Raw genomic sequence first — 230,686 nt, forward strand, 5'->3', positions numbered from 1 at the left:
AACCGTCGTAATCATTATTGGGACGGTTATAAAAAATAACTAATTGGTTGTCATTCGCACTAACAATAGGTGACGGCAGTTGATTAGGATCCGTAACAGTTAAGTTAAGGGCTTTGTTAGCTGTTGCATTGCTGGTATCTGTTACGGTTAATTGAGCAGTAATATCTCCAGCGGCTGTGTATGTTACTTGTTGAGTTGTTGTAGTTTTACAGTCATTGATTGCTATGTCGGCTAAGTTAGCCCCCGGCGATAATACACATGTTAAAGCATCATTATTACTATCGGTAACAGCCCATGAATAATTAACAGTTAAATCAGTTGTGGAATCTACTGAAAATTGGTTAATTGTGGGTGCGCTATTTTCAGGCGGTTGAGGTTGAGTTGGTTGACTGCTTTCGTTAGAACCACCGCCCCCGCATGCAGATAAGGTTAATACTAAGCTAAATGAGAGAGTTTTATAAAAAGGTGTAAGGTATGTTGATTTCGTTGTTGGAGTATTCACAACCGTATCCTCTGTTTAATTTTTGATTTGTTATTGTTTTAAATTAACTCCATGCTATAGGGTTGTGTAATGGCTTAATAGCGTCTACATACGTATTCAATTAGGTTATTTCTCGGTTTTGTCGGCATAAATGCCGACCTACATATCAGAGCGTTAATCTTGATTTTGTATTTCATTTTGTAGGTTGGGCTTTAGTTCATCGGTCTTGCGATTTAATAATATTAAAAATTAATTTAATGAAAAAAGCTCTACTTTTTACAGTAGAGCTTTAAATGAGTGAGCTTATATAATTTTGAGTGTTGTTAATTAAATTACTTAGTCGTCACAGTCATTGTTTTAGTTACACCATCTTCAAAAGCAAAGATATAGGTACCTGCGGGTAAATCTATCCCTATATTGTTATTTGAAGCGACTAGCGTTAATGGTACACCTAACTCAACTTTAGTGCCGGCAATTTCAACTCCGTAATTATAACCCAATGTACCCCCCCAGCCTTCATCAGCTACTTTAAATTCACCGGCGTTACTAATAGTTACTTCCATTGAATAAGTGCGCGAAGTTTCAGCTGTATTACTAGCGTCTACAGGCATGAATTGTAATTGGTTAGCATTTGATGCACCCCAGTCAGTAATACTACCACGCAAGTATAAAGGTGCTTTTGATACTTTAACTACCGGGTTAGCTGATGCAAAAATAACTTCAAATTTATAGGTTGAAGATTCGTCAACAACAACACGCATATTGCCACCGTCATCAACAACAGCAATGGCATCTGAATCAGAAGAAATAGTTACTTCGTTAAACCCTAAGTTGACTGTGCTCCAATTAGCATCTGCAAATTTAAAGGCATGATTGCCACCAGCTTCTAAGCCATATAAAACACTATAACTACGAGTATCTGCATTCCATTTTATTTCATCGGCAGCAGGTGAAGACCAACCATTAATAGAACCACGAATGAATACTGGCGTAGTGCCAAATGGTAATGCGGGTTTTATTTCAAGGCTTGGCGCTTCAGGATTTGAAAGATTCAATATAAAATCATACTCCGCAGCGGAAGAAGGCGTGAATGATAAAGCTCCACCATCATGTGCTAAAGCTAAAGGTGTGCTTGCAGTTACGATGTTGTTAGTATCTACAGCACCAACAGAAAAACCTGCAGCTTCGTCAGCTATAGTAAAGTTATATGTTTCAGCCATTAAAGCTTTTCTTAATACATAATTACCATCTGAACTATAAGCTAAGTCAAGTGTTTCACCACCAATAGTAATACTTGGAAACGCTTGAACAGGTACTTCATTAATTGTTAGTGTTACCGCAGAAGTATCAGAAGCATCGACTAAGAATTGGTAGATTTTTTCTTCTTCCATAGCCACAGACATATTTTGACCGACACCTTCACCTACAGTCATTAATATTGTTGTACCAACCGCAGATTGATCGCCACCTTTAATACTGCCGAAACTTGCTGGTTCTGACCAGTCAGCATCTGCAACTTTGTATTGGTGTGTAACCGAACAATTTTCGCCATCACTTTCTTCAGTTGGCTCTACAATTTCACAATCTGTATCGTAAAGATAATTTAAACGGTATTGACCATTTTCAGTATATTCAAACTCTGCATCAGCTGTTGCACTCCAACCGTTAAAGCCACCTTTTATATAAAGTGTGGTATTTTCAGGCTCAAATAAGGTGACACATTTAGATGCAATATCTGCTGTGCCAACGCCAACAGCAATAGTGCCAGCAGGACAAACTAAGCTTTCACCTAAACATAGCTCACCAGAGTCATCTGCTGCCATACCCCAACCACACGATTTCAGGCCAGATGAAGCTTCAGCACCAAAAAAAGGATGTTGGTTAATTAAGAATAATCCGTCTAAAACATTAACGGGGAAGTCGTCGCTGGCATAAGCATTTTTATCTAGATTATGAAAAACGATATCACCAGAATTGCCAATAGGCATGGTTAAATCATTTTCGGATATTTTTTTACCTGTAACCGTATCGTTAAAAATAATATTACCGCAGTTACTGGGTTCATCTACTAAATTTAATACCCAATATTTACCGTAATTATCATCTATTGCTGTAGTTACTGCTGGGCTTTGCCCCCACTGTGGCGAAATACTGTCTTCTGCATAAGCAGTACAGTCATCGTTGTTCCAAGTGTGTACCACTACGTTTTCATAAAGAGCGCTATTGTCAGCACCTACTACATGATCTTCATGAAGATAATAAGCAACAGCTTCACCTGCTCCTGCTAAGTAGGCTGGAGCAGGGGCACCATCAATAGGGTTTTGCTCAGGAATAATACATTCGTATGTTCCTGATTCATCAATTACTTTGTAATTTGGGCACGAAAGTGGCGGAGTGTAACATATTTCTTGACCGTCCATTGCAGAGGTTGTTGCGTTTACCGAGCGAGTAATACGTTGCGACGGACCTAAATAGTTTGCGGGTGGAATTGCTGCAAACCACTCTTCAAACCATTCATCAAAGGCTTCACCGTAGATAACGTCTTGACCTTGACCTATTTTGAAGGCTCTGGCTTCTTCTTTTGCAATGGCTTGTCGTTCTTTTTCTTCGAGGGTTAATCCTAAAATGCTGTAAAGATCTAGGCTTTCATATTTAAAGCTGGCTTCCCAAGCGGCTTCATCAAACGAGTCGCCTTGTTCCGCTTGCGCTGCTGCTTTAGCGGCCGCTTTTCCTGCTGCTAAACCGGCATTATCTTCTTCTGAAAGAGGATAAAAATCAGGGCTGGCAATTTGCACAATTGAAGGACTTTTACACCATAAGCCGACATCTTCAAAAACGTCTGTAATTATTGGCTTTGCTTCATCACCGCCACAACCTGTAAGTATTGTACTTACCGCTATCGCAGCACCCAGCATCAAGGGCGTTAAATTGTATTTCATGAGTTTATAACTCCATTAACTATATGGTTTTAGTTTATGTGCATATAAGTTGTAGCATCACTCTTGTTTTTATCAGTGCTTAACTAATATAAACGTACTTCGCTGCCTAAGTAGGGTGATGCATTATGTTACTTTTATTCCGATTTTTATATTCAGTAACGTCGTAAAGCTACACAAAGAAAACTAATGTGTATATATAGTAATAGGATTGAAGCGGCATGAATACGTATGCAGGGCCATGTATGGTTATGAATACGTATGCATCTAACAATTGCTTGTTTTTTGACTAACTTGTTCTTACACTAAATTTGCTTGCCTAAATATATAAAAATAAAAACTAATTAAAACAATGTCATAGTGCATATAAAAAATAAATTCCGATAATAAAAGAAAGCAACAAACCATTGCGACAATGCAAAAATTTTAGCATAAATACTTCTGGTATTTATTAAGGAATACACATGAAAAACTTTAATCTTAGTGCATTATCCATTGCGCTTATGATAGGCGGGGGACAGTTAGTAGCAATACCAAGTTTTGCTTTAGCTGAAGAAGTCGAAGTAAATGCTGACGCTGAAAAAGCGCCAACACAATTAAGTAAAAAACAGCGCGACCAAAAAGCAGTAGAAATTATTGAAGTTACTGGTTTTAAAGGTAGTGTCATCAAGTCATTAAATACCAAACGTTTCTCAGATACTATCGTTGACGCTATCTCAGCAGATGATATTGGCGGCTTACCTGATGTGTCTATTGCTGATTCATTAACCCGTTTACCGGGTGTAACCTCGGTACGTATTGATGGTCAATCAAGTGAATTAAATGTTCGTGGTTTATCGGGTGGTTTTGTTTTATCAACATTAAATGGCCGAGAACAAGTCTCTACTGGTGGCGGCCGTTCAGTTCAGTTTGATCAATATCCATCTGAACTCATTAAACAAGCACAAGTTTATAAATCACAAAAAGCGTCTCTTATTGAAGGCGGTATTGCGGCAACTATTGCGCTAGAAACGGCTAATGCTTTAGACAACGACGAAGATCAAACGGTTCGTATGTCGTTAATGGGCAACTATAATGAAGCCGCCGCTGATAACGAAGATTCGGATACCTTTGGCCGTCGTTTAACTTTATCTTACCAAGGCAAATTTCTAGAAGATACTTTAGGTTTATCAGTTGGTTATGCTGGTATGTTTCAACCTACAGTGTCAAGTCGCTTTGTTAATTATCAATTTGATGAAGAAGATCTATCGTTGGCGTACGATGGTGGTCCAGAAAGCATTTTAGTTTCTTCTGGGTTTGAGATTAATGAGCGCGGTGGTGAAGATAATCGAGATGCTTTTGTGCTTGCATTAAATTATGAGCCCACAGATGAATTACGTTTTCAATTCGATGCTTTCCATTCAAAATTTGATTCAGAAAAATGGGATCGTGGTTTACGTATTTCTGGTTTGAATAATATTGCCGTAGCAGGTTCTAAATTATTATTGGATAATCCATTAGTCGCTGATGGTGCGCTAGTAGGCGGAACAATATATCGTGATCCATATGGCACAGCGGTTGCTCCTCCGTATAAAGGTTCTTCTCGTGAAGTCAATATTCAAACACAAGCAGATGATAATACCACGTTAAGTAAATTATCGTCATTTGGTTTTAAAACAGAGTGGGATATTACAGATCGCTTATTAATGACGGTCGATTTAGCGCACTCAAAAGGCGAAGAGAATTATAAAGATCAAGTTATGCGTATGGCATATTTTGAAGATTCAAGCGCAGAAACGCCTGTGATTGATGATAATATAATTTTTAGTTACCAATTAAATGGTTTAAATAACCCTGATTTATCTTTCAATCAAGATTTCACAGATACTGCTCACATGATGGTGACTAGTGCGGAGTCATATCCTCATATTGAGTCTAATTCATCAAGCGCGATAAGAATTGATTTTAACCAACAACTCGATAATGAATACTTTGAGTCAGTTGAGTTTGGCGCTCGTGGTTCAAAGCGCGAGTATGAATTAGGTCGCGGACGTTTTGTATATGGAACAACTGATGGCAATATGCGTAATGGCCAATATATTACATATGCCGGTGTTGATGATGAAGGTAATCCTATTGAAGTACAACGTTTTGCGCCTTATGCGTTAAACAGTGATAATTCAACCGTAACCACTATTGGCGGCGAATTGTCTGGTATGCCTAGCTTTTTATCTGTTAATAACGACGCAATTTTAAATGCGTGGATCCCAGGTGTTGACCGTACTCCTATACGTACATGGGAACATAACTGGACCATGACACAAAATAATATTGTTGAAGAAGAAGTACTTGCTGCTTATGTTCAATTAAATATTAATACAGAAGTGTTTGGTTTACCCTTAACAGGTAATGTTGGTCTTCGTTATGTGTATTCAGATCAAGCCAGTACAGGCTTAGTTAATGTAGGTGCAGGTTTGGGAGATGCGATTGTTGATGATGCGGGTATTACTAACAATGATTTCAGACGTGAAAAAGTTGGCGAAAGTTATAGTGACTTTTTACCTTCGTTTAACTTAAATATACAACTAACTGATAATGACCAATTACGTTTTGCTTATGCAAAAGTGATGTCTCGTCCTGAGATGCCAAGCATGGCTAATAGCGGTAACTTTTCATTTAATGTTAACAGAGATGGCGATGGTCGAAATTATATTGATTTAGATAGCTCAACAAGTCCATTTTTACGTCCATTCTATGCGGATCAATTTGATATTTCTTATGAGCATTACTTTGTTGAAACAGATGGTGCGTTTGTTTTTGCTATTTGGAATAAAGATATAGAAAATATGGTGAGCACTACCATAGATCGTAACTTTGATTATGCCGCAAATGGCATTGCTTTACCGAGTATTCCTGCAGATAAACTGACAGACGAAAACGATGAGTTATTGATCTGGGAAAATGGTGATTATTCTCACGCCGAGAACAATGGTGATGCCGGTTATATGCGTGGTATTGAAATTGGCTATACGCAAACTTTCACCTTTTTACCTGGTGCATTATCAGGTTTAGGGGCGAATTTTAATTTCTCTTATACTGAAAGTGAAATAGAAGTACCTTCAACAGTACCAGGAGAAGAAGGTGGATTAGCACCAATAGATGGTTTATCACCACGTGTTTATAGTGCAACCTTATTTTATGATTGGGAAGAAACCTTTACTGCGCGTATTAGTGGACGTTATCGTTCTGCGTATTTAAGCCGACAAATTGCTATTGGTGACTCTCAGTCTGCATACTTCCAAGATGAAACCATTATTTCGGCTCAAATGTCATATAATTTCTCTGAGAACTTACAGGCAGTAGTTTCTGTTGATAACTTAACAGATGAACCTAATATTTCGTATTTTGGGGATACAACACGTACTGGTACCATTCAATATTTTGGCCGGACCATTTACTTTGGTATTAATTACTCTTTATAACGTGTAATGCAGAGTCATTTTTGAGTTAATCAATGACATTATCAATTTGTTATTTTATAAAAGTGCAATAGGTGACTATTGCACTTTTTATTTTAAATAGACAAAGTGTTATTTTAACATTGAAATTGTAGATGACTTAGCCATACATGATCAGTATATAAAATTAACCATGCGGGAACTGTGATGCAAAAACAATGTTTAGTTCAAGGAAATAACCCTACCAATAAAGAGTATGAAGCTGACTTAACTTCAAGTCGCTTAATATATGGTTGTATGCGTATAACAGGCGATAATTCAGCTGCAGATAGAGCTAAAGGCAAAGCTGCTATTCGGGCGGCAATTGATGCTGGTTATAATCATTTTGACCATGCAGATATTTATGGCGCTAATGAATGTGAGCGCTTGTTTGGCGAGATAATAAAAGAGTCTCCGTCATTGCGCGATCAAATGATTATTACTTCTAAGGCAGGTATTCGACCAAAGCGTGATATGCAAGAATATGCACCTACGCGTTATGACTTTAGTCAATCTTATATTTTAAATAGTGTTGATGGGTGTTTACAGCGTTTAGGTATAGATCAACTTGATATGTTCTTGCTCCATCGTCCTGATTATTTAATGGATATTCATGAAGTAGCAGAAAGTTTTGCAATTTTGAAAGCTGCGGGGAAGGTGAAACATTTTGGTGTCAGTAACTTTACGCCTTCACAAGTTACCGCACTTGGTTCTGCTATGTCTATGCCTTTAGTTGCCAATCAAATTGAAATTAACATTCATAATATTAATAGTTTACTTGATGGAACACTTGACCAGTGCCAACAAGATAATATTTGTCCTATTGCTTGGTGTCCTTTAGGGGGAGTTGCTTACCCAGCATGGGGGAATACATTTACGACTGATGACGAGTTTAGAATAAAACAAGAGTTTGATTTACAAGCACAAAAATATGAATGTGAACCTTGGCTGATTATGCTGGCTTGGTTAATTAAACATCCCGCAAATATCTTTCCTATTATTGGTTCTACGACACCTGAACGTATTCGTGCAGCAACTCAAGTGTTTGAACTCTCATATACACGAGATGATTGGTATCGGTTATTAGAGGCAAGAAATGGTGAAAGTGTTCCCTAGTTATGCATAGGGAAGTATTAAAGAGCTGTTATTTTATCTCCTGTGGATATCGCATTTTTTAGCTGTTTAACAATCTGTTCATCGCTATTTTTATTGATGGCTAAATATAAATCTATTTCCCATCCAGGTTCTGTATATGCATTTTCTATTAATAGGGGGGATAACCCTCTATTTTTGAGTCTTTGACGCATAAAGTTTAAATCACCAAATAGAAAGTCTACTTTATTATTTAATAGTAAGCTCAATTGAGTTTCTCTAGAGTTAATAATCACTAAATTTTCATCTTCGGAAAAACCTTCGGATTTGAGATATTGATAGGGGTAACTTTCTTTGACCACAGCCGTGATATAAGTTTTAGAGTCTTCAAAACTAGCTAACTGTATATTTTTGCTTTTTAACGCTACAAAGCCATTTTTAATTTGCCCAACAATAGATAACCAATGAAAAAATGGCTCCCGTTCAGGTGAGCGATACATTGAATAAATTAATGTGTTCTTTTGCTGTTTAACGGTTTGAAAAGCTCTAACCCAAGGTACAATGTGAAATTGACTCGTTAAATTTGTTGAATTTAAAATGTCTTTAACTTTTTCAGTGGCAGAACCTGCAATTTCATTTTGCTCTAAATGTTGAAATGGAGGGAATATCTCCGTATAAACTTTAACCTCTTGAGCTGTTGATAAAGGCATATAACTAAGTAACGTGACAACGCAGAAGATAATCAAAATTATTATATTTTTCATTATATTACCAACGTTTAGTGTGATTAGTTTTCATTAGTATGAGTTTCACTAGCACTTATCATCTATATGTACTTTTGTATAGTAATTACCTAATTACTATAATCAATCGTGAATACGTATGCAAACGATTGTATCGCAGTAGTCTATTGCGTAACGTTATTGAATTATAATAATTTAGAGAATTATTGCATGCGTGTAATGCAACGAAAGTTAACCACACCTTTTTATCTTCTTCTTAGCTTACCGTCAACGGCAATGGGTTTTGCACTTTCTGTTCAAATATCTGCTTTAAGTTGGTTGTTAACTACTCAGTTTGGCTTAGATATACATCAAGTCGGTTTAGTGTGGGCAGCGGGGCCAATTGCTGGCATTTTAGGACAAGTATTTATTGGTATTATTAGTGATAAGGTTTGGTTTTGGCAGGGTAGGAGACGGCCTTTTATCCTAATAGGTGGAACCTTGGCTGGTTTGATGTTATTGGCTTTACCTAATATAGACGTTGTATCAGCATCTTTAGGCTTTTCTGGGTTATTAGGTGTTGCTATTGCGGTGGCATTAACTCTCGACTTATCCATTAATATTAGCTTTAACCCAACACGTGCCATTATTGCCGATGTAACACCTGAAGGTGCAGCGCGAACACGTGGTTATACTTGGATGCAAACGGTTTCTGGCTCATTTGGTGTGTTAGCTTATGCCATAGGCGCAACATGGGGTAATTTTGTTCTTATTTATGTTGGGGCAGGACTCGTTTTTCTCTTATCAATTATCCCGCCATTTTTTATCAAAGAGCCCAAAGAACTTGTAATTTCTCATGTTGAAAGCGCTAATGAAAAAATATCCATAGCAAAGGTTTTACTTAATATTAAGCCACTGTGGGGGTTTATTTTATACGATATATATGCCATAGCGCTTCAGCTGTCTGGTATAAAAACAACGCATTATTGGGCTGAAGTTATTGCTGCGGTGATCACCTTATTTTTTATTCTTATTACTTTGTTTGTTAAAGAAAATCATGTCGAAAGAAGTAAGAATAATACGATTGGATTTAAAAAAATACTTGCAGCTCATTCTTTTAGTTGGCTTGGTGTGCAAACTATGTTTGTATTTATCTTTGCTTTTTTGCAAGAGAAAATGCCGACTTTAACTGATGACGATTTGGGTAAAGTGATTGCAACAAGCTTCTTAATATTAAGTGCCGTTTCTGCATTATTACCTGCATTTATTCTTACGCCATTAGCAAAACGTTTTGGCCGAGTTAATGTACATATTGGGTGTTTAACAAGTATGGCGATAGGTTATGGGTTAGTGGCTATTTTCGGTATGGATAAGCATGTTTTATTTTTATTAATGGCATTATTAGGTTTTGGCTGGGCATCTATTATCAGCTTGCCTTTTGCTATTATGTCAGAAAAAGTAGAGCAATCGAAAATGGGGCTTTATATGGGATTATTTAACTTATCGGTGGTTTTGCCCCAATTATTAGTGAGTTTAGGGGTTGGTTTATTTATAAATAATATTGCAGATAAAAGTTTAGTGTTTCAAATAAGTGCAGTATCACTAGCTATTTCGGCTCTTGCATGGACTCAAGTTAAAGACTCACAAGCACAAAAAATGACAATGCTTTTAAAATAGATAAGCGTTAACCTTATTAATTATTTCCCGAAAGTGATATGGTTATTACAAAATTGAGCATTTCATTGTTATAAGTATAATTAGTAAGGTTACTGTTATTAAAAAATCAGCCCGAAGTCATTCGTTTAACCTAACTGAATGTATTAAAAACCCTTTAGATTTAACGACTCATTTACCATTTCGTGTTGCCGTGGTGAGCAATTTACTTGCCCTAAATCGAGATTGGAAAATTAGGGAATTAACCGACCTTGATCCTAGAGAAATGCGGGTATTACTTAATATTGGCTCATATATGCCAATTAAATCTGCTGATATAGCTTATCAATCTCGCCTTGATTCTTATACGGTTAGCCGTGCGGTGAAAAAATTATTAGCACTTAAATTAATTACAACCGAAGCTGACTCACAGAAGAAAAATGTTAAAAACCTTTTACTTAACAATAATGGAAAAGTGCTGTATCAAAAATTAGCGTTGGCTATGGACGAACGAGCTAAGCAGCTCGCGAGTGTGTTAAGTACTGAAGAAACTGAACAGTTTTATAGTATGTTAGAGAAAATTGAAAATAAAGCTGAACAGTTATTAGCAGAACAAGCAAACAAACGTATTAAGCAAGGTGTAGAACCTCCTGCCGATCAAAAAGAACTCATTCGTTGGTATAAAAAATCAAAGAGTTAATACTAAGCAAGTTTATAATTAAACTTGCTTGAATAAAGTGACTAATTATCTCTTATACGCCCTATTTAACTCGCCAAATAGCATAATCTAGCGGGGGAAGGTTTATTGTTGCTTGGCTATCTTTAAGGTGCAAACTTACTTCATTTAAACTACTTGAATAAAGTAACTCTACATCAGCTATTGCATTAGTTAATGAGATTGTTTTTTTCTCATTTGATGTATTAAAAGCAATGATGACTTGTTGGTTATTTTCGCCAGAGATAGTGCGAGAAAATACGTATAACCCAGGAGTACTCTGTTGATATAAAGTCGCTTGTTGACCATACCTAAGAACAGGCTCTTGATAATAAATACTCGCCATCTCCGCAAAGGCACGATAAAAAGGGTGATTCTGGTCGAAATTATCATCAGCGGTGCTTGCGTTAGTTGCCAGTAAATTATCGTCATTGTATGACTCTACTAACGAAGGCATCATGTCTTGTCGTGAATCTTGATCACCGCCATCGCCTACAAAACCTTGTTCATCGCCATAATAAATAATAGGTACGCCGCGCATAAAGTACATCATGGCATGAGCTAAAATATTACGTTTAATCTGCTGTTCTTGTGAGTAATCGAAAGGGCTACTTTTAACCATATAAGCAAAACGCCCCATATCATGATTACCAATAAAGTTTAGTAACTGATTAGCATTACTGTCGTGATCTAAGTAATCGCTATCAGCTTTCGACCAAGCATCAATAACATCGGTACCTGTTTGTTTAATCAATGTATCAGTGACCATTGATTGAAAGCCAAAATCTAAAACAGATTGCATGTTACCTTTGGTGGTGTATTGACTTAACACTTTACTATTAGCGTCATATACTTCGCCAAACATAAAAAATTGAGGAATACCTATCGATTTTGCATGATTAACAATAGCCGGTGAAAAATCACTCCAGAACTCGATATTGACGTGTTTGACCGTATCAATTCGAAAACCATCGGGTTTAAATTCACTAACGAAGTCTTTAAAGGTATCGATCATGTTAGCGACGACTTCAGGGTTGTCAGTGTCTAGATCATCAAGACCTGCGAAATCACCATAAAGTGAATTTTCACCCTCAAAAGTCGTATCACCTTGGTTATGGTAATACTCTATTTTATTTAGCCATTCTGGGCTTTTAACATTGTCTAAGCCTTTTGGAATAACGGGTGTGTATGTATCACCAGCCGCTTTTTGTGCTAATGATTTATAAACACAACCTGTTTCGGCAACTAACCATTGTAAGCCATCTTTACCATGACATTCTTCAAATTTAATCACATCAGCTGTATGGTTAGTAATAATATCAAAAAACACTTTCATGTTCTCTTGATGCGCTGCTGCTATAAAGTTTTTTAGATTTTCATTTGTGCCGAAATGCGGATCTATTTCGGTAAAATCTAATACCCAATAACCATGATATCCTGCGCTATTATCTTGCATGGCTTGATTACGTAGTATCGGGGTTAACCATATAGCACTTATCCCTAGCTCTTTTAAATAAGGGAGTTTGTCTTGTAACCCTTTAATATCACCTCCATGAAACATGCCTTTGTTGGTTTTATCAAAACCACCAGAAGAAATGGGCTTAGTTTTTGAACCATTGTCATTGGTGGTATCCCCATTATGAAAACGATCAGGCATAACAAAATAAAATACTTCATCTTGAATATCTCTATTTAAATAATGAGGTAAATCTGTTGCTGTCAGTCGTTTTGTCGCTATTGTATTGCCCGTGTTAGCATTGTTTACAGTGGTTACAGATTGTTCTTGCTGACAGCCAATTAAAAAGCTAGTAGCTAGTGCAAGCGTAATGCTTAGGCTTGTTTTTACTAAGTTTATTTTAAATAGTGTTTTCATTTAATGTTTTCTTATTATATTTATATTGTTTTTGGTCGTGCGATTTGCATCGCACTTACTAATGAAGTCACAGAATCGACATGGCTGAATTCTTCTAACGTTACAGGTAATTTTTGTTTCCAATTCGGGTGTTCGTCAATTGTCCCAGGAATATTAACTTGTTCATGTATTTCTAAAGCATCTTCTAAAGGAATTAATTGCACATGGCTTGGCGCTTGCGCTAAAAACTTTTGTACCGCCAAGCCTAATTCTTTATTCATTTTAGCGGGTGATTGATCAGGTAAGTTATTATTATCAATCACGCCTAAATCTTGTAATGCAGCTAATAATAATCCGCGATCGTCAATGCGTGATTTTCTGTCTGCAATGCCCATTTCTTCATTAGGGTAAAGGTTTAGCTGTTGTCTCCATGCTAAATCTCGTCCTGTCCACCAACCCGCCATAGTAGGTAAATCATGAGTTGAAATAGTAACCATTGATTGCGCGGGGTAAAGTTCAGGACGTTTATAATACCCTGACTCCCAACGTTCAAAAAATAAGACTTTATAAGATAATAAACCAGCAGCTTCCATAATTTCACTAAAGCCTTCAGGTACTGTTCCTAAGTCTTCACCGATGACAACACAATTATTACGGCGTGATTCTAATGCGATAATTCGTAATATATCATCAAAAGGAAAAGTGATGTATACACCTTGATCGGCTGCCATGCCAGGAGCCACCCAGTATTGGCGCATAAGCCCTAAAATATGATCAATACGTAAAGCGCCAGCATATTGCATATTACTTCGAAGCGCTTTGGCTAAAGGTAAATATCCTTGTTCTTGTAGTGCTACAGGATTGATTGGCGTTAAGCCCCAATCTTGCCCTAATACATTCATAGCATCTGGCGGAGCGCCTACTGCGGCTCCGGGAACATACATTTCTTTATCAGACCATATATCTACGCCTGAACCGTCACAACCTACCGCTAAATCCATGTACAAACCGATAGGCATACCACGTTCTTTTGCTGTATCAGCGACATTTTTTAGTTGACGATGTGCCAGCCATTGTACGTAAGTAAAGTAGTTAATACGTTCAGCATTTAACTGCTGAAATTCCATGACGGCTGCATTGCTAGGTTGTTGATATGCTTCAGGCCATGCACTCCAACCAAATGCATGTTCATCTATTTTTCTAAAATGTTCGTACAAGGCTTCAAAAGTTGCCAAGCGTTTTAAATCATCTCCACCTTGAGCTTTAAACTCAAGGAACTCTTCTGTTAACGCGCAGTTATTATTTTTAATAAAGTCTTGATAGAGAATTTCAATGACTGAAAACTTAATGTCAGATACCGCAGTGTAGTCAATGAGCTCGCAGTTTCTAGCGTAGTTAACTTTATTTTTAAACTCATGAGAGTTTACGAGTAGTTGTGCTGTTTCACATGTTTGATAATTAGGGATTTGTTTAACATCAATATATAAAGTATTTAAAAAACAACGACTTGTGGGTGAGTAAGGACTCCTGTGTGCTGGATTATTTTGATAAAGCGGATGTAATGGGTTAAGGCCAATTACTGATGCTTCTTGCTTAGCGGATAATTCAACTAGTGATAATAAGTCACCAAAGTCACCCATGCCCCAGTTATTTTCACTGGTTAATGAATATAACTGTGCGGCGTAGCCCCAAATCTTTTCTTTACTGGCTTCTTGCGGGCTATAACATGTTTTTGGCGCAAAAATGAGGGGACAACTATCTTTATATTCACCTACTTCAATAGTTAATATATGGTAACCCATTTCTAATTCAGGCAGTTGAAGTAGATATTTGATATATTGCTTATTATTTAACTCCTTTACAGCAACCTGTTTAAGTTGCGATAGTTTCGTTACGCCTGATGTGTTTTCACCTTTTTCTAATTGAATATTATAGCTAATATCGTCGCAACTATCTGCGGGTAAACTGATCGATACTTGATGCACACTTTCTTCTAACTTAGCAATGTGAGCAGACGGTAAAATATTTAACCATTCGCGTTGCTCTAAATAATTAATGCTTTGCTTTAACAATTGCTCATTGTCTAATTTATATCCCATCGCCGTTAATAATGCATACTCAGCTTCTTCGTTGGCGGGAATATATCTGCCAAAACAGTCAACATAACTTTGATGAAAGCCTACTAATTCGGCAAGATGTTTGATTTGATTCATAGGCTAATTCTCTATACTTTTAACTTGCAGAAAAGTATCTATTTGTTGCAAGTTATTTGATGATTTCGATAAAACATTGGCGGTTTGTACAGTTTTCGGATTTATTTGATTAAAACTGAGCACAATGCAGCTGTGAGCCTCAATAATTAAAGGTTCATTCGTATTTAAATGAGTGTTGATATTGTTATTTTTCTTGGTTTGGGTAAGGGTTGTATCAATTAGTCGATGCCAATAGCCAGTTAATATCGGTAGTAGAAAGTTAACGGCTTTATTATGGGCATTAAAAATAACTAACAGCGCATCGTCTGTTTGTTCATTGTTTTTGGCTGTATTGTTTGACGTTATGTTTACAGAGGTTTCTGCCAATAGCATTGCAAAACATTTTATTTTTGAGTCATGCCAGTTATCTTCTCGCATTAATTTACCAGTACAGTTATACCAACTAATATCTGGAAGTTTTGTGTCTGCTGATACGGTTAAACCATGTTGATAATGCGTTCTATTTAACAGGGGATGTGCTTTTCTTAACGCGATTAACTGCTTAACAAAAGGTAACTCAGCTTTCTCTTGTGGGTTTTCCCAGTTTATCCAAGTAATTTCATTATCTTGGCAATAAGCATTGTTATTACCTTGTTGACTATTCGCAACTTCGTCACCAGCTAATAGCATTGGGGTGCCTTGAGCAATAAACAATGTGGTGAGCATATTGCGCTTTTGTCTTGCTCGTAATTTATTTATAGTGCTGTCATTACATGGGCCTTCAAAACCAAAGTTAGTGCTAAAATTGGCGTTATGACCATCATTATTATCTTCACCATTAACGTGATTATGCTTGTGTTTATAGGTAACTAAATCATGTAAAGTGAACCCGTCATGAGTAGTGATAATGTTTACGCTAGCACTCGGGCGGCGGCCTGTTTTTTCAAAGAGATCACTAGAACCATGTAAACGGCTAGCAAATTCAGGAGTAACACCTGCATCACCACGCCAAAAACGTCGACAAGTATCTCTAAACCTGTCATTCCACTCTAACCAACTGTTTGGAAAATTACCCAGCTGGTAGCCATTTGATCCAATATCCCATGGTTCTGCAATCAACTTAACTTTCGCTAAAACAGGGTCTTGATGTAGGGCATTGAAAAAACTATTCTTTGAATTAAAGTCAGGCGTTTCTCGCCCTAAAATAGGGGCTAAGTCAAAGCGGAAACCATCAACCCCCATTTCTTCAACCCAATAACGCAAACTGTCTAATACCATTTGCATTACTCTAGGATGCTCAATATTTAAGGTATTACCACAGCCAGAATAGTTATTATAAAAACGTTTGTTTTCTTTGTTTAAACGATAATAACTGGCGTTATCTATACCTTTAAAACTATGGGTCGGTCCTAGTTCATTCCCTTCAGCGGTATGGTTGTAGACCACATCTAATATTACTTCGATACCCGCTTGATGGAAGCTTTCAACCATATGTTTGAATTCTTCAATTTCACCACTATGGCTATATTGAGCATGAGGTAAGAAAAAACCTATGGTGTTATAGCCCCAATAATTTTTTAGTATTTTTTGTTCAATAAATGCTTCATTTAAAAACTGATGAACGGGTAACAATTCTATGCTGGTGATACCTAAATCAGTTAAATAATCAATAACTGCTTTCGTCGCAAGCCCTGCATAGGTGCCTTTTAATTCAACAGGTACGTTAGGGTTTAACTGAGTAAAACCTTTAACATGCATTTCATAAATAATAGTGTCTCGGCGTCTAATTTGGGGGTGAGAACGGCATAATTTTAATGCTGGAGTGACCACGCATTTAGGCAGAAAGCTGGCGTTATCTTGTAGATCTAAGGTTAAATCTTTTTTGTCAGTGTCTGCGTCAACTTGGTAACTATAGTGGCTATCAGATGAAATAAACTTCCCTGATACTTTCTTAGCGTAAGGGTCGAGTAACAATTTATGGGGATTAAAACGATGACCATTATGAGGTTCGAACGGCCCATGCACGCGATATCCATATTTACTACCTGCAGTAATGCCTTTAATGTAACCATGCCAAATATCATCGGTAAATTCAGGCAAGGTAATACGCGCAATTTCATTAATTCCTAACGCATCAAAAAGGCAGAGCTCAACTTTAGTCGCATTAGCCGAAAATAGGGCAAAGTTGGTACCTTGCTTGTCACAAGTTGCGCCTAGTGGATAAGATCGCCCCGAACCCACCGTGTATTGGTGCTGTTGTGGCGTAAGATAGCTGGCTACAGGTTGCGTCATAATTTAATTGACCTGTGCTAATGAGAACATAACTGTACTTAATGCTGGAACAGTAATATCTATGGAATAAGGCTGATCTTGCCATGGCGTATTATGACTAGATATGGCAATTGTATTGAGATGGTTCGCACCAGAATAAACTTCAGCGTCGGAGTTAATTAATTCAATGTATTTACCCGCAATAGGTACACCGACTTTAAATTTTTTATGTACTGTAGGGGTAAAATTACAAATAACCACAACAGGGTTTTCGTGACTTTTATCAAAACGAATAAAGCTATAAATCGATTGCTCAGCATTTTTATGATCAAGCCATAAGAAGCCCTCGGGTGAACAGTCTTGTTGATAAAGGGCTGGAGTGTTTGTATAGATCTTATTAAGATCTTTAATTAAACGCTGTACGCCACTATGCCAATGAATGTCTAATTGATGCCAGTCAAGTTGATGATCATGATCCCATTCTTTACCTTGAGCAAATTCACAGCCCATAAACAGTAGTTTTTTACCTGGATGTGCCCACATAAAACCATAATAAGCGCGTAAATTAGCAAACTGCTGCCAAGCATCACCGGGCATTTTTGCAATTAATGAGCCCTTACCATGAACCACTTCGTCATGGCTTAAGGGTAAAATAAAGTTTTCATCAAAGGCATAAACCAAACTAAAACTTAATTCATTATGGTGATGACAACGATGAATAGGATCGCGTTTCATATAAGTTAGCGAATCGTTCATCCACCCCATATTCCATTTGTAACCAAAGCCTAAACCGCCTTCATGCACCGGTTTAGAAACGCCAGGCCACGAAGTCGATTCTTCTGCAATAGAGACACAACCAGGATATTGATGATAAAGTTCGCAATTAAACTGTTGTAAAAACGCTATGGCTTCAAGATTTTCACGACCGCCATGTTTATTTGGTATCCATTCACCGTCTTTACGGCTGTAATCGAGATATAACATTGAGGCAACTGCATCAACACGAATACCATCAACATGAAACTTATCAAGCCAGTGCATCGCCGATGCACGTAAGAAGTTTGTTACTTCAGTGCGACCATAGTTATAAATTAGCGTGTTCCAATCGGGATGAAAGCCTTGACGAGGATCTTCATGTTCAAATAAATGCGTGCCGTCGAACTGAGCTAACCCATGAGGATCACTAGGAAAGTGTCCAGGGACCCAATCAATTAACAATCCAATATTTGCATTGTGACATTGGTCAACAAAGTACTGAAAATCATCTTCATTACCAAAGCGCGAAGTTGGTGCAAATAATCCAACAGGTTGATAGCCCCATGAGCCATCAAATGGGTATTCACTTATTGGCATTAACTGAATATGAGTAAAGCCCATTTCCAACACATATGGAATGAGTTGATTCGCTATTTCTCGATAATTTAGATAATGGTTATTAGCGTCTTTACGCCATGAACCTAAATGTACTTCGTATATTGAAATAGGGGCATCTTGGTTGTTACGTTGTTCTCGCTTAGCTAGCCATTTTTGATCTTGCCATGGATAGACTTTTTCTGCGCTAATAATGGAGGCTGTTTCTGGTCGATATTGTGATTGAGTTGCGTATGGATCTGCTTTTAGGGGCAGGATATTACCATTAGGATCTTTTAATTTAAATTTATAATACTGTCCTACAACTGCTTGAGGAATAAATATTGACCAATAACCAGACTTTTGATTGTTTATGACTATATTTTGCATGGGATGACAGCGACCATCCCAATCATTAAAGTCACCTACAACAGCAACATAACTTGCATTCGGTGCCCAAACGGCAAACGATACCCCATCCACATTCTGATGGTTAGTCACATGGGCACCGAGTTTACTATAAGGTTTTAAATGTGTTCCTTCATTGAGCAAGTAGATATCAAGATCACCTAAAATAGGTGTAAAACTAAACGGATCATCGATCATTTCATAACTGGTTTTATCGTCACTTGTCGCTTTTGTGACTTTTAATTGATATTTAAACTTGTTTTTTCGTCTAAGTTTTAATGAAAATAATCCGTCGCTATGTACTTTCTTTAATTTACCAATGATTTTACCGGTATGACTCGCAATAATTTCTACATTAATAGCGGCAGGAAAAAAGCAGCTGATAGTTAAACTCCTATCATCTCCAAGCATATTTAGACCAAGCACGGCATGGGGGGATTCATGCTTCGCTTTTACTAAATTATTAATGTCTTGTTGAGTTAAACTCATCTTTTTTCCTGCGCTATTATTGGTAGTAAACGAAAACTAATTAGCGCTAACAGGTGTTAACTGCCAAATATTGGCAATGTAGTCTTCGATTGAGCGATCGGAATTGAATTTCCCCATTAATGCGGTATTCAAAATAGCCATACGTGCCCAACGTTTTTTATCTTGATACGCGACATTTAGTTTGTTTTGTGCATCCGAGTATGACTGAAAATCAGCTAACACTTTGTATGGATCACCGCCGGCTAATAAACTTTCTTTTATCGGCGATAATGCTCCAGCATGCCCTGGGGTAAAATAATCTGAATCTAACCAATCTAAACAGGCTTTTATTTCTTCGTTATTATGGTAATAATCTGTAGGGTTATAACCGTTTTGATCTAAGGCTTTTACTTCGTCCACCGTTAAACCACAGATAAATATATTGTCGTTACCCACTTCTTCTGCAATTTCAATGTTAGCGCCGTCTAAGGTACCAATTGTTACCGCACCATTTAACGCAAGTTTCATATTGCCAGTACCTGAAGCTTCTTTTCCTGCGGTTGATATTTGCTCTGAAACATCTGCGGCAGGGATAATTTTCTCTGCCAATGAGACGCGGTAATTAGGTAAAAATACCACTTTTAATTTGTCGTGAATTCGCGTGTCGTTATTGATTTTGTCAGCTACTTTATTAATGGCAAAAATAATATCTTTAGCAAGTTTGTAACCTGGTGCTGCTTTTGCACCAAATATAAACACTTGGGGATACATTTCCATTGCTGGATCAGCCAGTAAACGTCGATATAAGGCAATAATGTGTAATAAATTCAAGTGTTGGCGTTTGTATTCGTGTAAACGTTTAATTTGCACATCAAATATTGCATCAGGGCTAACAGTGATCCCTGTTAATGCTTTAATTTCTTTTGTTAAGGCTACTTTATTTTGATGCTTAATTTGCATAAATTGCTGTTGAAAATCAGCATTGTCTGCTTTATTGCTTAACAGAGATAGTTGGGTAAGCTCCTTTGCCCAGTCAGCATTAATTTCAGAATCTAGTAGTGCTGATAGTAAGGGGTTACAAGCTTTTAACCAACGACGCGGAGTAATGCCGTTTGTTACGTTAGTTAACTTTTTTGGCCATAATTGATTGAACTCAGGGAACAGATCGCTTTTAACGAGATCTGAATGTACTTGAGCAACTCCATTAACTTTGTGTGATGCAATTACGCATAAATGTGCCATACGTACTTTACGTTCATTACCTTCGCCGCCTTCATCAATGATCGATAGTGCTCTGCGCATGTTGTCATTATTGGGCCACATTGCATTAACTTCTTCATTTAAAAATGCCTCGTTAATACGATATAAAATAGTTAAATGGCGTGGTAATACACGTTCAAATAACTTGACTGGCCATTTCTCTAATGCTTCTGGTAACAAGGTATGGTTAGTGTAAGCAAAAACCTTACGTGCTAATTGCCAAGCGTCTTGCCACTGAAATTGAAATTCATCGAGTAGTAAACGCATCAATTCTAAAATTGCGATGGTAGGGTGCGTATCGTTAAGCTGAATAGCGACTTTACTGGAAAAGTGTTCGCTTTGGGCGGGGGTTAACGCACCGTATTGTGCTTGATAACGTTTAATAATGTCTCTAACTGAACAGGCGCAGAAAAAGTACTGTTGAATAAAACGCAATTCTTGGCCGGCTGCGTGTTCGTCATTCGGATACAATACTTTCGAGACTATTTCGGCATGCACTTGTTGCTCAAGTGCCATTAAATAATCACCGTTGTTAAATTTATCCCAGTCAAAGGCTGAGTCAGCTCTGCATTGCCATAGCCTTAACGCATTTACTGTACTTGAGTTATAGCCAACAATTGGAATGTCATAAGGCACGCCTTTAAGCGTTTTCCCTGCAGTCCATTTAGTTTCTGTGCTTCCATCGGCTTGAGGAACTTCTTCTATATGACCATAAAGAGGGATCAATTGTGTTGATTCAGGACGACAAATTTCCCATGGGCTACCAAATTCACGCCACATATCAGGAGTTTCAACTTGATGACCATCAGCAAAGTGTTGTTTAAATAAACCATGTTGATAATGAATGCCATAGCCCATTGCGTTGTAGTCTAACGTGGCTAATGAATCTAAAAAGCATGCGGCTAAACGTCCTAAACCACCATTACCTAGTGCTAAATCAGCGCCTTGTTCGCATAAGTCGGCGAGTTCAAAACCTAAACTCTTTAACACTTTTTCAGTGATGGTGTACAAATCTAAATTATGTAAATTATTAGAGAGTAAACGTCCCATTAAATATTCAAGCGACAAATAATTAACACTTTTACAGGCTGATTGGCTTTGGCGTAATTGACTTTGATTAAGCTTTTCAGTGATTACTTCATTTAACGCTAAAGAGGTCGCATGCCAGTAAGCTTTTTTAGTTTCGGTACACTGCTTATCAATAACATTATTGATGATGATATCACCTAAAGTATGGGATAAATGATGTTCAATACGCACTTTAAGCATGGCGCTATCTAAAGTGTTTTTGTTAGAGCTTGTGTTGCTATTAATGTTTTTAGTTATAGTAACCATAATAATTCTTGTACTCGTTACATGCACTTACGTGATAAAAGTGCAGAGTGAAAATAATCTTCAAAAAAGTGATAGTGGAAAAATCGACTTAATTGTTGCTATACATTCAGCTGTAGTTATCGGGTTTAGATTCATCAATAAAATATTAATATTTATTATGCGGATGCTGATAAATAGAGCAATGAGTTACATACGTATGCATGAGCGTATATTGCCTATTTTGCTATGCATACGTATGCAGGATGTTGGGAAATAAACATTTCTTTTGTTTTTGAACGGATTTATTAATATAGCGTTGCTTTTTGTTAGATACATTTTGTGTGATTTGGTCTAAATTAAAGCAAATAGTTTTTATTAATCATTGAATTTATTGATAAAAAGCAATTTATTAAAGGACATTGGGTGGATTTTATTTCGCTATACATCACTTTATGGCTCAGGTAGTATGAAGTGATGATTAACGTCAAGTTGTTGGTTGCTTGTGTGCAAAAATCTTATTGTTAAGTGTATGGATGACTAACCAAACAATATAAAGTTAGCTAGTTAATACTTAAGTAAAACTAAAAGCTACAATAATAATTAAAGAGTTAAACTAAAAAGTGAAAGCTAAAAATACTTCATTTGATATCGCTTACCGTGCTGGTGTATCACAGTCGACAGTTTCTCGTGCGCTAAGAGATAGTCCTCTAGTTAATGAAGAAACACGTAAGCGTGTGCAAGAAATTGCTAAAGAACTTAACTACAAGGTTGATAAACATGCCAGTAGTTTACGGACTCAACAAAGCCAAACGATAGCGTTACTTTTGTTTGAAGACCCCACTAATGACGATTCTTTAATTAACCCTTTTTTCTTGTCAATGTTAGGTAGTATCACTCGAGCTTGCTCGAATAGAGGCTATGATTTATTAGTTTCATTCCAACAAATGAATAATGACTGGCACGCTGACTTTGAAGATACCCGAAAAGCTGATGGCATTATTTTATTAGGCTATGGTGATTATCTCTCTTATCGTGAAAAGTTAATTCAACTTACTGAACAAGAAACACATTTTGTTCGGTGGGGGGCTGAAGTTAAAGAATTACCCGTTGTCTCAGTAGGGTGTGATAATTTTCATGGTGGGCAACAATTAACAGAGCACTTATTAAATAATGGCAGAACACATTTTGCCTTTTTAGGTGGTGTATCCAATGGAGCCCCTGAGTTTAAAGATCGTTATTTAGGGCATTGTCACGCATTAGAACAAGCTAATATTAGTGTAGATCCCGCATTACAGTTTGATGCTATTTCTACTGAAGAGTCTGGCTATGAAGCCATGCAAATATTAATAAAATCAAACAAGCATGTTGATGCTATTTTCGCTGCCAGTGATTTAATTGCTGTTGGTGCATTAAAAGCAATGCAAGAGTACAATATAAAAGTACCCGAAGATATCGCTATAGTTGGCTTTGACGATATTCCTATTGCAAGTTTCACTTATCCTGCTCTAACTACCGCCCGCCAAAATACCGTATTAGCTGGAGAATTATTGGTTGATAAGTTATTAGAATTAATTAGTGGTGAGCAAGCACAAACGCGATTAATGGCAACAACTTTAGTGGTGAGAGAATCTTGCGGAAGTAAGCGCTAGTTAGCTACTTTTTCTAGTAAATTTATATAATTAGTATCAACTTTTCTGTAGTGTCCGATCAATAATGTCGGACACTGTCATTGTCCGTTCGGACACTTAAATTCAATACTTCGGACAGTTATTCGTTCACAAAATAAAAATATACTTCAATAAAAACAAACTACTACGTTTTTTATGGGCTTTTGGCATATTTCTCGCTTTTATTGTACTTATAAAATAATACAGTGAAGTTTTTATGATCAATTCAACTCTCGGACAAGACGAAGTTATCGTTAAACAAAACAGTAAGAAGCCTTGGCTTAAAATAATTATTATTTCATTAGGAATTGTAGGGGGAATTTTTTGGGTTTTTCCTACGATAAGTCAATGGGTAGATGGGGTACAAAGAGTCGATCCAGAAACTATTACGCGTTCGACGGTAATTAGAGGGACTTTAATCAGAGACATTGCAGTTAATGGCAAGCTGGTAGCTGCGAACGCTCCAACTCTTTATAGCTCTGAAGCTGGACAAGTTACTTTATTAGTTAAACCAGGAGATACGATTAAAAAAGGAGCTATCGTTGCATCTATATTAAGTCCTGAATTACAGTCAATGATTAAACAAGCTACTGCTAAATTGGAAAGTTTAAAAATTGATGCAAGACGCAGTGAGTTACGAGATCAAGAATCTCAACTTGATTTAGAACAAGTACTAGATTCTGCACGTGTTCGTCTTGATGCGAGTAATCGTGAATTAAAACGTGCCGAACTATCTTTTGAAAAACAGGTGGTTAGTCAGCTTTATTTGGTGAGCAAACGTGATGATAAACTTGAGAGTGAATTGCTATTTAAACATGCACAAAAGCGTGTTGAATTGGCTAAGAAGCGTCTAGAGTTTGAAAACCAAACCCGTATTCTTTCTGTTAAAAGCCAACAATTGATCGTTGATGAACTACAAAGGCGTGTTGAGTTACTTAATATTCGCACACCGGTTGATGGCGTTGTTGGTAATTGGTTAGTGCAAAAAAAAGAACGAGTAAGTGGAAGCCAAGCACTAATGACAATTGTTGATTTAAGTCAGTATGAAGCAGAACTTAATGTTCCTGAGTTTTATGCTGATGATCTAGGGTTAGGTTTAGCAGTACAAATGAAAATTTCAGGAAAACCACTGATTGGAAAAGTTATTTCGATCTCCCCTGAAGTTAAAAATAGTCAGGTGATGGTGAGAGTATCCGTTGATGACTTTTCTGATATTCAATTGCGCCAAAATCAACGATTAAACGCCCGAATAGAATTTGAAAAGAAAGATAATGTATTAATGGTTAAGCGTGGTGGCTTTCAAGCTAGTCATGGTGGTCAAGCGGCTTATGTGATTGATGGTGATGCCGCATATTTAACCCCTATCACTATAGGTTCGCAGAGTGTTGAATTTATTGAGATAACGTCAGGTTTAAATGCTGGCGATAATATTATTATTTCCTCAACGGAAAAGTTCGATTCACATTCATCCATTTTATTAAATTAACAACGTAAAAATAACAATAGCCCTAATTGGCAAACATATTATTTAGGAAAAATATATGCTTAACATGAAAGATATTAGTCGAATTTATCGTAGTGATACTATTCAAACTCATGCATTGCGCGACTTTAATTTACAAGTAAACACAGGTGAATTTGTTGCCGTTACTGGTCCTTCCGGTTCAGGTAAATCAACATTTTTAAATGTAGCGGGGTTATTAGACAGTTTTGACAAGGGATCTTATGAATTAGATGGTATCAATATTCAAGGATTAAATGATGACGAACTATCGCGATTAAGAAATGAAAAGATAGGGTTTATTTTTCAAAACTATAACCTTATTCCAGACTTCAACCTTTTTGATAATGTCGATATGCCATTACGTTATCGAGGTTTTAATGCTACAGAAAGAAAACGCAGAATTTCAAATGCATTAGAGCAAGTTGGTTTAGCAAGTAGAGCTAATTATTTACCTAGTCAATTATCTGGTGGACAACAGCAGCGAGTCGCTATTGCACGAGCTTTAGCAGGCGAACCTAAAATTCTATTGGCAGATGAACCAACAGGTAATTTAGATTCATTAATGGCTCGTCAAGTAATGGAATTACTTCATACTTTAAATACTGAGGGTAGTACGATTATTATGGTAACTCACGATCCTGATCAAGCTCGAGCTGTAGGTAGAAATATACAAGTGATAGATGGCCAAATTACTGATCATAGTGTTTATGCGCCTATAAATGGTAACGCCACTATTAACGTGAACGTATAAGGATTTCTAATGGAAATGTTCAATTATTATTTGAAATTGAGTATGCGTAACTTAGTACGGAATCGTCTTTTTTTTATTTTGATGATTTCTACATTGGCCGTTGGTGTTGGTGTATTTTTAGCAAATATAGCTATTATAAAATCAATGTCTACCGATCCTATTCCACAAAAAAGTGAACGAATATTTAACGTAACTCTTAACATTTGGACAGGTAATGATGCCAGTGGTGATCTGATAGAAATAATGCGTTACGACGATGCAATGCATATTTTAAAAAATGATATCGCCACTCACACTATGGTGCATTATCAGTCTCAAGTTTATGCTAGAGAATTAGGTTCAAAAAGCCTTACACGCCAAAAAGCAGTGGTACGTGCTACAACTCCAGGTTTCTTTCCGCTTACTGACGCTCCGTTTGCCTTTGGCAGTAGCTGGCAACAAGATCATGCAAAGCAAATTGTTATTGGTGATACATTAAATCAGAAAATTTTTGGTGGTGGTAATAATGTAGGTAAAACACTCGAAATTGACGGAAAACCTTTTGAGATAGTAGGTATATTAAAACCATGGAAATTAAAACCGTTATTTTATCATGTAGCTTATGGACAAAAGTTCAATCCTACTGATGATATTTTCGCACCTATTGAAACGGCTTTAGATAACGAATGGGCTATTAATGTAAGAAACTCCGCAACCGATCGAATTAACTCTGTCTCTGATAACCGTGGTAAAAATGGCTATTTTATTCAAGCATTCGTTCAACTTGATACTTTAGCGCAAAAAAAAGAAATGCAGCAATATATTAATAATTATTCTCAACAAAGACTGCAGCAAGGTGAAAATTTACGTGATTATGACAATCGACTATTAGATGTCAATCAATGGCTAGTGCATAAAGAAGTAGTTGATGAACGTATGTTAGCGTTTGGTATAGCAACGTCCTTATTTTTAGCTGTATGTATATTTAATGCCAGCAGTTTATTACTTGCAAGATTTCACAGCTCACGATTTGAAACAGGGTTAAGAAGAGCGGTTGGTGCAAGAATGAAAGATGTTTTTTATCAAGGCTTAGTTGAAAGTCTTTTAATTGGAATATGCTGTGCTATTTTTGCACTGTTATTTGGATGGATGTTTTTGCAAATATCTATCAATTTATTCCCTGCATTAGAACATACCAGTGATATTGACGGAGCCCTAATTTTAATTGGCGTGATAATCGCTCTCACTACCTCATTTATTAGTATGTTATATCCATTGATTCGCTCTTGTAGAACTTCGTTATCAACAACGTTGAAATAGGTCTTAAAATGAATATTAAAGCATTATTAAAAGCACTTCGTTTACGTAAGTTTGCTACTGGATTACTGTTGTTACAACTAAGTTTAACCATAGGTTTGATGGTTAATACGGTTATTTTAACTAATTCGGCAATTGAAAAACTCAATAAGCCATTGTTATTTGATGTAGAGCAATTGATTGTAGTCGATTTAATACCTACTTCAGGTGCATTTAGAGATACTGATTATTACCAATCAATAACAAAACAAGATATTGCCAAGATAACCGCTATTGACGGCGTTATTAGTGCCGCACATTATAACCAAGTTCCTATTCAAAATGGTGGCTGGAATGGCAATGTTCAGTCTGCTGACTTTCCTGATGATGCAGTGTTACCTAGAGAATTACGTAATGTTCCACAATTTTTCACCAGTAAAATCGGGTTGCAAAACTTAGGCGTAGAGATCATAGAAGGCAGAGCATTAACGGATGCTGATGATATTACTCACGATTTTTATACGTCAGGTAAACGTAGAGGTATTGAGCAAAATGTTATTCTTACTGAGTCTCTTGCTAAAGCTGTATTTCCTAATAAATCAGCGATAGGGGAGTTAACAAACAACGGAAGAGTTGTTGGTGTCGCAAAAGACTTTGTTATCAGTCCTACATTTGAAGGTCCGTCAAAATTTTATGCTTTGTTTGGTAATTTTATGTATTCCCAATCTGATTTTGAACAACATTACATTGTTCGTGTTCAGCCAGGAAAAGTAGCAGAAGTTCAAGCTCAACTGCGTGATACTATTTTATCAGTACAAGCAGAGCGCGATATTATTAATGTAGAAAGTATGGCGAAACGTTTACAAAACTTTTATAGACAAGATACGGGTTTAGCTAGCTTGTTTGCGATGTTATCAATGTTAATGATTTTGGTGACAATAGTAAGTAGTTTTGCTCATGCGCACTTTCATGTAACTCAACAACGAAAATTTATTGGTATACGTCGAGCATTAGGAGCGAGAAAAAAAGACATTATGTTGTATGTCTTTAGTGAAAACTGGATGTTAAATTTTGGCGCAAGCTTATTGGGTATTGCGACTATGGTAGGGCTAAATATAGCGTTATCACAAGTGATCACTATCGAAAAACCAACGATATTGTTATATGCTCTGGCGGTATGTGTGGTATTTGTAGCAGGTTCATTAGCTACATGGTTACCTGCTTATAAAACAACAAAGATATCTCCAGTAATTGCAACTAAAACACTATAAGTCATTGTTGGCAGTCACTCTTTTAACTGAAAAATAAATTAAGAGTGACTACCAAAGTTAAAATTAAGAATGAAAATTAACTCGAAGGAAGTAAAAGGATTGAAAGAATGAAGCGAGTATTAGTCGTCGATGATAATCCCGACATTTTGGATGCATTAGACTTATTACTTAGTTTGCATGATTATCAAGTTATCACCGCCAGTACAATTAAAGAGGCTTTATTCTGTGCGCATAATCAACGTGTCGATTTAATTATTCAAGACATGAACTTTAGTCAAGGAACAACAGTAGGTGAAGAAGGAAAGTCGCTGTTTTATCAATTAAAAGAAATTATTCCTGATATTCCAATTATTTTAATTACGGCTTGGAGCCAGTTAGAAACAGCTATTGAACTAGTAAAAGCTGGCGCATCAGACTATTTACCTAAACCTTGGAATGATAATAAGTTACTTGAGATTATTAACACAAATATTGCTAGTGCAACAGAGAGTACTAGTTGTCAGAAAAAGTTAAGTGTTACCGATAAAAATCAAAAAGTTACGCCTTTTATCGTTGAAAGCCAGCCAATGAAACAACTTATTGCTACAGCTGAAAAAGTCGCTAGTAGTGATATTAGTGTATTAATTACTGGGGCAAACGGTAGCGGTAAAGAGCGTATTGCTGATTATATTCATCAAAATTCTCCTCGTAGTAGTAATCCTTTTATTAAAGTGAATATGGGAGCATTAGCAAATGAGCTAATGGAAGCTGAATTATTTGGTGCTGTAAAAGGGGCTTATACAGGTTCCACCGCAACAAGAATAGGGCGTTTTGAAGCTGCAAATGGCGGGACATTATTTTTAGATGAAATTGGTAACTTGTCATTAGCTGGTCAGATGAAACTGTTACGAGTGTTACAAACAGGACAATTTGAACGTGTTGGTTCGAGTGAAACTATTAGTGTTGATGTTCGTGTCATTAGTGCTACCAATAGTAATTTGAAACAAGCAATTATTGATAATTTATTTCGCGAAGATTTGTATTATCGACTTAATGTCGTTGAGATCAATGTCCCTCCATTAGCGAGTAGGCAAGATGATATTATCCCTTTGGCACGCCATTTTGTTTCCAAGACTCATCATTTAAGTGAATCAGCAGCTAAGCTACTTAAACAGCAATTATGGCCAGGGAATGTACGAGAATTAGAGAACCATTGTCAACGCGCCATGGTGATGTGTGCAGGCAATGAATTGTTACCAGAGCATTTTAACTTTTACACTAATACCGTTAGAACTGAAAACTTAAATAAAAGTAAAAAAAGTTTAAAAGCAAATGTTGATAAGTCCTATTTACAGCTGATATTAGACAAACATCAATGGGTAATTTCACGGGCAGCTGAAGAGTTAGGATTAAGCAGACAAGCTTTGTACCGACGAATTGAAAAATACCAACTTAGACAAGAAGCTTCGAACGAGAGCGAGTCATAAATGCGCTTAATTATTTCGTTAGGATTATTATACAGCTCACTATTGTTATCATTTTATTATTTTTCAGTGCAATACCCTGTTTTTCTTGGATTTTTGCTTTTTTTGTCACTCTTGGTGACATTTTATTTATTCAAAGAGCAATATAAGCGTCACAGTGTTATTCTTCAAAGTGTAGAGCACGGACTACAAAGCTTACGAGATAATGATTTTTCGGTGAGTTTAACGCCTCGAAAAGAAAAAGCGTACAATACACTTATTGATGCGTTCAATCAAACTAGTAATAAGCTTAGGGAAGAACGTCAACGACTTTATCAACGAGAAATGATGTTAGATAAAGTCTTAAATGCTTCACCTATGGTGACTATTCTAGTCGACCACAGAGATACTATAGTGTTTACTAATAACAGTGCTCAACAAGCCTTTGAATTAAATGGCGCTATTGTTGGCCTTAAATGGACAACATTACTTGAGTCGTTAGCACCAGAGTTTCAACATGCTTTAAGTCATCAGGGCGAGTCTATTTTTATGTTAACTGATAATCAAGGTTCACAACAAGCATGGCATGTGACTAATTCAAGTGTTGTGATTCATCAAGCTCAACATCAATTATTTTTATTGAAAACCATCACTCAAGAGTTATCAAAGCAAGAAGTTGCTACATGGAAGAAAGTTATTAGTGTGATCAGCCATGAACTTAATAACTCAATTGCACCTATTAGTTCTATGTGCCATAGCGGTGAACTGTTAGCAAAAAATTTAAATGAACCTAGGTTGAATAGGGTATTTAAAACCATTAGTGGGAGAGTGAATCACTTAAACGATTTTATAAAAGGTTATGCAACGTTAACTAAAGTAAAACTCCCAAATAAAGAGCAAGTAAATTGGCTACAATTAGTTGATGAATTACAAAAATTGTTCCCATTTACATTAACCACATCTTTACCGAATTCACCACTAAATGCTGATTTAGTGCAGCTTGAACAAGTGTTAATTAATATCCTTAAAAATGCGCATGAAGCTGATGAAACAGGTGAAATTTCACTAGGTTTTAAAGAATCTACACATGCACTTGAAATTATTATTGATGATAATGGAAGTGGCATGTCGCCAGAAGTTATTCAAAATGCCTTATTACCTTTTTATTCAACTAAACACTCTGGAACTGGTCTGGGTTTAGCACTGTGTAGAGAGATTATTGAAGCGCATGAAGGTAAATTAGTCTTTAATAATCGCGAGCAAGGCGGGCTTAGCGTATTAATTATTTTACCTTACAATCTTTAATTTAAGTTTTTGATATAAAATTGAGAATTAATAGCTCAAATACTATAAAAAAACACCAATATTGACTATTGGTGTTTTTATCAATTCGTTAATGGAATGTATTTAGATTATTTCTTTAATCTGCGAGATAATAAACCCATTATACCAAACGCGAATATTGCAAGAGTAGAAGGTTCTGTGACGCTTTGCGTAGGTTCCGGTCCAGTTAAATCAAAGCTTGCTGAAATGTAAGGTATAGTGCTTTGCCCATTCGTATTACCAAAATGTGCAAACATTTCAACGCCATTTGATTGTAAACCAATAGGTGCTTTTCCTAGAGATTCACCACCACCCCATAAGCTAGTTGGAGTAACACCATTTAGTAGCACTGAAGTAGGATCTGCATAATTTACAGGGGCAGAATATTGACCAGTAATTAAATCGAAACCTAAAGCGGATAAAAGAGCATTAGAATTATAAGACCATCCTGGCGCATGATCACTACCTATCCATAAACCACCTCCAGACAATTCTAAGTTATGGGCAATGTTCTGAATTAATGCAACTTCACTAGAATTTGAACCTTGAAAATGATACCCATAAGAGCGCGTGTCTATGGCAATCCCCATATCTGTTGACCAAAAGTTACTAATTGCTGATATGTCAGATGTAGTCAGATATAGTTGGTTGGTTAAATCCCACAAAAATACTTGATCATATACATTTGTATTCAATGAATTTGAAATATTACCCGATATTGTTGCATCAACTATATCAACAGTATGCCCAGCGCTTTCTAAACTTGTCTTCATCTCTTGAAAACCAGTAGTTAAATTAAATTGAGTTAAAAGAATTTTACCTGCATATGAATTTGCTGCAAATAATGAACTTACAAGAGTAAGCGCTAAAATCATTTTTTTCATGTTTATTCCTTAATAATTATTAAATACCTTTTTATCGAGATAAGCATGAGTCATACCGTTTTTTTTATTTTATTGATTTTCAATGCTTTTATTGTTTTTTTATTTGAATGTAGGACTTAAGTTGTAAAAAACACGACACTCTTTTGGGCTAACAATATAAAGTAACCTTTGGCTTTGATGTTAATTAACTATATTTCGTTTATTAGACGCTACTAAAGTAGCTAGATATTTTTCTAAATATCAGTTTTCCTGATTCCTTGATAAATAATTGAGATTTCATGATCATTTTTTCTCCATTTTTAACGTTACAGTTAATACTGGTGTTTTTTGACTAAGAGAGAATGAAAACTAGTGATGCTACTGCTGATGACGTTTAAGCTTAAGCAGATAAATAACTTCCTTATTATTTGAAATTAAGCTGATATTTTTCTAATAACTCTTGATAATAAGCAGATGCTTTTAATTTTTTTGTGAGTTTACCAAGCGTTTGTTTTATTTCTTTAGCATCAGCTCTTGCTTTTGTTAATCCTAAATAAACCGGGGTAATATCGACAACGGGCTCTATAGCTTTTATTTTATCGGTTACTTGCAACTCCTTGGCTAATTTCTTAAAAATAAATGGGTTAGAAATAACCACATCAACTCGCTTATTGAGTAATAACTTTAAGAGCACTTTCTCTGATAATGCAGGTAATTTCGTTAAGTAACCTGTTTGATCGAACCTTTCACCATAAGAATATGCGCGTTTAGTGCCAATAGAATAAGGTGTTAACTGCTGTAATTGACCATTAAATTCCAACTTTTTATCTACTAAAGTAAATAATTGATTTACCTCAAAGCCATAAGAGGGCTCAATAAAATGGTATGTCTTTTCGCGTTTTGCATTTTTAAAGAATGTGAGTATCAGATCCACTTCCCCCTGTGCGACTAGATGAAGTGCTCTTGCCCAAGGGATAATAATAAACTCAAAGTCATAGTTTGAATGAGCTTCGAAATAATTAAGTATATCAATAGTGAAACCTTTTATTTCACCATTTTCTTCGTAACTATAGGGAAAGTAGCCTATTTCTTCGAATGCAGCGGTTAAAACGATCCTCTTATTCAGTAAGGGAGGATCGTCTGAGTTTAAACCTGTTTGGGCAAAAACAGTTAATGGGATGAGGTAAAGTAAAAAGAAAATTTTTGAAAAACTTATCATCAAAGAAGTATAGCTGCTTTTTTGAGACCTTTACTTTTTATTTTTATTAAATATACCAATAAAACTTACTCAGGCTCTCTCACTCTTAAGGTTAATACACCTGCAATAAGCATACTCACGCCACCGACAACTAGCGCATATATTGGCTGGTTATCAAATACCTTAGTAATTAAAAAACCTAAAATACTTGCCGCTAAAATTTGAGGTAACACGATAAAGAAGTTAAAAATTCCCATGTATAAGCCCATTTTATCAGCAGGTAAGGCGTTAGCTAAAATGGCATACGGGATTGACAGAATTGATGCCCAAGCAAAACCAACACCAATCATTGCAATCACTAAAAATGTGGGATCTTTAATAAAAATAAATGAGATAAAACCAGCACCCCCTAAAAATAAATTAATCATGTGGGCAATGCGTAAATTAAATTGCTTCACTATAAGAGGGATACAAATGGCGGCGATAATGGAGGTTAGATTATAGGTTGAAAACAAAACACCAACCCAATCAGCGCCTTCATTATAGGCTTTTGAGGTTACATCTGAACTTGCATAATGATGTGCTGTAATTGCTGCAGTAGTATATGTCCACATTGCGAAGAAAGGAAACCAAGAGAAAAACTGCACTAAGGCCAATTGTTTCATCGTTTGGGGCATAGCAAATAAGTCAATCATCACTTGAGCAAAACCATGTTGATTTTTGCCCTTTTGAATTAATAAACCTGCGATGAGTTGGCAAATACCAAAAAAGATAAAGCCACCAGATAAAATAAATAAATTTTTATCTAAACGTTCAATATTGAATGCAATAATTGATGTAACAACAGCTCCGAACAACAGCCAAGCTATTCCGCCCTTAAAAAAAGCTGAAGTGCTTCTAGGAGATTGTTCGATAGTTGCTGTTTGTTGTTGATACTGTTCAAAGGCTTTCAGTTGTTCGGGAGAATATTCTTTGGTTGAATAGACAGTCCACAGTACTGCAAGTAAAAAAACTATCCCACCGGCATAAAAAGCAAACTTGACAGAGTCAGGTAATTCACCAGGTGAAGCAACATTGCTGACATTGAACCAGTTAGTCATGATCCAAGGCAGTGACGAGGCTACAACCGCACCCACACCAATAAAAAAGCTTTGCATTGCATAGCCAGTAGCACGTTGTTTTTTAGGTAACATATCACCAACAAAGGCTCTGAATGGTTCCATTGAAATATTGATTGAAGCATCCATTATCCAAAGCATACCTGCTGCCATCCACAGTGTAGGTGAGTTAGGCATAATAAATAACGATAGACTCGCGGCAATAGCACCAATTAAGAAATAGGGACGACGTCGGCCAAACTTATTCCATGTATTGTCACTTAAATAGCCAATGATAGGTTGAACAATGAGTCCTGTTATCGGAGCCGCAACCCAGAGAATCGCCATATTGCCGTAATCAGCCCCTAGGGTTTGAAAAATGCGACTGACATTGGAGTTTTGTAGAGCAAAGCCGAATTGAATCCCAAGAAAACCAAAACACATATTCCAAATTTGCCAAAAATTGAGTTCAGGTTTGCTCGTCAGTAATTTTTTTTCACTCATTGTCATTCTTCTATTATTATTTTTATCGTTATAATGGTTTGATAGTAAAAAGCACAGCGTTAGCCGTGCTTTTTACTTTGGGTTTAATACCAAGTTTGTAATATTAAAAGTGTAAGAGAGGTTGTCGACACCTATTTACCTTTTATTATTTACCTCTCCATATTACGCATGAATAAGGCTAAAGCTCAATTTATTGCATACGTATTCAGCATTTTAAACCTTATTAGGAACAATATTGGCGTTTCCATTCTTCTTCACTGATCAGGTTCTTATTGTTAGATACTCGATCGACAAACGATATACCGTTTAAATGATCTATTTCATGTTGGAAAATCCGGGCAATAAATCCGTTAAATTCTTGCAGATGCTTTTGTCCATCGATATCGTAATATTCCACATCTATTGTGTTATGACGCGCAACTAATCCTCTGAGCGAAGGTACGCTTAAACAGCCTTCCCAATCTTCAATTATATCGCCCTTATACCCAATTATTTTGGGGTTAATAATCGCAGTTGGTTGCATTCTAGGGGCATTGGGGTAACGATTATTAGGTTTTGAGCAAACAATGAAAAGTCGCTTGGGTATACCTATTTGGGGAGCCGCAATTCCAACCCCTCCGGCTTGTTCAACGGTGGTTAAAAGGGATTTGATTAATGTTTGTGTTTCATCAGATAAAATATCCTCTACAGGCGAAGATGGATTACTTAGAATAGGGTGACCTAGTAAATATATTTTATTACTCAATTGGTTATTTCTTTTATTACTATGTGATTTATTCATTGCATTAGTCGCTAACGGAAGGGGTTATGGGGCTAATTGTTGTAGATTGTGTTTTACGTTCTTTGCGAAAGTAATACCAAGAGACAGCAAACAATACAAGAATAAATGGGATACTTGACATAACAACACCATGCCAACCCGCTTTAAACAATACCCAACCGGCAAGTAATGATGCCGTTGCTTGAAAACCAAAAATGATAAAGTCATTCATTGCTTGCACTTTATGGCGCTCATTCGCTTGATAACTTTGTGGCAGCAACGATGTGCCTGTTAAATACAGAAAATTCCAACCGATGCCTAATAATAATAGTGCCCACCAATAGTGAACCACTTGCTCTCCTGAAAATGCAATAATAGCCACAATAGTGTATATAAGCGTGCCTATAAAAAGTAAGTATTTTAACCCTATTTTATTCACTAAAATGCCCGTAAATAATGAGGGAATAAACATTGCGGCTATATGGGTTTGTATAACCCATTTAGTGTCATTAATACTATGACCATGCATATGGTGCATACTAATTGGCGTTGCTGTCATTAAATAACTCATCAAAGCAAAACCGATGGCTGCTGAAGCAATTGAAATTAAAAATATTGGTTGCTTTGCAATTGTTATCAGTGAACGTGTAGGGCTTTCATTCGACTGAATAGATAATGTTGGATTTTTAAATGCCAACATAACAAGTATGGCAATACAGATGAACAACGCTAAAAATAGGAAAGAGCCAGAATACCCTAACGGTGATGTAATCCAATCTTTTGCCATTACGGCGACTTCAGGCCCAAGAAAAGCGGCGAAAATACCACTGAGCATTAAAATAGAGAGGACTGTTGGAATGCTTTTTTCATCAGAGGTACTTTCAATAGCAGCAAAACGAAGTTGTTGAACAAAAGAGGTACTTAAACCAAACATGATACTAGCGACAATAAATAACTCAAATAGGGCAATATAAACAGCGTAACTTGCTAGAAAACAAGCTATTAATGTAATGGAAAAACCAAATAGCGCAGCAAATTTTCGCCCCATTTTTTTTGCAAGTAACGCCGCTGGAATTGAACCTGTTGCTACGCCCAAAATCATCATGGTTATGGGGAGAGTCGCTAAGGTTTTGTCTGTTACCATTTGCGCTGAAAGTATACCACCAATAAATACAATAACTGGCGAACAAGACATAACTAATGGCTGTGCCAAAAAGAGTACCCAAATGTTGCGGGGCAAGGTGAATAGTCGCGATAACACAATAGTTGTTATGATAAGAATTGATAGTGTTATCAAGATGTTTGAAAGCATAGTGGGAATTTCAATGTTAAGAAAAGTGAAATGCTATCACATTATGTTAAATACACTTATGATTAAAATTACTTAGTTCATATTTAAGCGTTGTTAGCATTAACATTACGATGATAAACTACTAAAAATTGTTATGAATATTGCTAGTTATGAAGTTTAGTCCTTTAGTTCAAGAGTTAATTGATACCTTAAAATGCTTACCTGGTGTTGGTGCAAAATCAGCACAACGCATGGCTTTTCATTTATTAGAGCGTAATCGAATGGGCGGCGAAAAACTTGCCACAGCTCTTGGAAAAGCAATGGTAAACATAGGACATTGTCAGCAATGCCGTAATTTTACCGAAGACGAATTATGCCAAATTTGTCAAAGCCCAAAACGTAAAGTTAGTGAAAGCATGTGTATTGTTGAAAGTCCTGCTGATGTTATTGCAATCGAACAAACAGGGGAGTTTCAAGGACGTTATTTTATTTTAATGGGGCACTTGTCACCGATAGATGGCATTGGCCCAGATGATTTGGGTTTAGACATTCTAGCGAAACAGCTGGAAACCGGCCAATTTAAAGAAGTCATATTAGCGACCAATCCCACGGTAGAAGGTGAAGCAACCGCACATTATGTGGCAGAACTTGCCAGTAAATATCAGTTAACTATTTCTCGTATTGCCCATGGTGTACCAATTGGTGGTGAATTAGAATACGTTGATGGTAATACGCTTTCTCATGCGTTTTCAGGGCGTAAGAATTATCAATATTAAAAGCTATAATAAATTTATACTACATTATTTTTTATCTATGGTAGATTTGATTGACCTTGGATCAAGGTAAAATATGATAAGTAAAAAAGTTAATGGGATTAATGAAAGGTAGTTATTTTGACCTGTTGTAAATGTACAAATTAAAGTAAAAGAAAACGTTAATGCAGCCAATTTATAACATATCAAGGTATACTTTTTAGTAAAAATGAATGAGCCAGCTAAAAGTTAAATAACACCAAAAGTAACTATCATTATCGATGAAAAACCTAACGCCTTAAGAAAAATAATTTCTGGTTCTATCAGAGCCATTTTAAGAGTTGATGTTCTAAGACAAAATAACGTCACTAAAAATATTAAAATATTTCTAAAAAGTGCTATAAAACATCCATTAAAATTTTAATACTAATATTAGATTAATCTCTCATATATTGAGCAGATAGGAATATTTATATTCACTTTGGGGTGTTATTTTTACAGATATGTCAATTATGTTCAGTATAGGGTATTCCCTGAAAAATATTTTAACGCACCACTACATTAATCACGGCTAACAACCAGTTTTATTTAAATTCATTTTATTTTTCTCTTGAAATAAATCCTTACATCCCCCACATGTTAACTATCAACAGGTCTGTTGCTTATCATTTCAGTAATGGAACGTGATCGACCTTTCATACTATTTTGTTCAACCGTAAATTAGGAGATGTTTCAGATGTCTGAGACAAGTCAAACACAAAATCATTCATTTAGCACAGATGCCGCTAAAGTTCTTAAATTAATGATTCATTCGCTTTATTCGAATAAAGAAATTTTCTTGCGTGAATTAGTCTCGAATGCCGCAGATGCAGCCGATAAATTACGCTTTAAAGCCTTAGCTGACGATAGTTTATTCGAAGGTGATGGTAATTTACGTGTTCGTGTGAGTGCAGACAAAGAAAACAATACCCTGACTATTTCAGATAACGGTATTGGTATGACTCAAGAACAAGTTATTGAGCATTTAGGTACTATTGCTAAGTCAGGTACTGCTGAATTCTTTTCACAATTATCAGGTGATCAAGCCGCCGACTCTCAATTAATAGGACAATTTGGTGTTGGATTTTATTCTGCATTTATTGTTGCAGACAAAGTCACTGTTCGCTCTCGTGCTGCTGGTGTACCAGCTTCAGAAGGGGTTGAATGGGTAAGCGCTGGCGAAGGTGAGTTTACCACAACGACTATTGAGAAAACTAATCGTGGTACCGATATTATTCTTCACTTAAAAGAAGAAGAGACTGAATTTGCTGATGATTGGCGTTTAAAATCTATTGTGACTAAGTACTCAGATCATATTTCAGTATCTGTAGAAATGTTAACGCCTGAAGTACCTGCAGTTGAAGCTGTTGAAGAACAGAAAGACGAAGAAGGCAATGTAACGCAACCTGCAATTGAAGCTAAAGATGCGATTCCGGCAAAATGGGAACCCGTAAATAAAGCAACAGCATTGTGGACACGCGAAAGAGCTGATGTCTCAGACGATGAATATAAAGAGTTTTATAAGCATGTATCTCATGATTTTGCTGACCCTTTATTATGGGAGCATAACAAAGTAGAAGGCAAAACCGAGTATACATCATTGCTTTATGTGCCAGCTAAAGCACCGTTTGATATGTACAATCGAGAAAAACAACATGGTCTGAAGCTTTATGTGCAACGTGTATTTATTATGGATGATGCAGAACAATTCATGCCTACTTATTTACGTTTTGTTAAAGGCTTACTTGATTCAAATGACTTACCGTTAAATGTATCTCGTGAAATATTACAAGATAACAAAGTAACTCAGGCTATTCGTAAAGGCTGTACTAAACGTGTGTTAAAAATGCTTGAACGTTTAGGCAATAAAGATGCTGATAAGTACCAAATATTCTGGAATGAATTTGGCCAAGTATTAAAAGAAGGGCCTGCAGAAGACTTTGCTAATAAAGAACAAATTGCCAAATTATTACGTTTTTCTTCTACTAATGAAGATAGCGCAGTGCAAAATGTATCATTAGCTCAATATGTTGAGCGTATGAAAGAAGGGCAAGAGAAGATTTACTATGTTGTTGCTGATAGCTTTGAAGCGGCCAAAAATAGCCCGCATTTAGAAGTATTCCGCAAAAAAGGCATTGAAGTATTGCTGATGTCTGACCGAATTGACGAATGGTTAATTAGTCACTTAACAGAGTTTGATGGTAAGCAATTACAATCTGTAACTCGCGGTGGTTTAGATCTGGGTAAAATGGATGATGAAGAAACCAAAGAAGCGCAAGAGAAACTTGAGCAAGAATTTGATTCAGTAGTCACTCGTATTAAAACCTCTCTTGAAGGTAAAGTGAAAGACGTTAAATTGTCACAACGTTTAACCGATTCACCGGCGTGTATTGTTACTGATGAAAATGACATGAGTAGCCAGATGATGAAGTTAATGCAATCGGTAGGTCAAGAAGTGCCTGAATCATTGCCTATCTTCGAGATTAATGGCGAGCATGAGTTAGTTAAGCATATTGCTGATGAACAAGATGATGAGCAGTTTAACCAATGGACACAAGTGTTGTTTGAACAAGCAATGCTAGCAGAGCGCGGAAGCTTGAAAGATCCTGCAAGTTTTGTTACGCGTTTGAACAAGTTAATGCTGAGCTTAACTAAGTAGTATTCACAAGGCAACTATTGAATATTTAAACATCTATTTGTTTAGACTTTAGTATAAAAAAGGGGCTATTTAGCCTCTTTTTTAGTTTTTGAAGAGGTTTGCCACTTGTTTGGAACCCTTTGAAAATGTATAGTGTCTGCTTTTATACCAAGTAAGCTAGATAATCTCTCTCGTAGCGAGAAAGACTAAGTTCAATTGGTATTAATTTACCAATTCATCAATAGTATAGGGTTACACTATATGCGTATTATTTTATTAGGTGCTCCGGGCGCAGGCAAAGGTACTCAAGCACAATTTCTAATGGCTAAATTTGGCATTCCACAAATTTCAACTGGCGATATGCTTCGAGCAGCGATCTCAGCGGGAACTGAACTTGGAAAGCAAGCAAAAGCAGTAATGGATGCTGGTCAATTAGTGTCTGATGACCTCATTATTGGCTTAGTCAAAGAGCGTATTGCTCAAGACGATTGTAAAGGTGGTTTCTTATTAGATGGTTTTCCTCGTACCATTCCTCAAGCCGATGCGATGAAAGAAAATGGTGTTGTAGTAGATAGTGTAATTGAATTTGACGTACCTGATGAAGTGATTGTTGAGCGTATGGCGGGTCGTCGTGTACATGCCGGATCCGGTCGTGTTTACCATGTAACGTATAACCCACCTAAAGTTGAAGGCAAAGATGATGAAACAGGTGAAGATTTGTCAATCCGTCCTGATGATGAAGAAGTAACAGTTCGTAAGCGTTTAGGTGTTTATCACGAGCAAACAAAACCATTAGTTGATTATTATCAAGCAGAAGCGAAGTCAGGTACATGTCAGTACTTAACAATTGATGGTACTCAACCTGTTGAGCAAGTTAGTGCTTTATTAGCAGAAAAGTTAAATTAAACTGTTGACTTGATAGTATGAAATACCAAAAAGCCTGCTGATGCAGGCTTTTTATTGACAATTAATAAGTCTATTTAAAGTTTTCGGCCGAGTCTTTTTTCAATTTGTTTTTTTTCCCAGTCATCCCCAAAGAAATTAAATAGTTCAAAAACACTTATTGCATGAGAAATAATGCCAACTCCCCAGCCAAGTATTACCCATAAAACCCACAAATAACTAGGTGTAAAATATAAATTAAAAATTAGCAAACAAGTAATAACAATAGCAAATGAGGTTAAGTGACTGTAAAAGCCTTTTAAGTCTCTGATATATTCAATAGCTTGTTGTTCTTCCAGTGTTAATTTAGATGTTGTACTCATGTCTAGCTCCTGCTGTAAGTCGGTAACTTGTACTTCAAAAACAGCAGCCAAAGATTTTAATGATTCAAGTCCAGCTGATTGTCCACGCTCAATTCTTTGAATGGTACGAACACTTAAGCCACTTAATTCTGCTAGTTGCTCTTGTGACCATCCACGTTGCAATCTAATTTTTCTGATAATCATTATTTTCCTTAACTCACTGTCAGTTAGTAACAATTGGAGTAGATATAGTTAAATTTAAAACAGGTTTTTGCCACGACAATAAAGCGACATTCTCACGACAGTCATTATAAATCAATAAGTTAAATTAATTTATTACACCTTAATATTCAAAAAATAATTACTGGGTTGTGTTATTTAGTTAACTTGAATGTACTAATTTCATACCTATATGCGCAATACCGTCTTCTAAGTACATTTCTGAACACCTAATAAATCCATGAGATTGATAATATTGCTCTAAATGTTCTTGTGCTGAAATTTTAATATTTTGTTGAGGAAAATATTGCTGGCATGTGATTAAAGCCTGCTCTATTAATTGATTGCCATATCCTTTTCCACGCACGTCAGGTGCTATTATTACACGACCAATTGCAATATAGCCTGGATAGCAAACATCTTTTGCTAAAATGCGTAGATAAGCGCTTATCTTGCCATTTTGGTAGCTAAATAAATGTAGGGTGCTTGGAATTCTATCTAAGTTATCTAAATCGGGGTAATAGCAAGTCTGCTCCACAACAAATACATCGATGCGTAGTTTTAATATGTCATAAAGCTCATCATTAGTGAGTTGTTGAAAAGTTTTTACTTGCCAAATTAACTGGGACATTAGGCCACACGCATATCAAGATCCATACATTATTTTTTCATGTGGCAGCAATAAAGTAAAAAGAAAATTAGCTAAAGTTTAATTGCCTTTAGTTTACATTGTATTTGCTAGTTTTAATGCTGGTTAAGTAGGTGTAAAAAACCTGAGTATTGTTTAGCATGTAAATAAGCTAGTATTTCTCGTTTATAGTTTTCAGGACAAATTGACGGAAATTCTTTAGCAAAAACAGCTTTAATATCCATTCTGTTTAAAAATAGTAGGTAGCCTAATGGCAAATAATCAGGGTTAAAGTCTTTTTGATATACCGTAGTTCTTATTTCTGAAGGTGTGTAAAAGTCTTTTACACCGTAACGTTTCTCGAGACAAGGTAAAAGTTTATTACCATATTTTTTGATAGACCAGTACTTAAACATAAGTGTTCCTTGGCTAAAATGTAGCTTTCCATGATTTAGTGGGGACATATAGTAGCGACTTGTTAAATAGGGCTCAAATAATATTTCGCTATAAACTGACTAATTAGTCATGTTTGTGGTTATTAGCTATATACGATATTGCTATAACGATTTATTAATTTATAGCTATTATTTGGTAAAGCGTAATAAATTCAGTTGTTTAAAATATTGATTTTATTTCTGTCAACGAAAAAACCAGCCTGAGTATAGGCTTTAGTGATGAGTTTTTGCTCACGTAATTTTTTTAGACCAATATTTATTGCTTGAAAGGCTTGAGCGCCTAAAGGGTGCTTTTTACTGAGGACAAAATGGCGACTATCATCAAATTTAATTGCAACATTTTCAACGGGAATTAGGGTGATTTTGTCCATACTAAATGTTTTATCTTTAGTGGAGTTAAATGGCATGAAAATTATGTCAATCCACATTAAATTGACCATCCTTGCCATACTTAACCATTCATCTTCAGCCACTAACTGTTTTAATGGTAATTGGCTTAATGTTTGCCAATCAGTTCGCCATTTAGGTGTTGATACCGCGGTAAAACGAGATAAGTCTTCAAGTTTTTTTATGTTGAGCGCTGCTTTGTTTTTAGGACTTGTATACAAGCCTGCAACATACTCACCTTTCTTAATTACTGCATCAGAAATATAAATATCAGATTCGAGTGCGTTAGCATCAGAAAGCCAATAAGAATCAAAGCTAATGAGTAACTTGCCTTGTTGAAGCATTTTTGTATTTCTAAAGTTTAATTTACCGGGGATATATTTAAATGAGTGGTTGAATCCGCCAAGCTTTAATGCTTTTTGAGCTAAAATCATATCTATAACATCTCTGCGGACTGTCTTGCCTTGAAAGTCATTAATGGTAGCAATATCTTTACCATCGACAAAAGCTTGATAGTCTTCGTATACATCGTCGCGAATGTAAATAATAATATCTTCTGCTTCACTAGCATTTGAATAAAAAAACATAAGCATTAGTATGCTTATGTTGATTATAAATAAATGGGCTTTGAGATGTTTTGGCATTCTTTATGACTTAATAATTATATCGAAATCCATTTCAACTCACCTAAGTTGATAATTTTAGTATAGACAGTTAATTTTGAAAGTTCATCTAATAAGTATTACATGTTTATTTTTTATGACGTTCAATCAGTACCTGCATTACTTCATTTAACTCAATGTTTTGATCTTGAAGTAATACCAAGGTGTGATAGAACAAGTCAGCACATTCACCTAATAAATCATCTTTGGTTTCAGCAACAGCAGCAAGGGCTACTTCAACACCTTCTTCTCCTACTTTTTGTGCTATTTTTGTGGTACCACGAGAAAACAAATGAGCGGTATAACTGTCTTTTGGGTCATCATTTTTTCGATTAGCAATAACTTGTTCTAGTTGGCTCAAAAAGTTTTGCTTGGTGAGCTTTTGTTCTGGAAAACATGATTCGGTACCTAAGTGACACGTTGGACCAATCGGTTCACAACTAATAAGTAAGCTGTCTTTATCGCAATCGGTTAAAACTTCTTTTACATTTAAAAAATTCCCTGATGTTTCTCCTTTAACCCACAACGCTTGCTTTGAGCGACTATAAAAAGTTGCTTTGCCTGTTATTAATGTCTTTTCAAGTGAGGCTTGGTTCATATACCCCTGCATTAATACTGCACCTGTTGCGTGATGTTGAATAATCGCGGGTATTAAGTCAGCCATTTTCTGCCACGCTAATTGCGATATATTTTCTTGATTAACTAACATAATCTGATCTCTACTTTATTTTGAGCTAATTGTTGCTTTAATTCATTCATATCAATAATCCCTTTATGAAATACACTAGCAGCTAAGGCGCCATCAACATCTGCTTGTTGAAACACATCGATAAAGTGGCTAATTTCACCTGCACCACCAGAGGCTATTAAAGGTACATTACAAACAGCTCGTGCCTTATTGAGTTGCACAATATCGTAGCCTTGTCGAACGCCATCTTGGTTCATACAATTGAGTACTATTTCACCAGCGCCACGCTTTTGCACTTCTTGTATCCAGTCGAAGGTTGTCCACTGGGTTTGCTGAGTGCGACTTTCATCGCCGGTAAACTGATAAACTTGGTACGTATTAAGTTCTTTGTTAAAAAAACTGTCAATACCAACCACAACACATTGTTGTCCAAAATGATCGGCCAACCGGCTGATTAACGTTGGATCTCGTAAAGCAGGTGAGTTGATACTAATTTTATCAGCCCCCATCTTTAAAATTTCTTGCGCATCTATTTCACTTTTAATACCACCAGCCACACAAAAGGGGATATCTATCACTTCAGCTATGCGACTAACCCAACTTTTATCAACTACACGATCGTCTGAGCTTGCGGTAATATCATAAAAAACCAGTTCATCAGCGCCTGCCGATGCGTATTTTTGTGCTAAGGGGACGATATCGCCAATAATTTCATGATTACGAAACTGTACACCTTTAACTACTTTTCCGTCTCTAACATCTAGGCAGGGAATTATGCGTTTTGATAACATAGTGTCACCATTATTTTAATCTTTTGATATTTAAGGGGTATTTCTTTTTCGGTTTTTGATTTTGATTTAAAATGGATACACATAGGCTACACTTAATATATTATTTATCTAATAATGTTTGAATAACAATTCAACGTCGCATTGCTGAAATCGTCACATTTATTGAGTTTGACTAGGAATATAACGCATAAGAAGCAGTTAGTTAATACATAAGTGTAATAACTGTTATCATTATTCTTAATAACAAAACTCAGCTAATTATAAGGGGAGTGGACTTATGTTTTCGCGACGGTTTGAATCCTTAAGTCAGTAAATTTTTAGGCTAGATATTTCTGGCTAACAGATGTTCCTTCGCGATTAAAAGTTGATAGTTCTTAAATTCACGAAAGTGTAGATTCGAATCAATTCATAATTGTTCAAAAAATTCAAGTTAAGACTAATTTCTAGTCATGGCTTTCGGGCTAGCAGATACTATTAATTCAGAGTTGGTTTGGACAGTGTAGGCTTGCACTAAGCTACCGGCTCTTCGCAGCATTTCTCGTCGCAAGAATTCAGGCCCCAAAACAACGATGGAATCTGAAAATCCACTTAAATAATTTGCAATAAAGAAAGGATCTGGCTCTTTTCTATTAAAGTGAATTGGAAAGCTTAACTCCATTTCAATTAGCCAACAGTCATCAGTCTTTAATTTAGTAAAAGTCGCTTTATCAGCTATAGAGGTGGCTTCAAAATTACTTTTAACCCATGTATGGCAAATAGCTGAGATCTTTTCTCTTGTTTCATATTCTGTTTTTTTGACTTCAATAAACTGCTCTTTTGACGCAGTTAAATCATGCAATTTGCCTATTTCAAAATATCTCGTCGTATTAGTATTATGCTCATGAGCCAGTACTTTTAAGTGTTGGTTTAACAGTACAATTCTTTGAGGCGATAAGATTAATTCTTTTGCATCAAAACTCTTGTGAATTGATTGGTAATTAGCAGAAAAGCACTGTTCTTCAAATGTACAATCAAATACAAACTGCCAAGCTTTTCTTTCTTCAATTGTGGCTGACTCGTGATCTAATACGCTATGCATGTCATAACCCATCGGATTGAAATCTATTTTAGACAAATATTTTGTAAGCTCTGAATGGTCTAATACTTCTTCAGCTCTTTTGAATTCAGTTTGTAACGCTGAAAAAATATGAGGAGGAATTAGCTCCGGCAGATATTCTTTAATAAACGCAAATGCAAACGCTCTTTCTTCTGACATTTCAAACTGTTCAACAGCATCATCTTTGTCTTTTTGTGAGGTCCAGTAATACCAATATGCATTTCCCTTTTTAACTCTACAGAGTCCTTCTCCTTCATCATCTAATATAGAAGTGATAATTCGAGATGCGTTTTTCTTGAAAGAATCAAAAGAGTCTTGGCTTTCTTTTCTAAAGCTAGACAGTCGGTTTTCAATTAAATCTTTTATTTTAATTGCCTTATCTTCACCGACACCAATGCTTCGCACGATCGCGTTTCTAAATTCTGAATTCGATGACTTCATACAAGTGAGTAAACTCTATAGGACAAGTGTTGTCTCGATATTCTTTTAAAATGCCACTAATGTCAATCGAGGAGTAACTTTTATGCTGTCTGAACAACTATTAAATGTCATGAAAATGTTTTGTGAACCCTCGCTTTATCAAGACTTTTCAACGAGCACAGAAATTATAAACGTGATTAATCAACTTTCATTAGGGCAACTAAATACTAATAGAGAAAAGTACGTTATTTCATGCCTGATTCTCTCAGCTCAAGAAGCTTTAGAATCAAGTATACAAAAAGCAGCTGACTCAGCAGTCATGTCTGACCTGACGAAACTGGTCGATGAACTTAAACAATTTCAATCAACATTACTCTCTGAAGAAAGGGTGATGCACTAATGAAAACTTCCAATCAAGACCTTATTAGATCATTTCACATTAAACGATGTGGACACACCCAGATTGACAATGATCAACATTTAAATATTTAGGAGTGCTTTTATGCAGTATCAACCAAAAGAAGTCTATATTGGGGGCTTTAACCCTGTTTATGAGTGTGTTCAAAACGGCTTTTTCCTAATTGGTGCGGGTAAACTTGGCGTTATGTTTTCTATTGTAGTGATGAGAGGAGATATTCTATTTTGGGTTAGTGCTTTTATCGGAACCATTACACTGCTGAGAGCAAAGCGCTGGTATGATAAATGGCAGGATCGAGAGCTTCGAATCAAGTGTATCGATATTAACTATATCGAAAGATTAAGTGACGAAACTGCGCCTAAATACAAAAAACAACAAGCCATCACAGCTATAACGAATAGAGCTTCGAAAGTATGGTGGAGTTATTTGCTTTTCTTTACTCCTCACATTGCTTTATTAGGCTTTTGTTGGTGGCTGCTTGATGCTTGGGGAGCTAAAGGGTAGTAGCATTTTCTCTTTTGCTGAGAAAATACTCAAATAACGATAGGGTGAATTATGGCGAATCTATTAATTATAGAGTTTAGTGAAGAGGCGACTGAAAATTACTTAAGACTAGTAAGTCAGAAAATCTGAAGCCGAAGTTGAAATGGATATGGAGCCATCTGGTGTTAAGCTAGAAATTGATATTGGACCTGCACATTACGGTTATGAGGCTGAAGTTGCAGGTAAGTCTATAGGTGAAGTCTTTGTGAAGCTTGAACATACAGGTTCACCTAAATTAAAATCATAAGATTTCCCACTTTTGGGTAGCAAAATTCCGGCAGGCTTGGCCTGCTCCCGAACCTAGTTTTTGGCCAGTTGGGTTAGTCACTGAATAAGTAAATTTTCTGCATGTTTGGTATAAAATACCTCGTTTAGAATCTTCAAAGTAATCTTCTACATTCACGTTAAATACGTAGCATGTATCTATGTTCGTCCAAATATATTCTTGATCTGGTTCGCCTGATTGGAAAACTCTTGAGAGCTGTTCGAAAGCCTAATGCCCAAAAGCTTCATATTGGTCTATTTTGCCGTCGAGATTGTCATCAATGGCGCCATTTATTGGGCCTCTGTTGTATTGTTTAACCTTGCTATATACATCGGCAGGTAAGCCACAGTTAGAGTTGGTAATTGCACAGCCAGAAATGTTTAGAGCAAGTAATATATAGAGGCATTTATGCATCCTTTTCCTCCTGAAATACTACTATGTTTAACCCTTTCTGAATCAAAAACAGTTCAAACTGAGTAACTAAATAGTGATAAATTTGAGACAAGCTACCAACAGCGGCTATTGATTCAACGAAGTTTGAGTCGTTTCCTGAAATGTCATGTATTTCTGCTTGTGCTCTAAAGAATAGATAAGATTTTTGACTTTTAGCCTTATCAATTTGAATATCTGAAATAGCTAACCTGTAACTTAAATCTTCAGAGAATAAGACTCCTGTTTGGGCTATTAACAGATAAGCTGAAGCAACCGTGCTTGGCTCAATGCTAATTAAAAAGTGTTCTTCATTAACTGTTTCGCGATTCATTGATTCACTCATTTATAATTTAACTGTTTAAATAAGCCTACGGAAAAGTTAGGACGCTTTTTGTCCCAATAGTCAGCTAATCTTTTGTTTTGGGAGGTCGCTATGACTAATTTAGAGTTATGTTTAATTTGGGCTGGAGATCACGTAATTCACAGTAAAGTTGAATACGATTTTCATATAGAACAAATCAAACTTTCACTATTAGATAAACAAACAGATAACGAATACAGTTTTCTCTTTTTGACTTCTGCCTGTGAAGCATTCGAGATCAAAAATGACTTACCACGACGGATTCATGAAGTGTATTCAAATGCATGGGGCTGAATGCCACATATAACTTTATGAAGAAGTTGTAGTTTCACTGTAAATATTCAAATTTTTATGGTTAATTGGGACGTTGCGTGTCCTAAGCTAAAAGTACACTTATGGAAAGACTTGATTTAAGGAAGTATAAAAATGAGCCAACCAAGGTATTTGACCAAATCACGATTTAAGTTAGCTACTGAGTGTCCAACTAAACTGTTTTATACGGGCAAAAAAGAATACTTGGATAACAAGCTTGATGACCCTTTTCTTGCCTCATTAGCTGATGGCGGTTTTCAGGTGGGTGAATTAGCTAAGTGCTATTACCCTGAAGGTCATGACATTACTTCTTTAGATTATGAAGAGTCGATTCAGCAAACCAGCGAGCTATTAAAGCAGGACAACGTCATCATTTTTGAGCCTGCTATTCGCTTTGGCAACTTATTTGTTCGTGTTGATATTTTAGTTAAACAAGGCAATGAATATCAGCTCATTGAAGTTAAAGCCAAGTCATATTCGGCTAAAAAAGATAAAGACTTTTTAAACAAATCTGGAAAGTTAGATTCAAAGTGGAAGCCATACATTTTAGACGTGGCGTTTCAAAAATATGTTTTAAAACAGGCGATACCCAGTGCGATTGTCAGCAGCTATTTGATGGTAGTTGATAAAGATACACCTTGCCCGGTAGATGGTTTAAATCAGAAGTTTAAATTAATTCGTGATGACAGGAATAGACGCGGTGTGTCTGTTTCTAATTCGTTATCTGCCTCGGACTTATTGGTTAAAATTCTCAAAAAGGTAAATACCGATAAAGCGGTTCAAATTGCTTATGAAACCGAATTACAAACTGGTATGCCAGCAGAAGGTTTCATCCCTAATATCGAAGTGCTAGCTGAACAGTACGCTAATGATGAAAAGGTGATGCCAGTTATCGGCTCAAAGTGTAAAAGTTGTGAGTTCAAATGCTCGGAAGAAGATGAGGCGAATGGTTTTAAAAATGGATTTAAGGAATGTTGGAAAGAACAACTTCATTGGAGTGACGAAGATTTTAATGAACCAACAGTATTAAGCATCTCTAACTTTAGAGGTTCAAATCGCTGTATAGAAAATGGCAAAGTAAAGCTAAAAGACCTTTCGCCAGAGGATATCAATTATGAAGAATCATCAAACCCAGCGCTTACATTAAAAGAAAGGCAGTGGCTTCAAATAGAAAAAGTGCAAGACAAGGATTCTAGTGTTTATTTCGACGTTGATAGCATGCGAAATGAAATGGCATCTTGGACTTACCCTCTTCATTTTATCGACTTTGAAACCTGTGCCGTGGCGATACCATTTTATAAAGGGATGTCGCCATACGAAGGCATAGCCTTCCAGTTTTCTCATCATATCTTGCACGAAGATGGACGAGTGGATCATGCGGGGCAATTTCTTAGCTCACAGGTTGGAGAGTTCCCGAACTTCAATTTCGTAAGAGAGTTAAAAGCTCAATTAGAAAAAGACAACGGCACTATTTTCAGATATTCCAACCATGAGAATGCCTACCTCAATATGGTTTATCAGCAATTAAAACTATCGGCTGAAGTGGATAAAGACGAGCTTTGCGATTTCATTAAGTCAATCACTAAGTCTTCTAATAACAGCAAAGACAATTGGCTTGGTGATAGAAATATGGTTGACCAATGGGAGCTGGTGAAAAAGTATTATTATGATCCTGCCACAGGTGGCTCAAACTCTATTAAGGCTGTACTGCCAGCCATTTTAAATAGCTCTCAATTTTTACAAGAAAAATACGAACAGCCTATTTATGGGACCAAGGAATTACCAAGCCTAAATTTTAAGAACAAAGCTTGGATTGAATTCGATGACAATGGAAAAGTAAAAGATCCGTATAAGTCATTGCCAAAAATGTTCACAGAAGCATCTGAGCATGACATAGAGCTGCTATCAGAATCCGATGAACTAAATAATGGTGGCCTAGCATTAACTGCATACGCTCGGCTCCAGTTCACTGAGATGTCTGATTATGAAAGAAAAGAACTTGAACGCGGACTATTGATGTATTGTGAGCTAGACACATTGGCAATGGTGATGATCCAAGAGGCTTGGCGAGAAATGATTAATTAATAGTTTGATTTAATAGGACGTTAGTTGTCCTATTAAATGTATACTATACAAATAAGTGGATTAGTTATCCTACATTAGTTGGCAGGAAGTAATAATGAATAAAAATGACTATTTAAGCAATCCTGAAGTAGCAGAATTTATTAATTTTTTAGCAAGTATGATCAGTGGTGATATGTCGCTAAATCACAAATATTTCGACCGAAAACTCAGAAAAGAAATAGAATTTGAATCCTTATATTGTGGCTTTGATAAGTACCATTGGAACGGCTCTGATTATCAAACTAATAAATCAGATGTTGACTTGTTAGTTAAAAAATTTAAAACGTCGAACACCAAAGAATCATTCTATCAAGCATGTACTGAAACTCTTTATTGGGGAGCAGGCAACACAGATAAATTAAAGTTATACACATCTAATAAGGAATGGTTAGACAATGTAAATGACGTACAGAAAAATATTACTGAAGCTTTAGAGCTACTTACTAATAGTAATATCGACGTAAATAATTTTGGTAATAAATATCGTTCTAATGCTGGCTTTACAAAAATTTACGCTTTTATTAAACCTGATACTTTCATTATTTATGACTCTAGAGTGGCAGCAGCCCTAGCTTATTTGATAATACTTTTTTGTCAAAAGACACAACGCTTTGAAATTCCAGAATATCTACAAATAAAACTAGCCAAAGGGCAGGGCAACTCTAATCGACTACCTGAAATAGCTGGCACTGAATTAAAATTTAAAGAATGGGGAAGTAACCATAAAGCTCATGCAATATCTAACGTTTGGGCGAATTGGATTATCACAGAAGCCTTTAATAAATCTAAAGGCGCAAGCCGTAATAAATTCAACAATATTAGAGAAGTTGAAGCAGCTCTGTTTATGATCGGCTATGATTTTCCTGAATTAAAACCCAAAGATGATAGTAAAGACAAAGTAGAGAACTATAGTACTCGCTCAAGATCTAAAGATTCAAAAGTAACAGCAGATTTAGTTAGAACATTTGCGTTGCAACTCATTAAGGAAGGATTAAAAAAGGGACCATCTATTGAGTTTACTTCCAGTGACATTAGAAAGGAACTAGGTGGAGACTTAACTGCAATATGTAGCGCCCTAAAAAAGCCAACGTTCTTCTCCCAATCTGGAGTTACTCTTGAAATAATTGACACTCCCCCTTCCGGCTTAGGAAAAGTAACCTATAGGGCCAAAAAGGCAGCTTAAATATTGGAAGATTAATTTCATTCCCTCATACAATAACGCCGTTTATAAAATGAATAAATTCAAACTGGGACAAAATTAGTCCCAGTTTTCAGTTGATCTGTATTGGATTTAAAAATCGAGGTTAACGACATGTCTAAAAAAGTGAGTACGTTTATTGCACTTTCAGCCGGTTATTTAATGAAGAAGATACGTACTGAATTTCTGTATTCACAATCTATCTAATTTTTATCCAATTAGTTACCAAATCAAATCTCAACAATGTAGCCACAATCGAAATTAAATTTTTCGATACTGGAGTAACCGCGTTGATTTGAAATTATTGTTGTATCTGCAATTTGATAGTTTACACTGTGATGAGTGTGCCCATGTGCCCATACATCAATTTTATTTGTGTACTTTTTAATAAACTCTTCTAGGTTGGAAGAGAATGCAGCCGAAAGTAGATCGCTTTGGTATTGTTTTGGCGTTGATTGAGGTGAAGGTGCGTGATGCGTCACCACAATATTTCTATTTGTATTGCTATTTTTTAATTCGTTTTCAATGAAATTTAATGAATTATCAAAAAACGCGATGGTATCGGATACCTTAAGTTTTCTGTATTTACCGTTATCGTTTATTGTAATGTGCTGAAAGTCGTTCATTTTAGCACTCGCATCAAATATGCATTCTTGTTTATTCGACTCACCAAAGAGTTTGAAATCGGTCCATAGGGTAGAGCCTATAAATGTAACGCCACCTATTTCGACACTATCGTTGATTAATACATGAACATTTGAGTTTTTAGATTGTTCTTTTAGTTTTCTATTAATCGATTGGATATTTGAACCATAATATTCATGATTCCCCGGAATGTAGACTACCGGCAACTCAAAGAAATCTTTAGCCCACTGTATGCCATGGTGTTTTGAGTGTATATCACCCGCTAAAATGACCACGTCTGCGTCAATTTTAGGTGGGGTCCAAACCTCAAATTCATTATGAATGTCTGAAAATAATGCCAACTTCATAGTATAATTCCTTTAATTAGTTTTGCTGTGCTATTAATAAGAAGAGGATCTAGTGTAAATATTGCTGTAAACCAATAGGTTGCAAGTAATGAAAATAGGTAATTAAATACATTTGCAAGCTTTCTATCAGATAATGTTGCCTCAGAGGTTATTTGGGCAAACACAGCTGTCACAAACCAAAGAGCAAAATGGTAGCCATGCACCTCAAGGTTGAAGACATTAAACTCCCAATAATATGCCGTTCCCAAGGCCAATAGAGAAATGCTACTCAAGAATTGAGTAGTGGCTATAATATCCGGTGATTTTTGCAAATCACCATTGTCGTCTATTTCTCCCAACAAATGCATAGATGAGGCAGTCAATATAAGTAAAAAGTATAGCGCAAGTGCCAACCAGCTTGGCCAATCCCAGTGCGAAGCAGCCCAATAAACACCAGAGATAATAATCGCTAAACCTAATAAATTAGGTACTAGGGCTAGAGCAAAGAAAAGTGTAAGGCCTGATCCAACTAAAAGAACTGGATCAGCACCTAAACCTGTTAATAGCATGACAGCAGCAACAAATAACTTTCCAGCGATTGATAGACCCATGAAGCCATTAATTGCCACTGCACCGATTATGTTTCCAGCGGCAGCCCCTGCGTTTTCTAGCTGATTAATTTCTCTGTTGTATTTCATCCTGACTCCTAGTCAAACCTTATTACATCAATACAACATAGAGGTTGTGGTGTTTCATAGTTAATGCGGACAAATCGTGAACGGCACAAAGAATTGAATACTCATTTTCTTTAAACACGTCGTCATAACCATCCAAGTCACTGATGTAGGGAAAATAAGAATCAAGAAATTCCTTTAACGACTTCACATGTTCTGCTGCATTGAGGTGTGGGGCATGAATATCAAAATCTTCATCGTCTAAAATCAAAACGGAAGCAGGTAACGCTTCTTCTCGTGAAATTGTGTCAAAACCTTCAAGTCTTGATACTGGTTCATATTTATCAAACATGGCTTTAAGATCATTTTCACGAATGAACTTTCCAGTTTCTTGATTACGCTCGTGACACGTTTTTAAAATGAAGTATTCCTTGTTTTTAAATATAAACTCAATCGCATGAAATTCTGCGTTAGGGTAATGTTTAAAAATCTTTTGCCGATTTGCTTTAGTAAGATTGGTAAGATCCCACACAATGTTTTTGTATTTTTTTGACTCTTGAACCGACTTAAAAAACAAAGATCTTTGCTCGCGGCGGATAGGGTGGTTGAACTCGAGTTCAAAGAACTCTTTGTAAGTTAAATTATTGTCGTGAATTATTTTTTCTACGATGTCATCCGAAGATACGACATAATCAAACTTACTCCGTTGAACAAAGGTCGATTTACCTGTGCATGCCGGGCCAATTAGAACTGTTACTTGTTGTTTAGTCATTTATAAATTTCCTCTTTAAGTTTCTAATTAGTAGCTTACCTTAGGTAGCTGATACACCCGTCGTTGGAAAATTAAATTTATATTTACTCATTGTTTATAAAGACAAAAATGGAAAAATATGATAAGTTGATAACTTAAATTATGGAGTCGCTTTTATGAATGAATTAGCTAGAATCGCGTATGAATATGAGAACTGGCAGAAGGGGTATTTACATGAAAGCGGCGAATCAATTTCCATTGTTCAAGCGCAAATTTTAAAAGACGTTTGGATATCCATTACTCAGGCTGAATTAAGTCACAAAACAGATAGCAGAGACTACAAAAGGGATCGATCAAAAGGTGTTGAGTTATTTACTGCGCTGTTACTTCAATCTCTTGAAGCAAATCAAACATCATATTCAAAAGAGTTAGCTGAGCAGGTTATTAAGTTTATCGATCACCTTATGCGTGAAAAGCTTGATAAGCGATTTCAATTCAATAAATTTATCAACGAACTTAATAAAAACCTAAAGCAAGACAAAACCACTGCTGAGCTAATTATTTCTATCATTGTTAATAATGCCAAAGGAGATCATAAACTTACGGCTGTCAATGTAACCAACACAACAGATTTAACCTTTGTTCATGAGTGTATGAAGCTATCAAGTATTGCATCTTACTCAAGTGCTAAAACCAGTAACAAAGTACGAGACTTAACAACAGATGAACTGGTATTTGAGACTCAAATACGGCAGTTAATATTTAGCTTTCTTGATACTTTAAACTTTTCCAAAGTAGTATTATTACCTAAAGCACTATTGTTTTATCATCACAGAGATTTAACGTCACAGCAAAGAAATAAAATTGAAGGTTGGCTAAGTAGTAGCGAGTGCCAAATTTTGAAACAGGTGTCTTACGCAGACTTACTGAATTTAACTAGCGTTATTAACCTCAAAGATAAAATTAACCAATTACTTAACGATGGCAATTCGCAAAATAAGCCATATACTGAAACCCTTAATGCGTGCCTCACTTGTTTGCCAGCTCAAATAGTGAATAGCCAGAGCTTCACTGCTAATAAAACACAATTCGAAGCTGAGTTTACTCAGCTAATCAACGTTCAGCTATACAGTGTACTCACACTCAACCCAAATACTATTGTAAATGTTGACCTGATTGCACGTCGTGCATTGTATTTATCATCACTGATAAATCTATTGGAGTATACTCAAGTAAAATCCGGTTTTGACTACATTTTTAACAAAATTGAGCATAACTTTAACTCATTTAAAGCGGGTACATTTAAAGTGGCTAAAGTCTGGATTTTATATTTGTTGGAGCGTAATGAATATACTTACAAAGGCTTTGCACTAGAGGATTGGTTAGAAGCACGGTTTAGATATTTTGTGCAAAAGAACCAGCTGATATTTAAGCTCAGTGAACTAAAAAGTAATAAGGCGCAATTCAAGAACTTATCAGAAGACAATATTCGCTCGAAAAGAATTCAAGACAGCTTGTCTGGCAAAATAAATGAAGATTTTGTTAACTGGGTTGAAAGCCATGGTGGTGATGATATTTTCGACAATCAAAACCTAGAGGCTATTACTCAGCAACTAGCTAGCCAGTTAAATTTAAGTAACGTTGACAAATTATCTTTAGAACAAGCCTTTACGCATGATGATAGTTATTTCGAATATTGGTGGAATTCAGTTTTTCAAGGACAAGATAAAAATATCTTTGTGACAGAGACAATTATTGATGCACTTCAAACTTTTGCTAAAACGGATAAAAGTGAGGACGGCTTTAAAATGCAACGCGCTCGCTGGAATCGAATAGTGTCACAAGTTGGTGGCACTAGTCCCAAAGTGTATAAACGATTTAATACTGTCTTTTGCAATAGCATTGACCCTTTAGAAAAACATAAAGTCGTAACCAGTCGAAATAATTCACTTGCGTTAATTAATATGGATGAACGTTTAAATGGCCGTTACAAAGTTATCAATAAACTAGGCTCAGGTGGTAATGGTTATGTAGTGAAAGCCGCGGATAATAATCTATACCGTGAAGTTGCGATTAAGCTTAATGCCACTTCAGAGTTCACTCACCCAGAAGTGTTTAAACGAGAAGCCAGAATACTTGCTACTCTTAAACATGAAAATATTATTCAGGTCTATGATTTTATTAGTGTTGAAAAGTCCATTTTTTCAAGGCATATAAATGCTGATGTTTATGGTTTAGTCACTGAATACCATTTTGATGCAATGACTCTGAACAAGTATTTGGCCAACAACACTCTGAGCAATGATCAAAAAATTACGTTATTTCAACAAATTTGTAATGGTGTAGCAGCGGCTCATGCAAACAATCTTATCCACGGGGATTTAAAGCCTGAAAACATTATCGTCACCAATGAAGGCGTCGCTAAGTTGATCGATTTTGGTTCAGCGAGTTATGAACATTTGTCTAAAGCAAGCTCAGGCTCACTGGAATGGTTAAACCCGGATGTATTGATTGGAAAACCGCTTCAAAAGTCCTCTGATATATATGCTTTAACTTTACTGTTACTATTTATCTTAGAGATTGATTTTACTGGGGTTGCGGAGGCTGATGAAATCATAGACCCATTTCTATTTGGGAGTAATGAACAGCAGCAAAACGAAAGCACAGCAGATGAAATAGAAAGCATTATTACTCAGAAAGCTGAGCAGCATAACGCTAACCACGGTACTTTGTTTAAATTGATACTAGCTAGCCATTATTTACTTGAACAAGGCTGGCACTTTTCTGATGCTGAGTGGCAAAAGTACAACTTAGATAACGGTAAGTTTGAAGAAGCTGAAAAAGAATACTTTATGATTAGTGGAATTGGTAGTAAGGCAAATCAATTCCTAAATGCGCTTCACGCAAATGTTTACAAAGGATTTGCTTCGGAACAAAGAGTTAAAAGTTTGATAGAAACTCTGCTCAAAGGGCTGCTGACTTCAGCTTTAAACCAAGAGCTTAGTTATCAAGTTCAACAACAAAGTTGTAAAAAGAGCAAAGGTGTAAAGTTTAACAGTAACTATTTAGATCATGCTTTAATAAAATTAGCAGAGCAAAGTAATAATAAACCACTTGAAACCATCGAAACGGTTGAACAATTAAGTGTAGCTAGTTACGTCTTACTAGACGCCTCGGCAAGTCATGTTAATAATGAAGTTGTGTTAAAACCACAGCTTTTTATCAATGGCCGCCTGTTAACTAAACCTTATTTACAAAGCATACCAGAAGTTTACTCTGTTGATGATCCGCGAATTCAAAAAGTAATTTGCAAATTCAATTCTGTTGGAATGGATTACCTTTTTACTGATGTTATTGTTCAGTTGCATGATGGTTCACCCGCCAGATTATGTATCTATAATGACGGCGTATATATTGATAAGCATTCCCATCGATTGTTAGATGCTATTGAGCATGCCAAAACTATCGATCTAGTTGCTTAGTGTCAAAATATGATAATCGGATGTATTATACAGTTTCCAACGGTGGGTGCGTAATGGTGAAGTGGTTAAATAATCCTATTAATACAGAGGATTATTTATGCAAAATACTTCATCAAACAAGATCACGATTAAATTAGATAAAGAAATAACGTCATTAGACTTTATTAGAAACTATCACCCTGTTGTAATTAGGCATGCACTCTCAAATTTCCCAAATTTAGATCTCGACACCTGTCTGGCTTACGTTAGCAATAAGACTGTTATCCGATATCTACTGTTATGCGATGTTAATGATGTCTATTCGTTAAAAGATAAATACAAACGAAATTTAACAACTGCGACACCTTCAAGTTGTAAGTTAGAAGTCAGTAAATTAAAGAAAGCACTTCGAAAGTCCAAAAACATTTTATTATCGCGAGGACAAAAGCTAGCGGTAGGTTTAAATTGTAGATCATTCTCTGACATACGAGATCTAGCGGAATATGGGTACGAAAATTTAAAAAATGTCTTACCCTCAATTCCTGATTCGGCATTAGCAGACCTTATCGGCTTTCAAGACAACACTGATTTGTTGTTAGAATGTTTACCAGCTAGCCGAATTAAGACGATTAAGCAGTTATCGCAAAAGCAAATGGGGATAAATAAAGACACGCATTCAACCTTAACATTGATAGCATTTGAGTTGAAACAATATTTGTTAAAGCCAGATTTATATGGTTCAGATCCTTACACTTTTACTTTGAAAACCTACCAAGAAAAAGTCCTTGAATTTTTATACATGATGCCTGAAGAAGTTAGGAGACTTGGAATTTCATCAGTAAGGGATGAATGGGTTGTTGCTGCATTAAAGGTGTTAGAGCCATTCGAGCAATTTAGGTTTTTGTCCATTTTTGAAAACGAAACCGCCAATCGAGTGTTTGATTTATATAAAACTAAGCCAAGTTTTCATGAAGTGGGTTTCAAGTATTTAAATAAAATAGTTAAGGCGATTTGTGTCGGTGCTAAAGCATACAAGCTTAAACAAGAATCGGTACCGATAGACTTAGAGGAATCCAAAATACCATTTAACTTCCATAGGTTGAATGACTATAGCTCACAAGTTTGGGAAGAATTAATTGACGACGTAACCGAGAAACTAATTTATTGTGCGACTTGTTTTTGTCGCAATGATGTATCGATGAACAATTTTAACGACTTCTTAAATGCAAAAGATCGTCAGATAAATTACCAGAAATTCGATAACACCATTGAAGTCACTGAGATTGAAGCACTGGATTTCCAAGATAAGATTATTGGTGAGTGTGAGCGTATAAAAGCGTTTATTGATGACGTAAACTTTTCGGCATTAGAAAATGAAATCATGAAATTTCATGGCATTTCAGATGAATCTTTGGAGCGAGTTCCCGTAACACAAGAACAAGTACTATACCCCGATGAAGAATGCTCTGAGCCAGAGACAATCGAAGTCTATAATCACGATGATCTAATGACAAATATTATGTTGGGATTAAAAGAGCATGACGAAAAAATTTTTAATCAGATCCAAGCTAAAGGCAATAAAAAACGCATAGTTAAAGTTCCGTCTGACTTTATAGTTCGATTAAACGACCTAGCGACTAGTTTTCCAAATTGCGCTCATATTGTTGAATATTTAAGAGGGGTCATGACAGAAGCGTTTCTAACATCAAAACCGATCAATTTGCCCGTAATCAATCTTGATGGCGAGCCGGGGTGTGGAAAATCACAATTTGTCTTGGAGTTTGCTAAATTATTTGAACTTGAATCTACCTCTCTGCCGGTCACATCAATGGGGGATAAATTTGAGTTAATTGGTGCGCATCGTACTTGGAATAACGCTTCTATTGGAGCTTTCGCTAAGGCAATGTTGCTTGACGGTGAAACTTATAATCAATGTTTTTTGATTGATGAACTCTGCCAAGTTAAAAATTCCGGCGAGCGCAATCTAGTGCCAACTTTGCTCGGTTTTTTTGAAACGGAACAACGAAAGAGCTTACTAGAGAACTTTTTAGATGTCGAAGTTGATTTTTCAGGCTTTATTATCTTTACAACAACAAACAATATCGAGAACTTAACACCTGCTTTAAAATCCAGAATCGTTTCTTTTACAGTAGAGAAACCTTCGCCAGAGCAAATGAAAATCATTGGCCAGAATATATACCAAAAACATATTCAAGAACGTGGCCTTCAAGAAATATTGGCCAATAAAATTCCTCTACAATGCGAGAATCATTATTTAGACGTTGTGCCGAGACAAGCAAAACAAATTATTGAGTCCGCAATTAGAAAAGCCATTCAGCGCTATGATGTAAACAATCCTGAGCTTATTAGCTTGGGCATTCATGACTTTGTATCCGTTTTTAATAACCAGTCTAATCATATTGGTTTTATTCATTAAAGGGGGCTGTTATGAAAATTTTTGATCCTAGATTTTATGGCAACTTAAACTTGTCGAATTTTGATGTGACTGGAAAACTGATCACTATTGATATTGAATCATCTGGCATTAGTAAAAACGGATACCCAATTGAGGTTGGTTGGTACAGTAAGGACTCTAGTGGCTCAATTCTCATTAAGCCCGAGCCAGATTGGTTAGAGAATGGTTTTTGGTGCACATACGCTGAAACTCACGTTCATGGTATTTCAAAAAAGATGTTGTTGCGAAAGGGGATTGATGTCGTCTCTGCGGCTATCAGGTTAAATGAAACTCTAGGTAACAGTGTTGTTGTTTGTGATGTAGTTGAATTCGATGGAACGTGGTTAACACAGTTGTTTTCTAAAGCCAATGTTATCCCTAGTTTTAAACTTATTGGGCATCTTGAGTTAATAGATTTTAAAAAGCGTACTGGATGCCATTTAGTAAAATCATTTTCTGAGTTACAGAGTTTTGAAAATAAACGACACAGAGCACAAGACGACGCCAAGCAATTGCATGAAAACATGCTAAAAATTACGGAACCAATTGCCTAAATAAGCCAATCCATTCACGTCGGAGTTTTAAAGTCTGTATTAATATACTAATTAAAACTCTGACGCTCGAATAACCTTTCAACACAAAGCTACCAAGTACGCAAAACCAACAATAAACCAACAAGAAAGCAACGAATAAAGAAAATTATCAAATTCGCACATCGTGCGGGGATGAAATTATTTTATTCAAACCCCAGTGCTAGCGCACTTTATAGGTCTATCTATTTTAGGTAAATCCTAATTCCAAAAACTGATCTCATTTTCCAACGATGGGTGCCCTGTTGCGATAGTTCAAAATACAGCAACTTGAAGTTGGGAAATTCATTTAAATCACGTCAGAGTTTTAATTTAGTTATTAATACAGAACAAAAAACTCTGACGCGGAACGAGTTACTTCCAGCTTCATTAATAACAAATTTTTGGAGATGTATTTTGAAGCAAGTTAAATATTTATGTATAGCAAAATCAGGTGTTGTATTACCAAATGGTGTCGAAGCAGAACATTTTTATCGTGAAGACTTATCTATGTTTTTGGCTGAGCAATTAAAGCGCCAGACATTAATTGAGATAGATTATGTGTTGGTAGTGGGTGAAACTGATGTTGTATTTGGCGCAGAGTTAGCAATTCAATATGGTTTAACACTTTCAGTTTATGGGTATGAATATGATTTTCGCGATCATGAGATTACTGACTCGACTAAAGAGCAAGTATTAAGAGAATTACTGTCCGTATCTAAAGAACCCAAGTTATTTACTCAATCATTAAACGAACTGCTGAATAAATTAATTAAAAAAGTTCCATTACAGCTGTCTGAAGAACAGGTTGAAAAACTTATTTTAGCTGCTACCCCGCAGGCACTAAACATAGGTGGTGAGAAGGCGACTGATGTAGCAAAAAGAATGGTTATGGATTTCTTCGAACAGAAGAAACGAGAAGTCAAAGACTTAGTTTCACCGCGTTTGTCAGATCAAGTAAAAGAAATATGTCTCAGCTACAAAAATGAGCTAGTCGAATATATCAAACAAAATCCCGGATTTTATGTTCTTAACGAGCATATGGGAGCAGGTAAAAGTCAAGATGTGATCATTCCACTCTTTAATGAGTTTTCTTCAACTGATCTAAAACCTATTGTCATTACTCCGACTATTGCGTTAAGCACCCAACTCATCAATGACAAACGAAATTATCAGCATCAAAAAGAATTAGACGTTTCAGATCTAAAGGCTGTAGCCGCTTGCGTAATTTCAGCGACTGCCAACTGGAAATATCAGGAATACGGCAAAGACTCAAAAGTGTGCTTAATTGAAGAATTTGAGGAGTGTGAATCGGCTATTTGTTCTACAGAGTTAATGTACCCGAAAACTTTACATCGTTGCTCTGAAGCTATGGAACAATGGCAGAATCTTTTACAAACGGAGACTGTGGTTGTAGCCGATGCCATGTTTTCAAATTTTAGTGCTCAGCAAATCGTAAAAACAGGTCGATCAATCACACTCGTAAAGAACACTGATCAAGTTAATTATCAAGCCAAGAAACTGAAGGTATTTTCTTATCAAAAACAATTAGATAAATTGATAAGCAGTTTAAATGCTGGTGACAGAGCGATTGTTTTCTGTGATGGAAGTCACAAGGTGAATGGGAAATTCAAAACAATAGCCAAGGTTATTGAGGAACAAACAGATATTACGCCAATAGTCGTGGACAGTGTTTTTATTCAAAAAGACAAACCAGAGTATTTCTCTAATTTAACATCTCGTGTAGAAGAAGAGCAGTGCCATATCTTCTCACCGGTTGTTACAAGTGGCGTTAGCGTCGTTACGGATAGGGTGAATTCCGTCAACATTTTTGCTTGTCATACTTTACTTCCTAGTCAACTTGTTCAAAGTTCAGGACGTTTTAGAAAATCGCAGGATATCGATATTTCTTTTGATAACTGGTCACGATTTACGACTACAGGCAAAAAACAAATTTTCAATGAATTGGCGTATAAAGCCTATGAAGAACAGTGCCTAAGCGAGCTTTCATCTTTGTTTAACGACAAAAATTGTCAGTTGGTATTAGACCGTATCGCTCATAACCGACGAATGAAACAAAACTATGTTTTTACAACATTACAACTATTTAAAGAAATGGGATACGACATAACCCTAGAAAACAATAGAGATGGTAGCGAAGCTATTGGCACACTCATAAAAAAACTGTTCAAACAAAATAAAAACAAGTTAATAGAAATTGCTATCGATACTGTCTATGACAAGTCAGAGCATTACTTCTTAAAGGACTCATTTAAAATATTAACGAACGAAGAACAGTTCAAACTTCATGTTTATGAATTGCAGAGATTCTACAACACAAACTCTTTTGATAATGTTAACTCGGCTGAGCAATTAATCGAGTTTGATAAGGGCGCTAAAAGCCGTAAGCATCTAGAACATTTACTAGTTTTAGAAGGTGGTTTTTGCTCAATAAAAAATCCTAAATTGGTAGTTACTCAGAAAATATTCACAGACATTTTTCAAATCCTCAATATTGATTTAGTTAGCTTAACAGCAAACTATAAAATTGATGATATCGATAAACTAGCCCAGTATATAAAGTCAGAAAAAATTGCTAATTACAAAGTTAGAGATGAACTTATAGCACTTGGTTGCTCCACTATTATCACGAGTGAATATAAAAGTAGGGGAAAGTTATCTCAGGGAATTTTAAAAGTTTTATTTGGTTTGAAACAGCTTGAGCACAGAAGCGGTAAAGGCTCAAGGCAAACTGAATACTATTCTTTATGCAGCAGAAATAGTGAACTAATCAAAAAGTATTTTGATTTGAAATTTAATTCAAGGATTAACTGATGTGGCATATCAAAATATGGACAGAAAGTTGACTTCGTAGATTTCGACTTTGACTGAGGAATCACCAGTAAAGATGCTGATGAGTTTACTGACATCTTAAAGCTACGAATACTAAGAATTGTAAACGGTGAAAAAATTTATGTAGATCAAACTTAAAAGTTGACGCATTCTTAATTTGTAGTACATTGTGGTAATCAAATTGATTATACCAGTGTCATACAAATAAAAGTGCGTATATGAGCTTCATAAGAGAAACCAAAGAGAACGAAAACATAGACAACCTGAGCTTTGCTCAAAAGCAAAGGCTGTCTTTTATAGACTTCTCACTTATGTTCAAAGGAAGCGTGAGTCGTAAAGAATTGACCGCCAAGTTCGAAATGGGAATGGCCAATGCGACTCGCGATCTTGCGGTTTATAAAGAGCTAGCACCAAATAACATCGATTTTGATCAAAAAGAACGCACTTATTTTCAAGCTAAAACCTTTAAACCACTTTTTAGTTATGATGCTCGTCAAACCATGGCGAAGCTGTCTAACAAAATCAGCGATGGTTTCGACGGTGTGCTAGAAATACCATTTCCTGTTGATGCACCTTATCAGCTTAATGTCCCAGATATCTTTATTGTCGCGAAAATAGTACAAGCCATTTTAAAACAAAAGCCGATTTCAATTATTTACACTTCATTGAGTTCAGGCTCCAAAGCACGTGAAATCGTACCTCATACCATAGTGGATAATGGCCTTCGTTGGCATGTAAGAGGGTATGACAGAAGTTCCAAGTCATTTCGTGATTTTGTTCTGACTCGTATAACTAAAGTAACCATTAAAGCGGATACACCAAGCGCGGAAGAAGAAAAATTCGAAGATCACCAGTGGATGCGCATTATGCCACTACAATTAGTGCCTCATCCACACAACGTTCAACAGCCTACCGCCATAGCTTTAGATTACGGCATGGTAGATGGAGTACTTGAATTAAATATTAGAGCGGCAATGGCGGGATATTTATTAAGGCGCTGGAACGTCGATTGTACAGCTGATGCTGAGCTAGTAGGTGCAGAGTATCAATTATGGTTAAAGAACCGAAAAGCCTTGTTTGGAGCAGAAAATCTTACAATTGCCCCCGGCTACGTACCAGAATTGGAAGAATTATAAATGACTTCAACTAATAACCCGTTAAACAAACAAGCGATCAAAACACACAAGGACTACCTTGGTGATTTAATTGGTGGCAGTTTAATGATCAAAGAAAGCCAAATCGTTGCTGAATTATTACTTAAAAAACCATCTCAAGAAGAATGGTTAGATGCAATCGTTAACCGAAATATATTACAAAAGCGTTCCGATGCGTCAGCTAAACGTAATGCTGCAACCATTAAAAAACGTATCGAAAATATGCCAGATGAATATCTTGAGCAGATAGCATTTGGCAGTACCGAGGTGTCTACACAATTGATGTTCGCAGCAACGTTGATAAATAGTACTTTGTTAGCTGACTTTATGCGAAATGTCGTGCTCGACGCAAAACGTATGTTTAGAGAAAGCCTAGACGTTGGTGATTGGGAATCGTATTGGGAAGACCGTTGCCGTCTATTTCCTGAACTAGCTAATATGTCTGATGCGTCCACTTACAAAATTTCACAAGTTGCCTTTAAAGCAATTGCTGATGGTGGATACATAGAATCAACTCGCAGCAAAAAATTACAGAATGTCTATCTGCTGCCTGAAGTTAGGCAATTGCTTCTGTCGATAGACAGAGAGGATATTATTGCAGCTATGGAATTAATCTAAGGAAGGCTACGTAACTATGACGACCTTTAGTACAACGAAACAACATAAGAACTTGAACGATAGACTCGATCAAATTCTACCTAAGATCGAAAGTGAAGACTTTCTTAAGAACCAAGGTTTAGGAAATGAAATTGGTTTTTATGTGTTTGATTATCCAGCTGAGTCTGAGTTAACGGTAAGAGAGCATTTGGCTTTTATCACAGACAAGTTAACGAAGCGCGGACGCAATTTTGCGAGCATTAATTTATTTGAGGCGATTCTAGAATTATTGGATTCTCGTAATCTTACCGAGCGGGCATTCAAAGTTCAAAAAGAGCGTGGTGACGATGCACTGTTTAATGCACTAAAAGGCCCACTTGAACAAAACCGAGTTGCCGAATTCATTGCCTCTAAAATCGATCTCGGTGCAGATAATCAAGCTCATACAGAATTTATATTATTACACGGTTTAGGCAGTGCATGGCCAATAATAAGAGGCCACGGTCTGTTAAATGCCTTACATGCAAAAGTAGGCAATGTGCCAACTGTTTTATTTTACCCCGGCGAATACGACGGTACTGCACTAAAACCATTTGGCCGTATCGAATCAAACAATTATTACCGAGCATTTAAACTAGTTCCATAAACGGACGTGTTAGTTAAGAAGGATAAAAAAAATGCAAATTAAAGACTTATTTATAAAAGACATAAATCGTCCAATCAATGGCGTAGTTAAAGCTGACCAATTAGAGAGCAACACTGTCTTTACTGAACTTGATGAATACGTCATCACCAAAGAACTCGCGACTCATTTTGAAGAGTTTTTTGATGCTTATATGCCGTCGGTACGTGACCCTAAGAAAAAAGCCGAATCAGGTAAAATCGGCGTTTGGGTAAGTGGTTTCTTTGGTTCGGGTAAATCGCACTTTATTAAAATCCTTTCTTATCTTTTGCAGAATATTACAGCAACGAATGGCGAGATTGACAGATCAGCAATTGAGTTCTTTAAAGATAAAAACCTTGATGGATTCTTGCTTGGTGAAATTGACACAGCCATAACCAAAGAAAATACGGTGATCTTATTCAACATCGACAGCCGAGCGAACACCGATGAAGGTGTTGATGCCATATTAAAAGTGTTTCTTAAAGTCTTTAATGAGCAAATGGGCTTTAGCGGTGATCACCCACACATTGCCCATTTAGAGCGTGAATTAGATCAACGTGGCGTATTCCAGCAATTTAAAGATGAATTTAATAGCTTAACTTCATCCAATTGGCTAGAAGAACGTGACGCGTATGATTTTTATCGTGACGACATGGCAGAAGCATTAGGTAAAGTAACTAATCAATCAACTGAGTCGGCTCGCCAATGGGTTGAGCAGTTAGAAAATAACTTTACCCTCGATATCGCCAATTTCTGTAAATGGGTTAAAGAGTATTTAGATGCAGATTTAAATCGTCGAGTCTTATTTTTTGTCGATGAAGTCGGCCAGTTTATCGGTAACAACACGCAGATGATGTTGAAACTGCAAACCATAACAGAAAACCTCGGCACTATATGTGAAGGTCGAGCGTGGGTAGTAGTTACCTCGCAAGAAGACATCGACTCTGTTATTGGCCACATGGCAGGTTCAAAAGGGCATGACTTTTCTAAGATCCAAGGCCGTTTTGAACGTCTATCGTTATCAAGTTCAAATACCAGTGAAGTTATCGAAAAACGTCTGTTATCTAAACAAGAGCAAGCGCGTCCGGTTTTACAAACCTTGTATGACCAAAAGGGCGATATTCTCCGTAATCAACTAGCATTTGATAGCACAACCACCGCAGAACTGGCCAATTACAAAGACGCCACCAGTTTTATTCATAGCTACCCTTTTGTGCCTTACCACTACAACCTAGTGCAAAAGATATTTGAGGCCATCCGAAAAGCGGGGGCAACCGGGCTTCACTTGAGTCGTGGTGAACGGTCATTGTTAGATGCCTTCCAAAGTGCGGCTAAACAAGTTCGCGATCAAGAAGTGGGCGTTTTAATTCCTCTGTATTACTTTTACCCAGCAATCGAAAGCTTCTTGGATACGTCCGTTAAAAAAGACATAGATCAAGCCGCAGAGAAAGACTCAATTTCAGACTTTGCGCTAAACATTCTCAAAACACTATTCTTGATCCGTTACGTTGACGTAATCAAATCGACTATGGATAACTTAGTAACCTTGTGTGTTAGCAAGGTAGACGAAGACCGTTTAACGTTAAGACGCGATATCGAGCAAGCACTCAATGCACTTGAAGCGAACTTGCTTATTGCACGTCAAGGTGATGAGTACATTTTCTTAACCAACGAAGAAAAAGAAATCGAAAACGAGATCCGCGAAACAGAAATTGAATTATCGGATGAAACTAAAAAGCTCAGTGATTTAATCTTTGACGATGTACTGCGCAGAGATAATATCTATCGTTATCCTGAAAACAAACAAGATTTTCCAATTAGCCGCTTCTGTAACGGCATGCCGCGTGATGGCTCACAGGAAAATGACTTAGTAGTTAAAATCATTTCACCTATCGATCCAAATTACGGCGAATATGATCCTACGGTTTGTGCTAACCAATCACAGGATGGCTTATCTTCTGGTGGAGCGGGCGCCATTATTATTAAGCTTGCTGATAACAACAAAGTTTTCGATGAAATTCGTACATTCATAAAAACTGATAAATTTTTACGCAGAAACACAGGTAATAGGCCAGAGCAACAGCAGTTGTTACATCAAAAAGGTTCTGAAAACCAAGACCGCAACCGCCGGGTTAAACTAGCCATTGAAGATCTATTAAAAGATGCAGAATTTTATGCTTTAGGTTCACAACAAAACCCTAAAGGTGGAGCAATCAGTTCCATCTTACAAGAGCTATACAAGTACGTTATCGAAAACACCTTCAGTAAATTAAAACTGGTTAAACCGTTTCCGGGCGATATTCGCAGAGAAATTCAAAACACCTTAGTTGCTGATGACATCGGTCAAATTGGTTTAGATTTGCAAGGTCAAGAAGCCAATCCACTTGCCGTTCTCGAAGTTGAGAAATTTATTTCGCTTGGTGATGATGCTGGTCGCCCAATCACAGCCGAAGACATTGTAAAGCGTTTCTCGAAACGACCTTTTGGTTGGAACGATGAAGAAATTGTGTTGATCATTTCTCGTTTAGCATTAGCAAACAAAATCTGCTTCCAAAGCCGTCAGCAAGACGTATCGCTAAAAAGTGCTTACGATAACTTAATGCAAGTGCGCAAACGCGCAGAGCTTCGAGTTCGTCGTATTAAGCAACAATCAGAAGCAAATCTAAAGCGTGCTGCGAAATTGTTTAAAGACGTATTCCAAAAGAATGCGCCAGAAAGTGAGAAAGAGTTGTTTAACGATGCGAAATCTAACTTTGCGACTATCAAAGGCAAGCTAGATGCGTTCGCCAACAAAGCCTCTACCGGTCATTATCCGGGAGTGAGTGAAATTGAAAGTTGCCGAGTGCTATTAGCCGGGTTAATTGAAACACAATCCAGCTTCCAATTTATTGAGCAATTCCTTGCAACCGAAAACGACTTACTTGATTTTGAAGAAGACTATCAAGATATCGAAGACTTTTATGAAACCCAGTTTGCTACATGGCAAAAGCTTCATAGAGCGTTAACCATTGATTTTGATAGAAACCGAACTGCATTAGAAAAAGACAACGATGCTTTAGCTGCATTGCAAAAGCTCGAAAATATCTACAACAAACCTCGCCCATATCGAGAGATTAAAGATATTGAGCCGTTAATCGAGTCAGTCAGCAAAGTTAATGATCAACTACTAAAAGAAAAACGAGCGCATGCAAAATCACGTATTGAGCACCGTATTGAGCAAGTGCAAAAGCAAATTGCAGCAGCGCATGTACCAAGCGAGTTAAGCAACAAAGCATTACGACCACTGCAATTAGCCTTACAAAGATTAGATGGCTTAAGTGGTATTGCCGAGATCTTACAAGAACAGGCAGATTCTATTAATTTAGAAGAAGACGCTTACGATTTAATCAATAAGCACATCGAAGCTCAGCAAGCATTAGCAGCAAAACAAGCTAAAGAGGTAGTATCTGAATCAGGTACTAACTCAAGCTTTACATCTACTTCTGACACAAGTAATGGCGGCTACGAACCGTCAACTACTGAACCTCAGCAAGTTGCAGAGCCTGCGGTAAACACACCAATTCCAAAGAAAATTGTGTCTATCGATACCGCAAGCATTATTCGTGATGTGAATGCCACAGGCGTCATTGAAACCGAGCAAGACATAGACGTTTACCTTGCGGCTTTAAAAGAAAAGCTCACCTCGTTAGTTAACAGCAATAACAAAGTGCGTATTCGTTAATTAAGGAAGAATTAGAGGCTAATTACATGAACACTAAAAACTTAAAAGCATACGCACCTAAAGCTCGTAGAGAATTTATCGCAGCCGTTAAAAAGCGTGCTGCCCAATTTGGCATTTATGAAGATCGCATCGAAGAAGTACGAATAGAAGGTGGCGCTGCCATTATTGAAGGTCGTGCATTTACTCGTAAAGAAGGTGAGCAGCGCAAGAGATTAGAAAGCAAAATAGCTGAACGAGCATCTGCGACATATAAAGAAAAGTACGATATGTTTGTTCGTGAAATGGCCTACACATGGTTTAACCGTCTTGCAGCCATTCGTTATATGGAACTGCATGACTATTTTGACCATGGTTTTCGAGTGCTATCTAATCCCAGTAACCCTGACGGCTTACCAGAAATTCTAAGTCACGCATCAGATGTTGCCGACAGCCTAGATTTAGAAAAAAGCCACATCATTGAGCTACAACTCGCAGGTGATAAAGAAGAAGAGCTATACCGCGAGTTACTTCTAGGCCAATGCCATCAACTAGCTAAAATAATGCCCCAGATCTTTAAAGGCTTAGGGTTTGAGGCACTGGATGACGCAACTGAATTGCTACTGCCAAACAACTTAACTAAAACCGATTCTATTCTAAAAGGACTGATAAACGATATCCCTGAAGAAGACTGGCAACAAATCGAAGTCATCGGTTGGCTTTATCAGTTCTATATTTCAGAGCATAAAGATGCCGTAATTGGTAAAGTGGTTAAATCAGAGGATATTCCCGCTGCAACTCAGTTATTTACCCCCAATTGGATTGTTAAATACCTAGTACAAAACTCGGTTGGTAGGCAGTGGCTGGCTACCTACCCAGATTCTGAGCTTAAAGGCAAAATGGAATATTATATTGAGCCAGCGGAACAATCTGATGAAGTCATTGAGCAGCTAAAAGCAATAACGCCAACAAGCATTGACCCAGAAGAAGTCAAAGTGCTCGACCCTGCCTGTGGCTCAGGGCATATCTTGGTTGAAGTTTATGAAGTATTGCGAGAAATATATCTAGAGCGTGGTTACCGACTTCGCGAAATCCCTGAATTAATTCTTACCAAGAACATTTACGGTTTAGATATTGATGATCGAGCAGCTCAGCTTGCAGGTTTTGCCTTAATGATGAAAGCGCGTGAAGATGACAGACGCATATTTGAAAGAATGAGCCAGCGAGTTGAAGATGGTGACGTGTCGCTTAATGTGTTCTCATTACAGTCTACTGAAGGACTAGATATCACCACAATATGGAAAGGCTTAGATTTAGAAGGCAATCAACAAATTGGCTCAACAGGTGGGCTTTTTGATGAATCCACCGACGTCATTCCCGCGAATGCGGGAATCTATAAAAAATACTTTGAATTACTGCAAACACTTAAAACCGCATTTCTTCAAGCTAAAACCCTTGGTTCATTAATTCAAATTGATGCTAAGCACTTAAAGAACCTATTGGTACTTAAACAACTTCTTATAGAAAAATTAGCAAACTCGGATACTCAGTCAAAACCTGTAGTAGAAAAGATTTTACCAATTGTAAATCAAGCGATAGTGCTTGCACAAAAGTATGATGCGGTATGTGCCAATCCACCCTACATGGGCAGTAAGGGAATGAATGCGGAACTAAAGGAGTTTGTTAATAATAGTTTTCCTCGAGCTAAGTCAGATCTATTTTCATGTATTAAAGAAGTTAGTTTTAATTTAACTAAAGAAAATGGTTACGTGGCGATGATTATAATGGAAACTTGGATGTTTTTGGCTTCATATGACTCATTTAGGGAGCACTTACTAAGTTCCAACACAATTATCGATTTGGTACATATGCCTTATGAGGGGAAGGGGAAAACGCCCTTAGGTATTAATTTCGGAACATCTGCTTCTGTTATTAGAAACTGCTTTATAGATTGCTACCATTCTCACTTTTCCAGTTTGAATTATAAAGAAATTGATGAAAAAACGGAACCTTTGGAGTTTCCATGTAATAACGATAGACGGAATGTATTACCACAAACTGATTTTCTTAAAATTAATGGACAGCCTTTAGCTTATTGGGCACCAAAAGAATTATTGGAAAGGTTTACTGACAAAAGGCTATTAGAAGAATCCTTTTTTACTTCCCAAGGAATGAAAACACTAGATAATGAAAGGTTTATTCGAGAATGGTATGAGATTGATTCAAGAAAGCTTTCCATTTCCAACACTTCAGATTCCAAAAAATGGTTTCCAATAAATCATGGAGGTAATTATAGAAAATGGTATGGAAATAATGAGTCAGTTATAAATTGGTTCAATGATGGTCAGGAAATCAAGCAGCTTGCCCAACAAAAATATAATAGCATCACTAGAACCGTAACTGGAATGGGTCACTATTTTGAAGAGGGCATAACTTGGACTGCTATTTCTTCAGGTAAGTTTAGTGTTAGGCGTTTTCCAAAGGGATATTTATTCACTAATGCTGGGATGTGCGCCTTCAGTAAGACAGGGTCTCTTGATCTAGTAACAAGCTTTTTAAACTCAAGTATTGTTTCAAAATGCTTGGAGTTCCTTTCTCCAACCATGAACTATGGCCCGAATCAAATTAAACAGCTGCCTTTCGAGATTAGTTTAGATTCGAAACAAAAAGCTATTTCATTATTTAATGAAGCATATGATATTTCAAAGCTTGACTGGGATAGTCGAGAAACCTCATGGGATTTCTATGGCCTACATTTATTAAAAATGAATCCATATAAAAATAGTACTCTAAAAAGCATTATGTCAGAGTATTTAGTTTCGTCAGCAAACGATTCGGAAAGACTTAGAGGAATAGAGCAGTCAAATAATCAGATTTATTTAGAAGAATACCGAATCGGGGATAGCATTCAATCAGAAGTAAATATAAATGAAGTGACACTACATTGTAATCTGCATAATAGATATAAACATGTGAAGGAATTAAAAGCGCGAGAGAGGGCTTTCATCTCAGAGACTATAGTCGAATTAATTTCATATTCGATTGGCTTAATTATGGGACGTTTTTCATTAAATAGAGGCGGTTTAGTTTATGCTAATTCTGGAAACGAAGGCTTCAAAGAGCGAGAAGCTCAAGGTGCATATAAAACATTTCCTGCCGACGATGACGGCATCATTCCATTGGCATCAGAAGAGTGGCTATTTGACGATGATGCTACCACTCGTTTTAAAGAATTCGTTAAAACCGTTTGGGGCGACGAGCACCTAACTGAAAATTTAGAATTTGTTGCTGAAAGCTTATGTCTACATGCTATTAAGCCCCTCAAGGGAAATAAAGGGCAAGGTGAAAGTGCAATGGATACTATCCGCCGTTACTTCTCAACGCAATTCTTTAAAGATCATTGTAAGACCTACAAAAAACGACCTATCTACTGGCTATTTAGCTCAGGTAAAGAAAAAGCGTTTGAGTGTTTAGTGTATCTACATCGCTATAACGAAGGCACCTTGTCTCGTATGCGTACTGAGTATGTTACACCGCTAATGGGTAAATACGATGCGCAACTAGCAAGACTCTCAGACGACATGGTTAACGCCTCCGGCTCAGAAGCTCGCCGCATCGAAAAAGACATCAAAGCATTGGAGAAAAAACAAGCTGAACTCCGCACATTCGACGAGCAGCTAAAACATTACGCCGAAAAACGCATCACCCTCGATTTAGACGACGGCGTAAAAGAAAACTACGGCAAATTCGGCAACCTACTAGCCGACGTAAAAAACATCCACGGAAAGGCGGTGAAGTAGTGTATTTAAGTATTAATAAATTAAATCATCGCTTATTGAACTCTATGGATGGAGTACAATGATGAAAAATGATCCAACTTTTAATTTTGTAAAAAATCAGTTTAGAGGTATTGTTGCTGTCTACAAGTCCAAAAAATTTATTAAAGACAAGACACTAACAGATAGCGCTGTCTTCAGGCAGGGTATTAAATCTTTGCTGCTCGAAAGTAGAACAAAATTTTCTGAAGGAAGGTTTAATGAGGTTATTTCGTGGGTAAACGCTAGTATTAAATCGCAACTTCCTGAGTTATCTCATCAGAAAATAGGTTTTGAAGAGCTTAGATTTGCTAAACCGGACACGAACAAAGTGTCAATTTCAACAGAAATGCTCTGGATAGCTAGTCGATTATCAGCAGAAGCACAAAACATAAATAAGTTCTTATCTTTTAAGATGAATATTGAAGCTCAAATTTTGAAAGGTAAGTACATAGATGTTTTGAGTGAACTTGCCGTTTTAGAGAAGGAGCTTGGTGCGTCACTATGGTCTATCAAGTTAAGAATTTCATTATTACAGACTAGCAAAGGGTTAGAGGCTCAGAAACAGTATACTAATGAAGTAAGGAATGTTTGGACTGGAGGAATTTTAAGTTACATCACATTGTTCGTCAGTGTTAGGAATGAAGACAGAACAACCATCGGCAAGTTTATAGATGATATCGAAACCAAGTTTTCCAACCCAAATATAGACCCTGAGCTTGTACCTCACCTGAGGTATCATTTACTTACAGAACTACCTAAAGATGAAGATAGCGCAATTGATTTGTTACTTATGGAACAAATGGGGTCGATTTATGACCTATACGAATTGCTAGTTTCAATGTTATTAGACAACCTTCATGCAAAAAGTTGGGCTATTAAAGATAACTCGTTAATTGAGATATTAAAGAAGCTAGGAAATATTCAAGACCTTAGATTAAACAAAATTTCCGAGATAAAGAATTTTCAACTATTCAATTCAACATTGCGCCAACGAGATTATTCAATTTCAGATTATTTAATCGATTCAGACTGCACCTCAAAACTGAGCATATATAAATCATTTAGGTCTAGTAGCGATTCATTTTTAGATGTGTGGAACCATATTTATATAGGTATTTGGCTCGGGTTATTAGGAAAAGACAATGGTTCATTAACTTATGAACCACATAAACTACCAATCTTACTTGGTAAAGCATTATCTGAAGAAAACCTTCTCAATGATGTAAAATACCTGATTAAACTGTCCGTTAACTATCATGGCTTATCTATATTTAAAGGAATAAAAGAGTTCTTACTTTTGTTACTGAAACAATCGACTAATTATGATGCATTGTGGAGTCCTCACACTATTGGGCTGCATAGTGAATCAATAGGTATTGAAGATTATCCATTGAGCGTGAATTGTGAGTTGGGTTCTAAATACCCTAATTCATTAACCAAAAATCTCTGGATGGGAAGAAATTCATCAAAAAGCATAGATGAACTGACGTTTGCACTGATGAGTGGGTTAAGACACATCGAATGCAAAGAGTACGAAATGTGTTTAAGTGTTATACCTCAGAAAATATCTTTGGAAATTCCATTTCCATTTAGACTTATTTTTACTCAAATGAAGCTATCAGCTTTGTCTTTTGAAAGACGTAAGAGTGAAGTGATTCATTTGATAAATGAGACAGTGCCTGAGAGCGCAGACATAATAGATATTGTGTCATTTGAGAGTGAACTAGTTGATTATGAGTATAAGGACTTTGAATGCGAAAATAACGTGCTATCAGCGCCAATTGCTCTTTTTATTGCATGGCTTAAAACAGAAGACAGTAAACTCCTATCATATTTAAGAATTGCAACTAAACAAGCGATTAAAAAGCTTAACCTTGAAAAGCCTTCAACAATGGTTGCGAGACCAGAAAAATACTCGAATTCACAATTAGTATTCTTTTTAAATTATATCTGCGTACCACAAGTTATTGATAATATTCGGTCGCTTAATGGAACAAAAGCTGTACTAAATGAGAGGCAATGTATTTGTCGCCTTCTAATAGCGTTAGATCCAATAAACGCAGATGAATACCATCAAGAAATAACTAGCATTGATGATGATTTATTGATGGAGGAAGGGAAAAGAGTTGTCGATCGAACGCGTATTTATGTTGATATGGACGCTCATAGTCGTTGGATGCTGAAAGAGTTGAAAGAAGACTATGAACGATATAAAGATTTACTAGACATCAATATTACTGGCGAACAGAATTACAGTGAAATAGTAGATGACTTTTTAAAGTCAGATGGGGCAACTAAAACTACTTTTCAACCTGATAACGAAGCCGATGCGGTACTACTTAGTCTCATAGTTAAAGCTAGTAATGACTTTCTTACAAATCCAAAGTATGGCTTAGATTATTATTTAAGTAAGCGCATTAGACATCAATCTTTTATCGGACTTATCAGAAGTCATTTGGAGTTTTCTAATCTAATAACTACTAGGGTAACCGAAGGTGAAGACTTTGAATATAATCATTTTTGGGTCAATAAATTTCATTCTCTAAGCCAAGACGAAAAAGATCAGTTAAACAATTTGTTATCAAAATTTGCAGAGGAATTTGACGATTTACTAATTCATGTAAGAGACAACATATTTCAGTTGAATACTGAAGATTGCCCAACTGGTCTTATTAAAATTGATTTCAATATCCACGTAATGTCATTGTTAAAACACTTCATCATTGAGACAAATGCCTCTTTTGAGGAGTTTGTTTATTACTCAAATATTTTCATGTGGGCATTTTTACAGCCTTCTTTGGAGAAAACAAAAGCATACATTCAATCTAATCTTAAACAAACAATAATGCACAGTGCGGACATATTAAAAGCGCATGCAAGAAAGCTAGCAGGTTTAGATCCAGCTTTTGAAGACTTTGAATTGCAATTAACTGACAAAACGGCCGCGGTACAGAGATCGTTAGAAGACGTTATGTCTTGGTTCACTCCATTAACAGGTGTATCAGCTGAAAGAGTTGTGATTAGTGTTGAGCAGGCTCTTAATCTCTCGATCAAAGCTGCATTAGATATGTTGAGACCGTTCGAGCCTAAATTGAACACAAAAATAATAAATGCCGATGATTTAAAGTTGCAACAACTGGGGCTTACTTTCTTAAACGACACCATATTTATTCTCTTTGACAATATTAAAGCTCATTCAGGCTTAAAAAATCCAGAGATTGAGCTTCGCATTGAAGTAAACAAAGACGAGGAAGTGATAACTGTTCATTGTGTTAACAACACAAGACAGTCGGATAGGGCTAGGCTTAAGCAAGAAATTGATAAAATTAAAGTTTTGATAGAGAACGGCAAGATTGGCGACCGAGCAAAGCTTGAAGGGCGTAGTGGATTTATAAAGTTAGCAGCCAGTATAGATAAGGCAACTAAAGGACATTTAGACTTTGATTTGCTTCGTTCTGGACAGTTCAGTCTCACTATTACAAATGACTTGGCTATTAAAGCCTTGCCGATGGAGCAAGTGAGGATTGTAAATGTATAAAGTTTTAATTGTCGAAGATGAAGAACCTAAATATGTTCATATCAAGAATCATATTCAACAAATACTCCCAATTGTTGTAGTGAGTCACGCTAAATCGGTAACTAGTGCAGTTGACAGATTAGAAGACAGTATTCCTGATTTGTTGGTATTGGATATGTCTTTACCAACATTTGATATTTCTGAGGAGGAAAGTGGTGGCAGGCCACAAGGCTTCGGAGGCATTGAGGTATTAAGAGAGATGCAAATAGAAAATTGGCGATGCCCAACAATCGTTATTACTGGCTACTCTGCGTTTCAACGTGATGGAGTCCAGAGAGTGAGTTTAGACGAACTGTCAACTGAACTAATGAAAGAATTCCCAGATTTTTTAAAAGGCGTTTTGCATTTTAATTCTTCTTTTAGTGAGTGGCAGGTAGAACTTGAAAAAATAATAGCTAGCACGGGAGCTTGATTAAGTATGAAAATCCTAATTGTAGACGATGAAGCTCCTAGATACTCGGTTCTTATAAAGAGCCTTGTAGATATGGGCATAGAGCGCTCAAATATATGTATTAGTGTTTCTAGCTCAGATGCTAGAGATAAGTTGGAACAGACTAAGTTTGATTTGTTAATTCTTGATTTATTAATTCCATTGTGGCCCGAAGATGAGCCTCATGAAAAAAACTCAGAAGATTTATTAACCGAGCTAAATGTATCTGATGAACTCAACAAACCTTCAAAAATAATCGGTATTACAGCGGATAAATCAGGATTAACTGGCACTGTTGAAAAGTTTGAGCATGAAACTTGGCATGTAGTGCAATATGAAGCATCTTGCTCTGATTGGGTTAAGAAAATTCAAAATTGTGTTCAATACCTGAATGACAACCCGGTAGAAGAGAATGTAAAAGAACACAAATTTGACTTAGCAATTATTTGCGCACTAGACGATCCAGAATTAACGGAAGTTTTAGCGTTAGATTGGAATTGGGAGCAGCCAAAACCCATTGATGACCACACTTTTATTTATGAAGGAAAATTCAAATCGGGAGGAAATGAATATTCCGTATGTGCTTCGCATTGCAGCAGAATGGGAATGGTTGCAACAGCAAATAAATCAGCAAGCATAATTAATTTATTAAGACCCAAAGTCATTGTTATGACTGGTATATGTGGTGGAATTAAGAAGAATACTGACTTTGGTGATGTAATTTTTGCAGAATGCGTATGGGACTACCAATCTGGAAAATTGAAAAAAGAAGGCGAAACATCTGTTTTTGAAATTGCACCTCACCAAATAATGGCATCAACTGAAATAAGATCAAAAATGGAGCTTTTCAAAGCTGATAAAGGTGTGATGTCGCAGATTAGCTCTGAATTTGAATATGATATAAATGTGACTCCCAAACTGTTGATAGGACCTATCGCTACAGGTGCAGCTGTTGTAGCAGACGCTGATTATGTAAACACTATCATATCTCAAAATCGAAAAGTTCTTGGTATCGAAATGGAGATATATGGACTTTATTCTTCAGTTGAAAACACCTCAGGAAACAAACCCAAAGTATTTGCTCTCAAATCAGTATGTGACTTTGCTGATTTAAACAAAGATGATGACTATCAAAAATACTGCTCTTATATGAGTGCAAACGTTATGAGGCGCTTTTTAGAGACTTTTGGCTGTCAAATTCTCTAATATACTATTTAAGTTAAGAGTTACTCATGAATTTAGAACAAATAAAACAAGGCATTCTAGCCAAATTTGATAAATGCCGACTAGTCTTCTGGCAAGATGAAGATGTTGAGTTTCAAGAGCAATTACCGGAAATTGAAACTGAGCTGAAATCAACAGGTGTAGAGCTAATCCGTTTGGATGAATACTCTCATTTTGAAATCAAGCAATGTGTTGAGCTAAAAGAGCCAGACACTAAGTTTTTGTTATATAGCAATAAAACCTTAAACGAGCCTACTCGTGATTGGCTTTACGATATGCGCCTTTATGCTGAGCATTTTTATGCTGATTCAAGCTCAATGATATTAAATGAACTTGGTATGCGTATGGAGTTTCGCCAAGACATTAGCCGCTATAAAAAGTTTTTTGGTAACCAGCAACGTTACAGCAAACTTAAGAAGTTATTACCTGAAGGCGCAGATAAGCAAGCACTAGAATTAGCAATGGTTGCGGTAGTTGCTAAGGTAGAATCCGTTAGTTTTACAACCATACTACATCAATTAATTTCACTATTTGTTGAGTCTCCAAATAAGTGTGATGAAGCCATTGCCGAATTAGAAAAATATGATCTAACCAAGATATTTTGGCGTCATGCAGTAGAAGAGTTTGGTTATATTGCGCTGGGTAACTGGATAAATGATGAAGATGCAGACATGCCAGTTGCAAATGTTAAAGACTTAATTACTAAACTGTTAGTAACCGATTGTTACCATGGTTTACAGGCATCTGGCGTTTCAATTAGTAAAACGGACTTTGCTACAAGTCTTTCTGCACATGTATTACCACTTACTATTGATTCCGAAAGCTTGGACAAGCTTCCCAAGGCTATTAGAGAGCTAATAGGCAATGCAGCTGCGAAGCGAGCAGCTGTGGTTAGTTTTGTTTCTTCTTGGCGCGAGAGCCGTACTTTGTCTGCATCGTACAACGACATAGTTAGAGAAGTCGCAGATGAATTAGAAATAAAACACAAGTTAGCTGAGTTTAAAAATCCGAGTAACTTCATAAATGTTGAGACCTTCATTGAAGTTGAACAGCAGTTGATCAAATTAATTGCGACAGACTTACAGGCTTATTCTGCTAATGAAATCAGTGATTGGGTGTCGACTAAATTATATGGCCATTGGTGCAGTGTCGATAAAAATTATCAATACCTGTTCGCTTCTCTTCGCGCTGCAAAAGAGTTCTACGACTTAAGAGATAAGTACTTTGATGGTTTTTATTTCGACAGTGCGAAGGCTCTCTATAAAACATACGAATCAGAGCTTTATAAGTTTGATCATGCCTATCGGATTTTTTTTGAAAACTTCATTAATTTACGTAAGAACAATGGCGGTGACTTATTACAAAGTTTAGGTTTAGTTGATGATATTGAAAATCTTTATGTGAATTGGTACTTGAATGACTTAGCCATAGCATGGGGTAAATTGGTTGATAGCGAGAGTCTTCTTGATAATTGGAAGATTGTAGGCGTTCATAATCAACAACACTTTTATCAACAAGAAGTGCGTGGCCTATTAAGAAATACTCAAGCCAAACGTATTTTTGTGATTATTTCAGACGCTTTACGCTATGAGGTTGCTCACGATATTTATCAGCGTATCAGTGATGAAGGGCGTTTAAAGCCTGAGTTAAAATCTCAGCTAGGTGTTGTCCCATCTTATACCCAACTAGGAATGGGAAGCCTACTTCCACACCAAAAGTTAACTGCGCATTTAGGTTCAAAAGTAGAATACAAAGCTGACGGTATTTCTGTACATGGTCATGACAACCGTCAAAAGGTGTTGTCCAAGCATAACGGCGTTGCTTTTAAAGCCGATGAGGTTTTCAAGTGGACAAGACAAACGGCTAAAGAGCAAATTGGTGAAGCTGAAGTTGTCTATATTTATCACGATATGATTGATGCCATAGGCGATAAGCAAAGTACTGAAAATCAGACTTTTGAAGCTGCACAAGATACCGTTGTTGAATTGATCGAGTTGATAAAGCGGATCTTTAACCGTTTAAATGGTAGTCGAGTGCTATTAACAGCTGATCATGGCTTTTTATTTAAAATGACCGATTTAACGGATTCAGATAAAACCGCTCATAAGTCAAAACCTAAAGGCGCAATTGAAGATAAAAAACGTTATGTGATTGGTTCAAATTTGCCTTCAGATGATTTTTATTGGACTGGGAAAATAGCCAATACAGCTGGAATTGACCCTGCTTTAGGCGATGATGCAGAATTTATTGTGCCTAGAGGTAGTAATCGATTCAATTTTGTAGGCGGTGCTAAGTTTATCCATGGTGGCATTATGCCGCAGGAGATTTGTGTTCCTGTGCTTCAAGTTCGTGAGCTTGATACTAAAGCACAGACAAAATTAGCTAAACAAAAAGTTGGTGCTGTTCCTTTACAGAACCCCATTAAAATTGTTTCAAATATCGATAGGATTTCATTTTTACAAACTGACCCAGTCGGCGACAAGTTTAAAGCTCGTAAGTTGGAGCTTTGGATTGAAGACCCTTTTGGTAAACAGGTGAGTTCTAAAGAGGAGCATACATTTGATTCAGTTTCAGAAAAGCTCGATGAACGTAAACGTAATATTCAAATTAAATTAGAAGGCAGCGGCTTTGATCGCACAATAAGTTATAAATTGATAATGGAAGATACTGAGAGTAAAACCAAAACAACACACTCCGTTATTATTGATTTAGCCTTCGAAGATGACTTTTTTTAGGGGATAGCGCAAATGGAAAATGAACAATTAGATAATAGTAACATCACAAGTAATGAATCCTCTCAAATTCGAAGCGCTGATCTCGACGATTTAATGACGACTGAATTTAAAGGTCGTGTTGTTCGTAAAGATTTAACAAAGCAGTTAAAAGAAGGAGCGAACGTTCCGGTTTATGTACTTGAGTATTTATTGGGTATGTACTGCTCTTCAGCAGAAGATGAATTGATTGAAGAAGGGTTGAAGAACGTTAAGAAGATCTTGACGGAAAACTATGTGCGTCCAGATGAAGCTGAAAAAGCCAAGTCGTTGATCCGTGAAAAGGGCACTCATAAAGTCATTGATAAGGTAACGGTAAAACTCAATCAGAAAAAAGATATCTATGAAGCGAGTTTATCAAATATTGGAATTAAAGATGCCGTTGTTCCTAACAAAATTGTTAAAGAAAACGAAAAGTTATTAACCGGTGGTATCTGGTGCATTATTACGGTGAGTTACTTCTATGAAGAAGGTCAGAAAACATCGCCGTTCTCTGTATTTAGTTTAAAACCAATCCAAATGCCTTCAATGAATATGGATGAGGTGTATCAAGCTCGTCGTAAGTTCTCAGTTGATCAATGGATAGATTTGTTACTTCGTTCAATAGGGATGGAGCCAGCTAACCTTGAACATAGATGCAAGTGGCACTTAATAGCTCGCATGATCCCATTTGTTGAGAATAACTATAACGTATGTGAACTCGGTCCTCGTGGAACGGGTAAGTCTCATGTTTATAAAGAATGTTCTCCGAATTCATTGTTAGTTTCAGGCGGTCAAACTACGGTAGCTAACCTGTTTTATAACATGTCTTCACGCCAAATTGGTTTAGTTGGTATGTGGGATGTTGTTGCCTTTGATGAAGTCGCAGGTATTCGTTTTAAAGATAAAGACGGCATTCAGATCATGAAAGATTACATGGCGTCTGGTTCTTTTTCTCGTGGCCGTGATTCTATTGAAGCAAAAGCCTCTATGGTGTTTGTTGGGAATATCGATCACAGCGTTGAGACATTGGTAAAAACTAGTCACTTATTAGCGCCATTTCCAGATGAAATGATCGACTCAGCTTATTTTGATCGCTTCCATGCTTATATTCCGGGCTGGGAAATTCCTAAAATGCGCCCAGAGTTCTTTACAGACCGATTTGGACTGATAACAGACTACTTAGCAGAATATATGCGTGAAATGCGTAAAACCACGTTTTCAGATGCAATCGATAAGTTCTTTAAGTTAGGTAACAACCTTAATCAACGTGACGTTATTGGTGTAAGAAGAACAACATCAGGTTTGCTTAAGCTTCTATATCCAAATGGTGAATATACAAAAGAAGATGTACGCACATGTTTAACTTATGCTCTTGAAGTGCGTCGTCGGGTAAAAGAGCAACTTAAGAAAATTGGCGGTATGGAATTCTTTGACGTTAATTTTAGTTATATCGATAACGAAACGCTTGAAGAGTTTTTTGTCAATGTGCCAGAGCAAGGTGGCTCAAATCTAATCCCAGCAGGGGTCACAAAGCCCGGAGTAGTGCACTTTGTTGATCATGGCGCTTCTGGAAAATTAGGTGTTTATCGTATTGAAACACAAATGACACCGGGCACAGGTAAACATTCAACATCGGGATTTGGTTCAGATACGAGTGCTAAAGAACAAGTACGCGTTGGATTTGAATACTTTAAAGGTAACTTAAACAGAATAGCCGCTAATTCTCGTTTCTCTGAGCATGAATTTCACATACATTTTGTAGATTTACAAACATCAGGAAATAGTCACCAAGCGAGTTTAGGTGCATTAGTAGCATGCTGTTCAGTATTACTTAATAAGCCTGTTCAAGAGCAAATGGTTGTATTAGGAAGTATCACACTTGGTGGCGTAGTAAACCCAGTTCAAGATTTAGCGTCAAGTATGCAGATAGCGCTGGAGGCCGGTGCAACTAAAGTGCTACTGCCTATGGCATCAGCTAGCGATATACCGTCTGTACCTGCTGAAACATTCACCAAATTCCAAGTAAGTTTTTACAGTGATCCAGTGGATGCTGTTTATAAGGCTCTTGGGGTTCAGTAATAATAAAAAGACTAAGCTAGATACAAGGATTAGTGCTCTATGAATGAAGTAATATATTCCAAGGAAGAGCTAGATGACCGTTCTGAAGCCGAGTTGTTGGATATTTTAAAGCAGTCTTGGGGTGTGAATGACAACAAAATTGAAGTTTGGGGAGAGTTACCAGCTCTTGGAGACACTACTTTTGGTTTCCTAAGAAATCCTCATTTAGTTTCAACGGGAGATAGGTTGTATTACCCAGTACAAGGTCTAGAAATAGAGCCTTGTAGTTTTTTTATAGCCCCCCAAGATGCGCAAAAATGTGGTTCAAAAGAGCATAATAGTTTTGTCCGCTGCGAATTAGAATTATCTCCTGAATCAGAGCGTAGTAAACATAATAACCCATTAAGTTTATGCGTAAAAAGAGGTACTGGAGAAAGTCTTCGTTCTTTGCCTAAAGAAATACCGTTAGAAATTTTAACAAATCCGAATTCAGATGAAGATTCTTCACAGTTTATCTCAAAATCTATATATGACTTTTATCATGAAAAAGCGATGGGAGATTTAGATAAGCTTGTAAAGAAAAAGCAAAGTGAATTTGAGTTAAAAATGGCTCAAAGAGAAATAGACGCTATTCAATCCCTTGAAATTATCCAAGATAAAATACAAGAAAATGAAGAAAAGCGTGATGTTGCTATAAAGCTAGTTGAAAAATTAAATAACAAACAAATTGAGCTTGATAAAATAGTTAGTAAGCTAACTCAAGATAAAGTAACTAAACAAACTGAAATTCAAACACTGGTCGCCAGCTATACAAGGATAGAAGCAGAAATGAATAATAAAATAAAGCGATTAAAAGAGTATGTAGCTGATAAAGCATTATTTTTAAAAACGTTTGAATTTATCGATGAAGAAGTGTTGGAGCTTTTTATACAGGAAAGCCAACCTTCAAGTGATCAAGTCGAAGGGATTTCGTTTAATGATATTTTAAATGGCGACTACCAACAAGCTGTATCATATATCCAATCATATTTAGTCAGTCAAGATATTCTATATCCACGTCATATAATTGAAAATTATATAACTTTGTTAAGAACTAAAGATCTTGTCATCCTTGCGGGAGATTCCGGCTCTGGAAAAACTAACTTAGTTAAATCTTTTGCTAAGGCTGTTGGTGGAAAATCAATTATTGTTCCTGTAAAGCCTAATTGGACAAGCTCTGAAGACTTATTAGGTTATTACAATCCACTTGAAAAAAAATATTTAGCCACACCATTTTTAGAGGCAATGATTGAAGCAGAGCAAAATCCAACAATACCTTATTTTATATGCTTAGATGAAATGAATCTTGCGAGAGTAGAGTATTATTTTGCTGACTTTTTGTCGCTCCTTGAGACAAGAGATGAGTCTCCTAAAATTACACTTTATTCTGAAGACGAATCCTCACATGTTCTTTCTGAGCTAAAAGCCGTTGTGGATATTATTCAGTCTACAAAGGAGAAATATAGCAAAGAAGGTGTAATTAGCTTTATTGAATTACTCAAAGATGAAACATTAAATAATCAGCTTAGATTAGCGTTTGGCTTTAGTGATAAGGATTCGCTTATTAAATATCATAGTGAGATAAGACGCATGCTTTCGGGAGTTATGAGTATGCCTTCCTGTATTAAAATGCCTGCCAATCTGCATATCATAGGGGCTATTAATATAGATGAAACGACACATTATTTATCACCTAAAATTTTAGACCGTGCGCATATAATGCGGTTTGAATCTCCACTTCTATCAAATTGGGATGAAATATTAACTCAAGTCGAATCATACGAATTCGAGGATATCTCAAAGCCATTGCTTTTTAATATAGACCAGCTTGGTTATCGAAATAATTATCCTAGGTTTGATAGAGATAACGCGTTTTGTAAACTCTTTGTAGAGTTAAATAAAGATTACTTCCACAAGCTTGGTGTCGAATTTGGTATGAGGACCATTCGCCAAGGCTTAAATTATTTGGAGCTTTTCCAAGAAGTAAACGACGACTCAAGTATGGCGATCAATAACTTTATGCTTCATAAAGTGTTGCCAAAATTTACGTTTGATGGAAACAAGCATGTTGGAGAGCAAACCAAATTAGAATTAGTTGATAGAGTGTTTGTTGAAAGGGTTAAATCGTTATTACCTAATTTTGAAGAGTATAGTGAAGTATTTTCAGCAGTTCACGCCATTGAAACCGTTGTAAAGAATGCCAAGGCAAATGATGGCGTTGTTAATTTCTGGTCTTGAACGTGAAGCCTCAATTTGAAATAAAATACATAGAGCTTAAGTGGTATGACAAAAATACTTTAGTTAAAGTAACTGAGTCTTTAAATGCCCTTAGTATGGAGTATGATTCGGTGAATCAATGCTTCACGACAGAAACCACAATCTATCCAAAACTTGATGAAATCAAGCGAGGCCAACTCGCTGTTCGTGTTTTAAATGTCGAAGCTGGACAACCATATATTTATTTGCCAAACAATGATAAGAAGCTTTTAACCCAGATTAAAGATCCAGACACTGGCATTTATTGGTGGATACTTAAAGAAAAGTGGGTAAGCGAGCAAAAACAATGGTTTGGAATTGCGCCGAATATTGTTGGAACTTTAAAGTTTTATATAACTAGCCAACGTTGTGAGGTCGAAATCAATGGCTCTGATTTTAGTGTTGAACAATTAGAACAATATCTAAGGGTTTTCAAAAATGATTTATGGGAACTTATTCTTGATGACAGTAGTGCCGTACAGGCAAATGCAAAGCAAACAAATGGTATAGGTGTTAGTGAAGAAGTAATTGAGTGTATCAATAAAATAGTTAATGCAGCTCAAAAAATATTGGAAACACCAAAAGTTGAGCTTCGAGAAATTCAGGCCATAAAGCCAAGAAAATTAGTGAAACCAGTTAATCGTACTTTTATGGAGATGGTTTCGAAATCTAATCAACGTTTTCTAACCAGTAGAGCGACCCAACCCTCATATAATGTGCCAGAAAATAGGTATATTCTTTTCGCTTTGGAACGATGCGGCCGCGTTCTTAAACAAATTGTTATTCTTGCCCAGAATAAATCACAACGATTCTTGGATACAGCTAATAAACTAAAAGGGCAACTTGATTCTTTTGACACTAGCGTGAAAGTCAATCGCGATTTAGTGGTAAAAGATTTAGAAAGGGTTAGGGAAAGAGCAAAGCTAGAATACTGGCAAAAGAAGTTAAATCTCAAGATACAAGACAATGACATTCAGCTAACGACAACAAGGTGTTCACTCGATTTATATTTGCATTTAGAGAATAAAACACAACAAAAGGATGGTTTTTTTGTTCTGATATGGAATGGTGAGAGCTGGGTAAAGCCAGATAATAAAAGTGGTATTTTAAGTTTAAGGTATCGTTATCAGGTACTATTAGAAGTATTAGAACCGGGAGATACTCTGAAATTTAATTGTGATTACAATTATCGCACTAGTGAACGTGCCGTTTTATTTAATTTGGATAACGTTCACTCGATTGAATTGATAGACTGTCAATCGATTCAAAAAGCAAAAGAAGCTTTTGAAAAAGAGAAGCTTATAGGTAAAAGTTTGGCGAAAAATGGCTGGGTAAAACCCTTATCTCATCAAGAAATTGAGGAGCAAAATAGGGAAAAAGCCTCATTACTCAATCGAATCAACTACTACTCACAAAATCAAGAAATATCAGAATATATTTACAAACGAATAGAACCAAAATATCGAGAACTAAGAAAATTAATTCAACATATGAAAGGGCATGGAATTATGCCTTCGTCCCATTTCCCGAATTCAATGACATTCGTCCAAAATATTAATTATCAAGCTGTACATAATGGCTATAAGGTATTGAGAGATATCACTAAACTTACAGATGATGAGCTTTTATTAAACCTTGAACAAATAGATGATATGGGGCTGGTAAATATGCCTCTTTTATATGAACGTTGGACTTTAATACAACTCATTCTTGTTCTAAAAGGTTCGTTTAGGTTTGTTCCACAGAAGGATTGGAAATATAAACTTATTGAAGCAGTAAAGTCTAACAAAACAGATATTAACATAAATTTAATTAATGATGAGGCAAAAAGGTACATTTCGCTTTGGTATGAAAAATCTTTATCAAATAATAAGCGACCTGATTTTATTCTGGATCTGACGTGGTTTTCCCATAATATCGACGGTTCTAACGAGCGCCATTTTAAACGCTTTGTATTAGACGCGAAATTTTACGATAAACTAACATTTGATAGAGCGGGAGGAATGCTTTCAAAAATTAATGAGTTATTCGACGGTAAAAATTATAGTGAAAATAATTCAAATCCTGTATTTCTTATTCACCCCTGTAATAACCTAATTGAACATCCCATTACTGCACAATCATGGGGGAAACACAGTTTCCTTGGAGAGCTAAACATTAACGACGATGTTAATCTTTTTTCTCATGATCGGGGTGCTGTTTTTTTAAATCCTATAGAGCGCTCGCTTTACTCAGACGAATTACAACGCTTATTGGGTATGTTTCTTCAGTATAAGTTAGAGGATGCTAAAACTAGCGATTTGGATAATGACAGCAGTCAAGCAGTCCCTATTTGCATCAGGTGTGGCTCTAGTGACATCAAAAACTTAAAAAAGACTACTCGCTATCGAAATAGGCATGGTGATTGGGTTGAGCGTACACCTAAGTCGGTATGGATGCAGTGTTGTGAATGTGAACAACTTCAAATATATAATCACTGCGCTAGCGATAAAAGCAGTACTCGTTTGATAAAGAATGGCCTTTATTGGAGCTATCATTCAGCAAGAGCGCTCGAGCCATTTAATATGAAGTGTCCTAGCTGTGGTGAATGGGGCGCATGGTAATATTACTTTCTATTTTGAGAATTTCTTTTGACTATCAATAAATACTCTTCCCATCACATACGGTATTAACTTGATCATATTATTCGCATCATCAATTCCACGGTGATGCGAGCCGGTGTGAGGGATTTTCGCAAGCTTTAACGCTCCAGCCATTCCTTGTCTTTTACGCACTTTCTGAGCTTTTGAAAATTGCTTTTTAATGTTTAAATGAAGAGCTGGAATAGGGTATGGCACATTATGAAAAGCGCAGTCTTGTTCAAATTGGTGTTTATCATACTCTCCCCAGCTACAAAACAGGTAGTTATCCTAATTGCCTAGCCACTTTTGGAAAGCGCCAATTGCTTCAGGGTAATAAGGTGCATGATCAACATCGTGTTGAGTGATACTTGTTAAGTTCGTACATAAGTCGGTTAGTTTAGGGTGTCGTTGCGGTTGAATAAACGTGTTGAACTCATCTAGCTTCAACTCTGATTTAAATAGCTAAGCTGATTCCAGTTCATAACACTGCTGTTTAAGCCAACGACCTAATTTCATAATATCAGGTTGCCTAGCTCGTGTTTCCTTATAGACAAAATAGAATTTATCTCCGGTAATAAGCTCGTGCATAGGTATGCGCACAAGACTTTGCTGGCGATCCTGATCATCCATCATGTAATTACTAATGAGGGTAATTCCCAAATTATATCGAGCCGCTTCAGCGGCAAGTAAGACATGACTAAATTGATTAATTTTGACGTCTTTAGGTAATTCAAATTTACCACTCATACACCAACGTAACCAGTCGTCACCAAGACTTTCATTTGTATCTGAGTATTGTACTGATAATAACGGGTGTTGCCATAATGAATCAGGTAGAGGCTTATTTCTTAACTGCTGCCAAAGCTTTTTTCCACACACTGGATAAAGTTTTTCAGTAAACATGAATTGATTGACAAAGTTACGTTTCGGTGGATTCATTGTAATAAAACAATCCGTAAATTGGTCATTATAATCAGGTTGATCCCCGACCATATTTAAAGTTATTTCTATTTCTGGGTGCTGATTTCTAAAATCTTCTAACTTCGGTATCAACCAGTTCACCGCCACAGAGCTATATAAAGCCAAACGAAGATTGCCTGATTCCCCGTGACGTATCATTTGACTGGCATTTGATAGATTTCCTAATGAGTTAGTCACTTCTTCAAAGTAACGTTCCCCGACCTTAGTCAAGGAAAAAGAACGCCCCTGTCGGTTAAACAGAGTTTCACCCAAATAGTCTTCGAGTAATCGAACTTGGTGACTAACCGCACTTTGAGTCACATTGAGGTGCTCAGCAGCTTTGGAAAAGCTATTAAGTCGCGCAACAGCTTCAAAGCATTGCAGGGCACGTAAAGGTGGCAACTTCATTATAAATTTAGCTCATACTAAAAAAATTTTAAACATTATACATCATATAAGGTATGGAATACGCTAATCATATAACCGTTTTACAAACGTAACTCTATTAATTCAGTTCCATTGACATTTTCTAGAATGTAGCAGGAGTAATGAAATGCCCAAAATAACTGTCGGACTCGCGATGACATTACTTATCATCGGAAATATGATTGGTGTTTTTTCTGATGCTTTGATAAAAACTCTGCCAGCAGATACTGCCATATACCAATTTGTATTATTTCGTCAATTGACCGCAGTGCTGATTTTACTTCCATTTTGTCTATTCAGTAATAAACAAAGCCTTTTCGCTGGCCTCAAATGGCACTTTATACGTGGCCACATTTGGTTATTAGGGGCAATATTTATGATATTCGCGCCGTTAGCTACCGTAAATGCTATTTTCTATACAGCGCCTTTGCTTATGCTGCCGTTAGCCATGATATTGTTTCAGGAAAAGCTGACTAGCCACTCAATTGCTGCTGCTGTTTTGGGCTTTATCGGCGTACTTATCGTGGTTAAACCAACACAAATTAATTGGGCAGCGATTGCCGCCCTTGTCGTCGCATTGACTATGGCTGTAAATAATTTATTGGTTCGTAAATTACCTCAGCATCATAATGTGTTCCAAACTTTAATGCTCACCAACCTAGTAGGTATCCCAGCCGCACTTGGGTTGGCGTTATGGGAAGGCAAACCTTGGGACTGGACTCCAATGTTAACGGCAACAGGCTCAAACACTTTTATCCTAATTTATGCTGGTATATGTGTAATGGTATATAGAGCAATCGAAGCCAGTAAAATTTCCAGTGCCGAATACACTGGCTTATTAGGTGCTGTAGTTGTAGGGGTGCTGTGGTTCGATGAAATACCGGACCTGAGCTTGGCTATAGGATCTTCTTTAATTATTATTCCGCTGATTTGGTTAGCCAAGGTAGAAGCAAAGATAAAGCAAACAAGTAAAATAATATAAATGATAAAGTTAATCTAACTTTCCAACGTGACCGCGTTTGGGAACGAGCGTTTAACAGCACTCCCAAGTGGGATAAATAATAACTAGTTAATTTTTGGAATATTATGACTGAAAATAATTTGATATTTTGTAACTATAGTAACCCTTATTTAGAAGACTGTCTTAAGCTGTTCGATCAAAACTGTCCGAAATACTTCGCTACAAACGAACGTCAGGATTATATTGCGTTTTTGCAAAAACAGCCCAAACAATACAAAATTGGACTTATTCACGGATAGGCCGTGGCTGTCTTTGGGCTGGATATCGATCCTAAAATAAACCGTGCTAGTATCACTTGGATTATGACTTCTCCACGGGTGCAGGCTAATGGCATCGGAACGGCAATGATGTCTTACGCTAATAAAATGGCAAAGGACAGTAACATGAAAGTTATAGATATCGCCGCCAGTCATCTTTCAGCTCCTTTCTTCGAAAAATTTGGGGCAAAGACAATTAAAGAAATCACTGATGGTTGGGGCCTAGACATGCACAGGGTTGATATGGAATTACTACTATAACAATTCAATGACCGCTATTGGCCGATTAACTGACCTAGGTGTGGTGTGAGTTGGCTGTCCGTAGATCGCTCATAGCTGCCTGTCAGATTAAGTCCCAACCTATTCATAAAAACTGTAAGATCAGATATGAGCTACTACAAAGAATGTTGTACAAAGAATGTACTACAAAGAATGGCCTTTATTGGAGCTATCATTCAGCAAGAGCGCTCGAGCCATTTAATATGAAGTGTCCTAGCTGTGGTGAATGGGGCGCATGGTAATATTACTTTCTATTTTGAGAATTTCTTTTGACTATCAATAAATACTCTTCCCATCACATACGGCATTAACTTGATCATATTATTCGCATCATCAATTCCACGGTGATGTGAGCCAGAGAACGGAATTTTCGCAAGTTTTAACGCTCCGGCCATTCCTTGTCTTTTACGCACTTTCTGAGCTTTTGAAAATTGCTTTTTAATATTCAGGTGTGGCGCTGTAATAGGGTATGGTAGACTATGAAAAGCACAGTCTTGTTCAAATTGCTGTTTGTCATACTCTCCCCAGCTGCAAAACAGGTAGTTATCGTAATTGCCTAGCCACTTTTGGAAAGTGTTAATTGCTTCTGGGTAATATGGTGCATGATCAACATCGTGTTGAGTGATGGTTGTTAAGTTCGTACAAAAGTCGGTTAGTTTTGGGTGTCGTTGGGGTTGAATAAACGTGCTGAACTCATCTAGCTTGGTAAGTGAGTCGGCACAAATTAAAACAGCACCAATTTCGATCATTTCCATTTCGTTTACTGGAAAAGAGTTATCTTTACAACAAGTTGCTTCAACATCAATAATTAAAAAGTATTTAAATTTAGCTAAATCCATCATTTCCCTTAACTTTGTGTGGCGCAATTATAGCGTTTAACAAAAATTATATAAATACGGATTGAGTTAAAGGCTTAAATGATTACTAAAACGAAAATGTATTTTCAAAGTCACCGTCTGTTGGTTCTTTTATTCTCCTAAGGTACGGCTTTATCAACTCATAAGCAAACTGTTGTTCTGCGTCTTTTTTCTTTAACCACTTGAAATAAAGCCAAAGTAATCTACGTAACATTCGCAAGAATGAGATTTGCTGTTCAATTTGTTGTTTGTTCATGCCTTTGAAAGACATTGGTGGTCTTATCCATAAACCCCAAGAATAACCAGTTTTGTATGTAGATTTTTGTTTATGAGCTTTAAATTTGAGATTTACCTTTTTTACTAGTAAATATTTGCTGTTGTAAGTAGGTTGCTCTGGTAACGAATAAGCTTCAATAGTTCTAGTTACCTTTTGTTCTAAACTGTTAGAGTTTTCTATGCTAATAGCGTGTTTAGAATGATCGTAGTAAACGCCACGTTCTTGCAATGAATTCCAACTATAACCAATACCTAATTTCGAGCCTGTGATTTTATATTTTCCTAAACTAAATGAAACACCTCTTATGCTATCTCGTCGTGTTTGAGCGAAACAGCCGACACCAAGATTGTTTAGGCGTTCGATGAGAACGGGTAGGGGAATATTGTCGCCATATTGTTCTATTACATTATCAATACAAGAGCGAATAGCCTGCACTTTAGTTTTGTATTTCGAATCACTAACTCTTTTCCCATGACCATCTGTATATGGATTGTTATCGTGTTCTAAGCCAAACTTTTTCTCTAACAGGTTTCGAATGATTGCTGTTTTCTTAAAGCTATTACCTAGAACTAGTCGGCGATGAGGTGGGGTATTAGAAATTGTTGAAGCTGCTATATGGCAGTGATTATTTGATGTATTGCCATGCCAAAGCGCAACCCAATGGTGGTCATCGAAACCTAATTTTACTAAAAGATCATCGACTAGCTCACGCCACTGGAACATATTAAGATATTCGCCTTCTTGTAAAGAAACAATTATATGTTCAAACGGATGCATAACACGAGCATTTAATGACTCTACTTTCAAAAAAGTATTGATTAACGGTGTTAAGCTGGCTTCTTTACCACTTAATTTTGTCATTACTCCGTTATCGAAAGATAGTAAAGGATTTGTCATTGGCAAAGAGTTACTACTTCCAATAAACTTAATTGTTTCATGTGTAAGCTCACGACCATTAGCATCATGAGTGTGTTTCGTTTTTCCAAAGATATATTTAATAAGCTTTCTAATTCTACCTTGATTATCCTTTTTCTTGGATTTTACAAATTTAATAATCATACTAATTACCCTCATCCAATATACAGCTTTTTTGAGAGGCTAAGTCATTAAGTTCATCAGCTGATAAGTTTGATAGCGCAATTTGTTTAATTGATTCATCAAAATTTTTCTTAAGAAAATGAGACCAAACTTGAAGAGCATTGCCAGTTAAATAAGCCATTTGTATAGCATTAATTAGGTATTGCTCTTTATCTTGATGAGAATCAAATAGGGATTTATCAGACAATGCCAAATTCAGATGTTCAATTAATTGATTTAGTAGACGAACATTATTGGCCATTTCTTCAGCAGTTTGAGTTGGGACTGTAATGCCGTGAAGAGAATCTTCTTCTGTTAAGCTACAGATTAAAGTGTCACGAATGAAAGAGCCGATGGTATTATAATTAGCGGTTTTGCAGGCATCAGAAATAATCTGATGCTCGTCAACGTTAACTCTTGTAACTAGTGATATTTTACGTTTTTTATATGTCATAACTTTACCTTTATTAGTTATGACGAAATCAATCCTCGTTTAAATTAAACTTAATGTATCTCCATAAGACTTCGTCTTTACTTTAGGTTGCATGAGCAACCGGTTGTTAATTGTCGCGTGAGCGACAACAGGGGTTAAATAGAGTAACTTTTACGGCAGTAAAAATAGTTACTATTTAACATACCCTGCCATGCCGCCTTTTACCTATAATTATACAGAACTAACAATTGAAAATATAGTAACTATTTGTTTTGTATGAAAAATAAATTCTCATCAAGTATTTATTCGAAGTTTATTAATGAGATATAAACGAATTGTTTGAAAATTATTTTGTCCGAATTTACTGTGTAAATTACTGATACTATCTTTGGATATAAATCGAGGTTATTGTTAAGGTTAAAAACAAAATAGGGAACATGCATGCCAGTTGAACTAAAGGAAACATTAGTAATAGGTATCTCAGCAACAGCGTTTTGAATCGACAATGTTGTGGTAAATGACAAAATACTAGTCTCCAGCAAAATCTGAATCGTCAAACTCCGCAAACTCACTAGTAGTAAGCTCAAGTTTTTTGTATATGCTATGATTGAGGGTTTTTAATGCTAAAGCAATTCTAATTAAATCATTAGTTTTACGTGTCGCATCTTCACCATATTGTGCAGTTAATTCATCGATTATATCTTTATCAATACTTACATCTGAAATCTCAATTATTTGCTTTGATGGTTCAGGTTGTATCAACTTTGGAGATATATAGCTGTTTAGATAGTTAGCAATTTTCTCACTAGCATCTAATAATACTTGCCTATGTGTTTTAATATAGCCGCTTGTAACGTCGAAATAGTTTTGTGTATGGAACACTAATCGTTTTAATGTATAAATATTGATTTTGAGTTCATTGCCGTACGTGAGAAAGGTTTTTCTGTATATTCCAGTAGGGTAGAACCTAGTATTGGCTAGCTCTTGAATTTTTTTCTCATAGTGATGCTGATTAGGTTTAATGTGATTATTTTCAAGCACATTAAGAAATACATGATTGTGATCATAGTCATGTCTGATCTTAATCTCTCCTTTTTTCGCTTTATTTAATTTATCGGATTTAATTTCCTCCAGCTCTTTGATAACCAACTCAGCTTGCTGATTTAATGGAACACGATAAATTGGTTCTCCATTTTTAAGACGTTCTGCTGCTTCTTTGTCATTCCACGACACAACGGTATAAGTTTTATCGTTCTCTGAAATAGTTTCTATTTGATCCCATTGGATTCTAGCAACATCACCGGGCCTCCATCCAGTCCAAAACATGAAACGTAAAAAGTAATGTGCTCTGACTGCTCCCGGAATAGGTATATTGGTATACTTCATTTTAGGGTAGTCGTCTCTAGTCTCATTTTTAAGAGTTTTTAGTTGCATAATTGCTTGGTAATGGGCAGCAATGTGTTCTGTATCAAGACTTTCGTGGCGTCTTTTAGCTTTACCGCGGGGATTGTTCCACCGCCCTCGACCACGGTTCATGATTTTTATAGGGTTACGCTTAATATAATGCTCGTCATCCTGTTTTTCATTTACTATATCAATGGCCGTATCATATAGTGAGCCTAAAAACTGAATAACTCTATCGCCTTCTGTAAATGCTTTGTTATTACCGTGGCCGTGATTGTTAGTAATACTTTTATGGAAGCATAGAACTGCTTGGGAGGTAATGTCGTTTAAGTCAGCATCTAAAAGGCTTTTTAAATTATCGGTTTTACCTTTGAAAGTATTTGTATTGACCAATTGCGACTCAGCTTCTACATCCTGCCATTTTTGTTTTCTTTTTATGTGGATGTAGCTCAGAACATCCTTTTGACGCTCATATCTATCTCGCGTTTCTTTTTGAATTGTTCTGTTGTCCATGTATAAATTGTATGCATCTCGAATTGTGTAAACTCTGTTTTCACGTTTTTCTTTTTCAAGCTCTTCATACGGATCTTTTCCTCCTGCCATCCAAGAAATAAATTTGTAGGCAGTTTTTCTTGCTTTAAATAGGTCTATTTCATTTGCTTTGCCAATAACTCTTTTTTTTGCCCCTCCAGAGGCCCCCCTAATTCTCTTTTCGACAAAGTAGGTAGCATTACTGGAGGGATAAACTCTAATTCGTAAACCGTTAGCTGATTGATTCTTATCCTTGAAAACACGCTCTTCCTGTACCGGATATTTCGAGGTCAAAAGCTTTTTTATGTTGGTATGAGAAAAGGAAAAATCCTCCAGTTGATCTCTTGGAAAATACTCGGCGAGGTTACTTTCTTTATTAGCCACCTTAGCTCCTTATGAGTGAATAAATAGTGCATAGAACCTACATAAAGTAGCCTTTTTGCAGAGTGTCATAGGATACATATAGGCGACACTTGTTATTTATAATAGTCAATTGGAGACGTATAGGCTACATTTTTTATATTATTAATCTAATGGAGTGGATAGGGCTTACTACTTGACTATAGCTATAAGCCCTTTAAATGATTGGATTTTTTATTATTTTTTTAGTTTTTATTATTTCTTATAAATATCTGGTATCATACAGGCAAGGAATTATGCGTTTGGCCAGCATGCAATTGCCTCCTCTAGTGTAAATTTACCTTCTAGCAGTGAGCGACCTAAAATTACACCGGCTACGCCTGTGGGGATCAATGCTTTAATATCATCTAAGCTGCCAATACCACCTGAAGCTTGCCATTGAATATCAGGATATTTAACGCATAATTCTTTATAAAGCTCTACATTAGTGCCTGTTAAAGTTCCGTCTTTACTAATATCAGTACAAAGTACGTGTTTTATACCTGCGTCTTGGTATTGTGCTAGTAAATCTTCAAGGTTTACACCACTGTCTTCTATCCAACCATGAGTAGGTAGTGTTTTATTGCCTTGTTCATCTATTTTTATGTCTAGCGCTAATACTATTTTTTCACTGCCGTAAGTGGCTAGCCATTGGCTAACGAGTTCGGGTTGTTTAATTGCTAAGCTACCAATAACAACGCGGTTTGCGCCAAGCGCTAGTAATTGCTTTACGTCTTCTTCATTACGTATACCACCGCCTACTTGAATGATCATTGTCGGATGATTAACGACTGTCTTGAGAGTCTCTAATTGTCGTTTAGTGCTGTCTTTTGCCCCATCTAAATCAACAAAGTGCATTACGGTTGCGCCTGCATTAGCATAAGCGGCTTGTCGATCACTTGGTGAATACTGATAGTTTGTTTTCTGTGCATAATCGCCTTGATATAAGCGAACAACTTCGCCATTAATTAAATCTATTGCGGGGATCATCATAAACTACCGCTCCTAATGCTATTATTTTTTGCGATTACTGCTTCAAAATTACTCATTTATAATTATAAACTCCGTGATTTTCATTGTACTCACTTCAAATAGTTGCCATTTGAAGTGGTAATAGAATGTTATAAATTTAAAAAATTCTTAATAATTTTACTGCCTAGCTCACTTGAGCGCTCAGGATGAAATTGGCATCCGATAAAATTATCTTTTGCGATAGCCGCAGAAAATTCATTGCCATATTGGCAACTAGCGACGGTATATTCACTGACAGGTGCGGCAAAGCTATGAACAAAATAGAAGTAATCGCCAATATTAATCCCTTCAAATACGGGATGGTCAATCACTTTAGTGAGTGTATTCCAGCCCATATGAGGTAAACGTAAGTTATTTGCATCAAGTGGAATGATATCGGTTGGGATCAAACCTAAACATTCTATCGGTTGATTTGTTGCCCCTTCAACAGAACTACGTGCCATTAATTGCATGCCTAAACAAAACCCTAAAACGGGTTGAGTTAATTGCTGTAATGTTTCTACTAGGTCTTTTGCGCGAATATTTTCCATTGCATGGCGAGCGCTTCCTACGCCTGGTAAAATCACCTTGTCAGCCGATTTTATCAGGTCGATGTCATCCGTAACAACTACCTTAAAACCTAAACGTTCAACAGCAAATTGTACTGAGGATAAATTGGCGCAACCTGTATCAACAATAACGTTTTTAATTTCGCCTTCTAATAGGTTTTTTGACTTATTCATCATTGTTTGTGAACTCACTATAAGCTTCCTTTTGTGCTTGGGAGAACATCACCTTTTACGGTTATTGCTTGGCGAAGTGCGCGACCAAATACTTTAAATAGACTCTCAACCTGATGATGGCAATTCCCTTCAGTGGTTGATAAGTGCAATGTAATTGCCATTGAATCTGCTAGTGAACGGAAAAAATGTGAAACCATTTGTGTTGACATAGTACCCACTCTATTGTCGGTAAATTCTGCGTCAAACTCTAACCATGGGCGACCTGATAAATCGATAGCACATTCTGCACGGCATTCGTCCATTGGAAGAACAAAGCCAAAACGGCCAATACCGCGTTTATCACCAAGCGCTTGTTTTAAGGCTTGCCCTAGTGCAAGGGCAGTATCCTCAACACTATGATGTTCATCAATGTGATAATCACCATCAACACTAACACGTAAGCTAAAACCGCCATGAGTAGCTATTTGCTCAAGCATATGATCAAAAAAGCCTAGGCCGGTATTGATAGAAACAGGGGTGATACTATCAAGATTAACGTCAACGTTAATATCGGTTTCTTTCGTTGTTCGAGTAACATTTGCTTTACGTTGGGTCGTTAATAGTTGTTCAGCAATAGTGTTCCAGTTATTACTTTCTCTATTATATAAAAGTCCTTTAATACCCATATTATTGGCAAGTTGAATATCGGTTTCTCTATCGCCAATAACAAAAGAATTTGCAAAATTAACTCTACCTTGTTGGAGGTATTCGCTAACTAAACCTAATTTAGGTTTACGACAACTACAGTTTTCGTGATCAAAATGTGGGCATAATAGTACATCATCAAAAACAACGCCTTGTGACGAAAATAGATCCATCATTTTATTATGTGGTAAATCAAAGTCTGCTTGTGGGTAGCTGTCAGTACCTAAACCATCTTGATTTGACACCATGACTAAACGATAACCTTTACTTTGTAATGATAGTAGCACGGGTATTACATTAGGCTCGAATACTAACTTTTCTAAACTATCAACTTGCTTGTCGCTAATAGGTTCTTCAATTAGTGTACCGTCTCTATCGATAAATAATATATTTTGATTTTTTGTATTATTGGCCATGTTACTTCTCTGCTACTGGTGATGTTATGTCGGTTAATGCATTAGTTAAAGTTTGTTTTAAAATCGCTATTTCGCGTTCACTGCCAATACTAATTCGTAGGCAACTGTTAAGTTGGAGTTGCTTTGATTGGTCGCGAATTAAAATGCCTTGTTCAGCAAGAATGTTAAAAATTTCATCTTTATCTTTACAGGCAAATAAAACAAAATTTGCATCACTTGAATAAACTTTACTGCACCAAGTTTGTTCGCTTAACCATGTGATCAATTGTTGACGTAAAATTGTGGTTTCTTGTACCCGAATACGCATTTGTGCAAGGCCATCTTCAGATAAAACTGAGCTGGCAATTTCTGCTATGGGGGCAGGCACCGGATACGGAGCAATAACTTTACTTAACATGGTAATAATATCGTTATTTGCTAAGGTAAAACCACAACGTAATCCTGCAAGTGCAAAGGCTTTTGATAAGGTTCTAAGTACAACAAGATTAGGATATTGATCAAGCCAAGCCACCGCACTTTTTTCAGGGGAGAACTCTATATAGGCTTCATCTACAACCACAATAGCGCTATCAGCAAACATCTCAATTGCCGATTTTATTTGATCTTCGGCCAATAAGTTACCGGTAGGGTTACCCGGTGAACATAAAAACACAACTTTAACTTTACCTACGTGTTCTTTTAATCCTGCTAAGTCTAATTGGCAGTCTATTAGTGGGACTTTTGTTATACCTGCACCGTGGTTTTCCGCACTTATTGCATACATACCGTAAGTTGGTGGACAAATTAAAATATTATCTTGATAGGCTTTACAGAAAGTACGAATGAGTAATTCAATACCTTCGTCAGCGCCACGAGTCGCTAGTATTTGTGATTTTTCTAAATTGCAATAAGCGCTATAGGCATTGAGTAGGTTATCTGGTTGAAAATCGGGATAGCGATTAATGCAATCACTATTTACTTGATAAATACCTGGCCCAGAAGCTTCATTAGCATTTAACCAAATTTTAGAGTTAAATGAACCATTACCCGCTTGTAAACGCCTTGCTGATTGATAAGGGATCATATCTACCAATTCAGCACGTGCCAGTTTATTTGCTATGCTCATGACTTACTCCCATTACTTAATTCATCTAAACGAATTGTTACTGCACGTTTGTGGGCGTCTAATCCTTCAGCGTCAGTTAACTCAGTAATACAGGTTGCAATTGAGGCTAGCCCTTGAGGCGTTATTTCTTGTACCGTATAACGTCTTGAAAAGTCGGCTAATGATAAACTACTGATCACTTTAGAATAACCATAGGTGGGTAAAACATGATTAGTACCACTGGCATAGTCACCGGCTGATTCTGGTGTATAGGCCCCTACAAATATAGAACCAGCATTACGTAGCTTGGTCAACAATTCTTGAGCATTTCTCGTTTGAATAATTAAGTGTTCAGGACCATATTCATTTGATACTTCTGCTGCTTGCTCAAGGTCTTCGCATAAAATTAAACGACTTTGTTTTAATGCTTGCTCTGCAATATCTTTGCGAGACAACAATACAACTTGCTTATTAAGTTCTTGTTGTACGCCTTCAAGTAACGTTCGACTATCAGACAATAAAATAACTTGGCTGTCAGGGCCATGCTCTGCTTGGGACAATAAATCTGCGGCAATAAAGCTAGGATTGGCATTTTTATCACCAATAACTAGTACTTCTGATGGCCCCGCGGGCATATCTATTGCAAACCCCGTTACTAGTTGAGAAAGCTGTTTTTTAGCTTCGGTAACATACTTATTACCTGGTCCAAATATTTTATTAACGGGCTTGATGCTTTCTGTACCAAAAGCTAAGGCTGCACAGGCTTGAGCGCCGCCTACTGTATATATTTCATCTATTTCGCATAATTGCGCCGCTACAATTATTTCGTTTGCTATATTACCTTGCTTATCCGGAGGGCAAACTAAAACGGTACGTTTACAGCCTGCTAATTGCGATGGCACACCTAACATCAAGACCGTTGATGGTAATGGCGCACTACCTGCTGGAATATATAAACCGACACTTTCAATTGCTTCTGTTTTTAAGGTACAAGTGACACCTGGTGTTGTTTCTACAGTAATATCTTGGGCAATTTGTGCTTGATGAAAACGCTTTATTTGCCCATAAGCTGTTTCAATTGCCGCATAACGCTCAGCTGATAATGCCGATTTAGCATTATTTAAGACTTCAGGCGATAAGATTAAGGAACTAAGTTTAATACCGTCAAACTTTTCGGTTAATTCAAATACGCCTTTATCACCGTCATTTTTAACTTTATTCAAGATATTAGTAACTTGTTGAGATAACAAGCCGTTTTCAGCAATTGCAGGACGAGATAACACTGATTGTCGTGCTTGAGAGTCTAATGCTTGCCAATTGATAATTTCTTTAATCATTTTCTTGTCCGTGTTAACCCATCATCTTTTCAATTGGCATAACTAAAATAGAGTTACAGCCTAGCGCGTTTAATTTTTCCATGGTTTCCCAGAAAAAAGTTTCTGTGGCTACAACATGTACTGCAACTAAATCATCACGACCTGCTAATGGTAATATGGTTGGGGTTTCTTTACCTGGCATGAGTGCACTCACTTCATTAATTTTATCTTTTGGTGCGTGAAGCATAATGTATTTGCTTTCTTTGGCTTTCATCACTCCTTGAATGCGTGGCAATAATGTATCTAATATTTGTTGCTTGGGAGTTGAAAGTGATGATGCAGTTTGAATTAATGAGGCTTTTGAGCGAAAAATCTCTTCAACTTCAATTAAGCCGTTAGCTTCTAAGGTCGCACCAGTGGAAACTAAGTCGCAAATGCCATCAGCTAAACCTACACGAGGAGCTACTTCAACAGAGCCTTTTAATAAACAAAATTCAACATTTATACCTTGTTCGCGCGCATATCTATTTAGCAATTGCGGGTAGGTGGTAGCAAAACGTAAACCATCTAAACTTTTAACGCCTTGGTAATTAAAGCCTTCTGGCATTGCTATCGATAATCTACAACCGCCAAAATTAAGTCCTGTAGTACGTATATAAGCAGATTTATTGCCCATACGTTCACGTTCAAGTGCGGTTTCTTCTAATGTGTTGTCACCAACAATACCTAAGTCACATACACCGTCCATTACTAAGCCTGGAATATCTGAACTGCGAACTCGCATTATGTCAATTGGCATATTAGTAACATGTGCAAGTAAACGTCGATCACTTACGTTGAGTTTTAATCCGCACTTTTTCAGTAGAGCTTGAGTATCGTCGCTTAAGCGTCCTGATTTTTGCATTGCAATGCGTAATCGAGTTTCTGTTGTCATTGTGTTACTTCCTAATATGTTGAATTAATTAGTTAAATTATTTATAAAAGTATTAAAAGGTTTATATGAATAATGTTAAATATCTTCCTGTATATACAATTCATCAGTCCTAAAAATGCGAAAACCCCCGAGAGAGTTGAACTCTTTCGGGGGTTTAGAAAACTGATATAATTTAATTCTAATGCCGCTGAAAGGTTCATAGCCCTTCAGCGAATATACCTGAGAGGCTAATCCGTATGATGGTGATGATGGATAACAGTCAGGTTTAAAATCATTATTTTCTCTTTAAATTAGTTTTTATGTTATAACTTGGCGAAGTTTTATGTTAATCCGCTGTTATAACTCAATTACTATTTACATTACTGTTTAATCGGTCTTAGGGCAAGTATTTAATGCAATGTTATTATGAATATTTGTTCTAAAGCTATAATTAAAATTATAAATATGCCGATAACATAAGTATTAAGCCAAATGTTGTTTCATTATTTACAAAAAGAGTATTGATTAGGGAGGTAAATCTAGTGGATATTTTTACTACAGCACTCACTAAGGTTGTGCCTGTTACTATTAAACCTGAAACACTTAAAGTTAAAGCGTTATATAAGGATACTAAAGCTAAGCCTTTATCTGATGATAGTAATCGCTTGGAAAACCATGATTATTTTTATTTGATTAATGATAATCAGAAGGAAAAAGAAAAGGGAAAAGATCAAAAATCATCAGATAATCATTCAGATGAAAGCTTTGCACAAGGCATAAAAGCATCTGAAGATGTTATTATTCATAAAGATGAGATAATTCACCCTAAAGATCATAAAAAGAAGGAAGATGATGATGAAATAACGCATCTCGATATTTTTATTTAGCAAGGCGAACCTCTATTCGGATCTAGATATTACTGTTATTTCAATTTTAGCTCTTTATAATAGCGGCAACATTTCTTCGTTACTGTTCCAATGACACCAACAGAGCACGCGTTTTCTCAATCAGGTATTTTAGCCAAGGTATTAACGGGATATTCCCCCCGACAAGCACAAATTGATATGGCGCTTGAAGTTGAGCGTGTAATTGATGAAAAATCTAGCTTAATTGTTGAAGCGGGCACAGGAACAGGAAAAACGTTTGCTTATTTGATCCCTTCGTTGTTGTCAGAAAAAAAAGTGATAGTATCGACGGGAACAAAAAATCTACAAGAACAACTCTTTTATAAAGATATTCCTCTTATTCGTAAGGCGTTAGCCACTAATGCACAAATAGCATTGTTGAAAGGCCGCGCAAATTATTTATGTATTTATCGTCTTGATCTTTATGCCCGAGAAAGAGGGCAACTTGATGCGCAAATGCTTACAGATTTTGTCAATATTCGTACCTGGGCCAATGGTACTTCAAATGGTGACATTGGAGAATTAGTTAATGTTGCTGAAGACTCAAGTATATTTCCTTTTGTTACCAGTACTATTGATAACTGTTTAGCGAAAGAATGCCCTAATATTGAAGATTGCTATTTAATAAAAGCGCGAAAGAAGGCTATTGAAGCCGATGTTGTAGTGGTTAATCATCATTTGTTTTTTGCTGATATGGCACTTAAAGACACAGGTTTTGGAGAACTTATACCTAAAGCCGATGTTGTGATTTTTGACGAAGCTCATCAAATTCCAGATATTGCTAGTGAATACTTTGGAGAGTCATTTTCGACAAGACTAATATTGGATCTTTGTAGTGATGTATTGCAGCAATATCACACTGAATTAACTGATGTAAAACAACTTTCAAGAGCTGCAGAAAAACTTCAACGAACGGCGCAAGAGTTTCGCTTGTTATTTAGCCGAGATCCCGAAAGAGGTAATTGGCGAGAAAAAATAAAGCAGTCCCGTTTTGCTCAACTATTTTCTATATTAAAGGTTGATATTGACTTTTTATATCAAGTATTAAAATTGTGTATTTCGCGTAATGAAGCCATTGATAATTGTTTTGAGCGTGCAGTAAATATTTTGGCAAAATATGATTTAATGGCAAATGTTGAAGTTAATGGAATTAGCTTTTGGTATGAAACAACCCGTCGGCATGTTGTTTTACACATAACACCATTAACTGTTGCCGATAAATTTAGCGAGTATATAAAACAGTCAAATGCTGGTTGGGTGTTTACTTCTGCTACTTTAGCCGTTAATGAAGGGTTTAATCATTTCTCTGAGCAATTGGGATTAGAATCAGCGGCGACTTTATTGCTTGAAAGTCCATTTGATTATTTACATCAATCTCAATTGATTGTCCCTAGGTACTTACCTGATGCCAATCATGTGAGTCGCGCTCAATCCCTAGCTGATTTAGCTATACCATTAATTAATGCTAGCCAAGGCAGCTGTTTTATATTATTTACCAGCTATCGTATGTTAAATCAGGTTGCTGAAATTTTAGCGGAGAAAACAGACTTTCCTTTATTAGTTCAAGGACAGATGAGTAAACGCCTTTTACTTGATGAGTTTATTGGTAATGACCAAGCGGTATTGCTAGCAACAGCAAGCTTTTGGGAGGGAGTTGATGTACGTGGGGATAAACTTACTTGCGTTATTATTGATAAACTACCATTTGCCTCTCCAGACGATCCTATGTTACAAGCGAGAAGTGAAGATATTCGCCGTCAAGGTAAAGATCCATTCAGTGAAATACAGTTGCCACAGGCTGTGATTGCCTTAAAACAAGGGGTAGGGCGTTTAATTCGAGATGTAACCGATCAAGGTGTTCTGGTAATATGCGACGATAGGTTGGTTAATCGTCCTTATGGCGAAGTGTTTTTAAAAAGCTTACCCGATATGAGGCGAAGCAGAAATATTACCCAAGCAACTGAGTTTCTAAGTGCTTTACATCAAAATAGTTAAACCTCATAATCCACGGATTTACACTTTTACTGATTTACACAAATAGAGAAAGCATTTGAATTATTTGGCAATAGATGCATCCACTGAAGCATGTTCGGTGGCATTGAACTTTAACGATAAAATTTATCATCAATTTGAGCTGTGCCCGCAATCACACTCTACCGTTTTATTACCTATGATTGACAGTATATTAACTCAAGCTGGCTGTCAGTTAAGTGAGTTAAATGGTTTGATCTTTGGTAGAGGTCCTGGAAGTTTTACTGGTGTTCGTATTGGAATTGGCGTAGTGCAAGGTTTAGCCTTTTCAGCTGAATTAGAGGTTGTAGGTGTTTCTACTTTGCGGACTATGGCGCAACAAGCTTACGAGCTGTATCAACGAAAGCGTGTTGTTGCTGCAATTGATGCGCGAATGTCTGAAGTATATACCGGTTATTTTTCTGTTAACGCCCAAGGGATTATGGAACAACATTTACCTGAAGCGGTTATGCCTCCATCAGAATTGGTGAATTATTTAAAAGGGTTAGAAATTCCCGTTTATGGTGTTGGAACAGGTTGGGATGCGTATCCAGCGGATTTATCATCATTGAAAATTAATGAAGATAGCCCTGAGATACTTTACCCTGATGCTCGTTTCATGCTGAAAATTGGTATTGAAGACTTTAAAAAGGGCTTAGCTGTTTCGGCTGAACTTGCACAACCTGTTTATGTTCGTGATACGGTATCTTGGAAAAAATTACCGGGTCGTTAAACTTTTTAAACGTTATTTTTACTAGAAAGTTTGTTATTTGGTAAATATTTGATAAATTAAACGCTATGTATATTAATCATTCAAGCTCGAACCCACTTTTATCAAGTCAGGTTCAATCGACAAATAATAAAACGCAGGTTAATCATCAGCGTGAACAAACGCGTGCGAACGAGCAAGAGCAATCAGCACAAAAAGATCAATCGTTAAGCCAACAGCAGCGGCTTGATGTTGATCAGCAAGCATTATCCCGTATTGAACGTTATACAAGTGAACGTAATGATCAGTTTTCTCAAACCCGTTCAGTGAACGGAGGCTACGATCAGCCATCTGAAAAAAATCAATTAGCAGTCAATAGTTACCGTTCGATTGAAGCGATTTCTCAGCGAGAATCTATTAAACAGACATTTGGTGTTGATCTTTTTGCCTAATGACTAAAAAAGTAGTTTCTCAACCTTCATTTTTTACCCAATATTATTTTTATTTTGTTTTAGCCATCGCCGTGCTTTTAATGCAAGTTCCCATCATTTCTATTCCCTTTAAATGGTTGGAAAGTTACTTTCACGAAATTAGTCACGGTATTGCAGCATTGATTACCGGTGGTGAAATTATCAGAATTCAACTATTTGCTAATGGTGCAGGCTTATGTACTACGCGAGGGGGAAGTACTTTTTTAATAAGTTTCTTGGGTTATGCTGGGGCGGCATTGTGGGGCGTTGTTTATTATTTTATGGCAGGGTTCCATCACAGACTAACACAGGTGTTTTCGCTATTTTTGGCATTGTTATTTATCATCACTTTATTACTTTGGAGTCGTGATATATTAACTATTGCTATAGTTTTATGCCTATTAGCTATAGTGTTTATTAAGCTCAAATATGGCCAATCATTCTATTTAAGAATGAGTTTGCAAGTGACAGGAATTGTGGTGCTATTGAACAGTATGAAAAGCCCTTGGTATTTAATTGATGGCCGCAGTTTAGGTGACGGTAATGCTTTAGCTCAACAAACAGGCATCCCTGAATTTTTTTGGGTGATTTGTTGGTGTGTTATTAGTATTACTGGCATAGTAGTCATTGCAAAAATGAATATTCATAAAAACTATGGCTAATGCTGTTAGTCGCATACTTAAATGTACTATTAACTGGTAGTAAAGTCGCATTCAAATAAAGGTGTAATATGAAATCCAATATACTTATTACTTTAGTCTTAGCATCAACATTAAGTGCTTGTGCTAATATTCCAGATAAACTTGCTGTTGAAAAAACAACAAGGTTAATTCCTTTTGATTCAGCTAAAGCAGAGAAAGAGGCCAATATTGGTAACAGCGCTCGTTGGGGCGGAGTCATAGCAAAAGTTACCAATAATGCTAAAGACTCAATGTTAGAAGTAGTAAATTTTCCATTGACTTCTAGTGCTCGTCCAAAACAGCAAGATGAAACATTAGGTCGATTTCGCGTTTATTTTACTGGTTTACTTGATCCCGTTATTTACAAAGTAGGACGCAGTATTACGGCTGTAGGTACAATTAGTGCCCCAGAAGATGGAAAGATAGGTGAGCATGAATATCAGTATCCTGTATTAAAAGCTGAATACGTACATTTATGGAAAAACATTCAAAAAGTAGATGTAAATGTCATTAATAGTGGTTATTGGAATTCACCTATGTATTGGAATCAACCTCGTCCTTATTATCAACGCCCAATAATCATAAGAAAAAGCCACTCACCACAAAAACAATCGACCAGTGTAAAAAAAAGCTCTAGCCATTAACACAGCCAAGTTTTTTCAATGATACCCGAAGAGATTAGTTTTGATTTAGGAGAAATAACGCTGCGTGGAATGGCGTGGGGCAAGGAAAGTAATGAAATTATACTTTGCTTACACGGCTGGTTAGATAACGCGGCGAGCTTTTTGCCGATAGCACCTTATTTTCAAGGTAAGCGAGTTATTGCTATAGACTGGCCAGGGCATGGATTTTCTTCGCATCGAAGTCAAGATGCCCATTATCACTTTATTGATTATGTATATGATTTACTCAAGTTATTTGAATTAAATCAATGGCAGTCTATTGATATCATAGGACATTCAATGGGTGGGATGATTGCATCAGCGTTTACCGCTGCTTTTCCTGAGCGAGTAAATACACTTTCGTTAATAGATTCAATTGGATTCATTAGTGCAAAAGAGCATGAAAGTACTCAACAATTACGTGATGGTATGTTGAGCAGACTTGCTATTTCCACTAAAAAGAAAGCGGTACATCCTTTACTTTCATCAGCTATTAAAGCAAGAGTTGCAGTGTCTGATTTAACTTATCAAGATGCAGAACTTATTGTGAAACGGGGAGTTATTAAGCACAGTGATGGTTATATTTGGAGTTCAGATAATCGATTACGAATGACATCACCTTATCGCCTAACTTTGTCACAAGCCGAGCAATATATTCGAGATATTAGTAGGCCTGTACTTCTTGTTTATGGTGATAAAGGCTTGGATATGGTGACATTAGGTATTAAGAATTTTGGACCTTTGTTTAAATCATTATTAATGAAAAAACTATCAGGAGGGCATCATCTTCATATGGAAATTCCCGAATTAGTAGCAAAAGAAGTTTTATCTTTCATTAACGAAAATTCGTGTAATAATTAATCAATAACACGTTATTTTGAGTAAAACTATAGACATTGGACCTGTATTCAAGTAAAACGAAATTCAAACGAGTGTTTTAAATTTTAGCTGTCACTAAAACAATATAAAAAGCTAAAATTAGTCTGAAACTAGAGGAGAGAGACGTGCAAAAAATTTGGTTGGAAAAAAGCTATCCCCCAGGTGTTCCTTTTGAGATAGATCCTGATAAATATTCTTCTTTAGTAGAAATGTTTGATAAATATGTAGGAATTTATGCTGATCGTACCGCATTTATTAATATGGGCGCGGAAATTACCTATGGCGAATTAGAGCAGCAATCTAAAGCCTTTGCTGCTTATTTGCAACAAGAGCTAGGGTTAGTTAAAGGTGATAAATTTGCAATTATGGTACCGAACTGTTTGCAATATCCTATTGCGTTATTTGGTGCGCTTTTAGCGGGTTTAACCGTCGTTAATGTCAATCCACTATACACTGCTAGAGAATTAGAGCACCAGTTAAAAGATTCGGGCGCGAAATCAATGATGATTGTTGAAAACTTCGCTCATACCTTAGCTGAAGTGATAGATAAAACTCCGGTTGAAAAAGTTATTTTAACGTCTTTAGGGGATCGACTTGGTTTTCCTAAAGCTCAGTTAGTTAACTTTGTTGTTAAACATATTAAAAAAATGGTACCAAAGTTTACACTTAACAATACAGTAAAGTTTAATCAAGTCATTAGCATAGGTTCACAGCTACCTTATACCCCAGTTCTGCTTCAAGGAAGTGATCTGGCTTTTTTACAATATACAGGTGGTACAACAGGTGTTTCTAAAGGTGCGATGCTTACTCATCGCAATATGATTGCTAACTTAGAGCAAGCGAAAGCGGCAATTAAACCAATGCTAGACGAAGGCAAAGAGCTTGTAGTAACGGCATTGCCTCTTTACCATATATTTGCTTTAACAGCTAATTGTTTGACTTTTATTACGTTAGGCGGCACTAATTTGTTGATCACTAATCCTCGCGATATGCCTGGATTTATTAAAGAATTATCAAAATACAAATTTACCGCTATAACCGGTGTTAACACACTGTTCAATGGTTTACTTAATACATCGGGTTTTTCAGAATTAGACTTTAGTACATTAAAGCTTTCGTTAGGTGGTGGTATGGCTGTGCAGCGCCCCGTAGCTGAAAGGTGGGAATCTGTGACTAAGACCCGTTTGCTTGAAGGTTATGGTCTTACTGAATGTGCGCCTTTAGTTACGTTATGCCCATACAATCAAGAACATTACAGTGGTAGTATTGGATTGCCGGCATCATCAACTGATATTCGTATTGTAGATGATGAAGGCAATGATGTTTCTCAAGGTGAAGCCGGGGAAATGTTAGTTAAAGGCCCACAAGTCATGTCTGGCTATTATAATCGCCCAGATGCTACTGACGAAGTCTTAACTGATGGTTGGTTAGCTACGGGTGATATTGCTGAAATGGATGAAAATGGTTTTTTCCGTATCGTCGATCGTAAAAAAGACATGATCATTGTTTCTGGCTTTAATGTTTTTCCTAATGAGATAGAGGAAATTGCTGTTGGTCATCCTTCAATTATCGAAGCGGCTGCAATTGGGGTTCCTCATGAAATTAGTGGCGAAGAAGTAAAACTTTTTGTTGTAGCTAAAGAACCGAAACCGACAAAAGATGAAATTATAGCGCATTGTAAATTAGGTTTAACGAATTATAAGGTGCCTAAAATTATTGAATTTCGTGATGAATTACCTAAAACCAATGTGGGTAAAATACTCAGGAGAGAATTACGTTAATTTTAAAATGCCGACAAATGTCGGCATTTTTATTAGCAGAATAGTATTTTTTTATTGGGCGTTAAGCACTTCACCATTCACATGAAGGCTATCGTTAGCCATTAAATACACATAAAGTGGCATAATTTCTTCCGGTGTAGGTAAATTTTTCGACTCTTCTGCTGGATAGGCACTTGCACGCATTTTAGTACGAGTAGCCCCTGGATTAATGGCATTGGTTCTTATCGGGGAGTTCTCATATTCGTCTGCTATGACTTGCATCATACCTTCTATGGCAAATTTAGAAACACTATAAGGGCCCCAGAAAGCTCTACCTTTATGGCCAACAGTTGATGTAGTAAATATAAGTGAAGCGTTCTTTGATTTAGAAAGAGTGGGTATCAATGCTTGTGCTAATAAAAACTGGGAAGTGCAGTTAACTTGCATTACATCTTGCCAAATTTGTTCGTGAATTTGGCTAAATGGTGTTAATTCTCCTAACATAGAGGCATTTAATAAAGCTCCGTCAAGTTGTCCAAATTGATCCGCAATAGTTGCAGACATATCAATATAATTTTGTTTACTTGCACCTTTTAAATCTAGTGGGATAATTGCTGGTTCTGGACTACCTTGTGCTACAATTTCATCATAAACTGTTTCTAATTTTTTAACTGTTTTACCCAGTAAAATAACCGTTGCACCAAGTTTGGCATAGGTTAGTGCTGCAACACGGCCGATACCATCGCCAGCGCCAGTGACTAAAATAGTTTTTTGAGCTAAACAGTTTGTCGAAATTGAATAATTAAACATAATATATTTAAGTGTTTATAATGAATTAAGTGATAATTAATTTTACTCTGACTACGTCATATAAACGAGTAAAAGTTGCTTTTGTTAAGAAAAAAGTGCTTTAGAAGCAAAAAAGAGTAGCGAAATAAATATTCTTAGGTTAAGTTTAACTGGTCCAACTTGTTTAGCTAAATTGCCAATTATTTAAAATTACACTAAAAGCAGCTAAAGAAGAAAAAAATGAACAACAGACACATCTATGGGGAGATATGATGAAAAAGCTAATGCTTGGTTTGGTTATCGCTAGCAGCTTAGGATTAACTGCATGTGAAAACGAAACTGTAAAAGATGTACAAGAAAATGTAGCAACTGAAGAGCCTGTATTTACAGCCTTTTCTAGGGTTGTTTTTGACCCAACAGCAGGTGATGTATCTGTACCTAATGATTTATTATTTCAAGGGTCGACAGACGGTACATTAAACTTACCTGTAACCGATCCTACTGACGAATCTGACCCTTATGTTGCGTTAAGCGCCTTAGATGGTTGGTCAACAGTGAACCCATTTGTATTAGATATTGATTTTCCACAAGGGCGCTCTCTTGATGGAAATTCTGTATTTAGCCCTAGCTCTGTTCGTATATTTGAAGCAATTATGGGTGGTGATACATCAGATGCAGACTGTGCAAGTATTGAAAGTGGATTAGCTTGTAAAATCGTGGGAGAGTTAACATACACTGAAGACTTTATTACGCAAAAATCAGGTAATAGTATTGCAGTTGTTCCTTTAAAACCACTCAAGGGTAAAACAACCTATTTAGTTGCTTTAACAGACAACTTATTGGATAGCACAGGTAAAGCAATTGCTGGTTCTTCAACTTATGAGTTGGTGTCACAGGATATTAATACACAACCGTTGGCAACAGAATCCCAATTAGGTTTACAAGCAATTATTAATAGCTTTGAAACAGCTGTATCTTCTGCGGGTGTTGAAAAAGAATCAATAATTTATTCATTTGCATTAACCACACAATCAACGACTGATGTGTTATTTACTAACAAGGCGTTAATGGCGGCTAATGTTCAACAAGGTGTTTATCCAAGTATTTCTGTAAGTGATACCGGAGCGTCTGTAGCGGATATTTTAGCTGGACAAATACCAAATGAGTTAGTTCCGTTATATTCTGCAGCTAACTTTATGCAAGGTTCAATAACACTACCTTATTATCTTGGTGTACCAAGTGCGAGTAACCCAACAGCACCAGTTAATCAATGGTGGACAAGTTTATGTGACTCAGCTGCAATGTTAGCGGGCCTAGCGGCTCAAAATCCAGCGGCTATTCCAGCTGATGCTATTAGCGAAACAGATGCACAATGTATGGCTATCTCACAAGCTAACGGTTTGCCGGCACCAGGTTTACGTGATTTGGGTATAGATAAAGAACGTAACCTAACGAAATACAGCCCAGTAGCAAAACCAACTGCGATGATGCCGCTTGCTGTACAAGTAACAACACCAGATTTAGCTGTTGTTAATGCTATTCGCGCACAAATGTCGGTTGATCCTGAAGTTGATCTTCCTCCAATTAGTGAGCCTGCTGATGGCTGGCCAGTGGTTATTTTACAACATGGCATTACTTCGAAAAAAGAAGATATGTTACCTATGACAGGTATTTTATCGGTGTATGGTTTTGCAACGGTAGCGATAAACCATCCTTTACATGGTGATCCTTCTTTAGGTGGCCGAGGCTGGGATTTAAATGAAGATGGTATTGATGAAATTAATGCTTCAACAGTTTCTGCTACGCATTATATGAACTTGGCTAGTTTATTAACGACACGTGATAACCTTCGCCAAAGTGTATCTGATATGGTGGGATTACGTTTTGGCTTAAATTTCTTATCGGGAAGCGATGTTTTTGGCGCACCAATTAACGTTGATTCAACTAATGTTCACTTTTTAGGCCATTCACTAGGGGCTATTACAGGGATTAATTTTATGGCGATTGCCAATACGCCATTAAATCCAGCGATAGATCCAATGTTTAAAGTGACGACTAACTCTTTAGCTATGCCAGGAGTGATGGTTGCTAACTTCTTGATGGAGTCAGGTGCGTTTGGTGATGTTATTAAAGCGAATTTAACTTATGCACAATCAGCTGATTTTAAAGCTTATGTTGATACTCTTTATCCGTCAGGTGCGAGTGAAACTGAACTAGTTACCACCTATCAAGGTTTTTACGCGAGTTTAACGCCTAGCCAACAAGGTACTCTTGATGGTACGTTCCAACAATTTGCTTTTGCTGCACAAACAGTAACTGACTCAGGTGATCCTATAAATTATGCTACTACTCTTGCAGCTACGCAAACACCAACTCATGTGATAGAAGTTGTGGGTAACGGGGCTGATAATTTATCAGACCAAGTTATTCCTAATACGGTGTCATCAGCACCATTAGGTGGTACTGAAGGTGCTATCGCATTATTAGGTTTGCCTCCAGTAGGAATGACTACGCAAAATACTGATGGTGTATCAGGTGCGGTTAGATTTACCGCAGGACATCATGGCTCTATTCTTACTCCTGGAGTGAGAGCAGAAGCACCAGATGCCGCGATGAATGCCAAAGCAACCCAAGAAATGCAATCTCAAGTTGCGAATTTCTTTGGGAGTAATGGCACAGCGATTGTCGTAAGTGATACTGATGTAGTGATGCAATAACTTTAATTAATGTGTTAATTTTTAAGCCCTCAATTTGAGGGCTTTTTTATTTTCTGAAGAATAATGATAATCTGATGATAGGTAGCTCTTGTTTCATTGAACTTTAGATTAAGAAATTAATCCCCATATAATTAAAAGGTTATTGAGCATCAGTATGAACAATTAACATTAGATGTGTTTTTTAGGAGAAAACTATTGGAATTTTTGTATGAATATGGATTGTTTTTGGCAAAAGCAATCACGTTTGTAATCGCGTTCGGTGCGATTGTTGTCATTATTGCTTCGTCAGCAATGAAACAAGGCCATAAGAAAGGTCATTTAGAAATTACCGACTTATCTGAACATTATAAGGAAGTTGAAGAGGAAGTTATTCATCACCTTCTTACAAAAGAGCAATTAAAAGATAAAGAAAAGCGTGATAAAAAAGCAGCCAAAGAGCAAGCTAAAGCAGATAAAGCTTCAGTTAAAGATGAGAGTTCTGAAACTCAGCAAGCTCGTACTTTTGTGGTAGATTTTAAAGGCAGCATTGATGCAAAAGAAGTGACGTCATTGCGTGAAGAAATAACGGCTATTTTAATGGTAGCCAATGAAAAAGATGAAGTGTTTGTGCGCCTTGAAACTGGCGGTGGCATGGTTCATGGTTATGGCTTAGCATCATCGCAGTTAGATCGCATTAGACAAGCAAACATACCTTTAACAGTAGCCGTTGATAAAGTTGCAGCAAGTGGAGGCTATATGATGGCTTGTGTTGCTAATAAAATTGTTTCTGCTCCTTTCGCGATATTAGGATCAATTGGTGTTATCGCTCAAGTACCAAATTTTAATAAAATTTTAAAGAAAAATGATATTGAATTTGAACAAATTACTGCAGGTGAATTTAAACGTACGTTAACTATGTTTGGTGAAAACACAGAGAAAGGTCGTGAAAAGTTTTCACAAGAAATTGAAGATACTCATCAATTATTTAAAGACTTTGTTGCCGAACATCGTCCGAGTTTAGATATTGCCAAAGTCGCTACAGGTGAGACATGGTTTGGGAGTAAAGCTAAAGTAATGGGCTTAGTAGATGAAATAATAACAAGTGATGATTATTTGTTTAAGGCAAGTAAAAGTAGCAAAGTTGTTGGAGTTAAGTTTGCTACTAAGAAAGGCTTGGCTGAGAAACTCTCTAAAGCAGCTTCTATGTCAGCAGAAAGTTTCATTAGTAAAATTTGGCAAAACAACCGTATATTTCCGAGTTAAGCGAATTAGGATTTAGAATCTAGGTTGTCGAACCTAGATTCTATTTTTCTATTCTATTTATTATCACCTAAATGATGAAAATCAATATCTTCGATCTTTTTACCTGCATCCGGATTATCGAAAATAGTTTGATCGAATTGCTTCTCAGATTTTCCAACGATTAACGTCACCATGCTATCACCTGTGACATTGACTGAAGTTCGTGTCATATCTAATAAACGGTCAACACCAATGATCAAACCAATACCTTCAACAGGTAAGCCTACTTGATCAAGTACCATTGCTAACATAATTAACCCCACACCTGGAACACCAGCAGTACCGATAGAAGCTAAAGTAGCTGTTAGTATAACCATCAACATATCAGATAGGCTTAAATCGACATTAAATACCTGTGCGATAAATACAGTAGCTACTCCTTGCATAATAGCCGTGCCGTCCATGTTAATAGTTGCACCTAAAGGCACGGTAAAAGAGGCAATAGAGTTTTTAACGCCCATTTTCTTAGTCACCGTTTCCATTGTTACAGGTATAGTCGCGTTACTGCTTGATGTTGAAAAACCAAACAATATTGCATCACGCATCTTTTTAAGAAATATGAGTGGATTTAATCCACTTAATAACTTGAGTATGACAGAGTAAGTTACAGTGCCATGAATTATTAATGCGAAGAACACCACGAAGAAATAACTGATTAAGTTGCCAAATGCACTTAACGATAAGTCTGTGAATAGTTTTGCTAACAAACAGAATACACCATAAGGTGCTATATTCATTAAAATAGTGACCAAGCGCATTACTACTTCATTTAAATCATCAAATAAACTGGAAATACGTTCACCTGCCTTTCCAGATAAAGCAATAGCAATACCAAATAATAATGCGAAAATAATCACTTGTAACATATTGCCTTGGGCAAAAGCTGCAAAAGGGTTACTCGGAAACATTTGTATGAATACTTGTGCTAAAGAAGGGGCTTCTCGTCCTGTAAAACTAGTGCTTGTTGTCATATTAACCCCTTCGCCAGGGTTAATTAAAAAGGCTAGCCCCATAGCAAAGCTAATGGCGATTGCTGTAGTCACTAAGTATAAAGCGATAGCTTTACCACCAATACGACCTAACTTTGAGGTGTCTTTTAGCGATGTAGTGCCACAAATTAACGAAACAAATACTAATGGGACGACAAGCATTTTTAAACTTGCTACAAATATTTGGCCTACAACTTCAAACACACCATCTACAACGAATGAGCGTGTTGAAAAATCAAAAAAGCCTAATGGAATGATAAAATCAGAACCATTAGGCATTAGTTGCTGTAAACCCGCGCCGACTAAAATACCTGCAATCATTCCGATTACTATGCGTTGCGTTAAGCTTAATTTTGTTTTATCTGTCATATTATTTTTATAAGAATGTGAAATGAATGTGATAAACCCTAGATTAACAGCTATTTTGTTGATTAAAAACCTAATGATTAACGGTTTTTTGCATTTGTTAGTGACCTTTTGGTTTTTTTTCGGTTAAGATGAGTTAGAAGTTAATAATAATACGATCAGGGAGATGCTTCTATGGCGCTACTTCGACGCTTAAGTTTTATCATGTTACTACTGTCTTTTGTCGGCTGCGGCGGCGGTGATAGCAGTTTGAGTTCTGGTGGAACGGTTGAACCAGATAATGGTACTACCGATGAGATAACAATTACTTTGGCTATTTCGAATTCTACTGTGACGGGAGCCGCTCCAGTTGATGTAACTGCAACGGTTATGCAAGGAACAGCACCTGTTGTTGATAGAGCTGTAACGTTTGAAACAGATTTAGGTGCTTTTTCGCCTAGTTCTGGAACAGCATTAACAGATGAAAATGGTGTTGCAACTATTATTTTAACCGCAGGTAGTGTTCGTGGAGCAGGGGAAATATCAGCTTCGTTGAGTTCTGGTGAATCTTCAAGTGTACCGCTTGGTTTCAATACCCAAGGTGATGATATAGGTACTGAAGGTGATATTAGTATAAATGTTACTTTAGTTGATGAAAATGGTGATGTTACTGATACTATTACTGCTTCCAAACCAGGTCGTGTCATTGCAACTGTTAATGGTATTAATTCTCCATTAATCGTTTCCTTCACTTCTACAGTTGGTGATATTCCAATTGCATCAGCGATAACTGATACCAGCAACATGGCAATAGTTGATATATTTGCAGGTGATACACTTGGTGCTGGTGAAGTAACAGCTACAATAACTAGCGGTGAATCAGGTAAAGTTATATTTGTAGTGGGGTCTTCAACTGTTTCAATGGGAAGTGGTGACCCGTTTGTTAAAGGCGTTGCAGATATTAGCTTATCTCAAGTTTCTGCTGGTGGTACTAGTGTTATTTCAGTTTCTATAGTCGATGATCAAGGTAATTTATTTACAGAACCAGTAGATGTTAACTTTTCATCTGGTTGTTCTACACAATCTATTGCCAAGCTTAGTAGCCCAATTACAACCTCAAATGGTGTTGCAACAAGTACTTATCTGGCACAAGGTTGTGTTGGTGATGACCCTATAAATGTCACTGCAAATGCTGGTGGTATTAATTTGTCAGCTACAGGTTCTATAAATGTGTTGCCTGCTGATATAGGTAGCATAGAATTTATTTCAGCCTCACCCGAAAACATCGGAATATTAGGTGCGGGAATTGTTTCTGGTTCAGAAAGTTCTACTGTGGTATTTAAAGTAAAAGATACAGATGGAAATCCTTATAATAATCGTGTGGTTAATTTTGCTTTAAACACTGATGTTGGTGGTATTAGCCTAAGTCAAAATGAAGCTACTAGTAATGCAGAAGGCATAGTTCAAACAGTTGTTAATTCAGGAACTGTTCCCACAACTATACGTGTAATAGCATCGACAATGGCACTTGATGGTAACGTTGTATTTACACAATCTAGCCAATTAGTGGTTTCTACAGGCTTACCTGATCAAGATAGCTTCAGTATTGCTAGAGGTACTGCAAATCCAGAAGCTTGGAGTGTAGATGGTGTTGAAGTCCCGGTTACGGTGCGCATGGCTGATGCCTTTAATAATCCAGTACCAGATGGCACTGCCGTTAATTTTACAACTGAAGGTGGTTCAATTGGATCTTCATGTACTACTGAAAATGGTGTTTGTTCAGTAATGTGGGTGAGTCAATCCCCACGCCCTGCAGGTCAAACATTAACTAAGAGTTTCTGTACTGTTGCAGATAATAATGATCCTGCAATTTTTTGTGCACGGGAGCCTTTAGCTAATAATAAAAATTACCTGGGTCAAGAATATGGTGGCCGAGTTAGCATTTTAGCTACCGCAATTGGTGAAGAATCATTCCCTGATAAAAATGGCAATGGTCGCTTTGATGAAAGTGAATATGCTTTATTTCAAGGCTTAAATGTAAGTGATGCACCTTATGATTTAAAAGAAGCTTTCGTTGATCATAATGAGGACTACCTATACAACCCAGTTGAAGTTAGCACTGAAACAGGCGGCGAATTGGAAGAGTTTACCGATTTTAATAATAATGGTGTTTTTGACCTCCAAGATAACGTTTATAACGGGGTTTTATGTGGCTTTAATGACGTAACTAATCCAGGTACAACGATAGCAAACCAATATTGTGCTAACCCTGACGATGAACCAGATCCAACAAAAAAATCAGAAAAGGTTTCTACAAACGTTAGAGGTTCAACTGTGATTATAATGTCTGGTACATCACCATACATTACTGTAACTGCAACTAATGATGCTATTATTAATACTTCTCCTAATTATGATAGTGAAGACTCTACTTTGTACATTGCAGGTGAAAGCACAGGTACAGTTAGTATTATTATAGCTGATTTACACAACCAACCTATGCCTGCTGGCACTATTGTATCTTTTATTGCTAGTGTTGGATCTGTTGTTGGTACCGCTAGCTATACATGGCCAAGTGATGCGAGTAATGGTGGTAGCAGTTTTGGTGTTGCAATCAAAGGTGAAGCTGAGCCTACAAGTGGGCCATTAGAAATAAAAGTTGAAACACCAGGTGGAGTAACAAAAGTGTTTAGTAATATTAATATTGTTATTCAATAATAGTGTTTAATCTTGGTTAATTAGAAAATAAAAAACCGCTAATTAGCGGTTTTTTATTAATAATTATTTTTAAGCTTAGTTCTTTGCCATTTCTTTTAATAGAAACGCTGATATATCAGCACCTACTTTTAATGTACTTTCAGCGGCGCTTGCACCTTGTCCTGTACTATCGGTAAACGGCGCTATCTCCATCATATCGGCACCGGTAATTGGGTATTTATCGGCTAAAGATTTTAAAATGGCTAATGCCTCATCAGGGCTTAACCCATCTGGCTCAGGGGTACCTGTAGCGGCGGCAAAGCTATCGTCTAAAGCATCAATATCAAAACTTACATATAATTCATCAATGTTCTCATCAGCTAACTGGCGGTGAATATTGTCTATAACAGACTGTACGCCGTTTTCTTTTACTTCGTGTGCCCAATGTTGCTTCACACCAAATGTATCTTCCCAGTGGCTTTTAGGTTTGCCGCTAGAACGTATACCTACTTGTATTAAGTGATGATTTTCATGTAAATCATCTAATATGTGTGTACACCAAGAGCCAAAACATAAATCTATACCTAAACGCTCCACCAATAAATCGGTATGGGCATCAAAATGAATAATTGCTGCACGTTTACCTTGTTTTTTCTTTGCTTGTAAATAAGCTTTTGTTAATGGGTAACTAATTGAATGATCACCACCAATACCAAAAATGCCTTTATTTGGGTAGGTTGCATAAAAGTCATGTAAAATATCTTCGGTGATGGTTAATGGGCTAACAGCATAAGGGGAAGATTCATCTTGATATAATGCACGGCGACAATTAGTGATAGTTTCATTATTTAAATATTTGTCAGCTAATAAGTGTGGTATAACGCGGATATCGCCTAAATCAAAAGTTTTTAAATCAGGATATTGCTCAAGTAACGTCGAACGTACAAATAAAGGTCCCCAGTTTGCACCGCGCAAAATACCACCACCACAATCAGAGGCAATACCTAATACAACAGCAGAGGAAGAATGTTCTAGTTGTTTAAGTGAATTTAACCAAACGCTTTCAATATCTGTGATTTGACCATAAAGTGCTTGATGCAAATTTTGTTTGCGCTCTTTTGCTGTATTTACGGTAAAAACACCGTTCCCAGGAGGGCATAAGCATTGACTTGCTTTTTGATAAAATAAAGCCGTTGAATTTGTTGTCATAATAAATCTCTTTGTATAGCATTCACAACTACATAAGCTTGAATGAAGGATGAATTTGATCTCAGTACAATATTCACTATATTGCTTGTGTTATTCGTTTTTATTATTGAGTTTATACTTAAGTTTTATAATGAACTCTATTATCATGGCGCCGAAATCGGCCGCATTATAGCGAAAATTTTAGCTTTATTAAACGAGAGTCTTTTGTCAAAAAACTAAGAGACAAAATAAAAAATCAAACAGATATAAAAATTATTTCCTTGTAAGCTTGGATAATTACAGATATATCTAATAGTAATTAGAATTTTACGTTAAGTGGTATGTATTTTATACAATGTGTTTATTAGTTGCTCGATTGTAAACCTTTGGAATTAAATTACATAAATGTTTCTGATCAGAAGAATCAGACAATAGGAATTAAATAAGTTTATGGCAAAATCTCTGGTTATCGTCGAGTCGCCAGCAAAAGCAAAGACAATTAACAAATATCTTGGTAAAGATTTTATTGTTAAATCAAGTGTTGGGCATGTACGAGATCTTCCTACGTCAAGTAATGGGAAAAAAGTTGCAACTAAAAGCCCAGCAGAGGTGCGTAAAATGGCACCCGAAGCTAAAGCTAAATACAAAGCCAAGCGTGATAAGTTAGCCCTTGTCAACCGTATGGGTATTGATCCTGAAAAAGATTGGGAGGCTCAATATCAAATTTTACCTGGTAAAGAAAAGGTCGTTACTGAATTACAGAAATTGGCTGAAAGTGCTGACACTGTCTATCTCGCAACCGATTTGGATCGTGAAGGAGAAGCTATTGCTTGGCATTTAAAAGAAATTATTGGTGGCAATGACGATAAGTTTAAACGTGTTGTTTTTAATGAAATAACAGAAAACGCGATACAACAAGCATTTTCTACACCGGGTCAATTAAGTATGCCTGGTGTTAATGCTCAACAAGCACGGCGCTTTTTAGATCGTGTTGTGGGTTTTATGGTCAGCCCATTATTATGGAAAAAAGTTGCGCGTGGTCTTTCAGCAGGGCGTGTGCAGTCAGTTGCTGTTAAATTAGTGGTAGAGCGAGAGCATGAAATAAAAGCTTTTGATCCGCAGGAATTTTGGGAAGTTAATGCTGACACTATAACCCAAGCAGATCAACCTTTTGAATTAGCAGTTACACATCAAAATGGTTCAGCGTTTAAACCAACGAATGAAAAAGATACTAATGCGGCTTTAGCTCAATTAAAAGATGCGACTTATGAAGTAAGTAATCGCGAAGATAAACCGTCTAAAAGTACGCCTTCAGCTCCATTTATTACTTCAACGTTACAACAAGCGGCAAGCACGCGTTTAGGTTTTGGTGTTAAACGTACTATGGGCTTAGCACAGCGTTTGTATGAAGCTGGCCATATTACTTATATGCGTACTGACTCAACCAATTTAAGTAAAGATGCGGTTGAAATGTGTCGTGAATATATAGATAAAAACTTTGGTAAAAATTATTTACCTGAAAACGCTAAAGTCTATGGTAGCAAATCTAATGCACAAGAGGCGCATGAAGCTATTCGTCCATCTAATGTAAAATTAGAAGCGGCTTTATTAACGGATATGGAAGCTGATTGTAAAAAATTATATGAACTTATTTGGCGACAATTCGTTGCTTGTCAAATGACAGCAGCGCGCTATACCGTTTCAACAATTACAGTATCTGCTAATGGCTTTGACTTAAAAGCGAAAGGGCGTGTAATGCAATTTGATGGTTGGACAAGAGTTCATCCTCAATTATCAAAAAATGATAACGACAAGCATTTACCTGATTTAGCTGTTGGCGAGTCATTAACATTAGTCAAATTGAACCCGTCTCAGCATTTTACAAAGCCACCAGCGCGCTTTGGTGAAGCGTCATTAGTTAAAGAGTTAGAGAAGCGTTCAATAGGTCGACCATCAACATATGCGTCGATTATTTCTACTATTCAGGATCGTGGTTATGTGCGTTTAGAGAAAAAACGTTTCTATGCTGAAAAAATGGGTGAAATTGTTACCAACAGTCTTTCAGGCAGCTTTAAAAATTTGATGAGCTATAATTTTACAGCTGAAATGGAACAAGAGCTTGATGAAATAGCAGAGGGCAAGATTAACTGGAAAGATGTTTTAAATCAGTTCTATCAAAATTTTACCACTCAACTTGCATTGGCTGATAAACCGGTTGAAGAAGGTGGAATGCTAACCAATGAACCTGTTTTAACCGATATTGACTGTCCTACTTGTGGCAGAAAAATGGGCATTAGAACTGCGTCTACTGGTGTGTTTTTAGGGTGTTCGGGTTATGCTCTACCGCCTAAAGAACGTTGTACAACTACAATGAACTTAACCCCTGGCGAAGAAGCGGTAAGCGTACTATCTGATGATCAGGAAACTGAAGCATTACGAGCTATGCATCGTTGTGCCAAATGTTCAACTGCAATGGATAGTTACCTCATTGATGAAACACGTAAGCTTCATGTGTGTGGTAATAACCCTGTCTGTGATGGCGTTGAGTTAGAAAAAGGTACCTTTAAAATTAAAGGCTACGACGGTCCTGTTTTAGAGTGTGATCGTTGTCAGTCAGATATGGAACTTAAAAATGGTCGTTTCGGCAAATATTTTGATTGTACTAACAGCGAATGTAAGAATACCCGCAAGTTATTAGCCAGTGGTGAAGCAGCACCACCGAAAGAAGATCCTGTTCATCTACCTGAGTTGATTTGTGAAAAATCAGATGCCTATTTTGTATTAAGAGATGGTGCAGCAGGGATTTTCTTAGCTGCAAGCACTTTCCCTCGTTCTCGTGAAACAAGAGCGCCAAAAGTAGCGGAGCTCAAGCAGTTTAGAGATCGGATTTCATCTAAATTTTATTATTTAGCTGATGCGCCTGAAAAAGATCCGGAAGGTAATTTAGCCGTAATTCGTTACAGTAGAAAGAACAAGTCACAGTATGTAATGACAGAAGTTGACGGTAAAGCTACAGGTTGGACAGCTACTTATCAAAACGGTAAGTGGATTGAAACTATACCACCTAAAAAAGCAGCCGCTAAAAAGACAACAAAGAAAAAAACAGCGACGAAAAAGAAAGCTTAAGTATTAATAAGTTCACTTTTTACGCCACTTTCAATTGATGTGGCGTTTTATTTAAACTGCTAATGTTCAATAAACGATTACTAGATAGTTATTGACTTTAATTTTAATGTCAGTGAAACTTTTTGTTATTTAACCAACTCAACTCAAACCGCAGCTATCCTCTGCGGTTTCTTTGTTTTTAATTTCAAATTATTGAGGAATTTTCATGTCTGTCCCCGCGGCTTATTTAGCTGTTGTGTTAATTTGGTCAACGACTCCTTTAGGTATTGTATGGAGTAGCGAAACGGTTTCACCAACACTCGCAGTATTGTTACGCATGGTGATAGCCGTTGTACCTGGATGGCTTATCTTGAGGTTGTTTAAAGTCGAGTTACCATGGCATCGACAAGCAATCACTTTATATTGTTACTCAGGGCTGGGTATTTTTGGCGGTATGTTATTTTCTTATTTAGCCGCTAGTTATATTTCATCAGGAGTTATGTCTCTCATTTTTGGTCTTGCGCCAATTTTATCGGGGGTATTATCAAAATATGTCTTATCAGATGAGCCATTATCGAAAGCTAAAAAAGTGGCATTAGCCGTTGCTTTGTTAGGTTTAACTTGCGTTTGTTATGATAAATTGTCTTTTGGAAGCCAAGCTTATATTGGTGTCATTTGCATTTTATTAGGTGTGTTTTTCTTTAGTTTGAGTGGGGTATTAGTTAAAAGTATTACCGTTAAAATAAACCCGATGGCAACAACCGTTGGCGCATTGATTATTGCGATCCCATTATTTGCCTTAACTTGGATACTTGCTGATGGCACTTTACCTTATGAACAATGGAGTCAACGTTCAATTATTAGTATTGTCTATTTAGGTTTAATGGGGTCACTCGTTGGCTTTATCGCTTATTTTTATGTATTACAAAAATTAAAAGCGAGTACTGTTGCACTAATTACCATGATGACACCGGTTATTGCGCTGTGGTTTGGCTTAGTATTAAACGATGAACATATTAGTGTTAATCTAATTATTGGGGCGCTATTTATTATTAGTGGTTTAGGGATATATCAATGGGGTGAATGGTTATTTAATCGTATAAGAAAATCATCAACTACAGGTTAAATCTATATAAAAATTTTAATTGATGGTAAAAGTAATGAAAGCAGAAATTAGTTTTAAGCGAGCAGAGTTTTCAGATAGACCTTTTTTATTAGCATTAAGAAAGTCTTCTATGGATAAACATTTACATGCTGCGGGCCTAAAATTAAACGACGAGCAACATTTACAGCGAATAGATGAGTTTTTTGAAGAGTCATTTTTAATTAAATATAATAATAAAAATATTGGCTTAGTTAAATTAGGGATGCTTACCGACCGTATACACATTCGGCAATTACAAATAATGCCTGAGTTTCATAATGCAGGTATTGGTAGTAAAGTTGTGAGATTAATCAAAAAAAAAGCGGTAGAGCGCACACTACCAGTTACCTTAAATGTACTGTTGGAAAATCCTGCCAAACGTTTATATGAACGAGAAGGCTTTATTACAGAAGGGCAAACTGAATTAGAGTATCAGATGCGTTGGCACCTGCCACAATAAAGCTAAAGCGATATTAAGTCGCTCTAGCGTTTACGCTTTTTCTAATATATTTTTCCGCGACTCTTTACAGTATTTTTATCAATACGACTTGGCGTAATCGTTCCGTCTGCTAAACCTTGAGTTGCAATCGCAAGGTTTTCAATAACTTGATGCATAGAGTTCAAGTCAAGGCTATCAATATCGTCTGACACTTGATGATAAAATTTATCTTTATCTAGCTGAGTACTACTAAAGCTATGTGCAGGAACCCCCAAACGGGCTAGTGTTGCGTTGTCTGAACGATAGAATAATTTTTGCTCAGGGTAAGGATCTTTGTATATTTTCCCTTGTTTGTTTTTTAAATAATTATTTAAAATATCACCTAGGCTTGATCGCTCCATACCTGTCATCCATACTTGCCCAGCGCCAAATTTTGACGGCTTTCCTATCATTTCAATATTGATCATGGCTGTGATTGAATCTGGATTGATGTGTTCAGAAAAATAACGAGAGCCAAATCCCCCAATTTCTTCAGCAGTAAATGCTGCAAATATTAAGCTACGGCTATTATTTCCTTGGTTTGCATAATGTTGAGCTAAATTAATGACTGCTGTTGTACCCGAAGCATCATCATCGGCACCATTGTATATAGTATCGCCTTCACCGTCTTTGCTACCTAAATGGTCATAGTGGCCTGAAAATAATACATTCTCGCCACTTTTTTCATGACCTTTTAACACTCCAACAATATTAGTTAATGTTTGCTTAGTAATATTAGTTTTGGCACTAATATTAATATTATCAATTTGAGTTTCATCTGTAAGTACTATGATGATTGCACCTTGATGATCAATACTAAGCTTATTAATACCCCGAGAAAAATAGCCTTTGTAACCCGAAAATATCTTACTGTGGGCGTTATTAAGTAGTACTAAATGTTTACCACCTTGTTGATTGATTTCGCTTACGGTTTTACGAAAATTTCCATCTGCGGCAACTGTATGCGTGGTAAAATCCTTAGTGCTTTGCCAATTTATATTGCTGATGGTACTTACCATTGCTGTGTTTTCTGAATTAATTGTCTTACCATTGAGTTCAATGTTAATTGCTAATGGTTTAATGTTCATAACATTAAATGTTTGTTTAAAGCTAGAAAAGCCCGACAAAGGAGTTAAGCCAATTTCTTTAAAACGGTTACTAATATAATCACCTGCTTGGTCAATCTCAGTAGTAAAGTTACCACGTCCTTTTAGGTCATCACTCGCTAAATAACTTACATCTGCGGTCATCTGCTCTAAAGAAATATTATTAGCAAAGCTAATATTGCTACACGTAAGTGGTAAGAGTAATGAAAGGGCAATATAAGACAGTTTTTTTGTGGTTTGATTAACAATATTCATAAGGTTATTCGTTGTGTTTTTTGTGATGATACTATTGAAGAAATTAGCATGGTTTGCAAGTGATTATAGCGATTCACTTGCACTTAACTGTAAAGTTTTATTAGTTATTGTAAGTTTTTAATAAGTCAAACGTGAGTTCGTTATTGAAGCCGTTGTGTTTCAATTAATAACGAATTTTCATTATTACTTAGCCATAATTGACCATCTTGAATACTACATTGAAATTCCATCGTTCTGCTGAGCCATGTTGCGAGTTCTTGCATTACTTGGTAGTCAAATTTGTAAACAGATAAATTACGATAGTGAGAAAGTTTGCTTTTGTTTTGGTTAAACCAAACATCGTTACTACTGGTATAGCAGTATAAATTTACATGTTCAGCTTTATTACAGGCTTTTTTAACTCGCTTTTCGTCTGGTTGTCCTAGCTCTACCCATAAACTAATTTGCTCTGAATAATCAACATGCCAAATAACAGCCTCATCTTCATCACTAACACCCTTTCCAAAGGTTAAATCAGGCTGGGCATTTAAAATAAAGGCAATAACTCGTGTCATTAATCTTAAATCAGTTTCAGAAGGGTGCTGAGCTAACGTTAAATTAATGGTGTCGTAATAGTTACGATCCATATCTGATAAGTGGATAGTTGCTTTATTGATGGTTGATTTAAGAGCCATTAATTTAACTTACGAAGGAAAAACGGCCTATATAATAATACCTTTAATTATGAATTGATATATCGCTGATGAATAACTGAGATAAATATGATTAATTTAGAAAATAATACTATTAAATGCTATGGTGCAATCATATATCTAGCTTTAAGGTTATGTCGATGAATATACAATCTTTTATACCACCACAACGCACATTAATGGGGCCAGGGCCTTCAGATGTTAGTGCTCGTGTATTATCTGCTCTTGCAAGACCAACTATTGGCCATTTAGATCCGCTTTTTGTTGGTATGATGGACGAAGTTAAAGCTTTATTGCAATATGCTTTTCAAACAAAAAATGAATTTACGATCGCTTTGTCTGCTCCAGGTTCTGCAGGTATGGAAGCGTGCTTTGTTAACTTAGTTTCGCCTGGTGATAGCGTTGTGGTATGTCGTAATGGTGTGTTTGGTCAACGCATGGTTGAAAATGTTACCCGACTTGGAGCCACTGCTATAGTCGTGGACTGTGAATGGGGCAGAGCGGTTGACCCGCAAATGCTCGAACAAACATTAGCGCATCACCCTGAAGCAAAATTTGTGGCATTTGTACATGCAGAAACATCCACCGGTGCGCTTTCTGATGCTAAGGCCTTATGTGAAATAGCGCATAAGTTTGATTGTTTAACCATTGTTGATGCGGTTACATCATTAGGTGGTGTTGAGCTTAAAGTGGATGAATGGGGTATAGATGCTATTTATTCAGGCAGTCAGAAGTGTTTGTCATGTGTACCTGGAATATCGCCTATTAGTTTTAATGATAAAGCGGTTGCAGTGATAAAAAATAGAACAGTGCCAGTACAAAGTTGGTTTTTAGATCAATCGCTTGTTATGGCTTATTGGTCTGGGGAGGGCAAACGTTCATATCATCATACTGCACCTGTTAATTCGCTGTATGCTCTACATGAGTCATTAGTGATGTTAAAAAATGAAGGCCTAGAAAATAGCTGGGAACGTCATGCAACCTTGCATGCTGAACTGGCTAAAGGCCTTAAAGGGTTAGGTATTGAGTTTATCGTGCCTGAAAATGAGCGGTTACCTCAATTAAATTCAGTGTTTATTCCTGAAGGTGTTGATGATGCGGCAGTACGTAATTACTTATTAGCACATTATAATTTAGAAATAGGTGCCGGTTTAGGGCAATTTGCAGGCAAAGCATGGCGTATTGGACTAATGGGTTTCACCGCTCGTTATGAAAATGTTGCTTTATGTTTAGCTGCCTTGGAAGATGCCTTAAAACAAGCTTAATTATATTGGCATTTCGCCCTTAGCTTATCTAAATAACATTGATAAGCTAGGGGGTTATAGTTAGTTGAATGGCTATTCATAAAACCGTGTTTATAGTCACAATGGATTATTGATACGTTCTTTACAGGCGACAGCTGCTTAATTAATTGGTTAATTGCAAAGTGTGGTTCTGATCGAGGAAAAATTAACTCAATTGAAATTTGCGGGTGTAAATCGACAAAATGTCTAATTTGCCCACCATAAAAACCAATAATATGTTGATTGTTTCGAGGGGTATTATCAGCGTTTAAGTTGTTAACTGTTGCTGAGTATCGCCATAAAATAGTGGCACCAACACTAAAGCCAATCAAGGTCTTAATGTTCGCATGTTCTTTAATTTCTGCTTGAAAGAGCTTTAAATATTGATCTAAACCAATGTGTTTACTGAAATAATCGTAAGCACTTTGTTCATCAATAAAATCCATTAGCTTGCCCTGATAAGGATCGATAATCAGGGCATTGCCAAGCTCCTTACTTAAATTATTTAACGCCGGTGTAACGCCAAAAATATCAGTAACAAGGACTGTTTTAGTAATATGTCTATTTAATGGAACTACCAAGTGCCTTGGTTTTCCATACTAAGCCAAGGTTCTTGTGGTGCTAACGCTTCGCCTGTTTGTAATAACTCAACAGAGATACCATCAGGTGACTTGATAAATGCCATATGACCGCATCGTGGTGGTCTATTAATTACCACGCCTGAATCCATAAGCTTTTGGCATAATTGATAAATATCATCAACAGCAAAGGCTATATGGCCAAAGTTTCTTCCGCCTTTATATTCTTCAGTTGATCCCCAGTTATGAGTTAATTCAATCTCAGGTTCACCAAGGGCCGTTGCTAAATAGATTAGTGTGAATTTCCCTTCTGGTACATCTACGCGTTTAGTTTCAATTAAACCGAGCTGATTGATATAAAAGTTGAGTGACTCTTCTAGGTCGCTAACGCGAACCATAGTATGTAGAAATTTCATTGGGCATCCCGTAAAAATGAATATAAGTTAACTAATTGTTTGTATTATTCTATCTCGTTTTTTTTATAATGTAGAGATTAAGATAATACTTGAGCATTAGTTATTGAATATAGTTAACGCGCTAAATTATTTTATCTATAAAAAATCCGCAATAGTGCGGATATTTTTAATATGAAAGACTTTAAGTCTAATGATTATTGATTTAATTTTTTAAGCAATACCTCAACGGCTTTCTCAATTTGCTTATCTTGTCCTTTTGATGAAGACTCAGGATCATTTTTTACCATGTAATCTGGCATGGTTTGATTGTTTTCTAGGTATTCTCCTTTAGTATTTTTCATACCAACTTGAGGTACACCCGCGCGAAAATCACCCGAAATTCCTGTTTCCCACCATACTGCAGTCATAGTGCCTGGTACTGGCATACCTACCAACTCACCTAAGTCTAATTCATCATAGGTGTAAGAAAAAGCATGAGCGTCACTATAATTACCTTCATTTATTAATAGTACAGATGGCTTGTTCCATTGATCAAATGGGTCTCCTGCATATTGGCGTCCACGAACATGCATGGTGAAGTATTCATTACCGCTTAATAACTTAGCTAAGTCATTATGTAGCCATCCCCCTCCATTAAAGCGTGTATCTACCACTACAGCTTCTTTATCAAAGTGTTTACCTAATAGACGTGAGTATACGGTTCTAAAACTTGGATCGTTCATTCCTCTTACGTGAACATATGCAAGTCGACCGTTAGATAATTTGTCTACTAACGCTTCACGGGAATTTACCCAACGATCGTATAATAGGTTGCCTATTTCACGTGCCGATGTAGGTTTTACAACTTCATCAAAGCTATTGCCGTCGGAGTCATCAAAAGTGAATCTTACGCGTTTTCCAACAGTGTGATTGAGTAACTTGTATAAGTTCTGTGTTTTAGTGAGTTTAATGCCATTAACAGCGGTAAGCTTAACACCAGGCTTAACCTTACTTTCAGCTGTATCAAACGGCCCTTTAGTAAGTACCTCTTCAACAAGTAAGCCTTTATCAAAATTGAAAAATAAGCCTAAACGACCTGTATTATCATCAGTTTTATCTGTTTTGGGGCGGTATGATGAACCTATGTGTGATGCATTTAGCTCGCCAGTCATTTCCGCAAACATATTGGCGAAATCTCTACCATGACCAATTGATGGTAACTTTTTACGGTAAGATTTGCCTATATTATCCCAATCTATGCCATGGAAATCTTCACGATAAAACTTATCTTTAATGACTCTCCAACTATGATCGAACATAAATTCACGTTCAGCAGCTGTTTTTAGTTGTATAACTGGGCTAGCGCTTATCGGCTTTAATGTTACTTTTTTACCCAAATCGCCTTGTTTTAATTGACCATCAGCAAGAATAAATATTTTTTTGCCGTCTTCACTAAATGACATATCTACAGAACGAGCATTAAGTTTAGCAACTAATTCAGTTTTGCTATCACGTATTGATTGACGCCATAAATCAAAACCTTTTTCAAAACGAGCTAAGTAATATAACTCTTTTGTATCTTTCGTGAGGTACGCTTGTCCTAAGTTGGATGAATGTACTGTTAAACGAACTGTTCTATCTTCAATATTGTCCCATTCTATTTCTAAAGGCTTTATTGTTTTTTTAGCATCAGGTACATTTTCGTCTTTTGGGTTATCTTCGTCTGTTTCATCTTTTTTAGATGTTTTATCTTTTTTAGATTCTAGTTCTTTTTGTAGTTCGTATTCTTCTTTAGACATACTGAATTTGTCATAGCTATCTTGGGTTAAAAACGCAGCTAATACATCGCCTTCACGTCCCCAGCTACCGTGATCTCTTTGACCAAAACGAGCGCTCCACCATAAAACAGCGTTACCATCCGTATGCCAAGTTGGGTTGCCATCATTGTAACCAGACAAGCTAATATCTTGAGGTTGTGCAGAGCCATCTGACGGGAAAACCCCTACGTTTTTAATAAATAAACGACCACGAGGTGAGAAATTTGCTGTCATCCAGTAACTATCAGGCGCCCACGCAAAAGTTAAATCACCATCGGAATATGAGTAATTATGTTCTTTACTTAAGGCTATATTTACTTGTTTACTTTCACGGTCTATTACCTGAATTTCGTCGCGGTTAGACAAGAAAGCTATTTTTTTACCGTCTGGTGAATAAACGGGTTGGAAGCTGTCAGTGTTACTTAAATGAACCACTTTTTCTTTTAAAGTAGTCGCTGCAAAAAAGTAAGGTTCCGATTCATTTTCAATGCTTGTTTCATATAGTCCCCAACGACCTTCACGCTCAGCTGCATAGAGTATAGTTTTTCCATCTTTATGGAATGATACAGAACGCTCCTGTTGAGGTGTGTTAGTAATTGCACGAGTGGTTTTAAATTCTGTGCTGGTTACAAATACTTCTCCACGGGCCACAAAGGCAACTTCTTTACCGTCAGGTGAAACAGCGTATTCGGTAATCTTTCCACCTAATGAAACAGGCAGTAATTCGTCTTCTTGTATGTCATTAGCAATGTTAACTTTTACATGTTTTGATGAACCATTTTTATTGGTATAAATATTACCATGATGAACAAAGGCTAATGTATTGTTATCACTTATCGATAAACTACGTACAGGGTGCTCTTTAAAATCAGTTATTTGTTTTTTATTGCTACCGTTTAAATTAGTTTGCCAAACATTAAATACGCCCGTTTTATCTTCAGAAGTATAATAAAAGGTGTTTTTATCTTTCCAAACGGGATTGTGATCTCCACCTTTAAACGTTGTTAGTTGTTTATGCTCTCCTGACTTAATATCGTGTAACCAGATATCACGAGCAAAGGCTGATTCATCGTGTTTTCTATACTGGTTTTCATAAGCTTTTTCATCACGATATAGTAGTTGTTCACCGTTTTGGGAAAACTGAAGCTCAGATGCTGGGATAGTGGCAAGCATTTTAGGAGTACCACCATCGATTGAAACAGTATAGCTTTCTGTTAAGCGAGAGGTTGGAAATATGGTAGATTGCTTAGAGTCCATGCGACTTGAGGTAAATAAAATACCTTCCCCTGTTTGGGTGAAGTCTTGCGGAATATCATGGGATGAATGATAAGTAAGACGCTTGGCTTTACCTCCAGTCGCAGGCATAACATAAACATCTAAGTTACCATTTCGATCACTTGCAAATGCAATCTTTTTACCATCTCTAGACCAAATAGGATGGCCATCCCAGTCGTTATGAATGGTTAAAGGGCGTGCTGTTCCACCATCGGCTGGCACTGTGTATATGTCCCCCTTGTATGAGAACGCTATTGTTTTACTATCAGGTGAAATACTACTGTGTAGAAACCATTCTTCGTCTTTTTCAACTGCAATTGCCGTGTTGGTTAGTATAACCAAGGCCGACAATGCATACTTTGTATAGCGCATTATTATATTATCCTTAAAAAGCTTGAACAGATGTCTTTATTTTTTATGGTGAGTACCAATAGGCATATTTGTTATGTTATAACAAATATTTTAACTATACCAGCCACTCAAAAGTTGGGTATACAATAAGAGAAACTAGGCTTTCTAAGCTGTAAAGGTTTCGTGCTAAATGTTTTAAAAAAAATTGAAGTAAGTTTATTCTTTTAAAAACGTGTGCATGTTAGGTGTGAAAATTTTTAAGCTTGTGCGTGTAGAATTTTTAATTCAGCGGGCGATTAATAGTGTCGCCCGCTGTTATGGCGTTAGGGTTTTAATTCTACTTCTGAATCGGCAATCAGGTATATGCTAGCTGCATATGCCGCTATATTTTGAGCTAACTCGTTAGGATTAATCTTATCAAGGGTATCGTCTGGTGTATGGTGTAAATCAAAGTAGTCTCGACCATTTTGATTTAAACGAATTGTCGGTACACCCTTCGCTGCCATTGGAATAATATCGGGTCCGCCACCTGCAACATCTGAACCGCCTCTTACAATACCAAGGGGAGATAATATTTTAGCTATTTCATCAATTAATAGCGTGGCTTTAGGGTTAACATTTGATACTAGCTGCCAAATTGTTTGTGCGCCGAAATCAGATTCGGTCGCTAGTACATGATTTTTTAAATTAGCTTCATGCTGCTTAGCATAAGCAAATGCACCTAATAAGCCAACTTCTTCTGCACCAAACATAACCACACGAATAGTGCGTTTGGGACGTTTGGGTAATTTGGCAATCAATGCTGCTGCAGCAGTGGTGATCGCAATTCCTGCACCATCATCTACTGCTCCAGTACCTAGATCCCAACTGTCTAAATGCCCGCCAATGAGCACGATTTCTTCAGGTTTTTCGCTACCAATTAAATCTAAAATGACGTTGCCGCTGCTTACTTCACCTTTCCATTTTGATTCTGAATGAAGAGATATAGCAAGGGGCTTACCTAAATTATGTAAACGACGAAGATGGTCAGCATCGGGATTAGAAATAGCGATGACAGGAATATCAGCCCATTTGTCGCCATCTGAACTCATCATTCCTGAATGCGGAAATCGATGTGAATCTGAGCCTACAGAACGAACTACTAAGGCACTAGCACCAGCGCGTTGTGCATGCTGCCAACCTATTCTACGGCGTTGATTTGCTTGACCATAGCCTGCGCCAGTTTGGCTTTTTACCATCATATCACCATCGATAAAGGCAACTTTACCGGTTAGGCTATTATCTTTAACTTCCGTTAGTGCGTGAATATCTCTAAAATATACCACGTTGGCATTAATTGTCTCTTTGGTCGGTGCTGCACCGCCTAATGCGGTACCGTATAGATCTTGTTGGTAAGGGGAGGTAAGTGAGATATGCAAATGGCCTCTATCCCAAAACGGCATAGTAAACTCTTCAATTTTAGTGGTGTCAAAACCTAAGCGTTCCCCTAATTTAAGTCCCCAATTTCTTGCTCGTTTTTCTGCTTCTGAGCCGCCTAATCTAGGGCCTATTTCTGTAGTCAGTGATGTCACTATTTCCATGCCTAAATCGCTTTTAAGGGCGGTTTGCATAAGTTGAGTTGCGTTTTGTTTTTGCTCTTTGGTTATCAGTACTTGTGCCGCAAGTATCTGAACACTAAAAATACTTAACACAGCGCCAATGGTAAGGCGTTTCAATTGTTGCATGAGTTCTCCAATGGTAAAGCCATAAATTATCAGGTTTAGATTTGTGACTGAATAAAAATTAAAACTACTCAGTTTTATCCGTATATTCGCATAAGTCTTCGATAATACAAACATTGCATTTTGATTTTTCGTGCAATAAAAATATAGCTAGCGTCTAATATAACTATATAGTAAACGCTATAAAGTGTTGTAAGTATAAAAAGACAGTCTTTTAAATTCGCTCACCCATTAAAACATGTTATTCACCTTATAAAGCATACTTTTTAAATTAAATAGTTGGAGTTTATACAATGAGATAAGCTATGTTAAAGCTTGCTTTGATAATTTAGTTATCGAATTGAAACAATAAGAGGTAAACCTGTTATGAAGAAAAAATACTTAACCAAGTCCGCGTTGACGATGGTAATAAGTACATTATTTACCGCCCATGTTGCTATTGCTGATGAGCCTTCAGAGAATATTTTAGCTTTAAAAGATGTATTTAATCTTGAGTATGCGGCTAACCCTGTAGTAACTCCTGATGGCAAACATGTAGTTTACGAGCGCCGAAGCATGGACATTATGACTGATTCAATGCGCCGAAACTTATGGTCTGTTGCATTGGACGGTAGTAGTCATTTACCCATTCTATCTGACAGCAAAAACCACTTTAATCCGGTATTTTCACCTGACGGTGCTAAAATGGCCTACCTTTCAAGTAAAGAAGGTAAGGTGCAAATATATTTAAAAGATTTAGCATCAAATAATACAACTCGTGTGACTAATGTTGAAATGACTCCCAGTAACATGAGTTTCTCACCTGACGGTAAATATTTAGCCTTTGCTATGTTTACCCCAACTAAAGCTAAACCTTTATTTACATTAGGCTCTAAACCCAAAGGTGCTAAGTGGGCTGAAAAACCGCAATATATTGATCAAACTAATTTTCAGCGCGATGGTATGGGAATGAAACGCCCGGGGAATATGCAGATGTATGTCGTACCAACTATTGGTGGAACAGCAAGACAGATCACCTCAGGTGCACATGATCACGCAGGGTCAATTGCGTGGTCTAAAAATGCTCAACAATTAATTATCTCTGCAAATACAAGAGATGAAGCTGAATTTGATATGCTTAATAGTGACTTGTTTAGTATTGATATTAATACGCTAAAAGTTACTAAATTAACTGATATGAGTGGACCAGAACGCAGCCCTCAGATGAGTCCTGATGGAAAGAAAATCGCTTTTGTCGGTAATGAAGATAATGGCAAATCAAATCAGTTAAGCCAATTATACGTAATGAATGTAGATGGCTCTGATATTGAAAACCTAACAAGTAATTTGGACCGATCAGTAGGTGAAATAACATGGGCAGATAACGGTAAAGGGCTATATTTCAGCTACGATGATATGGCGAAAAAGAATGTAGCCTACGTTAGTTTATCAGGTAAAATTTCAAATATAACAAGTAACTTAGGCGGAACTAGCCTAGGTAGACCTTATACATCAGGAGATTATGATGTAACCCCTAAAGGTAGTGTAGTGTACACCGCTTCTACAGGAAATCGTCCTGCCGACCTTGCGATAGTGAGTAAAAAGGGCAAAGTAAAACAACTTACTGATTTAAATGGTGATGTATTTGATCACAAAACAGTGAACAAGCCAGAATTAATGACGTTAAAAAGCAGTGTAGATAATAGAGATTTACAAGCTTGGATAGTAACACCACCCAATTTTGATGCTAATAAAAAGTACCCACTTATCTTAGAGATTCACGGCGGCCCGCATACCGCGTATGGGCCAAGTTACTCAACAGAAGTGCAACTCATGGCTGCAGCGGGTTATGTTGTATTATACGGCAACCCACGTGGTTCTACATCGCAAGGCGAAGAATTTGCTAATTTGATCGACAAAAACTATCCATCGCAAGATTATAACGATCTAATGGATATGGTTGATAGTGCAATTGCTACAGGCTATGTTGATGAGTCGAATTTATTTGTGACAGGGGGGTCTGGTGGCGGAACGCTAACGTCTTGGATTATTGGTAAAACCGACCGTTTCAAAGCATCAGTTGTCGCAAAACCCGTAATCAACTGGACAAGTATGATAGGTACATCTGATATCTATGCCTTTATGAGTAAATATTGGTTCACAGACTTACCATGGAACGATTACGAGCAATATTGGAATCGTTCTCCGTTATCATTAGTAGGCAATGTAAAAACGCCAACAATGGTGCTAACAGGTGAGTTAGATGTACGTACTCCTATGTCTGAAAGTGAACAGTACTATGGTGCCTTGCGCTTGCAAGGTGTAGAAAGTTCTCTTGTGCGTATTCAAGGTGCTTATCACGGTATTGCCGCTAAACCATCTAACTTAGCACGCAAAGTGGGTTATATTTTGGCTTGGTTTGATAAATACAAAGATGGTAAAAACAATGAAAATAAAGAAGGCTAGAAATTAGTTTCCCCTTTAAAAAGAAAGCCCATTTACTGTATTAGTAAACGGGCTTTTTACGTATTAACCATAAATTTAAGCGCTTTGTGCCTGCGTTAGCTTTTAACTGTTAGTGGTTTACGATTTTTAAATTGATGAAATATTAATGCCGAAAGTGCCAATATGATGCCCATTGTTGTTAAGCCTAACCATCCTGATTCAGCCATAATTTTTACGCCAACTGCTGAGCCAAAAGATGCACCAAGGTAATAAAAAAGCATATAAACAGCATTAATACGGCTTTGGGCCTGAGGGTCAATCGATAGTATACGTACTTGATTTGGAATTTGAGCACCGAATACTCCAATATCTAATAAAAGTATACCAATAACTAAACCGCATAAAGAATTGCCCCAAATAGCCATCACAACAAAGCCAAGTAATACCAATACTAAGCTAATACTAATGAGTAACTTCGCTCCCATTTTATTCACAAGGCGCCCTGACATTTTTGCCCCTACAATACCTGCCATACCAATAAAACCAAATAAGCCAGCTTGTTGAACGTTATATGAAAATGGTTCATTGCTAACATGAAGAGCCAAAGTTGCCCAGAGGGCATTGAATGCAGCAAACCATAGTGCACCCGTAATTGCTGCTTCGCGAAGAAGAGGCTGTTTCTTCACAAGAGTAAACATTGATATTATCAATGATGGGTAATTCATTTTTGCACTAGGTTTAGGATTAGGAAGTACGATAAATAACAGCACGCCTATAACTATAGACAAGCATGCAGCAAATAAATAAACGGTTTTCCAGTCAAATATTTCGGCAATTGTGCCGCTAACCGTTCTAGACAATAAAATGCCTAAGGTAAGGCCCATCATAATGGTTGAGATCACTTTACCTTTGTTTTCGGCTGAAGAAAGAGAGGCTGCAAAAGGAATGATTTGCTGAGTGATATTTGCACTGATACCCACAAAGAATGTAGCTAAAACTAACATCCACAAAGTCGTAGAAAAATAAATGCCAAAAAGACTTAGTGTTAAGCTAATAGATAATAAAGCGATGAGTGTTTTTCTGCGCATAACATCACCTAAAGGTGATATCAATAATATGGCTGCGGCATAACCTATTTGGCTGGCGAAAGGAATTAACCCCAAATTGTCTTTATCTATACCGATAGTAAAACCCATTAAAGGCAGTAAAGGTTGGTTATAATATAAATTAGCAACTGTTGCACAAACAGCAATTGCCATCATTAGGATAACGCCGGTATTGAGTGTTCTAGATGATGTGTTCATATAAATCTTTGTAACTTTACGATGTAACTAGTTTAAAAAAACAAAACTAATAGCGGAAATGTTATATAGTTACTGCATCAATACTTTTTAGGTATTAATGATGGAATTAAAAAAACTAAGATACTTCGTTACCGTCGCCACACTTAAAAATTTTACCGCTGCTGCAAAATCACTAAATACAGTGCAGCCAGCGATAAGTCGGCAAATTGCTAGTTTAGAGGCTGAACTGGGCGTTAAGTTACTGATTCGCAATACTAGAGCTGTGACTCTCACTGAAGCAGGTAGCTACTTATTAGAAAATGCACAACGTATGTTTGAACTTGAACAGGAAATTGTAACGAGTGTACGCAAAATTGATAAAGGTGAAATTGGTCAAATACGTATAGGCTATTTAGCTTCTGCTTGTTTTAGTTTTATAGGTGAATTGGTTGGATTGTTCTCTCAGCAACTTCCTAATGTTCGGGTTCAACTTACAGAACTAACGTCACAAGAACAAATTGATGCATTTAATAAAAATGAAATAGACGTTGGTTTTTCACGACCTATCCCTAATGACATGAATTTTCAATTAGATTGCAAAAATATTTATAATGATCGATTGGTCGCAGTTATCCCGAAATGCCATGCTTTATCTAAATGTGAAAGCATAGCCATATCGGATTTAAAAGAGGAAAACATAATATTGCTTAATCGTATGAAAGCTGTTGGGCTTTTTAATAAAATAAATACTCTTTTTCATCAGGAAGAGATCAACCCTAATATCGTAAGTCAGCCTCATAACATGCAAACCTTGTTAACGGAAGTTTCGGCTAAATTAGGTATAGCTATTGCGCCATCATGCGTTGCAAAACTTTATACTAAGGGATGTTCTTTTATACCTTTGGATTGCACAGGCATTGAAGTTCCTTTAGAAATTCAATGTCTTAAGGATAATAACAATATAATAGTTGAAGAGTTTGTTAAATTAACAACCCAAAATAAGAAGCTAATTATGCAGCTGAGTCAGTTAGAGTTATCTGGGCATTATCCACCTAAATAACAATTCTATTTGATTCTAACAATCACAGAAGCTTTCAGCTGTATTTAGCTTTACGTTAATCTTCAAAAATATTACTGATGAATGAATTAGGCATGGTTATCGGCTTAATGTCGAATGTCTCAACTAAACCAACATTTTTACTCATGACTAATTGAGTGTGCTTTTGATGCTCTGAAAATATGTGAATTGACAGTTATAGACGGCTCCCAAAAGGTAGCGAAAGTAGACAGAACTAAGCTATACCTATAGTGAGTTTATAATTCAGATATTCAGTGCTATTTACCGTCTAAGTCAGGCTTAATATTAATCATCAAGCCTGACTCAAAACGCGGTTTTTCTTAAAAGACGTAAGTGAGGACAAATATTAATTTTAAGTTAAATTTGCGGCATTTCTATCAAGCATTCCACTATAGCGAGTTAAAAAAAGAGCAACTAAAACAACCATAGCGCCTACCCAAGGTGTATTCATCAAGCCATGTTCAGCAACAATATATCCACCTCCCCATGCGCCTATTGCAATACCTACATTAAAAGCGGCAATATTTAATCCAGATGCGACATCTACGGCATCAGGCGTATATTTTTCGGCTAGTTTAACGACATAAACCTGTAAACCAGGGACATTACCAAAAGCAAATGCTCCCCAAATCAAAATTGTAAACACTACTGTAACAGAATTATAAGCGGTGTAGTTCAACATTAATAATATTCCAGCAAGACCTGCGAAAATAATTGTTAACGCTTTAATTGGACCCAAACTATCGGCCATTTTACCACCCCATATATTGCCAACAGCAACGGATACGCCATAAATTAAAAGTATTAGGGCGACAAAACTTGAATTGAAGCCACTCACTTCATTAAGGATTGGGGCTAAGTAAGTAAAGGCGATAAAAGTTCCACCATAACCAACAGCCGTAATGGCATAAACTAATAACAATCTAGGATGTGTTAATACTTTTAACTGTGATGATATGTTAGCCGGTTTAGCTTGTTTTAAGTTATTAGGTATTAATATGGCACTGCCAATCATAGCTAATAAACCTAAAACAGATACAGTTAAGAAAGTTGTCTCCCAACCAAATATCTGGCCTATATAAGTGCCTAAAGGGACCCCAGTAACCAAGGCTACCGTTAATCCTGTAAACATTATGGCTATTGCACTTGCTCCTTTTTCTTTAGGCACTAAACCTGTAGCTATTGTCGACCCTATTGAAAAGAAACACCATGTGCTAATCCTGTTAGGATCCGAGCTGTTATCAGTGCCTCAAAGCTTGGTGCCTGCCAAGCAACTAAGTTTCCAATCACAAATAAGCTCATAACCGAAAGTAAGACATACTTTCTATTCCATCGATTGGTGAGGGCTGTCAAAACCGGTGCTCCAATGGCTACGCCTAATGCATAAAGGCTAACCAGTAACCCAGCTGAAGGAATAGTTACATTAAGGTCTTGTGCGATTGTTGGAAGTAATCCAACAATCACGAATTCTGTTGTTCCTATGGCAAAGGCGCTAAGCGCTAGTGCTATCAATGCTAGTGGCATCATGGTCTCCAAATTAATATTGTTTAATAGGTATCAAGCAAGGAGTTAAATTAAATAAAACCCCTTCCTTATTTGTTGACGCAATTATTAACTGGTAGACTTTTGTAATAAATAGCGTTACTTGCAAAATATTTTTGTAATAAATGAGGTTAATTTGAACTTAAAAACAAGATCTGATGATTTAGAGCTTTTATTAGCTGTTGTTGAGTTTGGCGGCTTTTCAACCGCCGCTGATGCACTTAATATTCAAGTAGCTCGTATTTCCCGTTCAGTTACTAAAATTGAAAATGCGCTAAAAACCACTATTTTAATTAGAACAACCAGACGAGTGATGTTAACGGATGCGGGAAAAAAGTTTATTGATGCGGTGAGTTTAGGGTTACAACATATTCAAAACGCTGAATTAGACATTATTGCTACCGGTAAGATGCCTCAAGGTAAATTACGAGTTGACGCTGCGAGTCCATTTATATTTCACCAACTAACACCACATATACATGCATTTACTAAGGCTTACCCAGAAATAGAACTTGAACTGAATTCTAACGAGGGGATCATTGATTTAATTGAAAAACGCACCGACGTAGCAATTAGAATAGGAAAATTAGAAGACTCGACGCTATATGCAAGAACCCTAGGAAGAAGTCCTCTTTTTATTGTCGCATCCCCTGAATATATTGCACAAAATGGAGTCCCAAAAACACCTAATGATCTTAAACGTCACAATTTAATTGGTTTCTCAAATATAAAGTTACTCAATCAATGGCCACTAAAAGGTTGGGATAACGTCATTCCAACAATAACCGCTAGCAACGGAGAAACCATTCGGCAACTTGCTTTATCTGGCAATGGCATCACTTGTTTATCTGGGTTTATGGTTAATAGCGATATTGAATCAGGTCGACTCATATCATTGCTTGAGCCTTATAGGCTAGCGGGTACCGACCGTGAATTAGTAAATGCGGTTTACTACAAATCCTCATCGGTTGCGGAGAATGTGACTGCATTTATTGATTTTATTAAGCCAAGATTAACATTGCAGTAGTTGAGTTGATCGTCTGCTATGCCAGACTACTGAAATTATTGAACGGTACCGACTCAATTTTAGTTGCTCGGTTTTAGTTATTCTGGCTTGTCTTTAAAATTACACAGTTTTTTAATAATACAAGAACCACATTTGGGCTTGCTGGCGACACAGATATAGCCGCTGTGCAGTATCTGCCAATGATGAACGTTTACTTTAAATTGAGCTGGGATGACTTTTTTGTATAGGGAAATACTTATGCCGGGAGCCCATGGAAGGTCAACCGAAAGAAGTGATGGTAGATGTTGTTTCTACGCGTTTCATATGTTTACATTCGATTATTTTCCCACAATATGTTGAATGTGTGAATTCTAAAAAGTAGAGTATTATTTCGTTAAAATGTTCTAGGGTATTTTTGCTTAATGTATAATTTTTTAGCATCAAAGCGTGAGTTCTGATAATGCCTTCCAAATTTCATTCGATATTGGGCCAAGCATTTTTGATTTGTTTTTTATTAAATACAATGGAAACGTACTTGAACTGTCTTTATCTGCGACGTTAATTTCCTGTAAGGTTCCCGAAGCTAATTGATTTGAAATTAAGTGCTTAGGCAACATGCCCCAACCTAGGCTATGGGATATGAGTTTAAGCTTCGCTTCAAAGCTATTTACGTACCAGCGCTGTTGTCCTGTCTGTGTGTTGAAATAAATGTCTTGCGTTATTTTACCTGTGTCTTTCACTATAATCTGATTTTCATTGACAAGAGCTTCTATTGAATCTAATGGTTGATATTTTTCTAGCATCTGTGGTGTTGCTACGTTAATCAATTCACCTTCTGCGATCTGTTTTGAAAAAAGTTCGCTAGACTTGGCTAAGTAACCAATTGGTGCGCCAGTAATCGCTAATTGTGCTTTACCTTCCGCCACAAGTTGTAGAGCGCCTGAAACATATTCTTGAGTGATAGAAAGTTGGGTTAAAGGGAATTGTTTTTTCATTTGTTCAAATACTGGAAATAGCGTTTCAATAGGGAATGTTGCTTCTATAGCAATAACAATTTTTGCTTCATTTCCTCGATTTAGATGGTTTGCATATTGTTCAATCAACGATACTTCTCGAAGCGCTTTAAGCGCCATTTGAAATGTTGTTTTACCATCGTTAGTTAACTTCAATCGATAGCTATCTCTTGTGAATAGTTCTAATCCCAGTTGTGTTTCTAACTGTTTAAGTGAATGACTTAACGCGGGTTGTGTTTTGTTTAATTTACTTGCCGCAGCTCTTAGTGACTTTTCTTCTGCAATTGCTCTCAAGACTTTTAATTGTTCTATTGTAATCATGATAAAAAATATGAATCAAGTTTATAAGATAATATCAATATATGTTAACTTGATAGTTAATTATAGTCTACGAATTGAAATTGATAATCTTGAGAGAAAACGATGAAAAAAATGTTACTTTGGGTGCCTCTTGTACTACTTGGTTTGGTAATGATTTTGGCTGGTGGAGCAAAACTAGCTGGTTTACCAGAGTTACACGATAGTTTCGCAAAAATGGGGTTGCCCGAGTGGTTTGGGTACTTTATTGGGTTAGCTGAGTTACTCGCCGGTATTGCGATGTTTGTGCGCAAGTGGACAGCATTGGCTGCAACTGGATTGATTCCAGTAATGATTGGGTCCACATATTATCATATTGCTTATGAAGTTCCTTCAGCAGTACCATCAGTTATATTTATCGGATTGGCCGTTTACGCGATTTTTATTCGTAAGAAAGATGCGATTTGGTATCCGGTATAACCTAAAAAACCGTAATTTATACGCAAAAATAAAATGTATTTGTTTCTTAAATTTGTCGCGTTAGTTACAACACTATGCGTCTAGTGCGATTAATACACATAATGGTGGAAAATTTATCGAAGAATGGCAGTTTAGCACTTTAATTTTGGCTAATTGAATTTATCAAATGACAGTGAGTGATTGGTTAGCTAAAAATTAAAATTCGCCTTAGATGCCGTCATTGTGCTTCAAAAGCAAACATTTAGCTAATCTACTTTATCCTTGAACTCACATAAATCTTCAATAATACATGCTCCACATTTAGGCTTACGAGCCACACAGGTATAACGGCCGTGAAGGATTAACCAGTGGTGCACATCAACCTTAAACTCTTTAGGTACAACTTTTAAAAGCTTTTGTTCTACTAGGTCGACATTCTTACCCGTGGCCAATTTAGTGCGGTTTGACACTCTGAATATATGCGTGTCTACCGCTATGGTCGGCCAGCCAAAGTATAAGGAAGGTAGGTGTTTGGCTTTACATCTACGTGATTGACTGTTTTGTGCTAAATAGCAGACTTTCGTACCATCGTTATTTAAGGTCCGATTTTTTGGCCAAAGCGAATATCACAAGCGTAAGCTACCTATCTGGAGCAAGAAATAATACAGTTGGTTCTGCAAAGGTTGTAAGAGCCTCACAAATTATCCCGTATTGCAGCATGCTGTTAGACGAACTAGTCAAAACTCTTATGCAGACAATCTCGCCCAGTCAATCTTATCTTTGTAACCTTGCGGTTGCTGATCAATCGCTTGCATTACTTTCTCTAGTATTTGTGCTGCCGGTGTGCCCTTTTCTCGCTCCTGTCTAATCATGTGCTCATTCCGGTCACGCAGCGCAGCATTTTGACGTGCAAAAAGTGCTTCGCTTTCTTCAGTTACAGGCTGGCTGGTTACTGTATACATCGCTCCGCTACCGGTTGCCATATCGAGATTAGAAATATCTTGCAAAGTGTGATTAAGTTCGTGAGCATAACCAGCCAGCATCTCTTCAGCTGTTTGCTCATCTCTATTCGCCAGTTGCATCGCCCGACTATTGGTAAACTTATTATTATTTACCTGCGCGGCAAGCTCTAAAGCGGATTCTGACAGGGTAACTTTGTCTTTTGGAGTAGCAGGAGCATCGGCAACCGCTTGCCGTCCCATGGTTTCCCGTTGCCCATAAGCTTGCAAAGAGTTTGACGCGTAACTGGAAGATATCTGCATTGGCTTTAGCTGATAATTGAGTGTTAATAATTATAAAGCAATTTTAAGACCAATTCGCTTTTGGTAGTGCGTATGTAAATTCGTAACTAGCCCACTCCAAGCATTGAGCATCTGTTTTCTTTTCTGTTGTACAGTGTCCGCTTACAAAAGCGTACCTGATGAAAATGCTAAGTTAAGTCCGCAATTTGCTTAAAACAGACCTAGGGCTATTCTGTTTTATCCTTAAAATCACAAAGATCCTCAATGATGCAAGAGCCACATCTTGGCTTGCGAGCAATACAGGTGTAACGCCCGTGTAGTATTAACCAATGGTGCACATCGACCTTAAACTCGGCAGGTACAACTTTCAAAAGTTTTTGTTCAACTAAATCCACGTTTTTACCCATGGCGAATTTAGTGCGGTTTGATACTCTGAATATATGTGTATCTACAGCTATAGTGGGCCAACCAAACGCGGTATTTAATACAACGTTCGCTGTTTTACGACCAACACCAGGAAGGGCTTCAAGTGCCTCCCTATCCTCAGGAACTTCACCATTATGTAAATCTACCAACATTTGGCAAGTTTTCATGGTGTTAACGGCTTTGGTATTAAATAACCCTATAGTTTTAATATAACTTTTTAATCCATCGAGCCCTAAATCGAGAATAGCTTGGGGAGTATTAGCAACAGGATAGAGCTTAGCGGTTGCTTTGTTAACTCCAACATCTGTTGCTTGGGCCGATAATAATACAGCGATTAGCAATTCAAAAGGTGATGAAAAGTTTAATTCCGTTGTTGGATTTGGGTTATCGTCTCTTAATCTAGTGAGTATCTCAAGACGTTTAGCTTTATTCATAATACTTCTTTAGGCTGACTTTATGTTTAGGCTACTTTAAATTGAGTAGCGCTCTAGCTTTCAAAATTAACACGTACACGTTCAATACTTTTTTCTTCTTTGGCAGGCTGACGTTCGCTAATGATATGATCTATTTTATTTTTACCTGCAATTAAAAAGCCCATCGCTATAAATGCGCCTGGGGGTAATATAGCAAGTAGAAATTGGCTATCTAATTGAAACACTTCGACTCTTAAAACACTTGCCCATTCACCTAATAATAAATCTGCCCCATCAAATAATGTGCCTTGACCAAATACTTCTCGAATGGCGCCTAAAATCAAAAGTACGGCCAAAAAGCCTAGTCCCATCATTAAGCCATCGAAACTTGCTTGTTTAACCGGGTTTTTTGAAGCATAAGCTTCTGCTCGACCAATTATTGCGCAGTTGGTTACAATTAATGGTAAAAAGATACCTAAAGATTCATATAAGCCTAATGCATAAGCGTTCATTAATAATTGAACGCAAGTTACAAAGCCTGCAATAATTAATACAAAAATAGGAATACGAATTTCTTTGGGGACCCACTGTCTTATAGCTGATACAGTTGCATTAGAGCAAATGAGTACAAAGAGAGTCGCTAACCCTAATCCTAATGCGTTTACTACCGTTGATGTGACAGCAAGTAATGGGCATAAACCTAATAACTGAACAATGCCCGGATTATTTTTCCATAAACCTTGCCATGCTAGTTCTTTATATTCTGCGGGTATACTCATGACTGCTCCTGACAATTAGGCCTTTTTTGGAATAATTCATCTTGATGGCTGTTAAAATAGAGTACGGTTTTATGTACTGCTTTAACTACAGCTCTGGGTGTGATAGTTGCTCCGGTAAACTGATCAAATATGCCGCCGTCTTTTCTAACCGCCCAACGAGTGTCTTTAACGTGCAAGATTTTTTTTCCATTAAAAGTCTCAATCCATTTATTTTTTTTGATCTCTATTTTATCACCTAGACCGGGAGTTTCTTGATGTTTGATAGTTCTAACACCGCTAACACTTCCGTCAACCTTCAAAGCAACAATTAAGTTAATTCTACCATTGTAGCCATCTGGTGCCGTTGTAGTAATTGCAGCGGCAACGGGTTGGTCGTTATTTTTTGCTAAATAAACTTTTTCAGTACCTGAACTAAGCAGCTGATCATTGATGATAATACATTCATGATAAATATCATTATTATAAGTTTTCTCATCAATTATTTGTGAGAGGGTCGTGATAAGTTTATTTTCTTCTTGTGATTTTATGCGATCCTTCGTGATAAGGTGAACTGCACCTATTACCGCTGTACATGCAACAGCAAATAGGGCGAGTAATTGAGCATTTTTTTCAATGGCTTTACGCATATTTATATTCCGAGTTAATGCCCATATGTACGAGGTCGAGTGTATTGATCAATAAGTGGGGCGGCCATATTACATAATAATACAGCAAAGGCTATTCCGTCTGGATAACCACCAAATTTTCTAATAACACAAACAAGTACCCCCGCTAAACAACCGTATATTATTCTACCTTTAATGGAAGTTGCACAAGTAACAGGATCAGTTAATATAAAAAATGCGCCTAGCATTGTTGCACCACTAAACCAGTAAAACAGGGTTGAAGGGTTAGTATCAGGACTGATTAAAAAAGCAATAAAACTAAAAATAAAAATAGTGGCTAAAAAGCTTAGCGGGGTAGGGTAGGCAATCGCTTTTTTAAACAGTAAAAACAGCCCTCCAACTAAAAATGCAATGTTTATCCATAACCAGCCTATACCTAGGCCTTGATCAAAAATTTTATTATTTAAGCTTTCTGTGACTGTCATACCAAGGGTGATATTTGTTTTAACGGTATCTAATGGGGTTGCCATTGTTACTCCGTCTACGTGCATACGTAACTGAGCCACAGAATAACCTTCTTTAGTGAAATCAGTGAAGATTACGCTTAATGTGTTGATAAAGTCGAGGTTGACTGACATTAATGACGATGGAGGCTGCCATGAAGTCATTTGTACAGGAAACGAAATAAGCAACATGACATAAGCTGCCATTGCTGGGTTAAAAGGGTTATGACCTAATCCACCATAAAGTTGTTTCACTATCACTATGGCAAATGAGACGCCAATAATCGTTATCCACCAAGGAGCTAGGGCAGGCAAACTAACGCCTAATAAAACTGCAGTTAAAATAGCACTGCCATCAAATAGTTCTAATGGGATAGGTTTCTTTCTTAAGGATAACACAATAAATTCAGCAGCAAAGGCTGTCGCTATTGCCATGATAATGTGAATTATATTGCCCCACCCGAAAAAATACCATTGCGTTAAAATACCTGGAATTGTCGCGTATATTACTAAACGCATAAGTGCAGATGTTTTATTTTGCACATGGTTATGAGGTGAACTTGCGATCCAAAATGCCATATTAATTTTTCGACTCTTGTTGTTTTTTGGCTTTAGCTTTTGCTACAGCTGCGGCAATACGGGCGTTCTTGTCTAGAGATTCGCCTTGGGTTGCAGTTTGAATTTCTTTCTCAGCTGATTCGTTGCGTTGCTCGTTATCGTCAGGTATTTCGTTATTAATTATACTTTCGGTTGTCTGTCTTTTTTTTGCTTTAGCTTTAGCAATTGCCGCCGCTATTTTAGCTTTTTTTATGTCGTCTGGTGATAAGGCTTGTTCTTTCACCTGTTGTTCTGTTTTATTCGTTGAATTAGTAACAATTTGACTATCTGGCTCATCATTACTTGGTTTTTCAGAAAGAAGATCTTCAGGAGGTTCATTTTTTAATGGCTTTGCCTCAGTAGCTCGTTTTTTTGCTTTTGCTTTCGCTATAGCTACTGCTATTTTGTCTTTTTTGGACAGCTCTGAAGGTTTTTCGATGTCTTTAATTACATTAGTGTTTATGACACTTGTTGAATCTGTTATTTCGCCTTCAGCTGCTTTGCTTGAATTATCAGCATTATTAACTGCTTCTGCAATAACATTACTTGATTGAGTGCTTTTATTACTTTCTGTATTCGGAGCTGTTTGAGCCGCCAGTTTCTTTGCTTTAGCTCTTGCTATAGCCGCAGCAACTTGTGATTTTTTATCAGTTTTTTCAATTTCTTGCGGACTTCCAACTGAAGTGTCTGAAGCTGTAACATCATTATTAGTATCTTTTTCTTGCGCTTTTTTAGCTTTGACTCTGGCTAGTGCAGCAGCTACCGCAGATTTTTCGTTATTCGCTTCAGCGGTTCCTGAATTCATGCGTGCCTTTCGTGCTTCAGCTGCTTTACGATGTTTTTCTTCACGAGCTAATTTTTCACGTTCTAAACGAATTTTTCGTGCTTCAAAGCGTTGTTTAGCTTTTTCTGCCTTTATATCTAGTAGTGTTTGCTGGCGAATTTCTGCTTTGGCAACACGGTAATAATGTACTAATGGAATATGACTTGGGCAAACATAGGCACATGCGCCACATTCGATACAATCAAATAAATTTAAATCGTTTAATGCTTGGTGATCATGTGCTTTAGCGCTCCATTGCAATTCCTGAGGTAAAAGTTGGCTTGGGCAGACGTCAGCGCATTGACCACAGCGAATACACTCGACTTCTTGATCATTGTCAGGAATTTCAGCTTCGTCGGGAGCAAGTATGCAGTTGGTAGTTTTTACTACAGGTACCGTAAATGATGGCAAACTAAAGCCCATCATAGGGCCGCCCATAATAATATGTTTTTTATTACCTTGTTGACAGCCACATTGTTGTAAGAGAAATTCAACAGGTGTTCCTATCAATGCCCATACATTTTGAGGTTTAGCAACGGACTTGCCTGTTACCGTAACCACTCGTTTGATTAATGGTATGTCATTTATAACGGCATCTGCTATAGCGAAACAGGTGCCTATGTTATGCATAACAATGCCTAATGCACTGGGTAATGTGCCACTTGGGACCTCTTTACCGGTTAGCACCTGAATGAGTTGTTTCTCACCGCCAGTAGGGTAAATAACAGGTAATACACAAACTTTTATTTTATCAATTGTTTTTGTGGCATTTTTTAATGCTTGAATGGCTTCTGGTTTATTTTCCTCAATACCTATTAAAATAAATGCAGGGGCGAGGATGTTATCAAGAATTTTTATACCGTCTAGAATAGCGGCACATTGTTCACGAATTAATAAGTCGTCTGCAGTGATGTAAGGCTCACATTCGGCAGCATTGATGATTAAATAATTAATTTGGGCTGCGGTATTTAATTTTATATGGCTTGGAAAACCAGCTCCCCCCATACCAGAAATACCTGCCTGTGCTATTTTATCGATTAAATCATTTTTTGAAAGTTGCTGGTAATCGGGACAAATTTCTCTGTCTCGCCATTTTTCTTCTCCATCGGGCTTTAAAAAAATACAAAGCTCACTTAATCCCGAAGGGTGGGCGATCACAGAGGCTTCAATCGCTGTTATTGTCCCACTTGTTGGTGCATGCACCGGTACAACCATTGGGTGATTAGCTACGGTAAGAGCTTGACCTTTTAATACCTTATCACCAACAGTTACTAATATATCTCCGGGTTCTCCAATATGTTGTTGAACAGGGATTCTGAGTAGTTCAGGTAAAGGCAATTGTCGAATAGGTTTATCTGTACTTAGAAATTTTTGCTGAGGAGGGTGAATACCGCCATGAAATTTCCAAAATTTGCCTTGTTCAATGCGTTCAATCACTGATTCCACAATCTATTCACCTAACTTATTTGTTCTACTGGGATGCTATTAAGGTCCCATTGCCAATTACGTGTGTTTTTAGCAATTGGCATCATAATAATACAATCAACGGGGCATGGTGCTACGCATAAGTCACAGCCTGTACATTCATCGCTGATGATGGTGTGCATTTGTTTCGTAGTGCCAATAATTGCGTCAACAGGGCACGCTTGAATACACTTAGTGCAGCCAATACAATCTTCTTCGATGATAAAAGCAACTTTAGGGGTATTATCTGTTTGGTGACTCTCGTCAAGTGCTTGAGCTTCTACTCCCATTAGGTCTGCAATTTTCTTGATGGTATCATCACCACCAGGAGCACATTTGTTAATGGCTTCACCATTAGCAACAGCGTCAGCGTAGGGTTTACAACCAGGATAGCCACATTGGCCACACTGTGTTTGTGGTAACAATGCATCTATTTGTTCCGCTAATGGGTCACCTTCAACCTTAAATTTTACTGAAGCAAAACCAATTAAAGCACCAAAACATGAGGCTAATACTCCGATAATAACTATAGCTAATAAGAGCGACATTATAATTTCACCAAGCCAGTAAATCCCATAAAGGCTAACGACATTAACCCAGCGGTGATCATGGCAATAGCCGCGCCTTTAAATGGTGTTGGCACATCGGCATCTGCTAGTTTTTCACGCATAGCTGAAAACATAATTAATACCACTGAAAAACCAACAGCAGCACCAAAGCCGTAAACGATAGATTCAAAAAAGTTATGCTGCTCATAAATATTTAAAAGTGCGACACCAAGTACCGCACAATTTGTAGTAATTAAGGGTAAAAATATACCTAATAAACGATAGAGGTTTGCGCTGGTTTTATGTACCACCATTTCAGTAAATTGTACCACTACAGCAATAACGAGTATAAAAGTCATAGTGATCAGATATTCTAAACCTAAAGGCGCAAGAATATAGGTATTAACGATGTAGCTTAATAACGATGCTATTGTCATTACAAAAGTGGTTGCAAACGACATACCTATCGCTGTTTCTGTACGTGAAGAAACGCCCATAAAAGGGCATAAGCCTAGAAATTTTACTAGAACAAAGTTGTTTACTAACACTGTGCTGATAAGTAACAGTAAATAATCTGTCATGAATTGTGGCTATTTATTTGACTATGCTGATTATTATCCGATTTTATCAGCCAATAAACAACAGGTCACTTGTAGGGTTATTACAATAAATGTGAAATATATCGCTTTTGTAAAGGGTCAACTTAAAGAAGTGTCAATATTTGTAGGCAGTTAGTGGATTATAACTCGCCCTAATTCTTTAATAGGGCGAGAATATATTTGAGAGAAAATATCTTAAATGGGTTCAGGTTTACCAATGTAAAACCCTTGGCAGCCATCAATAAAAAGTTTTTCTAATGTAAATTTTTCTTCTTGTGTTTCAACACTTTCTGCTAATACTGTAATACTTAGTCGGTGAGCTAAGTCAACCATTAACCTTAAAAAGTATTGATTATTCTTATCTTCATCAATATCTCGAGTATAAGTACTATCCATTTTAATATAGTCAGGCTTTAAATCTCTAAAGAATTTAAATGAAGTTAAACCCACACCGAAACGTTCAACAGTTAAGCGTGAACCTACACGGTGAATCATATCAATAAAGCGCTTGCTGGTTTTAATGTTTTGCTGCAAACCATATTCGGTAATTTCAAAAACAAGCTTTGAGGCAATTACTGAATCTTTAAGTAAGCGACGTTCTAACCAAATTAAGAAATGTTCATCATGAATAGTACGAGCACTCAGGTTAATACCGAAGTGATGATCAGACATGTTTTTTTGTTTAATTTCTTCAATGGCACATTCAACTATCATGCGATCTACAGCAACAATTTTATCCAGCTTTTCAGCCATAGCAATGAAAGATGCTGTTGGTAACATTTCTTCATTGGAATTAAGGAACCTAGCTAATATTTCACTGTAAACTTTACTGTTACGACTATTTGGTTTTATATGTTGAACAAGTAAAGTCACTCTTTGATTTTCTAATACATTATCTATTTCTTGTCGCCAATTTTGATTTCCATAACTGGCACTACTACTTTCTAAAATATCCGTATCTTTTTGCGCAAACCAGGAATTAATCTGTTTCGTTTGGGCAATACTGATTCCGGTATCAACTAAAGCTAATAGTTCTCCTAGTGGTTTATGCTTATCAAAAGAGACAAGGCCAGTATAAGCCACAGAATCCAGGTCGGATGCTTGTTGATATTGATTAAACTGATCGGTAAGTAATTGTGCATAACGTTCAGCTTCTTGCATCGTAGTATTTGGTAAAATAGTAGCAAAATCTGAACTGTTTAATCGAAACAATTGTGAACCTTGATAGCGTTCAGCAGAACTTTTCATAATATCTGCAACTTTACAAATATAATTATCGCCTTCATGGTAACCATGAATTTGATTGATTGTTTGTAACTCTGAACAGCGAGTTATAGTTAGCACGCCAGACTTGTTTGATTCACTTTGACTATCAAAAAACTGAACAAATCGACTTCTATTGTCAAGTTGAGTTAATGGTTCAATGTAGGCTTCTTTTTTAAGTAGGTTTGCTCCTTCAATATGTTGATTTAGTACATTTTGAAGATCAGTTAAAATAGTTTGGATATTAGCTTGGTTAAGAATGCTATCAATTGCATTATCTTGTGTTTTTTCTTTAGGGTTAACAATACGATTAATACCAGATTTAATTTGCTCACTCACAAGAGTGATGACTTTAGTGTATCGATTTAAGCTTAACCAGCCTGCAATAATTGATGCTAAGACACTAATAATAAATATTGATACTATTACTATCAGCACAAAATTAACTTCATTAGTAAAATTTAACTGAAAGCTAATGGTGTAATTATCTTTAGTTGTTATCTTGGTAATATTGGGTGCAAAAAACTGTTCAATACCAGATAAAGTCGACTCTATTGAGGAAATTGTTTGTTGTTCATGTTTGACTAGTAACGTAGTGTAGTTGAAAGCGTTATTTAGTTGATTGAATAACTGTTTATGGTCAATGTTTTCTATAGTGGTAATTTGAGATAAAAATACTTTATGTTGTTGCTGTTGCTCACTAAAAAGTTGTTTTGATAGTACTACCGCAATGGCTGAAATAGTTAAACTAAATAATAAGCCAAATATAATATTGCGTAATAACAACTGCGAATATGTATACATAGTTAACCTTGTGATCTTAAAAATAAGAGTAATAATTATGGGTGGCTTCATCGGCCGAGTTAATTAATTAACCTATTTTAGTTAAATTTTCCAAAAAGAATATTTATTTTAGAGCTAATTAATCCTGCTATATTAGTCCATTAATTGCAGTTATAACATGAATTAATTAGTTTTCCTAACTGCTTGTAAATCAAAAATGTAGATAAATCTAATTGTATATACATTGCCAATAAAACGGCGGAATAATTCATCGTTTTTCAATTAAGTTCAGTTTAATATCTATATTAGATTTTGCCTTGCGTAATGGCACGCTTCACTATATAATTCCCGTCATCAAAATATAACAATATATCACTGTAGAATTAAAGGATTGCCCTTTAAATTTATTATTGTTATCGCAAATAGGTAAATTTTATTTATTTGTTGTCGTGGGTTCAGTGAATAAGGCCCCGAATTTTGGGGTCTTTTTGTATCTTTTATTTAAAAAATACAAAACAGCAAGATTTATCGCTGGGCTATAAGCCCTTTTTTTGTTTCTGGACTCTTATTTATTGGAGAAGTTGATTGGCTAAGTTTGAGCATAAATTAACGGAAATGTTACGTCCTGCCGTAGAAGAGGTAGGCAAAGAATTATTGGGAATTGAATTTGTTAGCGCAGGTAAACATTCAATTCTAAGAATATTTATTGATCATGAAAATGGCATTAATGTTGATGATTGTGCTGAAGTTAGTCGCCAAGTCGGCGCTATTTTGGATGTTGAAGATCCAATCAGTTCTGAATATAGCTTGGAAGTGTCTTCTCCAGGATTAGATCGACCATTGTTTGATTTGCCTCATTTTCAAGAGGTTGTTGGTGAAACAATTAACGTAAAAATTTCAATGCCATTAAATGGTCGAAGAAAATTTAAAGGCAAGTTAGTGTCTATTGAAAATGACACTTTAATTGTCAATGTTGATGGCGAAGATTATGAACTTATCTTTAGTAATATTGATAAAGCAAACCTTGTACCTAATTTTGAATAATAAACTTTTAAATTAAAACGAATAACGAAAGGCTAAAAAGCATGAGTAAGGAAATATTACTAGTTGTAGATGCCGTATCTAACGAAAAAGCATTACCTCGTGAAAGTATTTTTGAAGCAATGGAAACGGCTTTAGAAACTGCCACTAAGAAAAAATATGAAGGCGACATATCGGTACGAGTTAGTATTGATCGTAAAACCGGTGAATTCGATACTTTTAGACGTTGGTTAGTTGTTGATGATTCTGACGAGCCTGTTGAACATCCATATTCTGAAATTGGCTTAGCAGCAGCACAATACGATCAACCTGAAATACAAGTTGGTGACTATGCTGAAGAGCAAATTCCGTCAGTCACTTTTGACCGTATAACGACACAAACTGCTAAACAAGTAATTGTGCAAAAGGTACGTGAAGCAGAACGTGCATTAATTGTAGATGCCTATCAAGATCAAGTTGGTGAGTTAATTACTGGAGTAGTTAAAAAAGCTAGCCGCGATAGTGTGATTTTAGATTTAGGTAATAATGCCGAAGCAATAATTTATCGTGATGACATGTTACCACGTGAAGTATTTCGTCCAGGCGATAGAGTACGTGGGTTACTTTACGCAATAAAACCTGAAGCACGAGGCGCACAATTATTTGTAAGCCGAACTAAACCTGAAATGCTTATTGAACTTTTCCGCGTTGAAGTACCAGAAATTGGTGAAGAAATGTTGGAGATTAAAGGCGCTGCTCGCGATCCTGGCTCACGCGCCAAAATTGCTGTTAAAAGTAACGACAAGCGTATTGATCCGGTAGGTGCTTGTGTGGGGATGCGAGGTTCTCGAGTGCAGGCCGTTTCTGGTGAATTAGGCGGCGAACGTGTTGATATCGTTTTATTTGATGATAACCCAGCGCAATTTGTTATCAACGCAATGGCACCTGCTGAAGTCGCATCGATTATTGTGGATGAAGACAAAGGCACAATGGATATTGCTGTAGAAGAAGGTAATTTAGCTATGGCCATTGGTCGTAGTGGTCAAAACGTACGTTTAGCAAGCCAGTTAACTGGTTGGGAACTCAACGTGATGACGGTTGATGATATGAATGAAAAACATCAAGCCGAAAATGATAAAGTACTAACTTTATTTACTGAAAAACTTGATATTGATGAAGATTTTGCCACCTTGCTTGCTGATGAAGGTTTTACTTCATTAGAAGAAATTGCTTACGTGCCAGCATCTGAATTATTAGAAATTGACGGTATGGATGAAGATATCGTTGAAGAATTAAGAGAAAGAGCAAAAGCAGCTCTAACAACACAAGCATTAGCCAGTGAGGAATCACTTGAAAATGCAGAGCCCGCTGAAGACTTATTAAACCTTGAAGGTTTAGAGCGTCATTTAGCGTTTGTATTTGCTAGTCGCGGTATTATTACCCTAGAAGATCTAGCAGAACAAGGTGTTGATGAAATAGCCGATATTGACGAATTAGATGAAGCTAAAGCAGGTGAATTAATCATGGCTGCACGTAACATTTGTTGGTTTAACGAAGAATAATTAAAGCCGGGAGAACTTAATAAGATGGCAGACGTAACTGTAGAAGAACTCGCCAAAGAAATTGGTGCACCGGTTGAGAGATTAGTGAGCCAATTGGCAAACATAGGGATGAAGAAGTCTTCTTCTGATTCTATCACACAAAAAGAGAAAGAATCGCTTTTAGAGCATTTGAAAAAACAGCATGGTGATGACACATCATCAGCGCCAAGTAAAATGACGTTAAATCGTAAGAAAAAATCAACGTTAGTATTAGGTAGTGGTAGCAAAGCCAAATCAGTACAAGTTGAAGTGCGTAAAACACGTACGTACGTTAAGCGTAGTGAGCTTGAAGAAAAGCAAATGGCAGAAGCTGAAGAACAAGCGCGAATTGAAGCTGAAGCAAAAGCTGCTGAAGAAGCTAAAGCCAAAGCGGAAGCTGAAGCCAAAGCTATTGAAGAAGCTAGAGCAAGAGCTAATGCCGAAGCGGCAGCTAAAGCTAAAGCCAAAGCAGAAGCAGACGCTAAAGCAAAAGAAGCAGCTAAAGCAAAAGCGGCTGAAAAGCCAGCTACACCAGCTCCTGCTGAAAGCGAGGAAGCAAAAAAAATACGTTTAATTGCTGAAAAAGAAGCCGAAGCAAAAGCTGAAGCCGAAGCAAAAGCAGCAGCAGAAGCTGCTAAAAAGCTAGCTGAGGAAAATGAAGCACGTTGGCAAGCACAAGAAGCTGAACGTAAAAAGCATGAAAATGATATCGTTCATTTGACTTCATCTAAATATGCGCAAGAAGCAGAAGATAAAGTTGATTCAGAAGATGAAGGTAGTCGTCGTCGTCGTAAAAAGAAATCATCTCCTGATAATAGAAATGCTAAATTTGGTAAAGGTAAGGGCAAGAAAACGTTATCTGCACCACAAAGTTTACAACATGGTTTCCAAAAACCTGCTGAAACTAAAATGAATGAAGTACGCATTGGTGAAACTATTTCTGTAGCAGAATTAGCAAACAAAATGTCGGTAAAAGGCGCTGAAGTTGTTAAGGTTATGTTTAAAATGGGCGCTATGGCGACTATTAACCAAGTTATTGACCAAGAAACAGCCGCATTAGTTGCCGAAGAAATGGGACGTGAAGTTGTTTTAGTAAAAGAGAATGCCTTGGAAGAAGCCGTTCTTTCTGACAGAGGACATTCTGGAGAAGCGATTACTCGTGCGCCAGTGGTGACTATTATGGGCCACGTTGATCATGGTAAAACATCATTACTTGATTATATACGTGAAGCAAAAGTTGCCGCAGGTGAAGCGGGTGGTATTACTCAGCATATCGGTGCTTATCATGTTGAAACTGGTCATGGGATGATCACTTTCTTAGATACTCCGGGTCATGCTGCGTTTACAGCAATGCGTTCACGTGGTGCTAAGGCAACGGATATTGTTGTAATAGTTGTTGCTGCTGATGATGGTGTAATGCCTCAAACAATTGAAGCAATTCAACATGCAAAAGCTTCTGAAGCGCCAATTATTATTGCCGTTAACAAAATGGATAAAGAAGCTGCGGATCCAGAACGCGTTAAAAGTGAATTATCACAACATGACGTTCTTTCAGAAGAATGGGGTGGTGATGTTCAGTTTGTACATGTGTCGGCAAAAGCAGGTACAGGTATTGATGAATTACTTGATGCTATATTATTACAATCTGAAGTATTAGAATTAACAGCCGTTGTAGATAAAATGGCAAGCGGTGTTGTAGTTGAATCTAAACTTGATAAAGGTCGTGGTCCTGTAGCAACGGTACTTGTTCAAGAAGGTACATTAAACCAAGGTGATATTGTTCTTTGTGGCTTAGAATATGGTCGTGTTAGAGCGATGCGCGATGAACTGGGTAAAGAAATTAAGTCAGCAGGCCCTTCAATTCCAGTGGAAATCCTTGGCTTAAGTGGTGTGCCACAGTCAGGTGATGAAGCAACTGTTGTAAAAGATGAGAAAAAAGCACGTGAAGTTGCACTTTATCGTCAAGGTAAATTCCGTGATGTTAAGTTAGCTCGCCAACAAAAAGCTAAACTTGAGAATATGTTCTCAAATATGGCTGAAGGTGACATTTCTGAAGTAAACGTTGTATTGAAATCTGATGTACAAGGTTCACTTGAAGCTATTTCTGATTCACTAGTGAAACTTTCAACTGATGAAGTTAAAGTAAAAATTATTGGTTCAGGCGTAGGCGGAATTACAGAAACAGATGCTTCATTAGCGGCAGCATCTAATGCTATTGTTGTTGGTTTCAACGTTCGTGCTGATGCAGCTGCGCGTAAAGTCATTGAGTCTGAGAGCTTGGATTTACGTTACTACAGCGTTATTTATCAATTAATTGATGAAGTTAAACAAGCGATGAGCGGTATGCTTGCACCAGAATTCAGACAAGAAATTATTGGTCTAGCTCAAGTTCGTGACGTGTTTAAATCACCGAAAATTGGTGCTATTGCAGGCTGTATGGTGACCGAAGGTATTATTAAGCGTAGTGCTCCTATTCGCGTTTTACGTGAAAATGTTGTTATTTACGAAGGCGAACTTGAATCTTTACGTCGTTTTAAAGATGACGTTCAAGAAGTTAGAAATGGTACTGAATGTGGTATCGGTGTTAAGAACTATAATGATGTTAGAGTAGGCGATCAAATCGAAGTATTTGAAACAGTTGAAATTAAGCGTACATTATAATTGTTAAATTAATAATATCGTACTAATGGGGGCTTAGCCCCCATTTTAATCCCAATATTTATCCCAATGGTATTATTGGGATTTTTTGATTTATAGGAGTTCCAATGGCAAGAGAATTTGCTCGTACCGACAGAGTGGGTCAAGAAATCCAAAAAGAAATTGCGATGATCATTCAACGCGAAGTGAAAGATCCTCGTTTAGGCATGGTAACAGTATCTGCAGTGGAGATAACACGAGATCTTGCTTACGCTAAAATATTTGTCACCTTCTTTACTTTAGAAGGACAAAATGTAGATGAGTCACTTAGTATTTTAAATGATGCAGCAGGCTTTATTCGTACACTTTTAGCTAAACGCATTAAAGCACGTATTATGCCTGAATTACGTTTTATTTATGATAGTTCAATGGTAGAAGGTGTTCGTATGGGGACATTAGTAGATAAAGCTATTGCTGAAGATCGTAAAAAACACGAAAATGATGTAATTGATGAGAATGCATCACAAGAAAGTGATATTGAAGGCAGTTAAGCAATGGCAAAGAAAAGAAAAGGTCGCCCAATTAATGGTGTTCTCCTACTTGATAAGCCATACGAAATGTCATCGAATCATGCATTGCAACGCGCGAAACGCATTTATTTTGCACAAAAAGCAGGGCATACCGGTGCGTTAGATCCGCTTGCTACTGGTATGCTACCTATTTGCTTTGGTGAAGGTACTAAATTTTCTCAGTTTTTGTTAGATACAGACAAAACCTATCAAGTAACAGCTAAGCTTGGTATTCGGACTACGACAAGTGATGCAGATGGTGAAGTTGTTAGTGAAAAACCGGTTACAGTTTCCAATGACCAATTAAACGCTGCCTTAGACAGTTTTCGTGGTGATACAAAGCAAATACCTTCAATGTATTCTGCATTAAAGTATCAGGGGCAACCTTTATATAAATATGCGCGTGAAGGTATTGAAGTACCAAGAGAGTCCCGTGATATTACTGTATTTAGATTAGACTTATTACGATTTGAAGATGATGAAGTTGATTTAGATATTCATGTTTCTAAAGGTACTTATATTCGAACTATTATTGACGATTTAGGTGAATTGTTGGGCTGTGGTGCTCATGTCGCACAATTGCGTCGTACTGCTGTCGGTAACTATCCAACAGATAAAATGGTTACAATGGATGCACTTAATGCTTTATTAGAAAAAGCACAAGCTGAAGATGTACCGCCGTCGGTGTATTTAGATCCGTTACTGTTACCAATGAAAACAGCTTGCGATGGTATACCGGTTGTTTTTGTTGATGATATGTCAGCTAATTTTTTACGCCATGGTAACCCTGTTCAATGCTCAAATGCACCGCTTGATGGCTTAGTTCAAGTTTACATAGGTGATGATATTGAAAACGGTGAATTTATAGGTGTTGGTCAAATAGATGATAATGGGTTAGTGTCGCCTAAACGTATTACGGTATTAAACTAGGTTAGGCGGTTATTCGCTCAGTATAAGTTGCAATTACGAAGATTACTGATAGAATACGCGCTCTTTGAACGTCTTGCTGATTTAGTGTTCGGCTTGACGCGATTATTAAAACACTAAAATTAAGGTAAAAATTATGTCTTTAAATGCTGAACAAAAAGCTGCTATCGTTGCAGAATATGCACAATCTGAAGGTGATACTGGTTCTCCTGAAGTGCAAGTTGCTTTGTTAACTACACAAATCAACCACTTACAAGGTCACTTCAAAGCGCACATCCATGATCATCATTCACGTCGCGGTTTATTACGTATGGTAAGCCAACGTCGTAAGTTGCTTGATTATTTAAAAGGCAAAAACGTTGAACGTTATACGTCTTTAATTGGTAAATTAGGTTTACGTCGTTAAGATTTAGTTTATTAATTGTCTTCATATTGAAGACAATGATGAAAAAGGAGCTTTTAGCTCCTTTTTTTATGGTTAATTATCACTTTTATTAAGAACATCTTTGTTTTCCCTAGTAAAACCATGGTTTGATAGTATAATGTGCCTGCAAATTTTCAGAACATCTGATTTTTTGCAAAACTAATCAATCCAAACTGTATAATTTTTTGTTCAACTTAGTAGCGTAAAAGCCGTTTTAAGTGAATAAATAATTGTACAGATTGGTTATTTTTAAAATTTAATCACCTTATATTTAAAGGGAACATATATGTTCAATACTGTTACAAAAACATTTGAATTCGGTCAACATACCGTAACATTAGAAACCGGCGCAATCGCCCGTCAAGCAACTTGTGCGGTGATGGCTAGCATGGATGATACTTCGGTATTAGTGTCTGTTGTTGGTAAAAAAGAAACTAAAGAAGGTCAAGATTTTTTCCCTTTAACTGTTAACTATCAAGAGCGTACATACGCTGCAGGTAAAATTCCTGGTGGCTTTTTTAAGCGTGAAGGTCGTCCATCAGAAGAAGAAACATTAATCGCGCGCTTAATTGATCGTCCTATCCGTCCTTTATTTCCGGAAGGCTTTACCAACGAAGTGCAAGTGATTATCACAGTGGTTTCAGCTAACCCTGAAATTTCTCCAGATATCATTTCGTTATTAGGCACGTCTGCAGCATTAGCAATTTCGGGTATGCCATTTAATGGTCCTGTTGGTGCGGCTCGTGTTGGTTATACCGATGGTAAATACCTATTGAACCCTTTACAGTCTGAATTAGAAACGTCTCAATTAGACTTAGTTGTTTCAGGTACTGATTCTGCAGTATTAATGGTTGAATCAGAAGCAGATGTATTATCAGAAGAAGTCATGTTAGGCGCTGTTGTTTACGGTCATGAGCAAATGCAAACTGCAATTACCGCAATTAAAGAAATGGCTGAAGAAGTTGGTAATGCTAAATGGGAATGGGAAGCACCAGTTAAAAATGCAGAGCTAATTGCCAAAATAGCAGAGCTTTCTGAAGCTCAAGTTAATGAAGCGTATCAAATTACTGAAAAAGCTTCTCGTTATGAAAAAATAGCTGAAATTCGTAATGCGGTATTAGAACAACTGTTAGAAGCTGATGCTGAATTAAATGTTCAGGAAGCAAAAGACTTATTTCATGACTTAGAAAAAACAGTTGTTCGCGGTCGTATTACCCAAGGTTCGCCACGTATTGATGGTCGAGATCCTGAAATGATCCGTGCATTAGATGTAATGACGGGGGTGTTACCAAGAACTCATGGTTCTGCTGTATTTACCCGTGGTGAAACACAAGCATTAGTAACAGCTACCTTAGGTACACAACGTGATGCACAACGTTTAGATACCATTATGGGTGAAAAAACTGACAACTTTATGTTGCATTATAACTTTCCTCCATACTGTGTAGGTGAAACTGGTTTTGTTGGTTCTCCAAAGCGTCGTGAAATTGGTCATGGTCGTTTAGCTAAGCGTGGTATGCTAGCCGTTATGCCTTCTGCTGAAGAATTCCCGTATGCAGTGCGTGTAGTTTCTGAAATTACTGAATCAAATGGTTCATCTTCAATGGCCTCTGTTTGTGGTACTTCATTAGCTCTTATGGATGCTGGTGTGCCAATTAAAGCATCTGTTGCCGGTATCGCAATGGGTCTAGTGAAAGAAGGCGACGATTTTGTTGTACTTTCAGATATTTTAGGTGATGAAGATCATTTAGGTGATATGGACTTTAAAGTAGCGGGTACTACTGAAGGTATTACTGCCCTTCAAATGGACATTAAAATTGAAGGTATTACACAAGAGATTATGCAAATTGCGTTAAACCAAGCGCGCGCTGCACGTACTCATATTTTGAGTGTAATGGACGAAGCGATTAAAGGCCATCGCGAAGAAATATCTGAATTTGCACCACGCATTCATACAATGAAGGTAAGTGTAGATAAGATCCGCGACATTATTGGTAAAGGCGGTGCAACAATTCGTCAGCTTACTGAAGAAACGGGGACAACTATTGAAATTGAAGATGATGGCACAGTTAAAATTGCCGCAACTGATGGTGAACAAGCAAAAGATGCAATCGCTCGAATTACGGCATTAACCGCTGAAATTGAAGTTGGTTCTGTTTACACTGGTAAAGTAGTACGTATTGTTGACTTTGGAGCGTTTGTTAACGTTCTTCCTGGTAAAGACGGTTTAGTTCATATTTCTCAAATATCTGAAGAACGAGTAAATGCAGTAACTGATGTGCTAACAGAAGGTCAAGAAGTTACCGTTAAAGTGCTTGAAGTTGATCGCCAAGGGCGAGTTCGCTTAAGTATGAAAGAAGCTGTTGAAAAGCCAGCAGAAGAAGCACCTGTATCTGAGGACGATTCTTCTGCTGAGTAATTTAACTCAGTCACTTGATTAAATAGTAACAACTATTGTCAATATTAATAAAAAGGGAGCTTAACGGCTCCCTTTTTATTATACTCAGTATAAGTAATTTCAGAGGTTAGAGCGTTTAGTGAAAATATTTTATCAAATAGTTATTCTCGGACTGATATTGTTGAATTCAGCTTGTTCATCATTATCTCAGTATAGTAATGTTACAGGTCAATTAATTATTGCTGAACCTGTCGAAATTAATTATAAAAGTGAAATAGCGTTAGCACGTATGAGTGAAGTTATTCAGCGCGCAGATATCACTGATGAGCAACGAGCACAGCTGTTTTATGATCGTGGTGTTATTTACGACAGTGTCGGTTTACGTTCATTAGCACGATTAGACTTTAACCGTGCCTTAAGATTAAAGCCTGACTTAGTTGATGCATATAACTTCTTAGGCATTCATTATACTCAACTACAAGAATATACCCAGGCTTACGATTCACTAGATTCTGCCATTGAACTTGATTCTGAACATGAGTTTGCCTATTTAAATAGAGGAATTGCTCTGTATTATGGCGGACGTCCTAGCTTAGCGGTTGAAGACTTAAAAGCTTTTTATCAACATAGAATTGATGATCCATATCGAGCGTTATGGTTATTTTTAGCTGAGCGAGAAATATCCAATGAACAAGCGTTAGCTAGTTTAGAAGATAGAGCCGAAAATATTTCGGATAAAATGTGGGCAAAGCAAATTATTAATTTATATTTAGGTAAAATATCACAAGATAAATTTATGAATATTTTATCTAACGGCGTTCAAACTAATAAAGAATTAAGTGACCGATTATGTGAAGCCTATTTTTATTTAGGTAAAATTAATCAAATTAATGGTAATAATCATGATGCTGCTAATTTTTATAAATTGGCTTTAAGTACGAATGTCTTTGAATTTGTTGAACATAGATATGCCAAATTAGAGCTTGATATTTTAAGAGAAAACACCGTTAATCAACCATTATAAAAATTGTTAAATGTGGTAATGAAAAAACGTTGGCAATTAACTTTTATAGTTATCAGTTTTATATTTTTGAGTGGTTTTTATTATAAAGCATTCATTCATTGGGCGATCGAAAACGACTTTATATCCAATAAAAATATTCAGTTTGTTAAAATAATAGATAAAGATGCTTTTCATTATATTCAATATACAAAGCAAACGCTTGGCTCAAATCAATGGTTAACTTCTAGTCACTTTTTAGCTAAGAGCGATGGTAAGGTTGCACTCGCTCTAGCGGACCACTACTTGTCTCTTAAACAAATGAAAGAGGCTATGCTGTGGTATAAACAAGCATTACAATTAGGACAGTCAAAGGCCGCACAACCTATAGCACAGCAGTGGTTTTTAGAAAATTTATGGCCTCAGTCATTATCGTTAGCTAAGCAATATAATCAATATTTTTGGGCTCAACAGCTGATAGTAAATATTGCTCTTGGTCAAGGTAATATGTCTGATCTTGACCTTATTAAAGATACCTTAGCTGAGACAAGTGAAGGGCAAGAATTACTTAAGCAGTTAAATCTATACCAAGTTATAAATAAAGATACTGTACCTGTAATTCCCCAAAACTCTTCTTGTTTAAGTATACAGCTTTTCGCAACATCTCTTACAGACTTATACCACAGTTCACAATTAATAAAGCAAATTAAAGATACTGAAGTTGGGAATTATTTTTGTTTTAATACTCCTCAATATATTCCAATAGATATCTTAGATTGCGATCATATTGGTGAACAAGCTATACGCTGTAATGAAGCTATCTGGGATAAATATTCTGCCAATATAACGACACGCTATTTAGGTGTTCTATTGCCTTCAGGTGGCGCAAATGTTCATTCTGGTATCTTATATTTAGACAGCAACGATAGCGTTGATGTATTTAAACATGAGTTACTACATCTCTTAGGTTTTATTGATGAATACGCTTTGCCAATAGAACATCCATTTTGCCAATCTATGAGTCAACATCCTAATGCACATAATATTGCTGTGGTAAAAGAAACGTATCAGGGAAGTCGTAGTTATATTCGCCAACAAATATTAACTAAAATACCTTGGCGACATTTAATAGAATCCACTACGCCTATTCTTTATAAAAGTGAGCGAGGTTGGAAAGTCGGTACATCGGAGGCATTTAAAAATAAAGTAGGATTATTTCCTGTTGATACATGTAAAAATAGCCAATTAATATCTGTAAAGCCTTTAGCTGTTCAAACTACGTTGGCATACAATGAATTGCCATTACCACAGGTTTATAAAGACTTTTTGAAAAATGATAGCCTGAAATATCTTATGCCAAGTTATCATTACAATGTTTCAGAAGCGTTAAAAAAAGAAGGTAATAAAATATCTGCTCAAGCGTGGTTAAATAGAGCAAAAAATTTTTAACTTGAGCAAGATATTTTAACTATTATTCTAGGGGAGTAAACCTTCATTCTTTGTATGATGGGACGCTAAGTTAGCGCGCTTGTGACTTATATACTCTTGATGTTGCAATTGAGTATTCTGTCTAACCTTAGCGATAGGCCACATACCTTCAATATGTGAAGCTTTTTCAGTTAACTGATTATACGTTTTCTCCTGCCTTTCAGATAGGTACCATGAAAATAATGTCATCATCTTTTCTCGCGATGTACTTTGTATAGTTATAGTTTAATTTGAATAAAAGCGCTAATTTTCGATAGCTAAAAGTCACACTTTATATTCACTAGATATAGTCGTGTTTTCACAAGAGAGGTTACGTTATAATAATGACAATAATATTATGTCTACATGTCAATATTCTACATGAAAAATTTTGAAATAAACCAGTTTAGAAAGCAGTTTCCCCTTTTGAGTAAAAGGGTTAATCAACAGCCATTAGTTTATTTTGATAACGGCGCAACCACTCAAAAACCTCAAAGTGTTATTGATGCGCAGAGTGATTTTTATTGCAGTAGTAATGCTAATGTTCATCGAGCAACTCATCAGCTAGCTTCTGTCGCAACAACTAAGTTTGAACAAGCAAGAGTTCAAGTACAAAAGTTTATTAACGCAACCCAGACTAAAGAAATAATTTGGACTAAAGGCTGTACTGAAGGTATTAATTTAGTGGCACAATCCTGGGGGAAAAGCCATCTTAATCCAAAAGATGTTATTGTACTTAGCTATGCAGAGCATCATGCCAATATCGTACCTTGGCAAATTATTGCTGAGCAGACAGGCGCTGAAATAAAAGTGCTGCCATTATCTTCACAAGGCATTATATCTAAAGAAGTATTAACGCATATCATTAGTGAAAGAACTAAAATAGTTTGCGTGAATCACGTATCAAATGTTATCGGTAAAGTAAATCCAATTGAAAGTGTGATAACACGAGCCAAAGAGGTTGGAGCGAAAACACTTATTGATGGTGCTCAAGCCATTGCGAATATTATCGTCGATGTACAAGCGCTTGATTGCGACTTTTATGTTTTTTCTGCACATAAAATGTATGGTCCAACAGGAATAGGTGTTTTATACGGTAAAGAAGAAATTCTCAACGCTATGCCCCCTTATCAATCAGGTGGGGAAATGATCAATAAAGTGAGTTTTTCAGGGACTAGTTTTCAGTCGTTACCTTATAAGTTTGAAGCGGGTACACCAAATATTGCAGGTGTAATTGCTTTTGCTAAGGCTATTGAATTTATATCTCAATACCAATTAAATGATAGACATGAGTATAAGCAAGAACTGCTTGAATATGCATTTAAACGTTTACAAACAATCCCTTCTATTGAGTTTATTGTTGAGGGCAAGCCTGACATTCCACTGTTTAGTTTTACTTTAAAATATCACTATCAAGATGTTGCAAGCTATCTTGATTTATCTGGAGTAGCAGCAAGGGTAGGAGGGCATTGTGCCATGCCGCTCTTTGAATACATAGGGATAAAAGGCTGCATTCGCTTATCTTTAGCTCCGTATAATACTTATGATGAAATTGATTTTGTTGTTGATAAACTAACAGCATTAGTTAGTAAAACTGATGAAATAATACAACGTAATAATGTTAACGAAAATGATAATAATGACGCTCAAATCTTAATTGAAAGATTTAATCAATTAAAAGGTTGGGATACAAAGCACCGAGAGCTAATGCTCCTAGGTAAACAATTACCAAGAATGTCAAAATCAGCACGTAATGAGCAATCCTTAATCCAAGGCTGCGAAAGTGCAGCCTGGTTAACTTATTCTATAGAACAAGGGCGTTATTGCTTTCAAACGGATAGCGATGCGAAAATTATAAGGGGATTACTTGCTGTAATATTAGCAGCTTTTAATAATAAAACGTCATCTGAAATTTTAAGTTTTGATATTGACCATTACTTTACTCAGTTAGGTTTATTAAATCATCTAAGCCCAACACGAGGTAATGGGGTGTTAGCAATAGTAAAAAAAATAACAGAAGTTGTAACTTAGTAAGTAAACAAAGTAGAAATTACAGCGAGTCATTTAATTAAACGAGTGCTTTTTTTAAATATTTTTTAATGCTTGCACCTACTGCAAAAAAAGCAAAGCTAGCGGTTACATGAGTTGCTGCCCCAAATCCGCTGTTACAATCAAGGCGTAAAGTACCTTCCTGATGCTGTTTACTGTGACAGACATCGCCATTATTATCCGGATACATTAGTTGTTCTGTTGAAAATACTGCATCAATAGAAAATTTTCTTTTCACGTTACGACTAAAATTATAGTCTCGTCGTAAAAGGTTTCTAACTTTAGCTAGAAGTGGATCTTGATATGTTCTACTGAGATCTGTAACTTGAATTTGACTAGGATCGGTTTGGCCACCAGCGCCACCAATAGTCATAATAGATATTTTTTGTCTTTTACAGTGTGCTATTAGCGCTGTTTTTACATTAACAGAATCTATTGCATCAATAACATAATCAAATTTCTTATCAATTATTTCGGCTAGATTATCAAGAGTAACAAAGTCTTCAATACAGTTTACTTGGCAATCAGGATTAATTTCCTTGATGCGTGTCGCCATAACGTCTACTTTGCTTTCGCCAATAGTGGATGTTAAAGCGTGGATCTGACGATTAGTATTTGTCGTGCAAATATCATCGAGATCGATTAAAGTCAGCTGACCAACTCCTGTTCTCGCTAGTGCTTCTGCTACCCATGAACCAACGCCACCAATGCCAATAACACAAAAGTGCGCTTGTTGAAGTTTTTCTACTGCACTAACACCGTAAAGGCGAATAATGCCGCCAAATCTTTCTTGATACCCTGACATAAGCCACGCCATATAAAAATTTGGGCGGATTATATCAAACACGTTTTAATTGACACTAAAATAATTTTTAATTATCAAAAATAAAGGCTAATCTTTTACCGGATTTTTAATCCAAATTTATAAAAATATCTCACCCATAAAAGATATAATGTATACACTATTGTTTTGCATATTTATTCATTTTAATGAGTAATTAATCACGATAAATTTTAAAATTTAAGTGACAAAATTAAAAAACATAAAACATAAAACATAAAACATAAAACATAAAACATAAGAATAATGGAAATAAATAAAAAAAATGTACAATGATTAAAAATAAAGTTAATTACATCAGCGAACACTTATAAATGATCAAAAAAAAGGTCGCCATGCGACCTTTTTGATTAAAATTTTAATTTATTTACTAAAATTTTTTTATTTTCTGTCTTTTAAAGGAACAAATTCACGATTAACTTCACCGACATACAATTGACGAGGACGACCTATTTTTTGTCCTGCTTGACCAAGCATTTCATCCCAATGTGCAACCCAACCTACAGTACGTGACATTGCAAAAATTACTGTAAACATATTCGTTGGAATACCAATGGCTTTAAGAATAATACCTGAGTAAAAATCAACGTTAGGGTAAAGTTTTTTCTCAATGAAGTATGGGTCTTCAAGTGCTACTTTTTCAAGTGCCATCGCTACGTCGAGTAATGGATCTTTAATACCTAATTCATTTAAAACTTCATGACAAGTTTCACGCATTACCGTAGCACGAGGATCAAAGTTTTTATAAACACGATGACCAAATCCCATTAAACGGAATGAATCATTTTTATCTTTTGCACGGGCAACAAACTCATCAACACGATCTAATGTACCTATCTTTTCAAGCATGGTAAGACAGGCTTCGTTGGCACCACCATGTGCAGGCCCCCAAAGTGAAGCAACACCTGCTGCGATACAAGCATACGGATTCGCTCCAGAAGAGCCAGCTAAACGAACTGTAGATGTAGAAGCGTTCTGTTCGTGGTCAGCATGAAGCGTAAAAATTCTGTCCATTGCACGTGCAACAACTGGGCTGACTTTATATTCTTCAGCCGGTACAGAGAACATCATGTGTAAGAAGTTTTCTGAGTAGGTTAAGTCGTTTCGAGGGTAAACAAAAGGTTGACCAATGCTGTACTTGTAGGCCATTGCAGAAATAGTTGGCATTTTTGCAATTAACCTATGAGCACTACGGGTGCGTTGGTCTGCTGCATTAATGTCTAAATCACTATGATAAAAAGAAGACATAGCACCAACAACACCACATACCATTGCCATTGGATGCGCATCAGGTAAGAAGCCTTGGAAAAAGTGAGCTAGTTTCTCATGCACCATTGTATGGTTAGTGATGATGTTTTTAAATTCTTCATATTGTGATTTAGAAGGCGCTTCACCATTTAATAAAATGTAACAAACTTCTAGGTAATCCGCTTGTTTTGCTAAACTATCTATCGCATATCCACGGTGTTGTAAGACACCTTTATTACCATCGATGAAAGTTATAGCGGATTCACACGAGGCAGTAGCTAAGAAGCCAGGGTCGTATGTGAAATAGCCAGAGCTACCCAAAGTTCGAATATCAATTACGTCGTTACCTGCGTTACCTGAAAGAATTGGTAAATCTGCAACTACTTTACCATCAATACTGAGAGAGGCTTTTATGTCAGCCATAGTGTGTTATCCCCTATTATAAATCTTGTAATCTGAACAAACTGAAAAGTTAGTCAGTTTTTCTGAATATAAAACTGTGCCGTATTCTACTTCAAAACACCCCCTAAAAGTCAAACCAATTGTTATATGATTCGACTAAAGTTTTAGGATTTCTTGTTATCGGTTAAAAAGTAGCCGCAAGCTATTAAAATAGCACGTAATTTGTAGCCTAAGAAAATTGTAATTAAAAATCATCGGCTATATAATTAAATTGATCTTGCTAAATTTTTATATTTTTCTGTAACTTTATAAAATATAGCCTATGATCACGGGGGGCTACTCATTTATATTAAATATATTGAGTACCAGTAAAAAAAAGTTGAAGGCTCTTTAGGCAACAATCGTGAAAAAACAACGTCCTGTAAACCTAGATCTAACTACGATAAAAATGCATCCAGCGGCGAATGCTTCTATTTTACACCGAATCTCAGGTGTTATTATGGTTTTCGCTATCGGTATTTTATTGTGGACATTATCATTATCATTATCTTCTGCGGAAGGGTTCGCCCAAGTTAAATCGTTACTTGATGGCATATTCTTTAAATTGATCATTATCGGTATCGTTTCTGCGCTAATTTATCACTTGCTTGGTGGCATTCGTCACTTATTTATGGACTTAGGACACTTTGAAGAATTAAAGTCGGGTAATTTAACGGCTAAACTTATTATTCTTCTGTGGATTATATTCACTGTATTAGTAGGAGTTAAATTATGGTAAACAACGCAGCAACGGTAGGCCGTAGCGGCGTACATGATTTTCTACTTATAAGAGCAAGTGCAATAGTACTGGCTTTATATGTTTTTTATATCCTTGGTTTTTTCATTATTACACCCGAAGTTACTTACGATATCTGGCAAGGTTTTTTCTCAGGCCTATGCACTAAAGTACTTACAGGCTTAGCATTGTTTGCATTGTTAATTCATGCTTGGATTGGCGTATGGCAAGTACTATCTGATTACGTAAAAGGAAATTTTTTACGCGGTGTTTTACAATTTTTATTTGCAGTTACATTACTTGTTTATTTAGTAGTGGGCTTATTAACAGTGTGGGGTGTGTAAGTGAGCGTTCCAGTTCGTGAGTTTGACGCCATAGTTATTGGCGCTGGTGGTGCAGGTATGCGCGCCGCATTAGCAATTTCTGAATCAGGCAAATCTTGTGCCCTGATATCAAAAGTATTCCCTACTCGTTCTCATACAGTATCTGCTCAAGGTGGTATTACTGTAGCATTGGGGAACGCCCATGAAGATCATTGGGAACAACATATGTACGATACCGTTAAAGGTTCTGATTATATCGGAGACCAAGATGCGATTGAGTACATGTGTAAAACAGGTCCTGAATCTATCATTGAATTAGAAAATATGGGTTTACCTTTTTCTCGTACAGAAGAAGGTAAAATTTACCAACGTCCTTTCGGCGGTCAGTCTAAAAACTTTGGTGGCGAACAAGCAGCTCGTACAGCAGCCGCCGCCGACCGTACAGGTCATGCATTATTACATTGCTTGTATCAGCAAAATGTTAAAAATAAAACAAACGTTTATTCAGAATGGTATGCGTTAGATTTAGTGAAAAATTCAGATGGCGCGGTTGTTGGTACAACGGCTATTTGTATTGAAACTGGTGAAGTAGTTTACTTTAAAGCGCGTGCAACGGTTCTTGCTACCGGTGGTGCGGGTCGTATATTTGCATCGACTACTAACGCACATATTAATACCGGTGATGGTGTTGGTATGTCACTTCGTGCTGGCATTCAAATGCAAGACATGGAAATGTGGCAGTTCCACCCAACAGGTATTGCAGGTGCTGGTGTTCTAGTTACCGAAGGTTGTCGTGGTGAAGGTGGTTACCTTCTAAATAAAGATGGTGAACGCTTTATGGAGCGTTACGCACCTAATGCTAAAGATTTAGCTGGTCGTGATGTTGTTGCTCGTTCAATGATGACTGAGATCCGTGAAGGTCGAGGCTGTGATGGTCCTTGGGGTCCACATATTAAGTTAAAACTTGATCACTTAGGTAAAGAAACATTAGAAAAACGTTTACCAGGTGTTTGTGATTTATCAAGAACATTTGCTCACGTTGACCCTGTTGAAGAGCCAATTCCTGTTATCCCTACTTGTCATTATCAGATGGGTGGCGTACCTTGTAATGTTAATGGTCAAGCAATTAATATTGCTGCAGATGGCACTGAAACCATTGTTGAAGGTTTATTTGCCGTAGGTGAAATTGCTTGTGTATCTGTACATGGTGCTAACCGTTTAGGTGGTAACTCATTACTCGATTTGGTCGTGTTTGGTCGTTCAGCAGGAAACTTCTTGGGTACATATCTAAATGATACTCAATTTGGTAAAGATGCTTCAGAATCAGATTTAGAAGCATCTTTAGCACGTACTCAACGTTGGGAGTCTTCTACTTCGGGCGAAGATCCTGTACAAATTCGTAAAGACTTACAACAATGTATGCAATTGAACTTCTCGGTATTCCGTGAAGGTGAAGCAATGGCTCAAGGCATGAAAGAGTTAACGGAGATTCGTGAACGTCTTAACAATGCACATTTAAATGATAAGTCATCTGAGTTTAATACTCAGCGTATTGAATGTTTAGAGTTAGATAACCTTATGGAAACGGCATTTTGTTCTGCTAAAGCAGCTAACTTCCGTACGGAGTCTCGTGGTGCACATGCTCGTCAAGATTTCACAGAGCGTGATGATGAAAACTGGTTATGCCATTCAATATACTCACCAACTACTGAAGATATGTCTAAACGTTCAGTTAATATGAGTCCAGTTCACCGTGAAGCTTTCCCGCCGAAAGCTAGAACTTACTAGGAGCATTATTGATGAAACAAATTTTTTCGATTTACCGTTACAACCCTGACGTTGATAATGCGCCTTACATGAAAGAATATGAGCTAGAAATACCTGATGGTTCAGACTTAATGGTATTAGACGCGTTAATCTTGCTTAAAGAGCAAGATTCTACTTTATCTTTCCGCCGTTCATGTCGAGAAGGTGTTTGTGGTTCAGATGGTTTGAATATGAATGGTAAAAATGGCTTAGCTTGTATAACTCCATTATCAGACCTTAAAGCTAAAACAATTGTTTTACGTCCATTACCGGGTTTACCGGTAATACGAGATTTAATTATTGATTTAACACAATTTTATAATCAATATGAAAAGATCAAACCGTATTTAATCAATGACGGTAAAGACGTTCCAGCTCGTGAACATTTACAATCTATTGAGGAACGTGAACATTTAGACGGATTATACGAGTGTATTTTATGTGCTTGTTGCTCAACGTCTTGTCCATCATTTTGGTGGAATCCTGATAAATTTATCGGTCCTGCAGGATTATTACACGCCTATCGCTTCTTAATTGATAGTCGTGATACTGCTACTGAAGAGCGTTTAGATGGATTACAAGATGCATATAGTGTATTCCGTTGTCATGGTATTATGAATTGTGTTGATGTTTGTCCAAAAGGATTAAACCCAACAAAAGCAATTGGGCATATTAAATCTATGCTGGTTGCTCGAGCAGTTTAAATATCTATAGCCAGTTTATATAATGTATAAACTGGCTGTAAACTTTCTGTATAATAGATAAGTTTACATAACAGAGCCGTTTTAAAACGATGATGAATTAAGTATTCATCACTTTAGAACATATTTCATTGGTTGCTTTTATCCCAGTAAAGGAACAGGCAATGCCAGAAGGTGTAATGAAGGCTTGGATAGAGTCTTCCCATTTAAGTGGCGCAAATGCTGCTTATTTTGAAGAGTTATATGAATCATATCTAGATAATTCGCAATCTGTATCTGCAGAATGGCGAACTGTCTTCGAACAGCTACCTAAAATCGAAGGTGCCGATGTTGAATATCGTCACTCTGAGATTCGCGAAGAATTTAAACAATTAGCTAAGCAAACCCAAAAAACGGTAGTCGTTTCTGGTGGTAGTGATGCTAAGCAAGTTAAAGTTCTACAGCTGATAAATTCTTTCCGTTTTCGTGGTCATCAAAATGCCAATATAGATCCATTAGGTCTATGGCAACGTGATAAAGTGCGTGACTTACAACTTTCGCACCATGACTTATCTGAAAATGATTTTGATAAAGAATTCAATACGGGTTCTTTTGCAAATGGCCAAGAAACAATGAAGCTTGGCGATTTATACAAAGCATTATCTAAAACTTATTGCGGTTCAATTGGTGCTGAATATATGCACATGACCTCGACTGAAGAGAAACGTTGGATACAACAACGTTTAGAGTCGGTTCAGTCTAAGCCTAAATTATCAGTCGAACAGAAAGAAGAAGTGTTAAAAGGCTTAATTGCTGCGGACGGTTTAGAAAAATATCTTGGAGCAAAATTCCCAGGTGCTAAGCGTTTCTCACTAGAAGGTGGCGATGCACTTATTCCTATGCTGAAAGAGTTAATCACTCGTGCTGGTTCTAAAGGTACCAAAGAAGTTGTTTTTGGTATGGCTCACCGTGGTCGTTTGAACGTACTTGTTAACGTTATGGGTAAAAACCCTTCAAAGTTATTTGATGAATTTGGTGGTAAGCATGATGAAATCTTATCATCGGGCGATGTTAAGTATCATCAAGGCTATTCTTCAGATTTCGTAACACCAGGTGGAAATGTTCATTTAGCGTTAGCGTTTAACCCTTCGCATCTTGAAATTGTAAACCCTGTTGTTATGGGCTCTGTTCGTGCACGCTTAGATCGTCGTAAATGCACTCAAGGTGATTTAGTGTTACCTGTTACCATTCATGGTGACTCAGCAATAGCCGGACAAGGTGTTGTTCAAGAAACGTTTAATATGTCTCAAGCACGTGCTTTTAAAGTAGGTGGCAGCATTCGTATTGTCGTCAATAACCAAGTTGGTTTTACAACTTCAAAACCTGAAGATACTCGCAGTGGCGAATACTGTACTGAAATTGCAAAAATGGTTTCAGCACCTATTCTTCATGTTAATGGTGATGATCCTGAAGCGGTAATATTAGCTACTCAAATTGCACTCGATTTTAGATCTGAATTTAAACGTGATGTAGTTATTGATTTAGTGTGTTATCGCCGTCATGGACATAATGAAGCTGATGAGCCAAGTGCAACACAGCCTTTAATGTATAAAATCATTAAAAAGCATCCAACACCACGTCAATTGTACGCAACACAACTTGATAATGAAGGTAGCATTAGCAAAGCTAAATCTGATGAGTTAGCTAACTATTACCGTAAATTATTAGACGAAGGTCAGTGTACAGTAGAACAATGGCGACCAATGACAGAACATTCTGTTGATTGGACTCCTTTTATTGGTCATAACTGGGATGATGATTATCAAAAAGAAATTTCTGTTGAAAAGTTAAAAGAACTTGCAGAAAAAATTTCTACTTACCCAGAATCTCATCCTGTACATGGTCGTGTAAAGAAAATTTATGATGACCGTGTCAAAATGGCATCAGGTGAAAAATTACTAGATTGGGGAATGGCGGAAAACTTAGCTTATGCTTGTGTCGTTGATTCAGGACAACGCGTTCGTATTACTGGTCAAGATTCAGGACGAGGCACATTTTTCCATCGACATGCCGTTTTACATAACCAAGAAAATGCAAACTTATATTTGCCTTTGCAAAACGTTAGAGAAGGGCAAGGTCCCTTTGATGTTAACGACTCGGTATTATCAGAAGTATCAGTGTTAGCATTTGAATATGGTTACACAACCGCAGAACCGGCAGGTTTAACCATTTGGGAAGCCCAATTTGGTGACTTTGCTAACTGTGCGCAAGTAGTATTTGACCAATTTATATCATCTGGAGAACAAAAGTGGGGTCGTTTATGTGGTTTAACTATGTTGTTGCCACATGGTTATGAAGGTCAAGGCCCAGAGCATTCATCTGCACGTTTAGAGCGATTCTTACAATTGTGTGCTGATCACAACATGCAGGTTTGTGTGCCATCTACACCGGCGCAGGTATTTAATATGCTTCGTCGCCAAGTGATACGCCCAATGCGTCGCCCACTAGTGGTAATGTCACCTAAATCACTTTTACGTCATCCTTTAGCGGTATCATCGCTTGAAGAATTATCGACTGGGGTGTTCCATAACGTAATTGGTGAAATAGATGATATTAACCCTAAAGACGTAACACGTGTTGTATTTTGTAGTGGTAAAGTTTACTACGAATTACTCGAACAACGTCGTAAAAACGAATTAAACAATGTTGCTATTATTCGTATTGAACAACTGTATCCTTTCCCTGAGCAAGAATTGCAAAAAGAGTTAGAACAGTATCAACATGTTAAGCAATTTGTTTGGTGTCAAGAAGAGCCACAAAACCAAGGGGCTTGGTATTGCTCTCAGCATCACTTTAGAGCAGCTATCCCTGACGGGACTTATTTGACATATGCTGGCCGCAAGGCATCTGCAGCACCAGCTGTTGGTTATATGTCTGTACATGTTAAAGAGCAACAAGCGCTAGTTAGCGACGCGTTAACGGTTGAATAGACCATTTGTATATAAAGATTTGTGAGTAAGGAATAAATTAATGACAACCGAAATAAAGGTTCCCGTATTACCTGAATCAGTGGCTGATGCAACCGTAGCTACTTGGCATGTACAAGTAGGCGATAGCGTTACTCGCGACCAAGTATTAGTTGATATTGAAACAGATAAAGTGGTACTTGAAGTACCAGCAACTTCTGATGGTGTAATTACTGAAATTACCCAACAAGAAGGTGCAACTGTATTAGGTGATCAAGTGATTGCTATTTTATCTGAAGGTAAAGCTTCTGGTGATAAAGCGCCAGAGTCTAAATCTGAAAGTGCGCCTGCATCTAAAGAAAGTGCATCGGCACCAGCTAGTACAGGCAGCACAGTAGATGTTGTAGTTCCGGTACTACCTGAGTCAGTTGCCGACGCAACTATTGCAACTTGGCATGTTTCTGAAGGTGATGCAGTTTCTCGTGATCAAGTATTAGTTGAAATTGAAACAGATAAAGTCGTATTAGAAGTACCAGCAACTGCTGATGGCGTAATGGGTAAAATTATCCACGCTGAAGGTGATACAGTTTTAGGCCAACAAAAAATTGGTGAAATGTCTTCTGGTGCAACGGCTGCACCTGCTCCAGCAGCTTCTGCCGAAGATGCTATTAGTGCTGATGAATTAGCAAGTCCTTCAGTACGTCGTTTAATGACAGAAAAAGGTTTATCAGCTTCTGATGTAACAGGTTCAGGTAAAGGTGGACGTATTACAAAAGAAGATGTTGAAGCCGCAGCAAATAAACCAGCAGCAGCACCAAAATCAACGCCAGCACCAGCTGCACAAGCGTCTGAAGCTTTAGGTGAGCGTACACAAAAACGTGTACCTATGACACGTTTACGTAAAACAATTGCAACACGTTTATTAGAAGCGAAAAATTCAACAGCCATGTTAACTACATTTAACGAAGTTAACATGAAGCCGATTATGGATTTACGCAAGCAATATAAAGATGTTTTCGAAAAAACGCATGACACACGTTTAGGTTTTATGTCTTTCTACGTGAAAGCAGTAACCGAAGCGTTGAAACGTTATCCTGCAGTTAACGCATCAATTGACGGTGATGACATTGTTTATCATAACTTCTTTGATATCTCTATTGCTGTTTCTACTCCTCGTGGTTTAGTAACACCAGTATTGCGTGATGCAGACCAACTTAGCATGGCAGGTATTGAAAACGGCATTCGCGATTTAGCGATTAAAGGTCGTGACGGTAAACTTGCAATGTCTGATATGCAAGGCGGAAACTTTACTATCACTAACGGCGGTGTATTTGGTTCATTACTTTCTACGCCTATTTTAAACTTACCACAAGCCGCTATTTTGGGTATGCATAAAATCCAAGACAGACCAATGGCTGTTGACGGGAAAGTTGAAATATTGCCAATGATGTACTTAGCGCTTTCTTATGATCATCGTTTAATCGATGGTAAAGAATCGGTAGGTTTCTTAGTGACAATTAAAGAATTACTTGAAGATCCAACACGTCTTTTACTTGATGTTTAATCGCTTAGACAAATAGCGAAAAAAATATTGAAATTTAGACTATAGTATTAGCTCTAGGGACTACCGTCTTTAGAGCTTTTGTACTATAATCGGACGACTTTTTTCGATGGTGATGATTCTTAAGGAATTATTACCATTATCATCTACAGATAAATGGAAAAACACCATGAATTTGCATGAGTATCAAGCGAAACAATTATTCGCTGAATATGGTTTACCAGTTTCTGAAGGTTTCGCTTGCGATACCCCTCAAGAAGCTGCAGAAGCTGCTGATAAAATTGGCGGCAATATGTGGGTTGTTAAAACTCAGGTTCACGCTGGTGGTCGCGGTAAGGCTGGCGGCGTTAAGCTAGTTAAAACTAAAGACGAAATCAAAGAGTTTGCTCAAAACTGGTTAGGTAAGAACTTAGTAACTTATCAAACAGATGAAAACGGCCAACCTGTTGCTAAAATTTTAGTTGAAAGCTGTACTGATATTGCTAACGAATTATACCTTGGTGCTGTTGTAGACCGTGGTTCTCGTAAAGTAGTATTTATGGCATCAACTGAAGGTGGCGTTGATATTGAAAAGATTGCTGAAGAAACACCTGAGTTAATTCACCAAGCTGAAATTGATCCATTAGTGGGTGCTCAACCTTATCAAGCGCGTGAATTAGGCTTTAAATTAGGCTTAAATCCTACTCAAATGAAGCAATTTGTTAAGATCTTTATGGGTCTTGCACAAATGTTCACTGATTTTGATTTTGCGTTATTAGAAATTAACCCGTTAGTTATTACTGACGAAGGTAATCTTCATTGTTTAGATGGTAAAATCGGTATTGATGGTAATGCATTATATCGTCAACCTAAAATGCGCGCATTCCACGATCCATCACAAGAAGATGAGCGTGAAGCACATGCAGCACAATGGGAATTAAACTACGTTGCATTAGACGGTAATGTGGGTTGTATGGTTAACGGTGCAGGCCTAGCAATGGGTACTATGGATATCGTTAATTTACACGGTGGCAAGCCTGCTAACTTCCTAGATGTTGGTGGTGGCGCAACGAAAGAACGTGTTGCAGAAGCATTTAAAATTATCCTTTCTGATGACAATGTTAAAGCAGTATTAGTAAACATCTTTGGTGGTATCGTACGTTGTGACATGATCGCTGAAGGTATTATCGCTGCAGTTAAAGAAGTTGGCGTTAAAGTACCTGTTGTTGTTCGTTTAGAAGGTACAAATGCTGAAGCAGGTCGTGCAGTATTAGCAAATTCAGATGTTAACGTTATTGCGGCTGAGTCATTAACTGATGCAGCACAAAAAGTTGTTGCAGCTGCGGAGGGCAAATAATGTCTGTATTAATTAACAAAGATACTAAAGTAATCTGTCAAGGTTTCACTGGTGGACAAGGTACATTCCACTCAGAACAAGCACTTGAATATGGTACGCAAATGGTTGGTGGTGTATCACCAGGCAAAGGTGGTCAAACTCACCTTGGTTTACCAGTATTTAATACCGTACGTGAAGCGGTAGAAGCAACTGGCGCAACAGCTACAGTTATCTATGTACCAGCTCCATTTTGTAAAGATGCTATTTTAGAAGCTATTGATGCTGGCATTAAACTTATCGTAACTATTACTGAAGGTATTCCAACTTTAGATATGGTTGACGTTAAAGTTAAACTTGAGCAAACAGGCGTTCGTATGATCGGTCCTAACTGCCCAGGTGTTATCACGCCAGGTGAAACTAAAATTGGTATCATGCCAGGTCACATTCACTTACCAGGTAAAGTAGGTATTGTATCGCGTTCAGGTACATTAACTTATGAAGCGGTTAAGCAAACAACTGATGCTGGTTTCGGCCAATCTACTTGTGTAGGTATTGGTGGTGACCCAATTCCAGGTACTAACTTCATCGACGTTTTAGAAATGTTCCAAAACGATCCACAAACTGAAGCGATTGTAATGATCGGTGAAATTGGTGGAACAGCTGAAGAAGAAGCGGCTGAATATATCAAAGCTAACGTAACTAAGCCTGTTGTGTCTTACATTGCTGGTGTTACTGCACCTGCTGGTAAGCGTATGGGTCATGCCGGTGCGATTATCGCTGGTGGTAAAGGTACAGCTGATGAGAAATTTGCAGCTCTTGAAGCGGCTGGTGTTAAAACTGTTCGTTCTTTAGCGGATATTGGTGTTGCACTTAAAGAGAAAACGGGTTGGTAAGCGAGTAGCTTACAGTTTGTGATTCATTTAAAAACCCGCTAACTAGCGGGTTTTTTTATTTTATTAAAAATAATTTTATATTCAGTCATACTCATATCGGCTTTATAAATATCACAGTTTATATCATGTTTAATAACAGCTTTAAGTAATGATTTCTCAAGTTCTTTACTAGCTTGAAATCCGATATAAACAGCTAATATAGCCTCCTTGGGAATATCATATGTTATTACTTTTAATCCGATATTATCTGTTCCAACGGCTCTTTCTGTATCCATATAAGCTCTAAATATTCGTTCTTCTTGTTCATATGCCCACTCCAAAGGTTTTTGGCATAATAGACTTTCTATTTGATTTAAATCGTTATTAACAGGGGAGCGGAGTTCAGAATAAATAACAGGGCTGGGTTTCGTCAGATTACCTTCTCCCGATTTTTTATGGAAAAATTCATGTGTTTTATCAAAACCTATGACATAACCTGTCCCTTTTTCAGATGATGCGTAATGACTCCACATTAATAAGCTATTGTTGCTTCTAGATAAGGATAGTATTCCATATGTCTCACCTAAATATTCGATAAGGCCTTTTACTAAATGCTTATGAGAAAAGGTCTGTTCGATATCATTTATTAAACTGAGTTTTAAGTTATTTGCTAAATTTAGGTTTTCCTGTGTTATTTCTTCCTGTGGAGCACATTTTAATAGCTCATTTATTTCTCCTATTGCCCCGTTTATTAATTCTTGTTTTAGTTTATCTTTATTTATCAAAGGCAGTGATTCATAAGGATCATTTAAGGATTTTAGTGGCGAAAACCTTATTTTTAAATTTTGTAAAACATCTAGTCTTTCAGGAGATAAGTATTTAAACAGCATAAAAGTAATAGCTAAAAAAGATTTAATATATGTTAACAAAAATAAATTACTTTTTAATTTAAATTAATAATGCGAACAGGTAAACATTAAAGTTAAATACTTTAATGTTTAGTTTCTCCCATTTATTATATTGTCGCTGTGGCGACGGCACCCAAAGGGAGACTGCCTCCGGCCTCCCTTTGGAAACCCTCGGAGCTGCTGAAAAATGTAGTTCTTCATAAATAAATCAATGATCGAGCTAACGTTCAGAAAGCACATCCATGTGCTACTTCACTTTGCTGGCGTCCTGCCAGCAATAGCTGATATTGATTATTCATTCAGACATTTTTCCAAGCAGAGTTTATGCTCCGTTTTAGTTTGTCGTTGTTGATCGTTAAATTCGCTGTATTGATATTTGTTTACTATAGAAGTGAGCAAGGTAGTTTTGACCAATTCCCATGTCAGCGGTTTGATAAATAACTAGCAATGGTAGACCTCGACCCGAGACATGGATGTCGAGGGCTGCCGTTGTTCATGGAAGATAAATCGGCAGGTATCGGGGTTTACGCTAGTTGTTTAGCAAAGTATTCCGCTGTTTGGGCACCGAGGGGGTTGCAAGGGGGAAACTGGTGTTATTTCCCCTTTGCGTGCTGTCGGCACACCGACAATTAACTTTAATTAAAACACTAATATCAAAAGGATTTCACCTACTAACGTTAAAAGGGCATATAGTTTGGGGTTAAATTCTTTATGGTTTAGTTTTCTTATCTGATTATATTGTCGCTGTGGCGACAGCACCCAAAGGGAGGCTGACGCCGACCTCCCTCTGGACACCCTCGGCGCTGCTAACAAACGTGATCTTTCATTCAAACCAATAGTTCGACGTAACGACAAAGATCGCACATCCATGTGCGGCTTTGCCTTTGTCATCATCCCTGATGACAATACGTGACTATTTGGTTTTCATTTCAGCGTTTGTTCAAGCAGTGTTTTATGCTCCGTTTTAGTTTGTCGTTGTTGATAGTTAAATTCGCTGTATTGATATTTGTTTACTATAGAAGTGAGCATTGCGGGTTTAACCAATTCCCATCTCCAGCGTTGAAGTTTGAATTTTTAATAGTCGTTAACCGATGACAGCCATGGATGGCTGGAACTGACGTCGCGCAGGGACGAGCATTCGTCAGGTATCGATAACGACAAAAATTTACACTTCAGTTTTCGCTGAGCAGGGCGTCGGAGGGGATCCAAGGGGAGGCACGGCGGTACGTCGCCCCTTGGGTGAAGCGGCCACCGCCGCAATGGACTAGAAAGAATAACCAGGCTTAAAAGAATTTCACCTGCTCACTTTATTTGTCCATAAATACTTTAGGGTTTAGTTTCTTTCTCTGGTTATATTGTCGCTGTGGCGACTACACCCAAAAGTAAGAGCGGAGGCTGACTCCGCTCTTACTTATCTCCCTTTGGAAACCCTCGGAGCTGCTGAAAAATGTAGCTCTTCATAAATAAATCAATAATCGATCTAACGTTCAGAAAGCACATCCATGTGCTACTTCACTTTGCTGGCATCCTGCCAGCAATAACTGATATTGATTATTCATTCAGACATTTTTCCAAGCAGAGTTTATGCTCCGTTCTAGCTTATTTATATTAGTAGACTCTTCTTTGTCTTTAGTGGTGGTAGCTATAGAAACGAGAAGTGCGGGCTTGAATAATTCCCATGTCAGCGGTTTGGTAAATGACTAGCATAGGTAGACCTCGACCCGAGACTGGCTGTTCCTAGGCATCCATGCCTTCACGGCATTAGTGAATCCATGCACGTCGATGTCGAGGGCTGCCGTTGTTCAGGGAAGATAAATCGGCAGGTATCGGGGTTTACGCTAGTTGTTTAGCAAAGTATTCCGCTGTTTGGGCACCGAGGGGGTTGCAAGGGGGAAACTGGTGTTATTTCCCCTTTGTGTGCTGTCGGCACACCGACAATATAATTTGAATGATTAACTAATCTAGAAAGTATTTTAATAGAGCTGTTAACCAAGCTTAAAAAATTCTTTTTAATGTTGTTAACTTATAAAGTTTGATCGTCGCGGTGGCGACGGCACCCAATAGTAAGAGCTAAGGCTGATTTCGCTCTACGTATATCCCTTTGAACTCCCTACATGACTAATGTTAATAATTAATCGTTCATTTTTACTGCGCCAGAAATATTACTGACTTTAACGCCGCCTGAACCATCACTAAGTAAAGTAAAACTTGCCGCATGGTCGACGGTTATACTGCCAGAACCATCAGAAATAGTTACACCTTGTTCGGCATTATTAATGGTAATATCACCTGAACCATCCTTAATTTTTACCGAGCCTTTGAGTTTTTCTGCGTTGATAGAACCTGAACCGTCGTTAATCGTTAAATCACCAGCAATGTTAGTAATCGTAATGCTACCTGAACCGTCATCAATGGTTAAATCACCGGTAATGTCATTAACAGTAATACTACCTGAACCGTCGATAATATCGGCTGAGGCGATGTTAGATAAGCTCATCGAGCCTGAACCATCATCTATCTTAACGTATAAATGACTTGGCAGGCGCACTTCTAGATCAATTTGGGTTCTCATGTCAGAGTCATCGTTATCTGCGATTAGTTGAGCTGTATTCTCTTTTTTAGTGAGTGCTAGGCGATATTCACTATGTGCTCTCGCTTGATATATCTTTGCATTGACCTGAATTTTATCGCTGTTTGAACCATTTAGGGTTAAAGAACCCGCACCAATATTCAATTGTAATGAACTTAAATCTGTTGCATTTAAGCTCATTGTTTTTGTGTCTTGTAAGGTTAATTCATCGTTCCAGTCTGCTATGGCTGATAATGAGATCATTGCTGTTGCAATTGCCATACTAAGATTTTTTAGTGATTTCATAGCTATCCTTTATTTTTGGCTTTTTATATAAGATGCTATTGAGGGGGAAAAGGTTTAAATATGAAAAATTTTTATTTAGTGTAATAAATAGCAATAGTTCAAATTTAATACATTATGAGTTAATTTTTTATCTGATTATATTGCCAAGCTGTCGACGCTCACAATAAAACATTATTAAATAACATATCTAGGTAGTACTTTAGTAACATACTTAATCGAATATGTGCTATTTTACTTTGTTGTTTCAGGCTTAATGACGAATAAGCTGTTTTTACCCCGATGATTTCAGTAAAATGTCCCTTTAACAATTTTCAAGGGTTAGCGATGAAACGCGTTGTTTTATATATTTCAGATAAATGTCCTCACTGCCGTGAAGCTAAAAAATACTTAGACGATAATGACATTCAATATCGATTAACCAATGCAAAAATGCAACGTGGTCGAAAAGAGCTCGATGCGATTGGCGCTCGTTCTGTACCTGCACTTAAAATTGGCAATGAAGTAATGATTGGCTGGAATCTAAAAACGTTTAAAAAACTCTATGCTGAAAAATAATAGATATTCTCTAATTTAAATTTAAGTCATATCTGCCAGTATTTATCGTTTTAGCTTAGTTTAACTGCAGTTTATATTTGAGGTCTTAATGGATTTTATGCCATTATCCCAAAGGCCTAAGTAAAGTTCGTTATGAGTATCAGTTTGCACCATTAATAAGCTTTTCACTCCGCCTTTATCAACTTCTTTAATGTTATTACTAATCCAAGTTACGCCATTGTCGCTACTACACAACACTTCTAAGGGTTGCTCTGATTTTTGTTTGTTATAGCTAGCGGTATATAAATTACCTTCATCATCGATAACAATATCCCAATAAAAAAGATGGTTAACATCACCTAGTGGCTTTATCCAGTTTTCACCGTTATCTGTGCTGACTACTATCCCACCTTCACTACCAAAGATTACTGTTTGTTTGTCGGTAGGGTGAATCATTCCTCCTTTAAAAACAGACGGGTTTGGTAATAAGTCAGTCCAGGTTGTAACACTACCATCTACCATCGAATAACGCTTAAGGTAGCCATTTTCGATTGGTCCTTGGCCGCCGAACCAGACGAAGTTTTGAGAAGGATGAGGTATGAGTAGTGCTAGACCTGATGCAAATCCATCCCAAGTACCATCTAACAATGTCCAATTTTCTGCAGAAGTATCTGAAACGGCAAATGAGGTGTCTCCGACAGCATAGAGTAGGTTATTGGTTTGATCATAAGCGATATTATTAATAACACTATATTCATTACGACCAAAGTTATGATTAACTATTTGCCAATGTTGTCCACTATCTTGGGTGAAATAAAGTGGTGAGGGTTCTGTGTATGGATCTGCCCCCTCAACTTGCATAGCAGCAATGTAATGACCTTCTGAAATTATCGCTAATGACTGTAAGCCATTGGCATTTGGCGATCGATCTTGCCACTGAGCTGTGTTGTTTTCTCGCCACAATATCCCTTTGGATGTGCCGGTGATCTGAGCTTCACCATCAAGATAAATTTTATTAACAGTAACGGAGTCGGTTAAAATGTCTTTAACGATACTTGCAGGTGGTATTGGTGGTGAAATTACTGGTGTTTGACTGTCGCTTCCTCCTCCACAACTCACAATAAATACACCGGTGATTAATGCAAAGTAGCACGTTTTAAGCTTTTTCATTTTTAAGCATCCCTTCGTTGTTGTATAAAGTTAAATACATCAAACTAGACTACATTAAATAATGAGTAGTAAATGTTAAGAAATGTAATCGTCAATAGTAAAAAAGCCGCAAAAAGCGGCTTTATTCCGTAGATATGTGTTATCTCTACTTAGTGTTCAGCATTTTCTTCATAACGATCATTAGTGTAAAACGCAGCGTAAGCAATTGTGGTTAAAACTAAAGCAAAAGCTAAAATTACATAAACTGTTTGAAATACAACATGAGTTGAGGTGATTACAGCATCATAGGCAACGAATGTGAATATAATGGCTATTGGTAAAAACTTTATTGATTTAGACAAATTCTGATTTTTAAAAAAAGGCTCTGCGTTGCCGTCATAACGCTCATTTGTATATTGAGCGGCATTAGAAAGTGCACTTAAAGAAAAATACGCTGCTAATAGGATAAATATGACTTGGAAAATAAGGATCCCTGATGTCGCTATTGAATTGATCGATAATAAAACAAATAAAATAGCAGGTGGTATACAAACCAATGCCCTAAATAAGTTTTCATTTTTCACTATTCTTTCATTATTAACCTTTTCCATTTAACGACCTCTTAATTAACTTTTATTATTATTTACGTTTAAATCGACGTGTAGTTTTTTATTTAACCATTTTTAGTTGTTATTTTAAACCAATAATTAAAAATAGCAGGGTAAGTTATATGAGTAAGTAATAAATACCTGTGCAATATAAAATAAAGTTGTCTGCTGAGAATAATTTCGCGACTTTAATTTAAAATCCCCTGAAAAATATCCTTTTAACATTAAACTTATTCAGCATCTTTTCCATTAACTCAAGATCAGAGACTCTATCATCTAATGCATCTAACTTAAGTTCTTGGCGTATTAATTTGTCATCTTGAGCTTTATCTAATCCGCCGCTAGCAACAAAGCTTCGAATACTAGCCAATTCGCCTTTATCTAACCACACGCCACAGTGTATACAACTATCGATAAGTACCCCTGATAGGGTTTTAAAATTTCGCCTAGACATCATTTTTTGGCAATTTGCGCAAGGTAGATAATTTTCAGATTTTTTAAGAGCAGGGCGTTTGTATAGAGGATCGCTACTTTCATCTCGATAAACATCAAATTCAGAGGTTAATACTGAAAATTCATCAGGCTCTAACCAAAGCCCCTCGCATTGGTTGCATTTATCTAGTTCAAAGTTTCGATAATGCGCTATTTTGAGTGTTATAGCACAACGAGGACATTGTTTGGGCTTATCTTCCTGTGAAATTTGCATACCGCCATTACACATTGGGCAATTATGGACTTTTGCTTTAACAATATGATGACACGAGAGACACTGTGACTGAACCATATCATTCCTTATATAGAATTCTTACATGGAAAGAAGTTTACTTAATGTTTTTCGTTATCACCACTTTTGCAGTACGCTTAAAGCACTAAAAATGATAAAAGGCTAGTTGGGTTGAGTCATTATGCTTTATAATAATAGTAGTCATTTAGTAAAGTGTTAAGCTTATTTAAAATAAATATCAGGATGGTTATGGAAGCTCATGGTAGTGTAACAACAAAGTGGAAAGGTAATATTCTACTCATCACTACACACGGATCTTTTAATATTGAAGGTATCAATATTGCATTTGACCAAATAAAAGAAACTGTTAATCAAAAAAACTTTCCTGTGTGGAGTCGTGTTGATTTTTTAGATAATGATACCTTAGGATCTAAAGAAGTGATGAAAGTTATTTCAAGCTCCTATTTGTGGTCTTTCCAAGAGAGCCAATGCAAAGAAATGGTGGTGTATTGTAGTAATTTATTACAGCAAGAAATGTTAAAAAACTTTCTCCGTACTACGCCATTAAATATTAAAATATTCACCGACCTAGATGAAATTTATCAATATATTGAGCGTTTATAGTTGTTTGATCTATTTGATTTATGTTTTCAATAATTTTCTATAAGCCAAATATTTAAACAGTTTCTTTGGCTATCTTTTGGTTCTCTATACTCTCTTCAATAACTTTTTCTCGCATTTCAATCAACTTTTCTAACGCTTGTTGTTTTTCTTCTGGGCTCATATTTTTATTGTTACTAATCTCTTTCATCATAGCTTCAATTTCATCTAATTTCTTGCGATCAACACCTGTACGCTTATCTAAGATAGTTTGCATTATTTCACTAAAACGCATTTCGTTTTCGGTGACATTTGTTTCACTATCAGTTGTTTGATTCTGCGCAAGTAGTTCTCTGGCAGTTTCCGGCTTTACATAGATAGGGGCTATTTCTTCTACTATTTTACCTTCCATTAAAGCTTGAGCTTTAGTGGATAAAGTCACTGTATCTTGAGCAACTGTAGACGTTTGTGTTACAGATGTATTTCTATCAAAATTGACGAATGCGGCGTTATTTGCTCTGGCTTGTTCAACGGCTAGAGCATAGTTATTATTTATCATCATAATGAGCACTCCATTGCTAAGGGTATATGTGCAAGGCAATATTTGGTTAATAGCGTTATGATTACAAAAGCATAAGGTGTGCCATTTTTAATACCGCCATTTAGCTTTACTTATTTGTGTTTTTTCTTTTGTGACGAGTAAAGTGTTGGCTTTTACTACTTATTAATTATGATCAAAAGCGTTATTAGTGGCAATAATGGTAATAAAGTGGCAATTTCTTGCCACGGTCTTCTTTTTGTTTTTAATTGTATTGTCATTGTAGAGTAAAGAAAACGTCATATATTTTCATTAAATTCAACTTTTTCAATGTTGGGAGAGAATTAATGAAAACTAAACAATGGCAAGCAGATGAATTTGACGATTTAGACACGTTAAATAATTACACAAAAAAGAAAAATAAAAAGCAACTTAATAGAAAGTATAAAGATGTAGAGTCGTTAAAAGAAAGATATCGTGAACGTAAAGAGTTCAACGATTATGATAAATATTATTCAATGTAATTTATTTTTATAAACTGTTCGTTTGCTAATTAATTTGCCTATCAAAAGCTTACTTTCTTAACAAGAGTATTTTAATAAAAAACCTTGCAAATCTAAATGAGAACTATTATTGTTTGTTGTGTTTGTAGTTTGAAGGATAATGTAATGCATTGGCAACAATTAATGAGCAAGGGTAATAACTTTTTTGAAACCCAGCAATGGGGTAAAGCGGAAAGTTATTATAAATCGGTATTCAGTCAGTTAGAAGGGCAATGGGAACGAGGAAAAGACAACGAATCTTTGTTGATGGCGTGGATATGTTCTTGTCATAATTTGGCGACACTATTTGAAACGAAAGGTGACTATGAAAGTGCCATTGGCTACCTAGTTCAAGCATATCAACAAGCGTATTCTATTAGTCAAAACCCAAATTTAACCCATTCGTTACGCTATTTAGCGTTTAACGCATTAAAAACCACATTAAATCCAATTTTAATATTTTCGACAAAATATCCTACGTGTGAAAATTGCTTAGAGCAACTTAGAAGGCTTCAGTTAACGCTAGAAGCTGAGGTATATACTGTACATTAATGTTATTTGTAATAATGCTCATGTGGAGCGTGCTTTTCTTTAGTTTATGTGGTTGATAATTTTTTAATACATTGCATGATCCATTGTTTTAATTGCAATTCATTAAGTCCACCTGATACTCGGTCAAGTTCTTTTCCATGATGAAAAAATATCAGTGTAGGAATACTTCGAATATTAGCTTCGCTTGCTATTTGTTGTGCCTGCTCAGTGTTTACTTTAGCAAACAATATATTATTAGTTTGTTTAGCAACAGCAGAAAAAGTCGGTGCCATATTCTTACAAGGACCGCACCAACTTGCCCAAAAGTCTACAATAACCGGAAGATCATTTCGTTCAATAAAAGGGTAAAAACTTTCATTTGTTAGGTTAATAGGCTCGGCTGAATAAATCGCTTTTTTGCAGCGACCACAGTTAGCGAGTAGATGGTCTTTATCTTCAGGAATACGATTAGTTGCCAAGCAATGTGAGCACGTAATATTCATGTTAACTCTCTATGGGTAAGTGCTACGAACAAATATGAAATGTATTATTAGTCGTATACTATTTTATGATGTATTTAAAAATAGTGTAACCTTTTAGATATTAAATTTTAATGGATTTTATTAAAATTATTTCTAACGTCAATAGAGTAACTATAAACGAATGAATAACTTGTCTTTAAAGGTGTTTTATCCCGCGGGGGGAAAGTCAAACTCTGAAATAATAATAAGCCAGATCGTGGACACTAAGCTCGAAGGTGTTATGGTTGGTCTTGCACTTTCACCGTTAACCGGTGTAGAAGAGCAATTTGTTATTTATCAGTTTACATATAAAAATAACATGATTGATTATCGAGCGGTTCCCGCTAAATGCCCTCACCAAGGCGCAAATATTAGTAACGATGAAGTGAAAGCTGATGGCAATGTTTATTGTTCGTTACATCGCCGCCCAATTTGTATTTATAGTGAATATAATACGGCTTATGCGGTTATTAATCGTGATAATAACTTTTATATTGCAAAGAGCACTTAATTTATCATCACTTCATTGCAGATATACGTTACGTTAATGCGAGTATTTGGTGAACTTTAGCTTGTAAAATGGGGATTACTTCACGGTCAAACCACTGGTTTTTCTTTAGCCAAATGTTATTTCGTGGGCTAGGGTGAGGTAAAACAATTTGTTTTTTTTCAATAAACATTTTCCATTGACTAGCAAGTTCTGTAATTGAAGCTTTTTGGTGTAAATGCCAATTAACGGCATACTTCCCAAGGATAATAGTAAATTCAACATTGGTGAGTTGTGCTAAAAGTTGTTTTCGCCATACTTGTGCACATAAAGGGATAGGAGGTTTATCACCTGACTTTCCTTTACCTGGGTAGCAAAAACTCATTGGTAGAATAGAAAATAAATCAGTATCATAAAATTGCTTCTTATCTACGCCAAGCCAATCTCGTAAACGATCACCACTTAGATCATCAAAGGGAACACCTTTCTCGTGGGTGAGTATTCCAGGTGCTTGCCCAACGATCAAAATTTTACAGTTTTTACTGGCTTGTAATATAGGTTTGGCTTGTAATGGCAAAATGTCTTGGCATAAAGTGCAACTTCTAATGTTACTTAATAAGTCTTTCATTTATTAGGCCTAACTTGTGATCTAATGGCTAGCTATTTAATTTAGGTTAAGTAGTTTACTTAAATTTATCTTAAATCAATAATCGAGTACTTTGATTAACTTACAGTAGGGAAGTTATCTTGTTTATTAAGTAAAACATAGTGCTAAAAAAGAAACTAAATTATTGCCAAGCGAAGTACTTACGTTTAATGAGTTATGTTTTACTCATTTTATCAACCATAGCAATACTTTTTATTGCTGAACTTATTCGCTCATACCTTATTGAATATGAATTAGGCTCAATGTTTATCTCTTTTTGTGTTGGATTTATTTTATTAACGCCGTTAGTGAGCTTATTGTTATATCCATTACTACTTTCTTCAGGATTAAAGCAAGTACCTTCACCATTTTACATGATGTTAAAAAATATAGGTTTAGTGTTGTTAGTACAGCTTTTATTCTTTTTTATCTGGATGACTGATGCTATTGCTGTATATAGTATATATGTTGATCAAGACTCTTTTTTAGCTAAAGCATTGAATATAAATAATTTTAGAGCAGACCTTTCACAAGAGTTCTATTGGGGAAACTTAATACTTGCATGTGTTTTTAGCTTAATATCATTAGTTATTGGAGTATTACCTTGTTTGGTAGCTCAATTAAATAATCAGGGAGTAGTGAGAAACTTCGTCATTTCAATTACATTTGCCAACCACAATAAAGTGTTATTTGTCGTTTATGCTTGCATTCTTGCTGCAATAATTGTCTTACCTTTACTTTATACACCTTTTCTATTTTTACTCTGTTTTCCTATTGCCTTTAGATATGTGTGTTGTGATTTGTTTCACCGTTATCAAGAGGTATTAAAATAAATAGAAATTTAACGCTAGTACTTTTAAAAGAGTATAGTAGTGATAAATTCGACAAGGTGAAATGTTTTATAAAGTGGGTAGTATAAATACGGTTAAAGTAGCCATTGGCCTTAACTTAAGGGCTGCGGATCCGCTTAAATCTTGGCCAAGGCAACAAAATGTTAAGATCAATGTTTGTCAGACTTTTCAGCCACAGGTGATTGCGCTAGTGCTGTCGTTTGATCTTCGTTTTTTTCTTTCATCTGATCTTCTGTTTGTTCATGATTTTCACCGCCACATTGTCCACAACAACTCATAATTATCTCTGGTAATTGATTATGAGGTAATAATACTTGAGTAAATTACTAGGGTATTGATTTAGATCATCTTTTTATTATGAATTATAAAAAGCATATCAAAAATATCATCAGGCTTAGAGAGTGGACTTTCTTGATTTAAATTTGTTGAAAATTCAACAGTAATGGGTATTGAATATTTATTTTGCGCTCGCTTATTTCTGTTATGCCAAGTAACACGCAATAAGATATTCCTGCATTATTTATCTTATTAAACAAGCACCTTCACCTATTAAAAGCCAATAGATTGAAAGTTACTTGTTAATGTATAGTTTATTATGTGGTTATAAAATACAGTGTTTGAACTTAGGTTATCTAAGCCTTATATCTAAGCTATCGACAACATCAGACCAATCTGAGTCTTCTGTTATTGCTTCTTGAAGAAAGTTAGCTTGCGATTTATTCCAAATATCCGCCTTATAAAGCGGGGTACTGGAAGGAATACCACGATGTAAGTTGACAAATTTTTCTATGTCTTCAGGTTGGCTGCTTATACCTAATTGAGCAAATAAACAGGCCATGGTGTGTTTAGAACGATCCATAATATATCTCCTTACTTTATATGATAAGCACAGCTAAAATATAACATGCTTGAGGTTAATAAATAACCCATCACCCTTAAACTCTCGCCATTTTAATTATATTTTCATTACATACTTTAAATTGAATGTCTTCTTTAGGGTAGCTTCTACATAGTGATGGTCTTGCCAGATAGACACTACAGTAATAATTATTATTTGACGAGGTTAAAAATATACACTCACCATTTTCTTTAAATTGTAAAAAATAGCCGGGTTTTTCTTGGCGGTCTGAGTTTGCAATTTGTGATATTGGAAGGTGAGTAAAATCAATGAGTCGATTAATGTCTTGTGTTGTAATGCGAACAAAGGGAAATTCTCTACAACAAGTGCCACATTTTATGCACATTTCGCTGGTAGGTTGTGTTGAGATAATGAAATTATCCTTGTATGTAGTTAAAAAAACGAGTAAAAATTGTGTATTACTTGGCAGTAAAACAAACGGACAAGGATAATAGACAGGCGTTATTAAGTACTTAATCGTTATCGTGATTGCAGTAGCAGTAATTAATGATTATCAATGATACTAGCATACATTATAGATATAAGCTTTTTATTAAACGTTGACTTCTAGGTATAAATTTATTCTCGTAATCAAGTGAAAATGCCACATAGTTCGCCCTTCCAAGCAACTCTTGTCTAGGAACAAAGCCATAGACTCGGGAATCTGAACTATTACGTCGGTTATCGCCTAAAACTAAATAGTGATCTTTGGGGACCGTTACCGTTGAAAAATTAGCAAGTGAAGAGCTACGACTCTTGTCAACTTGTATGTTCCGAACATTATTATGTATTCGCTCAATTACTTTTTCAGCTGAACTTTCACTATTGACACTTTGATCAAGTGGTTGATAGCTTGCAGTCACTCCGTTGATGGTGAGTATTTCGTTACGCATTGAAACATGATCGCCAGGTAGCGCAACAACACGCTTAATGAGTCGCATATCTGCCGCTTTTGAGTTAAACACAATAATATCATTTCGTTTAGGCTCACCTATAGAGATTAATGACATATGAGTGAAAGGAAGTCGCAAATCATAGGCCATTTTATTGACCGTAATTCTATCCCCTACTTCAATTGTTGGCATCATTGAACTTGATGGTACCGTATACCAGTCAGCAACAGCGCTTCTAAATACTGACATTAAAGCAATTACTATAAAAAAAGACTTATGCGCTTTTAAAAAAGTAGATATAACATTAGACGATTTAGATTTTTTCATGACTTGTCCTGTTTTTTATTTTTAAGAATTACGTTGGACTTGAAATATAAAATAATGTTTATTTGAAAGATGTAACAAATGATTATTATTTATCAATATTTTCCATAATTTAACTGAAATGGCAGTTATAAAATAAACGTTTAGTTGTTTTATGTTTACAGAATAAAACGCAAACAACACATAAAAAGGGGTGATCATTTGTAAAAATATTGTTAGATTCCCCTTAAGGGAAGTGTTTGTTGCAAAATGTTACATTATTTTAAGAATAGCTTTTGTTTAAACATTTTAGTAATTGATTAAGAGAAGTAGATGGTTACTATGAAGAAATGGTATTTTTCTAATGACGGTAAAATTACGGGGCCATTTGGTCTACAAGCAGCTAATGAGCAAGTAGCTAAATATCCAAATGCTTTTGCTTGGCATCCGTCATACGCGCAATGGATGCCTGTTAGCTGTGTTGATGAATTTGATATTTTCGTTTCTGTTCCAAAACCCCCAATGGAAGTACCTAAAAAACTCTATGAAGATTTTGTTGGTAAAGAGCGAGAAATGATCGCGACATTACAGCGTATTGATAAAACGCTTAGTGTGACTAATGACTCTTTGCACGAGTTAGATCAAGATATAGATAATACGATTGAAATCACACATAACCTCAATATTGAAGTAAAAACAACAATTGAAAATATTGAGCAACAATTTGCTGCACTTAAAAAGAATCTTGCGGTCGCTAAAAAGCACCCATAACCCTCAAAATAGTACGCATTAAATATTAATTCTTAGTAATAGTAGTTAAGAAGGAATTACGCTCATGAAAAAATGGTATTTTTCAAATAATGGTGAAATAAGTGGTCCTTTAGATTTAACCAGTGCCAGAAAAATCGTTGAAAAAAATGCAGATCTTTACGGTTGGCATCCGTCTTTTAGCACATGGAAACCTGTGCGTGTTATTGGTGAGTTTTCAGAACTTATTAAAACAAATCTTGTTACTAATCAGGTACCTAAAGAAATTATTAATGAGTTTAACAATACCAAAATAGCGTTGTCTGAAAAACTTTCTTTAGTTGCTGAAAGTATTAAAGAAACCGAAATGTTAAAAGCAAAATTAAAGAAAAAAATAAGCTTGTATAAACATTTAACAGAAGATTTGAGTGACGATTTTAAATCAGCAATTATAAGTATTGAGCAACAATATTCTTCTTTTAATAAAAGGTTACTTAATTTACAAGATGCAGCAAATATTGCTAAGAATGAAATAGAAGAGGTAACTCAAAAATTTAAAGAGCAACTATATAATAAACAAGATAATATTGATGTGCCAAGCGATTTAAGTGGTAATGTACGTAAAATATCTACATCAGTAGAAAATATGCAACAAAGCTCAAGTGATTTTGTTGATGATGTCGAGACGGTTATTGATATAGATGCTGACTTTGATTTAGTGGATGAATCGGTTCATTTGATTGAAGATGAAGCAACTGAAAAGTCAGTAAGTGATAAATATAATACGAAAATTCAAATTGTTGACGATAAGGTGACTGAAGCAAAACCTGTAAAAGCCGCAACTGACGAAGAAGTACCTAAAAAAATAAAAAAAATATCTACAGTGGCTGATAACTCAACAATAAATGCCACAGCAGCTAAAGTTTCGAATGCGGAGGTAGTAGAAAAACCTGAAGCACCAATTAAGCGCATGGTGATTGGCACTAAGGCTCCAGAGATCATTCGCCAGCCGATAAAAATTAGTACACAAGAAAACCCTAATGAAGATAAAGACACGTCACAGGAGAGCGTAAAAGCCAAAATTGATGACGTAAATAGTGCTAATGAAAATAGTAATCTGCAAAATACAGACGCTTCAATTAATCAGATTAAGAACTTAGAAAATACAGAAGAGCAAACTAAAAAAGGTTTAGCTGGTGTTAAAGGGATGTTTAAATCCGTATTTAAATCTCAAGTGCCAGCACCTAAATTATCAGCACAATTAAAAATGTCAGAAGCAATTAAAGAAACTGATAAACAGGAAGCTAAACTTTCAGCTAATGACGAAAGCGGGGCAGTCGTAGAATTAAAGAAAGCGGTCAACGAAAGTGAAGTGACTAATGCTGACGAAGATGACACTAAAAAAGTTCGTCGCCGCCGTAGACGAAGATAAATTGATAATAACTTAGGTATAAGTCAGCTATTTTTAACGAATACAACTCAATAATAGCTGACATCTTTAAATAAAAGCCAATTAATTAAACTAAGCAAGATGTTTGGCTGATTACACACCTATTACGTCCAAGTTCTTTTGCTTGATACATGGCTTTATCTGCTTTTTCAAATAGGCTATCCCAATTTTCTTCTTCATCAAGCTCAGCTATGCCTAGTGATACAGATATTTTAGGTAAGTAAGTATTTGTCTGTTTTTGTATTAACTTTAATTTTTCAACAGATGTTCTAATTTTTTCAGCAATATTCTCAGCTATTTTTATCGATTTATTGTGCATTACGACTATAAACTCTTCACCGCCTAAACGGGCTGCTATATCATCGGCTGAAATGGATTGTTTAATGATATTTGCAATTAATTGAATGACCTTGTCGCCAACAGCATGACCAAAACTGTCATTAATTTGTTTAAAGTGATCAATATCGATGGCAATAGTAGAGTGAGTTTGGTTGATATTAAATTCTTGTAACTTTGACTGACAACCACGTCTATTCAATAAACCTGTTAAAGAATCTATCGCCGCTTGTTCTCTTGACTCACTTAATTGAGTACGTAGCAATTTTACTTCCGCATATGTATGAGTCAGTTCATCTGTTAATGCTTTGCGTTGACTTTGAGAATTATTAATTAAGTTAATGATAAAATTTATGAGGGTTTTTAAAGGTTGATGTTGTGCTAATTTACTTAATGCCCCATCAACCTTTTTAAGATTAAAAGCTATTTCTTTTTCATTGATAACTTGGGAATCTATTTTATTTAAGGTCTTATTAAGTGTTTTTTCAAACGGGGATAGTAGAAGGTTTTCTATATTATGACTCGCTGAAAGAAATTCGTTAAACATGTCTTCTATGAAAACATCGTCGATCTGACCTTTGGTTGAAAGTTTTTTTCAATTGCCGATTTTAGCTTTGTATTATCATTACTAACATAATGATAAATAACTGCATAATTTATAGGGTGAGGCGTTAACATATGGTTATCCATAAATGCTAATGCTCTTTCGCAAAGCAGTTGAGCTTCTTTATAATTATTATTGTTACTGGTAGTGTGCACAGGTTAATCCTTGCTATGTGAAATCCAAAAAAGAAATCTAAACACTAATATAAACGTTATTTTGTACGCTTAATAACCAATCTAACCTTTTTATGGGTTGATTTACAATCACTTTTTTACTTTATTGAACTTTTGTACATAAGTTGCAGTGAGTTTACCTTTAATTTTTGCCATTATTAAAGAAATATTTTATTCCCATTAAGCAATCAGTGTTAAATAGTCTAAAATATTTAATTACATTTATTTTTTTGCAATAAAAAAGTGGTATGGTTATTTTGACCTTAAACTATTTTTATGACTGACCAGTGAAACCCTATGACAAATACAATAAAGATTAATGATAAAACATTCGACATAGATGTACCTGATGATATGCCGCTGCTTTGGTTTTTAAGAGATCATTTAGAATATACAGGAACCAAGTTTGGTTGTGGTGCTGGTTTATGTGGCGCTTGCACTGTGCATGTAGATGGACAAGCAACACGTTCATGTGTTTTACCTGTGAGTAGTTTAGTCGGCAAGTCAATTACAACCATCGAAGGATTGTCGAAAGATGGTGATCATCCCTTACAAAAAGCTTGGTTAGAAAATAACGTGCCACAATGTGGTTATTGTCAAGCGGGTCAAATAATGAATGCAGCAAGTTTATTAAAAAATAATGCGGCTCCTAGCGATGATGAAATTGATGCGGCAATGCAGGGTAATATTTGCCGTTGTGGTACGTATCAACGTATTAAAAAAGCGATAAAATCTGTTGCTTATGACTTAGCTAAGGAAGTTTAATATGAATCCTCATGTACTTGAAGCTATGTCTCATGGTGGTAAATACCTAAACTCGGAAAAGATTGAAAATAGTAGCCGTCGTAGTTTTCTCAAGGTTGCCTCATTAGCGACAGGTGGTTTAGCTATTGGTGTTAGTTTACCTTCATTTGCTAGTAATGAAATAACGAGTGACAACGGTGACTTTAATCCAAACGGCTATATCCATTTGTATGAGAATGGTGATCTTGTTCTTTATTGCGGGCGTTGTGAAATGGGCCAAGGGATCAGTACGGCGCTTCCCGGCGCTGTCGCTGATGAAATGGAAGCTGATTGGTCGCATGTAACAGTAAAACAAGGTGAAGGTAACAGAGATAAATATGGGCCACAAGCAACCGGCGGCTCTGCTAGTATTCGTGTAATGTTAGAACCTATGCGAAAAGCAGGGGCAACTGCAAAATTAATGCTAATTGCAGCCGGCGCTAAAGTTTGGAAAACCTCTGCTGAAAATTGTTATGCGGAAAATCACTTTGTTATTAATAAAATTAATGGTCAAAAACTTTCTTACGGGGAGCTTGCTACATTAGCTGCAAATAGTCCTGTACCTGAAAACCCAACGTTGAAGAGTAAAGATCAGTTTCGTTATATTGGTAAGGCGCTTGATAGACATGACCAAGGTATGGTGGTTGTCGGTGAGCGAACTTATGGTGTTGATACTAAAGTGCCTGGTTTAAAGTATGCTGCCATTGTTCATTGTCCAGTGCTTGGAGGGAAATTAAAAAGCCTTGATAAAACAGCGGCATTAGCGGTTAAAGGTGTATCTCATGTTGTTGAGATAGAGAGATTAAATGTGCCTTATGGCTCTGTTGGTGGTGTTGCTGTTGTTGCCAATAATACATGGACAGCACAACAAGCCGCTAAAAAATTAGTCATTGAATGGGATGCTGGCGCCAATAAAGTTTACAACACGAATACTTATAAAAAGCAATTAGTTAAGAACGTAGAAAAACCGGCGGAATTAGTGCTCGAACGGGGCGATTTAGCAAGCGCTTTTGAATCTGCATCGCAAAAAGTATCCGCGACTTATACTGGTGGGCATTTATGCCACGCACCAATGGAACCCAATGCGAGTGTTGTTTGGGTTCAAAAAGACAGTTGCGAGGTATGGGCTTCAACACAAAGTCCTGAAGATATTCAAAAAGTATTAGCTGGATTTTTAAAAAGAGAGCCTAAAGATATTAAAGTCAATGTTATGATGGCTGGTGGCGCATTTGGTCGCAAATTTAAATGCGACTATGTACATGAAGCTGCAGCTATTTCTCAAGCAGTTAATGCGCCAATACAGCTTATATGGTCTCGTGAAGAGGATATGAAAACTGGTTACTATCATTCTATCAGCGCTCAACATATTGAAGCGTCTTTAGATGATAAAGGTAATGTAACAGGGTGGTTACACCGCGCGGCCTTTCCTGCTATAGCATCATTGTTTGATCCTAGCTTGGATAGAGCGCCTGCGAGTAGTTTGGGGGATATCAATAATCACCCGTTCGGTATTGAAAACTTTAGAAGTGAAACCGGTGAAGCTCCCACTCATACGCGTATTGGTTGGTACCGAGCAGTATATGCAATTTTTTATGGTTTTGCTTTTGGTACATTTGCCGATGAATTGGCACATAAAGCGGGTAAAGATAGCTTAACTTTTTTAAACCAAATATATGATGCTAATACTAACCCTGAACAACAAGAACAAGTTCAACGCTCAAAAGCTGTGCTTGCTCTTGCAGCAGAAAAGGCCGGTTTTGGCAAAAAGCTGCCTGCAGGGGAAGCGATAGGTATTGCTGTTCATCATAGTTTTCATAGTTATGTTGCGATGGCCGTTCATGTTAAAGTTGACGGCGATAACATTAAAGTACTTAATGTTGACTGTGCTATTGATTGTGGTCAGGTGTTAAACACCGATGGTGCAACCGCTCAGATGGAAGGAGCTGTTGTTATGGGAATGTCGTTATCCTTGTATACCGAAATTACCTTTAAAGATGGTGCGGTTGTTAATAGCAATTACCATGATTATCCCGTGCTTCGTATCAATGAAATGCCTAATGTGAATGTGCACATTATAGATTCAGATAAGCCAGCTACCGGTTTAGGTGAGCCTGGAGTTTCACCATTTGCACCTGCTTTAAGTAATGCTATTTTTGCGGCTTCAGGTAAACGTTATAGAGACTTACCAATAAAACCATTATCAGTATAATTTAATCAATGATAAAGGAAATTAGAGCCAAAACAGGTTAAATGTTTTGGCTTTTTTATGTTACTAAGTATGTGTATCTACTAGCTTTAAAAAGCGAGTATGTTATTTTGCTTCTAAAATATTTTTCGAGTAGTTAGCCATTTTTAAGGATGTGTTTATAAATGCAGTATTTCCAGTTTCCTAGAGTGAACAACCCGCTTATTACGAAAGCAGTTAAATGTACATTTTTATCTTTAGGGCTTTTTTCATTTAGCCTAGCAGCTAACGACTTTGAACAATGCAAGCTTGATTTTCAAAAGTCAGCAACAGAGTTAGGTTATTCAGACTATATTATTGACGATGTTATCAGCTCATTATCCCCCATTGAACGTGTACAGCAATTAGATAAGAGTCAACCTGAATTTAGTGAAACATTTGCTGAATATATTAGTAAACGAGTTACTGACTATCGACTAAGAGTAGGCAAACAAAAATTAAATGAGCATAAAGCCTTGCTCGACCAATTAACCAAAAAATATGGTGTCCCGTCTCAATACTTAGTGGCTTTTTGGGGATTAGAAACTAATTACGGTAGCTACAAAGGTAAAATGCCTGTACTAAATTCTATTGCTACCTTAGCATGTGATAAAAGGCGAAGCCGTTACTTTACGGCTGAGTTATTTAATTTATTTGATTTGATCGATCAAAAAAGTGTAACTGTAGATCAACTTCAAGGATCATGGGCAGGTGCTATGGGGCATATGCAATTTATGCCTACCGCATTAAAAGCTTATGGCATAGACGGTGATAATGATGGCAAAGTTGATGTATGGGAAAGTGAAGCTGATGCATTAACTTCTGCTGCTAATTATTTAAGTCAAATTGGTTGGCGGGCAAGTCAGCGTTGGGGAAGAAAAGTTACACTGCCAGAAAATTTCGACTATGCGCAAATTGAGCAAGATAAATTCTACCCTTTGAGCGACTTTAAGAAATTGGGTGTTACCACTGAGTATCAACAGCCGCTTTCTAATTATGCTATTGATGCTCAATTATTCTTACCTGCGGGGCACAATGGTCCTGCATTTTTGGTGTACCCTAATTTTAATGTGATTATGAAATGGAATCTTTCAAAAAACTATGCCACGGCTGTTGGCTTGTTAGCGAATAGTTTAGTTGGTGCTAAAAAACAACAATTTGAACCGTTAGCTGATAAACATCGTTATACTCGCGAACAATTGCAAAAACTTCAAGAAAAGCTGCAATCATTAGGATACAAAACAGGCAAGCCAGATGGTATTTGGGGGCCTAATAGTCGTAAAGCCATACGATCATTTCAACTTGCCAATAACTTAGTGGCTGATGCTTATCCTAATCAGGCGGTTTTTGACGCCGCCGAAGTTATTAAAGAGTCGATTAATTAACAGCGAGCCCATATAATCCTCTACAAGATTGGTTTTATGTTTAATTAAATACAACTAAAACCTAAATAATTCACCATAGTCTAACTTTGTCGCTATTCGCCATTAATAACTGTTGTTATAATGGCGAATAATTGATTGTTAATTTTATACTTTTAGAGGTTCTGTAGATGTCGGAAGCTGAAAACCGTCCTACCAATTTTATACGCCAAATTATCGATGCTGATCTGGAAAGTGGTAAACATTCCAACGTACAGACTCGTTTTCCGCCGGAGCCAAACGGTTATTTACATATTGGTCATGCTAAATCTATTTGTTTAAATTTTGGTATTGCCCAAGATTACAATGGCTTATGTAATTTACGTTTTGACGACACTAACCCAGAAAAAGAAGATATTGATTACGTACACTCAATTCAAAAAGATGTTAAATGGTTAGGCTTTGAATGGGCTGGCGATGTTCATTATTCCTCTGAGTATTTTGATCAGCTTCACGGTTTCGCTGTTGAGTTAATCGAGAAAGGGTTAGCTTATGTTTGCTTTTTAAATGGCGATGAAGCACGTGAATACCGTGGAACTTTGAAAGCTCCAGGCAAGAATAGTCCTTATAGAGATACAAGTGTTGCTGAAAACATTGCTTTATTTGAAAAAATGAAAAACGGTGAGTTTAAAGAAGGTGAATGTACATTACGTGCAAAAATAGACATGAGCTCAAGCTTTATGTGTTTGCGCGATCCGGTAATTTATCGTGTTAGATTTGCTCATCATCACCAAACCGGAGATAAGTGGTGTATTTATCCGATGTACGACTTTACTCACTGTATTTCAGATGCGATTGAAAATATCACACACTCTTTATGTACTTTAGAGTTTCAAGATAATCGTCGTTTGTATGATTGGGTCATTGATAATATAACGATAGATTCTCGTCCGCATCAGTATGAATTTTCACGCTTGAATTTAGAATATACGGTAATGAGTAAACGTAAACTAAATGATTTGGTGACTGAAAAACTTGTAAGCGGCTGGGACGACCCACGTATGCCAACTATTGCTGCGTTTCGTCGTAGAGGTTATACACCTGCATCAATTCGTGAATTTACTAAACGTATTGGCGTGACCAAAATGGATAACACCGTTGAGATGGGAGTATTAGAGGCTTGTATTCGTGAAGACTTAAATGATAATGCTCCGCGTGCAATGGCTGTTCTTGATCCTATTAAGTTAGTTATCGAAAATTATCCTGAAGATAAGGTCGAAGAATTAACCGTAAAAAATCACCCCAGTGATGAAAGTCAAGGTACTCGTATTGTTCCTTTTGCGAGAGATATTTTGATAGAAGCGGAAGATTTTAGAGAAGAAGCGAATAAAAAATATAAACGCTTAGTACTTGATAAAGCTGTTCGCTTACGTGGTGCGTATGTTGTCACAGCAACTCGATGTGATAAAGACAGTGCCGGAAATATTACAACCGTATATTGTCAGTATGATCCAGAAACCTTAGGCAAAAACCCAACTGATGGAACCAAACCGAAAGGCGTTATTCATTGGGTTAGTGCTGAACATGCTGTAAATGCGACTGTTCGTTTATATGACCGTTTATTTTCTGTACCTAATCCTGGCGCAGCAGAAGATTTTCATGAAGTTATGAATCCTGATTCGTTAATAGAAATTAATACGGCTAAAGTTGAACCATATCTTGTTAATGCACAGCCAGAACAAGCGTTTCAATTTGAACGCCAAGGTTACTTTTGTTTAGATAATAAAGATGCAACTGACGGCAACTTAGTATTTAACCGTACTGTTGGTCTTCGTGATACATGGGCAAAAATAGCTGATTAATAAAAGCCATAACAAAAAGTCGTTATAACGTAAGCTATAACGGCTTTTTAATGTGTAAATAAATTTAAACATTACTTTTCTTGGTTTAATGAATACGTAAAGAATTTTTGTGCTTTCCGCTAATTGCTAGCATTTTGTAACGGTCATAAACATCTATTTAAAGATTTTAATTCCAATTATTTGTCTCTAAAGCTACTATAGTTTTTCAATACCATTTCTTAAGGAAAAGTAGATGAGACCTCTATTATCTCTCATTTTAGTGTTTTGTTTCTCGAGCAGCGCAATCGCACAAGAGACATTAACTAAAGCACTTGCTCAGCAATACTTTAATGCTATTGAGCAACTACAACAATTACAACAACAGTACCCTGAACTAGACAAACAGATGGACGATTTTTCTTACACAGATAAAACTAAGTTTTTATCCAAAGTTCAAGAGTTATCGTTTTACCCTCAAATTAATAGTGCTATTCAAACAGCGGGACTTTCAGGTGTTGAACAGCTTTATGATCTTAGTATGAGAATTATTGGCGGAGTAATGGCAGTACAAATGGAACAAATGCCGTCCGGAGAAAATATTGATGCATTGTTAGCAATGAAGCAACAAGCAGTTGAACAAATGCAAAAAGCTAATATGCCCAAAGAAGTGCGTGAAAAAATGCTAAAAACGCTTGAAGAGCAAGAGAAAAATATGATGGGCATGTTAAAAATGGGTAAAAATGTTTCACCAGAAGATAAAAAGTTTATTAAAGAAAACTTAGATTGGGTCATGGCTAATATGCCAGAAGATCACGACGATAATTAGCCTTTTGACTTTATAACTTATTAAAACCACATCAATACATAGACTTCCTTTTTAAGGGGAAGTCTTTTTTTTATTCATTCATACAACTGTATAAGTAGATAAATAGTTAAACTGTAGATAGGCTTTATTTTTGCCTTGGTTATACTAAGTTTCACTTTATTTTTTGGCATGTAATGCAATGTTTTCTTTAAAAAAATCTATTCCATTTTTTTTTGTTTTGTTATGGAGCACTGGTTTTATCGGTGCAAAATATGGTTTGCCTTATGCAGGAACAGGAGACTTTCTAAGTTTACGTGGCATTGGTAATGTGCTTGTTTTTGTTTTTCTCATTATTTTACTCAAACAACCTAAACTCACGTTAAGTCAAATACTTCACTCGATGATCACTGGCTTATTAATTCATGGTGCATATTTAGGCGGTGTTTTTGGCGCGATAGAGCAGGGAATTCCAGCAGGAGTTACTGCAATTATTGTAGGCTTACAACCTTTATTAACTGCTTTTATTGCACTTTATTTATTTAATGAATCATTAACGAAAAAGCAACTAGTTGCGCTTGTAGGCGGCGTAATTGGTATTGGGTTGGTTGTCGCTAGCCAAGTTGATTTGTCTCGAGTTAATTATAGCGCGTTAATTTTTGCGGTTATCGCTTTACTAGGCATTACAATCGGTACTTTATATCAAAAAATATTTTGCCAAAATCAGCCGTTATTACCTTCAGTTTTATGGCAGTATATTGCGAGCTTATTGGTATTTTTACCAATATCATACTTCCAAGTAGCGCCTGATATTAATTGGCAACCAGAGTTTATTTCCGCTTTACTGTGGCTTATTTTAGGCTTGTCTGTCGTATCAATTTTATTACTCTTGTATATGATTGAGCATGGTGCGGCTGCTAAAGTGTCTAGTTACTTCTATTTAGTACCACCAGCAACTGCACTTGAAGCGTGGTTACTATTTGATGAAACTTTAACTATAGTTAGTATTTGCGGAATGATACTGTGCGTCTTTAGTGTTTATATTCTTACTCATGTCAAAAAAATAAAAACGCTATAAAGCTAGTGCTTAAGTTTAAAGACTAAATGGATAATAATAACTCTTATAAGTTTTTGGGACAAAGGAGCAATAAGTGAATAGATTACGTATAGCAATGATAGGTTTAGGTGATATAGCACAAAAAGCTTATTTACCTATTATAGCTACACACCCGAGTATTACTCCTATTTTATGTACTCGAAATCAAGAGGTTTTAGCACAATTAGCTAAGCAATATAGAATTAATGACTGTTATGACGATAGTAATCGCTTATTTGAAAGTAAACCTGATGCGGTCATGATACATTCTGCGACAGAAAGTCATTTCGATATTGCTGTTCAATCACTTAATGCAGGTATAGCTACATTTATTGATAAACCATTAAGTTATAAAATAAGTGAGTGTAACCAACTAATAACTCTTGCAAGAGAAAATAACATCCCACTTTATCTTGGCTTTAACCGAAGATTTGCACCACAGGTAACTAACCTTTTAGCAAAAAATATCTCTCATATCCGGTGGCAAAAGAATAGAGTTGCTTTACCTGATAATGCTACAACAGTCATTTTTGATGACTTTATCCATGTAATTGATGGTTTATGTTATTTGGCAGGGAGCGATATTAGTATGCTGAGTAATTTACAAGTATTCGGTCAATCCTCTAATGAACAACTGACAAATATACGTATTTCCTTTGAATGTGGCCAGCGACTATTTGAAGGTAGTATGAATAGAGCTTCTGGGATCAATGAGGAAGTTATTGAAGCATTTGCTCATAACGAGAAATATCAAATATCAGGGTTAACTACAGGCAATTATTATCAAGAAGGTAGAGTATCAACAATAGGTTTTTCTGACTGGGATAGCTATTTATATACCAGAGGTTTTGTTGATATGATTGATCATTGGCTTAGTGTTATTCATCAAGGTTATTCGTCAAACCAACAATTAGCACAAATTGAACGAACACATCAACTTTGTCAGAACATATTAGAACAACTTTAACCGCTTAAGAATTATGTTAGGCCCTAGGTACCTAGGGCCTAACTATTATTTAACCGTCGCTGCTTTCATTGATTTAATAAAACTGCTTAAATTAGTAAGCATCGCTTTGTTATCTGCTAAGTTGTTTTCAATAATTTTAACAACGGCTGAGCCGCTTATTGCGCCTCTTGCACCTGCTGCTAAGGCTTCTTTAACTTGCTCAGGGGCTGAAATACCAAAGCCAATAACAGAAGGTGGAGCATTGTTTGCTTTTAATGCCGCTACTAAATGATCCGCAGGTGTCGTTGCTTTAGTCTCTGCGCCAGTGACGCCAGCACGACTGAGTACGTAGGTATATCCTTCGCTATACTTGGCAACGTTAGCTAACGTTTTTTCACTACCATTGGGTGGTGCAATAAATATCGGAGCGATACCACTTTTTAGTGCAGCGTTACGAAATGGCTCACTTTCTCTGATGGGTAAATCAGCAATAAGTACCGAATCAACACCCGCATCGGCCATATCTTGATAGAAATTATCAATACCACGGGCAAACACTAAATTACCGTATAGTAATAAACCAATGGGGATTTGCGGAGCATACTCCCTCACTTGCTTTAAAATATCGATACAAATGTCAGTATTTACACCTGAAGATAAAGCACGCAAAGCAGCTTGTTGAATGGTGACGCCGTCAGCACTTGGATCTGAAAAGGGGATCCCCAATTCTAGCGCATCGGCACCTGAATCAATTAGTGTCTTAATGACTTCAAATGATTGCTCAGGATTTGGATCGCCGATGGTAACAAAAGGAATAAAAGCGCCTTCGTTTTTTTCAGCTAAGTTAGCAAAACACTGTTGATAACGCTGACTAATGCCTGGATGTATTTGGCTCATTAGTTTTGCTCCTTATTGTTAGAGGCTTCGGGGTGTAATACCGTTTGTACGTGGGCAAGATCTTTATCGCCACGACCAGATAAGTTAACTAAGAAAATAGTTTCTTCTGTTACAGTCTCGGCCATTTTAAGCGCATGGGCTAATGCATGAGAAGACTCTAATGCAGGAATAATACCTTCAGAGCTCGCTAATGTTTGAAAAGCCGCTAATGCTTCATCGTCATTAATTGGTACATATTGAGCACGACCTGTTTCTTTTAAATAGGCATGTTGTGGTCCTACAGCTGGATAATCTAAACCAGCTGAAACAGAGTAAGACTCTTCAATTTGGCCATATTTATCTTGCATAATATAGGTATAGTTGCCGTGCAACATACCTTTAGTACCGGCAGATAAGGTTGCACCATGCTCATGGGTATCTATGCCTTTACCACCAGCCTCTACACCAATTAACTTAACGTTAGTTTCATGAATAAAGTCGTTAAACATACCGATGGCATTTGAACCGCCACCCACACAGGCAATAACGTAATCCGGTAATTTACCTTCTTCTTCAAGTAGCTGGGCTTTGGCTTCTTCGCCGATCATCTTTTGAAAGTCACGAACAATGGTAGGGAATGGATGAGGACCTGCAGCAGTCCCTAATAGGTAATGAGCGCTGTCATAGTTGGCAGACCAATCACGTAACGCTTCATTAACCGCATCTTTTAAGGTTCCGCCACCAGCAGTAACGGGAATAACGGTTGCTCCCATTAGCTTCATTCTAAAGACATTAGGCTGTTGGCGTTGACAGTCTACCGTGCCCATGTAAACACGACATTTTAAACCGAGTAACGCACAAGCAATTGCCGTGGCAACGCCATGCTGCCCCGCACCTGTTTCAGCAATGATTTCTGTTTTTCCCATTTTTTTAGCTAGTAATGCTTGGCCTAATACTTGGTTAGTTTTATGAGCACCACCGTGTAACAAGTCTTCACGTTTTAAGTAAATTTTAGCGAGTGGGTTTTTTGATAAATTACGGGTTAGTGTAAGCGGTGTTGGCCTACCAGCATAACTTGTGAGTAGTTTGTTAAATTCAGCCTGAAATGCTTCATCAGTTTTAGAGTCAACAAAGGCTTGTTCTAATTGCTCAAGTGCAGGTACTAATAATTCGCCAACAAACATTCCGCCAAATTCACCAAAATAGGCAGGTATTATTTGTTTTTCTGCTACTTTATTCGTTTGATTCGTCATTTTAATAATTCCGTATTTGCGCGAAAACTTTATTAAGTTTGTCACGGCTTTTAATTCCAGGGCTAGATTCAACACCTGAGTTGAGATCTAAACCATATAATTCTTGTGTGGTTAATAATTGCGTTGCCGTAGCAATGTTATCTATGTTTAACCCACCGGCTAAAAAGCATGGGGATAAGTCTTGCTCGCTATCGGCTAACACTTGCCAATTAAAGCTTTGTCCACTCCCGGCACTTTTCCCATCAAGGACATAGTGTTGTACTAAGAGATCTAACCGAGGCACGGTAGAGTCAACCGCAACTGCTTTCCATATTTGACAACTCTTAGGTAATTGTTCGCGAAGTGTTTCAATATATTGTTCGTCTTCTTGGCCATGAAGTTGTACCGCATATAAGTTTAATGCAAGGGCGGTTTCAGCGACAAATTCTGTTGGGTGGTTAACATATACGCCTACGTAGCGTAATCCTGTTATTGCCGTCACAATTTGCTCTGCAATGGCTTTTGTGACAAAACGAGGCGATTTTTCGGCAAAAATTAATCCGCCAAATTGTGCGCCACTGTCTTTTGCTATCGCTGCATATTCTGGTGACGTTAAGCCACACACTTTGTTATTGCCGTAAATTAGCGTTCGACATGCTAGATCAATATCATCTTGCGCCATTATCGAACTCCCCACTAAGAAGCCATCTACGGCAGGAGCAAGCTCTCTTACTTGATCGTTGGTGTAGATACCTGATTCTGAAATAACAATACAGTCGTCAGGTAGTGTCGGAGCAAAATCAAAGGTGGTAGCAATATTGGTTGATAAATCACGTAAGTTACGATTATTAATACCGACTAACTTTGCCCCAAGTGAGATAGCACGGTCACGTTCTTCTTCGTTGGATACTTCGGTTAACACTGCAAGGTTATATTGCTGAGCAATCCTTGATAGCTCTTGGTATTCTTCATCAGATAATACGCTTAACATGAGTAAAATGGCGTCAGCACCATAGTAACGTGCAAGGTATACTTGATATGCATCAACAAAAAAATCTTTATTAAGCACAGGACAACTTACGGTATCTGTCACTATTTTCAGGTATTCAAATTTACCTTGAAAATATTTTTCATCAGTGAGCACTGAAATGGCGGCGGCGTATTTATCATAAATTTGACAAATAGCTTTAACGTCAAAGTCAGGGCGAATAAGTCCTTTAGACGGAGAAGCTTTTTTGCATTCTAGTATAAAACCAGCATGTCTATGGCCTTGCTTACGATCTAAAGCGGCGTACATATCTTTTTTAGTTGGTGTTAATTCATCGATAAAACTCGCTAATGGTTTTTGTTGTTTAAGTGCTGCTATTTCAATGCGCTTATTTTCAACAATTTTCTCTAATACATTGGCCATTAGTGTTTTTCTCCATTGGAAATCGATACCATTAATTCAAGTGTTGTTAAGCCTTTACCCGACGCTAATACTTGTGTGGCGATTTGTGCAGCGTCTGTGAGAGTATCTGCTTTGTCATGTAAGTAAAGTAGGGCGGCACAGTTTACTATAACCGCGGCATTATGGGCAGGCTCACCGTTACCAGATAAAATCGCTTTGATAATATCAGCATTCTCTTGTGGTGTTCCGCCTTTTATATCATCAAGGGTATATACATAATTGGATAAGCCAAAATCAGCAGGTGTTATCACTTTTTCAGTTAATTCACCATTAGCTATTTCGGTAACTTGAGTTGCACCATGTAAGGCTATTTCATCTAAGCCGCTGCCATGAACTACCCAACCGCGTGTAACTCCCGTTAACACTAAACTTTTTGCCATTGTTGGAATTAACTCTGGTGTATAAACCCCTAACAGCATCACACTTGGACAAGAAGGGTTGACTAACGGCCCTAAAATATTAAATAAGGTTCTTATTCCCATTGCCGATCGAACGGGTCCTGCGTATTTAAAACCTGGATGGTAGGCTGGTGCATATAAGAAACATAAATTACTTTGCTCTAGGCACTTACTCGCGGTTTCAGGTGACATAGTTAAATTAACACCAAATGCTTCTAGTAAGTCGGCTGAGCCAGACATACTAGAAACACTTCTATTGCCATGTTTAGCCATTTTTAAACCACAAGCAGCGGCAAGAATAGCGGCAGTTGTTGAAATGTTAATGGTGTTTGCACCATCACCACCTGTGCCAACGCAGTCAGCAACGCCGTTTTGTTGCTCGGGAAAGCTTGTGGCAAAATTTCGAACAGCAATAGCGGCACCAGAAATTTCTTCTGGGGTTTCTCCTTTTACTTTTAAAGCTGTAAGTACTGAGGCAAGCAACGCTGGGTCTACATCGCCAGAAAATACTTGACTAAAAAATTCTTGAGATTGCAGTTGGTTAAGTGATTTTCCATCAACAAGGGTTTGTAGCACATTAGTCATTACATGCTCCTGATAAATTATTTGCGATTAAATGGTTTACAATTAAGTGGTCAATACTTTGAGCTAACAAGGTGCTACCGTAGGTTGTTAAAATAGACTCTGGATGAAATTGAAAGCCTAAAATATTATCTTGTTCGTGTGCTATCGCCATAGGTAAACGTTCATTTTTGTCGGTATCCAAATACGCAACCAGTGATAAAGCGTCAGGCATTTTGGTCGCCACTAACGAATGATAACGAGCAACAGGCAAAGGGTTAATGATATTGGCGAAGGCGTGTTCACCTGAATGAGTAACATTTGACGCTTTACCATGCACTATTTCAGGTGCGCGTCCTACAACGCCACCGTAATGTTCAATTAAAGCTTGGTGACCTAAACAAATACCTAAAATAGGATATTTACCCGCTGTTTTAGCGATTAGCTCCATTAAACAACCTGATTTACTCGGTTCGCCCGGTCCAGGGGAAAGCACTAACATGACAGGATCAGAACATTTTTCTATCTGCGCTAAAATAAAGTCAGCACTTATGGTATTACGATAAATTATCGGATCAAAGCCCAAGCATTTAAATTCATCTACTAAGTTATAAGTGAATGAGTCTAAATTATCGAGCATGAAAATTTGTACATTAGCCGGTGTTTGAACTTTAGATTCAGTATACTTAGTGTTTTTCATCACTTAACCTCCATTGTTGAGTGTTTATCACTTGTATTCTCAGAGATATTTTCCATTGTCGCGGCTTTAATAATGGCGGAAATTACAGCTTGGGCTTTTTGTCGAGTTTCATCCGCCTCTGATTGCGGGTTAGAGTCATATACAACACCTGCGCCTGCTTGAATATGGGCGATTGAATGTTTGACAAAAGCAGAACGAATAACAATACAAGTATCCATATCACCTTCGCCTGTTATATATCCAACAGCGCCCCCATAACTACCACGACGCTTACCTTCGAATTGTCTAATGAGTGAAGTTGCTTTCACTTTAGGGGCACCAGATAAAGTGCCCATATTCATACATGCTTGGTAGGCGTGTAGTGCGTCTAGATCATCAGATAATGTACCACAAACCCTTGATACTAGATGCATTACATGTGAGTAGCGGTCTACTTTTAACAAATCGGCGACGTGTCTGGTACCCGCTTTACTAACTCTCGCAACATCATTACGGGCTAGATCAACGAGCATAATATGTTCTGCTAGTTCTTTTTTATCTTGCCTTAGTTCTAATTCAATTCGACAATCTAAATCTAACGAAAATTCACCATTAGCTTTGTAGCCACGAGGTCTTGTGCCTGCAATTGGGTAAATTTCTACTTGTCGATTATGTTGTTGGTATTTAATGGCTGACTCGGGTGATGCGCCAAACATACAAAAGTCGTCATCTTGTAAGTAAAACATATAAGGGCTTGGATTACTTGAACGCAGGGCTAAATAGGCATTGAAGGTATCTTTACAAGGTAAGCTAAAGGTACGAGAAGGCACAACTTGGAAAATGTCGCCCGCTTTAATATGCTCTTTTAATTGATTAACGGTAGTACAAAAAGTTATATCATCAATGTCACAAGCAACTTCTATTGGTGTGTCTAGTTCTATTTCTCGAGTTTTCGGAGGTGCAATATCACTTTCAACTAATGCTTTAATTGCAGAGAGTCTACGTGCTATTTCAAAATGACATTTACGTTGCTCTTTGCCTGAAAATACATTGGCAATAATTTCAGATGAGCGTTTTTCATGGTCGATAATTACTAATGTTTCGGCTAGATAATAAACAAAATCAGGGCAGGTGTTTTCGCCATCTTTTACCTCAGGAAGTTGTTCACTCATGGTGATCATATCGAAGGCAAATGCGCCTCCTAAAAATACGGCGAACGGATGATGGTTTTCATTTTTTAATTGGTTAAAGACCCGTAAACTTTCGAACGGGTTAATAGCCTTTAAGCGTGATTTTTCATCAAGCGCTTGATCAACTTCAGGAAACGCAGCAATTAAGGTTTTATCGTTAAAGCTCAACTGTGCATATTCAGATAATTTTTTAGTAGCGAATGCGACTGCTGATTCACCATTTAAGGTTAATGGTTTAAAGGTAACAATATTGCCGTTACACACTATTTTTACAGCAGCATCAACGAGTAATAAACTTTTTAATTGATGTTTTTTATCTATTTCAGCAGATTCGAGTAAAAGGTTATTAGTTTTATTACCACACAGTTTTTTAAATAAGGTGAGGGGATCTGCTTGATAATTTGCTTTGCCTGATAATGTATCAACTCGGCCTATATCTGTATTATCATTTGGGTTGTATATGGCTTTCATAGTATTTTACCTGCAGCGGTTATAAATGGCTTAATATCAGCCATTAATGTAGCAAAGTCTTCTGCGGTTAATGCTTGGTGACCATCCGATAAGGCTTCTTTAGGATTTAAATGGGCTTCAACAATAATACCATCAGCACCTACTGCAACGGCGGCTCTTGATAAAGGGTTAATTAAAGATTTAATACCAGTGCCGTGTGATGGGTCAACAAATACCGGTAAATGTGATTTTTCTTTTAAATAAGCAACTGCACTTAAGTCTAAAGTATTGCGGGTAGCAGTTTCAAAGGTACGAATGCCACGTTCACACAGAATAACGTTCGAGTTTCCAGCATTAATTATATATTCAGCGGCAAGTAATAACTCTTCAATTGTTGCGCTCATACCGCGTTTTAATAATACGGTTTTATCTTGTTTGCCTACGGCTTCAAGTAAGCGAAAATTTTGCATATTACGTGCGCCAATTTGGAAACAATCGATATAGTCGTACATTAAATCAGCATCATTTGGATCGATAATTTCAGAGACAACAGGCATATTAAATTTAGCTTTTGCTGATTTCAGTAATTCGAGTCCCTCAACGCCTAAGCCTTGAAAGCTATATGGGCTGGTACGTGGTTTGAAGGCACCTCCACGTAATAATGGAATATTGTGTTGCGTTAGCATATTAGCTACGCCAAAAAGTTGTTCTTGGCTTTCAACTGAACAAGGGCCTGCAATAACCGTAAAGTTACCACCGCCTACTTTTACGCCGCCAATAGACACTACAGAGTCGTGTGCTTGTAGTTCGCGACTGACTAGTTTATAAGGGCTTAATACTGGTTTTATTTCATCTACCATAGGGTAGGCGTCAAGGTGAAGTTGGCTAAGTACGCGTTCATCGCCTAATGCGCCTAAAACGGTACGTTCAATACCTGGCATATATAAGGGTTTTAGCCCTAAGCTTGCTATTTTATCTAAAATTTCTTGGGCGTCTTTTTCTGACGCTTGTGGTTTTAATATTATGATCATTTTTTAAATCCTAATTGTTTATATATAGAGAGGGTCAACCAGCGTAAATTGGCTGAAGCCACCATATAAACCAACTCTTAACTCTAGTTGTTAACATGATTTAATCCTAAGTTTTTTGTTTAAAGTAAATGTTTATTAATTATTGAAAGCTAAAAATGAAAAAACCCGCTTAATAGAAGCGGGTTTTCAGAAATCTTTTACTTAATTAATAGCAAACTATCACAACCCACTTATGTAGAGTTATGCCACCACCAAATTAGAGAAATAGTTTGTTTTACTTGTATCATTATCATTATTACCTGAGTAAAATAAGTTTTGCTAAAAATCCCCTATAGAAGAACTGATTATGCCCTTGATGTCAACCGAAAATTTAGTCGACTTTACAAATAGTCGTGTTGACTTACATAGCCATACTCAATGCTCTGATGGTGGTTTAACGCCAGAGGAGTTGATAGATAGGGCAGTAAACTTTCAATTAGATGTGTTAGCTATCACCGATCATGATACGACCGATGGTCTTGATATTGCTAAAAAGCATATTTTAGATAAAAATCTTCCAATTCAACTCATTGATGGTATTGAAATATCTACCGCTTGGCACAGCTTTGAAATTCATATTGTGGGCTTAAATATTGATAAAAATAGCCCCGCACTGATTGAATTAATCAATCAACAGCAAATAGCAAGGGAACAACGTGCTATTAGTATTGGGGAAAAACTAGTAAAAAGTGGTTTACCTGATATTTATGAGCAAGCAAAAGTATTAGCGGGTAATGGATCTATTACTCGTGCACATTTTGCAAAAGTGCTTTTTAATCAAGGGTATGTTTCTACTATGCAGGGTGCTTTTGATAAATATATTGGTAAAGGCAAGCGAGCATTTGTAAAACCAACTTGGTGTACAATTGAGACTGCTATTGACGTTATCCACCAAGCGGGCGGTAGCTCGGTAATCGCTCATCCTATTCGCTACGATATGACGGCTAAATGGTTGAGACGTTTAATTATTCAGTTTAAAGAAGCAGGTGGAGATGGTTTGGAAGTTGTTTTACCGCAAATGAATAACGAACAACGCCAACGTATGCTAAACTATTGTTTAGAATATGATTTGCAAGCGTCTTTAGGATCTGATTTTCATTATCCAAGTAAGTGGGCAGATTTAGGAAAAAACCTAAGGTTACCTGAAAACTGTAATCCTATATGGAAACATTGGGCGAATCACTAATCAACACAACTGAACAAGGAGCTTTTATATGAGTCAGTTTTTTTATGTTCACCCTGAAAATCCGCAAGGACGACTGATGAAACAGGCTGCAGACATGATTCATCAAGGTGCGGTAGTGGTATATCCTACAGAATCAGGCTATGCACTTGGTTGTCATATCGGTGATAAAAAAGCGTTAGAGCGTATTTGTAAAATTCGTGACATTAGCAAAAATCATAATTTTACCTTAGTGTGTAAAGACTTGTCTGAGTTGTCCGAATATGCGCGTGTTGATAATTCAATTTTTAGATTAATTAAAAATAACACCCCAGGGGCATATACCTTTGTATTTAAAGGCACGAAAGATGTGCCTAAACGCTTACTAAACCCGAAAAAGAAAACGATTGGTATTAGAATTCCTGAAAACCCGATAGCACAAGCTCTACTAGCCGCGCTTGAAGAGCCGATAATGTCTACCACGTTAATTATGCCAGGTGAATCTCGAGCTGAATTCGATCCTGAACATATTCGCGATCTGTTAGAGCATCAAGTCGATTTAATTATTGATGGCGGCTACCTTGGCGAAAAACCTACTACAGTTATTGATTTTTCTGAAGGAGAGGGTGAAATATTGCGCGTAGGACAGGGTGATCCAACACCTTTTGAATAATAAAATGAACAAAAAATCATCGGGTGAAATGCATCAGCAACAACTACCTCTCGCGTTTATACGCGGAGAGGCTTACATCAATAAACCTCAAGATTTATTTATTCCTCCCGATGCGTTAGAGGTCATTCTTGAAACATTTGAAGGCCCTCTAGATTTACTCTTGTATCTGATCAAAAAACAAAAATTTGATATTCTCGACCTTCCTATTGCTCCTATAACTACTCAGTATATGCATTATGTTGAGTTGATGAAAAATGTAAAATTAGAGCTTGCTGCAGAATATTTAGTTATGGCTGCTATTTTGGCTGAAATTAAATCGCGTTTGTTATTACCTAAACTACATATAGAAGATGAAGAAGTTGATCCTCGAGCTGAACTTGTTAGACGTTTACAAGAATATGAGGTGATTAAATATGCAGCTCTAAACCTTGATAAACTTCCTCGTATGGAGCGTGATTTTCTATGTGTAAACACCAATCTTCCTGAAAATATACCAATGCGTGCTAATGACAGTGATGTAGATTTAATGGAGTTGGTCAGCGCACTTCAAGACGTATTAAAGCGTACTCAAGCCTATGAACATCATCATATTGCTAAAGAATCGTTATCAACAAGAGAGCGTATGAGTAAAATTCTTAATATTTTACAACAGCACACAGATAATGAAGGTTTTATCGCTTTTGAAGCGTTATTTGAGCCAAAAGAAGGACGAAACGGTGTTGTTGTTACATTTTTAGCGTTATTAGAATTATTAAAAGATCATTTAGTTGAATGTATTCAAACTAATGGATTTGGTCGAATAAATGTTCGAGCGAGCTGAAAATTGACGATAAATTAAGATGATAATGGTAAACTATGACAAGTTTAAGTAAGCAGAAATTAATCAAGCTAATTGAAGGTGCTATTTTTGCGTCATCTAGCCCTTTATCTTTAATGAAAATTAAGCAGCAATTATTGGTTGAATATACGGTTAGTCATCAACAAGTGTTAAATGCAATTGCTGAAATAAGCTTAGTTTACAAAGACAGAGCAATAAATCTAGTTGAAGTCGCTTCAGGCTATCGTTTTCAAGTGGTTGATTCGATCGCAAGTGATATAGCGGTATTATTTCAAGAGAAAGCCCCAAAATATTCTCGCGCGATACTAGAAACTTTAGCATTAATTGCTTATCGACAGCCAATAACTCGTGGAGAAATCGAAGATGTACGTGGTGTTTCTGTGAGTAGTCATCTCATTAAAACATTATTAGAGCGGGATTGGATAAAAGAAGTAGGTCATAAAGAAGTACCTGGGCGACCTGCACTATTGGCAACAACAAAAGAATTTTTAGATTATTTTTCGTTAAAATCATTGGCACAGTTACCACAATTGATGCCATTATCAGAATCTTCATTAACAGATATTGAAATGCAATTAGCAAACTCTGAAAGTGAAGAAAGTACTCAAAAAAGAGAGACAGAGACTAAATAACCATAGATAACTTAATTAATATTAGCTTAATCCACTTTAAGCTAAACTATTTTTATAAGTTACTAGGTTGTGATGTTACTGACGTAAGAGAGTTAGCCCTATGTCTGAAAAACTACAAAAAGTATTGGCCCGCGCGGGTAAAGGTTCACGCCGAGAAATGGAAACAATTATTAGCGCAGGACGCGTTAGCATCAACGGGCAAGTCGCTTATCTAGGCGATCGTGTTGAAGGTAATGAACAAATAAAAATTGACGGTCATAGTGTCAGTTTACAAGCAAAAGACGAAGAAATTTGTCGCATACTAATGTACAACAAGCCAGAAGGCGAAATGTGTACTCGAAAAGATCCTGAAGGTCGTCCTACAGTATTTGACAGATTACCTAAGCTTGATTCAAGCCGTTGGATTGCAGTAGGTCGTTTAGATATCAACACGTCAGGAATGCTACTGTTTACCACTGATGGGGAACTTGCTAATCGATTAATGCATCCTTCCCAGAGAGTGGAGCGAGAATATGCTGTTCGAGTTTTTGGTGAAGTAAATGAAGCCATGCTACAAAGGTTAAGAGCAGGGGTAAAACTTGAAGACGGGCCTGCACGTTTTCAAAAAATTAGTTACCGTGGTGGTGAAGGACGAAATCATTGGTTTCATGTGGTATTGTCTGAAGGTCGTAACCGAGAGGTTCGCCGTTTGTGGGAAAGCCAAGAAGTACAAGTAAGTCGTTTAATCCGTGTGCGTTATGGTGATATGGAGATGAAACGTCAGTTACCTGCTGGCGGTTGGACTGAACTATCTCTGCCCGAAGTTAATTATTATCGTCAATTAGTTAACTTAACCCCTGAAGTGAAAAGTAAGGTCAAGGTTGATGAAAAGGTTATGGATAACGCGAAAAGTCGTCGTATTCGTCGCTCGGTTAAAAAGCATCAAAGTCGTCAGCAACAGGCAACCCGTAGACGCCGTAGCTAAGGTATATTTACGTTAAATTATATTCAGCATTGGAAGTAGTAGTGCAAAAACAGTACATTAAAGAACAAGGTGACTTAATTCAATTATGTCAACATTTGAAAGAATCAGATGTTTTAATGGTTGATACGGAATTCGTAAGAACGCGAACACTTTACCCTAAATTAGGTTTACTGCAAGTTTGCAATGGTGAGTATCTTGCGTTGATAGATCCGCTTGCGGTGGAAGACTTAACTCCTTTTTGGGCGTTAATTGAAGATGAATCGATAGAGAAGGTTATTCACGCTTGCTCTGAAGATTTAGAAGTGTTTTTAACACAAGCTAATTGTCGCCCTAAAAACTTAATTGATAGCCAAATAATGATGGCATTTTTAGGCCATGGGTTGTCTTTAGGTTATGCGGCAATGGTTGAGCATTTCTTAGGGGTTATTATCGATAAATCTGACTCTAGAACTGATTGGCTCAAACGACCATTAACTGCAAGTCAAATTAGTTATGCGCAAGCAGATGTTGATTTTTTATATCAACTTTATCCAACACTTAAGTCACAATTATTGGCAACTCCTTGGTTTGAAGCAGCGAAACAAGAAACGGAATTGATGATTGAGCGTAAATTTACCCCTACAGACACTAGCCAGCTTTATCGTCATATTAAAATGAGTTGGCGCTTAGGTGCTAAGCAATTAAATTTACTACAATATTTAGCGCTTTGGCGACTAGATCAAGCACAAAAACGGGATATGCCAATAGGTTTTATTGCTAAAGATCCTACATTAATTGGTCTTGCTAAGCATAATCCTTCTAGTCTCTCGGCTATGAGTAATATTGAAGGTGTTGATACTTTAGATATTCGTCATAAAGGTAAAGCAATGCTATCGGTATTACAAAAAGCTAATGAAGTGAGTGAGAATGACTATCCAGAAACTATTGTGCGTTTAGATGAATATCCAGGTTATAAACAACTTTTTAAGAAAATTAAAAGCTTCATTGCTGATATAGCATCTCAACATGAGCAAACAGTAGAGAACTTAGCTTCTAAAAAGCAAATTAATCAATTTTTGACATGGCACTTTAAGCTCAAAGGGGAAAACATTCAGCAAGAACAGGTTGATATTCTACGTAATTGGCGAATGAAATTGTTCGGTGAACAATTACTTGAGTTGGCTAAAGATGATTTTTCTCGTATGGAATAGGCGAGTAATTTTGTTTGTACGAACCATTTTTATTGGTACACAATCCAATATATTTATTTTTCAAGGCTGTTATTATGTTATGCGCGGTTTATAGAAGTCCTAAAAAGGCTCAAACTTATTTATTTGTAAAAAAAAGAGATGATTTTTCCGAAGTACCAGATGAACTTAAGTCAATGTTTGGTTCGCCAATATTAGTGACAATTATTAACTTAGCGACTAAAACTAAACTTGGATTGGCTGATATTAATAAAGTGAAAGAAAATTTGCTCACACAAGGCTATTATTTACAGTTACCGCCGCCAGAAGAGGATTTATTGAAAGCACATAGGGCTGAACTCAAGCTTGACCAATTATAATCATTTATTGAGACATAAATACTGAAAGTAAACTTATGATTTATTCTAAAAATTTTATATTAATGACCAAAAATATGCTGGTTTTACTTACTGTTATCTTATTTACCAGTATGTTTGGCGTAAAGGTTGAAGCAGCATCAACCAAAACACCATTGAGTGAAGAGGAGTTTTTACTTTATGTTGAAAAATTGAAAGTTGAAGCACAAAGTAAAAATTTCTCAATAGAATTTATTGAGAAGGTCTTTTCTGAACCTACATTTTATCGTCGAGCAGTTAAAGCTGATCGTAATCAACCCGAAGTAGTAGAGACCTTAGATACCTATCTACCTAAACGTGTACCTGATTGGAAAATTAAACGTGCTAGGGAACAATTTAAAACTCATTATGAGCTGCTGACCAATATTGCTGAAAACTTTGGTGTACAACCTCGTTTTATCATTGCTTTATGGGGACTTGAAACCAATTTTGGTAAAATAATGGGGAACTACAATGTAGTTTCAGCTTTGGCGACACTTGCATATGAGGGGCGTCGTGAAGCCTTTTATAAAAAAGAATTATGGGCAGCATTAACAATCATTAATGAAGGTCATATTGATGTAGAAGATATGAAAGGTTCATGGGCAGGCGCGATGGGACAAAACCAATTTATGCCAACGTCCTTTCTTGCTTATGCGGTAGATGGTGATGGTGATGGTAAGAAAGATATATGGGGTAATCAAGCTGATGTCTTTGCATCTATGGCTAATTATCTTAAAAAAGAAGGCTGGAATCGTGATTTAACCTGGGGACGCCAAGTTAAATTACCTAAAGGTTTTGATAAAACATTAGCAATACCTCAAAGAACGGGTGGACGTAAACAATGGTTAGCGGCATGGAAAAACACCGAAAAAACGTTAGCACAGTGGCAAGCGTTGGGTGTTAGAAGAGCAGATGGTACTGATCTCCCTAAAGTAGACATTACTGCAGCTCTAGTCTTTCCTGATGGTGAAAAAGGGCGAGTGTATTTAGCTTACGATAATTATAAAAGTTTAATGCACTGGAACTTATCTTATTATTTTGTCACTTCGGTAGGACACTTGTCAGATCGTATTAAGTTTCCACCAATAGATTAGTTTCCAAGTAACATGGTATTAATGAAATTAGCATTAGGAATAAATTAGTGAGTTTGATAAAAGACGCCCCCCCTTTTTGGCAAAGTAAAACTTTAGAGCAAATGACTCGTCAAGAGTGGGAGTCGTTATGTGACGGGTGTGCTAAATGTTGCTTACATAAATTCATTGATGATGAAGAAACTGACGATGAATCAGAATTAATGCCAACAACCTACATCAAAGAAGGTGAGCAGATGAATTACAGCAATATAGCCTGTCATCTGCTTAACGATAAAACATGTCAATGTAGCCAATATAGCAAACGCACTACATTAGTACCTGATTGTGTTCAACTTACCCAAGACAATATTGATAGCGTGTTCTTTATGCCGCCAAGCTGTACTTATAGACGTTTAAAAGAAGGGCGAGGTATCCCTTCATGGCATCCTTTATTACATAAAGGTAAAAAATCAGCTATGCATAAAGCTGGCATGTCAGTTCGTGGAAAAATTGTGAAAGATAGTGACGTCGATCTAGATTATTTTGAGGACTATATTGTTTTATGGCCGCTTGATGATATTGATTAATGCTAGAGTCTGTTTCAATATAAACTCTAGTATCCCTTGGTATTTGGGTATGTTATTGAATAATTATTAATTATCTCTCTATGCAAACTAATACCTAAACAGGCTTACCTTTCCTTATTACTTTATATTTAAAAATAAATACTTATTATCACTATAATTTATAATGAATATATCTAGCTTTTCAATGTTATTGCATATTTTTTGTATGAATAATTAGCTATAAATGATACAACAATTGATGCTAATTCAAACAATAATAATAATTAGTATGTTGGAATCGGGAAATACTCGTTTTAATAATAATAAATAAAATAGGTGATTTATGATCATTGGGATCCCCAAAGAAACCCTCAAAGGAGAAAATCGTGTCGCGTGTGCGCCCAACGCGGTATCGTCACTCAAAAAATTAGGCTTTGATGTAAGTATTCAAAAAGGTGCAGGCACTAAAGCTAGCTTTTTTGATGATGAATTCTTAGCCGCAGAAGCAGAAGTGGTCACTAAAAAAGTATGCTGGCAAGCTGATATTATCTTAAAAGTGAATCCTCCCACTATCGAAGAAGTTGCTCAAATGAAAGATGGGGCTACGTTAATCAGTTTTCTAGCACCAGCAACTAATAGTGACTTATTAGACTTATTAAAAGCTAAATCAATTACCAGCTTAGCGATGGAAATGGTACCCAGAATGACACGTTCTCAGTCAATGGATGCCTTAAGTTCTATGGCGAATATTGCTGGTTATCGTGCTGTTATTGAAGCAACACATCAGTTTGGACGCTTTTTAACAGGACAAATTACTGCCGCAGGGAAAATGCCTCCAGCAAAAGTCATGATTATTGGCGCGGGTGTAGCTGGTTTAGCTGCAATTGGTACCGCTGGAAGCTTAGGTGCGATTGTACGTGCTTTTGATACTCGTCCTGAAGTGAAAGAGCAAATTGAAAGTATGGGAGCTGAATTTCTTGAGCTTGATTATGAAGAGCCAGAGGATACAGGTTCAGGTGATGGTTACGCTAAAGAAATGAGTAAAGCTTTTATTGATGCTGAAATGGCGTTATTTGCTGAGCAAGCCAAAGATGTCGATATTATTATTACTACGGCGATGATCCCAGGGAAACCGGCACCTAAATTAATTACCGCAGAAATGGTAGCCTCGATGAAAACAGGGAGTGTTATTGTTGATTTAGCGGCAGCAGGTGGCGGTAACTGTGAGCTAACTGAAGCCGGTAAAGTAACTAATGCTAATGGCGTACATATTATCGGCTATACAGACTTAGTATCACGATTGCCCAATCAGTCTTCTCAACTTTATGCCAATAACTTGGTTAATTTATTAAAGCTGTTATGTAAAGACAAAGACGGCCAATTAACGATTGATTTTGATGATCAAGTGGTTCGAAATATGACGGTAGTGAAAGACAGTGAAATTACTTTTCCACCGCCACCTATTCAAGTAAGTGCAGCTCCCGCACAACCTAAAGTAAAACCGTCTGCAACGCCTAAAGAAGTTGAAGAAGAATCACCCCCAAGTAATAAAAAATATTGGTTTATGGCCGCAGGCGCTTTAGTTTTTTCATGGATAGCAAGTGTCGCACCGGCTGACTTTTTATCACATTTTACCGTTTTTGTTTTAGCGTGTGTTATTGGCTATTACGTTGTTTGGAACGTAAGCCATTCATTACATACGCCTTTGATGAGTGTTACTAATGCTATTTCAGGCATTATTATTGTCGGAGCCTTATTACAAATTGGTAATGGTAATATCGTGATACAAGTTTTGGCGGGTATAGCGGTATTAATAGCAACAATAAACATTGTTGGTGGCTTCGTCGTCACTAAACGTATGTTAAAAATGTTTAGAAAATAGGGGGCTGACGTGGAAGTATCTCAAGGTTTTATCTCGGCTGCTTATATAATTTCAGCCTTATTATTTATTTTTTCTTTATCAGGGTTAAGCAAACAAAAAACTGCTGAAACGGGAAACTGGTTTGGTATTGCGGGTATGTCCATTGCCTTACTTGCGACCATAGCTGATCCAAGAGTTGATAACGTATTGATGATTGTGATCGCCATGATCATTGGTAGTGTTATTGGTTTAAGGCTGGCTAACAAAGTAGAAATGACACAAATGCCTGAGCTTGTAGCAATTTTACATAGTTTTGTAGGTTTAGCAGCAGTATTAGTAGGCTTTAATAGTTATTTTAGTGTTGATCATTCTGTGCAGATAATGCTGACTGAAGCACAGCAAGTCGCAAATAATATTCATTTAACAGAAGTTTTTTTAGGTGTCTTTATTGGTGCTGTAACTTTTACAGGCTCTATTGTTGCTTACGCTAAGCTTAGCGGTGCGTTAAATTCGTCTGCACTTATGTTACCACATCGTCATAAGCTGAATTTATTAGCCGGTGTAGTATCCTTCGTGTTGATGATTATTTTTGTTAACGCTGGTGGCTCTGATAATGCACTATATCTTATGACGGCTATCGCTTTACTTTTTGGATGGCATTTAGTTGCATCTATCGGCGGAGCTGATATGCCTGTTGTAGTGTCAATGCTAAATTCTTATTCAGGTTGGGCGGCCGCTGCGGCAGGTTTTATGCTAAGTAACGACTTATTGATTGTTACAGGAGCTCTTGTTGGTTCATCTGGCGCAATTTTATCTTATATTATGTGTAAAGCGATGAATCGCTCATTTATTAGTGTGATAGCGGGGGGATTTGGAACAGATGTTGTTATTGAAAGCGATACTGACTACGGAGAGCATGTTGAAGTACAAGCAGAATCGGTTGCTGAAATGCTAGGCAATGCTAAATCAGTAATTATCACTCCAGGTTACGGTATGGCGGTTGCTCAAGCACAATACCCTGTATATGAGTTAACACAAAAGTTAATTGATAAAGGTGTAAATGTGCGTTTTGGTATTCATCCTGTTGCTGGTCGTTTACCTGGACACATGAATGTTTTACTTGCTGAGGCTAAAGTTCCTTATGATATAGTATTAGGAATGGAAGAGATTAATGATGATTTTGCTGAAACTGATGTAGTTCTCGTTATTGGCGCAAATGATACTGTTAATCCTGCGGCAACTGAAGATCCAACAAGCCCTATTGCCGGAATGCCTGTATTAGAAGTATGGCATGCTAAAAATGTAATTGTTTTTAAACGCTCAATGAGTACGGGGTATGCAGGGGTGCAGAATCCTTTATTTTTTAAAGACAATACTCAAATGCTATTTGGAGATGCAAAAGACTCTGTTGAGAAAATTTCAAAATCGCTTTAGTTAATGAGTGAGTCGTTATAGACTCTTAAGCGAGTTATTCGAACAAAACGTTTGGTATAAACCAGTAGTTGCAACACTACTGGTTTTTTTATATTTATTACACAAAACGAGTATGAGCATTCTATGACATTTATCGAACAATGGGTTGGCACTATAAACAGTTATTTATGGGGAAGTATTTTAATTTACTTACTTACTGGATGTGGTATTTGGTTTACGCTTCGTTTAAAAGCCATACAATTAACTAGATTTTCTCATATGTTTACCTTGTTAAAGTCTAGCCGTACAGCCAATGCTCATGGTATTTCTTCTTTTCAAGCTTTGTGTACATCATTAGCTGCACGTGTTGGTACCGGAAATTTAATGGGGGTCGCTGTTGCCATATCATTAGGAGGAGCAGGGGCAGTCTTTTGGATGTGGGTGATTGCTGTTGTTGGTATGGCGACAGCATTTGCTGAAAGTACTTTAGGTCAGCTTTATAAAGAAAAAGATATCAACGGAAATTTTCGAGGCGGCCCAGCTTATTATATGAGTAAAGGTTTGAAAAATAAGCATTTAGCTATGTTGTTTTCACTTTGTTTATTTTTTGGTTATGGTTTTGTATTTAGCTCGGTACAAGCTAACTCTATTACCGATGCTTTCAATGGTTCTTTTGGTATCAATCCTATAATTACAGGGATTACTATTACCTTAGCTACAGGTTACATAATCATGGGAGGGCTAAAAAATATTGCACGCTTTGCAGAATTAACGGTGCCTTTTATGGGGCTTGCTTATTTTATTGTCTGTATTATCGTTATTAGTCAAAATATCACTCTTATCCCTGAGATAATCATGGATATCTTTAATTCAGCATTTGGTTTAAAGGAAGCCGGTAGTGGATTAGTTGGTGCTGCTATTGTTCAGGGCGTAAAACGTGGCTTATATTCAAATGAAGCTGGGATGGGAAGTGCGCCAAATGCTGCTGCCGCTGCTGTACCTTACCCGCCACATCCTGTTTCTCAAGGCTATATTCAAATGCTTGCTGTTTTCTTTGATACGATAGTGATCTGCTCTTGTACCGCTTTCTTAATCTTACTTTTTGATGGCCATGGCGGTGAAATAAAAGGCATACAATTAACCCAGCAAGCGTTAGCTTTTCAAGTAGGTGATTGGGGAAGTGATTTTATTACTGTCGCAATTTTACTTTTTGGCTTTACTTCTATTGTAGCTAATTTTGCTTATGCGGAAAATAATTTAAAATATTTGAGGTTAGATAATTTACTCGGGCACTGGTTTTTACGTATTGGGTTTTTAGCTATGTTGGTTTTTGGTTCAGTGGCAAGTTTGCCTGAAGTGATTGCATTAGCGGATTTATCAACAGGATTGATGACCGTAGTGAATGTTACCGCTCTGTTTTTACTGACTAAAGTGGTTGTTCTAGTCACTAAAGATTATCATCAACAATTGGCTGATGGTAAGCTGCCAGAATATAGCCCCAATGTTGAAGAACATAAGGCATTGCATTTAAGTAAAGGCATCTGGGCTGAGAAATCTTAAGGATTTAAGCTGACGTTAAATATACTGTCAAGCTTGGCCTTAATACTGTTATAATCGCGCATTATTTTGTTTTATTATTGCTATATTAAGGTCATTGAATGAGTGTTGATGCTATTGGTTTATCGGAAAACTTACTTAAAGCGGTAAAAAAGTGCGGTTATAAAAACTTAACCCCGATACAACAACAAGCTATTCCTGCTATTCGTTCAGGTGCTGATATTCTTGCGAGTGCGCAAACAGGCACAGGGAAAACAGCCGCTTTCAGTTTACCTATTCTTGACGCTATTTCTAGTAATAATGATACGTTACAGGCATTAATTCTAACGCCTACTCGTGAACTAGCTCAACAAGTTGCTAAAAATATAACGGCTTATAGTGAGTTCTTACCTATATCTTCAGGTGTTATTTATGGCGGTGTTAACATGCCCGCTCAAACTAAAATGCTAAAATCAGGTATTAATGTATTAGTGGCGACACCGGGACGATTATTAGAGCATATGGCTTTGCGTCATGTTGATTTATCTCATGTGAAGTTTTTTGTACTTGATGAAGCCGATCGTATGCTAGATATGGGGTTTTTAACTGAATTAGAACGTATTCTTGTTGCAATAAAACAGAAACATCAAACGCTAATGTTCTCAGCTACTTTTTCTCACAAAGTGAAAACATTAGCGAATCAAATATTACATACCCCTAAATCTATTGGTGTTGCTAAACAAAATGCGACTTCAGGTAAAGTAAAACAATCAGTTTATTGGGTAGCAGAAGCAAGAAAACGAGAGTTACTTTCTGAATTAATTGGTGTAAATAATTGGAAACAGGTTCTTGTTTTTGCAGGAACGAAAGAAAGTGCCAATATACTTGCTAAAGAATTAAAACTTGATGGTATTAAAGCCGCTTTATGTCACGGAGATATCTCCCAAGGTGGCAGAAATAAAGCGCTTGAGCAGTTTGCACAAGGCCAAATTAGAGTACTCGTTGCAACAGATGTTGCCGCTAGAGGCTTGGATATTGAAGATTTACCTTATGTAATTAATTTTCATTTACCTTTTTTAGCGGAAGATTATGTACACCGAATAGGTCGTACGGGTAGAGCTGGAAAAACTGGTACAGCTATTTCTTTAGTCAGCCCTAAAGATGAGAAGTTTTTACAAAATATAGAAACATTAATCGGTCGAACTTTCGATCGTATTGTTGAACCAGGCTATGAATTGGATAAAGCTACACCAATAATTCATCAACAAGAAGAACAGGCACAAGTAGTAGAAAAGAAAAATCGCTACCAAACTACGCAAGATAAAAATAAAGCTGTAGCTAAAAAACGTAATGATAAAGCTAAAAGTGCAACTAAAAATACGTCAAAATCGCCGAAAAAGACTAAAGTAACAAAAAACAGCAAAAGAAGATAAAGACATTAAAGTCTATTGGATATATAAGATACTCTTTAATCACTATGAAAAATTTTGCTGATTATATAAATGTGGAAACGCCTTTTATTTATAGAAATACCTGCTGGTTTTGTGGTGAGCCAGCATCCACTATTTTTTCATTTCCCCATCATTTACATCAAGTTGTTAATTGTCGTCATCCTAATTTAACGCTTAATTCGTGTAAGGAATGTACGCAAGCGGGCTTAAAATCTAAGGCTAACGATATTTGGCAAGTTGCACATGATGTTAAAGTTTTCTTAGTCAAAACCTATCAAAAGGATTTAGCTATTGGCCTTAATTGGACAAAAGAGGAGCTGGCTAATAGCCAGTTTGAAGGTGGTAATTTTGAGTCTTTTCAACGCAGTGCTTGGTTTATGTATGAAGTTGCTCAAAATAGGGTGAACTTTTCACATTGGCCATTAGTTATTAATGGAATAAAAATAGAAAGTAGTGAATGTACGCCATTAGTGTTTACTTTTGACGGTACCACTTACCCCTCTATTGAACAGGCAATGGAGCATTACAGTGAAGTGTTTCAAATAAATAAAGACTATTTACAACAAGTAATAGCCAAGCTAGGTAGTAAACGTTTTTCCACGGCAATTAGATTTTGTCGCTTAATGATTAATGCTACCTCAGCTGAGAGAAAAATAGCGCTTAATGAATTAACTTAAGCGCTATTATATGGGTTAAACGACGGTTAAAACTCGTGGCATATTCATTTTACGACTGTAAAGCATATTATCTGCACGTTCAAATAAGCTTTTTTCATTATCGGCACGATTCATAAAGGTATAACCTAAACTACAGCCGACTTTATATTTGTGTAGTAATGCATTCTCTTGAATAGCATTTTCAATTCTACGTTCCATTATATGTAATGATTTTTCGCTAGCATCTTCAACAATAATAGCGAATTCATCACCACCAAAGCGGAATAGACTGTCTGAGTCACGTGTACTCATACGTAAAGCATTAGCAAATTCTATGAGAACATCATCGCCAATATTGTGGCCGTAGCTATCATTTATCGCTTTAAACTTATTAAGATCTCCCACAACAATACCCAGTCGTGACTTTTGTCTATTAGCGTGATGCATAGCACGTTTCAATTGTTGATCAAAATGACGACGATTACCTAACCCCGTTAGACTATCTTCAAGGGCTATTCGTAAAGCTTTTTGATATTTTATTGCATTGTTAATGGGGTGAATTAACAACTTATGAAGCTGTGTTAAAATTTTATGGTTGGTAATACTTATAGGTGA

The 230,686-nt window shown here is 36.8% G+C and carries 188 protein-coding genes, 3 pseudogenes and 2 other annotated features (2 of these 193 cut by a window edge); of the genes and pseudogenes, 105 read left to right on the forward strand and 86 right to left on the reverse strand.

From position 1 onward, the window contains the following. Together IE155_RS01085 and IE155_RS01090 are read right to left on the reverse strand one after the other, a co-directional pair. Positions 1-502: the start of an alpha-1,6-glucosidase domain-containing protein gene (locus IE155_RS01085; RefSeq protein WP_189376237.1), read on the reverse strand. The gene continues 3,746 nt to the left of window position 1, outside the view; the window shows 502 of its 4,248 coding nt (coding positions 1-502); the start codon lies at positions 500-502; its stop codon lies off the left edge, out of view. A 311-nt stretch (positions 503-813) separates the two neighbouring features. Further along, on the reverse strand, positions 814-3,420 hold the full coding sequence (locus IE155_RS01090; RefSeq protein ID WP_189376238.1) for a hypothetical protein: 2,607 nt from the start codon (positions 3,418-3,420) through the stop codon (positions 814-816). 461 nt (positions 3,421-3,881) lie between these two features. Between IE155_RS01090 and IE155_RS01095 the strand changes: the two genes are divergently transcribed. Further along, on the forward strand, positions 3,882-6,878 hold the full coding sequence (locus IE155_RS01095; RefSeq protein WP_189376239.1) for a TonB-dependent receptor: 2,997 nt from the start codon (positions 3,882-3,884) through the stop codon (positions 6,876-6,878). 183 nt (positions 6,879-7,061) lie between these two features. Next, on the forward strand, positions 7,062-8,009 hold the full coding sequence (locus tag IE155_RS01100; RefSeq protein WP_189376240.1) for an aldo/keto reductase: 948 nt from the start codon (positions 7,062-7,064) through the stop codon (positions 8,007-8,009). A 17-nt stretch (positions 8,010-8,026) separates the two neighbouring features. Here IE155_RS01100 and IE155_RS01105 read toward each other — a convergent pair whose 3' ends face one another. Continuing rightward, positions 8,027-8,749 (reverse strand): substrate-binding periplasmic protein, encoded by a 723-nt coding sequence (locus IE155_RS01105; RefSeq protein ID WP_189376241.1) that lies wholly within the window; start codon positions 8,747-8,749, stop codon positions 8,027-8,029. Between the two features lie 189 nt (positions 8,750-8,938). Between IE155_RS01105 and IE155_RS01110 the strand changes: the two genes are divergently transcribed. Both IE155_RS01110 and IE155_RS01115 read left to right on the forward strand, forming a co-directional pair. Beyond that, positions 8,939-10,384, forward strand: a complete 1,446-nt coding sequence (locus IE155_RS01110; RefSeq protein WP_189376242.1) for an MFS transporter — start codon at positions 8,939-8,941, stop codon at positions 10,382-10,384. Between the two features lie 193 nt (positions 10,385-10,577). Then, entirely contained in the window at positions 10,578-11,060 is a 483-nt protein-coding gene (locus IE155_RS01115; RefSeq protein ID WP_189376243.1) for a MarR family transcriptional regulator, read from the forward strand. A 61-nt stretch (positions 11,061-11,121) separates the two neighbouring features. Here IE155_RS01115 and IE155_RS01120 read toward each other — a convergent pair whose 3' ends face one another. Genes IE155_RS01120 through IE155_RS01140 form a run of 5 tightly spaced genes read right to left on the reverse strand, consistent with a single transcriptional unit; the run spans position 11,122 to position 22,211 of the window. Then, complete coding sequence (locus tag IE155_RS01120) at positions 11,122-12,948, reverse strand: alpha-amylase family glycosyl hydrolase (protein ID WP_189376244.1); 1,827 nt, start codon at positions 12,946-12,948, stop codon at positions 11,122-11,124. A 20-nt stretch (positions 12,949-12,968) separates the two neighbouring features. Further along, a complete protein-coding gene (gene malQ / locus IE155_RS01125) occupies positions 12,969-15,140 on the reverse strand; it encodes a 4-alpha-glucanotransferase (protein WP_189376245.1) in 2,172 nt (723 codons plus the stop codon). Between the two features lie 3 nt (positions 15,141-15,143). Next, positions 15,144-17,411 (reverse strand): glycogen debranching protein GlgX, encoded by a 2,268-nt coding sequence (glgX, locus tag IE155_RS01130; RefSeq protein WP_189376246.1) that lies wholly within the window; start codon positions 17,409-17,411, stop codon positions 15,144-15,146. A gap of 3 nt (positions 17,412-17,414) precedes the next feature. Next, positions 17,415-19,637 carry a 1,4-alpha-glucan branching protein GlgB gene (gene glgB / locus IE155_RS01135; RefSeq protein ID WP_189376247.1) on the reverse strand — a complete coding sequence of 741 codons (2,223 nt, stop codon included), beginning with the start codon at positions 19,635-19,637 and terminating at the stop codon, positions 17,415-17,417. Between the two features lie 36 nt (positions 19,638-19,673). Next, positions 19,674-22,211: a glycogen/starch/alpha-glucan phosphorylase gene (locus tag IE155_RS01140; RefSeq protein ID WP_229816931.1), complete on the reverse strand. Its 2,538-nt coding sequence runs from the start codon at positions 22,209-22,211 to the stop codon at positions 19,674-19,676. Between the two features lie 599 nt (positions 22,212-22,810). Between IE155_RS01140 and IE155_RS01145 the strand changes: the two genes are divergently transcribed. The 7 genes from IE155_RS01145 to IE155_RS01175 all read left to right on the forward strand — a co-directional run bounded on the left by IE155_RS01145 (position 22,811) and on the right by IE155_RS01175 (position 31,405). Beyond that, the gene (locus IE155_RS01145) at positions 22,811-23,839 is read left to right on the forward strand and encodes a LacI family DNA-binding transcriptional regulator (protein WP_189376248.1); all 1,029 of its coding nucleotides are present in this window, start codon (positions 22,811-22,813) and stop codon (positions 23,837-23,839) included. Positions 23,840-24,074: 235 nt separating this feature from the next. Next, a complete protein-coding gene (locus IE155_RS01150) occupies positions 24,075-25,343 on the forward strand; it encodes an efflux RND transporter periplasmic adaptor subunit (protein ID WP_189376249.1) in 1,269 nt (422 codons plus the stop codon). 55 nt (positions 25,344-25,398) lie between these two features. After that, on the forward strand, positions 25,399-26,112 hold the full coding sequence (locus IE155_RS01155) for an ABC transporter ATP-binding protein (RefSeq protein ID WP_189376250.1): 714 nt from the start codon (positions 25,399-25,401) through the stop codon (positions 26,110-26,112). A gap of 9 nt (positions 26,113-26,121) precedes the next feature. Then, positions 26,122-27,411, forward strand: a complete 1,290-nt coding sequence (locus IE155_RS01160) for an ABC transporter permease (RefSeq protein WP_189376251.1) — start codon at positions 26,122-26,124, stop codon at positions 27,409-27,411. 8 nt (positions 27,412-27,419) lie between these two features. Continuing rightward, complete coding sequence (locus IE155_RS01165; RefSeq protein ID WP_189376252.1) at positions 27,420-28,658, forward strand: FtsX-like permease family protein; 1,239 nt, start codon at positions 27,420-27,422, stop codon at positions 28,656-28,658. A gap of 107 nt (positions 28,659-28,765) precedes the next feature. After that, entirely contained in the window at positions 28,766-30,124 is a 1,359-nt protein-coding gene (locus IE155_RS01170) for a sigma-54-dependent transcriptional regulator (protein ID WP_189376253.1), read from the forward strand. Beyond that, complete coding sequence (locus IE155_RS01175; protein WP_189376254.1) at positions 30,125-31,405, forward strand: sensor histidine kinase; 1,281 nt, start codon at positions 30,125-30,127, stop codon at positions 31,403-31,405. Between the two features lie 107 nt (positions 31,406-31,512). Here IE155_RS01175 and IE155_RS01180 read toward each other — a convergent pair whose 3' ends face one another. The 5 genes from IE155_RS01180 to IE155_RS01200 form a co-directional block, all read right to left on the reverse strand. Next, on the reverse strand, positions 31,513-32,307 hold the full coding sequence (locus tag IE155_RS01180; protein ID WP_189376255.1) for a PEP-CTERM sorting domain-containing protein: 795 nt from the start codon (positions 32,305-32,307) through the stop codon (positions 31,513-31,515). Between the two features lie 403 nt (positions 32,308-32,710). Next, positions 32,711-33,505: a substrate-binding periplasmic protein gene (locus tag IE155_RS01185; protein WP_189376256.1), complete on the reverse strand. Its 795-nt coding sequence runs from the start codon at positions 33,503-33,505 to the stop codon at positions 32,711-32,713. Between the two features lie 65 nt (positions 33,506-33,570). Beyond that, positions 33,571-35,085: an MFS transporter gene (locus tag IE155_RS01190; protein ID WP_189376257.1), complete on the reverse strand. Its 1,515-nt coding sequence runs from the start codon at positions 35,083-35,085 to the stop codon at positions 33,571-33,573. 223 nt (positions 35,086-35,308) lie between these two features. Then, the gene (def, locus tag IE155_RS01195) at positions 35,309-35,866 is read right to left on the reverse strand and encodes a peptide deformylase (protein ID WP_189376258.1); all 558 of its coding nucleotides are present in this window, start codon (positions 35,864-35,866) and stop codon (positions 35,309-35,311) included. A gap of 4 nt (positions 35,867-35,870) precedes the next feature. Further along, positions 35,871-37,058 carry an MFS transporter gene (locus tag IE155_RS01200; RefSeq protein ID WP_229816932.1) on the reverse strand — a complete coding sequence of 396 codons (1,188 nt, stop codon included), beginning with the start codon at positions 37,056-37,058 and terminating at the stop codon, positions 35,871-35,873. A gap of 248 nt (positions 37,059-37,306) precedes the next feature. On the opposite strand from IE155_RS01200, the gene recR reads away from it, so the two are divergent. The 3 genes from recR (at position 37,307) to adk (ending at position 41,471) form a co-directional block, all read left to right on the forward strand. Next, a complete protein-coding gene (recR, locus tag IE155_RS01205; protein ID WP_189376260.1) occupies positions 37,307-37,912 on the forward strand; it encodes a recombination mediator RecR in 606 nt (201 codons plus the stop codon). 712 nt (positions 37,913-38,624) lie between these two features. Beyond that, positions 38,625-40,586, forward strand: a complete 1,962-nt coding sequence (htpG, locus tag IE155_RS01210; RefSeq protein ID WP_189376261.1) for a molecular chaperone HtpG — start codon at positions 38,625-38,627, stop codon at positions 40,584-40,586. Between the two features lie 240 nt (positions 40,587-40,826). After that, positions 40,827-41,471 (forward strand): adenylate kinase, encoded by a 645-nt coding sequence (gene adk, locus IE155_RS01215; protein WP_189376262.1) that lies wholly within the window; start codon positions 40,827-40,829, stop codon positions 41,469-41,471. Positions 41,472-41,545: 74 nt separating this feature from the next. Here the strand turns inward: adk and IE155_RS01220 are convergent, their stop codons facing one another. The 7 genes from IE155_RS01220 to IE155_RS01250 all read right to left on the reverse strand — a co-directional run bounded on the left by IE155_RS01220 (position 41,546) and on the right by IE155_RS01250 (position 47,176). After that, complete coding sequence (locus tag IE155_RS01220) at positions 41,546-42,013, reverse strand: 2TM domain-containing protein (RefSeq protein WP_189376263.1); 468 nt, start codon at positions 42,011-42,013, stop codon at positions 41,546-41,548. Positions 42,014-42,191: 178 nt separating this feature from the next. Continuing rightward, complete coding sequence (locus tag IE155_RS01225) at positions 42,192-42,659, reverse strand: GNAT family N-acetyltransferase (protein WP_189376264.1); 468 nt, start codon at positions 42,657-42,659, stop codon at positions 42,192-42,194. A gap of 113 nt (positions 42,660-42,772) precedes the next feature. Next, positions 42,773-43,072: a DUF6559 family protein gene (locus IE155_RS01230; protein WP_189376265.1), complete on the reverse strand. Its 300-nt coding sequence runs from the start codon at positions 43,070-43,072 to the stop codon at positions 42,773-42,775. Between the two features lie 191 nt (positions 43,073-43,263). After that, the gene (locus tag IE155_RS01235; protein WP_189376266.1) at positions 43,264-44,091 is read right to left on the reverse strand and encodes a hypothetical protein; all 828 of its coding nucleotides are present in this window, start codon (positions 44,089-44,091) and stop codon (positions 43,264-43,266) included. Positions 44,092-44,248: 157 nt separating this feature from the next. Continuing rightward, on the reverse strand, positions 44,249-44,869 hold the full coding sequence (hisIE, locus tag IE155_RS01240; protein WP_189376267.1) for a bifunctional phosphoribosyl-AMP cyclohydrolase/phosphoribosyl-ATP diphosphatase HisIE: 621 nt from the start codon (positions 44,867-44,869) through the stop codon (positions 44,249-44,251). Continuing rightward, on the reverse strand, positions 44,863-45,639 hold the full coding sequence (gene hisF / locus IE155_RS01245; RefSeq protein ID WP_189376268.1) for an imidazole glycerol phosphate synthase subunit HisF: 777 nt from the start codon (positions 45,637-45,639) through the stop codon (positions 44,863-44,865). The genes hisIE and hisF overlap by 7 nt, the downstream gene beginning before the upstream one ends. 436 nt (positions 45,640-46,075) lie before the next feature. Then, positions 46,076-47,176: a WYL domain-containing protein gene (locus tag IE155_RS01250; protein ID WP_189376269.1), complete on the reverse strand. Its 1,101-nt coding sequence runs from the start codon at positions 47,174-47,176 to the stop codon at positions 46,076-46,078. Between the two features lie 82 nt (positions 47,177-47,258). Here IE155_RS01250 and IE155_RS01255 point away from each other — a divergent pair, with 82 nt between their 5' ends. The 3 genes from IE155_RS01255 to IE155_RS01265 all read left to right on the forward strand — a co-directional run bounded on the left by IE155_RS01255 (position 47,259) and on the right by IE155_RS01265 (position 48,363). Beyond that, complete coding sequence (locus IE155_RS01255; protein WP_189376270.1) at positions 47,259-47,555, forward strand: hypothetical protein; 297 nt, start codon at positions 47,259-47,261, stop codon at positions 47,553-47,555. 102 nt (positions 47,556-47,657) lie between these two features. After that, positions 47,658-48,077: a hypothetical protein gene (locus IE155_RS01260; protein ID WP_189376271.1), complete on the forward strand. Its 420-nt coding sequence runs from the start codon at positions 47,658-47,660 to the stop codon at positions 48,075-48,077. Positions 48,078-48,219: 142 nt separating this feature from the next. Then, positions 48,220-48,363 carry a hypothetical protein gene (locus tag IE155_RS01265; protein ID WP_189376272.1) on the forward strand — a complete coding sequence of 48 codons (144 nt, stop codon included), beginning with the start codon at positions 48,220-48,222 and terminating at the stop codon, positions 48,361-48,363. Between the two features lie 246 nt (positions 48,364-48,609). Here IE155_RS01265 and IE155_RS01270 read toward each other — a convergent pair whose 3' ends face one another. Next, on the reverse strand, positions 48,610-48,795 hold the full coding sequence (locus IE155_RS01270; RefSeq protein WP_189376273.1) for a hypothetical protein: 186 nt from the start codon (positions 48,793-48,795) through the stop codon (positions 48,610-48,612). Next, entirely contained in the window at positions 48,788-49,144 is a 357-nt protein-coding gene (locus IE155_RS01275; RefSeq protein WP_005492643.1) for a hypothetical protein, read from the reverse strand. Before IE155_RS01275 ends, IE155_RS01270 begins: the two co-directional genes overlap by 8 nt. 102 nt (positions 49,145-49,246) lie before the next feature. Between IE155_RS01275 and IE155_RS01280 the strand changes: the two genes are divergently transcribed. The 3 genes from IE155_RS01280 to IE155_RS01290 all read left to right on the forward strand — a co-directional run bounded on the left by IE155_RS01280 (position 49,247) and on the right by IE155_RS01290 (position 52,793). Next, positions 49,247-49,468, forward strand: a complete 222-nt coding sequence (locus IE155_RS01280; RefSeq protein WP_074988781.1) for a hypothetical protein — start codon at positions 49,247-49,249, stop codon at positions 49,466-49,468. A 132-nt stretch (positions 49,469-49,600) separates the two neighbouring features. Then, positions 49,601-51,571, forward strand: coding sequence for a DUF2779 domain-containing protein (locus IE155_RS01285; RefSeq protein WP_189376274.1), 1,971 nt, complete (start codon positions 49,601-49,603; stop codon positions 51,569-51,571). Between the two features lie 94 nt (positions 51,572-51,665). Beyond that, the gene (locus IE155_RS01290) at positions 51,666-52,793 is read left to right on the forward strand and encodes a hypothetical protein (RefSeq protein ID WP_189376275.1); all 1,128 of its coding nucleotides are present in this window, start codon (positions 51,666-51,668) and stop codon (positions 52,791-52,793) included. 245 nt (positions 52,794-53,038) lie between these two features. Here IE155_RS01290 and IE155_RS01295 read toward each other — a convergent pair whose 3' ends face one another. Genes IE155_RS01295 through IE155_RS01305 form a run of 3 tightly spaced genes read right to left on the reverse strand, consistent with a single transcriptional unit; the run spans position 53,039 to position 55,225 of the window. Then, a complete protein-coding gene (locus IE155_RS01295) occupies positions 53,039-53,800 on the reverse strand; it encodes a metallophosphoesterase (protein WP_189376276.1) in 762 nt (253 codons plus the stop codon). Next, entirely contained in the window at positions 53,797-54,477 is a 681-nt protein-coding gene (locus IE155_RS01300; RefSeq protein ID WP_189376277.1) for a hypothetical protein, read from the reverse strand. The genes IE155_RS01295 and IE155_RS01300 overlap by 4 nt, the downstream gene beginning before the upstream one ends. A gap of 22 nt (positions 54,478-54,499) precedes the next feature. Continuing rightward, complete coding sequence (locus tag IE155_RS01305; RefSeq protein ID WP_189376278.1) at positions 54,500-55,225, reverse strand: AAA family ATPase; 726 nt, start codon at positions 55,223-55,225, stop codon at positions 54,500-54,502. A 155-nt stretch (positions 55,226-55,380) separates the two neighbouring features. Between IE155_RS01305 and IE155_RS01310 the strand changes: the two genes are divergently transcribed. The 16 genes from IE155_RS01310 to IE155_RS01385 all read left to right on the forward strand — a co-directional run bounded on the left by IE155_RS01310 (position 55,381) and on the right by IE155_RS01385 (position 89,412). Further along, complete coding sequence (locus IE155_RS01310) at positions 55,381-58,686, forward strand: serine/threonine-protein kinase (RefSeq protein ID WP_189376279.1); 3,306 nt, start codon at positions 55,381-55,383, stop codon at positions 58,684-58,686. 97 nt (positions 58,687-58,783) lie between these two features. After that, the gene (locus tag IE155_RS01315) at positions 58,784-61,102 is read left to right on the forward strand and encodes an AAA family ATPase (RefSeq protein WP_189376280.1); all 2,319 of its coding nucleotides are present in this window, start codon (positions 58,784-58,786) and stop codon (positions 61,100-61,102) included. Positions 61,103-61,113: 11 nt separating this feature from the next. Beyond that, a complete protein-coding gene (locus IE155_RS01320) occupies positions 61,114-61,674 on the forward strand; it encodes a 3'-5' exonuclease family protein (protein WP_189376281.1) in 561 nt (186 codons plus the stop codon). A gap of 432 nt (positions 61,675-62,106) precedes the next feature. Then, a complete protein-coding gene (locus tag IE155_RS01325; RefSeq protein WP_189376282.1) occupies positions 62,107-64,524 on the forward strand; it encodes a hypothetical protein in 2,418 nt (805 codons plus the stop codon). A gap of 236 nt (positions 64,525-64,760) precedes the next feature. Beyond that, positions 64,761-65,678 (forward strand): WYL domain-containing protein, encoded by a 918-nt coding sequence (locus IE155_RS01330; RefSeq protein WP_229816934.1) that lies wholly within the window; start codon positions 64,761-64,763, stop codon positions 65,676-65,678. Next, positions 65,679-66,314 carry a DUF1819 family protein gene (locus tag IE155_RS01335; protein WP_189376283.1) on the forward strand — a complete coding sequence of 212 codons (636 nt, stop codon included), beginning with the start codon at positions 65,679-65,681 and terminating at the stop codon, positions 66,312-66,314. A 16-nt stretch (positions 66,315-66,330) separates the two neighbouring features. Next, on the forward strand, positions 66,331-66,939 hold the full coding sequence (locus IE155_RS01340) for a DUF1788 domain-containing protein (RefSeq protein ID WP_189376284.1): 609 nt from the start codon (positions 66,331-66,333) through the stop codon (positions 66,937-66,939). Between the two features lie 31 nt (positions 66,940-66,970). Continuing rightward, complete coding sequence (gene brxC, locus IE155_RS01345; protein WP_189376285.1) at positions 66,971-70,678, forward strand: BREX system P-loop protein BrxC; 3,708 nt, start codon at positions 66,971-66,973, stop codon at positions 70,676-70,678. Positions 70,679-70,704: 26 nt separating this feature from the next. Continuing rightward, positions 70,705-74,454, forward strand: a complete 3,750-nt coding sequence (gene pglX, locus IE155_RS01350) for a BREX-1 system adenine-specific DNA-methyltransferase PglX (protein WP_189376286.1) — start codon at positions 70,705-70,707, stop codon at positions 74,452-74,454. Between the two features lie 58 nt (positions 74,455-74,512). Beyond that, positions 74,513-78,010, forward strand: coding sequence for a hypothetical protein (locus IE155_RS01355; protein WP_229816936.1), 3,498 nt, complete (start codon positions 74,513-74,515; stop codon positions 78,008-78,010). Continuing rightward, positions 78,003-78,461: a response regulator gene (locus IE155_RS01360; RefSeq protein WP_189376288.1), complete on the forward strand. Its 459-nt coding sequence runs from the start codon at positions 78,003-78,005 to the stop codon at positions 78,459-78,461. Before IE155_RS01355 ends, IE155_RS01360 begins: the two co-directional genes overlap by 8 nt. A gap of 72 nt (positions 78,462-78,533) precedes the next feature. Then, positions 78,534-79,685, forward strand: a complete 1,152-nt coding sequence (locus IE155_RS01365) for a 5'-methylthioadenosine/S-adenosylhomocysteine nucleosidase family protein (RefSeq protein WP_189376289.1) — start codon at positions 78,534-78,536, stop codon at positions 79,683-79,685. A gap of 26 nt (positions 79,686-79,711) precedes the next feature. After that, entirely contained in the window at positions 79,712-82,438 is a 2,727-nt protein-coding gene (gene pglZ / locus IE155_RS01370) for a BREX-1 system phosphatase PglZ type A (RefSeq protein WP_189376290.1), read from the forward strand. Positions 82,439-82,450: 12 nt separating this feature from the next. Then, a complete protein-coding gene (gene brxL / locus IE155_RS01375) occupies positions 82,451-84,535 on the forward strand; it encodes a protease Lon-related BREX system protein BrxL (protein ID WP_189376291.1) in 2,085 nt (694 codons plus the stop codon). A gap of 39 nt (positions 84,536-84,574) precedes the next feature. Beyond that, entirely contained in the window at positions 84,575-86,791 is a 2,217-nt protein-coding gene (locus IE155_RS01380; RefSeq protein WP_189376292.1) for an McrB family protein, read from the forward strand. Between the two features lie 2 nt (positions 86,792-86,793). Beyond that, positions 86,794-89,412 carry a hypothetical protein gene (locus IE155_RS01385; protein WP_229816939.1) on the forward strand — a complete coding sequence of 873 codons (2,619 nt, stop codon included), beginning with the start codon at positions 86,794-86,796 and terminating at the stop codon, positions 89,410-89,412. Positions 89,413-89,421: 9 nt separating this feature from the next. Here IE155_RS01385 and IE155_RS01390 read toward each other — a convergent pair whose 3' ends face one another. Continuing rightward, positions 89,422-89,583, reverse strand: coding sequence for a 3'-5' exonuclease family protein (locus IE155_RS01390; protein WP_189376293.1), 162 nt, complete (start codon positions 89,581-89,583; stop codon positions 89,422-89,424). Between the two features lie 56 nt (positions 89,584-89,639). Between IE155_RS01390 and IE155_RS01395 the strand changes: the two genes are divergently transcribed. Further along, positions 89,640-89,795: a hypothetical protein gene (locus IE155_RS01395; RefSeq protein ID WP_189376460.1), complete on the forward strand. Its 156-nt coding sequence runs from the start codon at positions 89,640-89,642 to the stop codon at positions 89,793-89,795. Here IE155_RS01395 and IE155_RS18115 read toward each other — a convergent pair. Continuing rightward, entirely contained in the window at positions 89,719-89,877 is a 159-nt protein-coding gene (locus IE155_RS18115; RefSeq protein ID WP_083238693.1) for an exonuclease domain-containing protein, read from the reverse strand. The two genes, IE155_RS01395 and IE155_RS18115, sit on opposite strands and share 77 nt — an antisense overlap. Positions 89,878-89,892: 15 nt before the next feature. Beyond that, positions 89,893-90,798: a LysR substrate-binding domain-containing protein gene (locus IE155_RS01405; protein WP_189376294.1), complete on the reverse strand. Its 906-nt coding sequence runs from the start codon at positions 90,796-90,798 to the stop codon at positions 89,893-89,895. A gap of 145 nt (positions 90,799-90,943) precedes the next feature. On the opposite strand from IE155_RS01405, the gene IE155_RS01410 reads away from it, so the two are divergent. Both IE155_RS01410 and IE155_RS17920 read left to right on the forward strand, forming a co-directional pair. Then, positions 90,944-91,798 carry a DMT family transporter gene (locus tag IE155_RS01410; protein WP_189376295.1) on the forward strand — a complete coding sequence of 285 codons (855 nt, stop codon included), beginning with the start codon at positions 90,944-90,946 and terminating at the stop codon, positions 91,796-91,798. 281 nt (positions 91,799-92,079) lie between these two features. Further along, entirely contained in the window at positions 92,080-92,355 is a 276-nt protein-coding gene (locus IE155_RS17920) for a GNAT family N-acetyltransferase (RefSeq protein ID WP_229816941.1), read from the forward strand. Positions 92,356-92,624: 269 nt separating this feature from the next. On the opposite strand, the gene IE155_RS01420 is transcribed toward IE155_RS17920, so the two are convergent. The 10 genes from IE155_RS01420 to hisG all read right to left on the reverse strand — a co-directional run bounded on the left by IE155_RS01420 (position 92,625) and on the right by hisG (position 103,539). Further along, complete coding sequence (locus IE155_RS01420) at positions 92,625-93,215, reverse strand: 3'-5' exonuclease (RefSeq protein ID WP_229816943.1); 591 nt, start codon at positions 93,213-93,215, stop codon at positions 92,625-92,627. Positions 93,216-93,297: 82 nt separating this feature from the next. Further along, complete coding sequence (locus tag IE155_RS01425) at positions 93,298-94,566, reverse strand: relaxase/mobilization nuclease domain-containing protein (protein WP_189376297.1); 1,269 nt, start codon at positions 94,564-94,566, stop codon at positions 93,298-93,300. Between the two features lies 1 nt (position 94,567). After that, on the reverse strand, positions 94,568-95,038 hold the full coding sequence (locus IE155_RS01430) for a hypothetical protein (RefSeq protein ID WP_189376298.1): 471 nt from the start codon (positions 95,036-95,038) through the stop codon (positions 94,568-94,570). Positions 95,039-95,545: 507 nt separating this feature from the next. Next, entirely contained in the window at positions 95,546-97,336 is a 1,791-nt protein-coding gene (locus IE155_RS01435; RefSeq protein ID WP_005492372.1) for an integrase arm-type DNA-binding domain-containing protein, read from the reverse strand. Positions 97,337-97,606: 270 nt separating this feature from the next. Continuing rightward, entirely contained in the window at positions 97,607-98,344 is a 738-nt protein-coding gene (hisA, locus tag IE155_RS01440; protein WP_189376299.1) for a 1-(5-phosphoribosyl)-5-[(5-phosphoribosylamino)methylideneamino]imidazole-4-carboxamide isomerase, read from the reverse strand. A 128-nt stretch (positions 98,345-98,472) separates the two neighbouring features. Continuing rightward, positions 98,473-99,105: an imidazole glycerol phosphate synthase subunit HisH gene (gene hisH / locus IE155_RS01445; RefSeq protein ID WP_189376446.1), complete on the reverse strand. Its 633-nt coding sequence runs from the start codon at positions 99,103-99,105 to the stop codon at positions 98,473-98,475. Between the two features lie 17 nt (positions 99,106-99,122). Continuing rightward, positions 99,123-100,205 (reverse strand): bifunctional histidinol-phosphatase/imidazoleglycerol-phosphate dehydratase HisB, encoded by a 1,083-nt coding sequence (hisB, locus tag IE155_RS01450; protein ID WP_189376300.1) that lies wholly within the window; start codon positions 100,203-100,205, stop codon positions 99,123-99,125. Position 100,206: 1 nt separating this feature from the next. Continuing rightward, positions 100,207-101,310, reverse strand: coding sequence for a histidinol-phosphate transaminase (gene hisC / locus IE155_RS01455; RefSeq protein ID WP_189376301.1), 1,104 nt, complete (start codon positions 101,308-101,310; stop codon positions 100,207-100,209). Next, positions 101,307-102,626, reverse strand: a complete 1,320-nt coding sequence (hisD, locus tag IE155_RS01460) for a histidinol dehydrogenase (RefSeq protein ID WP_189376302.1) — start codon at positions 102,624-102,626, stop codon at positions 101,307-101,309. Before hisD ends, hisC begins: the two co-directional genes overlap by 4 nt. Before the next feature lie 13 nt (positions 102,627-102,639). After that, positions 102,640-103,539 (reverse strand): ATP phosphoribosyltransferase, encoded by a 900-nt coding sequence (gene hisG / locus IE155_RS01465; RefSeq protein WP_189376303.1) that lies wholly within the window; start codon positions 103,537-103,539, stop codon positions 102,640-102,642. 115 nt (positions 103,540-103,654) lie between these two features. After that, positions 103,655-103,791, reverse strand: a sequence feature (His leader region). Positions 103,792-104,060: 269 nt separating this feature from the next. Between hisG and IE155_RS01470 the strand changes: the two genes are divergently transcribed. The 8 genes from IE155_RS01470 (at position 104,061) to fadD (ending at position 111,614) form a co-directional block, all read left to right on the forward strand. Further along, positions 104,061-104,405, forward strand: a complete 345-nt coding sequence (locus IE155_RS01470) for a hypothetical protein (RefSeq protein ID WP_189376304.1) — start codon at positions 104,061-104,063, stop codon at positions 104,403-104,405. 90 nt (positions 104,406-104,495) lie between these two features. Continuing rightward, positions 104,496-106,418 carry a DNA repair helicase YoaA gene (yoaA, locus tag IE155_RS01475; RefSeq protein WP_189376305.1) on the forward strand — a complete coding sequence of 641 codons (1,923 nt, stop codon included), beginning with the start codon at positions 104,496-104,498 and terminating at the stop codon, positions 106,416-106,418. A 55-nt stretch (positions 106,419-106,473) separates the two neighbouring features. Then, positions 106,474-107,166, forward strand: coding sequence for a tRNA (adenosine(37)-N6)-threonylcarbamoyltransferase complex dimerization subunit type 1 TsaB (gene tsaB / locus IE155_RS01480; RefSeq protein ID WP_189376306.1), 693 nt, complete (start codon positions 106,474-106,476; stop codon positions 107,164-107,166). Between the two features lie 65 nt (positions 107,167-107,231). Beyond that, entirely contained in the window at positions 107,232-107,594 is a 363-nt protein-coding gene (locus IE155_RS01485; protein ID WP_189376307.1) for a hypothetical protein, read from the forward strand. Beyond that, a complete protein-coding gene (locus IE155_RS01490) occupies positions 107,594-108,274 on the forward strand; it encodes a M50 family metallopeptidase (RefSeq protein WP_189376308.1) in 681 nt (226 codons plus the stop codon). The genes IE155_RS01485 and IE155_RS01490 overlap by 1 nt, the downstream gene beginning before the upstream one ends. A gap of 68 nt (positions 108,275-108,342) precedes the next feature. Next, positions 108,343-108,936 (forward strand): Slp family lipoprotein, encoded by a 594-nt coding sequence (locus IE155_RS01495; RefSeq protein WP_189376309.1) that lies wholly within the window; start codon positions 108,343-108,345, stop codon positions 108,934-108,936. 18 nt (positions 108,937-108,954) lie between these two features. Continuing rightward, positions 108,955-109,815, forward strand: coding sequence for an alpha/beta fold hydrolase (locus IE155_RS01500; protein ID WP_189376310.1), 861 nt, complete (start codon positions 108,955-108,957; stop codon positions 109,813-109,815). A 143-nt stretch (positions 109,816-109,958) separates the two neighbouring features. Next, on the forward strand, positions 109,959-111,614 hold the full coding sequence (fadD, locus tag IE155_RS01505) for a long-chain-fatty-acid--CoA ligase FadD (RefSeq protein ID WP_189376311.1): 1,656 nt from the start codon (positions 109,959-109,961) through the stop codon (positions 111,612-111,614). Positions 111,615-111,665: 51 nt separating this feature from the next. Here fadD and IE155_RS01510 read toward each other — a convergent pair whose 3' ends face one another. Continuing rightward, positions 111,666-112,403 carry a YciK family oxidoreductase gene (locus IE155_RS01510; RefSeq protein ID WP_189376312.1) on the reverse strand — a complete coding sequence of 246 codons (738 nt, stop codon included), beginning with the start codon at positions 112,401-112,403 and terminating at the stop codon, positions 111,666-111,668. Positions 112,404-112,651: 248 nt separating this feature from the next. On the opposite strand from IE155_RS01510, the gene IE155_RS01515 reads away from it, so the two are divergent. Continuing rightward, positions 112,652-115,099: a VolA/Pla-1 family phospholipase gene (locus IE155_RS01515; RefSeq protein ID WP_229816945.1), complete on the forward strand. Its 2,448-nt coding sequence runs from the start codon at positions 112,652-112,654 to the stop codon at positions 115,097-115,099. A gap of 195 nt (positions 115,100-115,294) precedes the next feature. Further along, positions 115,295-116,341, forward strand: coding sequence for a protease SohB (gene sohB, locus IE155_RS01520; protein WP_189376314.1), 1,047 nt, complete (start codon positions 115,295-115,297; stop codon positions 116,339-116,341). Between the two features lie 53 nt (positions 116,342-116,394). Here sohB and IE155_RS01525 read toward each other — a convergent pair whose 3' ends face one another. Then, positions 116,395-117,738, reverse strand: a complete 1,344-nt coding sequence (locus tag IE155_RS01525) for a dicarboxylate/amino acid:cation symporter (protein ID WP_189376315.1) — start codon at positions 117,736-117,738, stop codon at positions 116,395-116,397. Positions 117,739-117,909: 171 nt separating this feature from the next. Here IE155_RS01525 and IE155_RS01530 point away from each other — a divergent pair, with 171 nt between their 5' ends. After that, positions 117,910-120,432, forward strand: coding sequence for an Ig-like domain-containing protein (locus tag IE155_RS01530; RefSeq protein ID WP_189376316.1), 2,523 nt, complete (start codon positions 117,910-117,912; stop codon positions 120,430-120,432). Positions 120,433-120,507: 75 nt separating this feature from the next. Here the strand turns inward: IE155_RS01530 and IE155_RS01535 are convergent, their stop codons facing one another. Continuing rightward, entirely contained in the window at positions 120,508-121,620 is a 1,113-nt protein-coding gene (locus IE155_RS01535) for an arginase family protein (RefSeq protein ID WP_189376317.1), read from the reverse strand. Positions 121,621-122,049: 429 nt separating this feature from the next. Here IE155_RS01535 and topA point away from each other — a divergent pair, with 429 nt between their 5' ends. The 3 genes from topA (at position 122,050) to IE155_RS01550 (ending at position 126,308) form a co-directional block, all read left to right on the forward strand. Further along, a complete protein-coding gene (gene topA, locus IE155_RS01540) occupies positions 122,050-124,725 on the forward strand; it encodes a type I DNA topoisomerase (RefSeq protein WP_189376318.1) in 2,676 nt (891 codons plus the stop codon). Between the two features lie 205 nt (positions 124,726-124,930). Next, a complete protein-coding gene (locus IE155_RS01545) occupies positions 124,931-125,830 on the forward strand; it encodes a DMT family transporter (protein ID WP_189376319.1) in 900 nt (299 codons plus the stop codon). 34 nt (positions 125,831-125,864) lie between these two features. Then, positions 125,865-126,308, forward strand: a complete 444-nt coding sequence (locus IE155_RS01550; protein WP_229816947.1) for a GNAT family N-acetyltransferase — start codon at positions 125,865-125,867, stop codon at positions 126,306-126,308. A 41-nt stretch (positions 126,309-126,349) separates the two neighbouring features. Here the strand turns inward: IE155_RS01550 and IE155_RS01555 are convergent, their stop codons facing one another. Further along, entirely contained in the window at positions 126,350-127,687 is a 1,338-nt protein-coding gene (locus IE155_RS01555) for a M20/M25/M40 family metallo-hydrolase (RefSeq protein WP_229816948.1), read from the reverse strand. A 140-nt stretch (positions 127,688-127,827) separates the two neighbouring features. Further along, complete coding sequence (locus IE155_RS01560) at positions 127,828-128,361, reverse strand: YaeQ family protein (protein WP_189376320.1); 534 nt, start codon at positions 128,359-128,361, stop codon at positions 127,828-127,830. A 158-nt stretch (positions 128,362-128,519) separates the two neighbouring features. Between IE155_RS01560 and IE155_RS01565 the strand changes: the two genes are divergently transcribed. Then, positions 128,520-129,644, forward strand: coding sequence for a pyridoxal-phosphate-dependent aminotransferase family protein (locus IE155_RS01565; protein ID WP_189376321.1), 1,125 nt, complete (start codon positions 128,520-128,522; stop codon positions 129,642-129,644). On the opposite strand, the gene IE155_RS01570 is transcribed toward IE155_RS01565, so the two are convergent. The 4 genes from IE155_RS01570 to IE155_RS01585 form a co-directional block, all read right to left on the reverse strand. After that, positions 129,641-130,243, reverse strand: coding sequence for a dienelactone hydrolase family protein (locus tag IE155_RS01570; protein WP_229816950.1), 603 nt, complete (start codon positions 130,241-130,243; stop codon positions 129,641-129,643). The genes IE155_RS01565 and IE155_RS01570 overlap by 4 nt on opposite strands. Then, positions 130,237-130,656 carry a VOC family protein gene (locus IE155_RS01575; protein WP_189376322.1) on the reverse strand — a complete coding sequence of 140 codons (420 nt, stop codon included), beginning with the start codon at positions 130,654-130,656 and terminating at the stop codon, positions 130,237-130,239. The genes IE155_RS01570 and IE155_RS01575 overlap by 7 nt, the downstream gene beginning before the upstream one ends. Positions 130,657-130,850: 194 nt before the next feature. Further along, positions 130,851-134,099, reverse strand: a complete 3,249-nt coding sequence (locus IE155_RS01580) for a S41 family peptidase (RefSeq protein WP_189376323.1) — start codon at positions 134,097-134,099, stop codon at positions 130,851-130,853. A 302-nt stretch (positions 134,100-134,401) separates the two neighbouring features. After that, entirely contained in the window at positions 134,402-135,802 is a 1,401-nt protein-coding gene (locus tag IE155_RS01585; protein ID WP_189376324.1) for a M20/M25/M40 family metallo-hydrolase, read from the reverse strand. Between the two features lie 363 nt (positions 135,803-136,165). On the opposite strand from IE155_RS01585, the gene IE155_RS01590 reads away from it, so the two are divergent. After that, entirely contained in the window at positions 136,166-138,244 is a 2,079-nt protein-coding gene (locus tag IE155_RS01590; protein ID WP_189376325.1) for a S9 family peptidase, read from the forward strand. Between the two features lie 95 nt (positions 138,245-138,339). Here IE155_RS01590 and IE155_RS01595 read toward each other — a convergent pair whose 3' ends face one another. Next, positions 138,340-139,527 (reverse strand): MFS transporter, encoded by a 1,188-nt coding sequence (locus IE155_RS01595; RefSeq protein WP_189376326.1) that lies wholly within the window; start codon positions 139,525-139,527, stop codon positions 138,340-138,342. A gap of 100 nt (positions 139,528-139,627) precedes the next feature. Here IE155_RS01595 and IE155_RS01600 point away from each other — a divergent pair, with 100 nt between their 5' ends. After that, on the forward strand, positions 139,628-140,566 hold the full coding sequence (locus IE155_RS01600) for a LysR family transcriptional regulator (protein ID WP_189376327.1): 939 nt from the start codon (positions 139,628-139,630) through the stop codon (positions 140,564-140,566). A gap of 370 nt (positions 140,567-140,936) precedes the next feature. On the opposite strand, the pseudogene IE155_RS01605 reads toward IE155_RS01600, so the two are convergent. Beyond that, a pseudogene (locus tag IE155_RS01605) lies at positions 140,937-142,108 on the reverse strand (MFS transporter). A gap of 154 nt (positions 142,109-142,262) precedes the next feature. Between IE155_RS01605 and IE155_RS01610 the strand changes: the two are divergent. Beyond that, positions 142,263-143,153 carry a LysR family transcriptional regulator gene (locus IE155_RS01610; protein WP_189376328.1) on the forward strand — a complete coding sequence of 297 codons (891 nt, stop codon included), beginning with the start codon at positions 142,263-142,265 and terminating at the stop codon, positions 143,151-143,153. A 77-nt stretch (positions 143,154-143,230) separates the two neighbouring features. On the opposite strand, the pseudogene IE155_RS01615 reads toward IE155_RS01610, so the two are convergent. Continuing rightward, positions 143,231-143,374: pseudogene (locus tag IE155_RS01615) on the reverse strand (iron-sulfur binding domain-containing protein); the annotation flags it as partial. 198 nt (positions 143,375-143,572) lie between these two features. Continuing rightward, positions 143,573-144,466: a LysR family transcriptional regulator gene (locus IE155_RS01620; RefSeq protein WP_189376329.1), complete on the reverse strand. Its 894-nt coding sequence runs from the start codon at positions 144,464-144,466 to the stop codon at positions 143,573-143,575. A gap of 111 nt (positions 144,467-144,577) precedes the next feature. On the opposite strand from IE155_RS01620, the gene IE155_RS01625 reads away from it, so the two are divergent. Beyond that, positions 144,578-144,922, forward strand: a complete 345-nt coding sequence (locus IE155_RS01625) for a DoxX family protein (RefSeq protein WP_229816952.1) — start codon at positions 144,578-144,580, stop codon at positions 144,920-144,922. A 245-nt stretch (positions 144,923-145,167) separates the two neighbouring features. Here IE155_RS01625 and IE155_RS01630 read toward each other — a convergent pair. From IE155_RS01630 to IE155_RS01675, 10 genes and pseudogenes are all read right to left on the reverse strand, one after another. Beyond that, positions 145,168-145,413, reverse strand: a pseudogene (locus IE155_RS01630) (iron-sulfur binding domain-containing protein); the annotation flags it as partial. Between the two features lie 234 nt (positions 145,414-145,647). After that, positions 145,648-146,163 (reverse strand): hypothetical protein, encoded by a 516-nt coding sequence (locus IE155_RS01635; protein ID WP_189376331.1) that lies wholly within the window; start codon positions 146,161-146,163, stop codon positions 145,648-145,650. Positions 146,164-146,369: 206 nt separating this feature from the next. Further along, positions 146,370-147,002 carry an endonuclease III gene (gene nth / locus IE155_RS01640; protein ID WP_189376332.1) on the reverse strand — a complete coding sequence of 211 codons (633 nt, stop codon included), beginning with the start codon at positions 147,000-147,002 and terminating at the stop codon, positions 146,370-146,372. Between the two features lie 53 nt (positions 147,003-147,055). Beyond that, on the reverse strand, positions 147,056-147,760 hold the full coding sequence (locus IE155_RS01645) for an electron transport complex subunit E (protein WP_189376333.1): 705 nt from the start codon (positions 147,758-147,760) through the stop codon (positions 147,056-147,058). Next, positions 147,757-148,386: an electron transport complex subunit RsxG gene (gene rsxG, locus IE155_RS01650; RefSeq protein ID WP_189376334.1), complete on the reverse strand. Its 630-nt coding sequence runs from the start codon at positions 148,384-148,386 to the stop codon at positions 147,757-147,759. The genes IE155_RS01645 and rsxG overlap by 4 nt, the downstream gene beginning before the upstream one ends. Positions 148,387-148,400: 14 nt before the next feature. Continuing rightward, positions 148,401-149,447, reverse strand: a complete 1,047-nt coding sequence (rsxD, locus tag IE155_RS01655; RefSeq protein WP_189376335.1) for an electron transport complex subunit RsxD — start codon at positions 149,445-149,447, stop codon at positions 148,401-148,403. 1 nt (position 149,448) lies between these two features. Further along, complete coding sequence (rsxC, locus tag IE155_RS01660; protein WP_229816954.1) at positions 149,449-151,734, reverse strand: electron transport complex subunit RsxC; 2,286 nt, start codon at positions 151,732-151,734, stop codon at positions 149,449-149,451. Between the two features lie 11 nt (positions 151,735-151,745). Next, the gene (gene rsxB / locus IE155_RS01665; protein WP_189376336.1) at positions 151,746-152,300 is read right to left on the reverse strand and encodes an electron transport complex subunit RsxB; all 555 of its coding nucleotides are present in this window, start codon (positions 152,298-152,300) and stop codon (positions 151,746-151,748) included. After that, complete coding sequence (gene rsxA / locus IE155_RS01670) at positions 152,300-152,881, reverse strand: electron transport complex subunit RsxA (protein ID WP_189376337.1); 582 nt, start codon at positions 152,879-152,881, stop codon at positions 152,300-152,302. The genes rsxB and rsxA overlap by 1 nt, the downstream gene beginning before the upstream one ends. A gap of 213 nt (positions 152,882-153,094) precedes the next feature. Next, a complete protein-coding gene (locus IE155_RS01675) occupies positions 153,095-154,966 on the reverse strand; it encodes an EAL domain-containing protein (RefSeq protein ID WP_189376338.1) in 1,872 nt (623 codons plus the stop codon). Positions 154,967-155,530: 564 nt separating this feature from the next. Between IE155_RS01675 and rimP the strand changes: the two genes are divergently transcribed. The 9 genes from rimP to IE155_RS01720 all read left to right on the forward strand — a co-directional run bounded on the left by rimP (position 155,531) and on the right by IE155_RS01720 (position 166,949). After that, on the forward strand, positions 155,531-155,989 hold the full coding sequence (rimP, locus tag IE155_RS01680) for a ribosome maturation factor RimP (RefSeq protein ID WP_189376339.1): 459 nt from the start codon (positions 155,531-155,533) through the stop codon (positions 155,987-155,989). A 41-nt stretch (positions 155,990-156,030) separates the two neighbouring features. Further along, the gene (nusA, locus tag IE155_RS01685; protein WP_189376340.1) at positions 156,031-157,527 is read left to right on the forward strand and encodes a transcription termination factor NusA; all 1,497 of its coding nucleotides are present in this window, start codon (positions 156,031-156,033) and stop codon (positions 157,525-157,527) included. A 24-nt stretch (positions 157,528-157,551) separates the two neighbouring features. Next, positions 157,552-160,206 (forward strand): translation initiation factor IF-2, encoded by a 2,655-nt coding sequence (gene infB / locus IE155_RS01690; protein WP_189376341.1) that lies wholly within the window; start codon positions 157,552-157,554, stop codon positions 160,204-160,206. Between the two features lie 104 nt (positions 160,207-160,310). Further along, positions 160,311-160,733 carry a 30S ribosome-binding factor RbfA gene (gene rbfA / locus IE155_RS01695; protein ID WP_189376342.1) on the forward strand — a complete coding sequence of 141 codons (423 nt, stop codon included), beginning with the start codon at positions 160,311-160,313 and terminating at the stop codon, positions 160,731-160,733. Between the two features lie 3 nt (positions 160,734-160,736). Further along, positions 160,737-161,681: a tRNA pseudouridine(55) synthase TruB gene (gene truB / locus IE155_RS01700; RefSeq protein WP_189376343.1), complete on the forward strand. Its 945-nt coding sequence runs from the start codon at positions 160,737-160,739 to the stop codon at positions 161,679-161,681. Between the two features lie 133 nt (positions 161,682-161,814). Continuing rightward, on the forward strand, positions 161,815-162,084 hold the full coding sequence (gene rpsO / locus IE155_RS01705) for a 30S ribosomal protein S15 (protein WP_189376344.1): 270 nt from the start codon (positions 161,815-161,817) through the stop codon (positions 162,082-162,084). 304 nt (positions 162,085-162,388) lie between these two features. Continuing rightward, positions 162,389-164,521 carry a polyribonucleotide nucleotidyltransferase gene (gene pnp, locus IE155_RS01710; RefSeq protein WP_189376345.1) on the forward strand — a complete coding sequence of 711 codons (2,133 nt, stop codon included), beginning with the start codon at positions 162,389-162,391 and terminating at the stop codon, positions 164,519-164,521. 118 nt (positions 164,522-164,639) lie between these two features. Beyond that, positions 164,640-165,524 (forward strand): lipoprotein NlpI, encoded by an 885-nt coding sequence (gene nlpI, locus IE155_RS01715; RefSeq protein ID WP_229816956.1) that lies wholly within the window; start codon positions 164,640-164,642, stop codon positions 165,522-165,524. Positions 165,525-165,542: 18 nt separating this feature from the next. Next, the gene (locus IE155_RS01720) at positions 165,543-166,949 is read left to right on the forward strand and encodes a hypothetical protein (protein ID WP_189376346.1); all 1,407 of its coding nucleotides are present in this window, start codon (positions 165,543-165,545) and stop codon (positions 166,947-166,949) included. A 27-nt stretch (positions 166,950-166,976) separates the two neighbouring features. Here IE155_RS01720 and IE155_RS01725 read toward each other — a convergent pair whose 3' ends face one another. Then, positions 166,977-167,180 carry a hypothetical protein gene (locus IE155_RS01725; protein ID WP_229816957.1) on the reverse strand — a complete coding sequence of 68 codons (204 nt, stop codon included), beginning with the start codon at positions 167,178-167,180 and terminating at the stop codon, positions 166,977-166,979. 168 nt (positions 167,181-167,348) lie between these two features. Here IE155_RS01725 and IE155_RS01730 point away from each other — a divergent pair, with 168 nt between their 5' ends. Then, positions 167,349-168,998, forward strand: a complete 1,650-nt coding sequence (locus IE155_RS01730) for a SufS family cysteine desulfurase (protein ID WP_189376348.1) — start codon at positions 167,349-167,351, stop codon at positions 168,996-168,998. A 37-nt stretch (positions 168,999-169,035) separates the two neighbouring features. On the opposite strand, the gene tcdA is transcribed toward IE155_RS01730, so the two are convergent. Then, positions 169,036-169,821: a tRNA cyclic N6-threonylcarbamoyladenosine(37) synthase TcdA gene (tcdA, locus tag IE155_RS01735; RefSeq protein WP_189376349.1), complete on the reverse strand. Its 786-nt coding sequence runs from the start codon at positions 169,819-169,821 to the stop codon at positions 169,036-169,038. A gap of 417 nt (positions 169,822-170,238) precedes the next feature. After that, on the reverse strand, positions 170,239-171,528 hold the full coding sequence (locus IE155_RS01740; protein ID WP_189376350.1) for a citrate synthase: 1,290 nt from the start codon (positions 171,526-171,528) through the stop codon (positions 170,239-170,241). Positions 171,529-171,910: 382 nt separating this feature from the next. Between IE155_RS01740 and sdhC the strand changes: the two genes are divergently transcribed. From sdhC to sucD, 8 genes are all read left to right on the forward strand, one after another. After that, entirely contained in the window at positions 171,911-172,285 is a 375-nt protein-coding gene (gene sdhC, locus IE155_RS01745; RefSeq protein WP_189376351.1) for a succinate dehydrogenase, cytochrome b556 subunit, read from the forward strand. Further along, entirely contained in the window at positions 172,279-172,626 is a 348-nt protein-coding gene (gene sdhD / locus IE155_RS01750) for a succinate dehydrogenase, hydrophobic membrane anchor protein (protein ID WP_189376352.1), read from the forward strand. Before sdhC ends, sdhD begins: the two co-directional genes overlap by 7 nt. Continuing rightward, positions 172,627-174,393 carry a succinate dehydrogenase flavoprotein subunit gene (gene sdhA, locus IE155_RS01755; RefSeq protein WP_189376353.1) on the forward strand — a complete coding sequence of 589 codons (1,767 nt, stop codon included), beginning with the start codon at positions 172,627-172,629 and terminating at the stop codon, positions 174,391-174,393. A gap of 11 nt (positions 174,394-174,404) precedes the next feature. Beyond that, positions 174,405-175,115, forward strand: coding sequence for a succinate dehydrogenase iron-sulfur subunit (locus IE155_RS01760; RefSeq protein ID WP_189376354.1), 711 nt, complete (start codon positions 174,405-174,407; stop codon positions 175,113-175,115). 161 nt (positions 175,116-175,276) lie between these two features. Next, complete coding sequence (locus IE155_RS01765) at positions 175,277-178,081, forward strand: 2-oxoglutarate dehydrogenase E1 component (RefSeq protein ID WP_189376355.1); 2,805 nt, start codon at positions 175,277-175,279, stop codon at positions 178,079-178,081. Between the two features lie 40 nt (positions 178,082-178,121). Then, positions 178,122-179,621 carry a 2-oxoglutarate dehydrogenase complex dihydrolipoyllysine-residue succinyltransferase gene (gene odhB, locus IE155_RS01770; RefSeq protein WP_189376356.1) on the forward strand — a complete coding sequence of 500 codons (1,500 nt, stop codon included), beginning with the start codon at positions 178,122-178,124 and terminating at the stop codon, positions 179,619-179,621. 166 nt (positions 179,622-179,787) lie between these two features. Then, positions 179,788-180,954, forward strand: a complete 1,167-nt coding sequence (gene sucC / locus IE155_RS01775) for an ADP-forming succinate--CoA ligase subunit beta (protein WP_189376453.1) — start codon at positions 179,788-179,790, stop codon at positions 180,952-180,954. Then, complete coding sequence (gene sucD, locus IE155_RS01780; protein ID WP_189376357.1) at positions 180,954-181,826, forward strand: succinate--CoA ligase subunit alpha; 873 nt, start codon at positions 180,954-180,956, stop codon at positions 181,824-181,826. Before sucC ends, sucD begins: the two co-directional genes overlap by 1 nt. Before the next feature lie 38 nt (positions 181,827-181,864). Here sucD and IE155_RS01785 read toward each other — a convergent pair whose 3' ends face one another. Then, positions 181,865-182,734, reverse strand: coding sequence for a DUF2971 domain-containing protein (locus tag IE155_RS01785; protein WP_189376358.1), 870 nt, complete (start codon positions 182,732-182,734; stop codon positions 181,865-181,867). 2,110 nt (positions 182,735-184,844) lie between these two features. After that, the gene (locus IE155_RS01790; protein ID WP_189376359.1) at positions 184,845-185,588 is read right to left on the reverse strand and encodes a DUF4097 family beta strand repeat-containing protein; all 744 of its coding nucleotides are present in this window, start codon (positions 185,586-185,588) and stop codon (positions 184,845-184,847) included. Positions 185,589-185,912: 324 nt separating this feature from the next. On the opposite strand from IE155_RS01790, the gene IE155_RS01795 reads away from it, so the two are divergent. Next, positions 185,913-186,143: a glutaredoxin family protein gene (locus tag IE155_RS01795; protein WP_189376360.1), complete on the forward strand. Its 231-nt coding sequence runs from the start codon at positions 185,913-185,915 to the stop codon at positions 186,141-186,143. A gap of 60 nt (positions 186,144-186,203) precedes the next feature. Here the strand turns inward: IE155_RS01795 and IE155_RS01800 are convergent, their stop codons facing one another. From IE155_RS01800 to IE155_RS01810, 3 genes are all read right to left on the reverse strand, one after another. Then, the gene (locus tag IE155_RS01800; RefSeq protein ID WP_189376361.1) at positions 186,204-187,292 is read right to left on the reverse strand and encodes a sialidase family protein; all 1,089 of its coding nucleotides are present in this window, start codon (positions 187,290-187,292) and stop codon (positions 186,204-186,206) included. 149 nt (positions 187,293-187,441) lie between these two features. Continuing rightward, entirely contained in the window at positions 187,442-187,882 is a 441-nt protein-coding gene (locus IE155_RS01805; protein WP_189376362.1) for a hypothetical protein, read from the reverse strand. A gap of 190 nt (positions 187,883-188,072) precedes the next feature. Then, positions 188,073-188,663 (reverse strand): zf-TFIIB domain-containing protein, encoded by a 591-nt coding sequence (locus IE155_RS01810; protein WP_189376363.1) that lies wholly within the window; start codon positions 188,661-188,663, stop codon positions 188,073-188,075. A 189-nt stretch (positions 188,664-188,852) separates the two neighbouring features. Between IE155_RS01810 and IE155_RS01815 the strand changes: the two genes are divergently transcribed. Beyond that, on the forward strand, positions 188,853-189,227 hold the full coding sequence (locus tag IE155_RS01815) for a hypothetical protein (RefSeq protein ID WP_189376364.1): 375 nt from the start codon (positions 188,853-188,855) through the stop codon (positions 189,225-189,227). A 52-nt stretch (positions 189,228-189,279) separates the two neighbouring features. Here IE155_RS01815 and IE155_RS01820 read toward each other — a convergent pair whose 3' ends face one another. Then, complete coding sequence (locus IE155_RS01820) at positions 189,280-189,765, reverse strand: hypothetical protein (RefSeq protein WP_189376365.1); 486 nt, start codon at positions 189,763-189,765, stop codon at positions 189,280-189,282. Positions 189,766-190,088: 323 nt separating this feature from the next. Here IE155_RS01820 and IE155_RS01825 point away from each other — a divergent pair, with 323 nt between their 5' ends. Both IE155_RS01825 and IE155_RS01830 read left to right on the forward strand, forming a co-directional pair. Beyond that, positions 190,089-190,265, forward strand: coding sequence for a hypothetical protein (locus tag IE155_RS01825; RefSeq protein WP_189376366.1), 177 nt, complete (start codon positions 190,089-190,091; stop codon positions 190,263-190,265). A gap of 144 nt (positions 190,266-190,409) precedes the next feature. Then, positions 190,410-190,835: a tetratricopeptide repeat protein gene (locus IE155_RS01830; RefSeq protein WP_189376367.1), complete on the forward strand. Its 426-nt coding sequence runs from the start codon at positions 190,410-190,412 to the stop codon at positions 190,833-190,835. Positions 190,836-190,879: 44 nt separating this feature from the next. Here IE155_RS01830 and trxC read toward each other — a convergent pair whose 3' ends face one another. Then, on the reverse strand, positions 190,880-191,317 hold the full coding sequence (gene trxC, locus IE155_RS01835; protein ID WP_189376368.1) for a thioredoxin TrxC: 438 nt from the start codon (positions 191,315-191,317) through the stop codon (positions 190,880-190,882). A 160-nt stretch (positions 191,318-191,477) separates the two neighbouring features. On the opposite strand from trxC, the gene IE155_RS01840 reads away from it, so the two are divergent. Further along, entirely contained in the window at positions 191,478-191,846 is a 369-nt protein-coding gene (locus IE155_RS01840) for a Rieske 2Fe-2S domain-containing protein (RefSeq protein WP_189376369.1), read from the forward strand. A gap of 28 nt (positions 191,847-191,874) precedes the next feature. On the opposite strand, the gene IE155_RS01845 is transcribed toward IE155_RS01840, so the two are convergent. Continuing rightward, the gene (locus IE155_RS01845) at positions 191,875-192,450 is read right to left on the reverse strand and encodes a uracil-DNA glycosylase family protein (RefSeq protein WP_189376370.1); all 576 of its coding nucleotides are present in this window, start codon (positions 192,448-192,450) and stop codon (positions 191,875-191,877) included. Between the two features lie 140 nt (positions 192,451-192,590). Between IE155_RS01845 and IE155_RS01850 the strand changes: the two genes are divergently transcribed. Continuing rightward, complete coding sequence (locus IE155_RS01850; protein WP_189376371.1) at positions 192,591-193,301, forward strand: hypothetical protein; 711 nt, start codon at positions 192,591-192,593, stop codon at positions 193,299-193,301. Between the two features lie 167 nt (positions 193,302-193,468). Here the strand turns inward: IE155_RS01850 and IE155_RS18055 are convergent, their stop codons facing one another. The 4 genes from IE155_RS18055 to lepB form a co-directional block, all read right to left on the reverse strand. Further along, positions 193,469-193,597 (reverse strand): hypothetical protein, encoded by a 129-nt coding sequence (locus IE155_RS18055; RefSeq protein ID WP_268245233.1) that lies wholly within the window; start codon positions 193,595-193,597, stop codon positions 193,469-193,471. Between the two features lie 350 nt (positions 193,598-193,947). Continuing rightward, positions 193,948-194,178 (reverse strand): DUF2789 family protein, encoded by a 231-nt coding sequence (locus IE155_RS01855; protein WP_189376372.1) that lies wholly within the window; start codon positions 194,176-194,178, stop codon positions 193,948-193,950. 76 nt (positions 194,179-194,254) lie between these two features. Further along, positions 194,255-194,563, reverse strand: a complete 309-nt coding sequence (locus IE155_RS18120) for a YkgJ family cysteine cluster protein (protein WP_189376373.1) — start codon at positions 194,561-194,563, stop codon at positions 194,255-194,257. A gap of 187 nt (positions 194,564-194,750) precedes the next feature. Then, the gene (gene lepB, locus IE155_RS01865; RefSeq protein ID WP_189376374.1) at positions 194,751-195,437 is read right to left on the reverse strand and encodes a signal peptidase I; all 687 of its coding nucleotides are present in this window, start codon (positions 195,435-195,437) and stop codon (positions 194,751-194,753) included. A gap of 309 nt (positions 195,438-195,746) precedes the next feature. Between lepB and IE155_RS01870 the strand changes: the two genes are divergently transcribed. Further along, complete coding sequence (locus tag IE155_RS01870; protein ID WP_229816961.1) at positions 195,747-196,184, forward strand: DUF4339 domain-containing protein; 438 nt, start codon at positions 195,747-195,749, stop codon at positions 196,182-196,184. Between the two features lie 64 nt (positions 196,185-196,248). Further along, positions 196,249-197,592, forward strand: a complete 1,344-nt coding sequence (locus IE155_RS01875) for a DUF4339 domain-containing protein (protein WP_189376375.1) — start codon at positions 196,249-196,251, stop codon at positions 197,590-197,592. A gap of 85 nt (positions 197,593-197,677) precedes the next feature. Here IE155_RS01875 and IE155_RS01880 read toward each other — a convergent pair whose 3' ends face one another. Together IE155_RS01880 and IE155_RS01885 are read right to left on the reverse strand one after the other, a co-directional pair. After that, complete coding sequence (locus tag IE155_RS01880) at positions 197,678-198,493, reverse strand: GGDEF domain-containing protein (RefSeq protein ID WP_189376376.1); 816 nt, start codon at positions 198,491-198,493, stop codon at positions 197,678-197,680. 5 nt (positions 198,494-198,498) lie between these two features. Next, positions 198,499-198,705, reverse strand: a complete 207-nt coding sequence (locus tag IE155_RS01885; RefSeq protein ID WP_189376377.1) for a hypothetical protein — start codon at positions 198,703-198,705, stop codon at positions 198,499-198,501. Between the two features lie 315 nt (positions 198,706-199,020). On the opposite strand from IE155_RS01885, the gene IE155_RS01890 reads away from it, so the two are divergent. The 7 genes from IE155_RS01890 (at position 199,021) to IE155_RS01920 (ending at position 207,797) form a co-directional block, all read left to right on the forward strand. Continuing rightward, positions 199,021-199,488, forward strand: coding sequence for a (2Fe-2S)-binding protein (locus tag IE155_RS01890; protein ID WP_189376378.1), 468 nt, complete (start codon positions 199,021-199,023; stop codon positions 199,486-199,488). A gap of 1 nt (position 199,489) precedes the next feature. After that, entirely contained in the window at positions 199,490-201,715 is a 2,226-nt protein-coding gene (locus IE155_RS01895) for a xanthine dehydrogenase family protein molybdopterin-binding subunit (protein ID WP_229816963.1), read from the forward strand. A gap of 161 nt (positions 201,716-201,876) precedes the next feature. Beyond that, positions 201,877-203,115: a lytic murein transglycosylase gene (locus IE155_RS01900; RefSeq protein WP_189376379.1), complete on the forward strand. Its 1,239-nt coding sequence runs from the start codon at positions 201,877-201,879 to the stop codon at positions 203,113-203,115. 167 nt (positions 203,116-203,282) lie between these two features. Continuing rightward, positions 203,283-204,953: a glutamine--tRNA ligase gene (gene glnS, locus IE155_RS01905; RefSeq protein ID WP_189376380.1), complete on the forward strand. Its 1,671-nt coding sequence runs from the start codon at positions 203,283-203,285 to the stop codon at positions 204,951-204,953. A gap of 232 nt (positions 204,954-205,185) precedes the next feature. Then, positions 205,186-205,758: a hypothetical protein gene (locus IE155_RS01910; protein WP_189376381.1), complete on the forward strand. Its 573-nt coding sequence runs from the start codon at positions 205,186-205,188 to the stop codon at positions 205,756-205,758. A gap of 178 nt (positions 205,759-205,936) precedes the next feature. After that, positions 205,937-206,812 (forward strand): DMT family transporter, encoded by an 876-nt coding sequence (locus IE155_RS01915; protein WP_189376382.1) that lies wholly within the window; start codon positions 205,937-205,939, stop codon positions 206,810-206,812. 73 nt (positions 206,813-206,885) lie between these two features. After that, positions 206,886-207,797 (forward strand): Gfo/Idh/MocA family protein, encoded by a 912-nt coding sequence (locus IE155_RS01920; protein WP_189376383.1) that lies wholly within the window; start codon positions 206,886-206,888, stop codon positions 207,795-207,797. 45 nt (positions 207,798-207,842) lie between these two features. Here the strand turns inward: IE155_RS01920 and trpA are convergent, their stop codons facing one another. From trpA to aroF, 7 genes are read right to left on the reverse strand one after another with little or no spacing between them, the layout of a single operon-like run. Then, the gene (gene trpA, locus IE155_RS01925; RefSeq protein WP_189376384.1) at positions 207,843-208,673 is read right to left on the reverse strand and encodes a tryptophan synthase subunit alpha; all 831 of its coding nucleotides are present in this window, start codon (positions 208,671-208,673) and stop codon (positions 207,843-207,845) included. Further along, positions 208,673-209,905, reverse strand: coding sequence for a tryptophan synthase subunit beta (gene trpB / locus IE155_RS01930; protein WP_189376385.1), 1,233 nt, complete (start codon positions 209,903-209,905; stop codon positions 208,673-208,675). Before trpB ends, trpA begins: the two co-directional genes overlap by 1 nt. Position 209,906: 1 nt before the next feature. Beyond that, positions 209,907-211,295 carry a bifunctional indole-3-glycerol-phosphate synthase TrpC/phosphoribosylanthranilate isomerase TrpF gene (gene trpCF / locus IE155_RS01935; RefSeq protein ID WP_189376386.1) on the reverse strand — a complete coding sequence of 463 codons (1,389 nt, stop codon included), beginning with the start codon at positions 211,293-211,295 and terminating at the stop codon, positions 209,907-209,909. Further along, positions 211,295-212,317: an anthranilate phosphoribosyltransferase gene (gene trpD / locus IE155_RS01940; RefSeq protein ID WP_189376387.1), complete on the reverse strand. Its 1,023-nt coding sequence runs from the start codon at positions 212,315-212,317 to the stop codon at positions 211,295-211,297. Before trpD ends, trpCF begins: the two co-directional genes overlap by 1 nt. After that, the gene (locus IE155_RS01945; RefSeq protein WP_189376388.1) at positions 212,310-212,993 is read right to left on the reverse strand and encodes an aminodeoxychorismate/anthranilate synthase component II; all 684 of its coding nucleotides are present in this window, start codon (positions 212,991-212,993) and stop codon (positions 212,310-212,312) included. Before IE155_RS01945 ends, trpD begins: the two co-directional genes overlap by 8 nt. Continuing rightward, entirely contained in the window at positions 212,993-214,633 is a 1,641-nt protein-coding gene (locus IE155_RS01950) for an anthranilate synthase component 1 (protein ID WP_189376389.1), read from the reverse strand. Before IE155_RS01950 ends, IE155_RS01945 begins: the two co-directional genes overlap by 1 nt. After that, positions 214,630-215,643, reverse strand: a complete 1,014-nt coding sequence (gene aroF, locus IE155_RS01955; RefSeq protein ID WP_189376390.1) for a 3-deoxy-7-phosphoheptulonate synthase — start codon at positions 215,641-215,643, stop codon at positions 214,630-214,632. Before aroF ends, IE155_RS01950 begins: the two co-directional genes overlap by 4 nt. Before the next feature lie 155 nt (positions 215,644-215,798). Next, positions 215,799-215,900: a sequence feature (Trp leader region), on the reverse strand. Between the two features lie 89 nt (positions 215,901-215,989). Between aroF and rnm the strand changes: the two genes are divergently transcribed. From rnm to IE155_RS02025, 14 genes are all read left to right on the forward strand, one after another. Continuing rightward, complete coding sequence (gene rnm / locus IE155_RS01960) at positions 215,990-216,868, forward strand: RNase RNM (RefSeq protein ID WP_229816966.1); 879 nt, start codon at positions 215,990-215,992, stop codon at positions 216,866-216,868. Positions 216,869-216,896: 28 nt separating this feature from the next. Next, a complete protein-coding gene (locus IE155_RS01965) occupies positions 216,897-217,517 on the forward strand; it encodes an L-threonylcarbamoyladenylate synthase (RefSeq protein WP_189376391.1) in 621 nt (206 codons plus the stop codon). Between the two features lie 4 nt (positions 217,518-217,521). After that, positions 217,522-218,337: a segregation and condensation protein A gene (locus IE155_RS01970; protein WP_189376392.1), complete on the forward strand. Its 816-nt coding sequence runs from the start codon at positions 217,522-217,524 to the stop codon at positions 218,335-218,337. Between the two features lie 35 nt (positions 218,338-218,372). Further along, a complete protein-coding gene (gene scpB, locus IE155_RS01975; protein WP_189376393.1) occupies positions 218,373-218,987 on the forward strand; it encodes an SMC-Scp complex subunit ScpB in 615 nt (204 codons plus the stop codon). Positions 218,988-219,087: 100 nt separating this feature from the next. Beyond that, positions 219,088-219,951 (forward strand): 23S rRNA pseudouridine(2605) synthase RluB, encoded by an 864-nt coding sequence (rluB, locus tag IE155_RS01980; RefSeq protein WP_189376394.1) that lies wholly within the window; start codon positions 219,088-219,090, stop codon positions 219,949-219,951. Between the two features lie 41 nt (positions 219,952-219,992). Beyond that, complete coding sequence (rnd, locus tag IE155_RS01985; RefSeq protein WP_189376395.1) at positions 219,993-221,141, forward strand: ribonuclease D; 1,149 nt, start codon at positions 219,993-219,995, stop codon at positions 221,139-221,141. 74 nt (positions 221,142-221,215) lie between these two features. Next, on the forward strand, positions 221,216-221,497 hold the full coding sequence (locus tag IE155_RS01990; RefSeq protein WP_189376457.1) for a YcgL domain-containing protein: 282 nt from the start codon (positions 221,216-221,218) through the stop codon (positions 221,495-221,497). A gap of 35 nt (positions 221,498-221,532) precedes the next feature. Next, positions 221,533-222,609, forward strand: coding sequence for a lytic murein transglycosylase (locus IE155_RS01995; protein ID WP_373295346.1), 1,077 nt, complete (start codon positions 221,533-221,535; stop codon positions 222,607-222,609). 56 nt (positions 222,610-222,665) lie between these two features. Further along, a complete protein-coding gene (locus IE155_RS02000) occupies positions 222,666-223,175 on the forward strand; it encodes a YcgN family cysteine cluster protein (RefSeq protein ID WP_189376459.1) in 510 nt (169 codons plus the stop codon). A 322-nt stretch (positions 223,176-223,497) separates the two neighbouring features. Continuing rightward, positions 223,498-225,036, forward strand: coding sequence for a Re/Si-specific NAD(P)(+) transhydrogenase subunit alpha (locus tag IE155_RS02005; protein ID WP_189376396.1), 1,539 nt, complete (start codon positions 223,498-223,500; stop codon positions 225,034-225,036). A gap of 9 nt (positions 225,037-225,045) precedes the next feature. After that, entirely contained in the window at positions 225,046-226,449 is a 1,404-nt protein-coding gene (gene pntB / locus IE155_RS02010; RefSeq protein WP_189376397.1) for a Re/Si-specific NAD(P)(+) transhydrogenase subunit beta, read from the forward strand. A 123-nt stretch (positions 226,450-226,572) separates the two neighbouring features. Further along, positions 226,573-227,988: an alanine/glycine:cation symporter family protein gene (locus IE155_RS02015; RefSeq protein WP_189376398.1), complete on the forward strand. Its 1,416-nt coding sequence runs from the start codon at positions 226,573-226,575 to the stop codon at positions 227,986-227,988. Positions 227,989-228,086: 98 nt separating this feature from the next. Next, a complete protein-coding gene (locus tag IE155_RS02020) occupies positions 228,087-229,397 on the forward strand; it encodes a DEAD/DEAH box helicase (protein ID WP_189376399.1) in 1,311 nt (436 codons plus the stop codon). A 44-nt stretch (positions 229,398-229,441) separates the two neighbouring features. Next, positions 229,442-230,092: a hypothetical protein gene (locus tag IE155_RS02025; RefSeq protein WP_189376400.1), complete on the forward strand. Its 651-nt coding sequence runs from the start codon at positions 229,442-229,444 to the stop codon at positions 230,090-230,092. Positions 230,093-230,107: 15 nt separating this feature from the next. On the opposite strand, the gene IE155_RS02030 is transcribed toward IE155_RS02025, so the two are convergent. Further along, positions 230,108-230,686 carry the 3' portion of a GGDEF domain-containing protein gene (locus tag IE155_RS02030; RefSeq protein WP_189376401.1) on the reverse strand. The gene runs 312 nt beyond the window's last position, so 579 of the gene's 891 nt are visible here — the last part of the coding sequence; the start codon falls outside the window, past its right edge; its stop codon occupies positions 230,108-230,110.

Source organism: Thalassotalea profundi (genome assembly GCF_014653195.1).
Taxonomy (GTDB): Bacteria; Pseudomonadota; Gammaproteobacteria; order Enterobacterales; family Alteromonadaceae; genus Thalassotalea_B; species Thalassotalea_B profundi.

Excerpts from the sequence above, each read along its gene's own strand:
- hisA (WP_189376299.1), bottom strand. The coding sequence starts at position 98,344 with ATGATGATCCCCGCAATAGATTTAATTAATGGCGAAGTTGTTCGCTTA.
- IE155_RS01150 (WP_189376249.1), top strand. The coding sequence starts at position 24,075 with ATGATCAATTCAACTCTCGGACAAGACGAAGTTATCGTTAAACAAAAC.
- IE155_RS01560 (WP_189376320.1), bottom strand. The coding sequence starts at position 128,361 with ATGGCTCTTAAATCAACCATCAATAAAGCAACTATCCACTTATCAGAT.
- IE155_RS01120 (WP_189376244.1), bottom strand. The coding sequence starts at position 12,948 with ATGAAAACACTATTTAAAATAAACTTAGTAAAAACAAGCCTAAGCATT.
- rluB (WP_189376394.1), top strand. The coding sequence starts at position 219,088 with ATGTCTGAAAAACTACAAAAAGTATTGGCCCGCGCGGGTAAAGGTTCA.
- IE155_RS02020 (WP_189376399.1), top strand. The coding sequence starts at position 228,087 with ATGAGTGTTGATGCTATTGGTTTATCGGAAAACTTACTTAAAGCGGTA.
- nth (WP_189376332.1), bottom strand. The coding sequence starts at position 147,002 with ATGAATAAAGCTAAACGTCTTGAGATACTCACTAGATTAAGAGACGAT.
- IE155_RS18055 (WP_268245233.1), bottom strand. The coding sequence starts at position 193,597 with ATGAGTTGTTGTGGACAATGTGGCGGTGAAAATCATGAACAAACAGAA.
- IE155_RS01300 (WP_189376277.1), bottom strand. The coding sequence starts at position 54,477 with ATGAAATACAACAGAGAAATTAATCAGCTAGAAAACGCAGGGGCTGCC.
- IE155_RS01365 (WP_189376289.1), top strand. The coding sequence starts at position 78,534 with ATGGGCATAGAGCGCTCAAATATATGTATTAGTGTTTCTAGCTCAGAT.
- IE155_RS01090 (WP_189376238.1), bottom strand. The coding sequence starts at position 3,420 with ATGAAATACAATTTAACGCCCTTGATGCTGGGTGCTGCGATAGCGGTA.
- IE155_RS01185 (WP_189376256.1), bottom strand. The coding sequence starts at position 33,505 with ATGATAAGTTTTTCAAAAATTTTCTTTTTACTTTACCTCATCCCATTA.
- IE155_RS01270 (WP_189376273.1), bottom strand. The coding sequence starts at position 48,795 with ATGCATAAATGCCTCTATATATTACTTGCTCTAAACATTTCTGGCTGT.
- IE155_RS01175 (WP_189376254.1), top strand. The coding sequence starts at position 30,125 with ATGCGCTTAATTATTTCGTTAGGATTATTATACAGCTCACTATTGTTA.
- IE155_RS01250 (WP_189376269.1), bottom strand. The coding sequence starts at position 47,176 with ATGAAGTCATCGAATTCAGAATTTAGAAACGCGATCGTGCGAAGCATT.
- IE155_RS01990 (WP_189376457.1), top strand. The coding sequence starts at position 221,216 with ATGTTATGCGCGGTTTATAGAAGTCCTAAAAAGGCTCAAACTTATTTA.
- IE155_RS01430 (WP_189376298.1), bottom strand. The coding sequence starts at position 95,038 with ATGACATATAAAAAACGTAAAATATCACTAGTTACAAGAGTTAACGTT.
- IE155_RS01335 (WP_189376283.1), top strand. The coding sequence starts at position 65,679 with ATGACTTCAACTAATAACCCGTTAAACAAACAAGCGATCAAAACACAC.
- IE155_RS01545 (WP_189376319.1), top strand. The coding sequence starts at position 124,931 with ATGTCTGTCCCCGCGGCTTATTTAGCTGTTGTGTTAATTTGGTCAACG.
- IE155_RS01290 (WP_189376275.1), top strand. The coding sequence starts at position 51,666 with ATGAATAAAAATGACTATTTAAGCAATCCTGAAGTAGCAGAATTTATT.
- IE155_RS01535 (WP_189376317.1), bottom strand. The coding sequence starts at position 121,620 with ATGACAACAAATTCAACGGCTTTATTTTATCAAAAAGCAAGTCAATGC.
- IE155_RS01580 (WP_189376323.1), bottom strand. The coding sequence starts at position 134,099 with ATGCGCTATACAAAGTATGCATTGTCGGCCTTGGTTATACTAACCAAC.
- IE155_RS01140 (WP_229816931.1), bottom strand. The coding sequence starts at position 22,211 with ATGGTTACTATAACTAAAAACATTAATAGCAACACAAGCTCTAACAAA.
- IE155_RS01515 (WP_229816945.1), top strand. The coding sequence starts at position 112,652 with ATGATGAAAAAGCTAATGCTTGGTTTGGTTATCGCTAGCAGCTTAGGA.
- hisB (WP_189376300.1), bottom strand. The coding sequence starts at position 100,205 with ATGGCCAATAATACAAAAAATCAAAATATATTATTTATCGATAGAGAC.
- IE155_RS01555 (WP_229816948.1), bottom strand. The coding sequence starts at position 127,687 with ATGAATATTGTTAATCAAACCACAAAAAAACTGTCTTATATTGCCCTT.
- hisD (WP_189376302.1), bottom strand. The coding sequence starts at position 102,626 with ATGATTAAAGAAATTATCAATTGGCAAGCATTAGACTCTCAAGCACGA.
- hisF (WP_189376268.1), bottom strand. The coding sequence starts at position 45,639 with ATGTTATCAAAACGCATAATTCCCTGCCTAGATGTTAGAGACGGAAAA.
- IE155_RS01530 (WP_189376316.1), top strand. The coding sequence starts at position 117,910 with ATGGCGCTACTTCGACGCTTAAGTTTTATCATGTTACTACTGTCTTTT.
- rsxG (WP_189376334.1), bottom strand. The coding sequence starts at position 148,386 with ATGCGTAAAGCCATTGAAAAAAATGCTCAATTACTCGCCCTATTTGCT.
- nusA (WP_189376340.1), top strand. The coding sequence starts at position 156,031 with ATGAGTAAGGAAATATTACTAGTTGTAGATGCCGTATCTAACGAAAAA.
- IE155_RS01720 (WP_189376346.1), top strand. The coding sequence starts at position 165,543 with ATGAAAAAACGTTGGCAATTAACTTTTATAGTTATCAGTTTTATATTT.
- adk (WP_189376262.1), top strand. The coding sequence starts at position 40,827 with ATGCGTATTATTTTATTAGGTGCTCCGGGCGCAGGCAAAGGTACTCAA.
- IE155_RS01830 (WP_189376367.1), top strand. The coding sequence starts at position 190,410 with ATGCATTGGCAACAATTAATGAGCAAGGGTAATAACTTTTTTGAAACC.
- IE155_RS01890 (WP_189376378.1), top strand. The coding sequence starts at position 199,021 with ATGACAAATACAATAAAGATTAATGATAAAACATTCGACATAGATGTA.
- sdhD (WP_189376352.1), top strand. The coding sequence starts at position 172,279 with ATGGTAAACAACGCAGCAACGGTAGGCCGTAGCGGCGTACATGATTTT.
- IE155_RS01895 (WP_229816963.1), top strand. The coding sequence starts at position 199,490 with ATGAATCCTCATGTACTTGAAGCTATGTCTCATGGTGGTAAATACCTA.
- IE155_RS01825 (WP_189376366.1), top strand. The coding sequence starts at position 190,089 with ATGAAAACTAAACAATGGCAAGCAGATGAATTTGACGATTTAGACACG.
- IE155_RS01190 (WP_189376257.1), bottom strand. The coding sequence starts at position 35,085 with ATGAGTGAAAAAAAATTACTGACGAGCAAACCTGAACTCAATTTTTGG.
- IE155_RS01740 (WP_189376350.1), bottom strand. The coding sequence starts at position 171,528 with ATGGCTGACATAAAAGCCTCTCTCAGTATTGATGGTAAAGTAGTTGCA.
- IE155_RS01645 (WP_189376333.1), bottom strand. The coding sequence starts at position 147,760 with ATGAGTATACCCGCAGAATATAAAGAACTAGCATGGCAAGGTTTATGG.
- IE155_RS01285 (WP_189376274.1), top strand. The coding sequence starts at position 49,601 with ATGAGCCAACCAAGGTATTTGACCAAATCACGATTTAAGTTAGCTACT.
- IE155_RS01760 (WP_189376354.1), top strand. The coding sequence starts at position 174,405 with ATGAAACAAATTTTTTCGATTTACCGTTACAACCCTGACGTTGATAAT.
- pglZ (WP_189376290.1), top strand. The coding sequence starts at position 79,712 with ATGAATTTAGAACAAATAAAACAAGGCATTCTAGCCAAATTTGATAAA.
- aroF (WP_189376390.1), bottom strand. The coding sequence starts at position 215,643 with ATGATCATAATATTAAAACCACAAGCGTCAGAAAAAGACGCCCAAGAA.
- IE155_RS01810 (WP_189376363.1), bottom strand. The coding sequence starts at position 188,663 with ATGGTTCAGTCACAGTGTCTCTCGTGTCATCATATTGTTAAAGCAAAA.
- IE155_RS01970 (WP_189376392.1), top strand. The coding sequence starts at position 217,522 with ATGAACAAAAAATCATCGGGTGAAATGCATCAGCAACAACTACCTCTC.
- IE155_RS01380 (WP_189376292.1), top strand. The coding sequence starts at position 84,575 with ATGAATGAAGTAATATATTCCAAGGAAGAGCTAGATGACCGTTCTGAA.
- IE155_RS01355 (WP_229816936.1), top strand. The coding sequence starts at position 74,513 with ATGATGAAAAATGATCCAACTTTTAATTTTGTAAAAAATCAGTTTAGA.
- pglX (WP_189376286.1), top strand. The coding sequence starts at position 70,705 with ATGAACACTAAAAACTTAAAAGCATACGCACCTAAAGCTCGTAGAGAA.
- IE155_RS01230 (WP_189376265.1), bottom strand. The coding sequence starts at position 43,072 with ATGTTTAAGTACTGGTCTATCAAAAAATATGGTAATAAACTTTTACCT.
- IE155_RS01765 (WP_189376355.1), top strand. The coding sequence starts at position 175,277 with ATGCCAGAAGGTGTAATGAAGGCTTGGATAGAGTCTTCCCATTTAAGT.
- IE155_RS01330 (WP_229816934.1), top strand. The coding sequence starts at position 64,761 with ATGAGCTTCATAAGAGAAACCAAAGAGAACGAAAACATAGACAACCTG.
- IE155_RS18120 (WP_189376373.1), bottom strand. The coding sequence starts at position 194,563 with ATGTGCATAAAATGTGGCACTTGTTGTAGAGAATTTCCCTTTGTTCGC.
- IE155_RS01110 (WP_189376242.1), top strand. The coding sequence starts at position 8,939 with ATGCGTGTAATGCAACGAAAGTTAACCACACCTTTTTATCTTCTTCTT.
- odhB (WP_189376356.1), top strand. The coding sequence starts at position 178,122 with ATGACAACCGAAATAAAGGTTCCCGTATTACCTGAATCAGTGGCTGAT.
- IE155_RS01870 (WP_229816961.1), top strand. The coding sequence starts at position 195,747 with ATGGTTACTATGAAGAAATGGTATTTTTCTAATGACGGTAAAATTACG.
- IE155_RS01855 (WP_189376372.1), bottom strand. The coding sequence starts at position 194,178 with ATGGATCGTTCTAAACACACCATGGCCTGTTTATTTGCTCAATTAGGT.
- IE155_RS01600 (WP_189376327.1), top strand. The coding sequence starts at position 139,628 with ATGGAATTAAAAAAACTAAGATACTTCGTTACCGTCGCCACACTTAAA.
- IE155_RS01675 (WP_189376338.1), bottom strand. The coding sequence starts at position 154,966 with ATGTATACATATTCGCAGTTGTTATTACGCAATATTATATTTGGCTTA.
- IE155_RS02005 (WP_189376396.1), top strand. The coding sequence starts at position 223,498 with ATGATCATTGGGATCCCCAAAGAAACCCTCAAAGGAGAAAATCGTGTC.
- rsxD (WP_189376335.1), bottom strand. The coding sequence starts at position 149,447 with ATGGCATTTTGGATCGCAAGTTCACCTCATAACCATGTGCAAAATAAA.
- IE155_RS01900 (WP_189376379.1), top strand. The coding sequence starts at position 201,877 with ATGCAGTATTTCCAGTTTCCTAGAGTGAACAACCCGCTTATTACGAAA.
- IE155_RS01485 (WP_189376307.1), top strand. The coding sequence starts at position 107,232 with ATGTATATTAATCATTCAAGCTCGAACCCACTTTTATCAAGTCAGGTT.
- IE155_RS01180 (WP_189376255.1), bottom strand. The coding sequence starts at position 32,307 with ATGAAAAAAATGATTTTAGCGCTTACTCTTGTAAGTTCATTATTTGCA.
- IE155_RS01305 (WP_189376278.1), bottom strand. The coding sequence starts at position 55,225 with ATGACTAAACAACAAGTAACAGTTCTAATTGGCCCGGCATGCACAGGT.
- IE155_RS01340 (WP_189376284.1), top strand. The coding sequence starts at position 66,331 with ATGACGACCTTTAGTACAACGAAACAACATAAGAACTTGAACGATAGA.
- IE155_RS01500 (WP_189376310.1), top strand. The coding sequence starts at position 108,955 with ATGATACCCGAAGAGATTAGTTTTGATTTAGGAGAAATAACGCTGCGT.
- IE155_RS01800 (WP_189376361.1), bottom strand. The coding sequence starts at position 187,292 with ATGAAAAAGCTTAAAACGTGCTACTTTGCATTAATCACCGGTGTATTT.
- yoaA (WP_189376305.1), top strand. The coding sequence starts at position 104,496 with ATGACACCAACAGAGCACGCGTTTTCTCAATCAGGTATTTTAGCCAAG.
- brxL (WP_189376291.1), top strand. The coding sequence starts at position 82,451 with ATGGAAAATGAACAATTAGATAATAGTAACATCACAAGTAATGAATCC.
- IE155_RS01805 (WP_189376362.1), bottom strand. The coding sequence starts at position 187,882 with ATGGAAAAGGTTAATAATGAAAGAATAGTGAAAAATGAAAACTTATTT.
- sucD (WP_189376357.1), top strand. The coding sequence starts at position 180,954 with ATGTCTGTATTAATTAACAAAGATACTAAAGTAATCTGTCAAGGTTTC.
- hisH (WP_189376446.1), bottom strand. The coding sequence starts at position 99,105 with ATGAATAAGTCAAAAAACCTATTAGAAGGCGAAATTAAAAACGTTATT.
- IE155_RS01275 (WP_005492643.1), bottom strand. The coding sequence starts at position 49,144 with ATGAATCGCGAAACAGTTAATGAAGAACACTTTTTAATTAGCATTGAG.
- IE155_RS01620 (WP_189376329.1), bottom strand. The coding sequence starts at position 144,466 with ATGATTACAATAGAACAATTAAAAGTCTTGAGAGCAATTGCAGAAGAA.
- tcdA (WP_189376349.1), bottom strand. The coding sequence starts at position 169,821 with ATGTCAGGGTATCAAGAAAGATTTGGCGGCATTATTCGCCTTTACGGT.
- trpA (WP_189376384.1), bottom strand. The coding sequence starts at position 208,673 with ATGAGCCAAATACATCCAGGCATTAGTCAGCGTTATCAACAGTGTTTT.
- IE155_RS01160 (WP_189376251.1), top strand. The coding sequence starts at position 26,122 with ATGGAAATGTTCAATTATTATTTGAAATTGAGTATGCGTAACTTAGTA.
- IE155_RS01490 (WP_189376308.1), top strand. The coding sequence starts at position 107,594 with ATGACTAAAAAAGTAGTTTCTCAACCTTCATTTTTTACCCAATATTAT.
- hisIE (WP_189376267.1), bottom strand. The coding sequence starts at position 44,869 with ATGTTAGTTAATCAAGAAAATATATCGCAATTAGCGTGGCAGAAAATG.
- trpB (WP_189376385.1), bottom strand. The coding sequence starts at position 209,905 with ATGACGAATCAAACGAATAAAGTAGCAGAAAAACAAATAATACCTGCC.
- IE155_RS01360 (WP_189376288.1), top strand. The coding sequence starts at position 78,003 with ATGTATAAAGTTTTAATTGTCGAAGATGAAGAACCTAAATATGTTCAT.
- IE155_RS02015 (WP_189376398.1), top strand. The coding sequence starts at position 226,573 with ATGACATTTATCGAACAATGGGTTGGCACTATAAACAGTTATTTATGG.
- malQ (WP_189376245.1), bottom strand. The coding sequence starts at position 15,140 with ATGAATCAAATCAAACATCTTGCCGAATTAGTAGGCTTTCATCAAAGT.
- IE155_RS01725 (WP_229816957.1), bottom strand. The coding sequence starts at position 167,180 with ATGATGACATTATTTTCATGGTACCTATCTGAAAGGCAGGAGAAAACG.
- rbfA (WP_189376342.1), top strand. The coding sequence starts at position 160,311 with ATGGCAAGAGAATTTGCTCGTACCGACAGAGTGGGTCAAGAAATCCAA.
- lepB (WP_189376374.1), bottom strand. The coding sequence starts at position 195,437 with ATGAAAAAATCTAAATCGTCTAATGTTATATCTACTTTTTTAAAAGCG.
- scpB (WP_189376393.1), top strand. The coding sequence starts at position 218,373 with ATGACAAGTTTAAGTAAGCAGAAATTAATCAAGCTAATTGAAGGTGCT.
- IE155_RS01945 (WP_189376388.1), bottom strand. The coding sequence starts at position 212,993 with ATGAAAAACACTAAGTATACTGAATCTAAAGTTCAAACACCGGCTAAT.
- IE155_RS01420 (WP_229816943.1), bottom strand. The coding sequence starts at position 93,215 with ATGATGGATTTAGCTAAATTTAAATACTTTTTAATTATTGATGTTGAA.
- topA (WP_189376318.1), top strand. The coding sequence starts at position 122,050 with ATGGCAAAATCTCTGGTTATCGTCGAGTCGCCAGCAAAAGCAAAGACA.
- IE155_RS01095 (WP_189376239.1), top strand. The coding sequence starts at position 3,882 with ATGAAAAACTTTAATCTTAGTGCATTATCCATTGCGCTTATGATAGGC.
- truB (WP_189376343.1), top strand. The coding sequence starts at position 160,737 with ATGGCAAAGAAAAGAAAAGGTCGCCCAATTAATGGTGTTCTCCTACTT.
- IE155_RS01410 (WP_189376295.1), top strand. The coding sequence starts at position 90,944 with ATGCCCAAAATAACTGTCGGACTCGCGATGACATTACTTATCATCGGA.
- glnS (WP_189376380.1), top strand. The coding sequence starts at position 203,283 with ATGTCGGAAGCTGAAAACCGTCCTACCAATTTTATACGCCAAATTATC.
- IE155_RS01395 (WP_189376460.1), top strand. The coding sequence starts at position 89,640 with ATGGCACATTATGAAAAGCGCAGTCTTGTTCAAATTGGTGTTTATCAT.
- IE155_RS01510 (WP_189376312.1), bottom strand. The coding sequence starts at position 112,403 with ATGTTTAATTATTCAATTTCGACAAACTGTTTAGCTCAAAAAACTATT.
- htpG (WP_189376261.1), top strand. The coding sequence starts at position 38,625 with ATGTCTGAGACAAGTCAAACACAAAATCATTCATTTAGCACAGATGCC.
- IE155_RS01635 (WP_189376331.1), bottom strand. The coding sequence starts at position 146,163 with ATGCAGATATCTTCCAGTTACGCGTCAAACTCTTTGCAAGCTTATGGG.
- IE155_RS01845 (WP_189376370.1), bottom strand. The coding sequence starts at position 192,450 with ATGAAAGACTTATTAAGTAACATTAGAAGTTGCACTTTATGCCAAGAC.
- def (WP_189376258.1), bottom strand. The coding sequence starts at position 35,866 with ATGAATAAATCACATAGTAATAAAAGAAATAACCAATTGAGTAATAAA.
- IE155_RS01595 (WP_189376326.1), bottom strand. The coding sequence starts at position 139,527 with ATGAACACATCATCTAGAACACTCAATACCGGCGTTATCCTAATGATG.
- glgX (WP_189376246.1), bottom strand. The coding sequence starts at position 17,411 with ATGACGCAACCTGTAGCCAGCTATCTTACGCCACAACAGCACCAATAC.
- sucC (WP_189376453.1), top strand. The coding sequence starts at position 179,788 with ATGAATTTGCATGAGTATCAAGCGAAACAATTATTCGCTGAATATGGT.
- IE155_RS01995 (WP_373295346.1), top strand. The coding sequence starts at position 221,533 with ATGATTTATTCTAAAAATTTTATATTAATGACCAAAAATATGCTGGTT.
- rnm (WP_229816966.1), top strand. The coding sequence starts at position 215,990 with ATGCCCTTGATGTCAACCGAAAATTTAGTCGACTTTACAAATAGTCGT.
- IE155_RS01585 (WP_189376324.1), bottom strand. The coding sequence starts at position 135,802 with ATGCAACAATTGAAACGCCTTACCATTGGCGCTGTGTTAAGTATTTTT.
- recR (WP_189376260.1), top strand. The coding sequence starts at position 37,307 with ATGAAGTTTAGTCCTTTAGTTCAAGAGTTAATTGATACCTTAAAATGC.
- IE155_RS01165 (WP_189376252.1), top strand. The coding sequence starts at position 27,420 with ATGAATATTAAAGCATTATTAAAAGCACTTCGTTTACGTAAGTTTGCT.
- trpD (WP_189376387.1), bottom strand. The coding sequence starts at position 212,317 with ATGACTAATGTGCTACAAACCCTTGTTGATGGAAAATCACTTAACCAA.
- IE155_RS01950 (WP_189376389.1), bottom strand. The coding sequence starts at position 214,633 with ATGAAAGCCATATACAACCCAAATGATAATACAGATATAGGCCGAGTT.
- IE155_RS01590 (WP_189376325.1), top strand. The coding sequence starts at position 136,166 with ATGAAGAAAAAATACTTAACCAAGTCCGCGTTGACGATGGTAATAAGT.
- glgB (WP_189376247.1), bottom strand. The coding sequence starts at position 19,637 with ATGAGTTTAACTCAACAAGACATTAATAATTTAGTAAAAGCGAAGCAT.
- IE155_RS01265 (WP_189376272.1), top strand. The coding sequence starts at position 48,220 with ATGGATATGGAGCCATCTGGTGTTAAGCTAGAAATTGATATTGGACCT.
- IE155_RS01910 (WP_189376381.1), top strand. The coding sequence starts at position 205,186 with ATGAGACCTCTATTATCTCTCATTTTAGTGTTTTGTTTCTCGAGCAGC.
- pnp (WP_189376345.1), top strand. The coding sequence starts at position 162,389 with ATGTTCAATACTGTTACAAAAACATTTGAATTCGGTCAACATACCGTA.
- IE155_RS01550 (WP_229816947.1), top strand. The coding sequence starts at position 125,865 with ATGAAAGCAGAAATTAGTTTTAAGCGAGCAGAGTTTTCAGATAGACCT.
- IE155_RS01225 (WP_189376264.1), bottom strand. The coding sequence starts at position 42,659 with ATGTCCCAGTTAATTTGGCAAGTAAAAACTTTTCAACAACTCACTAAT.
- IE155_RS01315 (WP_189376280.1), top strand. The coding sequence starts at position 58,784 with ATGCAAAATACTTCATCAAACAAGATCACGATTAAATTAGATAAAGAA.
- IE155_RS01155 (WP_189376250.1), top strand. The coding sequence starts at position 25,399 with ATGCTTAACATGAAAGATATTAGTCGAATTTATCGTAGTGATACTATT.
- IE155_RS01405 (WP_189376294.1), bottom strand. The coding sequence starts at position 90,798 with ATGAAGTTGCCACCTTTACGTGCCCTGCAATGCTTTGAAGCTGTTGCG.
- IE155_RS01875 (WP_189376375.1), top strand. The coding sequence starts at position 196,249 with ATGAAAAAATGGTATTTTTCAAATAATGGTGAAATAAGTGGTCCTTTA.
- IE155_RS01790 (WP_189376359.1), bottom strand. The coding sequence starts at position 185,588 with ATGAAATCACTAAAAAATCTTAGTATGGCAATTGCAACAGCAATGATC.
- IE155_RS01575 (WP_189376322.1), bottom strand. The coding sequence starts at position 130,656 with ATGAAATTTCTACATACTATGGTTCGCGTTAGCGACCTAGAAGAGTCA.
- IE155_RS01815 (WP_189376364.1), top strand. The coding sequence starts at position 188,853 with ATGGAAGCTCATGGTAGTGTAACAACAAAGTGGAAAGGTAATATTCTA.
- IE155_RS01170 (WP_189376253.1), top strand. The coding sequence starts at position 28,766 with ATGAAGCGAGTATTAGTCGTCGATGATAATCCCGACATTTTGGATGCA.
- IE155_RS01220 (WP_189376263.1), bottom strand. The coding sequence starts at position 42,013 with ATGATTATCAGAAAAATTAGATTGCAACGTGGATGGTCACAAGAGCAA.
- brxC (WP_189376285.1), top strand. The coding sequence starts at position 66,971 with ATGCAAATTAAAGACTTATTTATAAAAGACATAAATCGTCCAATCAAT.
- IE155_RS01730 (WP_189376348.1), top strand. The coding sequence starts at position 167,349 with ATGAAAAATTTTGAAATAAACCAGTTTAGAAAGCAGTTTCCCCTTTTG.
- IE155_RS01105 (WP_189376241.1), bottom strand. The coding sequence starts at position 8,749 with ATGAAAAATATAATAATTTTGATTATCTTCTGCGTTGTCACGTTACTT.
- rsxA (WP_189376337.1), bottom strand. The coding sequence starts at position 152,881 with ATGACAGATTATTTACTGTTACTTATCAGCACAGTGTTAGTAAACAAC.
- IE155_RS01820 (WP_189376365.1), bottom strand. The coding sequence starts at position 189,765 with ATGATGATAAATAATAACTATGCTCTAGCCGTTGAACAAGCCAGAGCA.
- IE155_RS01100 (WP_189376240.1), top strand. The coding sequence starts at position 7,062 with ATGCAAAAACAATGTTTAGTTCAAGGAAATAACCCTACCAATAAAGAG.
- IE155_RS01295 (WP_189376276.1), bottom strand. The coding sequence starts at position 53,800 with ATGAAGTTGGCATTATTTTCAGACATTCATAATGAATTTGAGGTTTGG.
- IE155_RS01255 (WP_189376270.1), top strand. The coding sequence starts at position 47,259 with ATGCTGTCTGAACAACTATTAAATGTCATGAAAATGTTTTGTGAACCC.
- IE155_RS01915 (WP_189376382.1), top strand. The coding sequence starts at position 205,937 with ATGTTTTCTTTAAAAAAATCTATTCCATTTTTTTTTGTTTTGTTATGG.
- IE155_RS01320 (WP_189376281.1), top strand. The coding sequence starts at position 61,114 with ATGAAAATTTTTGATCCTAGATTTTATGGCAACTTAAACTTGTCGAAT.
- IE155_RS01310 (WP_189376279.1), top strand. The coding sequence starts at position 55,381 with ATGAATGAATTAGCTAGAATCGCGTATGAATATGAGAACTGGCAGAAG.
- IE155_RS01260 (WP_189376271.1), top strand. The coding sequence starts at position 47,658 with ATGCAGTATCAACCAAAAGAAGTCTATATTGGGGGCTTTAACCCTGTT.
- IE155_RS01880 (WP_189376376.1), bottom strand. The coding sequence starts at position 198,493 with ATGTTTAACGAATTTCTTTCAGCGAGTCATAATATAGAAAACCTTCTA.
- IE155_RS01965 (WP_189376391.1), top strand. The coding sequence starts at position 216,897 with ATGAGTCAGTTTTTTTATGTTCACCCTGAAAATCCGCAAGGACGACTG.
- rsxB (WP_189376336.1), bottom strand. The coding sequence starts at position 152,300 with ATGTCGCTCTTATTAGCTATAGTTATTATCGGAGTATTAGCCTCATGT.
- IE155_RS01795 (WP_189376360.1), top strand. The coding sequence starts at position 185,913 with ATGAAACGCGTTGTTTTATATATTTCAGATAAATGTCCTCACTGCCGT.
- IE155_RS01425 (WP_189376297.1), bottom strand. The coding sequence starts at position 94,566 with ATGATTATTAAATTTGTAAAATCCAAGAAAAAGGATAATCAAGGTAGA.
- IE155_RS01625 (WP_229816952.1), top strand. The coding sequence starts at position 144,578 with ATGTTACTTTGGGTGCCTCTTGTACTACTTGGTTTGGTAATGATTTTG.
- IE155_RS01495 (WP_189376309.1), top strand. The coding sequence starts at position 108,343 with ATGAAATCCAATATACTTATTACTTTAGTCTTAGCATCAACATTAAGT.
- hisG (WP_189376303.1), bottom strand. The coding sequence starts at position 103,539 with ATGACAACAGAAACTCGATTACGCATTGCAATGCAAAAATCAGGACGC.
- hisC (WP_189376301.1), bottom strand. The coding sequence starts at position 101,310 with ATGAGCATAGCAAATAAACTGGCACGTGCTGAATTGGTAGATATGATC.
- IE155_RS01280 (WP_074988781.1), top strand. The coding sequence starts at position 49,247 with ATGACTAATTTAGAGTTATGTTTAATTTGGGCTGGAGATCACGTAATT.
- trpCF (WP_189376386.1), bottom strand. The coding sequence starts at position 211,295 with ATGGCCAATGTATTAGAGAAAATTGTTGAAAATAAGCGCATTGAAATA.
- rpsO (WP_189376344.1), top strand. The coding sequence starts at position 161,815 with ATGTCTTTAAATGCTGAACAAAAAGCTGCTATCGTTGCAGAATATGCA.
- IE155_RS01525 (WP_189376315.1), bottom strand. The coding sequence starts at position 117,738 with ATGACAGATAAAACAAAATTAAGCTTAACGCAACGCATAGTAATCGGA.
- IE155_RS01840 (WP_189376369.1), top strand. The coding sequence starts at position 191,478 with ATGAATAACTTGTCTTTAAAGGTGTTTTATCCCGCGGGGGGAAAGTCA.
- IE155_RS01235 (WP_189376266.1), bottom strand. The coding sequence starts at position 44,091 with ATGCTTATGTTTTTTTATTCAAATGCTAGTGAAGCAGAAGATATTATT.
- trxC (WP_189376368.1), bottom strand. The coding sequence starts at position 191,317 with ATGAATATTACGTGCTCACATTGCTTGGCAACTAATCGTATTCCTGAA.
- IE155_RS02025 (WP_189376400.1), top strand. The coding sequence starts at position 229,442 with ATGAAAAATTTTGCTGATTATATAAATGTGGAAACGCCTTTTATTTAT.
- IE155_RS01565 (WP_189376321.1), top strand. The coding sequence starts at position 128,520 with ATGAATATACAATCTTTTATACCACCACAACGCACATTAATGGGGCCA.
- infB (WP_189376341.1), top strand. The coding sequence starts at position 157,552 with ATGGCAGACGTAACTGTAGAAGAACTCGCCAAAGAAATTGGTGCACCG.